Origin of the sequence: Myxococcus sp. MxC21-1, from assembly GCF_032612255.1 — a bacterium.
Lineage (GTDB): Bacteria > Myxococcota > Myxococcia > Myxococcales > Myxococcaceae > Myxococcus > Myxococcus virescens.
Genome location: NZ_CP123278.1, coordinates 57,672 through 288,357, shown reverse-complemented (window position 1 = coordinate 288,357; position 230,686 = coordinate 57,672). Strand labels below are relative to the sequence as shown.

Below are 230,686 nucleotides of genomic sequence, written 5' to 3'. Positions count from 1 at the left end.
GGACCTGATGCGCCAGGGCACCACGGCGGCGCAAGAAGGGCTGGGCTTGTCCACGACGGCGGGAGACGCGCTGTCGCGGTTGCTCGCCGGCGTGAATGAGATTGGCGGCAAGGTGGAGCGGATGGCGGACGAGAACACGCGCCAGTCCGCGTCGGGGGAGAGCATCGCCGGGAGCATCCAGGCGCTCTCGGTGCGCTCGACGGAGTCGGTGGCTGGCGTGCAGCAGATTGCCCGCTCCGTGGAAGACCTCCGGGCACGGGCGTCCAAGCTGAAGGACCTGGCCGGACGCTTCACGTCGCGGGGGTGAATTGGCCGCGGCCCACATGGCCCCCAACCTCCCAGAACTGGGCCACGAACGGTGCCAGTTCTTCGCCAGCATCTGGTTCGCCGCGTGCGTTGGCCCCCAATGAAGTTCAAGGTCCTCTCATTCTGCGTGTTGCTGTCGGGATGTATCCCCCGCTCCGCGACGCTTCCACGCGCCGCACCGGAAGAAGCCGCGTGGTTCAAGTTCCCGAACGCGCTTCCTCCTGACGGCCGACAACGGATGCGCAGCCGCCAGGGACACGGGCCTGGGGAGGACTTGTGGGCAACTCAGGGCGCGCCGTGCGCGGCACCGAGCGCGCGCCGGTCGACCTTGCCGGCGGAGGTCCTCGGCAGGGCGTCCACGAAACGAATCGACTTCGGCGTCTTGTAGCGAGCAAGCCGTCCGTCGCAGAAGCGCAGCAGGGCCTCCGCCGAAGGCGCGGTGCCCGGCCGTGCGACGACGAGCGCGCGCGGCGTCTCCCCCACTTGGGGTCCGCCACGCCGATGACGGCGACCTCGGCCACATCGGGATGCCCCGCGAGGACGCTCTCCACTTCCGACGGGTAGATGTTCTCTCCGCCGGAGATGATGAGGTCCTTGCTGCGGCCCACGATGCGGAAGCATCCCTCCGCGTCCCGCGTGGCCAGGTCACCGGTGTGCAGCCAGCCGTCCGCGAAGGTGCGGGCGGTGTCCTCCGGACGGCGCCAGTAGCCCGCGCACAGGTGAGGGCCTCGCAAGAGCAGCTCGCCCACATCGCCCGGCTGCGTCTCACCGTCGATGCGAGCCTCGACGTGGAACAGGGGAACGCCCACCGCCCCCGGCTTGCGGCGCACGTCTTCCGGCGGAAGCCAGAAGTTGTTGGGGCCCGCTTCCGTGAGGCCATACCCCGTCTTGAAGTCCACGCCCCGAGCGAAGAAGCGCTCGAAGACGGGGGCCGGGCAGGGCGCGCCGCCGCTGATGACCAGCTTGAGGCGTGACAGGTCCACGGCATCGAAGCGCGGGTGGCGCTGCATCTCGATGAACATGGTGGGCACGCCGAAGAAGAGACTCACCACGCCCCGCTGCACGAGGTCGAACACGCCCTCCACATCGAAGCCCCGGCACACCACCGATGCGCCGCCGATATAGGCCAGCGGCGCGGTGAAGACGCTGAGTCCTCCGGCATGGAACAACGGCGCGTTGAGGATCGCCACGTCATCGGCGGTCAGGCCCCAGCCCATCACCGTGTTCACCGCGTTGGCGGTGATGGAGCGATGCGTGAGTACCGCGGCCTTCGGCAGACCGGTGCTTCCGCCCGTGTAGCAGAGCACCCATGGAGCATCCTCCTCCAGCTCCAGCGGAGGAAGGGCCACGTCCGTCTGCGTGTCGCGCTCGGAGAAGGCCCGCTCGCTCGGCCCTGGAGCCGCGAGACTGAGCCAGTGGCGCACGAAGGACGCACCAGACCGCACGGCCTCCACCTGGGCTCGGAACTCCGGCCCGAAGACGAACACAGACGGCTCGGCATCCGCGAGCAGTCCACCCAGCTCCGTGGCACTCAGCCGCCAGTTGAGAGGCTGAAGGACGGCGCCCAGCTTCGCGCACGCGAAGAAGAGGTCGAGGAACTCGACGCAGTTGTAGGCGAGCACCGCCACACGGTCCCCTCGCCCCACGCCCAGCGCATGGTGGAGGAAAGCGGCGGTACGCGAAGCCGAATCGTTCCATTCACGAAAGGAGATGCGTCGCTCGCCATGGTCGGCGTCGATGAGGGCGGTAGGCTCAGGGGCCAGCGCGGCACGCCGGGCCAGCCAGTCATGGACGATGGGCATGGTATCCACGCTAGCTGAACCCGGCGGCATCGTCCGCTCCCTGCCCCGCAAGCCCTGGCGCCGATACATCGTCGTGTTCCTGTCCAACCTGGGCTACCGCTACTACGACGCGAAAGTGGCCGACGCGGCTGACTTCGCGAAGGACGAAGACGGCTTCCCTTACGTCAGCACGTCCATCAGCGACACGCAGCGAATCCCTGCGCTGGGCCGCCGAATCGACGCGATGATGCGGGAGCGTCAGCGCGCACGCCCCCAGGTTCCTCCCGCGGAGGACGCCGCTCCCCAACAGGCGCCTCGGCCCGCTCGATAGAATGGGGCTTTCGGACGTGCCGTCGCGTGCTTGAAAGTACGTGCCGGGACACACACAGCACGGCCTGAATGTCCGTCATCCCAGGCACACAGAAAGTCGTCACGAACATGCTCGCGCACCACACAACCCAGCTCGTTGCATTGAGCCCTGCGCCGTCGACCCTCGCCGAGGGCGCCACGCCACCGTGGCCGCCTCCACCGCTGCGCGTTCAGCCGAAGCCGCCCGCGCATTATCAAGGGACCATGAACACCCTCGTCATCGGCATCGGCCTTCCGTTACTGGGCGCCTACGCCCTCTACGAAAACGAGCGCGCCGTGGCCATGGTGGGCTTCATCGGTGGACTGGTGGCGTGGATCTTCGCCGCGCTCCGGTTCAGCCAGGAGAGCAAAGCCCGCCAGCACAACCAGGCCGAACACGTTGAGCACGTGCGCCGCGCCATCCTGACGTGGGCGCGCATCACGGATTCGGCCATCGTGGAGCAGGTGCGGGACAGCGACGGCCGCGGCACCCACTACCTGCTCGACCTCCACGTCACCCCGTGGCACCCGTCCCACCCAGCGCCGCGAAAGGTGCCCCTCCGGTTGAGAGTCCCGGTGGCGCACGGCCCCCATGTGGTGCCGGGCGCGTACCTCGGCGTGCTCTCCGACCCGGAGGCGGCATGGGTCGTCCCGCAGAGCCTCCTCACCCTGCAGGGCGCGCAGCTCCCCCTCTGAAGCACGCCCTCACGGCACCAACACCAGCTTCCCCACCGTGCCGCCGGACTCCAGTGCCCGGTGCGCATCCGCCACCGCGTCCAACGGAAACGACTTCACCGGTGGCGGCACCAGCTTCCCCTCCTCCAACCAGCCCAAGAGCCGCGCCATGGACTCCTCCAGCACGGCGCGCTGCTCGAACAGGTACGACAGGTTGAACGCCAGCACGCTGGTGTTGTCGTTCGTCAGCGAGAGCGGATCGAACCGGGGCGTGCGCAGCCAGTCCCAGGCCAGCTTCGCGTAGTTCGGCCGCCCACCGGTGCGCGGCAGCATGGAGTGGAAGCCGTAGATGACGAGCTTCCCCGGCGACGCCAGGTGCTTGTAGCTGTCGCGCAGCGTGGACGGCCCGTTCGCATCCAGCACCACGTCATACCCACGGGGCGCCGCCTTCTTGGCCGCGCTCCACAAGTCCTCCCGGCTCTTGTCGATGACGACCTCCGCCCCCTGCGCGCGAGCCGTCTCCACCTTGTGCGTCCCACCCACCACGCCCACCATCCGGCACCCGGCGATGCGGCCCAACTGGAGCAGCGCCCCACCCACGCCGCCCGCCGCGGAATGCACCAGCACGTTGGCCCCCGGACGCGGGTGCGCCAGCTCAAACAGCGCGTAGTACGCGGTGAGGAACACCGTGGGGAACCCCGCGGCCTGCTCCATGCTCAGCCGCGCGGGCAATGTGAACACCTGGTGACGAGGCACCGTCACGTGGGTGGAGTACCCACCAAAGCGCGTCACGCCGAACACTCGCGCGCCGGGGGCCAGGTCCTCCACCCCTTCGCCCACGACCTCCACGCGGCCGGCGAACTCAAAGCCCGGGGTGATGGGCCACCCCACGTACTCCTTCGCGGAGGCGTACAGCCCCATGCGGATGACACAGTCCGCATAGTTCACCCCGATGGCTTCGGTGGCCACCCGGACCTCTCCGATTCCAGGTGAAACCTGATTCACCTCTTCAATGTGGAGCTGTTCGTACCCACCGGCTTTGCGGATGACGACCTTGCGTGCGCGCATACCCCGTTGAGTACCACGCGACGCAGCGCGACAACGTCAGTGCACGTCCAATCGACGGAAGACGCTCGCGTGAGATGTCTCTAGACTCTGTATCGCGCTCGAGGACAGGTCCTGTTCCGGACGCGTCTTCCAAAAACAAACAGAGGAGTATGCCCATGCGATTGAGGCCTTCGCTGTATCTCGCGAGCACGCTGCTGCTTGGCATCACCACCGGCTGCGGCGAGGACATCGCGTCCCACGAAGAGGCGCTTGGCGAGGTGGAAGCCGCGGCGGTCTCCACCGCCGGCGCCACCACGCACTTCCGGAACTGGCTGTCGTCCAACGGCTACAACAGCTACGACTTCGTTCGCACGGACCTCACGGGCGGCAGCTACGGCGGCAAGGCCAGCGCCTCCGACACCGTGACGAAGCAGCCCGTCATCTTCATCCACGGCAACTCGGACAAGGCGGTGGGCTCGGTCTTCGCCCAGACGGGCTGGACGAACTCCCTCGAGTACTTCCACTCGCGGGGCTACAAGACGAGCGAGCTGTACGCCACGACGTGGGGCCCGGCCAACGCGCTCCAGTCGGCGAACCAGTACCACTCGAAGCAGAACGTGATGAAGGTGCGCAAGTTCATCGAGGCGGTGAAGGCGTACACCGGGGCCTCGAAGGTGGACATCATCGCCCACTCCATGGGCGTGACGCTGGCGCGCAAGGCCATCCTCGGCGGCACGGCCCACGACGCGGCGGACGGCGGCACATACAACGTGGGCGCGCCGCTCACGTCCTCGGTGGACACCTTCGTCGGCATCGCCGGCGCCAACCTGGGCCTGACGTCCTGTTACATGTCCGGCCCGTCGACGCCCACCTGCGGCTCCACCAACGGCCTGTACCCGGGCTACCTCTTCTGGGGCAGCGTCACCGGCCGCTCGACGTACCTCAATGACTTGCGCTCGACGAGCGGTTACGAGGGCGCCTTCCGCTACACCATCTACTCCACGGCGGACGAAATCATCGGCTACGACGGCATCGTCTACGGTGAGTACACGTCGCGCATCCCCGGGCAGACGGGTGAGAAGCGCTACACCGGCTACCCCTACGGCCACTTCAACTCGAAGGACCTGACGGCCGAGGTTCAGTACGACATGGTGGTCAACCACACCATCCCGTAGTCCTCCGCCCCCGGCGCCTCCACCCTCGCGAAAGGGTGGAGGTGGACCGGCTCAACACCCCACTACGGCTGGGGCAGCACGCCCGGCGTCGGATCGCCTTCCTGGCCCGGCGTGGGCGGAGGCAGGCGCTCCGGCGTGAGCGGCTCGGACGCCGGCGCGGGCGGAGACTCCGGCCGCGGCGCCTCCTCCTTCGCGGGAGCGGACGGCACCTCGATGCGCCCCGCCGCCGCGTCGCGGACGAAGGCGAAGGCCGCCTCGTTGAAGCGCTCCGCACAGTCGAGCTGCACGGTGTGCCCACAGCCCTCCAGCGCCACCAGCTTCGCGCCGGGGATGTGGGACGCGCCGTACTCCATGATGCCGCGCGCCTCGCCGCCGTGGAGGAAGGGGCTGGGGATGAGCCGGTCATCCGTGCCGTAGATGATGACGGTGGGCACGGTGACGCGGTGCAGGTTGTCGCGCACGAAGTCGTTGTGGGACAGGCCTCGCACCGTGCGCACGTTGGCGTAGGCGTAGGCGTCGAACTCGGGCGACTTCGCCAGCCGCACGCGCTCCTCAATCAGCCACTCCAGCTCCGGCCGCCAGTGCATGAAGTTGGCCTGGCGCACGCTGCCCCAGATGCTGGCCTCCGGCGCGGACTTGATGAACTCGGAGCTCATCGCCCGCGCGAACCACTCCTTCTCCCGCCAGCTGAACTTCTCGAAGCCGGCGGGCGACGCCAGCACCAGCCCGCTCAGTGACTCCGGGTAGCGGATGGCGAAGGAGAGCGACGTCTGCCCGCCCATGGAGTGACCGGCGAGCACGGGCTTGTCCAGGCCCAGGCCGTCCACCAGCTCCAGCACCGCGTCCGCCATGGCCTCCATGGTGTACGGGAAGGTGCCGGGCTTGTCGGACTTGCCGTAGCCGGGCAGGTCCACCGCGATGACGCGGTAGCCCTGCTGCTGGAAGGCGTCCAGCTGCGCCCGCCAGAACTTCAGGTACGAACCCAGGCCGTGGATGAAGACGACGGCCTTCGCGTCCGGGCCGCTGCCGGGCATGTCGACGTAGGCCATCTGGGGCACCACGGCCATGCCGTACTGATTCGCGGTGCGCGGAAGCGGAATCCGTTTCACCGGCCAGGGCTGCTTCGAGCCCTCGGAGGTGTAGTCCAAATCCTGGAAGGAGAGCGCGGGCTGGTGCGCGTACGAGCGCACGCAACCGGCGGAGGAGAGCCCCGCCGCGAGGAGCAGGGCCGTGAATGCGCGGGAGGTGCTCATGGTCAGAACGCGTACCAGGTGAAGGTGGTGAAGACGGAGAAGGGATTGGTCCGGATGGTGGGCGAGCCGTCGTAGAAGCTGCCCCGGAACAGGTAGCCCGCGTGCAGGCCGGCCGTCATGAGGTAGCGGATGTGGTAGCGCAGCTCCGCGTTGACCTCGGTGCCAATGTACCGGCCGCGCTCGACCTCGGGCGTCCACCGCACGGGCGTCGCGTCGGAGGTGGCGGTGCCCACGCCCAGCTTGAGGTTCAGCTTGTTGGGCACCATGTCCCACGCCGCGGTGGCGATGGCGGCGCGCATGCCGTAGCCCTGGTTGGAGATGTCCGTCACCGCGCCCGTGTAGTTGTTCACCGTGCTGGTGAACGGGAACAGGATGAGCATCTTGTGGTTGAACCACACCGCGCCCGGCAGGCCGTACTGGTTGAGCGTGAAGGCACCGGTGTAACGGCTGTCGGAGAGGTCGTCGTCACCAGTGGTGTACATACCCTCCAGCGTGAGCATGTCCGCGGGCCCGCGGCCCCACTGGTACATCAGCTCCAGGTTGGCGGAGAGGCCGGAGATGTTGAGCTCGGCCAGGGCGGAGCGCTCCGGGTCGTCGCTGACGTACTTGCCGCCGTTGTACATGACGAAGCCGGACGCGCCGAACCGGCCCGTGCGGAAGTCGATGTTGTGGTTGAAGTTGGCGCCCGCCCAGAAGACGTTGCCCGTGGGCCGCGCGATGTCGAAGCGCGCCGTGCCCGTGAAGGTGTTGAGCCCCGTGGAGGACGGACCGCTCTTCACCAGGCCCTCGAAGGCGTAGGCGTCACCCTTCGTCTGGTCGTTGAGGAACCACAGCGACAGGCCCACGTTGGTGTTGGGCCGCACCGGGTAGACGTAGTCACCGGTGATGAGCCAGATGTACTTCAGGCGCGGGTCGTTGCGCGTGCCCTTGTCCGCCTGCGCGGTGCCCAGCGGCATCAGGCTCAGCTTGGCCAGACCCTTGTAGCCACTGAAGAGGGAGATGCCCGTGGCATCGCTGCCCAGGAAGCTCATCTTGTAGCCGGTGCGGGTGATGTCCGACAGCGGCGTGCGCGTGGGGTCGTAGACGTTGTCGTAGACGGGCTGCGTGCCCACCAGCAACGTCAGCTCACGCGGCTTGCGCGTGGGATACAGCGCGACGTTGACGTTCTTCGTCTGGATGTTGACCTGGTCGGCGTTGAAGCCGCCGCCCTCGTTCTGCTGGAGCGCGTTGGCCGACCGGCCCCACATGTAGTCGATTTCGAACTGGGCCCGGAAGGAGGCCAGCCCGTCCACGAAGTGGGGGCTGTACTCCATGACGGGAATCCACCGCTGCTCGATGAAGTACGCGGACAGGCCGGGCTCGGCGCGCACCGCGCTTCCCGCGGGCATGCCAATGGGGCCCAGCGACACGCCGCGAAGGCCGGCCGGGTCGCCCACCTGGTTCTGCACCGACACACGCGTGAAGAAGTAGTTGATGAGGCTGAACTGACTCGGCTTCGCGTCCTCGTCGCGGTTCGCCTCGTCGTTCCACTCACCGTAGTAAAGGCCGGGAACGGGCGTGCTCTGCGCCGCCGCCGGAAGCGACACACCCGCCAGCGCCAACGCCAGGGCTCCCGCGGACCGCCGCGCCGCCCTGCGTGCCTCGGACAACCACCACCGTGCCATAAACACCTCGGCCCCATGCGCGGGGGCGCTCCCAGCCTTCCGGCCGGACTGCGAACGTCTGCGTGCTCGACTTTTTCCGTGGCCCGCGGACTGCCCGCCTCGCGAGGCCGTGCTCCACCCCTGCCGCGCCCGCGCCACACGGCACCCGCCGGGCACGGGCCCCACGCGGAAGGGAGGAGGAGCACGCCTCCCTTCCGGCGGGACTCACGCTAGCCGCCGATGGTGTAGCGCTGCACCGCCTTGCCCTCGAACGGCCGGCTCTCGCCCCCGATGACCTGGTTCACCGTGGCCGAGCCCACACCGCCCGCCGCGCAGTTGGCGCCCGTGGCGCCGCCCTCGAAGAAGAGCTCCAAGTCCAGCGTTCGCCGGTCCGCGGAGAACGCGCCACGGCCCACCTGCCGGAAGCCCGGGAAGGTGAACGCGACGTCGAAGCACTCGCCGTCACCCTGCACGTTCTCGATGCTCACGACGGTCGAGGTGAAGGTCAGCGCGTTCTGCGGGAGCTCGGGGTTGCAGGTGCCGGACATGCCCGCGTTCGGCGCGCCCTCGATGGTGCCCGGGATGCTGTCGACCCGGAAGTTGCCGCCCTGCACCGTCATGGTGACGCTCTGATAACACTGCGAGCTGGCACCGAAGTTGATGTCTTCACTGAAACCGTTCGGATGGCTGGGAATGTTGGCCCCAGTCATCGTCAGCGTCTTGCCTTCCACGAACGCCAGGATGCCCTGCGGCGTGCTCAGGTTGGGCGTGTTGTCCACCGGGTCGCTCTCACCACAGCCCACCAGGGACAGCGCAGACGTCATCACCGCGGACAGCAGCATCTTCTTCATGGGTTGCTCCTCTTCCTCCGGCGGGCATCGCCGGGCTGACGCGACAGTCGACAGGCAGCGAGCCACCGTTGGCGTGGCCCGTCCTTCAAGGTGCGTTCACGCTCAATGACGCGAGCGGTCCCGGTCCGCGGCCACGGCCGCGTCGCGAAGCTCACGCTTGAGAATCTTTCCGGCCGCGGAGATGGGCAGGCGGTCCATCAGCTCCACGCGCTTGGGCACCTTGAAACGCGCCACGCGTCCCCGCAGGTGCTCCAACAGCGCCTCCGCCGAAACCTTCCCATCCGGCTTCAACACCACGAAGGCGCGGCCAACCTCGCCCCACTTCTCGTCGGGCACGCCCACCACGGCGCACTGCGCCACCGCGGGGTGCTCGTACAGCGCGGACTCCAGCTCCAGCGGGTAGATGTTCTCTCCACCGGAGATGAACATGTCCTTCTTGCGCCCGGCGATGGTGAAGAAGCCGTCCGCGTCCACGCGCGCCAGGTCGCCGGTGTGCAGCCACCCTTCCGCGTCAATCGCCTCGCGCGTGGCGGCATCGTCCTCGAAGTAGCCGGAGCACATGGAGGGGCCCTTGAGGAGCAGCTCACCCACCTCGCCCGTGGGGACCTCCCGGCCGTCGTCATCCACCAGCTTCGCGGCGATGAAGTAGTTGGGCCGGCCAATGGAGCCCGCCTTCGACACCGCGTACTCCGGCCCCATGCTGAAGAGGCCCGGGCCGAACTCCGTCATGCCGAAGCCCTGCTTGAAGGGCACCGGGTGCACCGCCTGCCACGCCTGGATGAGCGGCACCGGCAGCGCCGCGCCGCCGCTGGTCATGAAGCGCACGGAGGAGAAGTCCGTCGTCTTGAAGCGCGGCGACTCCAGGAGCTGCTGGTACTGCGTGGGCACCGCGAAGAAGAGCGTCACCTTCTCCCGGGGGATGAGGTCCAGCAGCGCCTCCGGTTCCCACCGGCGCATGAGGACGACGGTGCCGCCCACGGTGAGCAGCGGCAGCGTGTACACGAGCAATCCACCCGTGTGGAACATGGGCGTGTGCGTCACCGTGACGTCGCCGGGCCGCACCTCGTGGACCAACGTGTTGAGGGTGTTCCACGCCACCATGCGGTAGCTGACGCGAGCCCCCTTCGAGCGCCCCGTCGTCCCGCCGGTGAAGATGAGACAGAGGATGTCCTCCTCGGACACCGCGTCCTGCGTCACCGGCGAGCCCGGCACGTGGGCCAGCGTCGCCGCGTAGGCGTCCGCGCCCGGCAGGCCTTGCGACTCCAGGGACACCAGCCGGGGGCCGCCGCCCAGGCGCTCGCGGACGTCCGCCACGGTGTCGCGGAAGTCGTCGCCGAAGAGGAGCACGCCGGGACGGATGGAGCGCACCAGGTCCGCCAGCTCGGCGGCGTGCAGGCGCCAGTTGAAGGGGACGAAGACGGCGCCAATCTTCGCGCAGGCGAACAGCGCGTCCAGGTACTCCACGCCGTTGTGGGCCACGATGCCCACCCGGTCGCCCTTCTTCACGCCGGCCACGTCACGCAGCCAGCCGCCCAGCGAGGTGGCGCGCATGTTCATCGCGCGGTAGGTGAAGCGGCCCGCGTCACCCCGGGACGGGTCCACCACCGCGACACTGTCGGGCCAGTAGAGGGCGCCACGGCCCATCCAGTCACCGATGAACATGTGCGCGCCCTCCGTCATGGCGTGACTCAGGCCGTCCAGCGGTAGAGGGCGGAGGCCATGGCGAGCCCGCCGCCGCTGGCACACAGGGCCACCAGGTCGCCGCGCTTCACCTTGCCCTGCACCACCGCGTCATCCAGCGTCATCGGGATGCAGGCCGAACCGGTGTAGCCCCACTTATCCATGGTGTAGTGGGCCTTCTCCATCGGCTGGCCCAGGATCTTCATGGTGGCTTCGATGGTGCGCAGGTTGAGCTGCGTGAAGACGAACTGCTTCACGTCGTCCAGCTTCAGGTTCTGCCGCTTGAGGAGCTGGTCCAGCAGCATGGGCCAGCGCTCGGTGTTGAACGTCGCCGGGAACTTGCGGACGAACTGCACCGCGGGCTTGCCGCCCGTGAGCGCCAGCGACTCCGCGGTGGCCGGGCGGTTGGTGCCGCCGGTGTAGACACCCAGCGCGTCGTGGTACTCGCCGTTGGCCAGCAGCTTCGCGCCCATGAAGCCGGGCGTGTCACCCGCGCCCAGCACCACCGCGCCCGCGCCGTCCGCGAACAGGGTGGCGGTCTTCTTGTCCTTCCAGTTGATGTAGCGCGACATGCCGTAGGCGCCCACGACGAGGATGCGCTGGTAGCTGTCATCCGCGGCAATCGTCTTCGAGCCCACGTCCAGCGCCGTCACCCAGCCCGCGCACGCGCAGTTGAGGTCGTAGGTGCCGGCGTTCACCGCGCCCAGCTTCGCCTGCACCACGGAGGCCGTGGCGGGGCTGAGGTAGTCCGGGGTGTCGGTGGCGATGATGATGAGGTCCAGCTCCTCCGGCTTAGTGCCCGCGCGCTCCAGCGCCTGGCGAGCTGCGCCCACGCAGAGGTCGGAGGTGGCCTGGTCATCCGCCATCATGTGGCGTTCGCGAATGCCCACGTTCTGCTGGAGCCACTCATCCACCTTCTCACCGAGAATCTTCTCGACGTCAGCGTTGGTGAGGACCTTCTCGGGGACGTAGCGGCCAGTGGAGAGAATCTGGGCGTATCGCATGGATGTTCGTCAGCTCCGGGCGCCGCGCGCCGGTCGGCGGGCGGGACGCAGGGTGTTCTTCTTCAGGGGCTTTGGTTTGGGCTTCGGCTTCGGCTTCGAAGCGGCGGAGAACTTCACGGTGTTGCGGCCCGTGGACGCGCGCGGGTCCAGGCCGTGGGAGATGAGCGCCATCGCGGTATCGAGGACGCGCTCGAGCCCCGGGTCCTCCTCCCAGAGGACCCAGCGCATGCCGAGGAAATCACTGATGCCCATGAGGCAGTAGGCCAGCGCCTCCGGGTCCATGCGCCGCACCTGGCCCGCCTCCATGGCGCGGGTGAGCCCGCTCACGTAGCCGCGAGCGAAGCGGTCGTAGTAGCGGCGGTAGCAGGCTTCATCCACGAACTCCGCCTGGCGCACCACGCGATAGAGATTGGGGTGCTGCCGCACGAACTGGAAGAAGGTGCGCAGGCCCTGGCGCTCCACGTCGACGCGGTCCTCGCAGCCGGCCACGGACTCGGCGATGAGCCGGCGCAGGCGCGTGCCCAGCTCGTCCACCACTTCGACGAAGATGGACTGCTTGTCGGGGAAGTAGACGTAGAACGTCCCGAGCGCCACGCCACCCTTGCGCGTGATGTCCGCGATGGAGGCGCGCTCGTAGCCCTTCTCACCGAAGACCGACTCCGCGGCCTTCAACAGCTTCGCACGCGTCTTCTGGCCTCGCGGCGTGACGGGTCCGGAGCGGTCTTGAGAAGATGAAGCCCGATTCATGTTTCACCTAGCGGTAGCACCCGGCAGGGAGGGTGTCAAAGCACGGTCGATGGCTCCGCGCGTCAAACCGCACGTTCGACGCACGGCGTCAGCACTCGTGCGGCGCTGACGTGTGCAAAGCCTACTCTGAATGTTCAGTACACGTGCTCACGCGACGGGAGCCGTTGCGCGTCGGGACGTGCCGCGCAGGAGGCGGCGCGGGCACGACATGCCCCATCATCCTCGGCCTGAGTGACGGCCGGTGACACCGAGTAGACGGGTAGACACACGGCGCTCATGCGTGGCTCCTCCGAAGCGACATGCAGCCCACCGCACCGCGCTCGGAGCTGGAAATCACAAACACATAGGACTGTCGGCAATGGCCTCGCGAGAGGTCGTGCGCCGCCAGGCAGCCCCCCAGCACGCCACTGGCAGGCACTACGTCTCCCACCATAGCCGCCGGGCAGGTGCAGCCGAGGCGCCCCGAGCCGCGCACCGAGGTGGACGCGCACGCAACCCCACCCATGGGACTGCCACTGCTCGCCATTGAGGTCGGCGTAGATATCCCCTTCAAAGGGAGACGGCAGACCCGACAGGACCTCCTGGATGCACGCGGCGAGCCCGCGGCCCATGTTTTGCCGCCCTGCCCCAAAGCGCTCGGACTCCCGGCCCCGGCCCGTGACGCGGACCTGTTGTCGCGAGCACGGCGCACGGCGACGGGGGCTGGTTCGTGCGCCTCACGCATGCGCCGCTCGATCGCAACAACCCAGCCCATGCGGGCGTGCGGCCTCGAACCGATGAGCGCTTTCCGGAAATCGGTGGGCACGCTGCGCCGTGAACAGTCAGGCGCCAGCCCTCCGTTCATCCGGACACAATGCGCGGCGTCAACGAGCCCCGGGCAGGTGCCACCGCACCTGGCTCGCCCCAGCTTCGCGCCACCGTCCAGCCGAGGCGTCCCGCGGCGGACGGACACACCTTTCCACTGTCAGCATCGACACAGTTCACGGTGCGAATGGACGTCACATTCGAGGTTGCACCCTTGGAGCATCAAATATAAATTATCTGCCATCCCGCTAAAGTGCCTATAAATTCAAGGCAAACGCCCCCATGTTCCTGGACGAACTAGACCACCGCATCATCGACATGTTGCAGCGCGATGGCCGCGCCACGCAGCTGGAGCTGGCGCGTGCGGTGAAGCTGTCCCAGCCGGCGGTGGCGGAGCGGATCCGCAAATTGGAGGAGCGCGGCGTCATCACGGGCTACTCGGCTCGTGTGGACGCGGCGAAGCTCGGCAAGGACATCACGGCCTTCATCGGCGTGAGCATCGAGCACCCGAAATACTTCGACGAGTTCCTGACGAAGGTGTTGTCGCTGCCGGACGTCCTGGAGTGCCACCGCGTGGCGGGCCAGGACTCATACCTTCTCAAGGTGAAGACGGCGAACACCCGTTCGCTCGACTCCCTTCTGGTGGGAACGCTGCGCACCATCGCGGGAGTCACCCGCACGCAGACGACCATCGTCCTGACGTCCATGAAGGAGGACACGCATGTCCACGTGCCTCCGCAGACCCCGAAAGGAGCGTGACGTATGAGCGCCGACGCGATGAGCGCCCCCCTTCCCCCGCCGCCCGTATGGCGGTTGGCCCAGCGGATGTCCCGCATCAAGACGTCCGCGGTGCGCGAAATCCTGAAGGTCGCCGAGCGGCCCGACATCCTCTCCTTCGCGGGAGGCCTGCCAGCCCCGGAGCTCTTCCCGCTGGAAGCCATCGCCGAGGCGCACGCCGAGGCCCTGGCCACCGAGGGACGCGCCGCGCTCCAGTACAGCACCACCGAGGGCTTCGGCCCGCTGCGTGAGTGGATTTGCGGCCACCTCCAGAATCGCGGCCGCCAGTCCAACGCGGACCAGGTGCTCATCACCAACGGCTCGCAGCAGGGCATCGACCTGGTGGCCAAGGTCCTGCTGGACCCCGGTGACCTCATCATCGTGGAGAACCCCAGCTACCTGGCGGCGCTGCAGACGTTCGGCGCCTATGAGGCGCGCTTCGCCACGGTGGGCAGCGACGACCAGGGCATGCGCACCGACGACCTGGAGCGCCTGCTGGCCACGCACAAGCCCAAGCTGGTGTACGTGGTCGCCAACTTCCAGAACCCCAAGGGCACCACCCTGTCGCTGGAGCGGCGGCGCGAACTGGTCCGCCTGGCCCAGCAGTACCGCTTCCTCATCCTGGAGGACGACCCGTACGGCGAGCTGCGCTTCCGCGGCGAGCACCTGCCGTCCCTGTCCGCCTTCGACGACGAGGGCGTCGTCGTGTCGCTGGGCACCTTCTCCAAGACGCTGGCCCCGGGCATGCGCCTGGGCTGGGTGGTGGGCCCGCGCGACTTCGTGCGCAGCCTGGCCATCGCCAAGCAGTCCACCGACCTGCACACGGCCACGCTGGCTCAGCGCGCGGTGGTGAAGCTGCTGGCGCGCTTCGACTACGCGGCCCACCTGGAGTCGCTGCGCCCCGTCTACGGCGAGCGCGCCCAGGCCATGCTGGACGCCCTCCAGGCGCACATGCCCGCGGGCACCCAGTGGACGCACCCCGAAGGCGGCATGTTCCTGTGGGTGGAGCTGCCCGGCGGGCTGGACGCCCAGGCGCTGCTGCCCAAGGCGGTGGAGCAGAAGGTGGCCTTCGTGCCGGGCGCGCCCTTCTTCGCCAACAACCCGCGCCCGGAGTTCATGCGCCTCAACTACTCCAACCGCCCGCCGGAGCTGATTACCGAGGGCATGCGCCGCCTGGGCGCCGTGATTGCCGCCGAGCTGGGTTGAGCCGCTGGCGGAGCACCTTTGCCGCGCCGCGTCGGAAACGACGCGGCGCTTTTCGTTTCAGCAAAGTTGAAGATTGATTCAGGTTTCACATCGCTCACCGCTGGCCAGCGCGGTCGGGGTTTCGTACCCTGCGCGGCATTTCGTATCACCCCACCTGCCGGAGAGACACATGCAGCTCAAGGACCTGAAGATCATCGTCACGGGCGGCGCCCAGGGCATGGGCGCTCACTTCGCGCAGCGCCTGCACGAGGCGGGCGCCCAGGTGGCCGTGGGTGACGTGGCCGAGGAGCGCCTCGCCGCGCTGCCCGCCGGCATCCACCGCCGCAAGCTGGACGTGTCCTCCGAGGAGGACATCGTCTCCTTCGTGAACTGGGCGCAGGGCGCCATGGGCGGCCTCAACGGCCTCATCAACAACGCGGGCATCCTCCGTGACGCGCTGCTGGTGAAGAAGGACCGGACCACCGGCGAGGTGAAGAAGCTGTCCACCGCCGACTGGAACGCCGTCATCGGCGTCAACCTCACGGGCGCCACGCTGATGGTGCGCGAGGTGGTGGCGAAGGTCGCCGAGTCCGGCCAGAAGGGTGGCGTGGTCGTCAACATGTCGTCCATTGCCCGCCACGGCAACCGCGGCCAGTCCAACTACGTGTCCGCGAAGGCGGCGCTGGCGGCCAACACCGTCACCTGGTCGCGCGAGTTCAGCCCCTTCGGCGTGCGCGTGGGCGCGGTGGCCCCGGGCATGATTGAGACGCCGATGACGCAGGGCATGAACCAGAAGGCCCGCGACGCGCTGGTCTCCAACATCCCCGTGGGCCGCATCGGCGTGCCCGAGGACATCTGGCTCGCCGTGAAGTTCATCCTGGAGTGCGACTACTTCAACGGCCGCACCATCGACGTGGACGGCGGCCTCAACTTCTGAGCCCCCTCCTCCTCCGGGCGGCACGGCAGCGTGCCGCCTGGAGGGTCCGCTGGGATGCCGCGCTTCATCGCCGGCTGGCGTCGCTGAGGCGCATGTCCCTCAGCAGCGCGGGCTCGTCCGCGTAGAGCAGCTTGTAGGCGCTGTAGCTGCCGAGCACCTTCTTCACGTACTCGCGCGTCTCCTCGAAGCCGATGTGCTCCACCCACTCGTCGAGCTCCGCTTCAGGCAGCGCATGCCGCCAGCGCTCCACCGCGCGCGGCCCGGCGTTGTAGGCCGCCACCGCGTAGGCCACGTTGCCGCCGAAGTGTTTGACCAGTTGTCCCAGGTACGCCGCGCCCAGGCGGATGTTGGTGTGAGGCTGGAGCAACGCGGACTCACCCGGCATCGGCATGTCCAGTGAGTCCGCCACCTGTCGCGCCGTGGCCGGCATCAGCTGCGCCAGGCCCAGCGCGCCCGTGGCCGAACGCGCGCGGGCATTGAAGCGGCTCTCCTCGCGGATGAGGCCCTGGAGCAGGTCGGGGTCCACGCGGTGGGCCCGCGCGTAACGGGCAATGGACGAGCGGTACGCCAGCGGCCGGTGGCCTCCCAGATGGGACGGGACGCGGCGCTCAGCGGACCGTGCACCTCCTGCTTCAGCGAGGTGCGCGCCACCTGCCGCGCGGCCCGATTGCGGCCGGTGCGCTTCAGCGTCTGATACAGCAGCCGCGCCGGCGCCTCGGGCAGCGCGCGCGCATCCACGGCGAGGAACTCCTCCACCGCGCCGGGCAGCCCCAGGCGCATCAGCTCCACGCCCGCGTTGAAGCGCGCGTCCTTCGCCAGCGCGCCGGGCGGCAGCGGCCAGATCTCCTCGGACTCACCCACCTCCTCCACCGCTTCGTCCGCCGGGGCGTCATCGCGGCCGGAGCCGCCGGTGCCCTCCATGACCTCGGGAGGCGCGGGCTTGGGGTACAGCCGCGCCACGCGCTCCGGTGAGAGCAGCGCGAGCCGTGAGCGGGCCAGCATCCCGTACCAGGCCGCGGGGCGCTCGGCGGCGATGTGCGCGTACGCATCGAGCGCCGCCTGCGCCGAGGCGCCGGACTCCTGCATGCGCGCACGCCAGTACCGCGAGCGCCACAGCGCCTCGTCCGTGCGCGCCGCCTCGGGCAGGTCCTCCACCGCCTTCAGCGCGGCCAGGGCCGCCGGGGCGTTGGCCTTGCGGGAGTGCAGCCAGAAGGCACGGAAGAGCGACTCCGACGCGAAGTTCCCCGCCGGATAGCGCCGCGCGGCCTCTTCGTAGCGCGCCAGGGCCGTCTCCACGTCGCCCGTGCGCTGGAGCAACCACGCCTCGAAGAAGAGCGCGTCATCCGCGTAGCCATGCTCCGGGTAGTCCCGGGCGAGCGTGGCGTAGGTGGTGACGGCCGCCTTCGGCTCCACCACTGACTGGGAGTACCCCAGGATGTAGAGCGCCTGCGGCCGCTGCTCGGACGCGGTGCAGCCCGCCACCATGGGCTCCAGCACCTCGATGGCACGGCGGTGCTTGCGCTCCTTCCGCAGCGCCCGGCTGTAGGTGAGGTGCGCGCGGCAGGCCAGCTCGTCCGGCATCTCCAGGTGCGGCAGCACCTTGTCCAGCAGCGCCATGCCGGCATGGTTGCGGTGCAGCTCCACCAGCGCCTCCGCGCGGCGCACCCGCCACTTGAGGGGCAGCGGCAACCCCTTCAGCCGCTTCTCGGCGCGGCGCGCCTCGTTCGACAGCGGGCTGGTGGCCCACACCTCCAGCAGCGCGCGGTGCTCGGCGTTGTACTGCCCTTGCGCGCGCGCCGGTCGCAGATGGCCAGCAGTGCCTTCATCCGGAGCGCGTCCGGCCCTCGCGACTGGCGGCTGTCGATGAGCTCCTGGAGCGCCGTCAACGCGCCCGGAATGTCCCCCGCCGCTGGAGCACCCGCGACAGACTGAAGCGGGCCTCCGGGTACAGCGGCGAGCCCGGGCTCACGCCGCGGTACTGCCCGGCGGCCGTGTCCAGCTTGCGCCGCCGCTCGTTGGCCTGGGCGGCCCGCAGCAGGCTGTGGTCGCGCAGCGCGCCGTAGCCGTCCGCCAGCGCGGCGAACTCCTCGGCCGCCACCGCGTGGTTGCGCGCCAGCAGCGCGCTCTGCGCCATGAGGAAGCGGACTTGCGGCGTGGCCTCCTCCTGGGCCAGCAGGCTCCGCGCCCGCGCGTAGCGCCCGCGCCGGAACTCCGCGTGGGCCTTCGCCAGGGTGCCTTCCGCGAAGTACGGCGCCAGTTGCTCCGGCCCGAAGGCCGCGGTGGACAGCTCACCGTCGGACGGCTGCGCCACGGGTGAGTCGAGCAGCGCCTCCAACTGGTCCTCGGAGAGCACCTCGCCGGGCTCTTCCTCCAGGGGCGCCTGCGCCCAGGAAGGGGATGCGCCCAGCATGCCCGCGCACGTGAGGAGCACCACGGCGCCTGCTCGAAGTCCGTCCATGACCGCCCTCTTTGTCGAACCAGGGGCGGCAATCCATCGTCACTCGCCGTGCGTTTGGGATGGGGGGCGCCGCGTTTTCCTGCGCGCCCTGTCATCCAGCGAATACAGCGCCAATGTGCGCGGCCGGGCCCGTGCGGGAAATCCAACGGCCGCGCCCGGCGCCTCCCGACTCTCACCACACCGGAACTACTGTAACACGGTTGCTCAAACAGCGCGGTCGTGACATATGTCGCCGACCGCGTGACGTGCGCCGCTCGTCCGCGGCATCCCCCCCTTGAGCCGGAACTCGCGATGCAACTACGACCCCTCCAACTCGCCCTCTTGACCGCGACGGCCCTCTTCCTTGGAGCCTGCGGGTCCGACGACTCCAATCCGCCCGACCCCACCGAGGAGCCCGTCGACGAATGTGGTGGCCACGGCCACCTGCACGGTGACCACTGCCACTGCGATGAGGGCTACACCGAGCAGGACGGCACCTGCGTCCCCGCCGAGGAGCCCACGCCCGACTGCGGCGAGCACGGCCACGCCCATGGCGACCACTGCCACTGCGACGCCGGCTACGTCGAGCAGGACGGCACCTGCGTCCCCGAGACGCCAACGCTGGACTGCGGCGAGCATGGCCACGCCCACGGCGACCACTGCCACTGCGACGCCGGCTACGTCGAGCAGGGCGGCACCTGCGTCCCTGCCGAGGAGCCCACGCCCGACTGCGGTGAGCATGGCCACGCCCACGGCGACCACTGCCACTGTGACGCGGGCTACGTCGAGCAGGACGGCACCTGCGTCCCGGAGGAGCAGCCCGGGCAGGTGGAGCTGCCTGACTACGCCCTGGTGCCCATTGGCCATCCCGGGGGCACGGGCAGCTACGCCCAGGCCCTGAACGACGCGGGGCAGGTCGTCGGGAACGTGCGCTCCGCCATCGTCGGCGGCACGCCGTCGCCGCTCATCGCCTATCACTGGGGGAGCGACACCCTCACGGAGCTGGGCACCCTGCCGGGCAGCAACGCCTTCAGCCGCGCCTACGGCATCAACGCCAGCGGCGTCGTGGTGGGCGAGAGCGACAACGATGCGCCCCGGGCCTTCCGCTGGGAAGCTGGCGTGCTGACCGACCTGGGTACGCTGGGCGGCGCCACCGCCGTCGCCACGGACATCAACGACAGCGGCGTCATCGTGGGCAGTTCGTCCACGGGGACCGCGAGCCGCGCCTTCCGCTGGGAGGCGGGGACGATGACGGACCTCGGCTCACTGGACGGGCTGGGCACCACCCTGGCGCGCGCCTGGGCCATCAATGCCCAGGGCGACGTGGCGGGGTACTCCAAGAACGCCCAGGGCGTGACGCGCGCCACGCTCTGGACGCACGACGGCACCCGCGTGAACCTGGGCTCGCTGGACGTCTCGCGCGCCAGCCAGGCGTATGACGTGAACGACTCGAGCACCGTCGTGGGCTCCTCGGTCGTGGGCGCCACCGCCGATGGCTCGCCCATCTACAACGCCTTCGTCTGGAGCGATGGCACCATCCGGAGCCTGGGGACGCTGCCCAGCCTGCCGGCCGCCGTCCACAGCGAGGCCAAGGGCATCAACGCGGAGGGATGGGTCGTGGGCTACGTCGGTCAGTACTACGGCAACACCACGCTGGGGACCGCGGCCGCCGTCGCCTGGGTGGGCGGGCAGGTTCACGACCTCAACAGCGTGCTGCCCGCCGACAGCGGGTGGACGCTGCTGAGCGCCGAGGACATCAATGCCCGCGGGGACATCACGGGCATCGGCCGCTTCAACGGCACCATCACCGCCTACAAGCTGGTCCGGCAGTAGCTCCCGCGCCGCGTGGGCCCGAGGGCATCCCCCCGGGCTCACCGCTCCAGATCGGAGACAATCCCGCCGACGGGCGACGGCTCGCCCCGCAGGCGCTGGAAGAAGCTCCGGCTGTCCGAGCCCTCGTCGAACATGCTCAGGTGGGTGGTGTTGCTGTTGTTGCCCGGCCGCATGCCCGAGTAGTCCTGGCGCAGCGGCAGCCCGCGCTCGGCGTGAATCATGTTGTCGCTGGGCGCCCAGCCCGTGCGCGTATGCGGCGTGGGACGCAGACCCACCGTCTCGAACTCCTCCGTGAGGCGCAGGCGGTCATCGACCGTCTGCTTCATGGCCCCCGTGAACTGCGGCTGCTGGTGGAAGACGGGCGCGTCGGCGTGCTTGCTGGCCGCCAGCGGGCTGACCTGGAGCCCGTGGGCCCCGCGCCGGCGTGGACCGACTCGTGGCCCAGGCTGGCGACGTGCGAGCCCGAGCCCTGCTCGTTGGACTTGATGTCGCTGGGCCGGCCCGCGCCGGGCTGGCCGCCAAAGCGGTACGCCGGGCGCGTCGACTCGAACGTACCGTCGTTCCGGGGCGCCTGCGCATTGGGCAGCGAGGCATTGCGGCCCGAGTAGATGTCCGCCACCGGCACCGGGTTGCGCAGGGTGCCCGTCACGCCAGGGTTTACCGCCTGGGTGCAGCCGTCGAGCTCCGTCATCATCCGGCGGCCGTTGGGCTGCTCATCAGTTGGTGCGTGGAATTGCGCGCGTCCAGGGTGAAGTCCGCGAAGTCCGCGCCGGACTGGCCATTGTCACGGCGCGTGCGGATGCCCTGCAGGTCCGGGTGGACCACGCCGGAGTCCGCGCGGTTGAGGTTGTCCTTACGCGTCTGCAGTTCGCGGGGCCATGGGGGCCTCGGGAGCGGGAGGCAGGTGACTTCCTGACACCAGAGCATCTCCCGTGCCTGCCGCACCGCGGCACAGCCCACCGAAAAACATCCCTGATTTCAGTGACTTACGTAAGACCCGGAGATGCCTCCGGGCGAGAACGCCGGTGATACCGCTCATCCCCAAGTGACTGGCGTCACCAGTCACCACCACGAATGCGTCTGGCGGCGAATCCGCTCCACGCGGTGCCGGACGCTGCGGTGGCCCGAGGCCAGGCACCCGCACCGCCTGCCGGCCACGCACCGCGCCGCGGCGCTGGCAGGCGGGCCGCCTTCGGCGCGCTGGAGGTGGCGGGCGGGCGGGACACCCGGGGGGAGCGCCTGCGTCGGCAGCAGCGGCACGAGCTTCCTGGATTCCAGGCCGTCATCGCGCCACCTCCGGGTGAGAAGGGTTGCACGCACCTCGTGAGGGTTTCATCGCCAGTGGCATGGATGGACTCCGGGGGCTCGCGTCCAGTCATCGCGAAAGGCAACCTTCGTGCCTTTCAACGAACAAACGCAGGTCCCTGGTTTTCCTGGCGACGCTGGGACGAGATGGGGGCGAACCGACTGTGCGCGTGTGCAATGGTCGTCACACCGCGTGACGCGGGTGTCAGCGAGACACTGCGGAACAGGGAGACAGGCGCGCCCACTCCCGCCACATCCCGCACAGCCGCCCACGCCCTCGCCAGGCTCCCCCGCATGCACTCCCAGTAAATCAAGCGCGACCAGAACTCCCAGCAAGGCAGGGCCATCCTGGCCACGCCTCTCATCGGGCCGGCGTCAGCCCCTTGGGATAGGGAAAGCCCTCACCGCGCAACGACTGCCGCGGTGCCTCGACTCGAAGTGAAATTCTTTCGCCGCAATTCCAGCGCTCCCCCAGGATGTTCCTTCACATGAACAGACAGCTTTTCCTCCTCGCCGCCCTCGGTGCCACCGCGGCCCTGGCCAATGACACTCCCGTCTTCCAAAAGAATGGAAAGCCATTCTTTGTCATTGGCGTCTATGACTACCCGGACTACGACGCGGACAGCTACCCCAACTACGGCACGACGCCCACGTACCACCCCGGGATTGCGCGCGAGAAAGACGCCTTCGCGCTCAGTGAGCTGGCCAGCGCCGGCATCAATACGGTCCGCACACGCATGCAGCACCTGGGGCTCAACGACCTGACGCGGGCCGAGGGCTATGGCGTCTACTACGTTCCGTTCGCGTACAACTACGAGCCGGAGCCCTACGGCCCGGGCAAGATAGACTGGTCACACTTCACGGAGTTCCACGTCATCGGCTCTCCGCTGGACCAGAAGATCGCCGAGATTCGTCACGCCGATTCACTGCTCTTCTACGAGCACCAGGACGAGGCCGCCTGGAGCCGCGAGGCCTGCATCCTTCCGGGGGTCAACGACCCACGGCCACTGGACCCGGATGGCTGCGTCATCCACACGCAAGGGCTCCTGCTGTGGCCCTCCTACGAAGCAGCGCTGAGCTACAAGGACTTCGTCCGGGCGCGAGACCCCCACCACCTGATGTGGGCGAATGAAGCGGTCATCCCGGAGAACCATCCACGAAACGTCGGGCTCGCACGCAAGTGGCGGCTCATCGCGGACATGTGGTCCCAGGACACCTACCCCGTCTACAACCACAACTGGAACACCAACGCGAACACGAACTACCCCCAGGAGCCGGGGATTCCGTTCCCCCTCATCGACCAGAACGCCATCGGCGGGGCGCTGGACCGGATGAAGGCGACGTACGACGCGGATGGCGTCGCGCCGTTCGTCCCGGCCGCCCCCATGTTCTTCGTGCTGGAAGCCCAGGGCTTCAATGAGTGCTGCTGGGATTGGAACGGCATGCCCGGCCGCGGCCGGCGGCCCGAATACGAAGAGCTCCGCTTCCAGGCGTACAGCGCCATCATCCACGGCAGCCGCGGCATCTGGTGGTGGGGAACCGACGCCATCGGCAGCTCCTCCCTGCTCTGGGACCACATCAAGCGGCTCGCCAGCCAGCTTCGAGACCTCGAACCCGCGCTCGTCGCGAACGCCATCGCCGCGGGGCCGGGAACCTGGAGCGTCTCCGCCGCGTTCAGCGCGCAGGTCGAAGGCACCCTGCGGGAGGTGAACGGCCGGCGCTACCTCATCGTCGCCAACAAGACGAACCAGCCGCTCCAGGGCGTGTCGTTCCAGGTGTCGAACTGGAACAAGGCCCATGCGCCAGGCGGCCCACGGGTCCTCTTCGAAAGCCGGACGGGCGCATACACCGCCAGCGTCCCTTCACCCGGCGCCTCCTGGACGGATGACTTCGGGCCCTGGGGCGTCCATGTCTACACCGACGCGCCGGACCGGAGGCCCCCCAGCGACCTCGACGCGGATGGGAAGTCGGACCCCGCCGTCTACACGCAATCCAGCACCGCCAACGTGCCCAGCCACTTCACCGTCCTGCGCAGCGCCGTGGACCGCAAGGTGGGCTTCGACCTGGGAGACCTCACCGACGACCTCCCCCTGAGCGGGGACTTCGACGGGGACGGACACACGGACTTCGCCGTCTACACGAAGAAGGTCCTGCTCCCCAACGCCACGACCTGGGGAGGTTGGTACGCCTGGCACTCCAGCCGGGACAACAAGGACTACTGGGACACGCTGGGCGAAGTGGGCGACGTGCCCGTGGTCGGCGACTACGACGGCGACGGCCGCACCGACTTCGGCGTGTACCGGGCCCCGACGAGCTGCCAGACCCAGGATGACCTCTTCATCTACCGGGCGTCCCACAACGGCGCCGTCACCACCTTCTCCCTCGGCGCCGAGTGCGATGACCTGCCCGTCAGCGGGGACTTCGACGGGGACGGACACACGGACTTCGCCGTCTTCAAGAAGCGCGTCGACCTGGGCGGCGGCACCTCCTGGGGCGGCTGGTACACGTGGTTCTCCTCCAGCACCCTCCAGAAATACTGGACGGACCCGCAGGGCCCCGTGGGCGCCCTGCCCGTCGTCGCCGACTACGACGGGGACCGCGTCGCCGACATGGGCACCTACAAGACGGGCACCTGTGGTGCGCCCAGCACCTTCAAGTACGTGCGAAGCACCGATGGGCAGTTCATCACCGCCAGCCTCGGTGAGTGCGACGACGAGCCCGTGGTGGGTGACTTCGACGGAGACGGCACCGACGACCTGGCCCTGTACAAGCGCAAGGTCCTGCTGGGCAACAACACGCCCTGGGGCGGCTGGTTCACCATCCGGCCCAGCCAGCAACCCACCCAGACGCTCTATTACAACCTGGGCGAGGTAGGCGACGTGCCCGCCAGCCCCGCACATTTCCGCTGACGCAAGCTCGCGCGGTCAGGCTGCCCGGCTCACGACCGGGCGCCCTCCCGCCTCCCCTGGCGAGCGCCACGGACACGCCGTCCGCCACCCGACGTCACCCTTCGACTCGCGGACGACTGGCAGGACGACGGGCTAATCACGAGATTCCAAGCTATTCAGGAAGAAGCGGCGGAGCCGTCGGTTCTCAGTAGCGGAAACGAAGGCTCGGCCACATCTTCGGGAAAGGCGGGAACATGCGCCTTTCCAGGTGGCGGCAGGGCCACCCGGGCAGCCCTCTTCAGACAGGGAGGGAGTCCCAGACCAGGGGTGCGAGGCGAGGGGCACCCACCGCTAGATGAGGTCGAGGGGCATCATCGTGCCCGCTTCGAACTCCGGGGCACGGCGCAGCTGGTCCAGCACCCGCGGCGCGCAGCGCAGGTGGAGCATGGGCATGGAGCCCGGCTCGCTCACCGAGCGCACCGCGCCCAGGAGATGGTGTGCCTCCAGCCAGCGCATGAGGCTCTGGTGGAACTGCGCGCTTTCGGCCAGGCCGGCCTGGTGCACTTCCGCGCGGGAGCGGACGGGCGGCCGTGGAGACGTGCGTCTACGCGACGCCGCCGCGGGTTCCTCGCGGGGCATCACCGTCACGTCAATCCAGTCGGGCTGCGTGTCCGCACCTGCGGCGCCCGGCAATGGGCGCACGCGCGCGGACAGACCCGGGACGCCGCCGACCCGGACGTCCCCCCACTCGCCATTTTTCCTGCCCATGGCCCTCATCCTCTCCCGGGTCCGGCGCTCCCATGGCGCCGACCCCGGCTTCAACCACCACCGTCACCTGAATACGGCCAGGCCCTTGCCTGTCTTGTGCGTTCCCGACCGAGGGAGCTTCACCGCATTCGACAGGATCAAATCCCTCACCTCGAGCGCCGTCAAGTCAGGGGCACGGCAACGGTACAGCGCCGCGATACCCGCTACATAAGGCGCTGCCATGCTCGTGCCACTCATTCGCTCGTAGAACGCCTGGTTGTTACAACGACGCTCCGTGCTGGAATAGACATTCACCCCATACCCCATGATGTCCGGCACGACGCGCCTACCCACGGTGCCACTCGCGGAGAATGTGGCCACGTTACGCTCGAAGTCGACCGCGCCGACAGCCAGTGATTCTGGAAAGGCGGCTGGATAACCAACCGTGTCGGGCCCACTGTTACCTGCCGCCACAACCGGCAGGACATTGCTGTCGAGCAGGCGACGAATCATCGTCTGCAGCGCGCGCAGGTTGAGGTTGTAGTCCGCCTCCGAGATGCCGGGCGGCGGCATCAGCGGGAAGCCGAGCGACAGGTTGACCACCGCGGGCCGCGTCGAGTTCTCCGGGCGGCTGAACTGGTGCAGCAGCCACTCCATGCCCGCGGCCACGCGGCCCAGGCTGGTGCGGATGGTCTCCGATTCGATGACGGACGCGACGTAGAGGTCCACCTCCGGGGCGACGCCGTGGTGCACGCCCGCGGCGATGCCGCACACGTGCGTACCGTGGCCGTCCGGGTCGAAGCCGCGGATGTCACGCGCCGGATTGTGCGGCGAGTTGGGGAACAGCGACACGTAGCGGAACTGGATGACGCGCGCCGCGTGCTCGGGGTGGTCCGCGTCCACACCGGTGTCGAGGATGCCCAGCATGACGCCGGCGCCGCGGATGCCCTGGGCGTGGGCCAGGGGAACGCCGGACTCGTCGGGCCACTCGCGCTCGGCCAGCGAGGACATGCCCCGGTTGCGCGGTCCGGGTTGTCCCGCCGACACCGGGCCGGGGAAGGACAACGGGACGACGTCGGGGATGAACTCGAAGTCGCGCTCCAGCGCGCCGCGGGCTTCCTTCTCCGTATGGTCTTCGTAGAAGTGCGCCATGGTGGCACCGATGAGCGGCATGTACCGGTAGCTGCCGGGCTCCGCGCCGGTCTGCTCGGCCACCGTCGCGCCCGGCATGGGCGGCGTGGAGGCGTCCGCGCCGCGGGTGCCCGTGCGCGCCGACTTCGCGCCCTTGCCCTTCCGACGGCGCTCTTCCTGTCCACTGACGGGCGGACGCGCGCCGGGCAGCGTGGCCGACCGCAGTCCGAGCGCGAACAACGCGTCGGGCGCCTTGTTCGCCACCGCGAAGCGCAGCGCCGTCGTGCGCGACAGCACGCGCTCGCCCTGCTCCGTGCCGCGAGGCCCCACACGAGCCTGCGTCTCGATGGACTCCTTTGGAACCAACAGGTAGGACTTCATGAGTTGTGTGCTCCTTGAACCACCGTGCTACGCCGGACGCATGAGGCGAGGTCATCCGGCATCAGGTCAGCACCCGTCGCGTGCGGAGCCTCGCGCGTGCGACAGGGGCAATGGGGCCGCGCCCGTGGCCGCGCGCCTCCGACAGGGGTGGCCCACCAGCGCGACCTCCGCGCCGCGTGCCTGTGGCGACGTCCCCCGGGACCTCCGGCCCGGCGGGTGGAAGGAGTTGCCCGGGCGAAGGGTGGCGCAGCCAGGAGCGCGCGCACGTCCGCAGCGCGTTGCTTCGCGCGCCCGGCCCGACGTGACAGTCTGCTCGCGGCGTCATGCCTGTCCCCCTTCCTCCAGAGAGGCCCTGCGTTCCCGTCCGATTGGACAGGAAGGGCCTGACAAAAAACCACGGATTTCCCGTAGTACACGCACGAATGGATTAATTCGGTTCTAACTGGCCTTGCGCGAACGTCCGGAAGTGGGAGTGATTCCCTCCCGGGTACGAGCGAGGTGCCCGGAGGCACACAGGAGCGGTGTCCTCCACCCGACCTCCAAGAAGACGAGGCCGGGAAAGACTCCGTTCCGACAATTGTTCGCCCACATCCCTCCGCCCGGATTAAGGGAGGGACGTTCGCATCCCCTGGAGCCGCCTGACGTGATTCCCTATTGGCACGCCCCCTCGATTGAGCTGGGGCCCCTGAAAATCGAGCCCTTCGGCATCCTCGTCGCGGTGGGCATCCTGCTGGCCGCTCGCCTGCTTGGCCGCAACGCCGAGCGCGAAGGCCTGAACCCGGAGCCGCTCGCCGACTTCGCGCCCTGGGGCGTGGGTGTCGGCGTCGTCGTGGGCCACTGGGTGCACCTGTTTTTCTACCACCCGGAGGAGCTGTCCAAGAGCCCGTTCCAGATTTTGAAGGTCTGGGATGGCCTGTCCTCGTTCGGTGGCCTCCTGGGCGGCATCCTCGCCGCCGTCGTGTTCTTCAAGGTCCGCAAGCTGCGCTTCTCCGACTACGCGGACTCGTTCGCCCTGGGCGTGGCGCCGGGCTGGGCGGTGGCGCGGCTGGGCTGCTTCGCCGTGCATGACCACCCGGGCGTGCCCACGGACTTCTTCCTGGCGGTGGCCTTCCCCGGTGGCCCCCGGCACGACCTGGGCATGTACGACGCCATGGCGCTCTTCGCCATCAGCGGCGTGCTGTACGCCCTGCGCAACGCGGGGAAGCTGAAGGGGCGCCTGCTGCCGCTGCTGGCGGTGCTGTACGCGGCGTGCCGCTTCTTCTTCGACTTCCTGCGCGCCACGGACATGGCCTACGTGGACGCCCGCTACTTCGGACTGACGCCCGCGCAGTACGGCTGCATCGCGCTGGCGCTCTACGGCATCTGGGGCGTCCTGCGGCCCCAGGCGCCGGGCGCGGCCTCCTCGCCGCCGCCGTCGTCGCCGAAGAGCCCGGGAACGGTGGGCGCGCGGTAGGGTCGCAACGTCCGCTGCCCTTCTCGCGGCAGCCTGGCGTCTCATGGGCCCGGAGTTCCGGCGCATCCGCGGCGGGCTTCCGGGCCCGCGTGTTTCTGACGAGGAGGCTGCTCGCATGAAGGCACTCGCGTACGACGCAGTCATGACGCCCCTGGGCTGGCTGGGCCTCACCGCCGCCCGGCGCAAGCTGGTGCGCGGCCTGGCCGGCCACGTGCTGGAGGTGGGCACCGGCACCGGCCTGGCGTTGCCCGGCTACCCGGACACCGTCACCGCCGTCACCGCCATCGACGTGGACGAAGCGGCGCTCGCGCGCGCCCAGCGACGGCGGCCCGACGCGCGGCTGCTGTACGCCAGCGTGGAGTCCCTGCCCTTCCCCGCCGCCTCCTTCGACGCCGTGGTGTCCAGCCTCGTCTTCTGCAGCGTGGAGGCCCCGGCGCGGGCGCTGGCGGAGATTTTCCGGGTCCTGCGCCCGGGCGGCGCGCTGCGCATGCTGGAGCACGTGCGCGCGCCCTCGCCAGCGCTGGCCACCGTGCAGGACTTGCTCACCCCCGCCTGGATGCGGGTGAGCGGCGGGTGCCGGCTGGACCGGGAGACGTTCGACCTGGTGCGGCGCGCGGGCTTCGACATCGAGCGGCGCGTGCAGCGGCTCCAGGGCGTGAGCGAGCTCATCCTCGCCCGGCGCCCGGCGAGCTGACGCGCCGCCGGAGCGCTCAGGCGGGCACGGGCATGCGCAGCCCGGCGAGCTTGCGGTCCGCGAGGATGGAGTGGACCTGGGTGATTCGCCCGTCCGCCGCCAGCTCCACGCGGACCACCATCTGGGTGCCCGCCTGCGGGTCGCGTTGGGGCGGAGGAAACACGGCCACCACCGCCGGCAGGCCGTTGAGCATCCGCAGCTCCACGGCGGAGGGCGCCCCCGCATCTCCATCAGCCGCCGGTAGAGCAGCAGCACGCGCGATTGTCCAAGCACTGGCACGCGCGCGGCGCGGTACTGGCCACCGCCGTCCGACAGCGCGCACACGTCGCCGGCGAGCAGCGCCTCCGCCGCCGCCACGTCCCCCGTCAGCAGCGCGCCCAGGAAGCCCTCCAGCGCGGCGCGGGCGCGCGCCTGGAACTCCCGCGTCGGCAGGCAGCGGGCGCGGTCGTACGCCGCCATCGCCGCCCGCGCGCGGTGGTGCACCACCTTCACGTTGGACTCGCGCAGGTTCAGCGCCTCGGCCACCTCGCGCACCGAGTAGTCGAACACGTCGCGCAGGAGCAGCACCGCCCGCTGCTTGGGAGACAGCGCCTCCAGCGCGAGCAGGAAGGCGAAGGAGACACTCTCCAGCAGCGCGTAGCGACCCTCCGTGGAGCCGCCTCCCGGCAGCCGCGCCTCCACGCCAGGGGGCGGCAGTTCCTCCTCTCCCGTGTCCAGCGGCGAGGGCAGCCAGGGTCCCACGTAGCCCTCGCGCTTGCGCCGCCGCAACGTGTCCCGGGCCGGTTCACCGCCACCCGCGTCAGCCAGGGACGCAGCGCCTCCGTTCGCGCGGGCGGCGAGGCCAGGGCGCGCGCGAAGGTCTCCTGCACCAGGTCCTCCGCGTCCGCCGACACGCCCGTCATGCGGTAGCAGAGCCCCCACAGGAAGCGCTCGTGCTCACGCACGGCCTGCGCCAGTCCTTCGCGCGCGGAGCGGTCCATGCGTCAGCGCCCCACTGCCCGGTGTGACGCCACCTGCTGGCTCGGGACGAGCGCGCGCGCCACCGACTCCGCGCTGGCGAAGGACGCCTCCGCGAGCAAGCCCTCCGGCCCCACCCAATCTCCCACGCGATACAACCCAGGCACATGCGGCACCTCCACCGAGGGGCGTCCGCACAGGCCCCCGTCCGCGCCGTCGGCAGCCAGTGCGACACCAGCAGGGAGGGCCGGTAACGGCGCGCCACCACGGACGCCCGCCAGCCGGGTTGCAGCGCATCCATCACTTTCTCCAAGCGGGCCTCGCTCGCCTCCGGGCCCCTGCCGCCCAGGTATTGCATCACATGCACCATCGCGCCGCCTTCCGGCGCCAGCTTCGCCACCGCGGAGTGCACCGACGCGTACCAGGGGCCATCCGTACCGAGCGCGAACAGCGCGTCCGGACGGGGCAACCGGGACAGCCCCAGCTCCAGCGTGGCCGCCTTCACCGGCACGGCGCGGGCCGCGTCGTGCGCCAGGAGCGCGTCAGCGGGCAGCAGCGCCGCGATGTCACCCGGCCCGCCCGCCACCACCACCGCGTCCGCCGCGTGCTCCGTCCCATCCGCGAGCCGCACGCCCCGAACGCGCGAGCCCGCCTCCGCCAGCAGGACCGCGCTCACCCGCGCGGAGAGCTCCAGCCGCGTGCCCGCATCGCGCGCGCTTGTCTCCAACTCGGAGACCAGCGTGCTCCACCCGCCGTCCACGTAGAGCACGGCCGGCTTCGCCTGGAGCTGGGCGACGGCGGACTGGGCGCTCATCGCGTCCACGTCCGCGCAGTAGGTCATCACCCGCACCAGCGCCAGGATGAAGGCGCGGGCGTCCGCGTTCGTCAGGTGCTGCTCCACCCAGTCGCGCGTGGTGATGTTCGCCAGCGGCGCCAGGTCCACGCGTCCCAGCCCCGCGAGCAGCTTCGCGAGCTCCAGCTTCCCCGGCAGCCCCAGCGCATCCGTGGTCAGCATGGAGACCAGCCCGCGCGGCATCGTGTGCAGGCGTCCGCCACTCAGCAGATACGAGCCCGCGCCGGGCATGCCACCCGGGGGCTTCACGCCCAGTTCGCCAAGCACGCGCATCCCCGCGCCCCCCTGGTACAGCGCGTGAGCCCCGAGGTTGAAGCGGAAGCCCTCCACGTCCGACGTCTGTCCCCGGCCTCCCAGGTGCTTCGAGCGTTCGAAGAGCGTCACCGCGCAACCGCCCCGCGCCAGCAGCGCCGCCGCCGACAGGCCACCCAGTCCTCCGCCGATGACCGCCACTCGAGGTGCCTTCATGTGCCGTCCTCCACCGAAATGGCCCGGTGAAACGCCGGGCATTCAGCGACACCACGAAGGCGGCGGCCGAAAGGTTACGCGGGCCCGTGTTGCACGGCCGTGACAGACGCGACGCCCGCGCGAGAACCTTCCGTCCACGGTGCGTTTTGAGCGGGTTCCCGCTGGCTCTCAGCTCTGAAAAACGGGTGCGCACCCACCCCGCAAGTCACCTACAGCGAGGCGATGTCAGAGGTAGTCGTAGACTTCTCCATGCACCGGCGGACTTTCCCGCCGGAGAGCCTCGAGGCATTCACGCATGAGAAAGCTCCTCGCCGCCCTGCTCGCTCTTCCCGTTCTCGCCGCCTGTGGTCCCGCGCCGGAGTCCGACTCGAATGACCTGCGACTGGCACCCGAGGGCGCCGAGGTGGCCTCCACCGAGCAGGAGCTGTTCGGCACGCCCCGTGAGCGCTCCGTCCGCCTGCGCACCGGCGTGACGCTGCGCTACGTGGAGCAGGGCCTGCCGCTGGGCCCCGCGGTGGTGTTCCTCCACGGCTTTTCGGATTCCAACCACACGTGGGACCTGAACCTGCGCACCTTCCCGCGCGACCACCACGTCTACGTGCTGGACCAGCGCGGCCACGGGGATTCGACGCGCCCGGCGTGCTGCTACACGCAGCAGTCCTTCGCCGCAGACGTGGATGCCTTCCTGGAAGCGGTGGGCGAGCGCAGCGCCATCCTCGTCGGCCACTCCATGGGCAGCTTCATCGCGCAGCAGGTGGCGTTGGATTTCCCGCGGCGCGTGAAGGGACTGGTGCTCGTCGGCTCGGCGCCCACCGTCGCCGGCAACCCGGTGGCGCTGGAGCTGAAGTCCATCGTGGACACGTTCGAGGGCACGGTGGATCCGGAGTTCATCCGCGCGTTCCAGGAGAGCACCTTCGTGCGCCCTGTTCCGGCGTCGTACATCAACACGATGGTGTCGGAGAGCGGCAAGGTGCCCGCACGGGTGTGGCAGGACGCGCTGGACGGCCTGCTCGCGGAGGACCACTCGGCGCGGCTGAACCACATCCGCGTGCCGGTGCTCGTCATTGGCGGAGACCAGGACGGCTTCTTCTCCGTCGAGGACCAGCAGGCGCTGGTGGACGCCCTGCCGGACGCCGAGTTCAAGCTGTACCCGAACACCGGCCACGCGCCCCACGCGGAGCAGCCGCGGCGCTTCAACCAGGACGTGCACCGCTTCCTGCGCGAAGTGACGCGCTGGTAGGACGGAGGAAGTCGCGTGCCCGGGACTAACCGGGCACCGCCCCCGGAGCACCGCCTCCCGCGGGCGGCTCCGGGGAGGCGCGGGGCACATCGGCGCGGGCCAGCATCACCGCGGCCCCGAGGATGAGAACGCCTCCCAGGACCTGGCGCGGGGTGAGCTGCTCGTCCAGGAAGAGCGCCCCCAGCACCACCGCCGTCAGGGGCTCCAGGTTGGACACCAGCGACGTGTTCACCGGGCCAATGCGCTGGATGCCCACGAAGAAGAGGAGCACCGCGGCCACCGTGGCCACCAGCGCCAGCCCCACCACCGCGGCCCAGCCCGTGACGGAGCCGGGGAAGGCAGGGCCACGCACCAGCATGGCCACGCCGAAGGAGAAACCGGCCGAGCAGAGGATGACGGTGCTGGAGGCCAGCGGCCCCGCCCGACCGGATACCCGGCCGCTGGCGACGACGTAGACGGTGTAGAACAGCGCGGACAGCAGGCCCAGCAGCACGCCCGGCAGCGTGGCGCCGCCCTGGGACAGGTCGGCTGTCAGCACCGTGCCGCCCACCGACAGGACCACCGCCAGCCACTTCACCCGGCCCAGGTGCTCCTTGAAGACGACACGCTGCACCAGCGCCACCAGCGCGGGGAAGGAGTAGAGCAGCAGGGCCACCAGCCCCGCGGGTGCGTGCTGCAGGGCGAAGAAGTAGGCCCCGGACTGGCTGAAGTACCCGGCGGCGCCCAGCAGCACCAGGCCCCCAGCACCCCACCCCGGGGCCACCGCTGGCGGCGCAGCACCATGACACCGGCGAGCACCGCCCCCGCGATGGAGAAGCGAAGGAAGAGCAGCGTGGCCACGTCCGTGCCCGCCGCATAGGCCATGCGGCCAAAGAGGCCCAGCGCGCCGAAACACACGCCCGACAACGCCACGATGAGGAAGCCAGCCGTGCGGCTCATGGCCGGAGGGCGAACCCTGCTCCAACCGGACGCCCGTGTCACCTGCCCCCGGTTGGCTACCAGTTCTTCACGGACTTGAGGTCGAAGACGTCCGGGAAGCCGTTGGCGTGAAGCAACTGCACGGCCTGGGCGCTGCGGCCACCGGCGGCGCAGTACACCACCACGCGCGTGCCGGGCGGGCCCACCTCGGCCAGCCGGCGGGGCAGCTCCTGCACGGGGATGTTCCGGGCGGGCTCGGGGTGCCCTTCCTGAAATTCCTGCGGCGTGCGCACATCCAGCAGCACCGCGCCTTCGGCGACGAGCTGCCGGGCCTTCTCCGAGAGTTCCTGGGGTGTCATGCCCCCACTCTAAGCCCGAGCGGGCGGGGGGCGACTGGCCGAAAACTGGAGGTGTCCGCCATGGACGCTACAGTTCTGTACCACCCATGCGACTCGACAAGCATGCACTCCTGGGCCAGCTCGCGGACCGCCTCCAGCAGAGCGACCGGCTGGCCCACCGCGCCGAGGCGGAGGCCCGCGAGGCCGCCCGCAGTCTGGCCACGGAGTCCGAGAAGAAAGAGGACGGCCGCGCCGCCCTGGAGTTCGGCAGCCTCGCCACCGGCCGGCCCAGCGGGCCCGCCGGGTCCAGGAAGAGCTCCAGGCGCTGACGAAGTTCGGTCAGGCGGAGTTCCCACGTTTCCCCCGGCAGGGGCCGGTGGCGCTGGGCGCCATCGTGGACGTCAGCACCGAGGACGAGGAGGGCTTCTCCGAGCGGACCTTCTTCGTCCTGCCCGCGGGCGCCGGCACCGAGCTGACGGGGCCGGGCGGTGACGGCTTCCTGTCCGTCATCACCCCCGCCTCCCCCGTGGGGCGCGCCCTCATGGGCCGAAAGGCGGGAGATACCGTGGAAGTGATGCTCGCGGGCGAGGTCCGCGAGTGGACGGTGCTCGAGGTCGCGTGATGTCGAGCCTTCGACGAAAGCCCGGGGGGCACTAGCACCCATGGCGCCCGTCGCGCGTGAATCCGCAAAGATGTCTTCTTCGCCTTCACCGCAAATCCAGGCGCTGCTCCCACCGGCCCACCTGCCGCTCACCTGGCCCGCCGCCGTCGTGGGCCTGATGTTCGGCGTGCTGATGACGTACGTCCCGTACGAGTTCCGGGTGGCCTCCTTCCGGCCGCTCTACCCGTATGTGCGCATGCTGGGCCTCACGTACCTGACGGGCAGCATCATGCTGATGGGCGCGCTGCTGTACCCGCGCGCGCCGCGCTGGCTGGACGTCACGGGGCGCCTGCTGCTGGGCGCGGCCATGGCGCTGTACTGGTGGGTGCTCAACGTCCTGCCGGGCAGCTTCACGGGCATCGTCCTCTACCCGGTGCTCTTCGGCGGCGTGGTGCTGGAGGCCTGGCCCGCCATGCGCCAGCGGCCCGTGCTGCGCACCTTCGCGGCGCTCACCGGCGCGGCGTTCGGCGTGGCCATGCTGGTGGTGCCCGAGCGCTTCCCGCTCTCCGTCTACGCCCACCTCGCGCCCCTCCGGCCCCTGGTGGGCCTGCTCTTCGCCGTGTGCGGCGTAGGCCTGCTGCTGCCTTCCCACCGAATCCACCGCCGGCTGCCGGCCCTGTTCATGGGCGGGCTGGCGGTGCCCTTCGCCCTGCTCGCGTACGCGCTGGGCCGGGGGCTTCATGGCTGGGCGCCAGCGTGTATGCGGTGCTCACCCTGGCCTGTGTCGCGCAGGCCCTGGACTGGCGGCCGCGCGCGCCTCGCACGGTGGGGTGGAAGCTGCTGCGCGGGCTGGCCTTCGCGGGGCTGGTGCCGCTGCTGGCGCTGGGCGGGCTGGCGGCGTACCTGGCGCAGAACGCGATTGAACAGCAGGTGCGCGACGACACGCAGCGCGCCGCCGCGGGCGAGGCCGACTTCCTGCGGCGCTACCTGGACGACGCGGGCGAGTCCCTGGCGCTGATGCTGGAGTCCCCGGGCTTCCGCGCCGCCTTCGCCGAGGCCGCGCCGGAGCGGCTGGAGCCCTACCTGGTCAACCTGGTGGCCCAGGAGCGCGCCTTCGACGCGGCGCTCGCGGTGGACACCCAGGGCCACATCCTGGCCGCGTCTCCCAGCGTGGAGGGGTGGAACCTGGAGCCGCGCGACTTCCTGCCCCCGGCCTTCACCCGGGGCGCCGAGGTGTCTCCGCCCTTCATCCGTCCGCCCGGCCAGCCCCTGGTCGCGGTGACGCAGCCCTTCCGCGAGGACGGCGAGGTGCGGGGCATGCTGGTGGGCCTGCTGTCCCTGGAGCGCCTGAGCCAGGCCACCACGCCCGCGTCGCGGCGCTTCCGCGTGCAGGTGTTGGACCGGCGCGGCCTCAAGGTGCTGCGCGACACCGCGCCCGGCGCGCCGCTGCTGGGCGAAGCCCACCTGCCGGACGCGCTCAGCCTGGAGCTGCTGCGTCCCGGCATCGGCGTGCTGGAGGCCTTCGACGCGGCGGACCGCCGCATGCTCGCCGCCGAGGCCCCCGTGGAAGGCACGGAGTGGAGCGTGCTGGTGACGCAGGAGCTGGTGGTGGCCTACGCGGCGATTACGCGCATGAGCGCCGCAGTGGTGGGGCTGGTGCTGCTGGGTGTCCTCATGGCCCTGCTGCTGTCGCAGCTGGTTGCCCGCGACGTCATCCGCCGCCTGGACCATCTGCGCTCCGCCACCGCCGCGCTGACCGCGGGCGACTGGTCACAGCGCGTGGACGTGGAGGAGGACGACGAGCTGGGCGAGCTGGCCCGCGGCTTCAACGAGATGGCGGCCCGCACGGGCGCCACGCAGACGGAGCTGAAGGAGGCGGTGCGCGCGCGCGAGGAGTTCCTCAGCGTGGCCAGCCACGAGCTGCGCACGCCGCTCACCCCGCTCAAGGGCTTCGCCGCGCTCACCCTCCAGCGGTTGGAGAAGAGCGGAGACTTCCCGGAGCGCGAGCGGCTGCTCAAGGCGCTGCGCTCCATGGCCCGGCAGACGGAGCGGCTGACGCGGCTGGTGGATGACCTGCTGGACACCGCGCGCATCCAGGGCGGGCGGCTGGAGCTGGAGCGCAAGCGCCTGGACCTGGTCCCCTTGCTGCGCGAGGTGCTGGAGCGCTTCGAGCTGCGCACCGAGTCCGGCGTCACCTTCGAGTTGGACGTCCCCGCCCACCCGGTGGAGGGCGACTGGGACGCGCTGCGGCTGGAGCAGGTGCTCACCAATCTGGTCAGCAACGCCGTGCGCTATTCACCCCACGGCGGCGCGGTGCGCCTGTCATTGGAGGCCGCGGAGACGCACGTGCTGCTGAGCGTGCGCGACGAGGGCATCGGCATCCCTCCGGAGAACGTGGCGGACCTGTTCCGGCCCTTCGCGCGCGCGTCCAACGCCCAGGCGCGCCACTTCGGCGGACTGGGGCTGGGCCTCTTCATCTGCCGCGAAATCGTGGAGCGACACGGCGGCGCCATCTGGGCGGAGAGCCCGGGGCCCCAGCGCGGCAGCAGCTTCCACGTACGGCTGCCCCGCCACACCGAGCCCGCGGCCTCCGCGAGCGCGGCCTAGCGCGTCAGGACGACGACGGCTCCGGCGCGCCGTGCGCCGTCAGCCACTCCTCGGGGATGTCGCCGCGCGGCAGCTCCAGCACGAAGAGGAGCCCCGCCCCGGCTCGCTGGTGGCGCGCACCGTGCCGCCGAAGGCCTCCACAATCTGCCGGGTGATGTAGAGCCCCAGGCCCAGGCCGCCGTAGTGCCTGTCACTCACCGCACGCTCGAAGCGCTCGAAGATGCGCGGCAAATCCTCCGCGGAGATGCCGATGCCGCCGTCGCGCACCGTCAGGCGGGCGGTGAGCCCCTCCGCCTCCACCACCACGCGCACGGGGTGGCCCGCGCCGTACTTCAGCGCGTTGGACAGCAGGTTGGTCACCACCTGCTCCAGCCGCAGCCGGTCCCACCGGCCCATGACGGGCGCCGGCGCGTGCAGCTCCAGCTCACACTTCAGCTGCGAGGCGGAGGGCGCGAAGCGGTAGAGGATTTCCGCCGCCACGCTGGCCAGGTCCATCTCCTCCACTTCCAGCCGCAGGCGGCCCGCGGTGATTCGCGACACGTCGAGCAGGTTGTCCACCAGGCTCGTCAGCTTGCGCACCTGCCGCTGCACCACCTCCAGCGTCTCCGACACGCGCTCGGCGGACACCGGCTGGTTGTGGGCCGCCATCCCATCCACCTGCTTCTGCAGCAATTGCACCTTGAGGTGCAGCGGCGTCAGCGGCGTCTTCAGCTCGTGGCTGGCGATTCCCAGGAACTCGTCGCGCAGGCGCACCGCCTCGCGCGCCTCCTGGAGGAGCTGCGCGTTGTCCACGGAGAGCGCGGTGCGGCGGGCCACCTCCTCCGCCAGCCGCAGCTCCTCCGCGCTGAAGTCACGGGCTTCATCCGCGCGGAAGAGGGCCAGCGTGCCGATGACGCGCTCGCGCGCCACCAGCGGCACGCCCAGGTAGCAGCGCAGGCCCAGCCCCCGCAGCAGCCGCGCGTGCTCCGCGTCCCGCGCGGCGGCCTCCACGTGGGCCTCCGTCACCCGCAACCGCTCCGACTGGCCCGTGCCGAACAACGGCAGCACGCGCTCGGGCGGCAATGGGTAGCAGCGCAGCATCTCCTCCAGCAGGCCATGGCGCTCCGGCTCGGCGTGCAGCGCCGTCACCGGGCGCGGCGGCCCGCCGGGCTGGCCCAGGTACAGCACCGCCGCGTCCGCGAGCGCGGGCACCAGCAAACGGAGCAACCGCGGCGCGGCCTCATCGTCGAACGCGGCGCCCAGCAGCGCACCGGCCTCCGCCAGCAGCCGCGCCGAGCCCACCGCGTCCAGCCCCACGGCCGAGGCCACTTCACATGCGCGCAGCAGCGCTCCAGCCGTCGGGCCCGCGTCGTGCTCCAGCGGCACCGCGGAGGCGCGCAGCAGGACGTGCGTCCCATCCGGCCGGCGCACCCGCCAGCGAGCCTCCGCCACCCACTCACCCGTGAGCGCGCGCGCCAGGGGCGGCACCTCCACCGACATGGACGCATCCTCCGCACGCGTCCATACACAACCGGGCAACCAACCCTGCTCGGCGCGTTCGGGCCGGCTCATGCGGAACTGACGCCCAGCCTCCATGTTGAAGGCGAGCACACGCCCGGTGACATCCACCAACACGAGCGCCTCGCCCGCCTGCTCGAGCAGCAACCGGAGAACGCCCTCCTTCAGCAGGGCGTCCGCCTCTTCGGAGTCCAGATGCGTCATCGAAAGCGGGGCGCTTCCAGAGGCCATGAGGGACTTCCCGCGAGCAGAGGCAACATGGAGGCATGTCTCCTTCCCCGGACGAAGGGCAGCCTCCGTGTTTCCACAGAACAGCAGAAGGGGCGCCGTCCCCATCCCGCGCCTGCCAGGGTCATCGAAGCCCCCTTGCTTGCCTGCCCGGAAATCCAGATTCTCTGTCCCTTTGTAGCGCATTCGGGTGACCTTGCGTCCACCCGCGCGGCCCACTTTCTCGAGTTCCATCATGCAGAAGCCGCACTCCACGCCTGACTGGACCTCCAACGAACACCGTTACCGAGGCGTCATCGACAGCCTGCGGGAAGTGGTGTTCCAGACAGACCTGGCGGGGACGTGGACCTTCCTCAACCCGGCCTGGACGGACATCACCGGCTTCAGCGTGGAGGAGAGCCTGGGCCGCTCCTTCTCGGAGTTCCTCCACCCGGATGACCGGGAGCGCGACCCGGAGCCGCTCCAGAAGCTGTTCGCGGGGGAAGTGGAGTTCGTGCGCCATGAGATGCGCTACCTCACGCGCGACGGGAGCTACCGCTGGGTGGAGGTGTTCGCCCGGCTGATGCACGACGACGACGGCGGCATCCTGGGCACGGCGGGCACGCTCAACGACTTCACCGAGCGCAAGGCGGCGGACGGAGCGCTGGCGCGGCGCGAGCGCTACCTCACCGCGCTGGTGGACATGCAGCAGCGGCTGCTGGCCACGCAGGATGGCGGCGACCTCTACGGGCCCGCGCTGGCGCCGCTGGGCCACGCGTCGGGCGCCAGCCGCGTCTACGTGTTCGAGCTGCACCGGGCACAGGACGGCGCCATCCTGAGCAGCCAGCGCGCGGAGTGGTGCGCGCCCGGCGTGAAGCCCGAAATAGACAACCCGGACCTCCAGAACGTGCCCATGGAGCCCGCGCTGCGGCGCTGGACGGAGACGCTGTCACGGGGCGACGTCATCGAGGGCCTGGTGGAGAGCTTCCCCGCGTCGGAGCGGGAGCTGCTGGACCCGCAGGGCATCCTGTCCCTGCTGGTGCTGCCTCTGCGCGTGCGCGGCGTGCTGACGGGGTTCGTGGGCTTCGACAACACCGCGGAGGCGCGGCGGTGGGACCGGCTGGAGGTGGACCTGCTGTCGGCGGCGGCGGGCGCCATCTCCATGGCGCTGGAGCGGCGCGAATCAGAGCGGGCGCTGCGCGAGCGCGAGCGGCGCTTCCGTCAGCTGGCGGAGAACGCGTCGGACGTCCTCTATGTGTACCGGCGCGAGGCCCCGCGCGGCTTCGCCTACGTCAGCCGCGTGGCCCACACCAAGCTGGGCTACGGGCCGGTGGCGCACTATGCGGACGCGGAGCTGTGGTACCGGCGCGTGCACGAGGAGGACCGCGCGCTGATGGAGCAGTTGCTGGAAGCGCCGGAGCCCTTCCAGGGCGCGCCGGTGGTGGTGCGCTTCCTCCACCCCGACGGGCGGACGCTGTGGCTGGAGCACGTGGTGGCGCCGGTGACGGACGCCTCCGGACGCATGGTGGCGGTGGAGGGCCGGCGCGCGACATCACCGAGCGCCGGCAGGCGGAAGAAGCCCTGCGGTTGTCGGAGGCGAGCTTCCGCGCGCTGCTGGAGGGCGTGCCGGACGCGGCGGCCATCGAACGGGACAACCAGATTGTCTACGCCAACGCGGCGCTGGTGGCCACGCTGGGCTTCGAGCGCGCGGACCAGCTGGTGGGCCGCCCCCTCACGGAGTTCGTGCGGGACATGCGCAGCCCGGACGCGGTGCGGGCCGGCGCGCTCACCGGCGAGCGGCGGCTGGTGCGCAGGGACGGGCGCACCCGCGTGGCGGAGGTGGTGTCGTTGCCGCTGCGCTTCGACGGCCAGCCCGCGGTGGTGTCCATTGCCCGCGACGTGACGGAGCAGCGCCAGCTCCAGGCGCGGCTGACGCTGGCGGACCGGCTGGCGTCGGTAGGCACGCTGGCGGCGGGCATCGCGCACGAAATCAACAACCCGCTGGCCTTCGTGCTGTCCAACCTGGGCTTCCTGTCCGACGAGTTCAGCCGCAGCCTGCCGCCCGGGGACGGCGCGGCGGCGCTCCAGGCGCGGCTCAAGGGCGAGCCGGACCTGGGGGAATGGCAGGAGGTGCTGCAAGAGGCCTGTGAAGGCGCCGAGCGCGTGCGACAGATTGTCCGCCAGCTCAAGACGTTCTCCCGGCCGGACGAGGAGCGCGTGTCGCCGCTGGACGTGCACGCGGTGCTGGAGTCGGTGGCGATGATGGCGGCCAACGAAATCCGCCACCGCGCGCAGCTGCGGCGCGACTACGGCGACATCCCGCCCGTCATGGCCAACGAGGGCAAGCTCAGCCGGTGTTCCTCAACCTCGTGGTGAACGCGGCGCAGGCCATTCCGGAGGGCGCCGCGCACCGGCACGAAATCCGGCTGGCCACGCGGGTGGACGGCGCCGGGCGCGTGGTGGTGGAGGTGGCGGACACGGGCGTGGGCATCGCGCGTGAGGTCATCGACCGCATCTTCGACCCCTTCTTCACCACCAAGCCGGTGGGCGTGGGCACGGGGCTGGGCCTGTCCATCTGCCACAGCATCATCAGCGGGCTGGGCGGCGACATCACCGTGGACAGCGAGCCGGAGCGAGGCACCCTCTTCCGGGTGGTGCTGCCCACGCCGGAGACGGTGGAGCGCGCGAAGCCCTCGGAGCCTGATTCGCGACAAGCACCGCGCGCGCCGCGCGGCCGGGTGCTGGTGGTGGATGACGAGCCCGCGGTGGGCCGGGTGTTGCAGCGCATCCTCCGCGAGCACCAGGTGGACGTGGCGTGCAGCGGGCGCCGGCGCTGGAGCTGCTGGAGCGCGGGCTGAAACCGGACGCGGTGCTGTGCGACGTGATGATGCCGGACCTGACGGGGCGCGACGTGTACGATGCCGTGCGGCGCGAGTACGCGGGGCTGGAGCACCGCTTCGTGTTCGTCTCCGGTGGCGCGTTCACCTCGGGCGCACGGGACTTCCTGGCCAGCATCCCCAACCTGCTGCTGGAGAAGCCCTTCGACGAAGCCCGTGTCCGCGGCGTGGTGGAGGAGCTCGTCCGGCAGCGACAGCCGGCGCACGACGCCTGAGCGGCGCACTGCTCCAGGGGCTCATCCACACCACTGGGGAACACAGCGGCGGTCCCGGCAGGCCTTGGAAGGACCACACTCCACGCTCGTCATGCACCATCCTCCCACGGGAGCGAAGCCCTCGCACACGGGGTTGAGACGGAAGGGGTCGCAGCGGCTCTCCAGACAGAAGACGAACTCGCCCGTATCGCTGAGGTTGCCACATTGAGCGCCAAGGCCCGGCCATGAGCGACAGCGCCGGGTCCCCCTGTCGCAATAGGAGAACAGCTCACAGCCTCCGACGTCCGGCTCGCACGCCTCCTCCGGCGCCTTCACGGGCCGGCACTCCTTGGGAGAGCTGCCGCCCAACTCGGGGTGGGTCTTCACGCATCGGTACCGGAGCGAGCACTGCTCATCTTCCTCGCAAGCGCCCTCCGTCCTGCGTTTGACGCACCTCCCGTCGTGGCAATACGTGTTGGAGTCCAGCTCACACTGTCCCCCCAGACCGCAGCGCTCGCCCTCTCCCACGTAGCGGCGGCAGATGTCTCCCTCGCAGGACGAGCCCCTCTGACACGGGTCCCCGGAGGCAGCACACGCCTCGCCGAAAGGGATGAACGGGCGGCACACACCGGGGCACGCCTCCGTGGCGCTGCACCACCCGTCCTGGCAGTCGGCGGAGTTGCCACACGCACCTCCCTTCGCGACCTGGGGCGCGAAGGCCTCACAGCCCTCCAGCAGCGAGCCCTGTGCGAGCATCTCGAGGCTCAGCTCTCCACAGGGCCTGTCCTGCCGGAGGTAGCGCACGCAGGCACCAAACGCCTCGGGCCGGAACACCTGCCGCCCCGCCGCCACGCTCGCCTCCACCGACCGGCAGACGTCGGTGGGGCCAATCACCTTGATGACGTCCTCCACGGAGCCACTGAGGCACTCGCTCACGCGGGCCGCGATGCTCCGCATCGCCGCGTGGCAGGACTCCCCCAGCATCTGTGCCGTCCGGGCGCCCTTCACGCACACCGACTCCGGCCCGCAGTGTTCCGCTTCCAGGCAGTTCAGGTCGTCCAGACACGGCGCCCCCGTGAGCTGAACGGAGCACCCCAGCCACAACACGCCCAGCATCATCCAGACCGCGCGCATGTCAGAAGCTCCCCTCGACGAAGAAGAAGGTGACGCCCACCGCCGCCGCCATGCCCGCCACGCCATAGAGGACATTCGACGCCCGCGCCTTTCCGCTCGCCGAGTCGCGCAGCCGCTGGACCTCGGCCCGCTCGTGCGGACGCGACGTCAACTCCCGGGCGTCGGCGCGCGCCATGACCCCAAGCACCACCGCCGCGGCCGCCGCGCCCCGGCCGTCCCGGCGGCCACCCACGTCCAGGGACGCCCCCGCGAGGGCGCGTCCTCCACGACGCCAGCAGGCGCCCTCGGCGCCAGCACGGGCACGGGAGCGAGCACCAGATGCATCTGGACGGGCTCGCCCTCACGCACCTCCAGGCCACGCTTCAGCGGCAGGTGGTCCGGCAAGGTCAGCTCGAGCGCGTGGCTGCCCACCTCCACGGGCGCGCTCCAGGGCGTCCGCCCCCGGGCCTGACCATCCAGGAGCACCTGGGCCCCCGAGGGCTCGCTGTTGACGGTCACCAACGGCCGGCGCGCGGCCTCGAGCTGGGTTTCGAGGTGGGCGATGCGGCGCTCGACCCCCTCCCGGTCCACCGCCTTGGGCACGAGCCGCAGGTATTCGCGATAGGCGCTCAGCGCCTTGTCCGGCGCATCGAGCTTCTCGTAGCACTGGCCGAGGTTGTAGAGGACCACCCCGTTGGGCAGCCGCGCATACGCCTCCTCGAAGGAGGCTGCGGCATCGGCATAGCGGGCCTGCTGGTAGAGACGGGCTCCACGCTCGAAGGCGCGGCGTGCGGCGGTCCGAGCGGCGGCATCGGCCGCGAGTGCGTCCATGCCGGTCAGGACCAGCAGCAGCGCGAGGAGGATGGGAGAGAGGGCTGCGTGGTGACGAACCATCATCGTCTCAATGAAAGGGATTGGGCTTGAGGTCCCGAACCTTCTTCGGCTCGGGAGAGGGCAGCTTCGGGACATGCGACGCGGGCAGCTTCCGCAGCGTCACCTCCACCCGCCCGCCATGAGGAAGGCGCTCCACGGAGGCGAGGGCGTGCCCCTCCAGCACGAGGACCCAAGGCCCTCCGCCATCCACCAGACTGTCCAGCTCCAGCGGCGTCGTCCCGAGCACGCGGCCCGCCTCGGTCACCGTGGCGCCTGGAGGGCTGGAGACAATGGAAACACGAGGCAGCGGCGGTGGAGCCAGCGATGGAGTCTGGACAGGCAATGAAGGCGCCGCCACCCGAGCCGGCGTTGAAGGCTCGCGGCTGGCGAGCAGCCCGGCCATGGCCACGAGCAAGCTCAGGCCCCCGCCCGTCAGGCCCCATCCCCACCTCGTCCGTGCCACGGAGACGCGCTCGCGCGCCGGCGCGTCACGAATGGCGGCGGGTGACGGCCGCGCCTCCTGCGAAGGGGCGGCATTCGCGGCCCGCACCGTCGCCCGCTCCTCGCGAGGCCGGGGCCCCGTGGCGAGTGCCTCCATTCCTCGCGGAAGCGGGCCATGGAGGGGCGCGCGTGGGGCGCCTTGTCGAGCGCCCTCGACACCAGCTCATCCAGCGCCGCGGGCAGGCCCAGCTCCGGGAACTTCTGGCCAGGAGGCTCCACCGTCGCTTCCAGATGCTGGAGCATGGTGGCGAAGGCGTTCTCCCCCCGGAATGGCGTCGTGCCGGTGAGCAGCTCGTACGTGAGCACGCCCATGGCGTAGACGTCCGCCTTGGCGTCCACCGCGCCTCCCGAGACCTGCTCGGGCGCCATGTAGCCCGCGGTGCCCAGGATGGCGCCGGCTTCGGTCAGGGTTCCGCCCTCCAGCTTGCGCACCTTGGAGATGCCGAAGTCCACCACCTTGACGAAGTCCGGCTGTGCCGCGCGCGACAGCAGCATCACGTTCTGCGGCTTCACGTCGCGATGGACGATGCCGCGTGCGTGAGCGGCCTCCAGCGCCCGGCACACCTGCGCGAGGATACGTACGGCCCGCTCCAGCGGCAGCATGCGCTCACGCCGGAGCACCGCGCCCAGGCTCTGGCCCTCCAGCAACTCCATCACGTAGAAGTACTCGCCGCCGTGGGTGCGCCCCAGGTCCGTCACGTCGACGATGTGCTCGTGGCCAATCTGGCTGGCGGCAATGGCCTCCTGCTCGAAGCGCCGGCGGAAGGTGACCTCGCGCGACAGCTCGCCCCGCAGCACCTTCACCGCCACCCGCTTGCCCAGCCCCATGTGCTCGGCCAGGTAGACCACCCCCATGCCTCCCTCGCCCAGTGGAGCCAGGAGCCGGTAGCGGCCCTCGAGCACCATCGGAAGCAGCGCCTCACCATCCAGGGCACAGTAGATGATGCCCTCCCCATACTCGCGCTGGCACCTCGAGCACCGCGGCATCGTGATGAGGGAATCTAGCACGCGCGCCTCGCTCCCCAGGTGACTCAGCGCACCGCGTGCTTGCGCAGGAGCTTGATGACGTGGGCCCGGTCCACCTCGGCTTCGCGCGCCATCTGACTCACATTGCCGCCGGCGGTGCGCAGGCGCTGACGCAGGTAGGTCTCCTCGAAGTAGACCAGCCAGGCCTCCTTCGCGTCTTTGTAAGGGAGATCCACGCGCACCGAGGGCAGGGCCGGCTCGGCGGACGGTGAGGGTGAGCCCTGGACGAACGCGGTCGCCAGCGCGCCGGACATGGCCACGCTGCGCTCCACGAAGTTGCGCAGCTCGCGCACGTTGCCGCGCCAGGGCAGCGACATGAGCTGACGCAGCGTCTCCGGGCTCGGGGGCGCATAGGGTCGCAGCGACAGTCCGAGCGTGCGGAAGGTCTCCTCCCACAGGTGCCGGAGCAGCAGCGGCAGGTCATCCAAGCGGGAGCGCAGCGGGGGCACGCGCACCATGCCCACGGCGAGACGAAAGTACAGGTCCTCCCGGAACTCGCCTCGGTTGACGGCGGCGCGCAGGTCCCGGTGGGTGGCCGCCAGGAAGCGCACATCCACGGACCGGAAGGCATCCGCGCCCACGCGCTTGACCTGGCGGCGCTCCAGGGCGCGCAGCAGGCGGGGCTGCACCGCCAGGGGAAGCTCGCCAATCTCGTCGAGGAAGAGCGTCCCGCCCCGAGCGGCCTCGAAGGCCCCGCGCCGCTCGTGGGTGGCGCCGGTGAAGGCGCCCTTCTCATGGCCGAAGAGCTCGCTCTCCACCAGCTCCGCCGGGATGGAGCCGCAGTCCACCACCACGAAGGGGCCGGAGACACGCGGGCTCTGCTGATGGAGCGCCTCGGCCACCAGTTCCTTACCTGTACCGCTCTCGCCCTCGATGAGCACGGTGGCATCCGTGACGGCCAGCCGCGCGAGCCGCGCGAACAAGGCCCGCATCACCGCGCCCTCGCCGACCAGCCGCCCGAAGCGCGGCTCCGGGTGGAGCGGCACCACGTCCTGCTCGGCCACCAGCGAGAAGCGAACCGCGGTGTTGCCAAAGGTCAGCGTGGAGCCATCCACGACATACGCGTCCGTAATCCGGACGTGGTCCACCCGCGTGCCGTTGGTGCTCTCCAGGTCGCGCAGCCTGTAGCCGCCGCGCTCCCTCACGAGCTCGGCATGGAAGCGGGACACGGTGGAATCGCTCAGCACCAGGTCGTTCCCTGGCGCGCTGCCGATGGTGAGCTTTTCGGAGGACGAGGCGACCTCCGCATCCGCGTCGGGGCCCGCGGAGACCTGGAGCCGCGCCCTCCGGACCGTGAGCCCGCCCGTCGTGTCCTGTGTGGAGATGACTTCGGTATGCCCTGACATGCTCGCGCTCATTCCCTTGTCGCGGCGCGGAGCAGGCCCGGCGCCAGGTTCCCCCGCCGCTTCATGGCTCGTCCTCGAGTCCCTCGCGCAGGAGCGCCGAGAACGGACCGCGCTCACGTACAGCGCCGGGCGCGGGGCCCTCCGAGGCGAGCGTCTCCGCCACCACCTCCGCCACATGCCACGGCTGCTCGCTCTCCCCTGCCCCATCCACCGCCGCCAGCGCCCGCGCCATCTCGTCAGCGGAGGTGTAGCGTTCGGCGGGGTGGGGCCGCAGGGCCTGGAGCAGCACGTCCGCCAGGGCGGGGCCGCACGCGCGCCGCAGGTCATCCGTGGGCGCCAGCCGCGCATCACGCACGGCGAGAAGGAGCTGCGCGTCATTGGCGGCGGAGAACGGCCCCTGGCCCACCGCCGCCTCGTAGAGGAGCACCGCGAGCGAGAAGAGGTCCGCCCGGCCATCGAGCGGTCCGCCCCGGACCTGCTCGGGGGACATGTACCGGAGCCGACCGCGAGTGCTGCCGGCGCGGTGTGCGAAGGCGTCCGCAGGCCCTTGGCGATGCCGAAGTCCGCCAGCTTCACATCCCCGGTGCGGCCGAGCAGCACGTTGGCCGGGCTGATGTCCCGATGGACGATGCCGAGCAGCTCGCCCCGAGGGTCGCGCAAGCCATGGACGTGCTCCAGCGCACGCAGCAGGCACAGCCCCACGTAGCGAACCAGCGGCGGCGGCAACACCCGCCGCGCGCCCAGGACCCGCCCCAGGTCCACACCGTCCACATACTCCAGCACCAGGTAGGGGCTTCCCTGCTCCACGCCATAATCCAACGCGGAGACGACGTGCCCGTGCCCGAAGGTGGCCATGAGCCGGGCCTCCTGCGCGAACATCTGCCGGTAGGACTCCTGCGCGGCGAGCTGCGGCAGCATCCGCTTGATGACCACGGGTTTCTCGAAGCCCTCGGGCCCGGGGAGCACGGCGAGGAACAACTCCGCCATCCCGCCGCGCGCCAGACGTGAGCGCAACTGGTACCGCCCGAACATGCCCAGTTCAGCATCGGGCGCCATGACGCGGGCCCTCCCCGTGGACGCGGGCGCGACGGCCCGGGAGGCGCACGGCCCGCGCTGCTCGATGCTGTCCATGCGCTGCCACGCCCGCATCATACCCGCGGATTTCAGGAAATGTTCGATATGCGAGCGAAGGCGCCCGTCCATGCACCAGCGGGTTACCGGGCGCCCGCGTGCGCGCTACTGCGTGAGGTAGGTGGGGACGTTGACGGCGGGGTAGAGCTTGGTCCGCGGATTGCCCGCCAGGTCCGTCTCCACGATGACAGCGTTCAGGCACAGGTAGTTGATGGCGTCATCCATGCTGCCGAGCTTGTCCTTGATGGCCCTCGGATCTCCTCGCTCCTTGGGAATCGAGTTGCCATCCGAGTCCAGGTAGGCGCCGTCGTCCTTGTCGCTGTCCACGAAGCCGTTCTGGTCCATCTCCGTGTGCTCGGCGGCCTTGACCAGGGTCTCGACCTGGATGTCGTTGAGCTGGGACAGCTTCTCCTGCAGCGCCTCGGGCGACAGGTCCCTCCGCGCCGCGAGTTGGCTGAGGAACTGCCCCACCTTCGCGGCCTTCTTCGGGTCCCCGATCTTCTCCGCCAGCTTCGGCGGCATCCCCGCGGCCTCAAGGAAGGCCTTGGTGTCTTCCCCCTTCACTCGGTCGTCGCGAATCGCCGAGTAGATGTTCAAGCCGGTTCCCGCGGCGAACAGCAAGCCCCCGATGACCTGGCCCGCCACGGGGACAGCCCCGGACAGCGCCGAGACGGCCAGGAGCCCACCGCCCAATGAGGACATGGACTTGCTCGCAAACTCCAGCTTGTTCCCGTCCTTGGCCGCGTGCGCCGCGCCGATGGCGTCTCCCACCGCACCGATGAGCCCGCCCACGGGCCCCAGCGTCTTGAACACGCGCTGCGCCCCGCCCCACATCTTGTCTCGCCCGGTGGCCGCTCTCAGGATGTCGATGGCCAACACGCCGCCGTCACCCGAGAGCGAGGTGCCGTCGCCGAGGAGCTTGGTGATCTGACCGGTCAGCTTGCTCTTATCGATGCGCGGCCCGTCTTTCTCGGACAGGCTCTTGGCGATGCCCGTGCCGTCCTTGGCCGCGCCGATGAGGCTGGCGACGACGGCCAGGCCCCTCAGGGGGGCTCCGCTCCCCGCGAGCCCCACCGCGCCAGCAGGCTGAAGCTCCAAGTCCTTGAGCGTCGTCTGGAACTTCTCGATGGCGCCATCCTCTCCCTCCAGGAGGGAGTCGAAGGCCTTCTGCACGGAGGGGAGGTCCTCCTCGGGGTCGATGCCAAAGAGCGCGGCGTTCTTCTCGAGCCCGTCACGGAACGTCTTGAGCGCGACGGAGGTGTCCACGGTCCGACCGCTCATCGCGTCGCTGAGAGCCTGAGCGCCCAGGGACTTGGAGAGCGCGTATGTCAGGCCCTTGTTGATGTCGCCCAGGATGTCCTTGCCAAATTCCTTGAGCGTCTTCTGGTCATCTAGGACCTCGGAGAGGTCATCCAGGAAGGAGGGCTCGCCGATGCGCTGCTTCTTCACCGCGTCGTCGATGAGCTTCTGCCCGGCGTCGGTGTTGACGAAGGCGCCCAGTTCCTTCACGACGTTCCTGGCCTCCTCCTTGAGGTGCGTGCTCTCCGACACCTCGCCCGGCACGTAGTCTCCCGGCTTCGCGATGTCGCCCGCGATTGCCACGGCGTTGCTCAGCCCCTGAGCGGCGCTCTCGAACTCGCCATACTCCTGCTCGTGCCTCTTCTTGAAGGCATTGATGGCCTCGGTGCGCTGCTCAGCCGTCATCGCGCCACCGAAGCCGACGGTCAGTGCGGCGAGCTGCTTGTTCAGGCCCTCCACCGCCTCCTTCGCCGCGCTGAAGCGCTCGCGCATCGTCTTCATCTGCTGCGTGAGCTCCCGCGCCATGCCCTCTCCCTGGGTGGGGCCCAGCGCCTGGAGGAGATGGAGGTCGAACTTCCCCGTCTTCGCCAGGTCGACGTTTGGAACCGAGCCCCCCTTGATGCCCGCGGCGACGCTCTTGGCGAGCGACTTCTGGAGGTCATCCGGCAGGCCACTGGCCAGTTCGGCGAACTGCCGGGCCCTGTGTCGGGCGGGGTCGTAGCGTCCCGACAGGTCCGAGATGTTGTTCTGGATCCACGGCTGCGCGAGCCGGAGCAGTTCCTTCTGGTAGGCGGGGTCCTTGTTCGCCAGGAGTTTCTCCTTCAGCCCGTCGAACTTCTCGCTGTAGCGCTTGTCCGGCGCATCCAACCGCAGGGCCTCCAGGTCCGTGCGCGCCGTGTCCTCGGGCGAGGCCTTCTCCGGGTCCGCCACCATCATCTTCTGGAGCTCGGGGGAGACCCTGGCCTTCTCGAGCGCGTTGGCCCGCTCGGGCGAGCCTGGGGAGGCGTCGAGGATGCGCTTGAGGTGCGTCGCGGAGACGCCGCCCGCTTCCGTGTATTGCGGCTGCGCCTTCTTGTAGGTCTCCATCGACGCATAGGACGTGTTCGTCGTCGGGTCGAAGACCCGCTCTCCCTGGCGGACGACGACGTGGCCGGACTCGCCCTCCGCGCCGGGGCGCGTGTCCTTGAGGAAGACCATCTCCGAGCGCGCGCGCAGCTCAGGCGTGGCTTTGTCCGCCCAGGCGGCGGCGGCGTCCAGGCAGTTCACCTGGCCATCCCGGGTGTTCTCCGTGAGGAGCGACGTGGCCGGAGCCTCGGTGCCCAGCCTCTTGTCGAACTCGGCCTGACGGGAGCCCCTGACTCGAAGGAGGCCTGCGCCAGTTTCTCGGCCTCCGCGGCCTTCCGCGCCGCCTCCGCCGCCTTCTGCGCCGCCTCCGCCGCCTTCCGCGCCGCCTCCGCCGCCCTCCGCGCCGCTGCTTCCTGCTCGCTGATGCCGCCTCGATTGACGCTTCCTGCCGCTCCAACGCTCATGGGCGCGTACCTTTCGCTGGGGATTCGACAGTCTCCAAAGCAAGGCCCGGGCCCGCGCCAAGTGCGCGAAAGGGCGAGCGGCGCCCACTGGCGCTGTAGGCCGCGGACTACAACGCGCGAAGGAGTTGATGTCTGGAGCCCGCGGCCTCGCGCCTCACACGGCGGCGGTCTCCAGGGACAGCGCCCGGGGCTCCGCGGGGCGCGCGGCGAGCCGAGGCGATGTCTCCGCTGTGGCGCACGAGCTATCTGGGCGGTCACCGCATCCGTACCCGGTGCCTGCGCCAGTGGCCGGAGGTCGTATCGGGCAACGGGTGGACCCTCCTCCTGGTGACCGATGCGGCCTCGGGTGACTCCAGGCGAGTGTGCCGCATCCCTCCAACCTCGAGGCCCTGAATGAACCGCTCACTGCTGCTGGTCGCCGCGACGGGAGTGCTCGCCGTGGGTGCGCTCCTGCTGGGCACACCGCCCACGCCGCCCGGACCGCCGCCTCCCGCCGTCACGGACACCAGCCACACGGTGCGGCGCCCGGAGGACCCGCCCGCCACGCGGACGCTGTCGCTGGTGACGTCCAAGCCGGAGGACGGCGCCCTGAACATGGCGGGCAAGCTGTCCGGCGCGTACGTGCAGACGGGGCCCAGCGAGGCCTTCGCGTGGCTGGAGCTGAAGGCGCGCCCGGCGGAGACCGGCCAGCGGGTGCCCGTCAGCCTGGCGCTGGTGCTGGACCGCTCCGGCTCCATGAACGGCCAGAAGCTGGCCGACGCCCGGCGCGCCGCCACGGAGCTGGTGCAGCGCCTGACGCCCGAGGACCGGCTCGCCTTCATCGACTACGGCACCGACGTGCGGGTGCAGCCCAGCCAGCGGATGACGGAAGAAGCGCGCGCGGAGCTGCTGACCCTCATCTCCGGGCTGCAGGATGACGGCAGCACCAACATCAGCGGCGCGCTCGACGCCGCGGCCAACGCCCTGCGGCCCCACATGCGCGAATACCGCGTCAGCCGCGCCATCCTGCTGAGCGACGGACAGCCCACCACGGGCATCGTGTCCGAGCCGGGCCTGCTGGACCAGGTCCGCCAGCTGCGCCGCGACGGCATCACCGTCAGCGCGCTGGGCGTGGGCCGGGACTACCAGGAGACGCTGATGCGCGGCATGGCCGAGCAGGGGGGCGGCTTCTCCGGCTTCATCGACGACTCGGCGCGGCTGGCGGAGGTCTTCTCCCGCGAGCTGGACCAGGCGACCAGCACCGTGGCGCGAATGGTGGAGCTGCGGCTGGACGTCCCACCCGAGGTTCGGCACGTGGAGGTCATGGGCATGACGTCCTTCCGCGAGGGCAACGTGCTGAAGGTGCCGCTGTACGACATGGCCAGCGCCCAGACGGTGCGCATCATGGCGAAGCTGACGCTGAACACCCCGCGGACCGCCGGCGCGCTCGCGCTGCTGAACGCCCGGGTGCACTACGTCGACGTGGCGCGTGACCTGCCGGCGGAGACGGCGCTGCAGCTCACCGCGGAGGTGACGAGCGACCTGGACCTCGTGCGCGACTACCTGGACAAGGAGGTGCGCGTCCATGCGGTCCGGGCGTTGGGAACCCAGCACATGGTGGCCGCCGCGGAGGAGATGAAGCGCGGCAACAAGGCGAAGGCCCGTAGCCTGCTGGACAACGCCCGGACCATTTTCGGCACCTCCGCGGCCGCGCTGTCCGGGGAGCTTGCGGACGTGAACCGCTCCCAGGCAGCCTTGGCCGGAGCGTCCAGCGCGGAGGAGGCGCAGGCCGAGTCGCGCAACCTCCTCAAGAAGTCCATCAAGAACTTCGGCCAGAACAATTCGTACTAGCAGGACGGTGAACCCATGGCCCTCTCCGTGCAGTACTTCCACCGCGAGGAGTTCGAGACCCGCACGCTCCGCGCGCTGGGAGGTGCCGCCTGCATGGGCCTGGTCGCGGGGGCCGTTCCGCACCTGCACCTGACACCGGAGTACCTCGCCATCGTGGCCGCGGCGCAGGCGTGCGTGAAGCCCACCGGGGTCCACCCCTGGCGCTGCGCCTGGCGCTGACGGTGCTGCCCGCCCTGCCCTACTTCTTCCGGGCCCCGGAGCCGTTGCCCGTGAGCCTCGCGGGCGCGCTCGCCGCGGCGCTGGTGGCTTGGCTGGGCCATGGACGGGAGCAGCCAGGACAACCCGCCGCGGTGGCCACCAGCGCCGCCGCCGCGGGCGTGCTCGTCCCGCTGGGCCTCTACGTCCAACAGGTGCTGGAGGCGCGCTTCCTGGGGAGCGACGGCCTGCTGTCGGCGCTGGTGGGCTTCCTCGTCGTGGGCCTCTTCTGGAGCATCGGCACGCTGCCGGCCCACCTCCGCGTGGAGCTGGACGCGGTGGAGGCGAGGGGCCGCCAGTTGCAGGACGCGCTCAAGGGCGACTCGCGCACCCTGGCCACGCGGGCGCTGACGCTCTACCGCCAATGCAAGGACGTGGTGACGAAGATGCCGCCCAGCACCGGGCGCACGGAGCTGCTGGGCGTGCTGGAGAAGATGACGGGCGACAGCTTCTCACTGGCGGAGGTCCACTTCGGGCTGGAGGCGCAGCTCGGCTCCGTGGTGGCCAACGACGTGGACGCCCAGGTGCGCGAGCTGCGGGAGCGCGCCGCGGCCACGCAGGACGCGGTGGCCCGCCGGCAGTTGGAGCTGGCCGCGTCCTCGCTGGGTGAGGAGCTCAACCACCTGGACGTGCTGGCCCGCCGCAAGGAGCGGCTGCTGGCCCAGCTCCACGCGCAGGTGGCGCTGCTGGAGCGGGCCCGGGTCTCCTTCATCGGAGTGCAGGGCAACGAGCTGGGTGCCAAGGGCGCGCAGGCCGCGGACCTTGCGCGCAAGCTGAAGCAGCTGGGGGAGCCCTCCTCCAGCGCGGGGCCCGACGACGTCGCCCCCGTGGCCGCGCCGAACCCCACGCGCGTCGCCCCTGAACGACGCGCTACTTCTTCCGGGACGCCCGGGTGGCGCGCTTGCGCCGCGGCGGGGGCGTGTGGCTCACCGGCGGCGCGTGCAGTTGATCCGCGATGCGCTGTTCAATGGCCTCGCGGGTGCTGCGGGCCTGGACCAGCGCCGCCTCGATTTCCTCACGCACGCGCGCCGCCTGCTCCTCCGCCGTGGCCCGGTACTCTGACGCCGTGCGACGCAGGGCGATGCTGCCCCGGTCCTGCCCGGCGTTCCGTTCACCAGTGCGCACTGCCTTGGGAGTCGGTGTCCTGCGCCTGCGGACCTTCGTCCTGGGTGTCTGCTGCCCTTCGTGCTCCGCCATCCGCGCCTCCCGGAAAGTCATCCTGGCCTCCAGGAAAGTGGGCTGCTATCGGACGCGAAGGAAGCCCGTGCCTGGGCGGGCTTCTGGGCAGGCAGGCAACACACCGCCTGTTCATTCAGCAGGGTTGCTTCTCACCTGCTCCAGGAAAACGCTATGGGGCGCCCTTCAGGATGCGGCAATTTCAAGGGCCCCTGGTACTGACAGCACCGCCGTAAGCCCCGTGGCCGGCGGGTACGGCGCGCACACACTCCTGCTTCGTCTGCCTCCCTGGGGGGCAGCGGCTCCCTGCGAGGATACCGTGGCAGTCAGCGCACCCTTTTCGTTCCTGAAGAACCGCAAGCACAACCTGGACCGGATGACGCTGGGCGACCTCATCTACTCGTTCTTCACCTACTACGCGGTGGTGGCCTACATCACCGTGGGCATCATCAGCCTGGTCCTGGCCGTGAAGTGGTTCGAGAACCCGCTGCGCATGCTGCTGGCGATGCTCGCCGCGAGCGTGGCGTTCCCCTTCGGCTGGTACCTGGTGCACAAGCACATCCTGCACAGCCGCTTCCTCTACAAGTCACCGCTCACCGCGGCGACGTGGAAGCGCATCCACTTCGACCACCACCAGGACCCGCACGACCTGCGCGTGCTCTTCGGCGCGCTGGCCAACGTGCTCCCCACCGTGGGCGGCGTGATTGCCCCCATTGGCTATCTCATCGGCGGCAAGGCGGGCGCCGCCGCCGCGCTGGGCTGGGCCATGGTGATTACGTGCTTTTATGAGTTCTGCCACTGCATCCAGCACCTGAACTACACGCCCAAGTCCCAGTTCCTGAAGGACATCAAGCGGCTGCACCTGTCGCACCACTTCCACAACGAGCAGGGCAACTACGGCATCACCAACTACTTCTGGGACCGCCTCTTCGGGACCTTCTACGAGAAGTCGGGTGACAAGCCCAAGAGCCCCACCGTCTTCAACCTGGGCTACACGGCCGAGGAGGCCCAGCGGTATCCCTGGGTGGACCGGCTCTCCGGCGGCACCCGCGGTGACGGCCACCCGCGCCGCTTCTGGGAGAATCAGGCCGCCGCCCAGACGCCGCCGGAGCCCGCGACGCGGCAGGAAAGCTGACGGCCAGGCACCCGCCTGAATCCCCCCAAGCCCCCTCCCTCACCCAGAGGCAGGGGGCTTTTGACGGACCGCATCTACGAAGGGCTTCGTTGACATCTACGAACCCATTCGTAATATAGGTCCAGGCAATCGAGTCACGGAAGGAAGCATCATGAGTGAGACGAAGCTGCCGCGTCCCACGGATGGGGAGCTGGCCATCCTGCGGGTCCTCTGGGCGCGCGGCGACAGCACGGTGCGCGAGGTGCACGAAGCCCTCACCCGCGACGAGCCGGAGGGCACCGGGTACACGACGGTGCTGAAGCTGATGCAAATCATGACGGAGAAGGGGTTGGTGGAGCGTGACGAGTCCCAGCGCGCGCACGTGTACCGGCCCCGGGCCACGGAGCAGCGCACCCAGCGGCAGCTGGTGACGGACCTGGTGGACCGCGCCTTCGGTGGCTCTCCGGCGCGGCTGGCGATGCAGGCCTTGTCGTCGAAGAAGACGCGTCCCGAGGAACTGGCGGAGCTGCGCCGGCTGCTCGACACCCTGGAAGGAGGCGAGGAATGAGCCGGCTGCTGATGGAGTCCCTGGGGTGGGCGCTGCTGCACTCGCTCTGGCAGGGCACGCTGGTGGCGCTGACGCTGGCGGTGGCGCTCGTCACGGTGGGGCGGCGCGCGGCGCATGCACGTTACGCGCTGGCCTGTGGGGCGCTGGTGCTCGCGCTCGCGTTGCCGGTGGCCTCCGGGTGGAAGCACTTCCACGGCGCGCCCGCGCGAGTGGCGGTGGACACCTCCATGCCGCGCGCGCAGTCCCTGCCCTCTGCGCTGGGAGCGCGGGGCCTGGAGGAGACGGTGACGCAGGTGGCGCGGCCCGCCGGCGAGTGGCGCCCGCCGCGGCGTCGCCCGCATGGATTGACGCGGACATGGCCGAGGACGGCGCCGCGAGCGGCTTCGAGAGCACGCTGCTGACGGGCCTGGGCTCGTTCCTGGTCATGGCCGGCCTGCTGCTGCAACGCGCGCTGTCCCAGGTGGAAGCGCACCTGCACTGGCTGGTGTTGGCGTGGGTGGCGGGCGTGGGCCTGTGCTCGGGGCGGATGGCGGCGGAGTGGATGAAGCTGCGCCGGATGGCGGACCGGGCCCTGCCCGCGCCCGAAGCGTGGCAGGAGCGGCTGGATGCCCTGTCGCGACGCCTGGGCCTGCGCCGCGCGGTGCGGCTGCTCCAGTCCTCCGACGTGGACGTGCCCGCCGCGGTGGGCTGGCTGTCGCCCGTGGTGCTCCTGCCCGTGTCCACCCTGGCGGGCCTTCCTGCCCGGCAGTTGGAGATGGTGCTGGCCCATGAGCTGGCCCACATCCGCCGTCATGACTTCGCGGTGAACCTGGCGCAGGTGCTGGTGGAGACGCTGCTCTTCTTCCACCCGGCGGTCCGCTGGATTTCCCACGTCATCCGCGTCGAGCGGGAGCACTGCTGTGACGACGTCGCGGTGGCCGCCAGCGGCAACTCCGTCTCCTACGCCCGGGCGCTGACGGCGCTCGAGACGCTCCGCGTGCTGCCGGGAGCGCCGAGCCCCGCCATGTCCGCGCTGGGCGGCTCGTTGCCGGAGCGCGTGCGGCGGCTCATCACCCTGCCCACGTCGCGCTGCGCCTCGCGCTGGGCGGCGGGTGCCTCCGTGCTCACCCTGGTCAGCAGCCGGCCGTGGCCGCGCCGCTGACGTCGCTCCTGCTGGGACAGACGGACGCCGCGCCGCAACCGGGCGACGAGCCCGTCCTCAGCCAGCCTCCGCCCATCCCGGCGCTCTCGCTCACCCCGCCGGTGCCGCCCGCGCCCACACCCGTGGCACCGCCCGCGCCCCCGGCGCCTCCCGCTCCTCCGGCCAGTGTCGCGGCCGTGGCGCTCCAGTCAGCCCCGGGCCCCACCCCGCCACCTGCGCCTCCGGCGCGGAGCCTGGGCTCGCGCGCCCAGCGTGAGTTGGACCAGCAGACGCGGGTCGGCGCGGGGCAGCAGCTCTCCGTGGCGCAGCTCATCGCGCTCAAGAACGCGGGCATCACCCCGGAGCGCGTGCAGCAACTGACGGCCATGGGCTACACGCCGACCGTCTCCAACCTCGTGAGGATGAGCCACGCTGGCATCACCCCCGACTACGTCCAGGACATGAACACGCGCTTCGGCCGGAAGCTGGAAGCGAAGGAACTGACGCGCCTGCGGCACCTGGGCGTCACGCCCGAGTACATCCAGTCCCTCAAGTCCGCGGGCTTCAACGTCGATGACCCGAAGGCCCTGTCCCACGCGCGCGCCGTGGGCGTGGACGAGGACTTCGTCCGTGGCCTCAAGGACGCTGGCTACACCGGCATGTCGCTGGAGGAGCTCGCCCACCTGCGCGCCGTGGGCGTGAACCCCGAGTACATCCGGGAGATGAACAAGCACGGCCTGTCGAAGCTGAAGGCCCGGGAGCTGATGCAGCTTCGCGCCGTGGGCGTGGACCCGGGCTGGCTCGCCAGCATTCGCAAGGCGGGCGTGCAGACAATGGATACGAAGGAACTCCAGCGGCTGCGCGCCACGGGCGTGGACGCCCACTTCCTGGGTGAGCTCCACGACGCAGGCCTGAAGGACCTCTCCGTCGACGAACTGGTGCGGCTGCGCACCGGCGGCGTGGACGCGGACTTCATCAGAAAGATGCGCGGCACCGGCTCGAAGTAAGCCGTTCGTCCCGCGCCCCATCACCCAACACGTCTCGATTGCCCCCCGCTCGGCGCGCGTCCCATCCGACGCGCGCCGCACGGGAGGCGTCTACCCGAAGGAGCCCACCATGCGTCTCATGTCGTCACGCCTGTCCCTCGTGGCCCTGTTGTTGATGGCCACCTCCGCCATCGCGGCCTCTTCCACCTTCGAGCCTCGCGGCACCTGGTCGGCCTCGCCCAAGAGCAGCGCCCCATCCACCCTGAACCTCCAGCTCCGCCAGGGCCCACACCGCAACATGGGCTTCACGGAACCCCTGGCGTCCTTCCAGGGACTGTCCACCACGGGCGGCGCCACCACCTTCACCCTGCCGCGCGAGGCCGGCACCTTCCGCTTCGAAGGCCAGTTCCAGGAGAGCCAGGGAGCGGGCCACTTCCGCTTCGATGCCAGCAGCGACTTCCTCAAGAAGATGGCCACGCTGGGCTACTCGGACATCACGCCCGAGGCGCAGTTCCAGCTGGCGGCGACCAACGTCACGACCGCACGCATCCAGGCCCTGGCCGCGCTGGGCTACAAGCAGCTCAGCATGGAGGAGCTCATCCAGGCGGGCATCTTCGACGTGACGCCCGAGTACGTGCGCGGCCTGTCCGACGCGGGCTACCCCGGGCTGTCGTTCAAGGAACTGGTCGAGAGCCGCATCCACCGCGTCACGCCCCAGCGCGTGAAGGAGTTCTCCGGCGTCGGCTTCGCGAAGCTGCCCTGGAATCAGCTGACGGCCATGAGCATCCACGGCGTCACGCCCGACTTCGTGAAGCAGATGCGCGAGCTAGGCTTCCAGGTCACAGACGCGGATGACGTCATCGCCTTCCGCATCCACCGCGTCACGCCCGACTTCGTGAAGCAGATGCGCGAGCTGGGCTTCAAGGACCTCACCCAGGACCAGATTCTGGCCTTCCGCATCCACGGCGTCACGCCCGAGTTCGTGAAGCAGATGCGCGAGGCGGGCTACCCCAACGTCACGCCGGACGAGCTGGTGGCCCTGCGCATCCACGGCATCGACCGCGTCTTCATCCGCGACATGTCGGGGACGGCGCCGAAGAAGAAGTGACGCCGGGCGCGGTCAACGTCCGCCGGTGAACGGCCGGCCCCGCTACCGGGATGCACGGAGCGCCACCCGGCCACATCTTCCCCGCGGGACGGTGGTGGTGGGGAGGGTCGGAATGTCGCTGCTTCGAGCCGCTTGTGCCGGGATGCTCTTCCTGGCTGCGTGTGCATCAACCAACAAGTCCGCGGCGCCAGAGCCCCGCGCCACGGCGCCGCGAGTCGAGGGGGTGGAGTACGGCCTCCACCCCCAGGACCCGGTCCGCGTCGGCTGGGGTGACCGGGGGATGATGGCCTTCCTGGAGCTGCTGCGAGGCCCTCAGGGCCAGCGCATCGCCCGGCGCCGCGTGGGCCCCTGCTGCGGCACCGGCGCGCCCACCGAGCTGGAGGTCTTCGAGGTGACGTATGACGGGCTCGCCGCTCCGGTGAGCCTCTACCTGGACCCGAACACCGCGGGCGCCGTGCACGCGCCCAACGGCTTCAACCTCCAGGGGCTCGCCTCCCGCTCGCAGGCGGGGCAGGAGGAGACGCCCCGGGTCATCGAGCTGTAATCCGCGGCTCACTCCAGCGACGGCGCCGTGTCGCCCGGCAGGAACACCTCTCGCGCGAGCGACACCGGCAGCCCGAGCTGGAGGAGCCGGTCGTGAAAGTCCTTCAGCACCAGCGTCTTCCCGCGCGACTCCAGGTGGCGGCGGTAGTCGTCGCGCAGCTTGAAGATCTGCATGCGCCCCACGGCGTAATACAGGTACGTGGGGTCGAGCGTGCCGCGCTCCACCTCGCGCAGTGCGGGGAAGGGCTCGAAGTACGCAATCTCCGCGTACCGCTTCGCCACCGCCTCCACGGGCTCTCCGTACACGTGCAGCGCCAGCGCCGCGTACCAGCGCGCGTGCCGCTGGAGCGCGCGGCGGAGCTGCCCCAGCCGCACGACCGGGTCACCATTGCCCAGGCCTTCATCCACCATCATCTGCTCGGAGTAGTGCGCCCAGCCCTCCACCAGTGACGCGGGGGTGAAGACCTTGCGCACGTCCGTGGGAATCCGCGCGCCGTAGAGCAGCTGCACGAAGTGGCCAGGCATGGCCTCGTGGACGGTGATGCCCAGCAGGCCCGCGCGGTTGAAGTACGTCAGGTGCTGGGCCTTCTGCTCGGGCGTCCAGCCGGGCTCCACGTTGGTGATGTTGTAGAAGGCCTCGGTGGCCTTCGTCTCGAAGGGGCCGGGGGTGTCCATGGACGCGAAGCCCAGCCGCGCGTAGGGCGGCGTCTCCCGCACCACGGGCAGCCGGTCCGACGGCAGCGTGAGGATGTTCCGCTCGCGCACGAAGCGCTGCAGCTCCACCAGCTGCGCCCGCGCCGACGCCACCAGCTCCTCCGCCTTCGGGTGGTCCTTCACCAGCTCCGCCATCACCTGCTCGGGCGTCTTGGTGGCGTCCAGCCGGGCTGCCTCGCGCGCCACCCAGGCCTTGTAGTCGCGGATGGCGCGCTCGTTGATGTCGCGCAGCGCGTCCGCGTCCAGCGTGACGTGCTCCTCCAGCGCCAGCTTCTTCTCGAAGCGCTCGCGCCCCAGGCGGAAGTCGCCGTCCGCCTTGGGCAGCAGCTCGCGCTCCAGCCACACCGCGAAGGCCTCCATCTGCCGCGCGGCCTCCTCACGCGCGGCGGAGAAGGCGGCGCGCTCGCTCAGCGGCACCTGGGCATACCCCTGCGCCGTCAGGGCCCGGGGCAGGTCCGTGCGCAGGTACGCCACGGTGCCGCGCGCGTCGCGCAGCGCGTACTCCGCCCACAGCTTCGGCACGCCGCTCAGGTTGAACTGCGCCGCGTCGAGCACGCCAGGGATGCGCGCCATCCGGGAGCGCATGGCGCGCATGCGCTCGGCCACGGGGGCGAACTCGCGTGACGACAGGCCGTCCAACCCGCTGGAGATGATGCCCACGTAGAAGCCCGGGTCGCGCTCCCAGGGGCGCACCTCCTCCAGCTCCAGCAGGTCGGCGCGCATCGCGTTCTCCAGCACGCGCACGTCCACGGCCGCGTCTCCCGACAGGCCACCGCGCGCCACCACCTGCTCCAGGCGCGTCAGCCAGCCGCGCAGCGCCTCCGCCTTGCGCTTCAGCGCGCCCGAAGAGACGTCCGGCAGGTGGGCGTCATGCATGTGATAGCCGAGCCGCGTGGCCCGGGTGGGATGCGCCGCCGCATACCAATCCAGGTACTCGCGCGCGAGGACGACATAGTCGGCATCCGCGGCGGAGACGGAAGCGGTGGGCATGGCCGAGGAAGACTCCGGCCCGGCCCCCGAGCGCGAAGCGCAAGCGGAGACACAGGCCAACAGGACGAATGCGGAGCGAATGCGCATGGCGCGTCGAGTCTCGTAATGGGACGGCGGTTCGGAAAGCGGGAAGCGCGCTCTGGATGCTTCTTCTTCGAACAGCGCTCGCCCGGGTTGTCGGCTGAAGGTCCCCGGTCTCGTACGCCGAGGCGCCCGCGGAGGGCGACTGTCACGCAATGACAGCCCTGGACCGACTCGCGGACGGCTTGGGTTTCGTCACATCCCAGCCAGATTGCGCGACCGCGGCACCCCACCGCAGCCAGCCACCGCAACAAGGAGTGAGTATGCGTCTTCGCGCACAGAGCCTTCCTTTGCTGTTGTCCGCCGTTTCAGGCATCGCCACCCTCGGATGCGGCGTCGAAGCACCCTACCCGGTTCGCCAGGAGCACGGGGAGGTGGAAGCCGCCGCCAGCCGTGAAGACACCGCGCGCCTGGGTGCGGCTTCCGGCTGGGACCTGTGCGACACGACGGCCCGGCTCGTGCGGGACATCATCCCGGGCGCGGGGCACTCCCATCCGCGGGACCTCACCCACGGCAACGAGGTCCTCCTCTTCTCCGCCACGGATGGCGTGGGGGGCCGGGAGCCCTGGATGAGCTCGGGCGTGGCTTCGGGGACGCATCCGCTCCGGGACGTGCACTCCGGAGGCCCGGGCTCGGACGCGGGCCCCTTCCTCCAGGGCGGGACGACGACGTACTTCGCGGCGAGTGATGGAGTGCATGGCCGCGAACTCTGGAAGACGGATGGCTCCACCGCGGGCACGGAGCTGGTGAAGGACATCTCGCCGGGTGGGCTGGGCTCGGACCCGGAGCACCTGACCTTCTACGACGGCGTGCTGTACTTCACGGCGAACGATGGAGTGCATGGCCGCGAGCTGTGGCGCAGCGATGGCACGGAGGAGGGAACCTTCCTCTTGCGTGACTTCAGCACGGAGGGAGACCTGGTCTCCAGCCACTTCGAGCTGGTGGCGGGGTCGAACGCCCTCTACGTCAAGGTGAGCATCTTCTCACCGACCGACCGCCAGTCGAGCCGGGTGCAGCTGTACCGGACCGATGGCGCCAGCTTCGTGCGGCTGGTGGACGGGACGGAGGAGAACATGCTGGGCGACCTGACGCCGGTGGGGGACAAGCTGTTCTTCACCTGGAACTTCGATGCGCCGCAGACGCGGCTCTACGTCACCAACGGCACGTCGAGCTGGGCGCGCTACGTGTACACGTTCGTCGGCGCGCCCCTGGGGTTGGTCGCCTACAAGAACAAGCTCTTCCTGAGCGCGGCGACGGGAGCCGGGGGGGCGGACTTCGAGCTGTGGCGCAGCGACGGCACCACGTCCGGCACGACGCGGGTGAAGGACATCTACCCGGGCCCGGTGCCGTCGCAGCCGACGAGCCTCACGGTGGTGAAGGACCGGCTCTTCTTCGTCGCGGATGACGGGGTGCACGGCCGCGAGCTGTGGAGCAGCGACGGGACGAGCGCGGGGACGCAGCTGCACGCCGACATCGCCGTGGGCGCGCTGGGCTCGGAGCCCGCGGAGCTGACGGCCGTGGAGGAGTACCTCTTCTTCAGCGCCCACACGGAGGCCGGAGGCCGGGAGGCGTGGGTGAGCGACACCCGCGAGCCGGGGGTGTTCGAGGTGCAGGGCATCGCGCCGGGGGCCATGCACTCGGACCCGAACAACTTCGTGCGCTCGGGGTGGGACCTCTACTTCGTCGCCAGCGACAACGCCGACTACGGCCGCGAGCTGCGCGCGCTGCGCATCCGGCCGGCGGGCATGTGTGACATGAGCGGCAACGGCGGGCTCTGAGCGGTAGGCGCCTGCCCGCCCTCGGCGCTGCCGGCCCCAGGGGCCAACCGGGACGGCGTTGGCCCCCTTCCCTTCCTGGCGCCGGGTGCCCACATCGGAGAACTGTCGAGTGGCAGGGGGCACCAGGAGCCGGCTGGTGCCCCCTTTTTCGTGCTCCCAGAGCGACCGTCCGTCCTCCGAATTGTACGCCTCCGTGCATTTCTCCCCGCCTCCAGCGTCGTCTTGGGCAGAACTGTCATGCTGCTGTCCCGGCGCGGGCTGGCGCGTCTGACGCGTGCGGACGAGCCGGGGCTGGGCTAAGCGTCTGCCTGCCCGTCGGGTACCGCACAGGCCGGCGCCTGCGGCCCGCTCGCTGGAGGAGGTTTCAAGCGATGTCCGACACCGTGGTGAAGAAGAAGCGCCGTTGGCCCTATGTCCTTGGAGGAGTCTTCGCGCTCCTCGTCATCATCGTGGCCGTGGCGCTCTGGCGACTGGACGCCATCCTGCTGAAGACGGCTCGCGACCAGGCGGCCACCTATTCCCAGCTCCTGGGACGTCCCATCGAAATCGGGGACATCTCCACCAAGCTCTTCCCCACCATTGGCGCCCAGGTGGAGAACGTCACCGTCGGCCCCGCCGAAGGGGAAGACCTGCCGCTGGCCCAACTGGCCCTGATTGACGTCCGCGTCGCCGCGGGCCCGCTCCTGTCCTCCAGCGGCAAGGACATCCAGGTGAAGAACGCCGAGGTCTCCGGCCTCACCGTCAACCTGGTCCGCTTCGCCGACGGCACCACCAACGTGCAGCGCCTGCTCCAGCGGCTGGAAGAACAGCAGCCCAAGGAAGAGGAGACCCCGGCTGAAGAGTCGCAGCCCATGGACCTCTCCGGCGTCCACGTGGAGCGCGCGGCCCTCACCGACGGCGCCATCCGCTTCGTGGACCGCGGCGCCGGAGCACAGGCCCGCGAGCTGGGCGTGAAGGACCTGGACATCGAAGTGAAGGACCTCCGGGTGGGCAAGCCGCTGGTGGTGAACCTGGCCGCCGCCGTGCTCGCGGACACCCAGAACCTCCAGGTGTCCCTCCACGCCGCGCCGCTGCCGGCCACGCTGGTCCCCACGCCCGAGCGCGTGACGCTGAAGGCGCAGAAAATCGACCTCGCCCCGCTGGGCCCTTCCTGCCGCCGGACATCGGCCTGCGGGCGGGCACGCTGGACGCGGACTGGCAGGCGGACCTGGGCAGCGCCGTTCCCGGCGGCCAGGGCCCCACGAAGCTGGTGGGCATCATCAAGGCCCTGGGCCTGAGCTTCACCGGCTCCGAGGGCGGCAAGGCGCTGGACGTCGTCATGGACACCGACGTCGCGGGCGACATCACCACGGGTGACCTGGCGCTCAACAAGCTGAAGGTGGACCTGGGCCCCGCGAGCATCACCGGCAAGGGCAGCGTGAAGGGCCTGCTGACCGACAAGCCCGCGGTGGAGGGCTTCGAGCTGACGGGCCGCAACCTGGACCCGGCCGCGCTCGCCGACTACTACCCGCCGCTGCGCAAGCAGCTCAACGGGATGATTGCCGGTCCCATCGGCCTGGACGTGCGCGGCAGCGGCACGCAGGACGCCCAGGCCATCGACGTCAACGTGGACCTGACGCCCGTGCGGCTGCGCGTGCCGGCCCAGCTCACCAAGGACGCGGGCGGCGCGATGAAGCTCTCCGCGCGGGTCTCCGGCGCGGCGGCCACGGGCGGCGCCCTGCGCTTCGACGCGAAGGCGGACCTGGGCGGCATCGACCTGCGGCCCGGCCTGCTGGTGGACAAGGCCCCGGGACAGCGGATGGACCTGAGCGCCGCGGGCACCTACGCGCCCGGCAAGGGCTCCGGCATGAAGGTGGACATCCCCAAGCTCACCGCGAACGTGCTCGAGGACACGATGACGGGCAGCGCGGCCTTCGCGCTCGCGGGTACAGGGAAGAAGCAGACGACGACGTTCTCCGCGGACCTCAAGAGCCAGAAGCTGGACGCGGACGCGCTGATGATGAGCGAGGAGGAAGTCCAGGCGCGCGGCGGTCCGCCGCCGGAGGAGCCACCGTCGGATGACCCGACGCGCTTCAACGGCTACCGGGGCGACATCCGCTTCGCGGTGGGCACGCTGCGCTACATGGAGATGACCATGACCCAGGTGACGGGCGTGGTGAAGATGACCGACGACCTCATCACGGTGGAGAAGTTCTCCACGGGCGTCTACGGCGGACGCATCGTCGCGGACGGCACCACGATGCGCCTGGGCCCGCTGCCAGAGCAGCGCCCCTTCGAGGCGAAGGTGAAGGTGGAGGGCGTCGCGGTGGAGCAGGCGCTGACGCAATTCACGCCGCAGAAGGCCGTGACGGGCAAGTTCAACGGCAACGTGGACGTGAAGGGCGTGGGCTACACGCCCGACCAGCTCAAGCAGACGCTGCTCGGCGGCATCAACGGCGACCTGCTGGATGGCGAGCTGCTGGGCAAGGACCTGGTGGCCGCGGTGTCCGAGCCGCTCGCCAAGGCGCTGCCCATCGCGGCCAAGGGCCTGAAGAACGAGCAGGTGACGAAGCTGGGCGGTGACCTGCCCTTCAGCGTTCAAATCAAGGACGGCGTGGCCCAGCTCTCCAAGCCGCTGACGTGGGCGCGGCCGGAGGCGGAGCTGAGCTTCGACGGCGGCATCCGACTGGATGGCTCGCTGGACCTGACGGGCTCCGTGGCGCTGACACCCTCCACGGTGAAGACGCTGACGCTGGGCAAGGTGACGCCGCCGGCCGCCATCCCCGTGGGCCTGAAGCTGACGGGCCCCGCGTGGAAGCCGGAGGTCACCAGCCTGGACGTGAAGCCGGCGGTGACGCAAATCGCGAAGCTGGCGGCCTCGTCGCTGGCGGGCAACCTGATTGGCGGCGAGCGCGGCCAGCAGGTCCAGGGCATCATCGAAGGCGGCGAGGACAAGCTTCGCGCCGAAGCCGAGGCCAGGCGCAAGGAGCTGGAGGCCAAGGCCGCCGAGGAGAAGGCGCGCCTGGAGGCCGAGGCCAAGAAGCGCGCCGAGGACGAAGCGAAGAAGCGCCTGCGCGGCCTCTTCGGGAAGTAGGGCCCGCGGCCCGCGCTCCCTGAAACACGCTGAAACGGTCGGGAAACAACGTGTTCACCTCGTCACCCGGGGCCTGCCCTCGGGGACGAGTGTGGCATGCGCCCTGCTAGGGCTTCCTGCCCGTTTCACGCGTCACAAGGGAGCGCGCGACATGCAGACGAGCGAGGACTTTGGCCGCGGGGATTCGGTGACGCCGTCCAGCCCCGTGGTGGTGCCGGTACGCGAACACCATCGCGTGCTCATCATCGGAGGTGGCACCGCCGGAATCACGGTGGCCGCCCGGCTGGCGCGCGCCGGGCAGAAGGGCGTCGCCGTCCTCGAGCCCTCCCAGCACCACTACTACCAACCCCTGTGGACGCTGGTGGGCGCCGGGGAGGCGCGCATCGAGGACACCGTGCGCAACGAGTCCCGCCTCATCCCGCACGGCGTGAAGTGGGTGCGCGACGCCGCCACGGAGATAGACCCGGAGGCGAGGGAGGTCCTCACCCGCGGGGGCCTCCGCCTGGGCTACGACTTCCTCGTCGTCGCCCCTGGCATCCAGCTCGACTGGGACAAGGTCGCGGGACTGCGCGAAGCGCTGAAGACGCCGCACGTCAGCAGCAACTACGACGTCCAGCTCGCGCCCAAGACGTGGCGCCTGCTCCAGAACTTCCAGGGCGGCACCGCGCTCTTCACCCAGCCCTCCACCCCCGTGAAGTGCGCCGGGGCCCCGCAGAAAATCATGTACCTGGCCGCGGACCACTTCCGCCGCACCGGCGTGATGGAGCGCACCAGCGTCGTCTTCGGCTCCGGCGCCAAGACCATCTTCGGCGTGAAGCCCTTCGCCTCCGTGCTGGAGGGCGTGGTGCACCGCTACGGCATCACGCCCCGCTTCCAGCACGACCTCATCGCCGTGGACGGCGAGCGGCGCGAGGCCACCTTCCAGGCCACGCGCGACGGGCAGACGGAGCGCCTCACGCTGGCCTACGACATGCTGCACGTCACCCCGCCGCAGAGCGCGCCGGACTTCATCAAGCGCAGCCCGCTGTCCTGGCGGGAGGGTCCGAATGCCGGCTGGGTGAAGGCGGACAAGTACACGCTCCAGCACCCGGACCATCCGAACGTCTTCGCGCTCGGCGATGCGTCGGACCTGCCCACCAGCCGAACGGGCGCCGCCATCCGCAAGCAGGCGCCGGTGCTGGTGGAGAACCTCCTGGCCTGCATGAAGGACCGGCCCCTGCCCGCGCGGTATGACGGCTACGCGTCCTGCCCCCTCACCACGGGCTACGGGCGCCTGCTGCTCGCCGAGTTCGACTACGACGGCAAGCCCGCGCCCACCATCCCCTTCATCGACACCCTGCAGGAGCGGCGCGACATGTGGCTGATGAAGAAGTACGGCCTGCCACGCCTCTACTGGGCATTCATGATGCGGGGCCTTGCATAAGACGGCGGGAGCCGGGCTATGCACCGACGATGCCCACCTCCCACCTCGCGCTCCCCGCCCTGGATGCCCTCGCGGGCCCCGTGCTGCTCGTGGACGACGCGCGGAAGGTGACCGCGCTCACGCCCGCGCTCGAAGCCCTGCTGGGCGGCACGCTGCGCGCAGGAACGCCGCTGGCGCAAGTCCTGGGGCGCGCGGATGGCACGGAGCCGCTGGACGCCGTCTTGAAGAACGGGCGTGAGGCCTCCGTCCGCCTGCGCGTGGGTGGGCGCTCGAAGTCCGTGCGGGTGCGCGCCGTCCCCTGGCGCGAGGGCCTCGGGCATCCGGGTGGGCCCTGCTCGTCTCGCCTGACGCGGTGGAAGAGACGAACGGTCGCGCGGAGGTGTTCCACGGCCTGTGGACCCAGGCGCCCGAGCTGCGGCGCGTCTTCCGCATCGTCGAGAAGGTGGCCCGCACCGAGTCCAGCGTGCTCGTTCGCGGGGAGTCGGGCACCGGCAAGGAGCACATCGCTCACGCGCTGCATGCGCTGTCGGCACGGGCGCGCGGGCCGTTTCGCGCCATCAACTGCGCGGCGCTGCCGCCCAACCTGCTGGAGAGCGAGCTGTTCGGCCATGTGCGCGGCGCCTTCACGGGCGCGGTGCGCGACAGCCCAGGACATTTCCGCCTCGCGGACAAGGGTTCGCTGTTCCTTGACGAGGTGGCGGAGATGCCCCTGGACCTCCAGGCGAAGATGCTGCGCGTGCTGGAGACACGCACCGTCATCCCCGTGGGAGGCCGCCAGCCCGTGCCCGTGGACGTGCGCATCATCGCCGCCACGCACCGGCCGCTGCGGCGCGAAGTGGAGGCGGGACGCTTCCGCGCGGACTTGATGTACCGCCTGCGCGTGGTGCCGCTCTTCCTGCCCACGCTGCGGGAGCGACGAGGCGACATCCTCCCACTGGCCCTGCGGTTCCTGGAGGAACTGCACCAGCGAGGCGCCCGCCGCGTGGAGCGCTTCTCTCCTGGCGCCCGCCGATTGCTGGAGGAGCACCCCTGGCCCGGCAACGTGCGCGAACTGCGCAACGTGATGGAATACGCCTATGTCATTGGCGAAGGCCCGGTGGTCCGAGAGGCGGACCTGCCACCGGAGTTCTCCGAGCAGCGGCAGGCCGCTCCCGTGACGAAGCCTCCTCCGGATGCCTCGCTGGAACCGGAGCGGCTCCGCGCCGCGCTCGCCCAGGCGGGCGGCAACCGCTCCGAGGCCGCGCGCCTGCTCGGCGTCAGCCGCGTGACGCTGTGGCGGCGCCTGCGCGACCTGGGTGTGGCGGCGGAGCGCTGAGCGACGGGCGGGCGTCGGCCACGAAACACCACGAGCATGGCCCTCAAACGACGTTTCACGCCTGTTTCAGGTGCGTTTCACGAGAGCACGCCGTCTTGCCCGCAGGGCCCGTTTCCGCGGTGCCGGCACCCCGTGCCCCCTCGACCCGAGCCCCGCCACCTCCATCACCACGCCTGTTGGCACATCACTGGCAATGACGGCCTCGCACCCCCACTCCGACGGAGGCGAACGATGCTCTTCCGCCAGCTCTTCGACGCGGACACCTCGACGTATACGTACCTCCTGGCCGACGAGGCCACGGGCGCCGCCGCGCTCATCGACCCGGTGCTGGAACAGACGGAGCGCGACCTGAAGCTCCTCCGGGAGCTGGGCCTCACGTTGTCCGTGGTGCTGGAGACGCACGTCCACGCCGACCACGTCACCGGCGCGGGTGTGCTCCGCGAGCGGACAGGCGCCACCGTGGTGGCCTCCAGCCGCGGCGCGCCCTGCGTGGACCGGACGGTGAACCATGGAGACATCGTGCGCGTGGGCGGCCTCGAAGTCCGTGTCCTCGAGACGCCCGGACACACCGACGACAGCCTGAGCTTCCTCTGTGAGCGCCGCCTCTTCACCGGAGACGCGCTGCTCATCCGAGGCACCGGAAGGACGGACTTCCAGAACGGCGACCCGGGCCAGCTCTACGACGCCATCACCCGCGTCCTCTTCACCCTGCCCGACGACACGGCGGTCTACCCCGGCCACGACTATGCCGGGCACGCCATGTCCACGGTGGGCGAGGAGAAGCAGCACAACCCCCGGCTCGCCGGACGCACGCGCGCGGACTTCATCGTCTTGATGAACGCGCTCCAGCTCCCGCCACCCCGGAAGCTGGATGTGGCCGTCCCCGCCAACCGGGCCTGCGGACACACGCCGCCCCCACCTTCCCTCCAGGCCTGAAGCCACGCGGAGCCCTCATGCATCCTCTCTTCGACAACGCCACGCCCCACCCCGCGGGATACCGCGACGTGCACGTGGGGCAGCTCGCGGCGTGCCTGCCCTCCGAGCTCACGCTGGTCGATGTGCGTGAGGCCGCCGAGCTCGACGGCATCCTGGGCCACGTCGCGGGCATCCGGCACGCCCCGCTGGCCACGGTGCCGGACGTCGTCGACACCGGCCGCGTGACACGGACGTGGTGCTCATCTGCCGCTCCGGGGCGCGCTCGGCGAGGGCGGCCACGAGTCTGGTCACCCTGGGCTTCACTCGAGTGATGAACCTGCGAGGCGGGATGCTCGCGTGGAACACCGCGCGGCTGCCCGTGGTGCGCCCCGTCCCCCACACGGTGCCCACCTTGGGCACCGTCCGCGATGGACTGCTCGACGGCCTCCACCGCGCCCTGACACCTCCGCCCCATGAAGGGCCCACCGTGCCCCCTGACGACCCCGTCTCGGGAAGCACTCACCGCCGTGCTCGACGCGCTCCAGGCCGCGCGGCCGACGGATGTCCGGGACACCGCCGCCTTCGAGCACCTGCTGCGCACATACCGGGACCTGCTCGCCGTCGCGCGCGCGGAAGGCGAGCGGTGATGCTGTACGCGGGCATCGCGGGCTCGGCGCTCGTGGGCATCCTGCTGGGCCTGCTCGGAGGTGGCGGCTCCATCCTCATCGTGCCGCTGCTCATCTACGTGCTCGACGTCGAGCCTCGGACGGCCATCGCCATGTCCCTGGTGGTGGTGGGCGTCACCAGCGCCAGTGGCGCCTTCCTCCACGCGCGCGCGGGCCGCGTCCGCTGGCGCACCGCGCTCGTGTTCGGCGCAGGGGGCATGGGCGGAGCCTTCCTCGGTGGCCGGCTCAATCCCCACCTCGCGCCCGACACGCTGCTGCTCCTGTTCGCGGGCGTCATGGTGGCCGCCGCCGTGGCCATGCTTCGCCGCCGGGAAGCCGGGCCCGCCGCCACCAGCGTCTCCCCGCTCCCCGCTCCCCGCGTGCTCGCACAGGGCAGCACGGTGGGCGTGTTGTCGGGACTGGTGGGCGCCGGGGGCGGCTTCCTCATCGTGCCCGCGCTGTCACTGGCGGGGCTGCCCATGCCCGTCGCCACCGCCACGTCCCTGGTGGTCATCGCGCTCCAGTGCGCCGCCGGCCTGGTGGGCCACCTGGGCCACCTGGACCTGCCCTGGATGCTCACCGGCGAAGTCCTCCTGGCCGCGATGACGGGCAGCCTCGTGGGCGGAAGGCTCGCGGGGCGCGTGTCCCCCACGCTGCTGCGCAAGGGCTTCGCCGTGTTCGTGCTGACCACCGCCGCCTTCCTCCTGAGCGCCCAGGTTCCCGCGCCCCTGCGTGAGCGCGTGTGGACGGAGCGGCTGTGGCTCTGGAGCGTGGCGCCTCTTGCCGTGGGCATTCACGTGACGGTGTGGCGCCTGCGCGTGGCCCGCCAGCGTCAGGCCGCGCAAGCCCTGCCCCGGTGAGGCACCGTCACGTGGACGCCAGCGGCACGGTGAAGCGGAAGGTGGAGCCGTGGCCCAGCACGCTCTCCACCCACAGACGGCCGCCATGCCGCTCGACGATGTCCCCGCAGATGTAGAGCCCCAGCCCCAGCCCACCAAAGCCGGAGATGGGGGCGTTGCGAGCGCGGAAGAAGCGCTCGAAGAGGTGCGCCTGCTGGTCCTGCGGAATGCCCATGCCTTCGTCCTGGACGGAGACATGGGCGTGGCGGTCCTCCCGAGCCACCCGGACGCGAACCGTTCCCCCACTGGGGCTGTACTTGAAGGCGTTCTCCATCAGGTTGACCAGGACCTGCGCGAGCCGGTCCGCATCGCCCAGGACGACCAGGGGTGCCTCCGGCGCTTCGTACTCGACCCGGTGGTGCGCGCTGGACAGGCGCATCTCGGAGACGACGTCATGGGCCAGCTCCTGCAACACGACGGGCCCGTGCTTCAGCGTCAGCCGCCCTTCCTGGATGCGCGAGGTGTCCAGCAGGTCATTCACCAATCCCGTCAGGCGGCTCACCTGCATCAACGACTTGTCCACGTGCCGGGCGGAGGCCCCGTCCCCCTCGGCGCCGTGTTGCCGCAGCATCTGGAGGTGCAGCTTCAGCGGCGTGAGCGGCGTCTTCAGTTCGTGCGCGGCGATGGACAGGAAGTCGTCCCGCACGCGGATGGCCTCCTGGGCTTCGCGCAGCAGCCGCTCGCGCTCGGCTTCGGCCTGCCGCTCCGCCGTCACCTCGCGGTAGCTCCACACGCGGCCGATGATGGCGCCCCCCATCCGCTGCGGCAGCGACTTGCGCTCCAGGATGCGCCCGTCCAGCAACTCCACCGTCTCCACGTCCACCTCTTCGGACGGCTCGAAGCGCTCCCGGATTCGCGAGGTGAACGACTCCGGATGTTTCACGCCGCCCGCCGCGCGCACCAGCACCCGCTCCGCGTCGCGGTCCACCATCAGCTCCTCGGTCAGCCCCCAGATGTCGAGGAAGCGCTTGTTGAAGGCCGTGACGCGCTTGTTCAGGTCCACCACGATGACGCCTTCCGCAATCGAGTCGAACGTGGCGCGCAGCACCGAGTTCATGTGCGCCAGGCTCTCCGGCGCGTGCCGCGTCACACCGCCTTCGGCGACCTGCCCCATCGAGGACTCAGGAAGCTGGAGGCGCGCGCAGGCCCCCAACAATGTCCCCTGCTCATCGAACACGGGCAGGACGAAGGCCTTCAGGCCCGGCTCCTCGTGAACACCGGCCTTGCCCTGGAGCGCGGGCCGCATCGCCTGCGCGAGCCAGGGCAGCCGAGCGAGCACCGCGGCCATGGGACGCGCCTGAAAGGGCTCACCCTGCGGTCCGGTGGCGTGTGTCAGCGCATCGTCCATCCAGACCACGCGTCCGTGCGCGTCGACGATGAGCGCCGCCTGGAGCGCCTGCCCCAATCTCAGCAGCGCTGGAGCGAAGTCGGACCCGCTCGGGTGACGGGCCTCGGCAGGCCCCGGCGCGCCCCATCCGCTCCGTCCTTCCTCATGGATGTGGGCCTTCGACATGGGCGCTCCTCGGCCTCGTTGGCGGGACATTTCCGGCGGAAAGATGCGGCGCCCGCCAAGGGCATGAAAGGGGTCCCCCTGCTCGGCTGCCACCGCCGAAGGGGCTCCGACTCCCAGGCCGCTTGCCGTGCGAAAGCGGTAGGCTTCCGCCACATGACGACCTCCCGCCTCGCGATGCTGTTCCTGGTGCCCATGCTGGCCACGGGCTGTGCCTCCACCGCTGGCGCCACCCGGCCGGACGAGCCCGCGACGGAAGCGGCGGCCCCCGAGGCCACGCCCAGCGCGCCCTCCGGATATGGCTACAGCAAGGACGACCCCATCCACGTGGGCGGCGGCGTCGAAGGGGAACACGAATACCTCCAGCACCTGCGGGGGCCAGAGGGGCAGAAGGTCCGCTACGAGCGGGAAGGAAGCTGCTGCGCCTTCGAGTCGAAGGGCTCGCCGTTCGGCAGCGGCATGCTCGACGTGTACGTCGTCACCTACGACGGGCTGGAGGAGCCGGTGATGATGTACCTCAACATGTATGACAGGAAGGACCCGCGCGCCCCCGAAGGCTTCCGCCTGGACTGACGCGCGCTAGGAGCAGTCCTCGGTGATGGGACCTGCGACCAGCGGGCCCGACATCCATTCCGACAGACACATCGGACCGCGTCTCGATGTCGCGCTGGTCCGCCGCCAGCACGGGGCTGACGCCGCTCATGCAGACCTGCAGGAATCCAGACACACGTGCGAGAGGCTTCACGGCCCTGAATTGTAGCAGGCACGCGTCTCCGCCGTTGACCGCTGCCAGTTCCGCACGGAGATTCCCCGCATGACGCTGAGAGCCATGACCGACGTAGGCGCCGAGCTGGGCCTGTCTCCCGAAGACGTGCTGCCGTGGGGAACCCACCGCGCCAAGGTGTCGCTGGACGCGCTCGGCAAGCGGGGCGGCCGGCAGGGACGCCTGGTGCTCGTGTCCGCCATCAACCCCACGCCACCGGGCGAAGGCAAGACCACCATGTCCGTGGCGCTGGCCATGGGCTTGCGCAAGCGGGGCGCCGCGCGGTGGCGGCCCTGCGCGAGCCGTCACTGGGCCCTGTCTTCGGCGTGAAGGGCGGCGGCACCGGCGGCGGGCAGGCCAGCCTGGAGCCCGCGGCCGACATCAACCTGCACTTCACCGGTGACCTGCACGCCATCACCAGCGCCAACAACCTGCTGTCCGCGCTGGTGGACAACGCCGTCTTCTACGGTCAGCCGGTGGCCCTGGATGCCACGCGCGTGCGCTGGCGGCGCGCGCTGGACATGAATGACCGCTTCCTGCGCAACGTCATCGTCGGTCTGGGCGGCAAGGCGCAGGGCGTGCCACGCGAGGACCACTTCGACATCACCGCCGCCAGCGAGGTCATGGCCATCCTCGCGCTCGCGGAGGGCCTGAAGGACCTGGAGGCGCGGCTGGGACGCGTCATCATCGGCCACACCCGGGACGGCCAGCCGGTGCGCGCGCGGGACGTGGACGCGGCGGCGTCCATGGTGGCGCTGCTCAAGGACGCGCTGATGCCCAACCTCGCCCAGACGCGCGAGGGCGGCCCCGCGCTGGTGCACGCGGGCCCCTTCGCCAACATCGCGCACGGGTGCAGCTCCGTGATGGGCACGCGCATGGGGCTGGCCTACGCGGATGAAGTCATCACGGAGGCGGGCTTCGGCTTCGACCTGGGCGCGGAGAAGTTCCTGGACATCAAGTGCCGCGGCAGCGGGCTGTGGCCCCGGGGCGTGGTGCTGGTGGTGACGCTGCGCGCGCTGAAGCACCACGGGGGCGCCTCCCCGCGCGCGTGGCCGAGCCGGACCGCGAAGCCCTGGTTCGCGGCTTCGCGCACCTGGAGAAGCACCTGGAGTCGGTGGCCGCCTTCGGCCTGCCGGCCGTGCTGTGCGTCAACCGCTTCCCGCAGGACACCGAGTCCGAGCTGGAAGAGCTGCGCGCCTTCGGCAAGGCCCGTGGCGTGGAGACGGCCGTGTGTGACGGCTTCTCGCGGGGCGGTGACGGCTCGCTGGAGCTGGCCGACTGCGTGCTGGAGATGCTGGACGGCACGGACGCCGCGCCGCCCCAGCCGCGCTTCCTCTACGACGTGGCGCAGTCGCCCGAGGAGAAGGTCGCCGCCATCGCCCGCACCGTCTACGGCGCGGACGACGTGGCCTTCACCGCGAGCGCGAAGAAGGACCTGGACGCCGTGCGCGAGCTGGGCGGCGCCGGGCTGCCGGTGTGCATGGCGAAGACACATCTGTCGCTGTCGGATGACCCCACGAAGCTGGGACGGCCGCGCGGCTTCACGCTCACCGTGCGCGAGGTGCGGCTGTCCGCGGGCGCGGGCTTCATGGTGGCGCTCACTGGAGAAATCCTCACCATGCCCGGCCTGCCACGCGAGCCCGCCGCCCGCCGCGTCACCGTCCACGACGACGGGCGCGTCACCGGGCTGATGCAGGGGGAGTGAGCCGAGCCCCAAGCCGGGGTGCCACCCAGGACGGTGGCACCCGCGCGGCCCCGAGGCGGCGTCAGACGCGGAAGCCGGTGGACAGCTCCTGGAGCTGTCCCAGCGACGCGTTGATTTGCGCCACCGCCTGTTCGGCCGTCATCGTGGCCGTCACCACGTCCGCCATCATGGAGGACAGCGTGGTCATCACCTCCGTCATCTGCGCGATGCCCGCGTTCTGCTGGGTGACGGAGGCCACAATCTGGCGCGCGGCCTGACTGCTCTCCTGCACCACGGTGGTGATTTCCTTCAGCGTGTTGGCCGAGGCGAGCACCTGCTCGATGCCCTCCTCCATCTTCTCGCTGTCGCCCTCGGCGATGCCCACCGTCTGGCGGATGGCCTGGTTGATTTCGAGCAGAATCTTGCCGATGCGCTGGGTGCTCTGCAGCGACTGGCCGCTGAGCGAGCGCATCTCCCGCGCCACCACCGCGAAGCCCCGGCCCTGCTCCCCGGCGCGCGCCGCTTCGATGGCCGCGTTGAGCGCGAGCACGTTGGACTGGTCCGCCAGGTCCTTCACGCTGCCGATGATTTCACCGGCGTGCACGGCCTGGTCGCTCAGGTGCCCGATGCTGCCCACCAGCGCGCCCACGCGCTGGCGAATCTGCTGGAGTCCCTCGGCGCTCTTCTCGATGGACTCCTGACCGGACGCGCTGAAGGCGTCCGCCTGTCCCGCCACGCGGAGCACCATCTCCGCGCGGCTGGAGGCCATGCTGGACGTCTGCGCGATTTCGGCGATGGTGGTGCTCGCCTCGGTGAGGCTGCGGGACTGGTTGGTGAGGAAGTTCACCTGCTCCTGGCTGGCCTGCGTCAGCGTCTTCGCCGCGGTCGTCAGGTCCGTCACCACCGTCTGGATGGTGGTGGGCACGTTGCGCAGCCGGGTCACCATGACCTGGAAGCCGCGCGCCAGCTCGCCCACCTCGTCGTGGGCGCTCACGTCGATGGCCTGCGTCAGGTCGCCCTTCTCCGCGATGCGCGTGGCCACGTGGGTCAGCTTCGCCAGCGGCAGCGTCACCTCGCGGTGCAGCCAGTAGGCCAGCCCCACCGTCAGCGCGATGCACAACAGCACCAGCACGCACACCGTCCAGGTGGTGGCGCGGTGCAGCCCGGCCACCTCCGCGTAGGAGGTCGCGATGGCCTGGCCATCCGCTTCCACGGCCCTCTCCAGCTCATCGGACAGCCCCGCGGCCAGGGACTCCACCCTCGCGAGCGCGGACGCCGCCTGCGCGTCCCCCTCCACCGCGAACGTCACCGCCGCCCTGGAGTTCCTCCAGTACGTGGCCAGGGACGACTTGAGTTCATCCACCCGCTGGAGGTTCGCGCCCGGTACGGCCCTCGTCAGGTCGAGCTTCGACTGGAGGTCGTCCACCTCCGCGCTCAACGACTCCAACCCTCCCGCCTTCGCCGCCACCGCCGCCAGCACGTTGCGGTGCAGGCCCGGGAAGCGGTGCATCACCTCACGGTTCAGCTCGATGGTGGGAACCTGCGAGCTGCTGATGCGCGCGTACACGCCACCGGAGCGCGCGCCCAGGGCGATGAACGCCACCAGGATGGCCACCAGGAACACCGCGACAACGGCCGGCAACAACATCATCTTCTGCTTGAGCTTCAGACGCACCCGCTGGCCTCCCCGCTACCGTGAGCACCCTTCAACGCCCGCGACTCCCCGCCGCGCGCCGCGGCCAGAATCCGGCTGTGGAAGAGCCACCCCGTTTTCCAGGGCCCGCTGCGCCAGCACATGTCGCCATCCTTCCGTGAACTCCCGTGGGAGCCACAAACCCGCGCGGCCGGTGCTCACGCCGCGCGTCGTAGGATAGCCAACTGTCTGCGGGCTGGTAACTCTCACCACCCGTGTCATTCAGACGGACGCGGAGCGCCGTGAAAGACGGGTAGGACCCGACCCCACCTGCGGGAGATCATTCCAACCCATCGCCCGGTTTCACCGCGCGCTCCGGATAGGAGGGCGGGCCGTCGCTTCCCCGGTGGAGCCCCGTCTCAGCGCACGGAGCGCTGGAGCGCGGGCGCAATCTCCTGCTGGCAGGTCGCGTCACATTCCGTGAAGCGGGTGAGGAAGTCCGCCATCTGCGCGCAGCGCTTCGGGAAGCGGCTGGTGCCCGCATCCCCCATGCACATCTCGCGGAAGGAGTCGCGCGTCTCCTGGAAGAGCGAGGCCCGCTGCGCGGGAGACAGCGCGTTCAGCGCCCGGTTCTCCCCGCCCTGGAGGTACAGCCAGACGCCGCCGAGCAACAGCAGCACCAGCCCCACCAGCACGGCCTTCCGAGTCCGCTTCTCGGCCAGCGAGGGGCCCCGGGCTCGGGAGAAGACGTTCTCCTCTTCACCGTCTTCGGGCGGTGGGCCGCCTGCCATCATCCCCATCAAGCGCATACGCCCCCTGTTCCAGCCCAAACCGGAGAGCAACGCCAGCACGGAGTGCAGCGGATGTGCGGCAACCGCCAACAGCCGGGCTGCCATTGCGCGTGCTCCCACACGCTGCGCGGGAGTCTGACCGCGCGGCGGCGCGGATTGCTCCTAGGATGAAATCATGGACATCCGAGAGCGCCCCATGCGGGTGCTGGTGGTGGACGACGAGCGGAACATCCGCCACACCCTGCGCGTGTGCCTGGAGGGCTTCGGCTGTGAGGTCCGCGAGGCGGCCACCCCGAGGCCGCGCTGGCCGCGCTGGCGCAAGGTCCCGCCGACCTGGCCTTCGTCGACCTGCGGCTCGGCACGGCCAGCGGAATGGAGCTGTTGCCGCGCCTCCTGGCCGAGTCTCCCCACCTGGACGTCGTGCTCATCACCGCCTACGCCACGTTCGACACGGCGGTGGAGGCGATGCGACGCGGGGCGCGGGACTATCTGCCCAAGCCCTTCACGCCCGCGCAGATTCGCCACGCGGTGGAGAAGGCGCGGCGGCACCAGGAGCTGGCATCGCAGTTGGAGAACCTGGAGGGGCAGCTTTCCCAGGCGGTGCCAGAGGCCACGTTGGAGACAGCCTCGCCCGCGATGCACGCGGCCATCGGGCTGTTGACGCGCGCGGCGGCGTCCGACGCGGCGGTGCTGCTGCGGGGGAGAGTGGCACCGGCAAGGGGTGCTCGCCCGCGCGCTGCATTCGATGAGCGCTCGGCGGCGCCGGCCTTTCGTCACCGTCAACTGTCCCACGCTGTCCGAGCAACTGCTGGCCAGCGAGCTGTTCGGCCACGTGCGCGGTGCGTTCACCGGCGCGGTGAAGGACCAGCCGGGACGCGTGGAGGCGGCGGAAGGGGGCACGCTGTTCCTGGATGAAATCGCGGAGATGAGCCCGGGGCTCCAGGCGCAGCTGCTGCGCTTCCTCCAGGAGAAGCAGTTCGAACGGCTGGGCGAGGGACGCACGCGCAAGGCGGACGTGCGGGTGGTGGCGGCGACGAATCGGGACCTGGAGAAGGACGTGGCCGAGGGGCGCTTCCGGGAGGACCTGCTCTACCGGCTGAACGTCATCGAGGTGAAGCTGCCGTCGCTGCGAGAGCGGCCGGAGGACCTGCTTTCGCTGGCCCGGCGCTTCGTCTCCTTCTTCGCTCGCACGGCGCAGCGCCCACCGCCGGAGCTGTCGCCCGCGACGGAGAAGATGCTGCTGGCCTATGGGTGGCCGGGCAACGTGCGCGAGCTGCGGAATGCAATGGAGCGAGCGCTCATCGTCTGGCCCGCGGAGGTGCTGGAGCCGCAGGCGTTCCCCGACCGCATCGCCTCGGCGGGGAGCCCGGTGATGACCCTGGGCGGGCCGCACACGCTGGAGGACATCGAGCGCGAGCACGTGCTGCGCGTCATGGCCTCGGCGCCCACGCTGGATGAGGCGGCGCGGGTGCTGGGCATCGACGCGTCCACGCTGTGGCGGAAGCGGAAGAAGTACGAGTCGGGCGAGGGCTGAAGGGCCCCGGATGCCCGCATCCACGTCAGCCGAGAACGCGCGTGCCGGCACAGCGGTCGCACGCGTGCCGGGCCGGAGTTTCAGGGAAGCCGACCGGGCGGGGCTCCGCCGCGTGCCTGGAGCGGCGATTGCGGCGTCCTGTGCGCATGCGGAGCCTTGGAGGACACAGAACCGATTCCAAGGAGCGCAGACGTGGACGTGATTGACTTGTTGATTCAGCAGCACCGTGAGTTGGAAGCGCTGTTCGAGGCCTGTCGCGCGGCGAAGGACGACGAGAGCAAGCGAGAGCTCGGCATCCAGCTCGCGGAGGCGCTCACGTTGCACACCACGATTGAAGAACGCTGGGTGTACCCCGCTGCGCGCCGGGTGGTGGAGGAGAAGCTGATTCAGGACTCCGTCGAGGAGCACGGGGAGATGACGGAGCTCATCGCCCAGATGATCCGCGCGCGCAACGACCCGCAGAAGCTGGTCTCCCTGTTCGGCGAACTGGAGAAGGTGGTGAAGGAGCACGTGACGATGGAGGAACGAGACGTGCTGCCCAAGCTCGGTCAGAAGGTCACCGAGGAGGATCTGGGCATGTCGTGCAAGGACATCGTCCGCACCGCCTCCGAGGTCCGCCGCGAGGAGATGCAGAAGCTCCAGGGCCAGGCGAACGCCTGAGGGCCTGCTTGGCACACACTGTGAGCTTGCACCTAGGGCAGCTAGCTGCCGACTTGCTCTTGGCTAGCTGCCACCTAGCAACGGGCTTCACCTGCACTTGCGTCGAGTAATACCCCGTATTACACCGTTAGACGCGTGCAGCGCACGCAGTGCACTCTCTGCGGGGCGCAGCGGTGCGCGCATGACATCTCGAAGCGCCGTTCAGGAGGCGTCCCACGGGGCCCGTATGTCACCTTCCACCATCAATCCCGTGAAGGACGACGCTCCGGTGCGCGTCTCAGAGCCCGTGGCTGCCACGGAGGGCACCCTGGGGCAGGTCCAGCAACTAGCCAAGTTGATCACCGAGACGCTTCACGGGGCGGGGACCCAGCCGCGATTCACGCTCCTTGGTCCCAATCATGAGGCGCTCCCTCTTCCCAAGGACGTTCTGACTTTGCTTCAGCAGCTCCTGGCCGTTTTGGCCTCGGGGGACGCTGTCTCCATCGTCCCAGTCCAGAAGGAGCTCACCACGCAGCAGGCCGCCAACCTGCTCAACGTGTCGCGCCAATACTTGGTGCAGCTCCTCGACGAGGGAAAGATTCCGTTCCACCGAACCGGTACCCATCGGCGCGTCAACACCCAGGACGTGCTTGAGTACCGTGCCCGCAGAAAAGCGGAGCGCCGTGCGCAGCTGGCCGAAATGATTCAGGACACGCAGCTAGCTCGTGGCTATCCCGAGTTCGACGAGTAGCAAGCTGGTAGCTATCTTCAGTTCGATGCGGAGCGAGCTGACGCGCCACCGTTGACAGCCGCCGTCCAGAGAAGGGACGACTAGGGCGTGAACCCTGCTCCGTTCCCGGTCGTTCTCGATGCGAACGTCCTGATTCCGGTCTCTCTCTGCGACATGCTTCTCAACGTCGCCAACGAGGGCCTCATCCAGATCTACTGGACCGAGGAAATCCTAGATGAGGTGCGCCGCAATCTGGTCGAACAGCTCGGGCTCACCTCGGCTCAGGCTGAACGCCGAGTCTCGGCCATGCGCAGGCACTTTCCCGAAGCGCTGGTGTCCGGCTACGAGCGCCTCGTCCCGGCCATGACGAATCACCCCAAGGACCGGCATGTCCTTGCGGCGGCAGTGCACGTCGGAGCGCAGACCATCGTCACCAACAATCTGCGCGACTTCGGTTCTGAGCATCTACCCCGAGCCATGCAGGCGCAGGACGCGGACACCTTCCTGCAAAATCTCCTCAGTCAGTCCCCCGGCGTCATGCTGGAAGTGCTCCGCGCTCAGGCAGAGATGTTGAAGAACCCGCCCATTACCTTTCCTCGCCTGCTGAACGGATTGGCGAAGTCCGTGCCGAAGTTCATCAGCGAGGTGCGTGAACTCCTCCCGCCTCCGCCGCTCGAAGGCGCCTGAGATACGTCCTCACGCGCTCGCCGGCCCGGACGCCTCCCGCCGGGGCAGCGTGAACCAGAACGTGCTGCCCTGGCCGGGCGTGCTCACCACGCCAATCTCCCCGCCGTGTGCCTGGACGATGTCCTTCGCGATGGACAGCCCCAGCCCCGCGCCGCCCGAGGGCGCGCCGGGTGCCCGGTAGAACTTCTCGAAGATGCGCGCCTGTTGCTCCAAGGCAATCCCCGCCCCCGTGTCCCGCACCTCGAAGCGCACCCCGTGCGACTCCTGCCACACGTGCACCTCCACCTCGCCTCCCGGGGGCGTGTGCTTCACCGCGTTGCCCACCAGATTCCCCAGCACCAACCCCAGCCTCTCCGGGTCCGCGTCCACCGGCTCCACATCCAGCGATACCTGCTTCGACAACCGCACCCCGCGCTCCTCCGCCGCCGCGCGCTGTGCGTCCAGCGCCGCGTCCACCAAGGCCTCCGCGGGCACCTGGCGAATCTCCAACTGGAGCTGCCCCGCCTGGATGCGCGACAGGTCCAGCAGGTCATCCACGATGCCCTGCAGCCGCTCGGAGTCCTCGCGAGCCGCGAACAACAGGTCCGCCTGCTTCTCCGTCACCGGCCCCACCACGCCCTCCGTCACCAGGTGCAGCGCCATGCGCAGCGACGTGAGCGGTGTGCGGAACTCGTGCGCCACCGTGGCCACCAGGTCGTTCTTCAGCTCGTCGAAGCGCCGCAGCCGCGTCACGTCCTGGAGAATCACCGTGGCCCCCACCACCTCCCCTGACTCGCCATGCACCGGACTTCCCCGAGCCAGCAGCCACCGGTCCCCGTCCGGGAGCGGCGCCCGCACCGCCTCTTCGTACCCGCGCGGCTGATACGTCCCTCGCCCCGTCAACACGTGCTCACGCACCCGCTCCAGCACCGCGCGCGCCTCCGGCACCACCCTCCCCAGCATGTCCCCGCCCGCTTCCAGCGACAGCCGCAGCACGTCCTCCGCCGCGCGGTTGACGTTGAGCAGCCCTCCGTCCGCGCCGAACACCACCACCGGGTCCGGCAGGCTGTCGATGGCCGCCTGTGATGCCGCCTGCGCCTGGAGCAACTCTCCCAGGCTGCTGCGCCGGTACTGCTGAAGCGCCTCCGCCATGGCGTTGAAGTCCCGCCCCACCTGCGCGATTTCGTCCTGTCCGTCCACCACCGCGCGCGCCGCATAGTCGCCCTCGCCCAGGCGGCGCACCGCCTGCGACAGCACCGACACCGGACGGAGCGCCCGGTGCGTCAACGACTGCGAGGCGAACAACCCCACCACGAAGGCCACCATCACCGCCGCCACCATCACCGTGTTCACCCGCGCGCTCTGCCGCTGCAACGCCTCGCTCTTGCGCACCATGGCGTCCTGGTTCAGGTCCAGGATGGCCCGGGCCGCTCCGGTCACCTCCTGAAAGGCCGGCTCGAGAACACCGAAGTACGCCTCCCGCGCCCCCTCTGGTGACGACTGGGCGAGGAACCCGTCGTAGGCCTCCTGGTAACGCCGCCAGGCCGTGCGCAACTGAAGCGTCGCCGCATCCTCGGCGGGCTCGGTGACGTTGCCTTCCTGCACCCGCAACTGCGCCTCCAAGCGCGCGCGCTGCGCCGCCTGCTGCGTCAGCCCGCGCTGCCGCTCACCCGCGATGATGAACAGCGCCCCACTGTCCATGCGCTCCAGCTGCGCCATCATCTCCTGCGCGGCCAGCACACTGCGGTAGTTGTCCTGAAGCACCCGAGGCCCAGAACGCCCCAGCTGGGACAACGTCACCACGGCCACCATGCCCACCAACAACAGCGCCAGGGCCAGGGGTGCCTGCGCCAACAACAACCGGGCTCGCAGCGTCATGGGCGGCGTCCCTCCTCGCGCGGCTCGAAGGCCACCACGTGGATGTCGAAGCCCCGGCCTTCACGCACCAGCCTCATGTCCACCGCGCGCCCCAGCCGCTGCTTCCACCACGGCTGATGCGAACGGCCGACGATGATGTGGCCCACGCCGTGCGAGCGCGCGAAGTCCAGGATGCCCTCCACCGGGTCCCGAGCCTCAGGCGCACCACCTCCGCGCCCAGCTCCTTCGCCTTCTCGATGTTCGTCAGCAGATGCCGCTGCGCCTCCGCGTCGATGAGGTGCGGCGCCTCGCGCGGCGTCTCCACGTACACGACGAACCAGTCCGTGTTCAGCCGGCCCGCCATCCGCGAGCCCCGGCGCAAGAGCGTCGCGGCGTGCCGGGGGTAGCTCGACAGCGCCACCAGCACCCGGCCCCAGGCCGCGCTCCGCTGCGAACCTTCATCTCCCTTCCCTGGAGGCGGCCTCGCGGTGGCGCGGTCCAGGCTCTCCGCCACCTCACGCAGCGCCAGCTCGCGCAGCGTGGCCAGGTTCTCCTCCGTGAAGAAGCGCTCCAGCGCCCGCGGCACCTTGTCCTTCGCGTAGATTTTCCCCGTCCGGAGCCGCTCGTGCAGGTCCTCCACCGCCAGGTCCAGGTTCACCACCTGGTCGGCGGCCTTGAGGAAGCTGTCGGGCAGTGTCTCCCGCACGGCGACGCCGGTGGCGCGCTCCACCAAATCATTGAGGCTCTCCAGGTGCTGGACGTTGAAGGCCCCGATGACGTTGATGCCCGCGTCCAGCAACGCCTGCACGTCCTGGTAGCGCTTGCGGTGGCGGCACACCGGAAGGTTGGTGTGAGCCAGCTCGTCCACCACCGCCACCTGGGGCTTGCGCGCGAGCACCGCGTCCAGGTCCATCTCCTCCACGGTGACGTCGCGGTAGGTGTACTGCTTGCGCGGCACCACCTCCAGGCCCTCCACCAGCGCCTGCGTGTCCGCGCGGTCATGTGGCTCCACGAAGCCCAGCACCACGTCCACGCCACGCCGCTTCAGCGCGTGTGCCTCCTCCAGCATCCGGTACGTCTTCCCCACCCCGGCCGCGAAGCCGATGTAGAGCTTGAGCCGGCCACGCCTGCCCCGCTCCACCAGCTCCAGGAAGTCCTCCGCGCGCGAGCGCCGCGTCATCGTCATCCTCTGCCCATCCGGTGGGACGCCGGGCGGAGGATGCCCTCGCGCCCGGTGAATCTCACGTGGTGAATGCGCGTGCCCCCACGCCGCTCAAGGTGCGCCCTGGCCCGGCGAGGCCCCGCCCCCACGCCTGGCGCCGCGTCCGGAAGCGGCCCGAAGCGCCTGTCCAACGCGAGGTTCAACAGCAGGACGTTGACGCGCGGCTCGCCCAGCACGTCGAAGGTCCGCCCCTCCACCAGCGCGTCCACCACGTTCAGCACCCGCTCCAGCGCCACGCCGCGGGCCCGTGCCACCCGCGCAGCCTGCCAGCGCGCCGCCTCCGGCGACAGGTGAGGGTCCAACCCGGACGCGGACGTCGTCACCAACTCGGCGGGAACGGGCCCCGATGCATCCGGATTCTCCCGGCGCAGGCGCTCCAGCTCGGCCGTCGCGCGTTCCTTCAGCTTCAGCGACGTGGGCCCCAGGTTGCTGCCCGAGGACGCCGCGCCGTCGTAGCCCGCGCCAGCGGCGGAAGGACGCGGATGGAAGTACCCCGCCCGGGTAAAGCCCTGGCCGATGAGCGCGCTGCCCACCACGCGGCCCCGGCCGTCCTTCACCCACGAGCCGTTGGCCTCCCCCGGAAAGAGGAGCTGCGCCAGCCCGGTGACGGCCAGCGGGTACAGCAAGCCCGTGAGCACCATCGTGACGACGCACGTGCGCAGGGCCGTGAGGAATGTGGAGAACATGGGGATAAGTCCTTTCACGCCAGGCCCACGGCGCCGAGCAGTACGTCGATGACCTTGATGCCCACGAAGGGAACGATGACGCCGCCCACGCCGTACAGCAGCAGGCTGCGCCGCAGCAGGGCCTCGGCGCCCAGCGGGCGGTAGCGAACACCCTTCAGCGCCAGGGGGATGAGCAGGATGATGATGAGCGCGTTGAAGATGACGGCCGACAGCACCGCGCTGAACGGCGAGGACAACCCCATCACGTTGAGCGGCGCAATCTGCGGGAACACGCCCATGAAGAGCGCCGGGAGGATGGCGAAGTACTTCGCCACGTCGTTGGCGATGGAGAAGGTCGTCAACGTGCCGCGTGTCATCAGCAACTGCTTGCCCACCTCCACCACCTCCAGCAGCTTGGTGGGATTGGAGTCCAGGTCCACCATGTTCCCGGCCTCCTTCGCCGCCTGGGTGCCGGTGTTCATCGCCACGCCCACGTCCGCCTGGGCCAGCGCGGGCGCGTCGTTGGTGCCGTCGCCCGTCATGGCCACCAGCTTGCCGCGCCCCTGCTCGGTGCGGATGAGGGCCAGCTTGGCCTCGGGAGTGGCTTCGGCCAGGAAGTCATCCACGCCCGCCTCGCGTGCAATCGCCGCGGCGGTGCGCGGGTTGTCGCCCGTAATCATCACCGTGCGAATGCCCATGGCGCGGAAGCGGTCGAAGCGCTCCTTGATGCCGCCCTTCACCACGTCCTTCAGGTGGATGATGCCCAGCAATCGCGCACCGTCCGCGACCGCCAGCGGTGTTCCACCCGCGTCGCCGATACGGCCCGACACATGGGCCAGCTCTTCCGGCGCCGTGCCCCCCTGGGAATGGACGTACGTGACGATGGCGTCCACCGCGCCCTTGCGGATGCTGCGCGGCTTCGGGTCCACCAGGTCACAGCCGCTCATGCGCGTCTGCGCGGTGAAGGGCACGAAGGTGGCGTGGTGCGCCTGCAGTTCGCGCGGACGCATCTTGTACGTGTCCTTCACCAGCGTGACGATGGAGCGCCCCTCGGGCGTCTCATCCGCGAGACTGGCGAGCTGCGCGGCCTCGGCCAGCTCCTCCATCCGCACGCCCGGCATGGGGAGCAACTCCGTGGCCATGCGGTTGCCCAGGGTGATGGTCCCCGTCTTGTCGAGCAGCAGCGTGTCCACGTCCCCCGCCGCCTCCACCGCGCGGCCACTCATGGCCAGCACATTCTTGCGCAGCAGCCGGTCCATGCCCGCGATGCCAATGGCGCTCAACAGGCCGCCAATCGTCGTGGGGATGAGGCACACCAGCAGCGCCACCACCGCCGTGCCCGACAGCGGCACGCCCGAGTAAAGCGCCAGCGGAACCAGCGTCACGCACGCCAACAGGAAGATGAGGGTGAGCCCCACCAGCAGGATGTGGAGCGCCACCTCGTTGGGCGTCTTCTGCCGGGCCGCGCCTTCCACCAGGCCAATCATCCGGTCCAGGAAGGAGTCGCCGGGGTTGGCGGAGATGCGCACGCGGATGCGGTCGGAGAGCACCTTCGTTCCGCCCGTCACCGCCGAGCGGTCGCCACCCGACTCCCGGATGACGGGCGCGGACTCGCCGGTAATCGCGGACTCGTCCACGCTGGCGATGCCCTCCACCACCTCACCGTCACCGGGGATGAGGTCCCCGGCCTCGCAAATCACCTCGTCACCCTTGCGCAGGTCCGGCGCGGGCACGCGCTCCTCGCGCCCGTCCTTCCAGCGGCGCGCGGTGGTCTCCTTGCGCATCTTCCGCAGGGCGCCAGCCTGCGCCTTGCCGCGGCCCTCCGCCACGGCCTCCGCGAAGTTGGCGAAGAGCACGGTGAACCACAGCCACAGCGTCACCTGCACGGTGAAGCCCAGCGGCGCGGCATCCGGGCGCGGCGACACCACGTCCTTCACCACCAACACCGTGGTGAGCAGACTCCCAGCCCACACCACGAACATGACGGGGTTGCGCGCCACATCGCGCGGGTGGAGCTTGCGCAGGCTGTCCACCAGCGCCGGTTTGAGCAGCGAGGCGTCCAGCAACGACGCCGGTTTCGAAGCAGGCGAGGACATCTCAGTAGCGCTTTCCGGCCCCGGCGAGGAAGTGCTCGACGATGGGGCTCAAGGAGAGGGCGGGGAAGAACGTGAGCGCGCCGACGATGACAATCACGCTCACCAGCAGACCGGTGAAGAGCGCGCCGTGCGTGGGGAAGGTGCCCGGGCCCGCTGGCACCACCTTCTTCCCCACCATGGAGCCGGCGATGGCCAGCGCAGGCACCATCATCAGGAAGCGCCCGCCGAGCATCGCCACGCCCAGGGTGATGTTCCAGAAGGGTGTGTTGGCGTTGAGGCCCGCGAAGGCGCTGCCGTTGTTCGCCGTGCCGCTGGTGTACGCGTAGAGGATTTCCGACAGGCCGTGCGGCCCCGCGTTGTTGAGCGAGGACACGCCCTGCGGCAGCACGGCTGCCAGCCCGCTGAAGCCCAGCGTGAAGAGGGGGAAGACGAGCACGTACAACATCGCGAGCTTCATCTCCCGCGCCTCGATTTTCTTGCCGAGGTATTCGGGCGTGCGCCCCACCATCAGCCCGGCGATGAAGACGCTGAGCACCACCATGACGAGGATGCCGTAGAGGCCCGCGCCCACGCCACCGAAGACGACCTCGCCCAGCTGCATGTTGACCATGGGCACCAGGCCGCCCAGGGGCGTGAAGCTGTCGTGCATCGCGTTCACCGCGCCGCACGAGGCCGCGGTGGTGACAGCGGCGAAGAGCGCGGAGGCCGCGACGCCGTAGCGCACCTCCTTGCCCTCCATGTTTCCCGCCTGCGCCACCTGCCCCGCGGCGCTCAACACCGGGTTGGCCTGGGACTCCGCCGCGTACACCGCTGCCACGCCGACGAGGAAGAGGACGGACATCGCCGAGAGCAGGGCCCAGCCTTGCCGGGTGTCTCCCGCCATCTTCCCGTAGGTGTACGTGAGGGCCGCGGGGATGGCGAAGATGGACAGCATCTGCACCAGGTTGGTGAAGGGCGTGGGGTTCTCGAAGGGGTGCGCGCTGTTGGCGTTGAAGAAGCCGCCGCCATTGGTGCCCAGCGTCTTGATGGCTTCCTGCGAGGCCACCGGTCCCTGCGCCAGCGTCTGACTCGCGCCCTCCAGCGTCACGACCTGGGCATCGGGCGCGAAGTTCTGGAGCACGCCCTGCGACACCAGGAAGAGCGCGTAGAGCAGGCACAGCGGCAGCAACACGTAGAGGGTGGCGTTCATCACATCCACCCAGAAGTTGCCCAACGTCTTCTGTCCGTCCGGACCGGGCCGGCGGGTGAAGCCCCGCGCCAGCGCCAGCGCGACACCGATGCCCGCGGCGGCGGAGACGAAGTTCTGCCACGCCAGCGCCACCATCTGCGTGAGGTAGCTGAGCGTGGACTCACCCGCGTATGACTGCCAGTTGGTGTTCGCGGTGAAGCTGACGGCGGTGTTGAAAGCCAGCTCCGGCCCCACCGCTCCCAGCCCTTGCGGGTTGAGCGGCAGCAGGTGCTGCACGCGCTGGAGGCCGTAGACGATGAGGACGCTGAAGAGGCTGAACGCCAGCAGCGAGCTCGCGTAGGTCACCCACGTCTGCTCGCGCCGGTCCGCCGCGCCACACAGGCGCAGCAGCAGGCGCTCCACGGGCCCCAGCACGCGCGGCAGCGGACGAGGGTCCCCTTCGAGGACACGGAAGAGATAGGCCCCCAGCGGCTTCGTCACCGCCAGCACCAGGGCGAAGAACAACAGGACTTGCGACCAACCGATGAAGGACATGGCGGGGGCCTAGAAGCGCTCCGGGCGAAGCAGCGCGTAGATGAGGTAGGCGCCGAGCAGCACGGCCAGGACGGCGCCAGCGGCGTATTCGAAAGTCATCGGGCAATGCCTCACAGGCGCTCGCATCCGTGGACGTAGACCCACGCGAGCGCGAAGAAAGCGGTGGTGACCAGAACGAGCACGAGGTCCATGAGATGGGGCTCCTGTTCAGAACCAGGCGACGGCGCTGAGCACCCCGAGCGTCTCGGCGTCCTCGAGCGTGGGCGCGCCATCCCCTCCCGTGGCGCGGCCGGTGAACACGTCTGCGGTGGAGGTGTCGCGGCGCGCCTCCACCTTGAGGACCAGGTGTTCTGCGGGCCTCAACTCCAGGGTGAGGGTGCCGCCCGCCAACGTCTGGACGGCCCCCGTGATGAGCCCGTCCTCGTCGCGATAGGCCTCCACCCGGGCGGCAACGGCCACGGCGTCGGAGAGTTGCATCCGCGCGTTGAAGCCCGCCGCGTACCACAAGGCCGCGGACTGTCCGGAACGCGCCTGCCCGCCCGCGTCCGCCGTGGCGGCCAGCGCGAAGGCGTGCGTCACCTTCCAGGTGGCCACGGCGTCCACGAAGAGTCGCAGGCCACCGTCACCTTCTTCCCCCACGAAGGTGTTGAGGGCGGTGGACAACCGTGGGCCCGCATAGGCTACCTGCGTGCCCAGCGCCTTGCCGCGGTTGTTCTCCCCAATCGTCTGCCAGCCATTGAGCAGGTGGAGCTGCGCGCTCCACGCGCCATCGAAGGCCCAGGTGCTCTTGAGGCCGGACTGGTAGTAGGGCGACAGCTCGCCCATCCACGAGCGCGTGTAGTTCCAGTTGAGCTGCGACTGGAACGACTCCAGACCGATGTGACTGGGATAGACGCCCGCCTCCAACGTAAGAGGTCCCGTCACGTACGACACCGTGGCCTGCTGGAGATGGCGCCACACTTCGGGCCCGATGGCCGGGCCTTCCGGCTCGGACTGGTGCAGCACTTCGATGCCGGTGCCGAAGCCCAACAGCACCTTGAAGCCCACGGGCTCGGGCGCGAGCGACACGCCCAGCGACGCGAGGTTGATGGAGACCTCGTTGTCCCGCCGGGCGGTGGTGCCCGTGCCCGGGATGAAACTGGCACCGTCGGCGGGGCGATTGGCGTTGTAGCCAAAGTAGACGTCCACCCCGCCTTCCACCTCCAGGCGAGACAGCAGGCCCGGGGCTTCGGCATCGGGAGACGACTCCGGCGAAGGGGCCTGGGACAACAACAGGGAGGACACCAGGGATGGCAGTGGAGAAGCGAGCATGGTCGTGTCTCCTCAAGAGCACGCGCCGTGCCCGACCACGGCTCACGAGCCCCCTGTCATTCCAGGGGCTTGTGTCCCTGCCGCCACTCTCCAGGTTGCAACTTGCACGAACGGGCCCGAGCGCATCGTGCGCGCTGAAATCCGCCGCCGCTTCCTGCCCCGCGAGGCCAGGGCCCGTCCTCACGTCGACGCAGGGAGAGCGGCACCCGCCCTGAATGACGGCTGTCCACCAACGCGGGACGAGCCGCACCCACGCCGCGTGACGCTGGGTGCTTTCTTCCGCGCGCGTGCAAGCCCCTGAACGACGCAGGCCTCAGCCGTGGCTCATCCGAGTCACCCACTGGCTCAACGTACCGCTGCTGCTCATCATGGCGGCCAGCGGACTCCAGATACTCGTCGCCTATCCCATGCTCGGACCACAGGGCCGGCCCTACGGCTGGTATCCCTTCCAGGGCATCCCTCCGCCCGAATGGATGCGGCTGGGGAACTGGCTGGCCGGCGCCCGTCACTGGCACTTCGCCTTCGCGTGGTTCCTCACCCTCAACGGCGTGGCGTACGTGCTCTACCTCGCCCTCAGCGGTGAGTGGCGCCGCCGCCTCTTCCTGCCCCGCCGCGATACACACAACGCCCTGGACACGCTCGCCTTCTACCTGCGCGTGCGAAAGCACGCACCCGCGCAGGGGCTCTACAACGGCCTTCAGCGGCTGGCGTACACGGGCACGCTGGCGCTGGGGCTGCTCGCGGTGCTCTCCGGGCTGGTCCTCTACAAGCCCGTGCAGCTCGGCGTGCTCACTTCGCTGCTAGGCGGCTATGACGCGGCGCGCGCCATCCACCTCGTCATCCTGGCGCTGCTCGCCCTCTTCACCGTGGGCCACATCGCCCTGGTGCTGCTCCACCCGCGAAGCCTGGCGGAGATGGTGACGGGCGGAAGGAAACCGGATGCCTAGACACCTCCTCACGCGGCGCACGGCGCTGCTGGGCACCACCGCGCTCACGGCCAGCGCGTGTGACAGCAGCCGCCCTCGCGAGGGCTTCCTGGGCGTCATGGAGCGCTTCAACGCGCGCGCGCAGGCCGTGTTGTTCGATGAACGCCGGCTGGCGCCGGAGCTGCCACCCGAAGAGACGACGCCTCCAGGCAAGTTCCCCGAGTACTTCGTCTCCGACACGGTGCCGCTCGCGCCCTCGGGATGGGCGCTCCGAGTGGGCGGGCTCGTGGCGCACCCCACCGTGCTGACGCTGGACACCCTCCAGCGCCTGCCTCGCACGGACCTGCGCATTCGCCACCACTGTGTGGAAGGCTGGAGCGCGGTGGCGTCCTGGCATGGCGTTCGCCTGAGCGAGCTGGCCCGGCACGTGGGCGCGGACACCCGCGCGGACTACGTGGAGCTGCGCTCGTTCGACGCGGGCTATTACTCGTCCTGGGACCGGCCCAGCGCCTTCCATCCGCAGACGATTCTGGCCTACGGAATGAACGGCCAGCCGCTGACGCCCGGCCACGGCGCGCCGCTGCGCCTCTATTCGGGCGTGAAGCTGGGCTACAAGATGGTGAAGTACCTCACCGAGGTGAACTTCCTGCCCGAGCCCACCGGAGGCTACTGGGAGGACCGCGGCTACGAGTGGTTCGCGGGCGTGTGAGGCCCCCTCAACTCGCCACGCGCCCACGACATCAACGACAGCCATCGACGGGCGCGTGTTCAGACGCACCGCCGCGCATGAGGCTGTGGAGCAAGGCTCAGACCTTGCTGCCGGCGAAGCCACCACCGAAGGGCGAGAAGCCCCGCTTGCGCAGCGCCTCGCGCTCGGCCTGGAGCGCGGCCAGCGCCTCGTCGCGGGTGGCGTAGTGATTGACGGCCGCGCCGTTGATGGCGCCGCTGGTGAGCACGAACATGCGCGTCATCTCGTCACCACCGAAGCGGTACGAGCGGTGCGTGTAGCGCTCCAGCACCTCGCGCCGCTCCTTGCCGAAGACGCGGCCGGCGGTGAACTTCACCACCAGCCCGTCCAGGTTGATGAGGAGGTCCACCTTGGGCGGGTACTTGGAAAGGTGCTCCTCCACTTCCTTCCGCCAGCGAAGGACGTCCGCCTCACTCACCAACACACAGTCGGTGAAGTAGGCGGTGACGACGTCGTTCAGCGCGTCGTACTCGAAGGACATGCTCCAGGCCATCGTGCTGCCTCCTCGAAGCGGGCGCTCAGGCCGGCAGGGAGCCGGCGAGGAAGGCGGACACCAGCGCCGCCGTCTCCGCCGGGCGCTCCACCTGTGGGTAATGACCGGGGCCGGGAAGGTACGACAGGCGCGCGCCGCGAATCCTCGCCACCACCGCCTCCCGCAGGAAGGCCGCCGGCAGGAAGGCGTCGTCCGTGGCCAACACCAGCGTGGGCGCCGTAATCGAAGCCAGCTTGTCGGCGAAGCCACCCGCCGTCCACGCGTCGAAGACGTGCTCGATGGCCGCCGGGCTGACGCCCATCGAGTCCTTCACCAGCGCCTCCAGGGCCTCCGGCGACAGCTGCTTGCACGCGAGTCCGAGGATGGTCTGCTTCTTCTCGCGGCTGTCCGCCGACGTGCGGAACAGCCCCGCCGCATCCGGAGGCAGCGGAAGACCCGCGGCGGGCACCGTGTTGAGGAGCACCAGCCCCTCCACGCGCGCCGGCACTTCCGCGGCCACCCACTTCACCAACTGGCCGCCCATGCTGTGCCCCACCAGCGTGAAGCGCCGCGCGTCCACGGCGTCCGCCACGGCCAGCACGTCGTGCGCCAGCGACTCCAGGCTGAAGCCTCCGTCCGGCCGGCCTGACTGACCCGAGCCCCGCATGTCCGGAATCACCAGCCGCAGCCCCGTCAGGTCCAGGCGCTCCACCAGCGCATCCCAGACCGCGCCTGATACCATCCAACCGTGGACCAGGATGACCGTGCGCGGACCCTCACCCACGACACGGTAGTGGAGCGAAGTCCCGTCTTTCGCTGAAATCGTGGGCATTCCGTCTCTCCGTCGCAACGAGATAAAACAGGATTGTAGAAATCTACAGAAGCGCTAGCAAGCCACGGTTTGGGCGTGTTGACCAGCCCGACGCGGAGTGCGCGCGGCTCTGGCAGACTCCGGCACCACATGGTGGACGAACAGGCAGGCGCCACGGGCGCGGCGAAGCGCACGGTGTACTGCGAAGACGCACTCGTGTGGCTGGAGGCGCGGCCGGTGTTGAAGGGCAGCTCGGCCATCGCGTCCCTGCCGGACTGGTCCGAGTTCCCGTCCCTGTCGCTGGCGGAGTGGAAGGCCTGGTTCATCCGCGCCGCGGCGCTCATCCTCGCGCGCGTGCCGCCCGAAGGCGTGGCCATCTTCTACCAGACGGACGTGAAGGAAGAGGGCACCTGGGTGGACAAGGGCTACCTGGTGGCTCGCGCCGCGGAGGAGGTGGGCGTCGACCTGCTCTGGCACAAGGTGGTGTGCCGGCGGCCGCCCGGGACGGTGACGTTCGGCCGGCCCGCGTACTCCCACATGCTGTGCTTCTCGCGCGGCGTCCGCGTGGACATGGCGAAGTCCACGCCGGACGTCCTGCCCGAAGCGGGCGAGGTGACGTGGACGCGCGGCATGGGCGTGGAGGCGTGTCTCATCGCGTGCCGCTTCATCCTGGAGCACACCCGCACGCGCACGGTCGTGGACCCCTTCTGTGGCCACGGCACCGTGCTGGCCGTGGCCAACGCGCTGGGGCTGGACGCGGTGGGCGTGGAGCTCAGCCGCAAGCGGGCGCGCAAGGCCCGCAACCTGCGCGCGGAGCTGATGGACGGCACGCTTGTCCTGTCAGGCGCCCATGGCACGGGCGCGCCTGTGAGCGACGACGACGCGCTGTAGTCACCCTTGCGGCGACCGCGACGCGACGTCCTCGCCGGGCGCCGGAACGAAGGCCGCCTGGGCGCCCGACTCTCGCGCCACGGTGGCCTCCAGCTCACCGATGAAGGCCGCGAAGAGCCGCTCTTCCAGCGCCAGCGCGGCATCCAGCGTGGCGCCCACGGCGGTGAGGCGCTCGACACACGCATCCTCGATGGTGCGCCGATGGCTCTGCTCCTCGGTGACGACGCGCCCCAGCTCCTCGCGCACGGCCGGCTGGCGGGACGCGGCTTTGTAGAGCGGGTACAGCACCATGGCGCGCCGTTCGATGGCCGTCGTCGTGAGCAGGTAGTGCAGATAGACGTCCGGCGCGCCCGTGAAGGACGTCGCCCAGGTGGCCAGCTCGTGGTCCAGCGCCTGGAAGTAGCGGCCCGCGGCCTCCGGGCAGAGGAACGTGGTGATTTCCGCGCCGGCGACCTCGGCGGACAGGCGCTTGAAGGCGAAGGCGTGGCGCGTCTCGTCGGCCAGGTGCCCCAGCACCTCCAGCGTCGGGTGCCGGTCCGCCACGGTGCGCGAAATCTTCCGCGCGCCGATGAACTCCATCAGGGACAGGGTGTGGAGCCAGCGCGCCTCCAGTTCGGGCGTCTGGGAAAGCTGGCGGAGCACGGCCTGGATTCGGTCACGCATGAGGCCGTCCTCTAGCCCGGCGCCGGGCCCCATTGCGAGCCCGAAGACAGGCCCAGCCCCGGAGAACGGCGTCGACGCCCCTGCCGGTCAGCTCGCGGCGACGGCTTCAACGGGCTTGCGAGACGTCGCGGAGCTGCCCACGGACGCCAGGATGATGCAGCCGATGGCCGCCCATTGCACCAGCGACAGCCGCTCCTTCAGCAGCAGCAGCCCGGACACGGCGGCCATCGCCGGCTCCAGGCTCATCAGGATGCCGAACGTGCGCGTGGGGAGCGCCTTGAGGGCATACATCTCCAGCGAGTACGGCAGCGCGCTCGACAGCACCGCCACGCACAGGATGATGGGCAGCAGCGACACGTCCAGCAGCTTCATGCCGGCGTGCGCGACCCCGAAGGGCATGACGAGCAGCGCCGCGACGCACATCCCCAGCGACGCCGCCGTGCCGCCGTGGACGGTGCCTCCGGCCCGCTGACCGAAGAGGATGTACAGCGCCCAGCAGGTGGCGGCCACCAGCGCCCAGAAGACGCCCATCCAGTCCAGCGACCGCGACGTCTCCGACAGCGGCAGAATCAGCAGGATGCCCGCCACGGCCAGCAGCGCCCACACGAAGTCGAGCGCCCGGCGCGTGGAGAAGATGGCCAGGGCGAGCGGCCCGGTGAACTCGATGGCGACGGCGATGCCCAGCGGGATGCGCTCCAGCGCCAGGTAGAAGGTCAGGTTCATCCCGCCCAGCGCCGCGCCGTAGATGGCCACGGCCCGCAAGTCCTTGCGGGTGAGCCGCTGCCGCCAGGGCCGGAACACCGCCGCCAGGATGAGCGCCGCGAAGAACACGCGAAGCGCCGTGGCCCCCGCCGCGCCCAGCACGGGGAAGACTTGCTTGGCCAACGAAGCGCCCGTCTGGATGGAGGCCATCGCGACGAGCAACGTCAGGACCGCCACCGTGACCGACCCCGGCTTCGTCAAGACTCGAGACATTCCGCGCACCTCTTCCACCGCACCCACTGTCCATCCCGTATCACCCGCCTGCCTTGAAGGGTGAAGAGAACACGCTGGACAACACTCGCCTGGCCGGGAGTTTGACGGCGCGGGGGCGCCTTCGCTTTGCTCGGGGGTGAAACGACTGTGCCGGGCCCCGGGGGGGAGCCAGCATGACGCCAAGAGTCCGAGAAATCCGGTTCCATCCACTTCGCACGCGACGAGAATGCCCACCGCGCTGGGATGCCCGCACGGGCGCGCTCGCGACGCCGCGGCCTCGAAACCGTGCGATCAAGCCAGCGCACGGTGGCGAGCGCGGTGACACCGTCCGTGACGACGCGCTGACGGCCTACCTGGCGCGCTGCAATGAGCTGGGCGCGGTGGAGGGTCCGTTGGGTGCGCGCACGCTCAACCCCGCCCTGCGGCCCGTGGTGGAGGCCCTCCACCACGTGCTCGCGGGCGGCGAGGTGTCGGTGCAGCTGCTCCAGCGCGGCAACGCGGACATCGTCAACGAACTGAACCTCCGGGCCGAACGCGCCACCGAGGAGTCGTCCAGCCTGGGTACGGCGGGTGACATCCTGTCCGCCACCGTATGAGTCCGCGCTCCGCCGGGCGACAGGCCCTCCTGTCCTCGTTCCGGCGGTGGACGCGCGCCCAGGATGCCGCGGAGGTGCTGGCCGCCTCGGGCCTGGGCGCGTGGCTCGCGCTCTGTGCCTTCGTGCCGAGCCTGCTGGCCATGACGGCCTGGGCCCCTGGCGCGCGGAGCTTCTTCGGCATCCACTTCGGCACCGCGCTGCTGTGCGCCGCGCCCATGTTGACCAGCGGCATCCTGTTCTCGCTCGTCCACCGGCGGCGCCGCCGCATCGAGCCCTGGGGCTGGGTGTGGCTCATCTTCGGCGTGGCGACGATGCACTTCTTCGTGGCCGCGCTGATGGCCCTGTCGGCGCCGCCAGGGGCCGCCGTCATCGCCTCGCTGTTCCTCTTCACCACCGCCTTCCATGGACGGCTGCACCGGGTGACGCCGCACCAGCCCTTCCTCGCCCTGGGGACCGCCCTGGCCCTGGCGCTGGCCCTGCCCCTGCGCGGCAGCGACGAACACCGCCCTCTTCGGCGTCATCGGCCCCGCGGCGCTCACCGCCCAGCTCTACCTGGGGACCTTCGCCGTGCAGCATGACCGGGCCCGCGCGGACGCGGAGCGCCTGCGGGCCGCCGTGCACGCGCAACTGCTGGAGCAGCAGGAGCGCGACGTGGGCCGCCTGTCGCAGGCGTTGTCGGAAATCCTGGGCTACCACCACGACATCGACAACGCGCTCATGGCGGCGGGCAGCGCGGCGGACATGCTGGCCGTGGTGGGCGCGCACCGCCCGGGCCCCGGCCGCACCGAGTTCGACGACCTGCTCCGGCAGCTCAACGACAACCTGACGCAGATACGGGACATGATGATGGACGCCCGCAACAAGGGGCGGCGCCATGCCGGCGTGGAGCCGGAGCCCGTGGAGCTGGCGCCGGTGCTTGACTCGGTGCAGGCCAGCGTGGGCCTGCGCTTCCCGGACGTGGACATCCAGGTGGAGGTGGAGCCGCCCTCCCCGCCCCTGCGCGCCCTGATGCGCGGCGGCGCGCCCACGCTGCGCCGCGTGGTGGAGAACCTGGTGCTCAACGCCTGCGAGGGCAACGGCGAGGAAGGCGCGGCGCGGGTCCACATCCATGCGCGCGTGGAGCCGCTCAGCGGGCGCCTGGAGGTCACCATCACGGATGATGGCCCCGGCTTCCCGCCCGGCCAGCTCGGCCGCCCCGCCGAGGCGCTGTACACCAGCAAGTCCCACGCGACGGGCCTGGGCCTCTACACCAGCGAGTGCCTGCTGCGCGCCAGCGGCGGCATGCTGCACCGGCAGAACGCAGCAGGGGGCGGCGCCGTGCTCCGCATGGTCCTTCCCAGGGAGTACCGATGAGCGGCGGAGCCCTGTACCAGGAGTCGCTGCGCGCGCTTCGCCGGCTCGGCTTGCCGGAGGTGTCGGAGCGGGACGTGCTCGCGGCGCTGGAGGCGGCGCAGCCGGGCCCCCTGTCCCTCTTCTACGAGGCGGGCGCGGAGGCCGGTCTGCCGCGCGAGGCCCTGATGGCGCGCGGCGCCGGGCTCTTCCTCAGCTTCAGCGCGGGCAACCTCGCCGACGACCTCATCGACGGCGAGTGCACGTACCACGACCCACCCATCCGCGTGGGGCCGTGCGTGCAGTTCATCCTCCAGAACCTGGCCTTCGCCACGCTGTGCGGCGCGCAGGCACAACTGCCGGGCCCGGTGCTGGAAGAGGCGGTCCGCACCCTGGCGGTGGCCGCCGGCCCGCAGGCGCTGGAGGTGCGCGCCAGCGACTGGACGGCGCCGTTGTTCCGCCAGGTGGCGGAGGGCATCGCCGGCCAGCAGTGGGCCGCGTACCTGCGCGTGTTGTGGGCGGGCACGGTGCTGGAGCCCGCGCGGCGGCGGCGGGCCGGGCACTGGGCGTGGCCGCGCACGTGGCGGAGGACATCCGCACGCGGGACGTGCGCTTCACCAGCATGCCCGGGGCGGACCGTCACGCGGTGGTGGCCTGGGCGCGCGCCGCCGCGCAGGCGCTGCGCCGACTGGACCTGCGCTGCCTGGACGCGGCGCTGCGCCGCATCGAACCAATGCTGCCAGAGGGGAGTCATGAGAGCCGAAGCCGTGCAACCCGAGTGGAGACGCGACGAGGTGAGCGCGTACTACGAGGCGAAGACGGAGCGGCTGCTCCAACGCTACGGGCCCGGCCCCCGCGTGCACTATCACTCCGGGCTGGTGGACGTGGTGCCGCCACCCGGCGCGTCCTCGGAGGTGCTGCGCGACACGGTCCATGCCGCGCAGGAAGCGCTGCTGGTGGAGCTGGCGCGCGCCGTGGGCCGCTTCCCGGACGGCGGCGAGGTGCTGGACGTCGGCTGTGGCCTGGGCGGCGGCGCGCTCTACTGGGCCACCGAGCATCAGGCGCACGTGACGGCGGTGACGAACGTGCCCTCGCATGTCGCGCTGGTGCGCGGCTTCGCGGAGGCCGCGGGCGTGAGCGCGCGCGTGCGTCCCATCCTCTGTGACGCCCTCTCCGTGCCGGGCCGCGCGGCCTTCGACGCGGTGGTGGCGGTGGAGAGCGCCTGCTACCTGCCGCGCGCCGAGTGGTTCCGCCGCACGCGGACGCTGCTGAAGCCGGCGGCGTGCTGGCCATCGCCGACTGCTTCCTCTGCCGCCCGGAGCTGGCCCCCGGCTTTGACCGGTATTGGCGCACGCGCATCGGCTCGCTCGATGAGTACCTGTCCGCTGCGCACGCCGCGGGGTTGGAGCTGGAGGTACGCGACGACGTGTCCTCACGCGTGGTGGGCTTCTGGTCGCTGACCCTGGAATTGATGGTGCATGAGCGCGCTTCGGCACACCCCTCCCAGCATCCCCTGCGTGCGCTCGCTCGGGCCGGCCGCGGCGAATCCAGCCGCGAGCACCTGCGCCTGCAGCAGGCGTTGATGGACGGCGGTCTGGAGTACGGACTGCTCGTGCTCCGGCGGGTGGACTGAGGCCGCGACACCTCCGACGAAAGCCAGCCCCTGGCCGCCCGGCCGCAGCCCAGGCGTGCGTGTGCAACGGCCAAGGGGACGGGGTGCAACACGCGAGGGCCGCCTCCAGCCTTGGGCCAGTCGCTACTCAGGGAGGAAACGCGATGCAGGCTTTCAATCGGTGGATGGTGCTCGGTGCGGTGGCGGTGGCGATGTCCGTCACGGGATGCAGGGAACAGAACCGTGACAACCAAGGGACGACCACCCCGGGCACGGAGGGCACCGGCGGTAGCGGCCAGGGCAACCAGCCGCGCCCCAGCGACGACATGGGCGGCACCGGCGGCTCCGGCCAGGAGATGCAGGGCTACGACGCCGGCACGGGCGGCTCTGGGATGATGAACGAGGACGCCGGCACCGGAGGCTCCGGGATGATGAACGACCAGGACACCGGGACGCACAGCCCCGAAGGTCAGCAGTAGCCCGCCTGCTCGCGAACCGCCGCGAGCAAGCAACCCACGGGGTCCGGGATGCTCCCGGACCCCGCTCCGCGTCTGGGCCTTCGCTCAGAGCAACCTGGCGAGTCCGCCACGACGACCCGTGAGGATTCTCTCCGGACCTTCGGCTCTGTCCTACCCGTCACACCCATTGTGGCGGCGAGTCGACGCCACCCGGGCACAAAGGGAGGGGTCGCTGTCGGCCAGCGACCGTGCGTCCGGGCCGGAATGTCAGGTCACCCGCCCGCATCGGGTACGTTGTGCGGCGCGCCATGCCCTTCAAGTTCGTTCACGCCGCCGACCTGCACCTGGACACGCCTTTCCGGGGCGTCGCGACCCAGGGACCGCTCCTGGGACGCTTCCAGGATTCGACGTTCCGAGCGCTCACGCGCATCACGGAGGTGTGCCTGCGAGAACGGGTGGCCTTCCTGCTGCTCGCCGGAGACCTCTTCGACGTGAAGGACCGCTCGGTGCGCGCGCGGCTGGCGCTGCGGCGCGAGCTGGGCCGGCTGGACGCGGCGGGCATCTCCACCTTCATCGTCCACGGCAACCATGACCCGCTGAGCGGAGACACCGGCGCACTGGGGCTTCCGCCGTCGGTGAAGGTGTTCGGCCCGGACTGGGAAGAAGTGGAGGTGAAGCGCGAGGGCCGGAGACTGTGCCGCGTTCAGGGCATCTCCTATCCGGACGTGGAGGTGCGCGACGACCTCTCCGCGCGCTTCCGCCGCACCGGGGACGGCTTCAGCGTGGGGCTGCTGCACGCCAACCTGGGCGGCGCGGAGGGCCACGCCAACTACGCGCCCTGCACCACCGCGGGCCTGGGCTCGCGCGGACTGGACTACTGGGCGCTGGGCCACGTCCACACGCGCGCCGAGCACATGCTCCCCGGCGGCGGCGTGGCGGTGTACCCCGGCAACCCGCAGGGCCGGCACGCGAACGAAACCGGCCCGCGCGGCTGCATGTTGGTGGAGGTGGAGGACGGCGGCATGCGGCGGCGCTTCATCCCCGTGGACGGCGTGCGCTGGCACAAGCTGGAGGTGCCGCTGTCCGGCGTCAGCACGCTGGACGGACTGCTGGCCACGGCGATGGAGGGCGTGGAGGCACGCTGCGCGCCCGAGCTGGACGGCCACGCGGTGCGACTCACCCTCACCGGAAGAGGTCCGCTGCACCGCGAGCTGGCCCGCCCTGGCGCGCTGGCACAGTTGGAGGTGGACCTGCGCGAACAGCTCGCGAGGAGCCACCCACCGGTGCTGCTGGAGTCGCTGCGGGACAGCAGCCGGCCGGAGGTGGACCTGGAGGCGGTGTGCGCGGCGGGCGGCTTCGCGCGCACGCTGCTGGACGAGGTGGGCTTCCTCGCGGAGGACCCGGCGGCGCTGGCGCGGTTGTGGGAAGAGGAGGCCCTGGGCGCGCTGAGCCAGCGGCTGAAGCGGCTGGGCGTGGACGCGCTGGAGGCGCCTCGCGCGGAGTGGGTGGTGCAAGCGGGGCTGCACGGCGTGGAGTCGCTGCACGAGGAGGAGACGTCATGAAGCCGGGGCTGCGCATCGACGCGCTGCGCGTGCTCGGCTTCGGCCGCTTCTCCGGCCTCACGCGCGACCTGGGGCCGGGACTGCACCTGCTGTACGGCCCCAACGAGGCGGGGAAGAGCACGCTGCTGGCCTTCCTGCGCAGCATGCTGTTCGGCTTCGAGAAGCGCGGGCAACCGGAGCGCTACGAGCCAGCCCACGGCGGCGCGTTCGGCGGTGAGCTGACGCTGACCACCCACGCGGGTCCGCTGCTGGTGCGCCGCATCGCGAGCCGGCGCTCGTCGGAGGGCGAGCTGTCGGTGCGAGACGCGGAGGGGAAGGAGCTCTCGAAGGAGTCGCTGGAGAGCGCGCTGGCCCACGTGTCGCGCGAGCTGTTCTTCGACGTGTTCGCCTTCCGCCTGGATGAGCTGGCCGGCTTCGAGCGGCTCACCGAACAGCGAGGCGCCTCCGAGGCCCTGGTGGCCGCCAGCATGCGCGGCGCGCGCCGACTGCCGGAGGTCATGGACCAGCTCCGCAAGAGCACCGAGGGCATCTACAAACCCAACGGCGTGAAGCCTTCGCTGAACGAGACGCTGAAGGCCCTGGAGGACGTCCAGGCACGGCTGCGGCAGGAGGGAGACCGGCCCGCGCGCTACTTCGCGGAGAAGGAGCGGCTGGGCGCGCTGGTGGAGGAGCAACAGACGCTCGAAGCGGAGCTGCTGGAGACGGGGACCGGACTGGAGCGGCTGACGCGACTGGAGGCGGCGCTCGGGGACGTGGCGGCGCTGACGCAGGCCCGCGCCGAGCTGGCGACGCTGCCCGCGCTGGAGACCTTCCCCGAGGCAGGTGAATCGCGGCTCGAGGACGGCCTGCACCGGCGCCGGAGCTATCGCGCGGAAGGCGCCCGGCTGGCGGAGCGACTGGCCACGGTGGAGGCCGGGCTGGAGCGGCTGTCCGCGCCGTCCGGCGTCCGGGGTCGCGAGGAGGCGCTGAGCCAGGCCCTGGCGGCATACACCGAGGGCGCCGCGCTGCTGCGCGCCCTGCCCTCCCGCCGGGCCGCCCTGGCCGAGAAGCAGCGGCAGGTGGAGCTGGCCTTGCGCGAGCTGGGCCTGCCCGTGGATGGGCCCGGCCTGTTGGCGCTGGACTTGAGCGTGAGCGTCCGCGTGACGCTGGAGGAACTGGCGCTCCGGCTGGGAGCGGCCGAGGTCGCGCATCGCGAGGCGGAGGGCGCATGGGCCCGCGCCGTCTCGGAGCGTGAGCGGCTGGATGGCGCGCTGGCGCGAGTGGACGCCGAGCTGTCGACGCTGCCGGAGGAACGGGCGTCGCGGATTCGCCAGCAACAGGCGGGGCTGGGACGGCTGCGCACCGTGCGCGCGGAGATGGAGCGCCTGTCGGAGCAGCGGGCCGAGCTGCACCGGCAATTCGAGAGCGTCCGCACCCAGGGCGAGCCGCAGGCGACGGCGGCGGTGCTGCCCACGTGGTGGGTGCCGGCGGTCGCGGCGGTGGTGGTGGCGCTCGCGGTGACGGCGTGGCTGCTGGCGGGCAACGTGGTGGGCGCGCTGTGCCTCGCGGGCGGCTTGTTGCTGACAGGCGTGCTGGAGCTGGCCCGGCGCCGTGTGGAGACGGCGCGCGACGCGGACGTGGAGGCACAACGCGCGCGCCAGCGCTGGCGGCAGCAGGAAGAGGAGCGGCTGCGCGCGGCCTTGATGGGTCTGTCCGCGCGAGAGGAACTGCTGCACCGTGAGCTGCTGTCCGCGGCGTCCGAGGCCGGACTCAACCTGGTCGCGACGGCGGCGGACATGGCGGCGCGGGAAGCCGTGCTGGCGGATGCGCTGGAGCGAGCGGGACGGCGGGAGCAGCTCCAGCGGGAGCGGGAGACACTGCACGCCGAGCACACCGCCGCGCGACGTGAGGAGCACCGCGCGAGTGAGGTGGTGGGCGAGGCGGAGTCGCGGCAGGAACAGTTGGGCGCGGAGCTGACGGCCCTGCTGTCGGAGCGGCGCTTCCTCCCACGTTGGCCGCGTCCGCGGCGCTGGCGCTGTGGCGCGACGCGGCGGCGCTCCGTCAGCGACTCCTGGACGTCGGCGCGGAGGAAGCCGCGCTCACGGTGGACGCGCAGGTCTGCGCCCTGGTGACGTCGCGGCTGTGGGCGGAGGCCGTGGTGGCGGAGCTCATCCCGGGCGCGACGGAGGCCCGCGAGCTGGACGCCGGTGTCATGGAGCCCCTGGCGTCGCGGGTGGCGGCGGCGCTGGAAGCGGAGCGCGCGCAGAGCCTGGAGCGCAGGACGCTGGAAGAGCGGCGGCACGAACTGCGAGCGGAGAAGGCGCGACTGGACGGGCTGTGCCACGACGAAGAGGCGGCGTTGGCGACACTGCTGGCCGAAGGTGGCAGCGCCGACGAGGAGACCTTCCGCCGCCGCGCCGCGCAGGCACGCCGCTACGTGGAGCTGACGGGCCGGACGCGGGAACTGTCGCACCGCATCGAGGCGCGCACGGGACTGTCGGAGACGCTCGCGCGGCAGGCGCTCATCGACGTGGGCGGCGAGCAGGGCCTGCGCGTGGAGCTGGAATCCCTGCGCGACAGACAGGCGGAGGCCCAGGACCGGCTGAAGGCGGTGCTGACGGAGCGCGGCGCGCTCAGCCACCAGTTGGAGCAGTGGGAGAACGACGACGCGCTGGCGAAGCTCCGCATCGTCGAGGAGTCCCTGCGCGCACGGGCCGCCGAGCTGGCGAAGCAGTACGCGGCGGACCGGCTGACCCTGGCACTGCTGGCGCGGGCGCGCCGCCGCTTCGAGGAGGAGCAGCAGCCTCGGGTGGTGCAGCTCGCCTCGGAGCACTTCGCCACGCTCACCCAGGGCCGCTACCAGCGCGTCTTCATCCCCACGGGAGAGGAGCGCGAGCTGCGCGTGGGTGATGGCCAGCGTGACTGGAGCGCGGCGCAGCTCTCCCGAGGGACACGCGAGCAGCTCTACCTCGCGTTCCGGCTGGCGGTGGTGCGCGACTTCGGCGAGACGCGCGGGGCGCTGCCGCTCATCGTCGACGACGTGCTGGTGAACTTCGACCCGGAGCGGGCGCGAGGCGCCATCCACCTGCTGGCGAAGCTCTCCGAGCACCAGCAGGTCATCGCCTTCACCTGCCATCCCTGGCTGCGAGACGCCTTCGCCACCGAGGGCGCGCGGGTGCAGGCGCTGGGCGCCTCCACGAGCGAACCACCCACGCCCGTGTCCGTGCTGAAGACGGGCTAGCCCAACGAAGCGCCAGGATGACGTGCCCGGAACGTATCAGAGATACCGTCAGGCTCCGTCCCTGACGACGACCCTCCGAGCCATGACGACCACCGAGATGCAGAACCCCGAACGACAGGGGACGACAGAACTGCCCGACGGGCGCGTGTTGGGCTGGAGTGAGTGGGGTCCTCTCACAGGCAGGCCCGTGTTGCTCTGTCCGGGAGCGGCGACCAGCCGATGGTTGGGCTTTGGCTCGGCGGTGTTGGAGAAAACGGGCGTCCGGCTCATCTCCGTCGATAGACCAGGCCTGGGGGCGTCCACGCCCATGCCGCAGCGGAGTCTCCTGGACTGGGCCAGTGACATCCGGAACTTCCGTGTTGCTCGGGCGCTGAACGGACTCCGCGCGGTGGGTTTCTCCCAGGGCGCGCCTTTCGCTCTCGCTTGCGCGGCCACGCAGGGAGTGGAGGCGGTTGCGCTCGTTTCAGGCGGGGACGAACTGGCACACCCGGCCATGCGAGCACTTCTCCATCCGGACATCGCGAAGCTGGTGGACCTCACCGCCACGGAGCCCGCCCAAGCCGAGGCATTCTTCGCGGGGATGAGTTCTCAGATGATGTGGAACATGGTCATCGGCATGAGCCACGAAGCGGACCGCGCCGTGTACACCGAGCCACGTTTCGCCGGAGCGTACCGGCGCGCGCTGGACGAAGCATTCGCACAAGGCCCTGCGGGCTACGCACGAGACACCGTGCTGGCCATGTCCCGGTGGCCCTTCGAGTTGGGGGCGCTCACCATGCCCGTGGACCTCTGGTACGGCGCACTCGATACCAGCACCGTTCACTCACCCGACCATGGGCAGACGCTCGCGGCGAGGATTCCCACGGCCCGGCGCCGTGTGAAGCCAGACGCCGGGGGCGCACTGTTGTGGACACATGCCGAGCGCATCCTGACGTCGCTGCTTGCCCGGTAGGCGCACGCGCGACGGCGCACGGCTTCCCATCTGGGCGCGTCCTGTAAGAGACTCTTCACCCATACGAGTCGAGCGCTGGGTGGAGGACTGCCGTGGCAAACGAGTGCCCCTATAGGGTGTGCCCGGACTCAGACTGCCAGTCAAAACCAAATGCCCCCAAAGTGATGGTAAGACCTACAAGCACAAGGCCCGAAGGACGTGCTGCGGGCGCTGGTGCAAACCCTTGAGGGTATCGGGGCGACCGCGAGCGCTTTACGGTAGAGTCGCTGCTACCGCACAGGGACAGCGGTTCGGACATCCCCGACGACCAGACCTACCTCGTGTTGGCTTGGCTCAGGAGCATCGGACTTGTGACACAGCACGACCGCCAAGGCTATTCGATGCCGGTGGACACGAGCCTCGGTCGCGAGTCCGAGCGGCACTGGGGCGAGCTAGCGACGCGCTGAACTTGCCAATTGTACTCGAACATCTTCGACTGTGAAAGGGATGCAAATGGCGACTTGGTGCTTCATGCCGCAGCAGCCCGGGGAAACCACCCGCGAGCCGATCCAGGGTGAGTTCTTCGCCACCGAGGCGATCAGCAACTCCGCAGCAGCGCTGGTGCGCGAAGGCAACCAGAACACGATGGATGCTGGGCGCACCGGCGAGAAGACCCGCGTGCGGATCTATCTCTCCGGCACCGGCGAGAAGGCCGCCGCGCCGGAGAAGATGGCCCCGTATCTGAGCGGCGTCTGGCCGCACTATCGGGCGCACCAGAATGGCTTGCGCGACGTCCCCACCGACGTCGAACACTGCCCGTTCCTCGTCTTCGAGGACTTCGGAACGACTGGGCTTTGCGGCGACCCGCTTCAGTGGCACAAAAAGGAGGGGGTGAAGAACGGCTTCTTCACGTTCTTCCGGGCGGAAGGGCAGTCAGACAAGGAGCAGGGCAACCGGGGCCGGTGGGGGGTGGGGAAGTCCGTCTTTCCGCGCTCCAGCCGCGTGAGCAGCTTCCTGGCCATCACGGTCCGCCACGATGACAAGCGCCGCCTGCTCATGGGGCGAGCTATCCTGAAGACGCACGCGATCGATGACAAGCGATACGTGGCGGACGGCTACTTCGGGACGTGGAAGCACCTAGAGGGCGGCGGGGATATCGTCGCGCCGGTCGAGGACGCGAAGGCCATCGACCAGTTCTGCGACGACTTCGGGCTGAAGCGTGGCACCGAGCCCGGGCTGTCGATCCTCATCCCCTGGTACGATCCCGAGATCACTCAACTGGCAGTGCTCCGAGCGGTGATCGAGGACTACTTCTATCCGATCCTCAGCGGAGACCTGGAGGTCACAGTGGAGGGGCCGGACGGTGCCACCGTTCTGACCGAGGCCACGCTCATCAATGAACTGGAGAAGCTAAACGGTGACCTCGCTGCCGACATGGTGCCGCTCATCAACCTAGCAGCGTGGGCCCGGTCGCTGAAGCCGGAGGACATTGTCGTCCTGAACAGGATGCCGGAGATAGGCCCTCCGAAGTGGAGCACGGCCCTGTTCCCCGAGACCACCACGGGCCTGCGCGACAAGTACCACAATGGCGAGCCAATCGCGGTTCGCGTGCCATTCTGCGTGCGGCCCAAAGGCGGGGAGAAGAAGTGGTCGCACTTCGATGTGGTGCTGGAGAGGGACGGCACCGGGACACGCGAGCGGCCAGTCTTCGTCCGCGAGGGCATCATCATCTCCGACCTGCGGTCACCCTACAGCCGCGGCGTGCGGTCGCTGGTCACCTGCCATGACGGGCCGCTAGCCACGCTATTAGGTGACTCGGAGAACCCGGCGCACACCCAGTGGCAAAAGGACGGATCTAACTACAAGGGCAAGTACACCTACCCGGCGGAGAACCTCTCATTCGTTATCAACAGCGTCTCGGAGGTGATCCGCTTCATCACCGAGGCCGACAAGGAGGCCGATAAGAGCATCCTCGTCGACGTGTTCTCGCTGTCCGCTGCCGCAGACTACCCCGACGCTGTCAGCACCAAGGTGAACAAGGGCCAGGGTACGAAGCCTGGCAAGAAGTCGCCGCAAGCCGAAAGCCCACGGCCGGTGGCGCCCAGACGGTTCAGGGTGGAGAGAATCAAGGGCGGCTTCCGGGTCCGCCCCGGCGACGCCGAAGCGGCGACGCCGAAGCGGCTCGACATCAAGATAGCCTATTCGATCCGCAGTGGAAACCCGATCAAGAAGTACCACAAAGCCGACTTCGAACTGGACAAGGCCCCCATCACCGTCGGCGGCGACCTCAAGGGCATCACTCTCGTCTCGCGGTCGGCCAACAGGCTCCAAGCCGAGGTGACCGAGGCGGACTTCATGCTGAGCGTGGACGGGTTCGACGAGAACCGCGACCTCTTCGTCAAAGTGACCGTCCCGCAGGAGGAGAGCGATGGCGATCAGGCGGCTTAACTACACGGGGCGGAAGAAGATCCGGCGCGAGGACGTGAGCATCACGCTTCACGCGAAGCCAAACGCGCCGACTACCTTCGACGCGGACCTGACGAAGCTGGCGGAGTACAAGCTGCCCGCCGACGCCACCGTCTCGGTCGAGGCGCGCCTGCAAACCCGCTGGATGCGGTTCGGCTACGGCTCCGTCAGTGCCATCACCCCGGCGGCGGACCGGGGTCTTACCGAGTTCGACTCGACGGACGGCATCCGGTTCTCCGTAAAGGTGACGGCCGCCACCGGCAACCCCGGCAAACTATTGGCCGAGGCCGACGGCATCCCCGTACTGTTCTCCGGCGAAACCGAGGAGCGTCGCGATCCGCTGCTACCGGTCAAGTCGGACGACATCGGCCACGAGGTTTACCGCTTGGACTTCTCCAACGACCCGCCGCTCCTGCTGGTCAACCGCGCCGCTGGCGACAAGGACGCCATCGTGCGGTCGCCGCTGTTCATGTCGATCGTCTACCCGGCGGTGCTGCGGGAGATACTGAACCGCGTCATCCTCGTCGATGACCTCGACGACTCGGACGACGACGGCGAGTCGTGGCAGGCCCGGTGGCTCAAGTTCGCGGCCGCGTTGCCGAGTGTCGGCCCCGTCCCGAAGGAGGACGGCGAGCGCGAGCAATGGATCGATGACGCCGTGGCCGCCTTCGCAAAGGAGCAGACCATGCTGGAGCGCTTCGTTGCCTGCTGGCAGAAAGGAGGTGCGTGATGCCCGACCTGCGCCGCTTGAACAAGGCCGGGATAGCCCGGTTCGAGCAGTACTTGGAGGTCCTGCGAGGCGGCGGCACAGCCACCCCACCGACCGATGCGCTGACCAGCGCGGAGCACTCGGAGCCGCTCGACGTCCTGATCGAGGTCGAGGATCGGGATTTCGGTAGCCGCCTTGAGTGGGCGAAGTACATCGACGAGAAGCTGGAGGGCAAGGGCCTGAAAAACGTCGAGCGCGACCTTGGCCTATGGGCGTGGCTCGCCCTCCTCCACGTCAAGCGGCTGCTGCCGTCGACGAAGAACGGCCGGAAGAAGGTCGGCGAGGTAGCGATGTGGGTGCCCCAGATCCGCGACTACCGCAAGTACTACCGACACTTGCTCGCGGGGCCATACCGCATCTACCGGGCTCACCGGGCCAACCCAGACAGTGCTCTGATCCTCCTCGGTGGTCCGTTCGGCTCCCACGGCGAGGTTGTCGAGCAGTTCGCGTCGCGGCTGGAGATCGTGACCAACCACGGGGTAATCGAGACCCTCACCACGCTGTACTGGGACGCGGCGGGGAAGAAGCTGCGGCGGGGTGCCGGCGGCAAGGATGCTGGAAGCGCCCGGCGCCTCGCCGATGTCCTGCATCAGTTCGACCTCACGTGGGACCTCTACGCCCTGACCGCGCCGTGCCTGCTCGGGCTCCTACCGAAAGAGTTTGACAAGTTCAGGCCCCAGCCGGCCCCGGCGCTCGTCGCGGCGAGCGCCTGACCTCACCGGCAGGTACACCGAGGGCTGCTCACCCATGATCAGAGACCAAGAACTGCTGCATGGCGCTGCCCTTATCCGACTGCTCGACGCCGGCGAGCCGGTGACGGTCAGCAAGGCCGCGACCATCCATCCGTCGGTGTACGCAGCGAAGGCCGGTGACCGCCGCGTTACGCTACTCGTGAAGCTCTCGACTAAGAAGAAGTCGCCGTGGCAGTTCACCTTCACGGAGGGCGAGGGCGCTGCCTTGGCGGCGCTCGCGGAGGAGTACCCCGACCACAAGCGCCTGCTCGTGTTCGTATGCCACCTGGACGGCGTCTGCTGCCTGCCTCATGACCGGCTCGGGGAGCTGATCGACGACCCGTTCGCCCCAGGCGGGCAAGCGGTTTCGGTGACAAGGACGGAGGGGAAGAGCTACCGCCTCACCGGGCCCGGCCGACTGCGACTGCGCGGCACCATCCGCGTGAGCGACTGGCCCCGCCTCGTGTTTGAGAAGGAAACCACATGATGACCGCAATGATGCCCGTCGCGCCCACGATCGTGACGACCGGGGATGCACTCACCAACTGCCTCGACTACATTCGGGACGAAACGGGCAATGCGGCGGCCGTTCAGGCGCGCGAATCCGCGCTCCGCGCGATCCGGCAGTGCGTCCACCACTACAATCTGAAGTTCGGCGAGGGCGACGTCGGGGTGGACGGGTCCGGCAAGGTGGGCACCCTCTTCACGCCCACCAAGTGCGAGTCGATCCCGATCGGGACCAATGGGTTGCTATACGGCAAGGTCCAGAGTGGCAAGACGAACGCGACGGTCGCGACCGCCGCGCTGGCGGGCCTCAACGGTTTCCGCTGCATCGTCGTCCTCACCTCGGACAACGTCTGGCTCGGCAAGCAGACCTACCAGCGCTTCCGGGATGCCCTGCTTGAGGACGGCCCCGTCATCCGGCACTGGGAGGACTGGCGGCACGACCCGGCCAGCAGCGGCACGCAGCTCAAGAACGCGCTCAGCGATACCGGCATCCTGCTGGTTTCCACCAAGAACGTGAAGAACCTGGAGAACCTCTGCACCGTGCTCAGGAAGGCCGGTGCGAAGAACCACCCCGCGCTCATCATTGACGACGAGGCCGACAACGCGAGCCTCGACACTAACACCGCCCGGCGGACACGCGACTCCAACGTGCCGCCGAGCGAGGTTTTCAGCCACATCGCCGACATCCGCAAGCTGATCCCCAACCACATGTACCTGCAGGTGACTGCGACGCCTCAAAGCCTCCTCCTACAGGGGCTCGACCACCCGTCGCGGCCGGTGTTTTGCGAGGTGTCGGAGTCCGGCACCGGGTACATCGGCGGCGAGCTATTCTTCACGCCCTCGTCCCCATACGCCTGCCTCGTTGATGCTAGCGAGCTGAACGACCTGAAGTCCGGCAAGGTGAACCCCGGCGACAGTTGGTCCATACCCAAGGGGCTGCGACTGGCGCTGTGTACGTTCTTCCTCGGCTACGCCCACAAGCGGATCATGATCGCGAAGCCCAGCACGGTATACTCCGCGCTGATCCACATCTGCCACCGGCGAATCAACCAGGAACACGTCAGCCAGGTGATCCGGAGCTTCGTCACCGATTTCGACCGGGCGCTCCGCGGCCAGCTGTCTGCGACCAAGCAGACCCAAGCCGTCGCGTGGCTGAAGGAGGCGTGGGACGAGCTGAAGAAGACCTCCTCCGAACTGATGCCGCTAGACGCGCTGCGCACGCGGCTGGAGAAGACGCTGCGCAATGCCATCCCCGAGGTCATTAACGCCGACAACCCCACCGAGGAGCCGGAGTACCGGCCCGGGATGAACATCCTGGTCGGTGGCAACCGCCTCGGCCGCGGCGTGACAATCAAGGGACTCATGGTCACCTACTATGGCCGCGACCCCAAGCAAAAGGTGATGGACACGGTGCACCAGCACGCCCGCATGTTTGGATACCGCAGCCAGCTCCGTGACGTGACCCGGCTCTTCACCGCGCCTCACATCCTCGACGCCTTCCGGCAGATCTATGAGGCCGACGAGGCAACCCGGACCGCCATCGGGGACGACCCGACCAACCTGCGCATCAAGCCAGTCTGGGTCGGCACGTCGCTGCGGCCGACGCGGTCGAACGTGCTGAACCCGGCCGAGATCGGGGCCATCTCTCCGGGCCGGGCGATCTTCCCTGCCGACCCGAAGTGGAAGAAGTCGGAGGTCAAGAAGCACACCGACCAGCTCGACAAGCTTCTGGACGGCTTCACGGGCGACGAGGAATACCATGAGGTGGACATCGACTTCCTCGTCGAGGTGCTGAGGGAGATGCCGAGCAACCCGTACCCTGGCTACACGTGGGAGGACCGCCGGGTGCAGCAGGTGCTGGAGGCTATGAAACGGGAGGCCATTGGGATTGAGAAGGGCCGCCTCAACGTGCGCCGGGGCAAGGACGGCAAGGGCTTGGAGCTGACCCGGAAGGAGGAGCTGCCCTGGAAGGGTTTCGCGAGCAGCCAGTGGGTGAACACATCCAAGACCGACTACTCCGAGCAGCCCACTCTCATCGTCATGAAGCAACGCGGCGAGGGCAATGGCTGGGACGGGCAGTCGGTGTACCTGCCGACGCTGGTCCTGCCGGGTGGCCAGTACGCCTTCATGTTCAACTATAGCGACTCGGGCGACTGACGCCCGCCGAGATTGATGACACCCGGGCAGAGCTACGACCTCTGCCCGGTGCGTCTGCGTGCGTAGCCAGTCGGGCCCAGCACCGTGAGGCTGCAACGGCCCGCGCCGTCACTGGACTTACCACCCACAAAGGTGGGCCCGCCTGAAACTCACCCCAGCACCGACTCAAACTCAACAGCAAAGACCTCTGGTTCAATTTGAACGCTATCGGCAACAACACCCGCCGGCAGGTTTCCAAGCCCATCAAGAACCTGCGCAGCAAAAGCTCGAACGCCCGTGAGCATTCGAACTCGTACAGGCCGGCCATCCATCTCATACAGGCGCGCAATCCTGTAACCATCGTTCATCGCCGCAAAGCGCAACTCGCTGATACTCATATGCAGTGGCCGCTCGAATGGGCCTCTCGTCGCCTTGACATCGACGAACAGATGCGGTGCATTTCCAAGCCACTTGGCTCTATACACTTCATAATCAAAGGCTGACCGGGCATGGGTCCGCGACACCCATTCAAAATCATCTTCACCATGTCCCAATGAGGCCAACCACACTCCGAAATACTCTTCCCCTCGCAGCCCCGTCTCTTCTGCGACACGAAGCTGCCGCCACAACTCTTCGGGTGACATCGACACCGAGCGACCCGTTTGCCGCCCGGCAACTGCGGTTGGTCGCAGTTCACCGAACAGAACATCTTCCACGGTATCGCGGAAACTGATCACATCAAGCGGATGCTCTCCAGCGTATGCAGCCCTCGTGGCAGCTTGTAAATCACCAATAAGCCTATCCGGAACTTCGATCATCGTGTTCCGCGAACTGAATGCACCTTGAGTTCGCACAGCAATGGCTGAATGCAACTCTGGGTCGCTAGCTGCAGACACCAGCACAAGCGTCACCGAGACAGGCCGCTCACCTCCCTCGAATGCCAGGAGCCCATAATCGTTCACGGCCAGCGTGTCGTACCGACCAGGCTCACCATCCGGGTCGAATACAAACTCCCCGTTCAAACGCCAGTTTTTCGACCCTTGGGAACGTAGTGCCTTACGCGTCAATCGATGTGCAGCCCTTCCCCCTGGGCCGATTATGCTCAACGGAAAGTTGACCTGTTCAAAAGACCCACGGAGCCCCGGGTAGAATCGATCGATAAAAACATCACTATTGAGATTAATTGCCTTCTGCTTGGACCGCTCAACATGGGCCTTGAAAAAGGACAAATCCGACGCAGTCAACGCCTTGATAGCAATCTTCATATCAACCACACCCAGTCAAAATAAAAACCACACTAAACCGCAACAACAGAGGAAGGCTCCGTCCGTTGGCTCGCAGCAACACCGGAGTGGGACCTGCCTTCCACAAGCGTCAACAACGGCACTGCCAACGCATATGCCATCAGCGGCGGCACAGCGTTTCCAATCTGCCGGAACGCCGGATTCATCGTCCCTGAGAACTTGAATCCGTCTGGGAATGACTGTAACCGCGCTGCCTCTCTGACAGACAACACCCGTGCCTGTTCACTGTCGTAGTGAATATGACTGTATGAATCTTTTCCCAAATGAGCCATCAGCGTACGTGCCGGCATATCCGGCTCCATCTTTCGCCACTTGTTCGGGAACTTGCCCGGGTCATAGGGCGGAACATAGGCTTTTCGCAACTCGTCATACTCATCAGTCCCGGGCAATGCGCTGCGGCCACTTCGCGTCTCCTGAACAAGACGCTTCTCAAACAGCCGTTCGGCCAAGGAGTATGCCTTGGGGTAGTCGTCACCACATTCCATGGCCCGGAAGAGCCTGTAATCACGATCACTGAGTGAACGAATGGTGTGGTCCCAGATATATCCATCGCTCTCAAAGCTCGGCCATGTACGCATCAGTCGTGCGTACTCTGATGGCTCCACGCCCGACTGATAGGTGACTGCCTCGTCGAAACGGCGGGCTCCACGACGCAGTTTTCCCTCAAGATGCCCTGTAATGGGGGGGAGATCAGCAAGCGCTTCTCGCACTGTGACGGGAGGGCGCCGTATTCGACTGGCCACCGGAGTTGGAACGAATCTCGTCTTCGCGGCAAACAAGTCATCAGTAACGATGTGCTTCAGCGCAACATCACGCGTCCCCTGATATCCAGGCGGGAACTCGACTCTACGCTCTGGCAACGGGAATGCATACGTTCCCCCCACTCGCTCATGAACACCCACCAGAATAAAGCGCTCCCTCATCTGAGGGACACCGTAATTCGCGGAGTTTATAAGCGTATAGGTGCAATGATATCCCAGGCCCTCAAGAACCTCACAAACCTCCTCAGCCAGGTTGTGGCCACCAAAATTGAGGATGTCCGGAACGTTCTCCATAAGTAACGCAACAGGCTGCAGCCTCCTTACGTACTCCAGGTAAGGCAGGTAGAGCTTTGCTCGTGGGTCATGACGAAAAGCCTCGGGGTGCTCGTGCACTTCTCGAAGCTTCGCACGCCCCACACGAGTGAAGGCAGGGCACGGCGGCCCTCCGACCAGAATGTCGACCTCATGCTCTGGCTTTTTCACACCAAAAGAATGCAGCAATTCGTGTGCACCAATTGCCGTAATGTCTTTGGGCGAGGCATGAACCTCAAAAAGGTCGGGCGCCACGTCTCGGTGAAAATTAAGAGCATGAGAGCGAGCAGCGTGCTCATCAAACTCTACTCCGCCAATAACGTCACAACCGGCACGGTGGAACCCTAGGGTGAGTCCGCCACACCCGGAAAACAGGTCAAGAAGGCGTGGACGCTCCCCACGCGCAAGACGCCGGAGTTTGTACTCGATGGGTCGAAGCATGGAACTCAAGATCTTTGAGGCGCTACAGTTGCTGGTGATCGCTTGCGCCACTTTTTCGTCGAACGGCGGCGCTCAACTATTCTTCTACTCACTGGGTGCTCGGCAAGCCGCACCTCATGGCGACGTTCAAGATCGGTTTCCTGGTCGATTACCTCTACGCGCCAAACGCGCCAGTCACCTGTCTCTCCAGGAAACTTCCCAGCAAGGGCCAATTTTATTCGCTCTACGACCCCATTCAAGTTCTCAGCAAGTTCGTGTTCCCAGAACCGCAGGGGTCGCCACCCAAGGAGCGCAAGTTCGTGGGTCTGACGCCGGTCGCGCTCAACATTCCCCGCGAGTTTCGCGCCCCAGAATTCCGCTCTCGTTCGCGGGCGCACATAATGCTCGGGGCAGCCATGCCACTGGCAACCATCGACGAAGACCACCACCCTCGCTTTGGAGAAAACGACATCCGGTCGTCCGCCGACAGGGAGACGATGGTTGACTCGGTAGCGGAGCCCCTCCGCGTGAAGAGCCCGGCGTAGAGCCAGCTCTGGCGAGGTATTCCGCCCTCGAATGCGCGCCATCTGCTGAGACCGACCAAGCGGACGCCCGGCGGATCGCCGCTCCTTCACGATTCGCTCCTCACACTCCGAGTTACTGACCACGCGAGTGCACATGACTCGCTGTGCGATCTGATTCGAATCCTACTCAGCACATCGCGCAATGAGCAACCCAAGCACCAGGTTGCATCAGAGGTGCGCAAAAGGCCACTACGTCCTCTCAGCCAGCCGACATGAAGCCCACACCCCACGCGCCTGTGGCACACTGCGCGCCATTCGACTCCTCTTCTCCATCGTCTTCTGGGCGTTCCTGATGCTCTCCAGCGCCGTGCTCTTCGTGGGCGCCGTGCTGGTCTGGCTCGTCACGTTGCCGTTCGACCGCGACGGGCGCGTCCTGCACCTGTATTCGTGCTTCTGGGCGCAGCTCTACTTCTACGTCAACCCGCTCTGGCACCTGGAGATCGACGGCCGCGAACACCTGCCCTGGCGGGGCCCGGCCGTGCTCGTGTCCAACCACGAGTCGCTCGGCGACATCCTGGTCCTCTTCGGCCTCTACCGCCCCTTCAAGTGGGTCTCCAAGGCGTCGAACTTCAAGCTGCCCCTCATCGGCTGGAACATGCGGCTCAACCGCTATGTCCCCCTGGTGCGCGGAGACAAGGTGAGCATCATGAAGATGCTGGCCGACTGCGAATACTGGCTGTCTCGCGGCGTGCCCATCCTCATGTTCCCCGAAGGCACGCGCTCCTCCGACGGCGTCGTGAAGCCCTTCAAGGACGGCGCCTTCGCGTTGGCCTTGAAGCAGCGCTGCCCCGTCATCCCCGTGGTCCTCACCGGCACCGCGCGCACCCTGCCCAAGCACGGCCTGGTGCTGGAGACCACCGCCCGCTGCCACGTCCAGGTCATGCCCCCTGTCGACCCCAGCGCCTTCACCGATGTGGCGTCCCTGCGTGACCACGTCCGGAATCTCATCGTCTCGGAAAAAGCGCGCATCGAGGCCCTGACGCCCGGCGCCTGACGCATCCCTCCCTGCCCGCCCCTTTCACCGGCTCGAGAACCCAGGCAAAGATGCCCACCGGGTTCGAGGCGGGGCTCTCCGAGGAACGCGATGCGCAAACAGCCGGTGGTGATGGTCGCGCTCGGTGGACTCGCACTGGCGCTGGCCGTGGCGCTCGTCCATGTCCAGGACGACTCGGGTGCTCGGCCACCGCCACCCACCGCGCAGCGCGGTCCGTCGCTTCGAAAGCTCGACGCCCCCACGCCCCCGCCGAAAGGCAACCACTCGCTCCGTGGCCGCGTGCTCGACCCGTGGCGCCGCCCCGTCGCGGGCATCCAGGTCTCCGCCACGCGTGAGATGCCCGGCGAGTCCCTGTCCGCACTTCCCTGTGACACACGCGCGCCGGACCTGTCGCTGTCCTCCGGCGACTGCATGGGCGCGCCCGAGGAGCAGGTGCGGGGCCTCGTCGAGGTGGGCCACGGCGGCGCGCCCGTGGTGGCCCAGGCCGTCACGTCGGCGGAAGGAACGTTCCGTCTCGAAGGCCTGCCCGAGGGCACGGTGGCGCTCTGGGCCATCGGCGAGCATCACGCCACGCTGGCGCTCGACGTCAGCACCGGCGCGCAGGACGTGACGCTCGTCCTCGACCCGGGCCTCTTCCTTCCCGGCCGCGTCATCGTCGAATCCGGCGCGCCGCTGCCCGGAGCCCGCGTGACGCTCTTCCACCAGGAGCACTCCCGCTTCTTCGATGCCAGGACTGGCGCGGATGGCCGCTTCGCCTTCGGTCCGCTTCCACCGGGCGACTACACCGTCGTCGCCGCCAGCGACGGCCTGCTGACAGACTCCCTTCAAGACGCGGAGATGGAGGACCTGAATCCCATCGTCCTCCACCGACCCCGGCGGCTGTCCGGGCGCGTGCTTGCCCAGGACACGCCCGTCGCCGGCGCGGAAGTCCACGTGGCCTACACGTCGTCCGTCACCGTGACGGACGATCAGGGCCGCTTCTCCTTCGAGCCACTCTCTCCAGGTGATTACGAGGTGCGCGCGGAGCACCAGGGCGCCTACGGCTTCGCCATGGTGACGCTCACCGAGGAAGGCGGGGACGCGGACACCACCGTGCACCTGGGCACGCTCATCTATCTGGAAGGCACCGTTCGCGACGAGTCCGGGCGCCCCATCCCTGAAGCCCATGTGGGCGCTGGCGCGGCCAGGGGACGGGCCCCTCCCGTGGACTACGCCACCACGATGGCGGACGGCCGGTTCCGGCTGGGCCCGCTGCGGCGGGAGCCCTACATCTTCAACGTCCTGGCCTCCGGCTACCTCGGCACGCTGCGTGACGAAGTCGCCGCGCCTGGACTGCGTCTGGACTTCACCCTCGCGCGCGCCCACGTCATCCGAGGCATCGTCATCGACGCCCAGGGAACCCCCGTGCCCGATGTGGACATCGACCTGGACAGGGAGTCGCTACCCGACACCGAGACAGACTTCGAGCGCGTGGACGCCACCAGGTCGGACGAGCACGGCCGCTTCGAGCTCGCGGCCCCCCAGCCAGGGCGCTACGAAATCGTCTTCACCAGCCAGGGCCATCTGGAGGCGCGGGTGATGGCGGACGCGCCGAGCCCCGAGCTCCGCGTGGTGATGGAGGCGACGGCCCGCGTGGAGGGCACCGTCACGAGCGCCCAGGGCCTCCCCGTCCATCACATGGCGATTCACCTCGAGGATGACAGCGACACCGGGAACTCCCACATTGTCGAGAGCGACGAGGAGGGGCGCTTCTCCATCACCGGGGTGCTCCCGGGCACGTACCGCCTGCACGCGGGGACGAACACCCACCCAGCCCCCCGAGCGGCGTCGCGTACCGTCACCGTGCACGGCTCGGAGGTCGTGAATGCCTCGCTGCGGCTGGAGACCGGAGCGCCGGTGTCCGGCATCGTCGTGGACGAGCGCGGGCGCCCGGTGGCGAACGCCACGGTGGAGGGGCAATCCCTGTCGGGCCAGCGCGACGACCTCCCCCAGCGTCACCACCAGCGACGACGAGGGCCACTTCACCCTGCACCACCTGGCGGAAGGCGAGTGCTCGCTGCGCGCGGCGAAGGGCCGGTATGTGTTCGAGGCCACCGAGCCGCGTGCTCCCGGCGTCGCGCATCCCGCGGTCCTCGCGCAGTCGGGAGCTCGCAACGTGCGGCTGGTGCTGCGAAGCCAGGGAAACGTCCATGGCCGTGTGGTGCGCGAGAATGGCACCCCCATCACCCGCTTCACCATCAACCAGGAGCCCTTCCGGGACCCCGAGGGAGCTTCAGGTTCGCCGCCCCCGTCGTGGGGACACAGCGGCTGACCTTCGAGGCCCCCGGGCTGACGCGCGCCGTGCGCGAGGTGCAGGTCCCCGCGGCCGAGGACCTGGACCTGGGGCAGGTGCGGTTGGACGCTGGGCGCAACGTCCGCGGCCGGGTGGTGGACGCGGCGACGTCGAAGCCCATCGAGGACGCCATCGTCGAGGTCCATCTGCCGGGCGAAGGCGGCGCGTTCGAGGAAGTCACCGCGCTGGCCGTGGACGTCTCCCAACCGGATGGCACTTTCACCTTCCCACTGCTGGAAGCGCGCCCGCTGGATGTGCTGGTCCAGACGAACCAGGGTCACCCCATCCTGCGCCATCGGATTGGCACGGGTGACGAAGCCTTGGAGTTGCGGGTGTATCCGGGCGCGCAGGTGGAAGGCACCCTGAAGGACCGCGACGGAAAGCCCGCGGAAGCCGTCGTGCAGCTCGTCGCCGAAGACAGGGACTACTCCGCCTCGGTGAACGAAGCGTTGGGGACGTTCCAGGCCCAGAACGTCCCGGCGGGCACCTACACGCTGTCGGCGTCCATGGGACAGAACGCGGAAGGCCGCAGCGTGGCCTTCCTTCCGCAGCGCGTGAAGGTTCCCCCCATGGGGAAGGTGACGTTCGCCTTCACGGAAGCCACCGGTGGCGGCACGATGCGACTCGGCATCCGGATGCCTCCCGTCAAGCCGGACGTGGGGATCTACAAGGCGTTGCTGTCGGGCACGCTGCCACCGACCGTGTCCGGCCGGGAGCTCCGCACACGGGCCCGCTTCGGAGACATCCGAGCGTCCACGAAGAGCCTGGAGGGCGTGTTGGTGTACGAGCAGCTCCCGGCTGGGGCGTACACGTTCATCGTCCTGCTGGAAGAAGAGGGGAAGCCCGCTCGCTTCACCGTCCACCGGGAGGAGCTCTTCCTCGCGGAGGGGGAGACGCTGGAGCGGGACATCCCGGTGACGCCACGGCCCCTGCCCTGAGCGCGGGTGCGATTATCGGTTGTCCCAGCCCACGCCTAGAGTGAAGCGGATGAGCGACAAGCGCCCCCTGGCGGACACGACCGAGCTGGAACTGGACTGGCGTGGCCGCGCCCCCGTCAGCCGGAGGCACCCTCCAGCGCGGCCTTGGAACCGCTTTCCGAGGTCGAGGTGCCGTCCGGCGCGGGCAAGGGGCTCCCGGGCGACCCGCGCCACATGAGCATCGAGCTGCGCCAGTCGGTGCAGGGGATGATGGAGACGCCCGCGCTGCGCATGCGGCAGATGCGCGAGGGGCTGGAGATCATCTTCGGCGCCCAGACGCGCAACCGCTACGAGGTGTGCGACGATACGGGCCGCGTCGCGCTCTACGTGGAGGAGGAGGCCCGTGGCTTCGGCGCCATGCTCCGGCGGACCTTCTCGCCCTTCTACAAGGCCCGGATGGAGTGCATGACGCTGGGCGGCATCGTGGCGCTCGTGGTGGAGCGCCCCTGGAGCATCCTCCTCACGAAGGCGAACATCCTGGCCTGGGACGGCCGGCTGATGGCGCGCATCCAGCAGCGCTTCACCCTGCTGGGACGCCACCTGGACATCGTCACGCCCGGCGGCGCCGTCATCGCCACCGTGAAGGGCCCGCTCCTCAGACCCTGGACCTTCCGTATCTTCCAGAATGACGTGGAAGTGGCCGTGGTCCGCAAACGCTGGAGTGGCTTCCTCCAGGAGAGCTTCTCCGCCGCGGACACCTTCACCCTCGACTTCCAGCCCCAGTGCACCGACTTCCGGCTGCGGCAGCTGGTGCTGGCCGTCGCCCTGCTCATCGACCTGACGTACTTCGAGAACAACAGCCACCGCGCCGCCCTGGGCCCGGGGCTGGACCTGTTCGACGCGTTGATGTTCTGGAAGAAGTAGCGTGGTAAATCCCCCTCCATGTCCACGTCCACGAGCGATGCGCTGAGCGCGGCAGACCTGGAGCGGCTGGTCCGCGCCGAGTCCCCTGACCTGGCCGATGCCGTCCTCGCCCTGCTCGAGCAGCCCGAGCAGACGCCAGAGAAGCCGCTGCCGAAGGATGCCTTCACCTTCGACGCGCTCCTCCGGACGCTCACCCAGGCCCGGGCACACTACGAGTCGGACGGGCGGCGTCAGGCCTCCTCCGAAGCGTGGCAGCGCTACCGGCGCAGCAGGACGTGCCCCGCCCTCCTCGCCTGGCCCTGGCCGACCTGCTGGTGGCGCTCTACCAGCGCGGCACCCAGGCCTCGCGCGCGGCGCTGATGGACATCGCCCGCCGCGCGGACCTGCGCTTCGGCCTGTGGGGCGGACTCAAGCGCATCTACAAGCTGGCGGAGGCCCACCACGACGCGGAGCTGTTCGGCGTGCTCGCCTGGCGCTTCGACGTGGAGCGCCACCGCCCCAGCGCCAGCCGGGAAGTCTCCGGCGGCACCCTCACCTACCTGCGCCGCCGCGCGTGGCGCTACCTGCGCCACCTGGGCGCCGCCGTGCCGGAGCTCTACCCGCAGTTCGCGGTGGAGGTGCTGCGCCACTACGCGCCGGACACCTCCTGGTACGGCGTCTGGGTGGCCCACCACATCTGGGCGCATGGCAGCGGCAAGTACTCGCAGGACTCCTTCGCCATGCCGCCGCCGGGCGACATGGTGAAGCACCGCGCCTTCCCGGACGCGTGGAAGCGCTCGCCGGACGCGCTGATGCGCCTGCTGGACGTGTGTGAGTCGGACCCCGCCGCCAGCTTCGCCATCCAGGGCCTGCGCAAGGACTTCCCGGAGGCGCTGCGCAAGGTGACGCCCGCGTGGCTGGACCGGCTCGCCCGCCGGCCGCTGGGCAGCGCGCACGACTTCCTGGTGGAGACGCTGCAGGCTCGCCCGAGTTCCACCAGGGCCGGCTGCGCGAGCTCGGCCTGCACGAGGCGGTGCTGGCGCTGCTGCTGTCCCCCAGCGCCAAGGCCCGCGCCTACGCCATCGAGTACGCCCGCGCCCACGCGCAGGACCTGCCGGCGGAGCGCCTGGAGGAGCTCGTGGCCCAGGGCGCCCCGGACGTGAAGTCCTTCGCCGCGGCCACGCTGGAGAAGCGCAACCCGCGCGAGCTGGGCGTGGCGCTGCTGGGGCGGCTCCTGCAGCACAAGGCCACGTCGGGCTTCGCCGCGGGCGCGCTGGCGCAGTCGTTCGACCGGGCCGAGCTGCCCGCGGACTTCCTGCGCGATATGTACCTGGGCACCGGTGAGCAGCTCAACTGGGTGAAGGGCTTCATCAGCTCCAAGTACGGCGCCACCGAGCTGCCCGCGGACTTCTGGAAGGCGCTGCTGGACGACCCGCGGCTGCAGAAGAAGCCCCACCCCGTGGAAGGCCTGGCGATGCGGGCGCTGTCGGCCTACCCGGCCGCGGCCATCGGTCCGGAGTGGCTGCTGGAGAAGGCCGCCCATCCCCGCATCAGCCACATGGCGACCCAGGCGCTCATGCGCGCGGACAGCCTGCCCGGGCTGGACGTGGAGCAGGTGAAGGCGCGCGTCTTCAGCGCGAAGTACCGGGGCGTGGCCCTGGGCCTGCTGGGCAACCGCAAGCTGTTCACCGCGCGCCAGCTCACCGTGCCCTGGCTGCTGGCGCTGGCCCGCCGCGCCGACCCGGAGCTGCACGGCTTCGCGCACCGCTACCTGCTGGAGAACGTGGCCCCCGCGGACTTCAGCGACGCGGGTGACGCGGCCGCGGGCCTGGAGCGCCTCTTCGAGCTGGCCCTGGGCGCGAAGCAGCCGGCGCCCGTGCGCGCCTTCGCGCAGACGTACCTGCGCTGCCACCACCCCGTCATCGGGCCGGAGCAGCCGGAGTCGAAGTCCTACAACCTCAAGCCCCGCGCGCCGCGCAAGGCGTACACGCCGGAGCTGCTGTGGCCCGCGCTCACCGATTCGCGGGACGACGTGCGCCGCTTCGCCCTGGCCATTGCCCGCGCGGAGCTGCGCGCCTGGGGCTGGCACACGCGCGTGTACGAGCTGGCGGACGCCGAGGCGAAGGAGATCCGCAACCTGGCCTATGACGCCCTGCTGCGCGCGGGCGAGGAAGGCGCGGACGCCCGACACACGCTCCAGCCAGAGGAGCTGGACCCCGTGAAGGTGTTCTCCCTCACGGAGAGCACCAAGCGCAGCACGCGCGAGGTCGCGGTGGAGCTCATCCGCCGGCACTACGCGCGGCTGGGCGGCGCCGAGCGGCTCGCGTGGCTGATGCAGAGCGCGGACCGCGAGGTGGGGCTGTTCGCGGTGCGGCTCCTCTGGGAGAAGCACCGGCCCACGCACCTCCCGGAGGGGTGGAAGCCCGCGGGCGCCAAGGAGGCCCCGGCCGCCAGTGGCACGGAGCGCTTCGCCAACGTGGACGCGCTGCGCACCTTCCTGCGGAAGATGCTCTTCGGCCTGCCGCCGGGCCGCGCCAAGGAGGCCCGTGAGGGCGAGGTGCAGAAGCGCCTGTCCGCCAGCGTGGCCAAGCGCCGCGTCATCGAGCTGGTGCGCGACCTGGGCCTGGACGACGCGGCCTTCGCCCGCGTGGTGGCGCCGGTGCTGGAGGAGTTCACCGGCTCGCTGGCCAAGGGGGAATGGCAGAGCTGCCTCGCCTCACTGGTGCAGCTCCGGGCCGCGCACCCGGATGCGCAACTCGGAAGCGCCTGAGCAGATTGAACGCCCATGCTGCTCGATGAACTGCTGAATGGCTTTCCGCGGGAGCGCTTCCTTCAGGAGCACTACCTGCGGCGTCCCTTCACCGGCGCTTCCGCCGCGGAGCGCCTCCAGCGCCTGGGGACGTGGGAGACCATCGACTTCCTCGTCGAGGAGACGGCCTGCGACGTGCTGCTCGCGCGCCAGGGCGTGCCCTACCCGGGAGACAGGCCCACGACGGCGAAGGCGGCGCGGGAGCTGTTCGCGCAGGGCTACACGCTCGCGCTGCGACAGCCGGACCTGCACCACCCGGACCTGGCCCAGCTGGCGCGCGCCTTCAGCGCGGAGCTGCACGGCCGCATCAACCTGCACATCTACTGCACGCCCGCGGGGCACCACGGCTTTGGCTGGCACTGCGACCCGGAGGAGGTGTTCATCCTCCAGACGGCGGGCCGCAAGGACTACCTGCTGCGGGAGAACACGCTCCACCCCGTGCCCCTGCCGGAGTCCGTGCCCAGCGGCTCCCTGGCGGCGCAGGAGAAGACGCCCGTGGAGACGCACTCGCTGGGCGCCGGGGACTTCATCTACATCCCGGGCGGGCACTGGCACATGGCGCAGGCAACCGAGGAGGCGCTGTCCATCTCCATCGGCCTGATGCCGCCCACGCTCCTGGACCTCCTCGACGGGGTGAGGGCCGCGCTGGCCAGCAGCCCGGTGTGGCGGCGGCGGATGCCCTCGCTGGGGCGTGCCTCCACGCTGGATGACCCGAGCAAGCTGGCGCTGCTCCGGACGCTGCTGTCGGAGCTGGGCGGTGAACTCCAGCGCCAGCTCGCCGACCCTGGATATCCCCTGCGCTTCCTCGCGCAGACGGCCCGGTTCTATCTGCGCTCCACGGGAATCCGGGGCAACGGGCGCTGACGGCGCGCGGCCCCGCCAACTCCCTCACTGCGTGCTCTTGTATTGAGGGCGCTGGTGCTAAGAAGGGCAGCCACTGAGGAGCGTGATGCCCGTACTCGCCATCGGCAACATCGAGAAGGTCCGCGCACTCGCGGCCAATGCGCGCCTGCTGCTGGTGGGCGGTGCTCGCGCATCCACCGCCAGCCGCCTCACCGCGTTCGAGCCGGGCACCAACAAGGTGCTGTGGAGCACGGAGCTGCCCTCCGCGGTGAACGCGCTCGCCCTGTCCGGTGGACAGTGGGCCGCGGCCGGCGCGGATGGCACGGTGCGCATCGGCACGCTGTCCGACGGGCAGGTGCAGTTCCAGCTCAACGACGTGCACCCCGGCGGCGTCACGGCGCTGGCCTCCAGCGCGGATGGCACGCTCCTCTTCAGCGCGGGCGCGGACGGCGTCGTGCGCGCCTGGGACTGGGAGTCCACGCGCAAGATGCACGAGTGGAAGGCGTCCACCCAGCCCCTGCGCGCGGTGGCCGTGGACCCCTCCGGCACCTACGCGGCGGGCGCGGGTGACGACGGCGTGGTACGCGTCTTCACCGTGGCCACTGGCGCGCAGCGCGACATGGCCGGCCACGAAGGCGCCGTGCGCGCGCTCGCCTTCACGCCGCGCGATGGCCGGTTGGTGTCCGCCGGTGACGACGGCAAGCTGCGCATCTGGTACCTCGTGGGCGCGGTGGAGTTCGAGGTCCGCGGCGAGAAGGACACCGGCCATGCCGGCCCGGTGCTCGCCCTGCTCTTCCCGCCCACGCCCACCGCCAAGCCGGGGAGGAAGAGCCCGGCGACCGCGTGTGGTCCTCGGGCAGCGACGGACAGGTCAAGGTCTGGCGCCTGGACGTCCGCCGCAAGCCGCGCTCGCTCGACGCGGGGGCAAGCCCGTGCAGGCGCTCGCCTTCGTGCCGCCGGCCAATCCGCGGCTGGCGAAGACGTCCCTGGGCTCCGTCTTCACGGGCGGGGATGACCGCCGCACGCACCGCTTCGGCCTCGCGGCGGATGGCTCGCCCGCGGGCGACCACGACACGTCCCAGCACGGCATCGACCTGCTGACGGAGTCACTCAAGGCCGGCCGTCCCCGCCGCGAAGCCGCGGTGCGCGAGGCCGCCGCGCTGGAGGAGACGGAGGCGCTGGACTTCCTCTTCCAGGTGCTGGCCTCGGAGAAGGACGCGGAGGTCCGGCGGCTCGCCGTGCGCGAGCTGGCGGACAAGGGTCGCACCGCCGCGCGCCCCAAGCTGCGCGAGCGGCTGGACGACTCGCATCCGATGGTGCGCAAGGCCGCGCTGGACGCGCTCGTCGCGCTGGAGCCTGAGTCCCCGCTGTCCGCGCCGCGCGCGCGCGCTGGGCTCGCAGCACCCGGAAGTGCGCGTGCTGGGCCTGGAGCTGCTGGCGAAGCTGGGAGGCACGTCCCCGCTGGTGCCGGGCCTCATCGCCGGCCAGCTCGCGGACAACCAGGGCGCGGTCGGCCTGGCCGCGCTGGACGCGCTCACCCAGGTGATGCCGGGCGACGGCGCCGAGCCGCTGCGCACCGCCTTCGAGCGCGGCCCCTCCCAGCTCAAGGTGGAGGTGCTCATCCGCGCCGTGGCGGGCGGGCTGCTCGGCCACGCGCAGCTGCAGGCCCTGGTGGCCCGCGCGCTGGATGACGCGGACCCCGGCGTTCGCCGCACGGCCTTCACCGTGCGCGTCATGGAGCGCCGGGCGCTGTCCCACGCGCTGGAGTCGCGCGACGAGGACTTCGGCCGGGGCACCAAGGAGGTCTCCCGCTGGCTGGTCCAGCGCGCGCGCCGTGCGCAGGGCGTCGCGGGCAATCCGCCCATCACCGACGCGGAGCTCCAGGCCGCACGCGATGCGATGCCCGCGCAGGGCACCACGGGCGCGGCCATCACCGAGAGCGACCTGGAGCCGCTGCTGGCCGCCATGGCCTGCCGCACGCCGGACACGGCCGTGCGCGGCGCTCGCGGCCTGGCACAGCTGGGCGACGCACGGGCGCTGGGCGCGCTGCTCCAGCTCTCCCGCGAGCCGGACGCCGCCATCCGCCGGGTGGCTGCCTCCTCCTCCAGGCACTCCAGGACGCGCGCGCTCGCGAGCGGCTGGTGTGGATGCTGGACGACGAGAACGCGGACGTGCGCGCCGCCGCGCTGGACGCGGTGGTGGCGCTGGACGCGGACGCGCCGCTGGCATCGGCGGAGGCCGCCCTGCGCTCGGGCCACGAGGACGTGCGCGTGCGGGGCCTGGACCGGCTGGTGAAGCTGGGCGCGGCGGCGCCGGGCGCGGAGGCGCTGCTGGGCGACGCGCTGGAGGACGAGTCCAGCAAGGTGCGCGGAGAGGCCTTCCGCACGCTGTGGGCCTGGAACGAGAAGGCACCGGAGAAGGCGCTGGACCGCGCGCTGGCGGGCCGCTTCCCCGACCTGCGCCACCGGGCGGTGGAGGTGCTGGCACAGCGCGCCGCCGAGGGCTGGGCGCTGGAGCGGCTGAAGAAGGCCGTGGAGGACCGCGACACCAGCGTGGCCACCGCCGCGTATGACGCGTGGGTGAAGCACGTGGGCAAGGAGCACGCGGAGGCCCACCGGCGGCGCTCGCCACCACGCACGCGCCGCTGCGGGAGCACGCCGCGAAGGGCGCCATCCACGCCCCCATCGAGCCCCTGCGCTCGCCGCTGCTCAAGCGCGTCCAGGACGAGGAAGTCCCCGTCGCCGTGGCCGCGCTGGAGGCCCTGGACAAGCTGGTGCCCAACGAGAACGGGCCCCTGCTGGCCGGGCTCTCCGCGGCGCCGCTGCCGGTGCGCGTGCGCGCGGTGGAGCTGCTGGCTCCGCGTGGCGCCGAAGACATCATCGAGCCGATGCGCGCGTTCATCACCGACAAGGACCTGGAGCGGCTCTACCCTCCAGCCTTCCTGGTGCCGCTGCGCATCCGCGCCGCGCGGGCCCTGGCGTCACTGGGCTCGCGGCGCCTGCTGACCTTCTTCGCCACCGTGCTGCTGCCGCACGAGCTGGGTGACATGCAGGAGCAGGGCGGCCGCGGACTCGCCACCGCCGCTCGCCGGGGCGACGAAGGCTTCCTGCTGGACGCGCTGGGCCACGCCAACGTGGCGGTGCGCTCCTGGGCCGCGGACGGCCTGTCCCGCCTGGGTGACGTGCGCGCCCTGCCGGTGCTCACCGGCAACCTGCGCCACGACCACCTCCCCATCCGGCTGGGCGCCATCCTCTCCTTCGCGGCCCTGGGCCCGGACGGTGACGGCGGCCTGCTGCACGGCCTGGAGGACCGCGCCCGCGAGGTGCAGGAGATGGTGTTCGCCATCGTCCTCGCCCGTGATTTGCGCGCCAGCCGCCGGGGCGAGCCGCCCGACCTGCTCACCAGCGCCCTCTCCAGTGGCAGGCCGGAGGTCCGCTACGCCGCCGCCCGCGCGCTGGAGCTGCGCACGGAGCCGGACGCGGCGCGCGCCCAGTTGGTGGAAGCCCTGCTGCCGCCTCGGCCGGAGAAGGTGGCCGACATGAAGGACTGGCCGGCCGAAGAGGAGCGCGTGAAGTACGTCGTCGGGCTCGCGGAGGCCCTGTCCAGCCTCCAGCCCGAGCAGCGCTACGCGGCGGCCCAGGTGCTGCTGCTGCGCGACAAGCCGCTGGAGTACTTCCGCCACGCCAAGAAGGTGGCGCGGCCGAGCACGCTGGATGCGCCCTGGAAGCCGGAGACGGCACCCACCGGTTCGCCCGTGCAGGCCACGCCCGCGAAGAACTGGCTGCGGCGCATCTTCTCCGCCGTGAAGACGGATGCCCACGCCGCCTCGCCCGAGGCCTCCGCCCAGGCCGAGCGGCAGCACCTGCGCCGGCTGGCCTTCGGCGCCTACGTCGGCCTGCTGCGGCAGGTGTCCACGGGCGACGATGAGAGCCACCGCGTGCGTCGCGACGCGGTGGACCGCGTGGTGAAGCTCACGCTGGAGGGTTTCGCCGGCACGCCCGCCGCCGTGGCCGCCCTGCTGCGCGCCCTGGAGGACCCGCACCAACTGGTGCGCAAGGCCGCGCTGGCCGGACTGAAGGAGCTCTTCCCCGCCGGCAGCGATGAGCCGCTGGCGCTGGCCCTGGCCTCGCTGGCGCCGGACGTGGCGCGCGCGGCGCTGGATGAGCTGGCCACGCGGGGTGACGCCGCGAAGCCGCGCATCACCGCCGCGCTGAACTCGCCGCTGACGGACGTGCGCCGCTACGCCTTCGAGCTGCTGGAGAAGCTCAGCCCGCCCGGCAGCCTGGAGCCGCTGCTGGCCGCGCTGGGCAGCGAGCACGCCGACCTGCGCGTGGGCGTCATCGAGCGGCTGGCGGGCGCCAACGACTCGCGCGTCACCGAGGCGCTGGGACGCGCCATGGCCAGCGAGCACGAGGACCTGCGTCTGCGCGCCTCGGAGCTGCTGGCGTGGCGTGGCGATGACCGCGCGGTGGAGGTGCTCGCCACGTTCCTGCGCGCGGAGAATGCGAGCGCCGCGAAGCGCGCCACGGAGGCCCTGGCCCGGCTGGCCACGCCCGCCTCGGTGGCCGCGCTGGCCGCCCGGCTTCCCGCGGCCCAGGACTCCCATGAGCGCAAGCGGCTGGTGACGGCCCTGGGCAACACGCGCCGGCCCGAGGCGCTGGAGGTGCTGGCCCGCCAGTGCCAGACGGACGCAGAGGGCGTCATCCGCGGCGAGTGTGTCACCGCGGCCATGACGGTGGCCGGCAGCGACGTGAAGAAGCGCGACGTGAAGCTCGCCGTGTCGTTCCTGCGGCAGGCCGTGAAGAGCTTCGACGTCGCCGTGCGGCTGGAGGCCCTGCGGCACCTGGAGCACGGCGCGGAGGCCGGCCAGTCGGAGCTGCTGGTCAGCCTCTTCACGGACCGCTTCCCCACCGTGAGCGGCGCGGCCGTGGAGGCCTACGCGAAGCGCGTCATCGAGCACGGCGCCCCGGCGGAGCCGCTGGAGGCGGTGCTGCGCGGCGGCTCGCGCGACCTGATGCTGCCGGCCGCGGAAGGCGTGGCCTTCAAGGGCGGCGCCAGCGCGCTGCGGCCCCTGATGCTGTACGCCCGCGCGGGCGAGGACGGCCAGCGCGAGCGGGCCCTGCTGGCCCTGGGCACGCTGGGTGACGCGCGCGCCCTGGCCGAGTTGGAGACGGTGGCCGCGGGCGGCACGGCGGAAGCCCCCGTGGAGCCGAGCATGGTGTCGGCCGCCATCGAGGGCCTGGGCCGGCTCGCCGCGAAGCTGCCGGACGGCGAGGAGCGCCGCCGCGTCGAGGAGAAGGTGGAGGCCGCCGCGGTGGAGGGCGCCACGCTGGTGCTGCAGCAGGCCGGCGTGAAGGGCCTGCGCGCCATCGGCGGGGAGCGCGCCCGGGTGAAAATCGAGGCGCTGCTCGGCGACACGAGCACGGCGCTGCCGGTGCAGCTCACCGCGGCCCAGGAGCTGGGGAAGCTCAAGGACACCGCGGCGGAGACGGCCCTGGCCGCCGCGCTGGACGCGCCCCAGCAGGAGCTGCGCAAGGAGGCGCGCAAGGCGCTCGACGTGCTGTTCCCCACCGAGCGCACGCGGGTGGAGTTCCACGCGGTGGCCAGCCGCTACCCGGACATCTCCGCGCCCGCCGCGGCCTACCTCGCCAACGAAGGCGACCCGGCGCTGCTGGTGCCCCGGCTGGCCACGCTGGACAACGTGACGCTGCGGCTGCGCCTGCGGCGCGGCTCGCACGCCGGGGCGCCCTGCCCCTGCCGGAAGTGGTGGCGCTGCTGGGCCACGACAAGCCGGAGGCCCGCGAGGAGGCCGCGCTGCTGGTGGGCACCTGGACGGGTGAGGCCCGCGAGCCCGGCACGGTGGACCTGGCCGCGCTGTCCCGCGCGCTGGTGACGGCCGAGCGCCGCACGGCCACGGACTGGACCTCCGCCGCGCCGTCCAGGCGCGCCGTGCTGGAAGGCGCCTGGGAGCGTCTGCTGTGGGCGGGCTCCCGCCTGGGCACCGCGGGCATGGCCGACTCCGCGCGTACCCTTCTCCAGGGTGGAGAGACGGCGGCCCCGGGCACCGTGCGCCGGGAGGCCGCGCGCGCCCTGGGCCGGCTGGGCACGCCGGGGGCACGCTGACGCTCACCGGACAGGCCCCGGCGGCCGTGCTGACGAACGAGAAGGAGCGCGCCGCCGCGGCGGACACGCTGCGCAAGTCGCTGGTGGACCCGGACGCGCGGGTGCGGGCGGCGGCGGCGGACACGCTGGCGAAGCTCGCCCCCGAGCGCGCCACCGCCTGGGCACTGGAAGTGAAGCCCTTCGACGCGGTGGCCTTCGGCCCCATGGGGGCCCGGACGTCACGGGAGCTGCTGGCCACCTCCGAGGGTCGCCGGCTGTCGGTGCCGACGCTGCTGGGCGCCCACGCGCTGGAGCCCCTGAAGTCCCTGGCCACCGATGCGAAGCCGGAGACGCGGCAGGACGCGTGGGCCGCGCTGGGCCGCCTGGGCGGAGACGACGCGGCGAAGCTGCTGCACGAGGCCGCCTTCGACAAGTCGCAAACCGTGGAGCTGCGCAAGGCCGCCTGGCGCGCCCACAAACGTGCACGCCGGGCCGCTGAGCGCGCCCGGAACCGGAAGGAAGGGAACCCGTCGTGACGACCGCCACCCGACACCCCGTCGAGCTGCGCTACGCCACCGCGAGCGACGTCGAGTCCGGCACGGACGGCTCCCGCGTCCGCCTGGCCCTGGAGGGCTCGCGCGGCACCGTGGGCGTGAGCGGCCGCGTCACCGACGCCGCCCTCTTCCGCGACGCGCTGGCCGCCACCTTCGGCATCCTCGCCAGCGACTTGCGCTACCGGGGCAAGGACCGCACCGCGTACCTCGCCTACCTGATGAAGCAGGGCAAGCGAGCCAGCGCGCTCATCTGGGAGGCGCAGAAGGCGTTCCTGGACAACGCGCTGGATGGCGAGAAGAAGCAGGACGCGGTGCTGGACCCCCTGCTCACGGTGGATCCGGACAGCGTGTCCCTGGAGGTCTTCTCCCGCGACGAGAGCGCCTACGCCCGGCTGTCCTTCGACAACCGCCTCTTCGAGGGCCGCGAGGCCGCGCACGGCTCCACCTTCCTGGACGTGCCGCCGGAGCTGCCCGCCCGCGTGGACCGGCTGCGCACCTACGTGCCCGTCTCCCTGGAGGCGCACGTCGCGCTGGCCACGCCGGCCTCGCAGCCGGCCCGCGCCCCGCGCAACGTGGAGGTGCCCCACGCCTGGCTGCGCGGCTTCCTCCAGGTGCAGTCCGCCGCCACGCTGCCCGCGAGCACCTGCGAGCTGGCGCCCATCGACCTCTACAACCTCCTCTTCGCCCTGCGCGCTCGCAAGGCGAAGAAGGCCCTCGCGCGCTGCGCTTCGAGCTGGTGCCCGGCGCCCCGCCCCGGCTGGTGCTGGAGCCGTGGGAGCTGGTGCTGGAGTGCCACGGCGGCACGTACAACGGCACCGCGCCCGCGGTGGTGCGCACCTTCGGCCGTCAGCGCCTGGCCGCGCTCGCGCGCCTGCTGCCCCACGCGAAGTCGGTGCGGGTGCAGCTGATGGGCCCCGGCCTGCCGGTGTTCTGGGTCATCGACATGGGCGCAGCCACGCTCACGCTGGGCCTCACGGGCTGGACGGAGAGCGGCTGGTCCTCCGCCGCGGCCTTCGACGTGCTGATGCCCCGCGCGGTGCCGGACGGATTGGCGGAGCAGCTTCGCAACCGGCTGCGGACCGAAGGCCCCTGCCCTTCGACACGCTCGCCGCCAATGCCGGCGCGCCCAAGGAGTCCGTGCGCGCGGCGCTCCAGCTGGAGTGCCTGCGCGGACGAATCCTCTTCGACGTGGCGCGCGGCCAGTACCGTCCGCGCGAGCTGATGCCCACGCCGGTGGACGCCGCCGTCATCCGCTACGGCAACGAGCTGGAAGCACGGGCGCACCGCCTGCTGGGCGGCGACGGCGCTCCGGGCGCGGGCGAGGTGAAGCTGACCAAGGTGCACGACGTGGTGGGCGAAGGCATCCGCATCCACGGCGAGGTGGTGGACCGCGAGGCCCTGCGCAGCTTCTTCCCCAGCTTCACGTTGGATTTGGAAGGCCGCGTGAAGGACGCCAGCTGCGGGTGCCCGCACCACCGGCGCTCCGGCCTGAGGGAAGGCCCCTGCGAGCACCTGCTGGCGCTGCGGCTGGCCTACGCGCGCCGCCGCGCGGAGGAAGAGGCGCTGCGGCAGACGCCCGAGGGCCGCAAGCTCATCCGCGCGGAGACGCGCTCCTACGTGCGGCGCGACGCGGAGAGCGGCCTGGAGACGGTGTACCGGGTTTCCCTGGATGGTCAGGTGGTGGCGGTGGAGTGGGGCCCGCGCACGGGCTCGCCGCGTCACCAGCGGCTCTGGTTCGACTCGGATGCGGAAGCGCGCGGAGCGTACTTCGCGCGCCTGGAGAAGTTGGCGGCTGACGGCTACATCGACGCGGCCTCGGCATTGGTGTAAACCCTTCAACCACGGCTCGGCCGCCACGCGCGGCCGGCAGGACAGGTGCGACGAAGAGACGACGACGTGCGCTTCACGCGCGAGCAGCCGAGAGAGGTCCGGAGTGCATCAGCCTGAGCGCCTCGAGCGCGGGAGCGGCGTTGCGCCGCTCCGGTTGGAATGCAGGACACTCTCCGCAAGGTAGCCTGTTCTTGGCTCTCTCCCTCCTAGGCACTACGGCCAGGGTGGGTAGCGGAGCCAACGACGCGACCGCCGTTTACCCACCCCGGCCGTAGTGCCTAGGAGGGGAGAGCCGGTGAGGCTACCGTGCCCCAGGTAAGATGGTGGTGCTTTCCCGGCCTCCCTCGACTGCTCGCGCCATGTCCCGTCTTCCACCGCCGCGCCCGCCCAAGGTGCAGACATGACCGCCAGGCTGGACCCGTTCGTCCCCGCAGCTTCGCCGCAGGCCGTGCCCACGCCCGAACCCACCGCTCCGTCGCCGGACGCGGCCGCGAAGCGTGAAGCCCGCCGGCTGGCGCACGAAGCGCTGCTCGTCCGCGCGAAGGCCATTGACGAAGCGGGCGGCGCCGACGACTGGGTGCAGGCGCAGCTCGTCTCCAAGGGCCTCGCGGTGGAGGACCTGGACTTCTCCAGCGCCTCCGAGAAGGACAAGAAGGCCTGGAAGGAGAAGAAGAAGGCCGAGGCCACCGAGCGCCGCGCGCTGAAGCGCCAGGCGCACGAGGCGTGGAAGGCCACGCACGTGGGCCACCTGGGCGCGGGCGTGCACTGGGCGGAGGACCGCCCGGCCGACGCATTCGACGTGCCCCACCGCGAGGAGCGCGCCCGGGCCAACGGCCTGACGGAGCTGGACTCGGCAGAGGCGCTGGCGAAGGCGTTGGGGCTGAGCGTGTCCAAGCTGCGCTGGTTCGCGTTCCACCGAGAGGTGGACACGGCCACGCACTACGTGAGCTGGACGATTCCGAAGCGGGACGGCGGCAAGCGCACGATTACGTCCCCCAAGCCGGAGCTGAAGGAGGCGCAGCGCTGGGTGCTGTCCAATGTCGTGGAGCGGCTGCCGGTGCACGGCGCGGCGCACGGCTTCGTGGCGGGGCGCTCCATCCTCACCAACGCGCTGGCCCACCAGGGCGCGGACGTGGTGGTGAAGGTGGACCTCAAGGACTTCTTCCCCTCCGTCACCTGGCGCCGGGTGAAGGGCCTGCTGCGCAAGGGCGGCCTGCCGGAGGGCACGTCCACGCTGCTGTCGCTGCTGTCCACGGAAGCGCCGCGGGAGGCGGTGCAGTTCCGCGGCAAGCTGCTGCACGTGGCCAAGGGCCCGCGCGCGCTGCCCCAGGGCGCGCCCACGTCGCCGGGCATCACCAACGCGCTGTGCCTGAAGCTGGACAAGCGGCTGTCCGCGCTCGCGAAGCGGCTGGGCTTCACGTACACGCGCTACGCGGACGACCTGACCTTCTCGTGGACGAAGGCGAAGCAGCCCAAGGCGCGGCGGACGCAGCGTCCCCCGGTGGCGGTGCTGCTGTCTCGCGTGCAGGAAGCGGTGGAGGCGGAGGGCTTCCGCGTGCACCCGGACAAGACGCGCGTGGCGCGCAAGGGCACGCGGCAGCGGGTGACGGGGCTGGTCGTGAACGCGGCGGGCAAGGACGCGCCGGCGGCCCGAGTCCCGCGCGACGTGGTGCGCCAGCTGCGCGCCGCCATCCACAACCGGAAGAAGGGCAAGCCGGGACGCGAGGGCGAGTCGCTGGAGCAGCTCAAGGGCATGGCCGCCTTCATCCACATGACGGACCCGGCCAAGGGCCGCGCCTTCCTGGCGCAGCTCGCGGCGCTGGAGTCCACGGCGAGCGCTGCCCCTCAGGCGGAGTGACGCTCAGGGAGCGAGCAGCGCCGCGTCGAGGAACGCCTTCAACCGCTGGGGGTACGCCTCCGGCTCGGTGGCGCTGAAGTTCCCGTGCCCGGCGCCCTGGATGCGCCATGTCTGGGCATACTCGCGCACCTTGGCGAAGAGCTCGTCAGCGAGCGGCTGTCCTGACTCCTCCGTCCCCATGACGATGAGCAGCGGCCGGGGGCGGATGCGCTCCACCGCATCGATGGTGCGCACCTCTTCCAGGGCGATGCCGCGCCGCCAGAAGGGCACCAGCGCCCCGCTTTGCGACACGAAGCCGAAGCGGCGGAAGTCATACGCGGCGGCCAGCCACAGCGTGTTGAACGGGGACAGCAGCACCACGGCGCGCACCGCCGGGTCCTCCGCCGCCACCTCCGCCACGGCCGCGGAGCCAATCGAGAAGCCGAGCGCCCCTACCCGCTCCGGGTCCACGTCCGGCTGGGCGCGCACGAAGTCCAGCGCGGCCCGCACGTCCCGGCGCTCCAGGTCTCCCCAGGTGGAGAAACCGCCCTCGCTTTCACCGTGGGCGCGCAGGTCGAAGAGCAGCACGCCATAGCCCGCGGCCCGCAGGATTCGCGCTTCGGGCAGCAGGTCCGCGCGCGTCTGGGACAGGCCGTGCGCCAGCACCACGGCGGCGCGGTTCCGCGACGGCACGTACCAGCCCCGCAGCGTCAGCCCATCCGACGTCTGAAGCGAAACGTCCTTTGCCTCGGCGAAGTCAGCGGGGCGCTCGGCCTTGGGGCGTGGGTAGTGGAAGTAGGCCTCGGAATGACGCAGCGCCCTACCGAACACCGCCAGCGCGGCCAGCAGCCCCAGCGCGAGCGCTCCAGCCAGCAGCCACCGCCACTTCATCTTCGTTGGACCTCGCGGAAGGAAGCTGGGGTGTTTGAACCCCAGGAGTGCAGACGGGACCCACGTTGCTCCGCCACGTACTGAGCAGCTTACACTCCCAATAGACAACTCACAGTGCCATCAAAGACGGCACTGTCGCGCCAGGAAACCTGTGGGCACATCCAGGATGATGTTCGACGTGGTGGTGGTGGGTGGTGGCGCTTGCGGCGGATGGACAGCCAAGCAGCTGACGGAAGCAGGCTTGCGTGTCCTGGTGCTCGAAGCGGGCCGAGGCATGAGCGCGGACCGGATGCTGTGGATGCTCCACCGCATGCGCCAATCCCTTGGCTACCTGGCGGAGACGGACGACCAGCGCAAGGTGCGCCAGTCGGTGCAGAGCACCACCTTCGCGTGGCCCTTCCACCCGCACGCCTTCGTCGACGACGTGGACAATCCCTACACCACGCCGGAGGACCAGCCCTTCACGTGGATTCGTGCACGGCAGGTGGGCGGGCGCACGTCCGTGAAGGCGCACGGGCGCCAGTTCTACCGGCTGTCTGACTTCAACTTCAAAGCAGGCACGCAGGATGGGCAGGGGCCGGACTGGCCGCTGACGCTGGCGGAGCTGGCGCCGCACTACGAGACGGTGGAGCGGTGGATGGGCATCCACGGCAACGCGGACGGCCTGGACATTCTGCCGGACTCCGTCTTCGCGGGTGCCATCGCCATGACGCCCGCGGAGCAGCGTCTGAAGGAACAGGTGGAGCGCCGCTGGCCGGAACGCCGCGTCATCGTCCGCCGCACGGCGGGAGCGCCCGTGACGATGCCCGCCGCGTTGAAGACGGGCCGGCTCGCGCTGCGCACGAACGCGGTGGTGGACCAGGTGCTGTACGACGCGGCGACAGGGCGCGCCACGGGGGTGCACTACCTCGACGCGAGGTCGGGCAAGTCCTACGAGGCCCACGCGCGGGTGGTGGTGCTGGCGGCGGGCGCGATTGAATCCACGCGGCTGCTGCTGAACTCGCGATGCAGCGCGTTCCCGGACGGATTGGCGAACACGTCGGGGCAGTTGGGCCGCAACCTGATGGACCACACGTACATGCTGGGCATCGAGGCAAAGATGAACCTGCCTCCCGAAGCCCAACGGCAGGAGCATAGCTGGGCGTACATCCCCCAGTTCCGCAACGTGGCCACGAAGGAGCAGGACTTCGCGCGCGGCTACGGCGTGCAGGTCTTCACCTTTGGAGACAACTGCCACTTCGTGCCCTTCGGGGAGATGGTGCCGCGCCCGGAGAATCGCGTGACGCTCAGTCCGACGGTGAAGGACCGCTGGGGCATCCCCGCCGCGCACATCGAATGCCGGCACTCCGCCAACGAGCTGAAGATGGCCGAGGACGCGCTGGCGGCGTGCAAGGAGATGATGGAGGCGGCCGGCTTCACCGTGGAGAAGGCCAACGCCACGCTGTCCACGCCGGGCATGGCCATCCACGAGGTGGGCACGGCGCGCATGGGCACGGACCCGAAGACGTCGGTGCTCAATCCCCACAATCAGAGCTGGGACGTGCCCAACCTCTTCATCAACGATGGTGCCTGCTTCCCGTCCCAGGGACCGCAGAACCCCACGCTGACGATGATGGCCATCGCCGTGCGCGCCAGTGCGCACATCGTGAAGGAGTTCAAGGCCGGGCGGCTGTGACGGGGTGGCGAGCGTTGCGGCTCCGGCGCTGCATGCCGTAGCGTGCTCGCAATGATTCAAGTCGACGAGCTCGGAGAAAAGACGACGTTCGCTGAGGTCGCCAGGCGATTTGCTGGAGCGAGCTGGCTCGCCTCGTTCCTTGAGACCGAGCAACTCAACGACCCGGAGACCAACGGCATCGTCGTGCCTCGCATCGTCAACGCAGGCCTGCGCTTCGACGACACGCTCGAAAGTGGGCCCGGCCCCTGGGCTGTCATCGTCGACGGGGACCTCGAGACGAGCGGCGATCTCGTGTGCACGACCGACGATTACCTGACGAGCACGCTGATTGTGACTGGCAACGTGCGCGCGAGGAACGTGCGCTTCGCCGCGAGCGCGCGCGTCGGAATCGAGGGCGACCTGGTCGTCGGCAGTGGGCTCGGCATCGTGAGCGGAACGTGGGGTGACGGCGGCGCGGTGCTGTGGGCGCGCTCGTGCGAAGCCGCGCTCGTGTTGCTCGACGGCAACACGAGCATCGACGCGGACCGGTGCCGGCGGACGCTGGTGTGTGGGTCGACCGGTTGGGGTGAATTCGCCCCGGACATCCACGACCACGCGACGTTCGAGGAGATGTTCGAACCCGCCGCTTTCGATGAACGCGGCGACCTCGATTTTGGCCGGGCGATGGCGCTCTCGAATGAAGGGCGCTCAGCGCTGCGGCCCGAGGTCGAGAATCGGCTGCGCGGAAGCAAGGGACTCGCAACACGCGAGGCGCTCGCATGGCTGGCGAGCGACCCGCACTGCCGCGAACTCATGGCGCTCGGCGATGACATGTCGATGGCGGTGCTCGCCGAGCAGTTGGCTCAGCGCGGCCATACGGTCTCCATCGAGAGCCTCACTCGCTCGGTGCGCGCCATGCTCGGTGCGCGCCTCGCGTAGAAATCGACCCGGCGCTTTCCCACGCGCCACATCGCGTCGGTGGAGATGAACATGGGCTTCTGGCACCGCCTGAGTCTGCTTGACGGCGACACCGAGGGCCCCCGCTACGTCCTGAAGCCCATCAGGGCCGAGCCCTCCGCCGCGCCAATACCGCGCCCGCGAGGCCCACCACCGCTGACACCAGCGCCAATGGGCTCAGCCAGTCACCCCATGTCAGCGCGAGCGTCGTCAGCGCGGCCGTCTCCGGCACGCGCATGGTGAGGCCCGCGCGCTGGTTGTCGTCCACCTCGGCCACCACCGCGCCCGTGATGTCGATGAGCGCGGTCACACCCGAATTCGTCACCCGGACCTGTGGCCGCCGCGTCTCGATGCTGCGGAAGGCCGCGTGCATCAGGTGCAGCCGGGGCGCGGGCGTTCCGGTGAACCACGAGTCATTGGACAGCGTGAGCAGCAGCTCCGCGCCCTGCCGCACGCCCTGCGCGACATACTCGGGGAAGATGGTCTCGTAGCAGATGAGCGGCGCCACCCGGAGCTTGCGTCCGTCGCGAAGCGTGAAGCTCACCGCTCGAGGCCCGGGCCCTCGCTTCCAGCGTCCCGTCCACGGCAGCCACTCGCGAAGCGTAGGGGTGTCGATGGCGTCCGGCACCCACTCCGTCAGCGGGAAGAGCATCGTCTTGCGGTACGCGGCGCGCTCGAACGAGCCTCCAGGTGACGACGGCCCCAGGAACATGGCCGCGTTGAACTCGCGCTCGCCCTCCAGTTCGTAGGCGCCGAAGACGAGCGGCACGCCGCGCTCGGAGACGTAGCCGGCGATCTCCGCGTCCAGCTTCGCGCCCGTCTCGCTGCGAGGCGTCCCAAAGGGCGTGGGGTACACCGTCTCCGGCCACACCAGCAGGTCCAGCGGTCCTTCTCGTAGCAGCGCGTCCGACATCGCGTAGTGCGTGTCGAGCACCATCCGCACGACCTGGTAGGCCCCCATCTCCGCCTTCAGCTTCTCATAGCGGGTGATGTTCGCCTGCACCGCGCCCACCACCAGCCCGCCCTCACGCCGGGTTGCCTCACGCACCTGCGCATGCCGGAAGGCGCCGTACCCCGACAGCACGAACACCAACGTCGCCAGCCCTGCCACGGGCTTCCAGGCGGCCCGCGCCCCATGGCCCCTCCAGGCACGAAACGCCGCGAGCACGCACTCATTGCCCAGCAGCAGCATCAGCGTGAGCCCAGGCGCCCCCGCGACGTCCGCGCCCTGGCGCAGCCACTCCGATGCATAGAGCCCATGTCCCAGCGTGTCCGCAAAGAGCTTCGGCGTGATTCCCTCCACGCCCACATAGGCGAGCGTCCCCACCAGGGGCGGCAGCCAGCCCTGCCCCTCCCGCGCCAGACGCCGCGCCGCGTACCGGGCCAGCGCGGCGGCGACGAACTGGAGTTGGAGCAGCGGCGCCACCAACAGGAACAGCGCCCAACCAACCATCGTGGGCGCCCGCGAGTACGCCTGGAGCGCGCCCGGGAACCAGTGAAAGACGGCGGCGGTGAACGTCACGCTGAGCAGCACACCCAGGCCCAGCGCTTCGCGCACCGAGCGGGCCCGGTCCAGCGCCGCGAGCCAGGGCACCATCGCCACCCAGCCAAGCGCCAGCCAGCGCGCCTCCAGCCGCCCGAACAGCGCGAACAGGACCGTGGTCCCCAGGACACCGAGCAGCGCCACCCCCAGGTGCCACCCGCGTCCCACCCCCACCTGGACGCCGGTCACGGCGAGGGCGCCCCACTCTCCGCGCCCTCAGGCAGCTCCAACCGTCGGATAGGCATTCCCGGAGGGGCCAGCTCCTCGGGCACCAGCCCGTCGGCGGGCTTGGGCACTGGCCGCCCGTTCGCATCCACGGGCTGATGGTCGGGATGGAACATCAGCACGGCCGCCACGATTTCACCCGAGTCCTTGTACTGGAAATGACGCACGTATCCGGGCGGCAGCTCGAAGTCGTCGGGGACGACGAGGCCTTTCTTGATGGGCTTCGTCCCGGGCCGGTAGAGCTGCATGCCCGTCAGTTCGGACTCCATGGCCGGCTCCTGGACGTCGGTATCAGTGGCCAGTTCGGGAACAGACTCGGGAGCGGGCTGCGGCGCTGAAGCCGCGATGGGAGGCGGTCGTGTCCGCGGCGCGCGGGCACGCGCCTCGGGCGTGGGAGGCGGGATGGGCAGCGGCACCTCCGCGAGCGGCGGCGGCGCTTCCACCTCGATGTCGGCCGAGCCCCACCAGACACTCAAGCCAATGCACGCGAGCGTGAAGACACACGCGCCGCCCACGAGCCACACACCCAGACCCTTGCCCGTTCGAGCGGGCGCGATGTGCGTGACGCCGTCGCTGTCGACGCGACGCTTTGGTGCAGGGGACTGCGGCCTCATGTTCTCGCGAAGACCTCCGGGCTGCGTATGCTACGGAGCCACTCCCTCCGAGGCAAACACAGCGCCTTCCGCTCACCCTCATGAGCTCTTCGTCCATTCTCGTCACCGATGCCCCCGGCGGCACGCTACCCGCCACCACGCCCGAGCCCGCTCGCTTCGCGGTGCACGCCTGGACACCCGGGCTGCGAGGGCTCGCGGTGGTGACGCAGCTCGCCGCGCTGGGCGCCCTGCTCCACTTCACCGCGCAGCTCTGGATGGAAATTTCCGAAGGGACCCAGCGGATGCAGCCCGTGCCCATCGCCATCGGGCTGGTGCTGCGAGTCGTGCTACCGCTCGTGTTCGTCTCCGCGCTGCGCCGCAGCCGCCGGGCCATCGTCGCCGTGGACACCCACCAGTGGACCCTGACGCTGCGCAGCGGCGCCCGGATGGAGATTCCCTTCGAAGCCGTGACCGCGGTGCGCCCCTGGCGGCTGCCACTCCCGGGCCCCGGCCTGGCGCTGCGGATGCGGTCAGGCCGCGCTTTCAGCCACGCGCTGGAGGTGGAGGACGCACTGCCCCTGCTGAACGCGCTGGGCCAGCACGGAGCACCAGGCGCCGCGCAATCCCACACACTGGTTCGTTACGCCCATGCGCGCCATGCCCTGTGGCGCCGGCGCTGGCACCACCTGCTGGTGAAGTTCGTGCTCTTCCCGCTGGTGCCCACGGCCATCCTCTTCTACTCGTACCAGGTCATCTCGTTTGGAGGCGCGCTGGGTGAGTACAGGATGTACGGATGGGACGCGTACCTGCGTTCGTTCGGCCGGTACTACGTGCCCATCTCGTTGTGCCTGCTGCTCTTCGCCTGCTTCTGGCGCGTCGTCGCGGAGGGCGCGTCGCTCCTCGCTGCGTGGCTTCTGCCAGCCTGGGCGCGCGGCGTGCGGCGCACGGCGGAGTGGTTCTGCAGGCTCGTCTACTACGTCGGCACGCTTGGGTTGATCGGCGCGCGCTTCATGATGTGACGTGCGCGCCGGGCGCTGGAAACGACAAGGCCCCCGGTTCCCGAAGGCAACCGGAGGCCCAGGCACCGCGCCCACACCCGAGGCGTGAGCGCGGTCGCAGCGACTACGGCCTGGCGGGGTTGAACTTCGCGCTCTCCCAGCCCATGCGGTCGTGGCCAGTCTTGTTCCAGGTCGAGGTGTCGGTGGGCAGCGCGCCGGTGCCGCCCGAGCTGGAAATGGTGCCACCGGTGTAGGTCGGGTGGGTGTCGTCAGACTGGAGGTAGTCGTAGCTGGTGCTCGCGTTGACGAAGTGCGTGTTGGAGTCGCGCAGCGTGGAGCGCAGCGTGACGGAGATGCGCTGGACGTACGCCGCCTCGGACTCGCCCTCGATGTAGCGGATGGCCTCGGAGTCCACCTTGCCATCACCGTTGGAGTCGTAATCCGCGGCCATGTACTCCGCGAACGAGTCCGCGCACTTGAAGCCGTGGCGAGCCGCCAGGCTGCACGCACGCCAGTTGCTCCTCGCCAGCAGCGGCAGGAACTTCTCCCGCTTGTTCACCACCTGGCCCGTGGCGGAATCCCGGCACTGCGTGTTCACGTTGTCCGCGTTGAAGCCCGGGTAGTAGATGTTGGAGATGATCTTGGTCGCGGCGGCGGGCGCGTACTGGTTGATGGTCTGCATCGCCCGCTCCATGTACGTGGTGCAGGTCGCCAGCGCGGCCTCCAGGCCGGAGTAGTTACAGGTGCCCGTCTGCCCAGAGAAGGCGCTGCGCGCCTGGAGGTAGTCGTTGCCACACATCTCGAACATGACGACGCGGGTGTTGGCCGCCTGCATATACGAGCGCTCAGAGACAATCTTGTTGTTGTAGATGTCGTCCGCCTTCGCGCCGGACTTGGTGCGGCGGATGACCTCCACGTCCGCGTTCCACTTCCGCGCCAGGTCCTCGCCCTGCACCACCGGCGCCGCGCGGCGGGCCACGTTCCAGAAGAAGACGGAACCGTTGTAGCCGGCGTAGATGGAGTCGCCGTAGGCCACCACGCGGTACTTCGTCGACGTCGACGGCTGGTCGATGGTCCACGACGTGTTCTGGTTGAGGGTGCTCGCCATCGCGCTACCACCGACCGTGAAGGCCGCGCACATGGCGACGACGGACATCCCGCTGTGACGGAAAGACATGCCCCGCTCCTTTGGATTCCCACTGGGGGGTTGTTGGGGGAGCGCGCAGGCTACATGGCGTCGATTGGCAAATCACCCTGAAACAAGAATAACGCACCAAGTCAGAATAGCTGGTGTTGTTATGACCTCACCCGTGTTTGACACGATGTCGTAAGAATGACGCGACGCTAACCTTTGACGCGGTGTTTCATCATGTTTCACCCAGGTCCGGAGTGTTTCACGTGAATCTTTCCCGTGGCACGAGAGCGCTGATGCAGTGGCTGCTCCTGGGTGGGCTGGTGGGCGTCGTCTGCGGCGTGGCGTCCGCGGTCTTCTTGTACCTGCTGGACGAAGCGACGCACTTCCGGGAAGGACACCCGTGGCTGGTGTACGCGCTGCCGGTGGCGGGGCTGGTGCTGGGGGCGGTGTACGGGAAGTGGGGTGGGCCCATTCGCGGGGGCAACAACCTGGTGCTGGACACGGTGCACGCGAGCGACGCGCAGGTGCCGGTGCGCATGGCGCCCATGGTCCTGGTGGGGACGGTGCTGACGCACCTGTTCGGCGGCAGCGCGGGCCGCGAGGGCACGGCGGTGCAGATGGGCGGCAGTCTGGCGGACCTGGTGGCGCGGCGCTTCCGGGTGGGCCCGGACACGCGCCGCGAGCTGCTGGCCGCGGGCATCGCGGGTGGGTTCGGTTCGGTGTTCGGCACGCCGGTGGCGGGGGCGGTGTTCGGGCTGGAGGTCGTGGTGGTGGGGCGCATGGGCTACGAGGCCCTGCTGCCCGCGCTGGTGGCGTCGGTGGTGGGCGACCTGGTGACGCGGGGCTGGGCATCCACCACACGCCGTATCCGGCGCCGGGGGCGCTGCCGCTGACGGTGGTGGTGTTGGCGAAGTGGCTGGTGTTCGCGGTGGCGGTGGCCGTGGTGGCGACGATGTTCGTGGAGTTGATGCACCGGCTGAAGAAGCTGCTGGAGCAGCGCGTGCAGGTGTTGCCGCTGCGAATGGCGCTGGGCGGTCTGGCGGTGCTGCTGCTGTGGCTGCTGGCCGGTACGGATGACTACCTGGGCCTGGGGGTACCGGGCATCCAGCGGGCCTTCGAGGACCCAGCGCTGCCCGTGTCGGCGTTCGCGTGGAAGCTTGCCTTCACGGTGGTGACGCTGGCCGCGGGATTCCTCGGCGGCGAGGTGACGCCGCTGTTCTTCATCGGCGCGTCGCTGGGCAACGTCCTGGCGCGGCTGTTGGGCCTGCCGTTGGATTTGGGCGCGGCGGTGGGCATGGCGGCCCTGTTCGCGGCCGCGGCGAACACGCCGCTGGCGCTGTCCATCATGGCCGTGGAGCTGTTGGGGGCGAATGTGTTGCCCCACGTGGCGATTGTGGCCACGGTGGCGTACCTGCTCACGGGGCAACGGGGCATCTATCCATCACAGCGGATTGCGCGGATGAAACACGGAGGGCCGCTGCTGGAGAAAATCGTGGCCCTGCGAGAGCTGACCCGCGAGGACCGCGCCCCGCCCTCAGGGCCTGAGGGACGGGGCGGGGGGTGAGGGCTACGGCTCCGGGAAGTGGTAGACGTGTCCGTCGTCGCCGACGATCCAGAAGTTCTCGGCGGAGGTCATGGCGATGTCGCGGAGGGGCACGTCCGGGGCGCTCGGGGTGAAGGCCGGCGCATTGGCCCAGCCGTGCGGAGTCAGCCGGTGCAGTCGTCCCCTGTTGCCGTCATTGCCCATGACATAGGCAGTTTCGGTTCCCGGCGGAACGGCAATACTGACGTAATTGACCGCGGGCCCCGAGGGAGGAAGCACCCGCTCCCACTCCCTCGATTGCGAACTTCCTTTCACAACCAGCCCACTATCACCCACCGCGTAGATGAGGGTCGTGCTCGCGGCCCACACCGCACGCAAGCTCCCTTCATAGTCCGCCGTTCCCTGAAGAGTCTGCGCTATCGGCTCACTCCCTCCCTGGCGGGTGTGGAGATTCACCATCGGCGTCATTGGTGCTGATTCCTCCATCGAGCCCACGGCATACAAGGCATCCGCCCCCAGCGCGTGGAGCCCCCAATACTTGCCCGGCGAATCATGATGCAGCGGGTCGGCCTTCCACTCGTAAAGCGCGCCCCCAGTAGAGCTAACGAATATCTGAAGCGGCTCTCCCACGCCCACGATGCCCGCGAAGTCGTCGCTGGCTTCGGGAAGGTTGATTTGTTGGGCCCTGACGCACGAGTCCCCGTTGTGCTCGGCAAGCCATCCGCCCTGGCCCGCGATGACGACAGCGCCGTTGCCAGGGTTGACCCAGGCTGCATGCCAATTCAGGGAGTTTCCCGAGGGGCCACATCCAGTTGCCGTATCGGCGTCGTGGCTCACGAACGGCGCCTCCGCAGACATCTTCACCGCCAGCGTTCCATCCAGTCCCGCGACCCACACCGGGTAGCCGCTCGGGTGCACCGCTACCGCCCTCCACTGGCGTCCTGTCAGCGCCGCGTCCGAGACCCCTCGCAACGAGCCGCAGGACATCAGTTCATCCACCTGCCCATCGCAGTCGTTATCGAGGCCATCGCAGACCTCGGTGGCTCGGGGGTTCGTGGCGCTGTCGTTGTCATCGCAGTCCATCCCGGTCGGCGACGAAAACGGCGGCGGCGTCTCTCCTAGACATACCGTCGCAACCAGCCTTCCATCCTTCTTGGCCATGCCATCGCCGTCCGCATCCTCATAATAGAACGTCGCACGAGGAGCCTCGCACACCACCGACATCTCTGAACGAAAGCAAACCATCACCCCAGGACATACATTCCCGCAGCGAGTACCAAGGGCGTACGGCCCCTCCCTAAACGTCTCGTCGGCGCGGCCATCACAGTTGTCATCCCAATAATTACACCTCTCCTCGGCGCCTGGATGGATTCCAGACTGCCTATCATCGCAGTCGCCTCGCGCCGTGGCGAACCCGGCCGGAACAACATCACAAACCATGCGCGGTTCCGCATCGTCCGCTGCATACCCATCCCCGTCCAAATCCTTATATGCCACCAGCTGAGTTCCCGTACCGCAGGGGCTCCTCTCACACACGGCTGAAAGACAGACCCATCCCTCCTCGCAGGGAATCACCTCACTGCAGGGCTTTGGACGTTCATCCTGGCATGCCGTGAATAACACCATCAGTGCCACGCTCCAGCGCATCATCTTGCCTCTCCCTACTGCATGGCGACGTGTCGACCTCTTCCACGGGAAACCAGGCCCTGAGGACCTGTTGCTCCGCGCGACCTGCGCAGCTACCCAAAACATCGGCCATCATCGCACTTCGTCGAACTCAGCCACGCTGCTCCACTTCCCACACTGCATCGGAAGAAACGTGCTGAGGAAGGTGCGTACGGGCTCACGCAGGAACACTGATTGGCAATTATCATGAGCCAAACTGATACCGTCCCAGGTCCGCGATGATGCCCGTGTGCAGCGCAGTACGTACTCAATTGTCATAGAGGCGCACGGCCTCCGCGACATGTCGTTCAAATTCGCTACTGGCTCTGGCCGCATGCGCTGGAATGACAACCCACAGGCATGCGGCAAGAGACAGGCACCGCCTCCAGTTCATGGCAACAAGCATGCCTGGAGCTTAGTTCAGACAGACACCAACCCATCAATCTATGGCTGTGCGGAGGCAGACGGCTCCGGGAAGTGGTAGACGTTTCCGTCGTCGCCGACGATCCAGAAGTTGCTCGTGGAGGTCACCGCGATGTCGCGGAGCGGCGCGTTTGGTGCGCTTGGGGTGAAGGCTGGAGCCTTGGCCCATCCGTGTGGGGTCAGCCGCTGTAGTCGTCCCGCGGTGCCCTCGTTGCCAATGACGTAGGCATTCATGGTCCCGGGCGGGGCAGCCACACTGACGTAGTTGATCGCAGGCTCTGAAGGAGAGAGGACCCGCTCCCAGTCCCTTGACTGCCCACTGCCTTTCACCACCAAGCCGCCGTCGCCCACCGCGTAGATGAGCGTCGCGTCCGCAGCCCATACCGCTCGCAAGCCGCCGTTGTAGCCCGCGGTCCCCTGGAGGTTGTGCGCTGCCGGCGTGCCCCAGGGGGCTCGGGGGAGGGGGCGGGTGTAGAGATTCACCATCGGCGTCAGCGGTGACGACTCCCCTGTCGCGCCCACCGCGAACAGTGCGTCCTGACCGAGTGCATGGAGGCCCCAATACCGGCCGGGCGAGTCATGGCGCTGGGCCGCGCCTGTCCACTCATACAAATGGCCCAAGGTGGAGACTGCGAATACCTGAGCTGGATTTCCGATTCCGACAACGCTTGAGAAGTAGTCACTGGAGCCAGGGAGAGTCACCTGATTGGCGAAACAGGAGCCCCCATTGTGCTCACCTATCCAACCGTCCTCGCCGACCACGATAAGATGGTTATTATTTGGGTTGATCCATGCGGCGTGCCAGTCCGGCGAGTTTTGCGCTGGGCCACACCGAGTCGTCGTATCCCCACCGTGGTTCACGAACACTGAAGTCTCGTTCATCTTCACCGCCAGCTTCCCATCCAATCCCGCCACCCACACCGGATAACCACTCGGGTGCACGGCCACCGTCCTCCAATTGCCCCCTGCCAACACGGAGTCTTCCACCTTCTTCAGCACGCCGCAGGACATCTCCTCATCCACCTGCCCGTCGCAGTCGTTGTCCAGCCCGTCGCAGACCTCCGTCGCCTGGGTTTTCGTGTTGGGGTCAGCGTCGTCACAGTCCCGCGTGTTGTCCGCCATCATCGGAGGTAGTGGCGCGCCAGGGCACAGCCCTCCCACCGGCGCGCCGTCCTTCTCGCCTTCACCGTCACTGTCCGCGTCCGCGTAGAGCGGCGTCGGAGGCGTGCCGACGCAGACTGTCCCCGTCTGCGCGGCGTTGCAGGCATACGTCCCGTTGCAGGCTTCCGTGCAAGCCGTCCCCAGTGCACTAGGCCCCTCCGTGAACAACTCGTCGACTCGACTGTCGCAGTTGTCATCCACGCTGTTGCACTTTTCCTCGGCGGTCGGATGAACGTCAGCCCGCTCGTCGTCACAATCCCCCGTCACCTCGACATGAAGTTCACTCGGCGGGTCGCAGGCCACCGTCCCGGGCCCATTGCGTCCGAAGCTGTCGCGGTCGTTGTCCAGGTACCAGGTCTTGTTGACGACCCCCGTTTCCATCCGACCGTCGCAGTTGTCATCCAGGCCGTTACAGAGCTCCGGCGCACCAGGATACGCCTCCACACTCGAGTCATCGCAGTCCGTCCCCCGGTTCATCGGACCACCCGGTGGGACGAAGCCGTCACCGTCCTCGTCAGCGGTGTGCAAGTCCTCGAGCAACCACTCCTGCCGGCCCGCGGAGGCGAAGCTGAAGGTCCGCTTCCGCTCATCCACCAACTGCGCCTCCGCGCACCCATTCTCGAAAACCCGGACGGTGATTTCGACGTCCCGCGCCCAGTCCGCCTTCCGGAAGACGGCGACGTTCAACACCGGGTCGTTGGAGTTGAACTTGGGCTCCTTGAACTCCGCGCGCTCCGGCTCACCGGTGCCACCATGGGCCTCCACCGTGATGCAGCCCTTGCTGAATTTCGGGTGGTAGCCAATCTTGACGTGAACCGCAGCCTGCTTCGTGTCCGGCTCTTTCGAGTCCTTCTTGCAGGCCAGCAACAACAGAGGCAGGAGGAGGATGGCGGATTGACGCATAGGGTGCACTCTACCCCAACCCCAGGCGTGACTTGCTCAGAAGCCGACTCACCCCAAAGTCCGCCCAATTGAAAGACCATGGACATCTCACAGCAAGGATGAACTTCGGCACACCCACGTGTGCCTTTGTCATCACGGCTGTGAAGCCAACCGCCCTGGGGGCACAGTCTCCGTCCCACGCCGACGCAACTCGGGGGACGCCACCGCGAACCCTTCCGGCAACATCCGGAGAATGCGCTCACGCCGGTGCTTGGAGCCTTCCAGCCGCCGCTCCAGCAAGGCCTTCTGCGCGCGAGTCTCCTTGTCCAGAGGCGCGGGGCGCGCCGCCAGCAACGCCAGCCGCGCCGTCACCTCCTCCACCTCCCGGTCGATGAGCACTGGCTGGATGTTCCGCGACTCATTTCGCGCCCGCCCCACCGCGTTGTTCTCAATCCACACCGGCAGCACCGCCACTTCCTCCAGCGCCACCGACACACCGGGCATGGGCCGCACCAGCGACAGCCGCAGCAACATCGAGTCCCGCCGGTCGCCCCCCGATTTCTTCGCCCCCGCCTCGTGCCGGTAGAAGCGGTCCTGGTTCGCCACCAGGTTGCCCAGCGAGTACGCGATGAGCCCCTTGCGCCCGTCCACCGTCTGGTACGACTCCAGCGGCTGGAGCACGTGCGGATGGTGCCCGATGACCGCCCTCGCCCCCGCGTCCAGCAGCGCGCGTCCCAGCTCGCGGTCCTCGGGCCGTGGCTCCCCTTTGTACTCCGTCCCCCAGTGCGCCAGCACGATGAGCGCGTCACACCGCGCCGCCGCGGCGCGCACGGCTTCCACGACCTGTTCGGGCTGAATCCCCCGGTGCGCTTCGTGCCCCGCATAGGGCACCAGCGCAACGTGCGGCGCCTGCGCATCCTTCGGATTGCTGAAGCCATTCAGCATGCGCGTGAAGGACAGGAACCCCACCTTCACGCCGCGCACGTCCACGAAGGCGGGCTCCCACGCGGCGTCCTTCGTCGCGCCCGTGCCCGTATGACGGATGCCCGCCGCATCCAGGTGCCGCAGCGTCTCCAACATGCCCGCGGGGTGCTGGTCCCTCGCGTGGTTGTTCGCGGTGGACACCACCTTCACCCCGGCCGAGGCCAGCGCGTGCACCATGGCCGACGGCGCGTTGAACAAGAGCTCCCGCGCGACCGCCTTCTTGTTGTCGGTGACGGGCGTCTCCAGATTCACGACGCCCACGTCCGCCGTGCGCAGCACGTCCGCGATGGGCCCGAAGACGTGGTCCCAGCCCTCATGGTTGAGCGAGGGCGCCTGGCCTCCTTCCGGCGGCGGCGCCCCGGCGCGGGCGTGCAGCCTCGCGACCTCCTTCACCTCGCCATGGGGAATCACATCCCCACCGAACACCAGCTCCACGCGCGTGGGGGCGGAGGCAAAAAGCAGGGGCAACAGCAGCAGGACGGAGGCGGACACGCCTCCACCCTAATCCAGACACCCGGCATCCCTGGAAGGGCCCCCGGGTGCCGGCGGACCGGGGCTCCTACGACTTGCCCTTGTCGCTGCTCGCGTCACCCTCGCGCGGGTAGCCGCGCTCCTCGCGGGAGTTGCCCTCGCGGCCCCAGCGGTGGGCCTCGTTCGTCACCTCGCGGGCCTCCGTGTCCCGTCGCTCCGTCTCCGGGTCGCGCATCGACTCACGGAGGCGCGAGTCCGGCTGCGGGGACTCGGACGAGTCACGTGTCTTCGGCGTGCGCTTCTCCGCCATCGTCGTTCTCCTCTCCTGGCATGCGTCCCTCCGAACGATGTGCACGCCCTCGCGGTGGGGCCAGGGGGCCCCGGGCCCCGCACACCTGGCCGCAGGGACGGACGGCGCGGGTCATTCCGTGAACAGTGCGAGCGATACTTGCCTGCTTCCACGTTCTCCGCGGTCGCATCCCGGGCTACGGAGCCTGATGGGAGTTTCCGCATGAACCGCGTGGTGTCTGGCTTCTTCTGGATCAGTCTCTACCTGCTGGTCGTGCTGGTGCCCGTCTTCCTGATGCTCATCCCCCCGGCCCCGTCCGGGCGGTCCTTCTGGCTCGAGCTGTCCGTGGCGCTGGGCTTCGTGGGACTGACGCAGATCGCCGTTCAGTTCGTGCTCATCGCGCGCTTCAAGCGAATCACCGCGCCCTATGGCATCGACATCATCCTCCAGTATCACCGGCAGATCGCCATGGTCGCCGTGTGCCTGGTGCTGGCCCATCCGCTCATCATCGTCATCGACAACCCGTCTCGCCTGAAGCTGCTCAACCCGCTGGGCGGAAACTGGGCCAGCCGCTGCGCGCTGCTGAGCGTGCTGGCGCTCGTCACCCTGGTGGTGTCATCGCAGTTCCGCGAGCGGCTCAAAATCAACTACGAGCGCTGGCGCCTCCTGCACCTGCTGCTGGGCGTGGCCGCCATCGTCTTCGCCCAGCTTCATGCCTCCATGGCGGGCCTGTACACCAACACGCCGTGGAAGCACGCCATCTGGGTGGTGACGAGCGCCGCCATGGTCGCGCTCGTCGTCTACCTGCGCGTCCTGCGTCCCGCGTGGCAACGCAACTACCACTGGCGCGTCGCCGAGGTCCGACCGGAGCGCGGCGGCACGCATTCGCTGGTGCTGGAGCCCGTGGGCAACCACGGCATGCGCTTCGCCCCCGGTCAGTTCGCCTGGCTCAAGCTGGAGGGCACCCCCTTCACGCTGGAAGAGCACCCCTTCAGCTTCTCCTCCAGCGCCGAGCGCTCGGACCGGCTGGAGTTCGGCATCAAGTCACTGGGGGACTTCAGCGGACGCATTGGAGACGTGCCCCCGGGCACCCGCGCGTTCCTCGACGGTCCCCACGGCGCGTTCAGCATCGACCGCTATCCGGCCGCCGGCTACGTGTTCATCGCGGGCGGCGTGGGTATCACCCCCATCCTCTCCTTCCTGCGCACCATGGCGGACCGGAAGGACCCCAGGCCCGTCACGCTCTTCTACGCCGACACGGATTGGGAGAGCGTGGCCTTCCGCGAGGCCCTGACCGAACTGGAGGAGAAGGTGGACCTTCATTGCGTCTACGTCCTCAAGGAGCCCGCGGATGACTGGAAGGGAGAGCGCGGCGTCCTCACCGGCGAGGTGCTGGACCGGCACCTGCCGAAGGAGAAGCTCGCGCGGTTCTTCTTCATCTGCGGCCCGCCGCCCATGATGGCGGCGGTGCACGAAGCCCTGCGGGAGCGCGACGTCCCCGAGGCGCACATCCACCTCGAGAAGTTCAACCTCGCCTAGGCTGGAGCCTCTGCCACCATGCGACACCTCGTGGCGAACATCGCCACCTACACCATCGCCGCGCTGCTCATCCTCGGCTCCGCGCTGTTCGCCTGGATGCGCTCCTCTCAGCTCGTCCTCTCCGACGAGTACGCGACGCTGGCCCGATACGAACCCACCCCGGAGCACGACTTCGAATGGCGCGAGGTGGGCGAGCACGCCTACGCGAGCAACTGCCGCAACTGCCACGGCCGTGAAGGCCAGGGCTGGGACCAGTACCCCGGCCTCACGGACACCGCGCGCCTCTTCGCCGCGCCGGGGGGACGCGAATACCTGGTGGAGCTGCACCTCCACGGACTGACGAGCCCCCGCTGGGGCGCCCCCATGCCGTCCATGGGCCACCTGCAGGACGTGGAGCTGGCGGCGGTGCTGAACCACGTGCTCACCCACTTCGGCAACACGCCCCCACCGGCGCGCGCCTGTACGTCCCGGCGGATATCGCCGCGCTGCGCGGGCCCAAGCGCTCACCGTGGGAGGTGAATGCGCTCAGGCCCGGCGGGGATGCACGAGCCGCTGAGCAAGGCTCGCCTCGGCGACAGGAATAGGACGGCGAGCGGCCCCGCCTTCAACGCGGCCGTGCCCGACACGCCGCCCGGTCTTCACGACGGACAGCGCCGCTCAGAGCCTGCGCTCAAGCTCCACGGCGCCGGCGAATCATCGCGCCGACCAGCAGCGCCACCCCCGCCGCGCCCAGCGCACCGGCGCCGCTGCACAGCCATCGGAATCGCGGACGTCCCTGCACGTCACCTCCGCGCTGATGGCGAGCCGCTGGTCCACGCCGTCCACCTGCACCGTGTAGGACTGCTCGACGAAGCGCTCTCCCTCGAACGCCTCCCTGCCGAAGATGAAGCCCGCCTCGTCACCTGGCGCGAGCGCCTGGGTGCACACACTGTCCGGACAGCTCGACAACGGCCAGTCGACCAGCGTCACCGTCTGCGCACAGGCGTTGCGCACGCTGCTCAGTCCGCATCTGACGGACGCGCGGAAGATGAGGCACGGCACCTCGGAGACGACGCTCTGGTTCGACGTGGAGCACGGGCACGGCACCGACTCCGCCCGGGCGATTCCCGACAGTCCCAGCACACTGGCGCAGCCCAGCCAGGTCATCATGCGCCGGGCGCGAACAAGCATTCCTTGCATCACTGCACCCCAACCGATTGCGCCGGCCCCGTCCGCGGCGCGCATCCTGTCCCGGACACGGCCGCGCGCCAAGTCACCGTTGCCGGGTGAGGGGTATCGCCTCCACCGCGCTACTTGGTCCCGAAGAGCCGGTCGCCCGCGTCGCCCAGGCCCGGGAGGATGTAGCCGTGCTCGTCCAGCCGCTCGTCGATGGCCGCGGTGTAGACGTGGACGTCCGGGTGGTGCTCGCGCAGGTTCGCCAGGCCCTCCGGGCACGCCAGCAGACAGACGAAGCGCAATGAGCCGGGCTTGCTCTTCTTCAGCCGCTGGAGCGCGGCCACCGCCGAGTTCCCCGTGGCGAGCATCGGGTCGCACACCACCACGTCCCGGTCCGCGAGCTGGCCGGGCACGCGGTAGTAGTACTCCACCGGCGACAGCGTCTCCGGGTCCCGGTACAAGCCGATGTGCCCCACGCGCGCGGAGGGCACCAGCTGCAACATCCCGTCGAGGATGCCCTGCCCCGCGCGCATGATGGCCACCAACACCAGCTTCTTGCCATCCAGCACCGGCGCCACCGTGCGCGCCATGGGCGTCTGGATTTCTTCCTCGCGCACCTTGAGGTCTCTCAGCGCCTCATACGCGAGCAGCAGCGAGATTTCCTGGAGCAGCGCCCGGAAGGAGGCGGTGCTCGTCTCCACCCGGCGCATCTGCGTGAGCTTGTGCTTCACCAGCGGGTGGTCCACCACTGTGCAGTTCGGAAACTCCATTGCGTCCTCCCGTCAGAACACCGTGCCGTCACTGTCCACGCGGATGGGCGGCCCACCCCCGGGACGCCGCTCCGCCGCCACGCGCCGGCCCGCGGTCCACGTGCCACCTTGGAGCACCTTCCCCAGCGGCAGCTCCTCCGCGCTCAGGCCCAGCCGGCCACGCACCAGCGCCGCCACCCGGTCCAGCAGCGCCACCGTCAGCGCGCGCCACTCCACGATGGGCTCGTCACCCGGGTGGAAGGACTGCGTGAAGAGGCGCGGCTCCCGGGGAGACAGCACGCCCAGGTCCACCAGCAGGCCACCGTTGCGGTACTCGGGCAGGCCGGTGAGGCCATCCAGCTCCGTCACCACCACACCGGCCTCGGACAGCGGCTCCACCAGGGAATACGTCAGCCACTGCGACAGCTTGTGGAAGGGCACCAGCGCCTCCAGGCTCTCCACCGACCCCAGCGCGGGATGTGGCCACACGTCGCCCAGGTTCACCGCGTCCACCATCACCCGGCCCGGCCAGATGGGACCCAGCACCTCCAACACCAGGCCCAGCAGCTCCGCGGCGCGCACGCTGCGCTGCTGCGCGGTGATGATGTCCAGCAGCGTCCCTGGCCGAGGCAGCACCTTCGCCAGCCCGTGCAGCAGGTGCAGCCGGCCCTCCAGCCCATCCACCGGGTTGGCATCCGTCACCTGCATGCCCTGCGCGAGCGCCTCGCGCGTGAGCCGCCCCAGCGCCTCCGCGTCCACGCGCAGCGGCCGGTCCGGGTCCGACGAGAAGCGCCCCTCCATGAACATGCGGAAGCTGGCCACGGCCAGCCCCTCGGAGCGCGCCCACGTCTTTCCGCCGGCCTCCTGGTAGCGCCACTGCGGGCCACTGCCCGCGTCCAGCAGCACGCTCACCACCACCAGGTCCAGCTTCGCGCGCGCCCGCTCTTGAAGAGAGGCGTCCTTCAGCCGCGCCTCCAGCTCCGCCAACCGCGCCACGCCGCCCACGTCGAAGTGGCGCCAGCGGCTGTGCAGCGGCACGTCCAACGTGGGGTAGTGCTCGCGCGTCACGTGCAGCACCGTGTCCACGACGATGGGCAGCCGCGACGGCTCGACACGGAAGTGCTCCAGCTTGCCCGCCAGCCCCAGGTCCAACAGCTGGTGGCAGCGCTCGCGGATGGCGGACGGCGTGCGCAGCCACGCCACCGCGGGAGAGAGGTCCGACCTGGCCAATGAGGAATCAGACATCGAGGTCCCGCCCCTTCACCTGCGCCAGCCCCGCCGCGTCCGCCACCGGCCCTTGCGTGAAGTAACCCGCGGCCTTCTTCGCCTCCATCTCCACCTTGGCGTCTGCGGGGATGAGCTCGTCGGGGATGGGGACGCGCTCCAGGATTTCGATGCCCGAGCGCGTAATCGCGTCGTGCTTCATGTCGCTCATCGACACGAAGCGGTGGATGCGGGTGATGCCCAGCCAGTGCAGCACATCCGGCATCAGCTCCTGGAAGCGCATGTCCTGCACGCCGGCCACGCACTCGGTGCGCTGGAAGTAGGTGGCCGCGGAGTCACCGCCCTCCTGCCGCTTGCGCGCGTTGTACACGAGGAACTTCGTCACCTCGCCCAGCGCCCGGCCTTCCTTGCGCAGGTAGACGATGAGCCCCGCGCCGCCCGCCTGCGCCGTGCGCACGCACTCCTCGATGCCGTGCGCCAGGTAGGGCCGGCAGGTGCAGATGTCGCTGCCGAACACGTCGGAGCCGTTGCACTCGTCATGCACGCGCGCCGTCAGCGGCACGTCCCGGTCCGCCAGCGTCTCGATGCCGCCGAAGACGTACAGCGTCAGCCCGCCAATGGGCGGCAGGAAGACGTGCAGGTCCGGACGCGTAATCAGCTCCGGGAACATGCCGCCCGTCTGCTCGAAGAGGCCGCGGCGCAGCGCGCTCTCCGTCATGCCGAAGCGCTTCGCGATGCCCGGCAGGTACCACACCGGGTCCACCGCGGCCTTCGTCACCTTGATATCGCCGTTGCCGCGCAGCAGGTCCCCGTCCGGCGTCAAGCGCCCGGCATCGATGGCGTCGCGCACCTCGGGGAAGTTGATGTGCGCCTTGGTGACGGCGATGGTCGGCCGGAAGTCGATGCCCTGCTCCGCGAAGGGCCGGAAGGCCTGCGGCGCGATGGCGCCCCAGGGGTCCAGCGAGACGATGCGCTGCGGGTCGCTCCACGACGGATGCGGCCCCACCTGCGCGGCGGGCGCGGTGTTCTTCAGGTCGGCCCGGTGGTCCTGCGGCAGCATGCCCGCGGCCACGGCGAGCGCGCGGTACACGGCATACGCGCCGGCATGCGTGCCGATGACGTTGCGGTGCCCGGCTTCCGTCAGCGTGGCGACGACAGGGCCGCGGCGCGTCGGCTCGCCGTCTCCCCAGCGGATGGGGACGCTGGGGACGTCGCCATCCGGGTGGGAGGTGAGGCGGATGTGATTGGGATTCTTTTTCTCGGCCATGGGAGCGCCCTCCTTGCGGGCGCGGGAGCAAAGTCGGGGTGCGGGGGGCGATGCTTCGCGTCGTGGAGCGCGCTTCAGCTCATCCACGAGCCGTCGGTCCGGGCCGACCACTTGCGGGTGACCTTCTTCACCTGCGTCCAGAAGTCGAGGCTGGACGGCCCGGTGATGTCCCCGTGCCCGAAGCGCGAATCCCCCGTGCCACCGAAGGAGAACGGCTCACGCGGGACAGGGACGCCCACGTTGACGCCCACCATGCCGGCGCGCACGCCCTCCACCACCGTCTGCGCCACCCCACCGTTCGTGGTGAAGATGGACGCCGCGTTGCCATAGGGCGACGCGTTCTCCACCGCCAGCGCCGCGGACAGCGTGGGCACCCGGACGATGGAGAGCACCGGGCCGAACAGCTCGCGCCGCGCGGCCTCCATCTCCGGACGCACGCCGTCCAGCAGCGTGGGGCCCAGCCAGTTTCCGCCAGACCACGGCTCGCCCTGCGGCTTGTGGCCACGGCCGTCCAGCAGCACCCGCGCGCCCTCGGCCTCCGCGCGGGCAATGGCCGTCTCCAAGCGGTCCAGCGAGCCCCGGTCGATGAGCGCGCCCATGCCGGGGCCCAACTCCAGCTTCGCCGCGCGGCGGACGACTTCCTGGAGAATGGACTCCACGTTGCCCACCGCGAGCAGCACGCTGGCCGCCATGCAGCGCTGGCCCGCACAGCCGGTGAACGAGTCCACCACCGCCTGCGGCGTCAACTCCGGGTCCGCGTCCGGCACGACGATGAGGTGGTTCTTCGCGCTGCCCAGCGCCAGCACGCGCTTGCCGCGCTTGCAGCCCTCCGCGTACAGGTGGCGCGCCACCGCGGACGAGCCGACGAAGCCCACTGCCTGCACGTCCGGGTGCGCCACCAGCGCGTCCACCGCCTCCTTGCCGCCGTGCACGACGGAGAAGACACCCGCGGGGTAGCCGGCCTCACACATGAGCTCGCCCAGCGCGCACGCGGTCAGCGGCACCTTCTCCGAGGGCTTGAGGATGAAGGCGTTACCCAGCGTGACGGCGATGGGGAACATCCACATCGGCACCATGGCCGGGAAGTTGAACGGAGTGATTCCGGCGACGACGCCCAGCGGCTCGCGGCGGTACTCACAGGAGATGCCGCGGCTGACCTCCAGGTGCGCACCCGTGTCGAGGTTCTGGAGGGACAGCGCGAAGTCGCAGACCTCCATGCCCTTGAGCAGGCCCGCGCGGGCCTCCGCCACTGTCTTCCCCGCCTCGCTGGCGGCCAGCTGGGCCAGGGCGTCCAGGTCGCGCTCGAGGAACTGGCGGAAGCGGTACAGGTACTGCGTGCGCTCCCGCAGCGGAGTGTCCTTCCATGACGCCGCCGCCGCCTTCGCGGCCTCCACCGCCTGGGCGACTCCGGAGGCGGGCGTCAGGGGAACCCTGCCAATGACGGTGCCCGTATATGGGCTCCGGACATCGAGGTGCGCCGCACCGGGCGGCACCTGCCAGCTTCCTCCAACGAGGTTACGGCACGAGACGACGCTCCGCGGAAGCTGGATGAAGGACACGCACACCCCCCAGGTGTCTGGCGTGAAGAAATGGCCTGCCATTGTAACCAGGGGAATGGACTGACATGCAACCCCGGGGTCCCCGAGGGTGCCTTCAGACACGCCCAATGGAAGACATCCCGGCACTCACTCTGTCAGGTAGCAGACCCATCTCTCGGACGGGTGTGAGGGATTGCGTTCAGCGGGCGTCAGGCGCCGCCAGCAGGCCGCGCAGCCGGGCGATGGTGGCCGTGTCATCGGCATCCGGCGGGAGGCCCAGGGCCTGGACTTCGTCGTACAGCGCGAGCGCGTAGTGAATGCGTGAAGTGGCCGTGGCGGTGTCGCCCTGCTCGGCGATCAACTCTCCGTCCTCGGCGACCAGGCGCGCGAGCACCTTCACGCGCGTGGGGGAGCCCAGCAGCCGCGCGGTGGACACCGGGTCCGCCATCAGCAGCGCGGCGTACTCCATGCCCAGCGTGGACAGCGCCGTCTCCTGGATGAGGCGCTGGGCGTCCGCGAGCTTCTTCTCCCGGCGCGCCTTGATGATGCGGGCCAGCGCGGCGGCGAACTCCTCGATGAGCCGCTCGATGTAATCCTTGCGAAGGGACATGGCGGCCCGAAGGTAACCGCGGAGCGGGGGGCGTGCACGCCTGGGTCTTCTGTCGGCTAGGCCCCCGGGCATCACGACTGTCTACCTACGCCCAACCGGAGAGGGTAGCGGCGCTGGGCCCACCTGACAGGCGCCAGGAGTTCGCTGAGCGCGACGTCACTGCGTTTGGGCATCTCGTGGCTCTGGGTCGGACTCCTCTTGTATTCCTGGCCTGGTCTCGCAGGAGTGCGCCCCGGAACCGGAGGACTTGGATGAGAGCGCATGCGGTCCTCTGGCTGGTGCTGGCGCTTGCCGTCACAGGCTGTTCGACCACGCGACTCGTGCGCCTGGACACCGGAGACGGGCCTCCCATCGTCCACACGCCCTTTGCAGAGGACGGCGACGGGCCCGTGGAACTGGTCGACGATGAATTCGAGGAGACCATGGTGGCGCTCGCTCGAGGTGTGCAGCCCTTCGCCAATCCCCTGCGAGAGGCCCGCCGACTCTTCGGCATTCCCGAGCGAAGTGGCGTGTACCTGTACGAGGGGCGCGGCCCCCGGCTCATCCCCCTGGACGAAGAGAAGGACCCTGGCGGTCCGCGTCTCCTGGAAGTCTACGCGGATGACGAACTGACGCGCGACTATGGCCGCTGGTGCGAGCGCAAGTCGCAGCCCGGTGACTGCCTGCGCCTGTTGGCAGAAGGCCCGCTGCTGGCCAGCGACGGCAAGTACTCGCTGGCCATGGCCATCGCCATGGACTCGGTGTGGGAAGAGACAGCAGAGGCGCTGGAGGACATGACCGACCCACAGGCGCTGCTGGCGACGGTGAGTGCTTCGGTCAGCATGTACCTGCTCCTCTGGTCGCTACCCGAGCCAGTGAGCAAGGGGCTGGCCGCGCTGCTGACAGCCTCGGCCATTGCCTACCTGGGCGTGGATACCGTGTGGCGCATTCTGGACGGGTGGATGGCGCTGGTGCGCGAAGTGGACCGGGCCACCACCTTCGCGCAACTCGGCGAGGCGGGCGAGGCGTACGGCGAAGTGCTCGGGGAGAACGCGGCGCGCGTCTTCGTCATGCTGGCCACGGCGGCGATAAGCAATACGGCGGGCCTGGCGGCGCAGTCCTCGAGACTGCCGGGCTCGGCGCAGGCTGCGCTCGCGGTGGAGACGCAGGCGGGCTATCAGTACTTGGCTATCAGAAGCGTGCAGTCGGTGGCGATGACAGCCGAGGGCTTCACTGTCGCACTGGCGCCCAACGCGGTCGCCATGGCGGCCCAAGGCATGAGCGGCGGCCGCCCCGAAAACCACCACCTCGCGACGAACAAGAACGGCGTCTCCACCGTGCGCGGCGGGCCCTGGACGCCCCGGTTCAAAAGAATCTTCAAGAAGGCCGGGATGGAGCTGGAAGACCCTGAGAACATCGTGCCCGTAAAGGGCCACAAGGGCCCCCATCCCCAGAGGTATCATGAGCGAGTCTACGCACGCCTGGAGGAAGCGACGAAAGGCTGCCGGAAGATGACCGAGTGCCGGGAGGCCTTGGTCAACGAACTCAGACAACTCGCCAAGGAAGCCGCCGCCCCGGGCTCCGGCTTGAACAAGCTCCTCACTCGAACCGAGTGATACCGAGGCGCCACGATGGCCAAGAGGTATTTCCAGCTCGCCGACAACGTTTCCATTCCGGGCCGTTGGGAGTTGGGCCACCCCGCAGATGCGCAAGGTCGCGAAGTAGACGACCCTTGGATGTTCCGGGAGGGCCATCCCGTGGAGGTGAGCCAGCGATTCACGGTTCCTATCGAGGAGCCGGGCAAGGCCCTTGATTTTTCTCTCGCGGGCTTCAGCACTCCCGTGGTCAGCGCCAGCGTGGCCAACATCTTCCTGGAGATGGCTCCCAAGGACGTGCAGCTCCTCCCCGTGGACCTCCGAGACCACCTGGACCCGTACTTCATCCTGGTGGCCACGAGGCTCATTCGCTGCATCGACGACGCAGCATCGGAAGAGGTCCTTTACTGGCGCCCGGAGGATGGGCGGCCCGAGAAGGTGGGGCAGTACCGGGATGTCTACGGCATGCGCGTCGACCGCGCCCAGGTTGGCAACGCCCAGGTGTTCCGCACTTGGGGCTGGTCCATCGCCCTCATCGTCTCCGAGGACATCAAGCAGGCTTTGGAGCGTGCGAAGGCTACCGGCGTGAAGTTCACACCGGTGTAGTTCGCGCAAACGCCCCCTGTCCCCTGCATTCCCACGGCTTCCGGGCCGAGGCCCCCAGGGACCCGACAGCGACGCGGAAGGCCGGGAGACGGAAGACATCCTGAGCCGGAGAGCGGACGGCGGAAGAGGAGGAGCCGCTGAGAGGAGAGAAGCGCATGGGGAAGTTCCTTCGGGGAGGGGTTGGAGGGCTGCTGTAGGCGCCCCACGCACCAGTAGCAGCAGGTGTGTCAACCGTCGGGAACCCTCGCGCACCCGCCAAGTCCCTGATTTCGCTTGAGTCCCTGGAGCGTCCGCGTCCCGTGAGGCCCTGGCCCCTGGTGACTGCCGTCAGGGGCGGTGGTCGCAGTCACCAGGCTCCGTCCGGCAGCCGTGCCGACATGCTGGCGCGCTAACGTAGCGGCCTTCTCGTCGTGGAGGGGATGCGGGACATGAGCCAGAACGGAAGCAGTGCCGAAAGCGCGCGCGTGCGCTGGCTGGTGGTGGGTGCCTTCTCCCCGTCCCCCTCGGGTCGGCGCTTCCCGCTCACGGTGAACACCTTCGGAGATGAGCTCGCGCGCGCCGCCAGCGGGCTCCGCGTCACCGTGGCGGACCGGCTGGGCGCGGGTGACACGCGCACCGTCGAGCTGTCCTTCGACCGGCTGCGCGCCTTCAGCTACGCGGACGTCATTACCCGCGTCCCGGAGCTGCGCGCCCTGCAGCACCTGCATGAATCACTGTCCACGTCCGACCCGCTGCGCACGCTGACGCCCGACGAGGCCGCCACACGCGTGGCCACCGTCACCGGCCCGGGCCGCCTGCCGGACGCGGTGGCCGAGGCCCTGCGCGCGGCCTCCACGCCGCCCACCCCCACCGCGCCTGCCGCGCCCACCGAATCCGGCGAGGACCTGGTGGAGACGCTCCTCAGCCGCGCCGACGCGAGCACGCCCGCCGCCGCGTCTCGCGCGGTGGATGCCTTCCTGCGCGCCATCAATCCGCGCGTGCCCGCCACGCCCACGCCCGTCGTCACACCGGAGGCCGCCACCCGGCAGACGGCCCGGGATTTGGTGGAGGAAGCGCTGCTCCTCACGGCGAAGGACCTGCTCGGCGCCGAGCCCGTGGCCCACCTGGAGTCCGCGTGGCGTGGCCTCAAGTGGCTGCTGGACCAGGTGCCCGCGTCCTCGGGCATCTCCGTGGAGGTGCTGGACGTGGCGCGCGCCGGGCTGCTGGACGCCGTGCAGGGCGCGCTGGGCGCCGAGCCCTTCGAGCGCCCTGACGCCGTCTTCATCGTGGATGCCACCGACGACGTCGCCCTCCTGGGCAAGCTCGCGGCGATGGGCGAGCGCGCGCAGCTCCCGGTGGTGGCCGCCGTGTCCGCGCCGCTCCTGGGCGTGGCGCAGGCGGAGCTGGCCGTGGCGCTGGAGGAGGAGCGCGAGCACGTCTCCGAGGCCTGGACGGAGCTGCGCCAGGAAGAGTCCGCGCGCTGGCTGTGCGCCGTCATCAACCGCGCGGTGGTGGCCAGCGAGGGTCGCGGCGCGGCCCGGCGCGTGAGCTTCACCAGCCCCGCGCTGGCGGTGGCGGCGATGCTGGCGGCCAGCTTCCGGGACACCAGCGCCTTCGCGCGCATCATGGGTCAGCAGGGCGGCCTGAAGGCGCCGGCCATGTGGGAGCTGCCCACCGGCCGAGATACCGGGCTGAGCATTCCCACCGAGCACTTCCTCCCCATCCGGGCGCAGGCGCGGCTGGAGGAGCGCGGCATCCTGGGCCTGGGCAGCGGGCGCAACGCGGACGCGGTGCTGCTGGCCGCCGCGCCCATGGTGTTCGGCGGAGGCTACGCGGTGCCGCTGCCCGCGCAGCTGCTCACCGGGCGCATCGTGCGCTTCGCCACCTGGGTGCGGGACCAGCTGCCCGCGGGCACCGGCGGCGACGACGTGGACGCCATCTTCTCGCAGGCCGCGGAGGTGTTCCTCTTCCGGGGCGCCACGGAGAACGGGCAGCTGCGCGGCCAGCTGGTGGCCACGGACAACGGCCGCGGCGTGCACGTCACCGCCACCGTCCGCCCGGAGCACGCGGGCACGCGCTTCCAGCTCGCCTTCACCCTGCCGCTGCGCGGCTGAAGTCAGTCCTTCTTGAAGCGCAGCACGTAGCCTTCGAGGAACACCGTGGGCAGGTCCAGGTCGCCCACGGGTTCGCGCACGAAGCCGCGCCGCTGGTACATGCGCCCCACGCCCTCCGCGCCCCTGCGGACGTGGAGGCACACGGCGTCCACGCCCCACTCGCGAGCCCGGGCCTCGGCGGCGTCCAGGAGGGGTTGGGCCAGCCCGGTGCCATGGTGGCTCACGGCGGTGGCCGGCCGCGCAGGTCGGCCGCGTTGGGCAGCCAGGCCTCGGAGCCGGGGGCACCGGGCTTGAAGAGGGCGACGGTGCCCACCACCTGCCCGTCCACCTCGGCCACCAGCACGGTGGCCACCTTGCGCCGGGACGCGACGTCCCGCAGCTCGCGCTTGCGCTCGTCGCCATAGACGACTTCCGGGAGCTTCTTCGCGTACTGGGTGAGGAAGGCCTCCACCAACAACTCCCCCACCACCGCGTCATCCTCGGGCCGCGCCTCGCGAACGAGGGCCCGCTCTACGACATGCCGGGTGTCCATGGCCCGGAACTCTACGGCCGGCCGTGCGCCCGCGCGATTTCACCCCGACCAGCCCCGCTCATGTCTGCGAGCAGGCCGACACTGCGTCGGCGTCACCACGTGCCCAGGGTGGCAATCAGGTTGCCCGTCTTCGCGTCGAAGACATCCAGCCACACCCAATGAGGGACATAGACGCGCCCGCCGTGCTCCTTGATCTGGGACACCCCCGAGCCGCTCTTGGAGTTGGGGATGGGGACGTCCCACCCCACGCGCCCCGTCAGCAGGTCCCTACGAACGAGTTGCTCCCCGCCCTCCTTCAACGCGTAGACCATGAAGAGCGCGTCCTCGGAGAAGTCGACGACGTCCACCGTGGACTCCTTCACGTTCCTGGGGTCCATGTCCGCGACGTTCTCCGTCCACAGCGCGGCCTTCTCGCCCCGCCGGAACACCGCCACCATGGGCACCCGGCTCCCAGGGCTCCGTTCACCCATCGCGACGTCCAGGTCCTCGAGCTTGTAGACGTGCTCCGCCTGGAATCCCGGAACGGCGGGAAGGTTGCGCGGGCGCACACAAGGGACGGGACTCTTCCTGAACACCGGAACGAAACAGAGCTGGTGGTTCCATTTGACCGGCGCGCAGGGGGGCGGAGGCTCGATGGCGGGCCGGGCGGTCGCCGTCTTCGTGTTGAACGAGAGGTTCTGCCCATCGACCACCTCGACCCAGACGGACTCGGTGTCGTCCTTCGGGATGCAGAGCCTGTTGGGCTTGTCCGAGAGCGCCACCCGCCCGAGCGGCTTGCCCGTCTTCGGCTCGAGGAGGTGCACCGCGCCCGGCTCACTCATCACCACGCGGTCACCCTGGTGAACGACGTGCACCGCGCCGGACAAGTCCGAGGCCGTCCCCTCGAGGTCCGCTTCCCAGAGCAGGTCGAACGACTTCCCATCGAACGCGGCAACCTGGTTGCGCGTCTCCGTCTTTCCGGGAACGAGACTGAAGCGACGGATACGGCCGATGATGTCGTCGGATCCATCACCGTTGAGGTCCACGGCGAGGGGAACACCCTGGGAGTTCCATTGGAACTTCGCCTTCTTCTCCGCCACCGGTGGCGGCGCCACGACGACGGGAGACGGCTCCGGGACGCTCGTGGGGATGGGCCCGCCGGTGGACGACGTAGCGGAGTTGAACCTGTAAAAGGCCACGAGCCCCACCGTGAAACAGACCGACAGGATGCCTCCCACCAACAGGCCGCCCGTGTTCCCGCCCGCCCCCGTCGAGGCCGGCGCCTGGTACTCGGGACGCGGCGCCTTCTCGCCCTGCGTGTCGATGGAGGCGTTGCAGTAGCCACAGGTGTAGAGCACCCGGCCTTCCTCGAGGACGATGGGCGCATGACAACGAGGGCACCGAGGCGATGTTGGACGGGCACGAGCCATGCCCGGTTTCTATCATCCGACCCTGCACGGCTGCGTCAGAGATAATTGCCGATGAACCACGGCAGCCGCTCGCCCAGCTTCTGCAAGAGCCCGCGCCGCTTCCACCCGCTCCAGTGGATTTCTCGCGAGTGGCGTAAATCTTTCTCAAAAGATGCGGCGAGCTGCGCCGCCAGCGTCGGGTCCTCCACCACCACCGAGCACTCCTCCAGCGTCGTCAACGCCAGCGGGTCCATGTTGGTGGAGCCCACGACGGACAGGGAGTCATCCACGAGCATCGTCTTGGAATGCATCATCGACAGCTCGTACTCCCAGATGCGCACGCCGCCCTCCAGCAAGCGCGCATAGGACGCCCGCTGCGCCGCGTGCACGGGCCCGACGTCATGGTGCCGCCCGGGCACCAGCACCCGCACGTCCACGCCTTGCCTCACCTTCTCCAGCAACATGTCACTGATGGCGTCGGAGGGAATGAAGTAGGAGTTCGCAATCCAGAGCCGCTCCTTCGCCGCCGCGATGGTGAGCAGCGTCATCCGCCGCGCGTCCGACAGGAAGCGGTTGTCCGTGCTGGCCACGAAGCCCGCGCGCGCATCCCCCGCGTAGCGAGGCTCCGGGAAGTCCGTTGCCGGCAGGAAGTCTCCACCCGCCTCCTGCCAGTTCTGCGCGAAGGCGACCTGCATCTCCCGCACGGCCGGGCCCTCCACGCGGATGTTCATGTCGCGCCAATAATCCGCGCTCTGCGCATTGCCCATCCAGCTCTTCCAGATGCCCCAGCCGCCGGTGATGCCCACCTCGCCATCCCGCACCACCATCTTCCGGTGGTTCCGCGCCCTCAGGCGGACCGCGTCCAAGGCCACGAAGTCGCCTTGGATGGGCCGGAAGTAGCGCGCGTCACAGCCGCTGGCCGCCAGCGCGGGAATCACTGCCTCGAAGTTGATGCTGCCCAATGGGTCCACGAGCACGCGGCACGCCACCCCGGGCCGCCGCGCCGCCAGCGCTCGCACCAGCCGGTCCGACGGCTCACCGGGCCGCCAGATGTAGCTGGTGATGTGGATGCTGGTGCGCGCGGCGAGAATCTCCTCCTCGATGGCGTCGAAGATGAAGCCGTTCTCCACCAACTCCACGCGGTGCCCTGGCACCAGCGCCACGCCCAATGACTGAAAGAACGCGAGCGAGCGCGCCTCCGGGCTGCTCCCCGGCAACGCGCGCAGGCGCAGGTCATGCCGGTGATTGGGAGCGGGACACCCGGCGGCAATCAACACCACGGGCACGAGCCAGGCGAGCTTCACCGCCGGAAACTAAGCGCCCATGGCCCGCGGCGCACCTGCCGATGTCTCACGCAAGACACCCCGAGACGCGCGGCGGGCACATCTCCACCGTGAGGGTGGAAGCCACTGCCTCGCATGCGCACCTTCGGGACACACCGCGTGTCGCCATGCCCAACGTGCCCTCACACCGATGTCCCATCACCGCGTGCACGCTGCTGCTGGGCTGCCTGCTGTCCGCCGTGAGTCACGCGGCGGCCGCGGACGCACCGCTGCGCGACACGCCACCTTCTGAAGCACGCTCCAGGTACCTGGACACGCTCGCCGCCCCGTCACCGGAAAAAGCAGCCATGCCCACGTACATCGAGCCGGAGGACGTCCCCCTCCCCAAGGGCGCATGGGTGGCGCACGGCGGGCTCGCGCTGCTTCCCGTGGCCGGCGTCTGGGGCGCCAGCCGCGTGGGCGGGGACACACGCGTGGGGGCCACCGCGGCGGAGACGGCGGCGGGAATGCTCCTGGGCGCCATCCCCTCGCGGCTCCTCTTCTTCCGTCCCGCGGCGCCCAGCCCGGGGCGGTGGATGGAATTGGAGACCGTGTCCTTCGGCGGCGGCTTCGTGCTGACACCGCCGCTGACGGCGCTCGGAACGTGGGGCCTGGGCGAGCTCGCCTTTGGCGGGAGTCACCACCCGGGCCGCGCCTACCTGGGCGCGCTCGGCGGCGCGGCCCTGGGCACGCTGCTGGGCGTCATCGTCCACGAAGCCCTGGTGAAGCTGTCCAAGCCCAGCGCCCGCTTGAAGAGCGGCCGTCAGCTCGTCGGCCTGGGATTCATCGGCGTGGGCGCGACGTTGGGCTATCAATGGGCTGGCGGCGGACCTCGCCCAGACGGACACACGCGATAGTTCTGCTGCGTCTGTTTCCACACGCACGCGTTGTGCACCGCCCAAGTCCTTGCAGTCTCAGACGCAGTGCGCGTGACATGCGGGGCATTGTGATTGTCAGACCCGGGCTCCACACTCCGCCGCGCTGTACGGACACCGCTGTTGGAGAGACCGCAATGACTGCTCGCAAGCCCCTCCGTATCGCCGTCGTCCTCGCCGCCGCCGCCGCCGTGCTGGGCCTGGGAATCACCATGACGCCGGCCACGGCCGTCGCCGATGACTGCCAGCCGCCCTGCTACAAGCACCCCATCACCGGTGAGTGGATTTGCGGCACCCCGTGTCCGTAATCCCCGGACACACGTGCTGAAACACCTGGGGCCTCTTCCGCACCGCGCGGAGGAGGCCCCGTTTCATTCCCAGCCACCCTGCGGCACCGGCGCGGCGTCAGTCCGTCCGCATGGCCTCCACGGGGTCCAGCTTCGCGGCGCGCGCGGCCGGGTAGATGCCGAACAGCAGGCCCACGCCGCTGCTCATGCCCAGCGACAGCATCACCGCCCAGGCCGGCACCTGCGCGGGCAGCCCCACCATCCACTTCGCCAGCTGCGCCAGGCCCATGCCCAGGCCCACGCCCAACGCGCCACCCACCAGCGACAGCACCACCGCCTCGATGGCGAACTGCGCGAGGATGCGGCGCTTCTTCGCGCCCAGCGCCTTGCGGATGCCAATCTCCCGGGTGCGCTCCGTCACCGCCACCAGCATGATGTTCAGGATGCCGATGCCGCCCACCAGCAGCGACAGCATGCACACGCCAAAGCTGGCCGCGGAAATCACCTTCGAGATCTTGTTGAACATCTCCGTGGCGCTCTCGTTGGAGAACACGAAGAAGTCATCCTCCTCCAACGGCTTCAGGTTGTGGCGCCGCCGCATCAGCAGCGTCACCTCGTCCTGCGCGCGCTGGAGCATCTCCGCCGACTGGGCCTGGACGCTCACCCGGTAGTTGCGCACCCCGAACAGCGCCTTGTAGACGGACAGCGGCATCATCACCTGGTTGTCCTGGCTACCGCCGCCCATGAAGCTGCCGCGGCGCTTGAGCGTGCCAATCACCTGGAAGCTGCGCCCCAGGATGCGGATGTTCTGCCCCAGGGGCTGCACGCCCGGGAACAACGTGTCCGCCAGGTCCTGGCCAATCACCGCCACGCGGCGGCCATCCAGGTACTCCGCGTCCGTGAAGGGCCGCCCGTACTCCACCACCACCGAGTTCGTCTGGAAGTACTCCGGCGTGCCGGCCCAGATGGTCACATTGGGGCGCGACTCGCGCTGCTGCGTGGACACCTTCTGTCCACCCTTGGAGTCCTCCGCCGCCGCCAGCAGCACCGACGGCTGCAGCCGGATGGCCTCCAAGTCGCCCTCGTTCAGCCGGGGCCGCCGCGCCAGCTCCGCCAGGGACAGGTTTCCGCCGAAGGGCAGCCGCTGCACCTGGAAGCAGTCGGAGCCCAGCTCCGACATGCTCTCGTTCACCTGGATGCGCAGGCCCTCGATGAGCCCCATCATCGACACCACCGTGGTGGCGCCAATGACGATGCCCAGCAGCGTCAGGAAGGAGCGCAGCAGGTTGGAACGGAACGTTCCGAACGCCAGCCGCAGGGTGTCCCAGATTGCCATCATCGCCGCCGTCTCCCGTCCGTCACTCGTGGCGAAGCGCTTCCACTGGGTCCAGGTTCGCCGCCCGCGCCGCCGGCCAGATGCCGAACAGCAGCCCCACCATCGCCGCGAACCCCACGCCGGCCACCACCGTCAGCGGCTCCACCGCCGCCGCCAGCGGTGTAATCAAGGACACGATGCGCGCCAGCCCCAGGCCCACCACCGTCCCCAGGGTGCCGCCCAGGGCGGACACGCAGGAGGCCTCCATCAGGAACTGGAGGATGATGGTGCGTTTGCGAGCCCCCAGCGCCCGGCGGACGCCAATCTCCCGCGTCCGCTCGCGCACCGACACCAGCATGATGTTCATGATGCCGATACCGCCCACCAGCAGCGTGATGAGGCCCACGCCCATGGCCGCGCCATAGAGCGCCCCGGTGAGCTGCGCGTACATGCTGGCCAGCTGGTCCGGCCGGTTGATGGCGAAGTCGTCCGGCAGCCCCGGCGGGGTGTTGCGCTCCCGGCGGAGCACCGCGGTGAGCCTGTCCACCACCGCTGGCGCATGCTCCGGCGACGTGAGGGCCACCGCGATGTTGGGTGAGCGCTTCTTGCCGAAGTGCGCCAGGAAGGTGCGGAAGGGCACCATCACCACCAGGTCCTGGTTCTCTCCCAGGATGGTGCCCTTGGCCTCCAGGGTTCCCACCACGCGGAAGGGCTTGCCCTCGAAGAGGATGCGCTGCCCCACCGGGTTCACTCCGGGGAAGAGCGAGCGCACGAGCTCCGCGCCGATGACGGCCACCTGCGCCCGGTTGTCCACGTCCGCGTGGGTGAGGAAGCGGCCCCGCTCCAGGGTGAACGAGCCCACCGTGGCGTAGTCCGGCGTGGTGCCCACCAGCAGCACCGAGCCGATTTTGCGGTCCAGGAAGCGGCCCTCCACGCGCTCGAAGAAGAGCGGCGCCGCGGCCAGCACGTGCTCGGACGCGTTGAGGATGGGCGGCACCAGATCCGCGCTCAGGTCCTTGCGGTTGCGGTACGACCACCAGTCGCCGTTGAGCGTCCAGGGGAACTTCGAGATTTGGAGCGTGTTGGCGCCAATGCTCGAAAGCTGGTCCTCGAAGGAGCGGTTGATGCCCTGGATGATGCCGACGATGGCCAGCAGCGTGCACACACCCACGCCAATGCCCACCGTCGTCAGCACGGTCCGCAGGCGGTTGGAACGGAGCGAGAACAGCGCGATGCGCGCCCCCTCCCACACATCGACCCGGATGCTCACGTCAGATTCTCTCCGCTGCGTTGCACGTCGCGCTGGTTGGTACGGGCCCCGGAACGGGTGATTGCACGCGACATTCCCTCGGTGCAAATCCAGTGTGCTGGAAATCCGTCTGGGCCCCCGCGCCTCCGCACTTCGTGTGGACCGTCGTCCAACGGCGTACAGCACGCGACGACGCAGCAGGTCGAAGCTGGCTCGGTTGGTCCTCGCCCCCAGGCCTGCGGAGGAGCGAGCCCTCTCCAGTCGGCGCACGCATGTTCGGCACCCAGCCCAGGCGGCCCTCCCGGAAAGGCCTCTGCCTCAGCACTTGAGTTCATCCGTTATAACGGATGGAGAGTGCGCCATTTGGATTCATTAAATCCGGCATAGTGGATTAAATGCTGCGGCCTGAGCCTCTTGAATCCGTTATGAAGGATTATATGAAGGTCCATCTCCAGGTGCTGATCGAGGGGGCGTGGGAGCGGGCGGCGCTCCTTGAGTTCCCTACGGCCAAGGAGGGGCGACGCGGCGAATGCACCTTTGAGTACGAGCATGACTACCTCTTTCGGTGGATTGCCGACTCGCCGCCGCTGGCGGCGGTAAGTCTCAATCTTCCGGTCGAGTTCGCCCCCAAGGTCTGGCGCCGTTGGCCAGCGTTCCTCGATGACCTGCGCCCCATGGGAAGTGCCCGCGGCTGGTGGCTGCGGCGACTGAACCTCCCGGATGAAGCGGCGAGCGACATCGACATCCTACGGCGCGGTACCATCGCACCAGTCGGCAATCTCCGAATCGAGGAGGCCGTTCCCGCGAAGAAGGAACCTCCCCATCGGTTCCCGCGCCAGGCCGTCATCGACCGCGAGCACGCCTTCATCACGTACGCAGCCAACGCCGGAGCACAAGTCGGAGGTGCGACAGGCGCCGGTGGTGATTCTCCGAAGCTCCTGCTCCGCTGCGACGAAACAAACCATGTGTGGATCGACGTCTGGCAGGATGACCCTGCCTGCCCGGATCGACACTATCTCGTCAAGTTCGCGCGCAGTCGCAACGAACGCGACCGAACCATCCTCCGGTCGGAGTACGTTTATTACAAAGCGCTCGCGGAGCTCGGATTCGAAACGATTCCGCAAGAGGGGCTCGCGCTTCACGAAGGCCCTTCAGGCCCGAGCCTCTGGCTTCCCCGCTTCGACGTCGCGCGACGAGACGGCCGCGAGATTCGGTTCGGACTCGAATCCATCTACTCGCTGCTCCAGGCCGAGCCAGGCTCCTTCCAGAAGCATCAAGCGGTCTTGGGCGCACTACAACACGTCATCCCCAAGACAGACTGGCCGACGGTGCGCCTCGAATACCTGAAGCGGGACCTGCTGAATCAGGTGTTCGGCAACTCGGACAACCACTGCAGGAACATCGCCGTGCTCAAAACGGATAGCACCGTCCGCCTCGCGCCCATCTTCGACTTCGCGCCGATGAAGATGGACCTCGAAGGCATCACCCGCACCACGACATGGGATGGGTACGAAGCTGGTGGAGAAGTCGACTGGGATGCGCTCCTCAAGAGCTTCGGTCGAGATGAGACATTGTTGCGCGACGGCCTCAACGACCTCGCCTTACGCCTTCGTCAGCTCCCCGAGCTCCTCACCGACCTCGGGCTGCCGGAAGAAACGCTGGACTTCGCGGGGCTCGACCTTCGCGGCACCGAGAAGCGCCTCCGCACGTGGGGGTTCCTATGAAGCGCGCCGACGTCGCCCGGCTGACCTCGCTCGAACGAAAGGCGCTGCTGGAAGAACTCGCCGCGATGGTCGCCATCGGCGAGTTCAACCTCGGAGACGCCTCGCGAATCCTTCGCAGCACGATGCTGGGAATGGACCGGAAGACCTTCGCGCGCGCGGTGAAGCTCGCCGCCAGCGTCATCGCGAAGCTGGAGGACGGGCCGAACGCGAACCCGACGCTTGAGACGCTCAACAAAGTCTTCGCGCCGTTCGGCGGAAAGGTCGCGTTGACGTTTCCCCGCATCGAGGAGCCACGCCCGCTCGATGATGCCGAGAAACAGCGTCGAGCGATGCTCCGCGCCGCACTCGCGAAGAGCAAGCGACAGCGGCGGCGCTCGACAGAGCCGTAAGCCTCTCAACACAGGTAGCCCCTGGGCCTTTCCCCTGTCCGACAGGCCTGATGCGTTCTCGGGTGTCCGCGATTTCGTGAGGAGGCCGCGTGAGAGAGAGTGAGGCACGGTGCGGCAAAGCCTCGCCGTTCGGCCGGGGCGCCGGAACGGGCGCAATCTTGCCGCCGCACGGAAACAGCTGGCGCCGCAAAGGGACTCTGCCGGTGGCCGTCTGGTAGGAACGTCCCCACCTTTCCCCTGGCGCCCCCGACCCGGGAGCCACCGCGACACATGGCCCCGTCCGCCGCTCCCGCCACCGACGATGCGCCGCCCGCCTTCCCGGCGTTCACGCGCTCCCAGAAGGTCTTCACCCTGCTGGGCGCGGTGCTGGGGCTCTTGCTCGCCGCGCTGGACCAGACGATTGTCGCCACCGCGGGACCGGCCATCCAGGCGGACCTGCGAATCCCCGCCTCGCTCTACCCGTGGCTCACCACGTCGTACTTCGTCGCGTCGACGACGATGGTGCCCGTGTGGGGCAAGCTGTCGGACCTGCTGGGCCGGCGCGCGGTGTTGGCCGCGGGCATCCTCATCTTCCTCGCGGGCAGCTTCCTGTGCGGGGTGGCGCGCTCCACGGTGGCGCTCATCCTCTTCCGCGCCGTGCAGGGGCTGGGCAGCGCGGCGCTGTTCACCGCCGCGCTGGCGGTGGTGGCCGACCTCTTCGAGCCCCGTGAGCGCGGCAAGTACCAGGGCCTCTTCGGCGCCATGTTCGGCCTGTCCAGCGTGGTGGGGCCGCTGGCCGGTGGGTTCATCACCGACCACCTGGGCTGGCACTGGGTGTTCTTCATCAACCTGCCCGTGGGCGCGGTGGCGCTGGCGCTGGTGCTGTCGCGCATGCCACGGCTGAAGCCCCAGCGTGATTCCCGGGGCGGGCTGGACCTGGTGGGGGCGTTCGCGCTCGCGGTGGCGCTGGTGCCGCTGCTGCTGGCGCTCAGCCTGGGGCAGACAGACGGCGGCGACTGGGCCTGGACGTCGTGGCGCATCCTGGGACTGTTCGCGCTGTCGGCGGTGGGCATGGTGGCCTTCCTCTGGGCGGAGCGGCGCGCGCCCGAGCCGCTGCTCGACCTGACGCTGTTCCGCCTGCGGGCCTTCAGCGCGGGCAACGCGGCGGTGTTCATCGTCGGCGGGGCGTTCCTGTCGGGCATCGTCTTCCTGCCGCTGTTCATGGTGAACGTGGTGGGGCTGTCGGCGACGCGCTCGGGGCTGACGGTCATGCCGCTGACGCTGGGCGTGGTGGCGGGGAACGTGCTGAGCGGGCAGCTCGTGTCCAGGGTGGGCCGCTACAAGGCGCTGCTGCTGGGCTCGCTGGTGCTGCTGATGGCGGGCTTCGCCGTCATGGCCTTCACGCTGACGCCGGACTCCACCCAGGCGGAGGTGACGGCGAAGATGGTGCTGGTGGGCCTGGGGCTGGGGCCTTCGATTCCGCTCTACACGATGGCCATCCAGAACGCGGTGCCGCCGGACCAGATTGGCGTGGGCACCGCGGCGGCCACGTTCTTCCGGCAGCTGGGCATGACGTTGGGCGTGGCGCTGCTGGGGACGGTGTTCGCGTCCACGCTGTCCTCGGAGCTGGAGGCGCGCATGGCGCAGGCCACGTCGGCGCTCCCGGACTCCGTGAAGGCCGAGGTGACGCGCGCCGCGCCGGGCGTCAGTGGCGAAGGCGGACCCACCGGGCAGGTGTTCCGCGCGGATGAGGTGAAGGCGCGGGTGCGCGCGGAGTTCGACGCCGAGCGGCGCCGTGCGGAGACGGCGGCCGCTCCCGAGGTCCGGGCGAAAGTGGACGCGGACGAGCGGCAGGCACTGGCGGCGGTGGACGCGGCGGACCGGGCGCTGAAGATGGCGTTCACTCGCGGCGTCTCCGCCGTGTACCACGTGGCCCTGTTCATCGCCGCCGCGGCACTGCTGGTGACACTGTTCCTTCCGGAGCAGCACCTGCGCCGCAAGCGCCGGCGCATCGAGTCGCGTGCCAGCGCCCCGGAGCAGTAGAGTCGCGGCATGGCTCACGACACGGAACAGCCACCCGCGCTCACGGATGCGGAGGCCGCCGAGCGCATCCACGCGCACTTTCCCTCACTCGCGACGGCGCGGGTCGTCCGCCTGGGGGAAGGCACGGACCATCAGGCCTTCGAGGTGGAGGGGCGCTACGTCTTCCGCTTCCCCAAGAGCGACGAAGCCGCCGAGCACCTGAAGTGGGAGGCGCGCCTGCTGGCGTGGCTCGAACCCCGGCTTCCCCTGCCGGTCCCCGACTACCGTTTCCTCGCGCACCCTGCCGCCGACCTCGCTGCGGGCTTCGCGGGCTACGAGAAGCTCCCAGGGACGCCCGCGCTCCTCGTCGTGCCCGAGCGGCTGGACCTGTCGGACCTCGGCCGCAGGCTCGGCGCCTTCCTGAGAGCGCTCCATGCGCTCGACCCCGCCGAAGCCGATGCGCTCGGCGTGCCGGCGGACGACGACCCAGAACTCGAAGCGTGGTCGGCCGCCGCCGTGGACGATTTGCGGCTCGCCGTCGAACACGGCCATGTGGAACGGCACCGGGCGGCGGATTGGGAGCAGCGGCTCAGGGTGCGTCCCACGGAGGGACGCGGCGCGCCCCGGCTGGTCCACGGCGACTTCGCCGCGGAGCATGTCCTGGTCGATGCCCACGGTGCTCCCACGGGGGTCATCGACTGGAGCGATGCGTGCGTTGGAGACCCCGCGAGGGATTTCGCCGGACTGCTCCACTGGGGCGGAGCGCCCATGCTGACCGCCGCGCTGGAGACGTATGGCGCGGTCAGCCCCGCCGTCCTCACGCGGGCGCGGTGGTTCGCCGCCTGCCGCGCGGTGGCCGACATCGCCTTCGGCCAGACGCAGGGACGGCCGGAGTACATCGCCGCCGGGCAACGGGCGCTCACCGGACTTGAGGAGCACCCGCCCTTCGACGCGTGACGCGCGGCTCAGGAGCCGCTGCAACGAACCTGGATCGGATGGCTCTCCAGCACCACGCACTCGCCGCTGCTGCACTTGAACAAGTCACAGATTTCAGGGGACTGGACGCAGCGGATTTCGGGGCCCGAGCCCAGGTTGAACGAGGCGCAGGAGAGGCCCTCGGGGCATTGCTTCTGCTCCCCGGTACACGCCGGGCCGAGCACCTGGCCCTCCTTCAACGACAGCCTGGACTCAGTCTCCGTGGGCACCTCGCCCTCGGCGCCACGACAGCCCGCCAGGATGAACGCGGCGATGACCCACTTCAGCCCCGGAACACGCTTGCCTTGCTTCATCATGAATGTCCTCCCACGAACCAGTGACTGTCCGAGCTGAGCAAGACACACGCCAACGCAGACGAGGCCCGTCAGCTGAGCAGCCACCCGTGTGACGCCGACGACGCCATGCTCCAAGGGGTGCCTCGGAAATCCAAGGGCCCCGAAGCCACCCTCAGTTTCCCGAGGTCTTCGACTGACCAGAAGTGAGCTTAGAGATCCGCGAACAAGTCAACGGCCGCCTGAGCAAGCAAAGCCCGGTCGACCTCTTCGAGCCCTTCTGCATAGGCAATGACATCCAGCACACCTGCGGCATCCGTGCTCCAGAACAAGCGCTGCAGTTTGGCACGGAGCGCCTGCCCTTCCTCGCCGGCCTGCTTCAGTGATGCGCGCACGTCATCCAGCCCCACGAGCTTGACGTAGGCAAAGATGTCGAAGCAGTCCTTGGTCTCCGTTGGCCGCTGCTCCAACTTGGCGCGAACCTTCATCGAGAGGAATCCAACTGCGTCCGGCAGCCGGATTCGCAGCGAGGTCTCTCCCATGGGAAGAGACACGAGCTGACTTCCACGCAGCGCCAGCCGCGCATCCGGCAGCGGCGTCATGTTCGTGGGGAGTTGTTCCAAATCGACTCCAGCAGGTGCGAACAGGTCGAGGTGCATCACCCCTCCCGGAAGGGTTTTCGACCAACGAAAACTGCGCGTTCGCTCGTACCCCCGGAGCTTGAGGACCTCAGGTAGACGCTCCGCCCCGAATTCGGTGCCATCCATGTCGAAGAGCAGATCAGGCTCGTGGGAATAGCCACGCTCAATCACGGCGCCTGTGTCGGTCGTGACGGCGATGACCCCCGACCCACCCTTGCGGAGCGACTCCAACGCGAGCACCTGCCCGCCGATGAGCACGACGTTCCAGGAGAGATCTCCCAGTTGCAGCAGGAGTTCACCCAGTTCTCGCAGAATCTCTTCGAACTGCTCCTGCTCGGTCATGGCGCTTCCTCTGAAATGGGCAGCGCCCGTGCGAATCGCTGCACCAATTCATCCGCCTGCTCCTTGCCGCGCCCCCCACTTTGATGGAAGTCCACGGTCAACTGAGGCAACGCCACACCCAGGCCATGAGGAAGCGTTCGTGGCGAAAAGAAGACCCCCCCGGCATCCGTCTCAGCCGAGGGCTCCGCCCGTAGCACCCAGAAGTTATGGGGCATCAGACGGCGCAGCCCGAAGGCTTCGACAGCCGCGTCGATAGAACCCGTGAGATAGAGCCCGTGAGGCAGTCCCGACACGAAGCGCTCCTCAGGCAGCAAGGCGCTCGCCAGCGTGTAGATGCCCCGAATGCCTTGGGCCCTCAATCGCTCAAGGCCCTTCCCCAACAACTCCGGCGTGGTGGAAGGTGCGTTGAAACCGTCCAGGGTCACGGAGGTCTTCTCGCCACTTGCCATCCACGCCCTCAGCAGGCGCACGGGAGCCCTCAGCCGAAACCCACTCCGCTTGCCGACCGGCTCGACATACCCATCGAGCACGAGGTGACGGACGACGCCGTACGCATAGGAGTAACTGGTCTGCGTCCGCTCCGACAACGCGCGGACCGTCTGCGCTTCTCCCGGCGACTGCAACAGGGTCCGGACGATGCGGCACCCCTTCCCGTGGAACACCGGCTCACGGGGACGCCGCTGCGACGGTTCGCGCCCCTGTACACGAATGAAGGTGCTGCCTGAGCGCAGGAAGAACGTTCCTCGCTGATCGACCAATGCGACGTCTTCTTGCTCACAGGCCGCGATGACTCCAGCTGACGCGGAATCCGTCGCAATCATCGGGATGCGGACAACGGGCAGGCGCTCGGCAGTCCCATCCCGCTGGTCCAGCGCCACACTCGCCGCGCGCAGACGTTCCCGAAGTGAGTGCACGTCCACCGGGAGCAACGGCGCGCGGTAGGCCATCAGGACCGGCACTCGTACCTGGGGGAGAACCACCTCGGCGAGCTCATAGATCGCCTGCCCACCAGGCCCTCTGCGCGGCAACAGGAAGACGTCTTGGCGCAGGAGCTCCACCCCCCGAGGCAACCGGAGGTCCTGCTTCCAGAATGCTTCTCGAAACTCCGCAGTCGAGTCCATTAATTCTGTCGATAATACTTAGATATGCGCAAAATACGTGCGCATATTGGCCGTAAACGACCAATATCGACAAAATTAAAGAAGCATGAGGCCCAAGGGCCTCCCGGCTGGCCTCCCCCCAAGCGGCCCCTTAGTTCCCTGAGGTCTTCGACTGCTGCGCGGGCGCGGTGACTGGCGCGGGCCCACGCGGTGCCGGCGCCTCGGGGCGCGCGAGCGTGCCGGGCATCTCCGCCAGCGCGTACGTCATCCACGCCACGGCGGCGGTGCTGCGCGCCAGGTCCTGCGGGTCCACCTTGTCCAGCGTGTCCGCCTCCGTGTGGTGCACGTCGAAGTAGCGGCTGCTGTCCACCTCCACGCCGAAGAAGGGCACGCGCGCGGGCATCAGCGGGCTGATGTCCGCCCCACCCGCCTCGCGCGGGGAGAACTGCGTCACGCCCAGCGCGGTCAGCGGCGGCAGCCACGGGCGCAGCAAATCCTGTCCACCTTCGCCCGCGCGCACGCTGACGCTCACGGGCCGCCCGCCGCCCGCGTCCATCTCCAGCGCGCCCACGTGCCGGGGCAGCTCCGCCGCGTGCGCCTCCGCGTAGGCCCGCCCACCGCGCAGGCCGTTCTCCTCGTTCATGAAGAGCACCACCCGCACCGTGCGCCGGGCGCCTGCGGCAGCTTCGCGATGAGGCGCGCGGCCTCCATCACCATCACCACGCCCGCGCCGTCGTCATGCGCGCCCGTGCCCACGTCCCACGAATCCAGGTGCGCGCCAATCAGCACGATTTCCTGCGGCTTCTCCCGGCCGCGAATCTCCGCCACGACGTTGGAGGAATCCGCGTCCGGCAGCTCGGAGCTGCCCAGCATCAGCTTCACACGCACCGGGCCGCCCGCCAGCAGCCGGTGGAGCAGGTCCGCGTCCTCCGTGGCCACCGACGCCGCCGGAATCCGCGGCCCCTCACTGGGGAAGTTCGTCGCGCCCGTGTGCGGCGTGCGCAGCGACGCCGTGGCCAGCGAGCGCACCAGCGCGCCCACCGCCCCGTGCTTCGCGGCGGCGGCAGGGCCTCGTGAGCGCAGCCCCGCGAAGCGCCCGTAGTCCGCGGCCACCGTCATGGTGTGGTTGAAGAAGACGAACTTCCCCTTCACCGCCGCGCCCAGCGACTCCAACTGCTCCAGCGACGTCACCTCCACCACCTCGGCGCTGAGTCCCTCGGGCGCGGTGGGTGGGCTGCCGCCCAGGGCCAGCAACGCCAGGGGGTGTCCCCGCGTGCGCTCGGAGGCCAGCACCTCGCCGGACGCCTCGCCTCGCACCCAGTGCGGCACCTTCACCGGCTCCAACCACGCCTTCACCCCGTCGGCCTTGAAAGAGCGCAGCGCCCACTGCACGGCGGCCTCGGCGCCCGGCGACCCCGACAGGCGCGGGCCAATGCCGTCCGTCAGCTCGGCGAGCCGCGCATAGGCATGGCCATCCGTGAGCGCGGGACCAATGAGCTTCTCCGCGGTCGCCTGCGCGTACACAGGCGCGGCGCGCTTCGCGGTGGCGGTGGGCTTCGCGGGGACAGCCTTGGGCGCCGACTTCGCGGCGGGTGCGGCTCCCGACAGCAACTGGAGCGCGAGGGAAGCGGGCAGGATGAAGGTGGCGACGGGCAAGGGGCCTCCAAGGGGAGGCGCTCACTCTCCGTCGAGCCCCTGGACCTCGCAAGCGACGGTGAGCGTCACCACCGCCCGGAAGCGGATAACGCCCGTGCGTCCTGCAGGCATGGAACCGAGGGGCGGAGCGAGAATCCCAGGGGCCACCGCGCGCCGAGAGGGGGAACGCGGCGCGCGGGGCTCAACTGGGACTTCCACGACGGTGTCGCTTTTGGGGGAGGCAATCACCGCCGCCGCGTCTCACTCCGAAGAGGAAACGTGGACGGCATGTTGAAGGGCGAGCGAGCGCCCGTCAAGCACGCGCCCCCTCCGAGCCCATAATCGAACATTCACACCCGGTGAACACAGACGATTCCACTGTCACTGTCCAAATCAGGCGATTCCCGAGGGCAGCCACCGGAAGGCGGGCATCCCGTGCGGAGCGTGTTACAGGCCGGGCAGAGGTAAGCGCATGCAATCCACCCTGACGCGGCGGCCCCAGGCGACGGCATTCAGCATCGAGGACCTGCTGGACCGCGTCCGGCGAGGTGAGGTGCGGCTGCCCCACTTCCAGCGGCCCCTGCGCTGGGAGGCCGGCGATGTGAGGGATTTGCTCGACAGCGTGTACCGCGGCTATCCCATTGGCACGCTGCTCTTCTGGAAGCGCGAGGCTCCCGCCGCCAGCGTGAGCTTCGGCCCGGTGCGCATCGACGCGCCTTCCCACAGCCAGGCGCTGTGGGTGGTGGATGGACAGCAGCGCATCACCGCGCTGGCCGCGGTGCTCCTCCACCCGGAGCAGGAGCCCGCCGCGCGGGACGGCTTCACGCTCTTCTTCGACCTGGACACACACGAAATCGTCCAGCCCGCGCACGGCGAGCCGACGCCTCCACACTGGCTGCCGCTCAACCGGGTGCTCGACAGCGAGCAACTGCTGGGCTGGCTGGACCGCTACCCAGGGCGCGAGAAGAACCCGGAGCACGTGCGCGCGGCCATCCGTCTGGGCAAGGCGGCGCGCGAGTACCAGATGCCCGCGTACGTCGTCGAAGCCGCGGAGGAGAAGACGCTGCGCATCATCTTCAAGCGGCTCAACACCTCCGGAAAGCCGCTCACCGACGACGAGGTCTTCAACGCGCTCTACGGCGGCACCGCGGGCTCGCGGCTGCCCAACCTGAAGGCGCTGGCCACCAGCCTGCTGGAGCTGGGCTTCGGCCGCATCGATGAATCCCTGCTGCTCAAGGCCGTGCTCGCGGTGCGCGGCCTGGACTTCACCCAGGACTTCCAGAAGCAGCTCCGCGAGGAGGACGACCTCACGCAGACGCTGCTCCAGACGGAAGCGGCCCTGCGCAGCGTCATCGTCTTCCTCAAGCGCGACGCGGGAATCCCCCACGGGCGCCTGCTGACGAACCCGCTCTACTTCGTGCTGCTCGCGCGCTTCTTCCACCTGCACCCGGAGCCGTCGCCGCGTACCCGGGATTTGCTCGCGCGCGGGTTCTGGCGCGGCAGCCTGGTGGACAGCTTCCTCGACAGCCGGGCCCTGTCGCCGCAGGAACTGCTGGCCGCCATCGGCCCCGACGAGGAGCAGTCCGTCCAGTCCCTGCTGGCGCAGGTGCGGCCCCTGTCCGACGAATGGCTGGCCCAGCACGCGCAGCCCGCGACGTTCGGCCTCGCGCTGCGCTCGCGGGGCATGGCCCTCAATGCCTTGTACGCGCTCCAGCCGCGGCACCTGCGCACCGGCGCCCTGCTGGAGCCATCCCAGCTCTTCAGCGACACCGACCCCGCCAGCCTCAGCCCCGTGCTCAAGTCCCTCACCGTGCAGGAGCCCGACGCCGAGCTGAAGCTGGACCCCGCGCTGTACCGCTCCTTCCTCTACACCCCCGCCAACTACCTGCTGCACCCGCCCCTGCCCGGTCAGCCCCTGTTGGACGTGCTGCGGGACGAGCCCGCGCCGCCACCCGAGGTCCTCCAGAGCCAGGCCATCACCCCCGCCATGCGCGACACGCTGCGCGAGGGCGGCACGCTCGAATTCCTCATGCAGCGCATGGAGCTCATCGATAGACACATCATCGAGTTCCTGCGGGCCCGCACCCGCTACGAGGAGTCGGACCGTCCGTCCCTCCAATCGCTGGTCGTCGAGGAGGAGGACTGACTTGGAGCCCACCCGCACCACGGCCGGAATCCTCGACGTCCACCTGGGCGACGTCCATGTCGGCACGCTGACGCTGCTGGAGGACGAACGCATCGAGTTCGTCATCGCGGAGGAGTACCGCCAGCGCTACCCACGCCCGGTGCTGGGACAGATTTTCGAGGACGACCTCTCGCGCCGCCACGTCAGCCGCCTGCGCCTGCCTTCGTACTTCTCCAACCTGCTCCCGGAAGGCACGCTGCGCGAGCTCATCGCCGAACGCGAGCAGGTGGCCCGCCAGCGCGAGTTCTTCCTCATCGCGCGGCTGGGTGAGGACCTGCCCGGCGCCATCGTCGTGCGGCCCGCCAGCGTGCTGTCGCTCAGCGGAATGGAGCCGCTGGAGGAACCCCAGCCGTCCCACGCGCCGCAGGAGCAGGAGCCGCTGCGCTTCTCGCTCGCGGGCGTGCAGCTCAAGTTCTCCATGCTGCGCCGGGACAAGGCGATGACGCTCCCGGCGGGCGGACGCGGCGGCAACTGGATTGTGAAGCTACCGGACAACCGCTACGACCGCGTCCCGGAGAACGAGTTCTCCATGATGACGTGGGCCCGCGCCGCCGGCATCACCGTCCCCGAGGTGGCGCTGCTGGACGTGGCCGACATCCAGGGCCTGCCCGAAGGCATCACCCTGCGCGAGGACGTGGCCTACGCCGTGCGCCGCTTCGACCGCCCCGAGCCCGGCCGCCGGGTCCACATGGAGGACCTGACGCAGGTGCTGGGGCTGTACGCGGATGAGAAGTACAAGAAGTACAACTACGAGACGGTCGCCAACGTCATCTACAAGGTCGCCGGACTGGACGCGCTGCACGAGTTCCTGCGGCGGCTGGTGTTCATCGCCGTCATTGGCAACGGGGACGCGCACCACAAGAACTGGTCGCTGCTCTACCCGGACGGCACCCGCGCCACGCTGTCACCCGCGTACGACCTGGTGTCCACGCTCCAGTACATGCCGGCGGACACGCTCGCGCTCAACTTCGCGAAGTCGAAGCGCTTCGAGGACATCTCCCTGGGCAGCTTCGAACGGCTGGCGCGCAAGCTGGCGCTGCCCCCCAGCGACGTGCTGCCGGTGGTGACGTCCGCGGTGGAAGCGTCGCTCGACACCTGGTTCTCGCTCCACGCGCAGCTGCCCCTGCCGGAGGAGAGCCGCCGCCGCATCGAAGCCCACTGGAAGCGCGTGCCCCTGCTCCAGGGGCAATGAACCGGAGCCCGCCATGAGCGAAGACGCCTTCTTCACCGTCTATGGCAACCTGCCCCGTCACGGCCCCGGCAGCGACGACTGCACCCGGGAGGCCCTGCGACGGCTGCCTCCGCTGCCACCGCACCCGCGCGTGGTGGACCTCGGCTGTGGCGCGGGCGCGCAGACGCTGGTGCTCGCCGAGGCGCTGCGCACCCGGGTCATCGCGGTGGACCTGCACAGGCCCTTCCTCGACCAACTCCAGGCGCGGGCGCGCGAGCGGGGCCTGGACGCACTCGTCGAAATTCAGCAGCAGGACATGGGCGCGCTGTCGCTGCCCGAGGCTTCCTTGACCTCCTCTGGTCCGAAGGCGCCATCTACCACCTGGGCTTCGGTCCGGGACTGCGGCGCTGGCGCCCGCTGCTCGCGCCCGGCGGCCTGGCTGCCGTCACCGAATGCACCTGGCTGACCGATGAGCGCCCCGACGAAATCGCGCGCTTCTGGGGTGAGGTCTACCCCACCATGGGTACGGTTTTGGAGAACCGCGCCGCCGCGGAAGCCGCGGGCTACGAGGTGCTCGACACCTTCACCCTCCCCGCCTCCGCATGGTGGGACACCTACTACACGCCCCTGCTCCAGCGCGTCGCACACCTGCGCGCCCACGGCGACGCGTCATTGGAAGACGCGCTCTCGGCCGCCGAGCAGGAGACCCGCCTCTATCGCCAGTACGAACACACCTACGGCTACGTGTTCCATCTGTTGCGCAACCCGTCAGCGCTTTGACTCCGCGTATGAGCGGCCTCATCCACAAAATCAGGACATGCAATTTTTCCACAAGTAGTGTCTATGTCCTGGAAAGCGCAAAGGCGTCTACGAACACCTCGCATGCCATGACCCGGCCTTCCCCCCAAGCCGGCGTAGGCTGCGCCCTGGCAACCCAAGGGAAGCATGTCGACCGAGCAGTGGGCCCACCGCTTCTTCGAGCTGTCCACGGAGCCCTACGTCATCCTGGGCCGTGATGGCGTGTTGCTCGAAGCCAATCCTGCCTTTGGCCGCCTGGTGGGCCTGTCTTTGACGTCACTGCGTGGCATGGCCTTGCAGGATTTCATCCCCATCGAAGACGCCGCCGGCCTGTTCGCGCATCTGGGTTCCACAAGCCCCACCTCGCGCACCTGCCGCTGGCGTCGGCCGGATGGGTCCTGGCTGCCTCTGTCCTGGCGCATCACCACCGCTTTGGAGTCGGAGCCGCTCTACTGCACGGTGCGGCAGGCCGAGGAGCCGTCCGCCGCGCCCTGGCCAGAGAGTGACTACCTGCCCTTCGGCCTCTACCTGGTCGACATCCGCACGCGCCGGGTCCACTACGTCAACCACCGCTTCTGCCAGCTGTGGGGCATCACCGCATTGGAAGGCGCCATCCAGCGGGGTGAGCTCTCCCATGACGAGGTGATCCACCACTGCCTCAAGGCCGGCGACGCGGCGGAGTTCCTGCGCCTGTGCGCGGCCCCGGACCAGGACTGCGTGCCGGGCCTGGTGGAGGATGAAGCCACCCTGTCGGATGGGCGCACCCTGCGCAGACTGTCCACGTCCTCCTCGGTGGCGGGGGACGCCATGCGCTACCGGCTGTTCGCGTTCGAGGACGTCACCGAGCGCAAGCGCACGCAGGAGGCACTGCGCCGCTCAGAGGAGAGCTTCCGCAGGCTCATCGACCGGGCGCCCGAAGGCATCTTCGTGCACACCCAGCGGCGCTTCATCTACGCCAACCCCACGCTGCTGCGGGCCCTGGGCTACGACGACCCGGCCGAGCTGATGGCCAAGCCCATCTGGAGCATCGTCCATCCGGATGACCTGGAGCTCGTGAAGGACCGCGTGCACACCGCGGCCGTGAAGGGCGCGCTGGCCCCGCTGCGGGAGGTCCGCTACCTGCGGCGCGACGGCACCTGGTACGACGCGGAGAGCGTGGGCATCCCCATCGAGTTCGACGGACACGAGGCCGTCGTGGTGATGGCGCGCGACATCACCGAGCGCAAGCAGGCCCAGTCGCAGCTCCTGCAGAACGACCGCATGGTGCTGGCCGGCACGCTGGCGGCGGGCGTGGGGCACGAAATCAACAACCCGCTGACCTACGTCATGGCCAACCTGGCCTCGGCCCTGGAGTCCGTGAGCCGCCTGGGCGCGGAGCTGACGCGGGCCGGAGAGCGCGGTCCCAGCAGCGTGGCGTGGCCCGCGACGCTGCATGACGCGGAGGCCCTGCTGAAGGAGGCGCAAGAAGGCGCCATGCGCGTGCGCAACATCGTGCGGGACTTGAAGTTCATCTCCCGTCAGGATGAGGAGCGGCGCGAAGCGGTGGACGTGCGGCAGCCGTTGGACTTCTCCATCAACATGGCCGCCAGCCAGCTGCGTCACCGGGCGCGGCTCATCAAGAAGTACGAGTCCGTCCCCCGCGTGTACGCGGACGGCTCGCGCCTGGGCCAGGTGTTCCTCAACCTGCTGGTGAACGCGGCGCAGGCCATTCCCGAAGGCAACGCCGAGGAGCACCACATCACCGTGTGGGTCCGCGCCGGCCCACCGGGCATCGTGCTGGTGGACGTGAGCGACTCCGGCTGCGGCATGACGCCCGCGGTGCTCTCCCGCGTCTTCGACCCCTTCTTCACCACCAAGCCCGTGGGCAAGGGCACGGGGCTGGGGCTGTCCATCTGCCACAGCCTCATCCGCAAGCAGGGCGGTGACATCACCGTCCGCAGCGAGCTGGGCCAGGGCACCACCTTCACCGTCACCCTGCCCACGGCGCCGGACGCAGTCCCCACCCAGGCCGCGCCGGTGGCGCCCGCGCCCCACGCCGAGCGGCGGGGACAGGTGCTGGTGATTGACGACGAGCCCGCGGTCGGCCGCTCCCTGGCGCGCATCATCGGCATGCGGCACCGGGTGACGGTGGTGAACAATGGCGAGGACGCGCTGGCGGTGCTGACGTCGGGCGCGCCCTTCGACGCCGTCTTCTGTGACCTGATGATGCCGGGCATCTCCGGCATGGACGTCTACGAGCGCGTCCGCGAGCGCGGGGATGGCATCGCCGAGCGCTTCATCTTCATCACCGGCGGCTCGTACACCACGCGGGCCCGTCAGTTCCTGGAGCGCGTGCCGAACCTGCAGATTGAGAAGCCCTTTGACGTGGAGTCGATTCATCAAGGCCTGGGACAACTCCTGGGTGCCTCTCGTGGTAGCGAATGACGCCGGGCGTCCTCCCGGCCCAACTGTGAAAGGAGTCCTCGGGTGATTGACGGCAACTTCGTCATCGATGCGGTGACACACGCCTACAACCTCCATCCCACGAACTACCGCGCCGGCAAGTACGCCGAGTCGCTCGCGGGGCTCATCTGGGGGCTGCACAGCGGCCTGTCTGGGGACACGCACCGCGTCCCCACGTCGGAAGGCTTCCTGAAGAACTGGTCCGTGAAGGAGCTGGCGCACCTGCTCTTCGTGGAGAGCGGCGTCGACCTGGCGGTGCACCACGTGCTGCCGCTCCAGACGCTGTACCACGACGGCCTGTGCTCCTATGAGAAGACGCTGGAGATTCACCGCAACTATCCCCACCGCTTCCTGGTGTACGCGGGCGTGGACCCGCTGCGCGGCACGGCGGCGCTGGATGACTTGGAGCAGCAGTACGAAACGCTCAAGCCCAGCGGCCTGAAGCTCTACCCGGCGGCGTGGCTGGGCGACAAGTTCCGCCACACGGGCTGGCGCATGGATGACCCGACCATCGCCTTCCCCCTGTTCGAGCGGGCGCAGAAGCTGGGCATCAAGAACATCGCCGTGCACAAGGGCCTGCCCATGGGCGCGGTGCCGCTGGAGCCCTACAAGGTGGATGACATCGGCGGGGCGGCGGATGCCTTCCCTGACCTGAACTTTGAAATCGTCCACGGCGGCATGGCCTTCCTGGACGAGACGGGCATGCAGCTGTCGCTGTTCCCCAACGTGTATGTGAACCTGGAAGTGACGGGCGCGCTCATCGTGAAGCGTGAACGCTGGTTCGCCGAGTCCCTGGCGGCGCTGCTGAAGTGGGCGGGCCCGGAGAAAATCATGTGGGGCTCCGGGACGGTGTTCAGCCACCCGCACCCGGCGCTGCACAAGTTCTGGCATGACTTCCAACTGCCGGACGACCTGGTGCAGGTGGCGGGCATGCAGGTAACGCCGGACGTGAAGCGGATGATTCTGGGCGGCAACTACGCGCGCTACGCGGGCGTGGACGTGGAGGCGGTGAAGAAGAACATCGCCAACGACAAGTTCGCCAAGCTGAGAGCGCGCGGCGACATCCAGCCGTACGGCTACCGGGAGAGCCTGTATGAGTGAGCAGGCCCTGCGCGAGCGCATCCAGGACATCCCCGACCCGTGCAGCTGCGCCACGGGCGTGCCGCTGGGCATCGGGGAGATGGGGCTGATTGAGTCGGTGAAGCGCACGGAGGGAGAGGTGACGGTGCGCCTGCACATCACCTCGCCCATGTGCATGATGGCCGCCTACTTCATGCGGGAAATCGAGCAGCGGTTGCTGACGGTGGAAGGCGTCACCGCGGTGAACGTGGAGTTCGACCACGACCTGAAGTGGACGCCGCAGGACATCGAGCCGGAGGCCCGCCAGCGGCTCGCGGCAAAGCGCATCACCATGCTGGGTGGCCGCCTGCTGCCCCAGGACTCGGCGCAGCGCCGCTCCTGAGGGGTGATGCGGCGCTGGCGGGAAGCCTCCACCCGCCAGCGCCTGGCCGCGCTAGCCGTTCTCCGCGGGCGCGGGCTTCACGAGGGGAGCCGGGCTCGCCGACTCGCGCCGTTTGAGCAGGCTCCGCACGGCGACGTAGAACGCGGGCACCAGGAAGATGGCCAGGACGGTGCCTGACACCATGCCGCCGAACACGCCCGTGCCGATGGCCCGCTGCGTCTCCGCGCTCGCGCCGCTGGCCACCACCAGCGGCACCACGCCCAGGGCGAAGGCGAGTGACGTCATCAGGATGGGACGGAAGCGCAGCCGCGCCGCCTCCACCGCGGCCTGGAGCGGTGAGCGCCCCTGCTCCTCGAGCTGCTTCGCGAACTCGACGATGAGAATCGCGTTCTTCGCGGACAGGCCGATGATGGTGATGAGGCCCACCTTGAAGAAGATGTCGTTCATCAGTCCGCGTGACATCACCGCGGCCAGCGCGCCAATGAGTCCCAGTGGCACGACGAGCATGACCGACAGCGGAATCGACCAGCTCTCGTAGAGCGCCGCCAGCACCAGGAAGACGACGAGCATCGACAGCGCCAGGAGGATGGGCGCCTCCGAACCGGAGAGCCGCTCCTGGTAGGAGAGCCCCGTCCACTCCACCGCGAAGCCGGCTGGGAGTTCGCCCGCGATGCGCTCCATCTCCGCCATGGCGTCACCGCTGCTGAAGCCCGGTGCCGCCGCCCCGGCGATGCGCACGGCGGGGTAGCCGTTGTAGCGGACCAGCTGCATGGGTCCCCGCTCCCAGACGGGCTCGGCCACCGAGGACAGGGGCACCATCTGCCCGCGCGCGTTGCGCACGGGGAGCTTGAGCACGTCCTCCACCTGCATGCGGGACTCCGCGCGCGCCTGCAGGATGATTTGCTGCATGTAGCCCTTGTTGGGGAAGTCGTTGACGTACGTCGACCCCAGCGCGGTGGAGATGACCGAGTTGATTTCCGCGAACGACACACCGAGCGCCGCCGCGCGCTCGCGGTCCACCTGGATTCGCACCGTCGAGCCGTCCGGCAACCCCTCCTGATAGGGGAAGGCGATGACCGGACTGTCCGAGGCGCGCCGGAGGACGTGGTTCATGGCGTCGTTGAGCGCCTTCGGGCCGTGTCCGGAACGGTCCTCCAGCCGCATGGCGAAGCCCGCGCTGTTGCCGAGCCCGTCCACCGCGGGCGGCAGCACGTTGATGACCATGCCCTCCCGCGGAGAGGCGAAGCGCGCGTTGGCGGCGGCGACCTCACCCGCCGCCGTCTCCCCCTGGCGCTCGTCCCAATCGCGCATCATCACGAACATGAGGCCGGCGTTCGCCCCCGAGCCGAAGAAGCCGAAGCCCTGGATGGTCAGCACGTCCTGGATGCCCTCGCGCTCGCTCAGGAAGGCCTCCAGCTCCCCGAGCACGCTGTTCGTCCGCTCGGCCGTGGCGTCCGACGGGAGCTGCACCGAGACGTTGAGGAACCCCTGGTCCTCCTCCGGGAAGAAGGCGCCCGGCAGCCGCCAGAACGCCAGGGCCACCATGGCGACCACCACGGCGTACGCGAAGAACGCCCGGCCCAGGCGTCCGACAATGGCCCGGGTCCAGTTCGCATAGCGCCCCGTCACCCGCTCCAGGAGCCGGTTGAACCCGCCGAAGAAGCCGCGGCGCTTCCCCGCGTGGCCGGGCTCCACCGGGCGCAGCAGCGTCGCGCAGAGCGCCGGGGTGAGCGTGAGCGCGAGGAACGCGGAGAAGAGAATCGACACGGCCATCGCCAGGCTGAACTGGCGGTAGATGGTGCCGACGGAGCCCGTGGCGAACGCCATGGGGATGAACACGGACGTGAGCACCAGGGTGATGCCGATGACGGCGCCCGTGATTTCCTTCATCGCCTTCTTCGTGGCCTCGAGGGGAGAAAGCCCCTCCTCCGCCATCAGACGCTCGACGTTCTCGACCACGACGATGGCGTCATCGACGATGATGCCAATCGCCAGCACCATGCCGAACATCGTCAGGACGTTGATGGAGAACCCCGACGCCAGCATCACCGCGAAGGTTCCCAGCAGCGCGATGGGCGCGACGATGGCGGGAATCAGCGTGTAGCGCACGCTCTGCAGGAAGAGATACATCACCGCGAAGACGAGCAGCATCGCCTCGAAGAAGGTCTGGACGACCTTCTGGATGGAGACGCGCACGAACGGCGCCGCGTCGTACGGAATCGTGTACTCGACGCCCGCGGGGAACGCCCGGGAGAGGTCCGCCATCCGCTCGCGGATGCGCTCGGAGGTATCGAGCGCGTTCGCCCCCGGGGCCAGCTGCACGCCGAACGTGGCGGCGTTCTTCCCATTCTGCCGGGTGGACGAGGCGTAGCTCTGGGGCCCCAGCTCCACCTTGGCGAGCTCCTCGAGCAGCACGTTCGAACCATCCGGGTTGGCCCGGATGATGACGCGCTCGAAGTCCGCGACGTCCAGGAGCTGCCCCTGGAGCATCAGGGGGGTGGTGACGCGCTGGCCTGGAACCGCGGGCATGTCCCCCAGCCGTCCGGGAGAAGCCTCCGCGTTCTGTGCGCGAATCGCCGCCGCGACCTCATCCACGGAGATTCCGTGCGAGATGAGCCGCTCCGGGTCCAACCAGACGCGCAGCGCGCGGGCCGGCGTGAAGAGCTGGACGCGCCCCACGCCGGGCACGCGGCGCAGGTCCTCGACCACGTTGCGGCTCAGGAAGTCCCCCAGCTCGGCCTCGTCGTAGCGGCCGTCGCTCGACACGAGCGTGGAGAAGAGCAGGAAGTTGGTGGTGGTCGTCTCCACCTGGAGCCCGAGCTGCCGGACCATCTGCGGCAGCCGCGATTCGACGGTCTTCAGACGGTTCTGGATGTCGACCTGCGCCAGGTCCGGGTCCGTTCCGGGCGCGAACGTCACCACGATTTGCGCGATGCCCGACGTGTCGCTCGACGACTCGAAGTACAGGATGTTCTTCACGCCGGACAGGCCGCGCTCAATCAACGACACGACGCTGTCGTTCATCGCGGCCGGCGTGGCGCCGGGATAGGTGGCGGTAATCGTCACGCTCGGCGGCGCGATGGACGGGTAGCGCTCGATGGGGAGCCGGGGAATGGAGATGGCTCCGGCGAGCACGATGAAGATGGCAATCACCCAGGCGAAGACCGGGCGTTCAATGAAGAATCTTGGCACGGCTCACTCCAGGTTCAGCGCGAGGCCGGGGCGTGCTGCCACTCGGCGGGGGTGACCTGCTGGCCTGGCGCAAGACGGTCCTGCCCCTCGACCACGACACGCTCTCCGGCGGAGAGTCCCTCCTCCACCAGGTAGCGTCCGCTGACGATGCGTCCGGCGCGGACGTTGCGCGCCTCCGCGGTGTTGTCCTCTCGGACGATGAAGACCTGCGCCTGGCCCTGCGCGTCGTGAAGCACGGCCTGCTGGGGAACGAGGAGCGCACCGGCCACCTCTCCGAGCACGACGCGCGCCTTCACGAACATGCCCGGCAGGAGCTTGCGCTGCGTGTTGGGGACCAGGGCGCGCACCGTGAGCTCGCCGGACCCGGGGTCGACCGAGATGTCCGAGAACTGAACGCGGCCTCGCTCCGGATAGGGCGCCCCCGTCGAGGAGAGCACGATGACCTCCGCCCCCGCCTCTCCGGTGCCTCCCTGGAGTGACTGCAAGCCCGCCGCGCGCTCCACGGGTGACTTGATGTCGACGAAGACGCGGTCAATCTGCTGGATGACGCTCAGCGGCGTGGCATCCGCGGGGCCGACGAGCGCGCCCTCGTTGACCTGGGAGATGCCGATGTGCCCCGCGATGGGGGCGGTAATCGTGGCGTAGTCCAGGTCGACACGGGCCCTGTCCAGCGCCGCGCGGGCGCGCGCCACCTCCGCGTTCGCGATGGCGAGCGCGGCCCGGGCGTCATCGTGCGCCTGCTGGGTGCTCGCGCCTTTCTCGAAGAGGGACTGGATGCGCCTCGCATGCAGCTCCGCCTGGAGTCGCCCGGCCTCACTGGCCGCATGGGCCGCCGCCGCGCCTTCCACATTCGCGCGGAACACCGCCGCTTCCAGTTGGTAGAGTGGCTGCCCCTTCTGGACCGTGTCTCCTTCGGAGAAGCGCCGGCTGCGCACGAGCCCGCCCACCTGCGGGCGGACTTCCGCGACCCGGAACGCGGAGACTCGCGCGGGGAATTCGTCGTGAAGGACAACGGCCTCCCCTTGCACCTTCAGCGTGGACACCTTCTGGACCGGCGGTGCGAAGGCTGCTTCTTCCTGCTTGCCGTCACAGGCGAGCAGCGGGAGCAGCGTCCATGCAAGCAGAAGACGCTTCGAGCGTTGGAGAGGCATTGTCGTCTGGCGAGGAAAACGTCGAGGAACACGCAAAACCATACTTTTCACACAGCACCGCGCCCTGGTCCGCCAGCAGCCAGGGAATGAAGCGTCACCTGCGCCCGAGCAGATGACATGACGAAGGGGGCATCTCGAGACACAAGCCCGTCACTGACGGCCCCCTCACGGGAGCCCCTGACAAATGAATTCTTGGCCGAGGTATTAGCCGGAGACAGACACACTGACGGTGAGGAGCGCCTACTTTCGGGTGAGCTCCTCGAGCCTCCGGATGACGGCGGCTCTCACTTCAGGCCTGACTCCCTGGTCCTCGAGCAGGTCCGCGAACCACAGGCCGTCGGTCGCGAGCCTGCAGATGATGGATTCGAGGGCCTGAAAAGGCCCTCATTTCAGGTGCCTACGCCCGGCGGCCCCCCAGACGCTCAAGCGCGAGGCTGCTGGAACGGCGCCATCTGGGCCGCCAGGGCGCGCTGGAACGCGGGCCGGGCCTCACAACGTTCCTTGTACGCCTTCAGCGTGGGAAAGCCGTCGAGCACGTCCGTGTGCCGGAGGATGCGGAGCACCGTCACCATCATCAGGTCGCCCGCCGTGAAGCAGTCCTCCAGGTACTCGCGCTCACCCAGATGCGCCGCGAGTTCTCCCAGGCGCACCTTCAGCGACTCCACCACGCCCGGCCTGCGCAGCTTCGCCCACTCCTCCTGGGCGAAGAACAGGTCCACCTCGGCGAGCGGCTGAATCGCGATTTCGATGGAGTTGAGCGCCGCGAAGAGCCACGTCACCGCGCGAGCCCTGCCCGCCGCGTCCGCCGGCAGCAGCGCCTCACACTTGTTGGCGATGTGGAGCACGATGGCGCCTGATTCAAAGAGGACGAGGCCGTCCTCCTCCAGCACCGGCACCTGGCCGAAGGGCTGGAGCTTGCGGTAGTCGGGCGAGGCCTGGACTTTGTTGTCGATGAGCTTCACCTGATACGGCAACCCCGCCTCCTCGAGCGCCCACCGCACCCGGAGGTCCCGCACCAGGCCCTGTGCGAACGGCGGAACCCACTTGAACGCACTGACGGTCATCATCGTGATGTCTCCTGGTCGGTGAGCGGTTTGGGCGCGCCGAAGCGCGTCATCCGGCGCAGCGCTCTCAAGCATGCGACCCGGGCTCCGTCAACGCGGTAACGGTCCTCAGGGTGTCTCCTCCCGCAGTGCCGTGGGCGCGCGCTCCCACACCCGCCGCACCAGCTCCGGAAACACCTTGGACACCTTGCCCAGCAGGTAGTCGCCGTACGTTCCCTGGAAGGCGTGGACGCTGGCGCCGTCCCAGCGGCGGGCGCGGTCCTCATCTACGTCAGCGCCCGCGCCGCGTGGCAGGGGGTGGACCTCGGCGGCAAAGTCCGGGTCGAAGAAGAGTGGGAAGGACAGCCTGTCCTTGCCGCTCACGTTCTTCACCCGGTGCGGCGTGGAGCGGTACCAGCCGCCTGTCATCCGGTCGAGCATGTCGCCGATGTTGCACACCAGCGTCCCGGGCAGCGGCGGTGCCTCCACCCAGCCGCGCGGCGTCTTCACCTGCAACCCGCCGTGGTCGTCCTGGGCCAGCAGCGTGAGCAGCCCGTAATCGGTGTGCTCGCCCACGCCCCAGCGCTCCTCCTCGTGCTGGGGCTCCGCGGGGTAATGGAAGATGCGGAAGAGCACCGTCGGGTCCGCCGTGTAGTGCCGCCGGAAGTAGTCCGCGTCCAGGCCCAGGCTCAGCGCCATGCCCTCCATCAGCGCATGCGCGGCGCGCGTGCAGGCCGCCACGTAGTCGAGCACCGCCGCGCGCAGCTCCGGCACCTCCGCGGGCCACAGGTTGGCGCCGTGCAACGGCCAGCCGGCCTTTACGCGCGGGTGCTCGCTTCCGAGCTCCGTGCCCAGATACAACCCCTCCTTCCGGTCCGGACGCCCCGAGGTCAGCTCCCCCCGAGTGGAAACCAGCCTCGCCACGCGACACCGCCCATCGACATGGCGATGGCCTCCTTCGCCGCCCGGGGCAGCGCGAAGAAGCGGTGGCTCTCCCGCTCCAGCCGCGCGAGCACCTCGCCCGACACGCCGTGGCCCGTCACGTAGAAGAAGCCGCTGTCGCGACAGGCCTGCTCGATTTCACGCGCGACGCGCGCACGCTCGGTGACGCGGGATGCATCGAACAGTGACGCCATGTCGATGACGGGCAAGCCGCCCCGTGCGGAATCCGGACCTGTCATTCCCGGGAGCCTACACAGGTCTGGACCCCGGCAGGGCGCGGCGCGAGAGTCCGCCCGCCTCCATGACGACGCATTCCTCCCCGGAAGCTCCCCACACCACGCTGTCCACCGGGCTCGTGTGGCTGATGGCCGCCGCCTCGGGCGCCACCGTCGCGAACCTCTATTACAACCAGCCGCTGCTGGGAGACATCGGCGCGGCCCTGGGGGCCTCGGGGAGCGCGCTGGGGCTGGTGCCCATGCTGACGCAGGTGGGCTACGCGGTGGGGATGCTCTTCATCGTCCCGCTGGGCGACAGCCTGGAGCGGCGGCGGGTCATCGTCACCATGAACACGCTGGTGGCGCTGGCGCTCGTTGGCGTGGCCCTCGCGCCGACGCTGCACTGGATGGTGGCCGCGAGCTTCGTCGTGGGCGTCACCACCATCATTCCCCAGCTCCTCGTCCCCTTCGCGGCGCACCGGCGCCCGCCGCGCAGCGAGGCCGGGTGGTGGGCACCGTCATGAGCGGTGTGCTGATGGGCATCCTCCTGTCCCGGACGGCGGCGGGCTTCGTCGGGACGCACCTGGGATGGCGCACCATGTTCTGGATTGCGGCGGGGCTGATGCTCGCGCTGGCCGGCGTGCTCCGCTTCGCGCTGCCGTCCCAGCCGCCCATGGCCTCCATGCCGTATCCGCAACTGTTGCGCTCGCTCATCCACCTGGCGCGCACCGAGCCCGTGCTGCGGCTGCACGCGGTGCTGGGCGCGCTCAGCTTCGGCGCGTTCAGCGTGTTCTGGTCCACGCTGGCGCTGTACCTCCAGAGCCTGCCGCAGAAGTACGACGCGCAGGTCGCGGGGCTGTTCGGCGTCGTGGGCGTGGCGGGCGCCGCCGTGGCCCCGCTGGTGGGCCGCCATGCCGACAAGCGCGGGGACCGGCGCATCAACGGAGCGGCCATCGTCGTGTTGCTGCTGTCGTTCGTCGTGATGTGGCCCCTGGGACGCTGGCTGTGGGGCATCGCGCTGGGCGTGGTGCTGCTCGATTTGGGCGTCCAGGCGAACCAGATTTCCAATCAGACGCGGGTGTACTCGCTGCGTCCGGAGGCCCGCAGCCGGCTGAACACGCTCTACATGGTGACGTACTTCGCGGGCGGCGCCGCGGGCTCGTGGCTGGGGACCTTCGCCTGGACGCACTGGGGATGGGACGGGGTGTGCGCCTCCGGCGCCGCGCTGTGTGTCGTGGCCCTGTTGGTGCTCAAGCGAGGGCCGAAGGGCGGCGCGCCTGAAGCGGCGGAGGCCTGACGCTCCGCCGCTCGAGCCAGGCCGAATCGCTCAGGAAGCCTTCTCCGCCGCCAGCGACACCAGGAGCTGCTTCGCCTTCACCTGGCTGCCCACGGACACGTTGAGCTCCGCGACGGTGCCCGTGACGTCCGCCACCACCTGGAACTCCATCTTCATGGCCTCCAGCACCAGCAGGACGTCCCCGGGCTTCACCGCCGCGCCCACCTGTGTGTCCACGCGCAGGATGCGCCCGTCCATCGGCGCCGCCAGCCGTCCGCTGCCCACGCCATCCGACTTCGACGGTGGACGGAACGTTACGTCCGTCACGGCGTGCGCGCCCGAGCCCAGGTCCAGCCACAGCGTGTCCCCATCCCGCAGGTAGCGTGCGCGGCCCCGCGTCCCGGCGCAGGAGAAGTCGAGCACGCCCGCGGACAGCCCCAACACGGACACGTCGAACGACGAATCCCCCACGTCCACCTCGTACCCTTCCGCGGACACGGGCTGGACGGTGACGGACGCTTCCGCGCCACGGCTCACGAGCTTCATCCGCACGGGGTGGCGGTGGGACGTGTTCCAGTTCAGCAGGGACACATCCAGTCCCGCCGTGTCCGCCAGCTTCAGGCCTTCGTCGTGGAAGAGCAGCGCCGCCGCCAGCGCCCTCGCCTTCGCGTCCGTCTGGTACAGCGCTTCCACCTCCGTCGCAGGCGCGTGCTTCGCGATGAACGCCGTGTCGTACTCCCCCGAGCGGAACGCCGCGTGCTCCAGCACGTACAACAACAAGTTCTTGTTGGTGGTGACGCCGAACACCGTCAGCTCGCGCAGCGCCTCCACCAGCCGCCGGCGCGCCGTCTCCCGGTCCGGGCCGTGCGCAATCACCTTCGCCTGCATGGAGTCATAGAAGGGCGGAATCTCCTGCCCCTCCCGCATGCCGTGGTCGATGCGCACGCCCTCACGCACCGGCAGCCTCCACGCCAGCAGCCGCCCGGCCTGGGGCGCGTAGCCCTTCGCCGGGTCCTCCGCGCAGAGGCGGACCTCGATGGCATGCCCCGACGCGGCAATCGCCTCCTGCGTCCGAGGCAGCTTCTCCCCCGCCGCCACGCGGAGCTGCCACTCCACCAAATCCAACCCGGTAATCAGCTCCGTCACCGGGTGCTCCACCTGGAGGCGCGTGTTCATCTCCATGAAGTAGAAGTCACCGCTCGGCGCGAGGAGGAACTCGAGGGTCCCCGCTCCCCGGTAGCCAATCGCCCGAGCCGCCGCCACCGCCACCTCGCCCATGCGCGCGCGCAGCGCCGGGCTCACCGCCGGTGACGGACTCTCCTCCACGATTTTCTGGTGCCGGCGCTGCACCGAGCAGTCCCGCTCGCCCAGGTGCACCACGTTGCCGTGCGTGTCCGCGAAGACCTGGACCTCCACGTGCCGCGCGTCGATGACGGCCTTCTCCAGGATGAGCTCGCCGCTCCCGAAGGCATTCGTCGCCTCCGAGCGCGCCGCGCGCAGGGCCGCGCGAAGCTGCGACGCCTCGTGCACCAGCCGCATGCCGCGCCCGCCGCCACCCGCCGCCGCCTTGACCATCAGCGGGAAGCCGATGCGCTCGCCCTCCAGCGCCAGCGCCTCATCATCCAGGTCGGACGCCTCATAGCCAGGAATGCAGGGCACGCCCGCCGCCATCATGCGCAGCTTCGCCTGACGCTTGTTGCCCATCAGGGTGATGGCCTCGGCCTCCGGGCCGATGAACACCAGGCCCGCGTCGCGGCAAGCGCGCGCGAAGTCCGCGTTCTCCGACAAGAAGCCGTAGCCCGGGTGGATGGCCTCCGCGCCGGACGTCTTCGCCGCTTCCAGAATCTTCCCGATGACGAGGTAGGACTCCTTCGCCGGAGACGGCCCAATGGCCACCGCCTCGTCCGCCGCCAGCACGTGCGGCGCGCCGCGGTCCGCCTCGGAGAACACCGCCACGGTGCGGTAGCCCAGCCGCTGGCAGGTGCGAATCACCCGGACGGCAATCTCGCCGCGGTTCGCGATGAGGACCTTCTTGAAGCGCTCCATCGTGTCCGCTCCTCTCACAACCGCGCGACGCCGAACGTGTTGGGATGGACCTGCCGCCGCTTCGCCTCACGGCACACCGACAGCGCGAACCCGAGCACCCGCCGCGTGTCCCGCGGGTCGATGAGCCCGTCATCGAACATCCGCGCGCTGCAGTTGAACGGATGCGACTCCTTGTCGAACTGGTCGATGATGGGCTGGCAGAACGCCTTGAGCTGCTCCTCGTCCACCACCTGCCCCTGCCGGGCCAGCTTCTCCCCGAAGACGATGGACATCACCTTCGCCGCCTGCTCGCCGCCCATGACGGCGGTGCGCGAGTTGGGCCACCCGAAGATGAAGCGCGGATGGAACGGACGGCCGCACATGCCGTAGTTGCCCGCGCCGAACGCGCCGCCAATCAGCACCGTGAGCTGCGGCACCGTCGCGTTGGCCACGGCCTGAATCATCTTCGCGCCGTGCTTCACGATGCCCCCCTGCTCCGGCTGCGTGCCCACGAGGTAGCCCGTGGTGTTCTGCAGGTAGAGGATGGGCGTGTCCTTCTGGCAGCACAGCTGGATGAACTGCGCCGCCTTCGTCGCGCCCTGGGGCGAAATCGGCCCGTTGTTTCCGATGATGCCCAGCGGGTGGCCGTACAGGTTCGCCCAGCCACAAACGGTGTGCGCGTCGTACTCGTCCTTGAAGCCGGTGAACTCCGAGCCGTCCACGATGCGCGCGATGACCTCGCGGCAATCGTAGGGTTTGCGGTAGTCCACGGGCACGGCGCCGCAGAGTTCGTCGGGCGAGTACACGGGCTCGGCATAGGCGGGGCGCTCGGTGGGCGGGAGCTGCGCGTTCCACCCGAGCTTCGCCACGATTTCGCGGGCCATGCGGATGGCGTCCGCGTCGTCCTCCGCCAGGTAGTCCGCGGTGCCCGCCACCGTGGCGTGCATCTGGGCGCCGCCCAGTTCCTCATCCGTGGCGACTTCCCCCGTGGCCGCCTTGAGCAGCGGCGGGCCCGCGAGGAACACCTTCGCCTTCTTCTTCACCATCACCACGTAGTCGGACAGGCCCGGCAGGTACGCGCCACCCGCCGTGCTGGAGCCGTGCACCACCGTCACCTGGGGGATGCCCGCCGCCGACAGCCGCGCCTGGTTGTAGAAGGTCTCCCCACCCGGGATGAAGATTTCCTGCTGGTACATCAGGTTGGCGCCGCCGCTCTCCACCAGCGACACCATGGGCAGCTTGTTCTCCAGCGCCAATGCCTGCGCGCGCAGCGCCTTCTGCACGCCCCACGGCGACGCGGTGCCGCCCTTGATGGCGGAGTTGTTCACGAAGACGATGCACCGCACCCCGGACACGTAGCCGATGCCGATGATGCTGTTGCCGCCCGCCAGCGAGCCGTCACTGTCGTCGTGGTAGCCATAGCCACACAGCGTGGACAGCTCCAGGAAGGGCGAGCCCCGGTCGAGCAGCAGCATCAGCCGCTCCCGAGGCAGGAGCTGCCCGCGCTTGTGGAACTTCTCCTTCGCCTGGTTCTCCGTGTTGCGGACCTTCGCCTCGATGGCGCGCAGCTCCGATACGCGGGCCAGCATGTCCGCGCGGTTCGCCTTGAAGGATTCGGAGCCCGGGTCGATTCGCGAGGTGAGGCGTGGCATCGGTCTACTCCTGTCCTTCGCGCAGCAGCGCCTCGGGAATGTCCATGTGCCGCGAGCGCAGCCACTCGCCCAGCGCCTTGCCCTGCGGGTCGAACCGGGTGGACGAGGAGACGCCCTCCCCCAGTAAGCCATCCACGACGAAGTTCAGCCCCCGCAGGTTGGGGAAGACGTGCCGCTCGATGCGCAGCGGCGCGGCCTCCGGGAGCAGCTCGCGCAGCTTCTCTTCCGTGAGCGCATGCGCCAGCCACCGCCAGGCCGCTTCCGTGCGCGCCCAGACGCCGATGTTCGCCGTGCCGCCCTTGTCACCACTGCGCGCGGCGACGATGCGTCCCAGCGGAACCCGGCGCGTGGGGCCACCCGGCACTGGCGGCGGCAGCGGCGGCGGCTCCACGGGCTCCAGCGAGCGCGTCTCGCCGGGAGGCGTGATGGTTGTGCGCGTTCCATCCTTGAGGACAGCGACGTGCTCCACGTGCCCCGCTTCGACATAGGCGGGCGTGTAGACGCCATACGGCGCGCCGTCGGAGGGAGGCGCCGTCATCGTGAAGCCGGGATAGCTGCCCAGCGCCAGCTCCACCGCCGCGCCGCTGAAGGCCCGGCCCACCACCTTCGCGTCGGCATCCTTCACCACCACGCGAAGAAAGGCGGCGGCCTGCTCCTCGGTGGCCGCGTCCTCGCGGTCCGTCCGCGTCAGCATCCACTGGAGTTCCTTCGGCTTGCGCGTCAGCGCCGCCTCCAGTTGCTCGCGCACCAGTCTCGCCTTCTCCTCGATGTCCAGCCCCACCAGGATGAACGTCGCCTCGTTCCGGTACCCCCCCAGGTTGTTGAGGCACACCTTCATCGTGGGCGGTGGCGGCTCGCCGCGCACGCCGGAGATGCGGACGCGGTCCTTGCCGTGTGACGCCAGGGCAATGGTGTCGAAGCGCGCCGTGGCGTCCGGGCCCGCGTACCGCGCCCCGGTGATTTCATAGACGAGCTGCGCCAGCACCGTGTCCACCGTCACCGCGCCACCCGTGCCCGCGTGCTTGGTGATGACGCTGCTGCCGTCCTCGTACAGCTCCGCCAGCGGGAAGCCGGGACGCCGCGCGTCCAGCTCCGTGAAGAAGGAGAAGTTTCCGCCCGTGGCCTGCGTGCCGCACTCCAGGACGTGGCCGGCGACCATGGCCCCCGCCAACCGGTCCCAGTCATCCACCTTCCAGCCGAAGTGCGCCGCCGCCGGGCCCACCACCAACGAGGCATCCGTCACCCGTCCCGTGACGACGATGTCCGCCCCCGCGCGCAGGCACGCGGCGATGCCCCACCCGCCCAGGTACGCGTTCGCGGTGAGCGGCGAGCCCAGGCCCAGCGCGTCCGCCCGCGCGGAGAGGTCATCTCCCTCCACGTGCGCCACTCGCACCTTCACGCCCAGCTTCGCGGCGGCCTCGCGCAGGGCGGCGGCCAGCCCCGCGGGGTTCAACCCTCCCGCGTTGGTGACGACCTTGACCTTCTTCTCCACCACCAATGCCAGGCACTGCTCCATCTGCTTCAGGAACGTCTTGGCATAGCCGGTGGACGGGTCCTTCATCCGATCCCGGCCCAGTATCAGCATCGTCAGCTCGGCCAGGTAGTCGCCAGTCAGGACGTCGAGCTGGCCGCCTTCGAGCATCTCCCGGACCGCCGAGAAGCGATCTCCATAGAAGCCCGAGGCATTGCCGACACGCAGGGGGGACGCAGGCATGAGCTCTCCACTCGGCAGCAACGAAAGACGCGTGAGTCTGGGCAGGCGGCTCTAAAAAAGCAAGCGTGCTTGCTTTTTTAACCCTTGGCTCGCATCCTGGCCGGGTGAGTGAGGCATCCGGTACGCCCGGCAGGCAGGAGCAGGAGCGCAGCCGCGTCACGCGCCAGCGTCTGATGGAGGCGGCCATTGGCGCGCTCGCCGAGCTGGGGTGGGCAGGCGCGACGATGACTGTGATTGCCGAGCGAGCGGGCGTGTCCCGGGGCGCCTGTCAGCACCACTTCCCCACCCGCGCCGACCTGGTGGCCGCCGCCGTGGAGTATGTGGGGCACCAGCAGGTGGAGGCCGTGCTCCGCAAGGCCGCCCAGTTGCCGGCCGACGCTCGCCGCACGGAGGCCATCCTCCACATGCTGGCCGGCATCTACCTCAGCCCTGTCTTCACCGCCGCGGTGCAGCTCTGGGTGGCCGCCGTGGCGGACGCGGAGCTGCGCGCGCAGTTGGCCCCGCTGGAGGCCCGCGTGGGGCGGGAGTTCCACCGGCTGACGGTGCAGTTGCTCGGCGTGGATGACAGCGTCGCGGAGGTGCGCGAGCTGATTCAGGGAACGCTCGACCTCATCCGGGGACTCGCGCTGGCCAATCTGCTGAGGGACGACAGCGCGCGCAGGAAGAAGGTCCTCCACCGTTGGGCGCTCACGCTGGACGAGGCCCTGAGCGCCCGGCGCACCCGCAGAGGCTGAGGACCACGGGTTTCATGAACGACCTCCACATCAGGAGCTGACCATGGGCTACCGCTCTCTCTTCGCACCGGGCTGTTTCAGCAACCGCACCATCATCGTCACCGGCGGCGGCAGTGGCATTGGCCGCTGCACCGCGCACGAGCTGGCCGCGCTGGGCGCCAACGTCGTCCTGGTGGGCCGCAAGCCCGACAAGCTGGAGGCTGTCGCGCGGGAAATCCAGGAGGACGGCGGCAAGGTGTCCTTCGAGGTGCTCGACATCCGCGACGAGGAGGGCGTGAAGGCCACCGTGGCGCGCATCATCGCCGCGCACGGCCCCATCCACGGCCTGGTCAACAACGCGGGCGGGCAGTTCCCCTCGCCGCTGTCGGCCATCTCCAAGAAGGGCTTTGACGCGGTGGTGTCCACCAACCTCACCGGCGGCTTCCTGATGGCGCGGGAAGTCTATCTCCAATCCATGAGCAGCCACGGAGGCTCCATCGTCAACATGCTCGCGGACTCGTGGGGCGGCATGCCGGGCATGGGGCACTCCGGCGCGGCGCGCATGGGCATGCTCAACCTGACGCAGACGGCCGCCGTGGAGTGGGCCGCGTCGGGCGTGCGCGTGAATGCCGTGGCGCCCGGCTGGGTGGCCTCCAGCGGCATGGACAGCTACAAGGACGAGGGCGTGCGGGCGATGATTCCCCTCCTCAAGAAGGAGGTGCCGCTCCAGCGGCTCGCCACCGAGTCCGAGGTGAGCGCCGCCATCGTCTTCCTGCTCACCGACGCCGCGGCCTTCATCACCGGCGACGTCATCAAGATTGATGGTGGTGCGTCGTGCAACACCAAGATTTTCCCGCTGGAGGAGACCACCGCCTCCAAGCCCTACGAGGGCTTCCACCGCGCGTCGGCGCCGCGCATCCTCGGGGGTGAGTCGAAGGAGTAGGAACGACACCCGGCTTCCGCCAACGTCGCGCGGAAGCGGGGCGCCACCAGCTCAGAGGCCGTCCGGGTAGCAGAAGCCGTAGGTGCGGTCGTAGCCGCCACCCGCGAGCGGGTAGGACACGTAGCCCAGCTCCTCACCCGGGCCACAGTCCGAGCGAGCACGGGTGTAGGGGAAGCAGGTGCCGCGGCCCGTGCCGTTCAGGTCGAGACACACGCCGCGCGCGCCCTCGGCGCCGCAGAACTCCGCGTAGCCCAGGGTGCACTCCTCGCCGATGAGGGCCGGGTCGAAGTCGAAGCCACTGGCCACCTGCACGGCCTGCTCCTGGCACAGTCCCTGGACGCCGCACACGGTGCCCGTGGGGCAGCCCGGGTCGGCGGCCATGAAGTCACACGTGGCCATGCACGTGCTCGACGAACCCCAGGCCGTCGTACAGGCGTAGCCCTCCGCGCAGTCCGTGGCCGCCAGTTCGTACTCGCTGGTGGGCGCCGTGTACGTGCACGCCTCGCCGTGCGTCTTGGTTCCGAGCGACCGCTCCAGCGTGCCGTCATCCGCGGCGCGGTTGGTGGCCACGCAGGTGTGGCCGGGGATGTTCGCCGTCAGCGAGCCCTCGCGAGGGTCACACCCGCCGTTGCGGGCGGTGTTCCACGTCGCGAAACGAATCCACCGGCACTCGCCGCCCGCCACCGGCACGGTGCCGGTGTAGGGCGCGTACAGCGGCGGCGCGGCCACGGACTGGCGCAGCGTCACGTTGGCCAGGGCGCCAATCGTCTGCTGCGGTGTCACCTTGAGCGCGAGCAGCAGCGTGCCCGACTCCGCCACGAAGGTCTTCGCCGTGGAGGTACCGGCGTCCTGGACACCCCAGACACACTGTTCACACGTGAAGAGGTTGGTACCTCCAGTCGCCAGGTCATAGGCGCCCGGCGCCGTATTCACATCCAGCCGGATACGGGCGACATCCGCTACCGCCGGGTCGCCCTGGTCGGAGAACGAGCCGACGTAGGTCGGCTGCGGGCCATACTGCACCGGCGTCCGCTCGATGCCGTTCGTCAGCTCGCCCATCGTGATTTCGGTACACCCGGCGGGCGGCGACAGCAGCGCCGCCTGCTCCTCCGCGGCGCGCAGCGTCTCCTGCTCAGCGGCAGGAGGCGGGGGGTCCACCGGCTTCTCCGGCGCACCACAGCCCACCACCGCGGTCAGCAATGCCACACTCCAGCGCCACCCACCTGCAAATGCAACTCCAGAACGTCGATTCGCCATGAGGTCCCGTCCAGTTGCCATCCCGGCCATTCGGCTTGCCTCGATTGGTTCAAGGCCAAGTTAGAATTAGCCGTAGGGTCTGACATCGAACAACTGCTGCTCCCGTGTTCCTGGTCCCTGCATTCACCTGACGGGACTTATGGCCGGAAGCGCACGACGCTCACGTCGAGAGCGCCAGCTTCCACATCCAGGACCTGGCGCATCAGTTCCAGCGCGCGCGCTTCATCATAGCTGCCGGAGCCCGCGCCAATGACGGGGAAGGCGACGGAGCGCAAACCCTGCTCGCGGGCCTTCGCCAGGGCATTGCGGACCGAGTCCTGGATGGAGCGCTCCGAGGCGCGCCAGCGCATGTCGATGCCCGCCACGTGGATGATGGCTTTGAATGGCAACCGCCCGGCGGAGGTCACCACCGCCGAGCCCAGGGGCATGGGGCCTGCCTTCGCCACCTCGCGGAAGGGCCCGACCCCGCCCCGGCGCTTGATGGCGCCGGACACCCCCTGCGGCAACAGCAGCCACCAGGGGATGATGTTCCGGTTCCAGGCATTGACGATGGCCTCCACCGGCTGGTCCAGCAAATCCCCTTCGACGACAGAGACGGGCATGGCGCGGACTCTAGCGCCAGCCCGCCTCGGCTGGGGGTGTCTGGGGGCTCAGTCGCACGCGTGCGTGTGCGCGTGCTCCGTGGCCTTCGGGCTCCAGCCTTCGTTCCCGTCCTTCTCGAAGAAGAACTTCGCGCGCGGGCGCTGGCGCGTCCCCACCTCGTTGAGCGTGGCCGCGTCGTACAGGCGCCCGTTCACCATGGTGTAGCGCACCGAGCGGCTGTGCTTGAGGTCCTGCAAGGGATTGCCATCCAGCACGATGAGGTCCGCCAGCTTGCCCTCTTCCAGCGAGCCAATCTCCCCGTCCAGGCCCAGATAGCGCGCCCCGCTCAGCGTCGCCGAGCGCAGCGCCTGGAGCGGCTTCATGCCGCCATGGCCGAACATCCAGAGCTCCCAGTGCGCCGCCAGGCCTTCACGCTGGCCGTGCGCGCCCAACTGCACGCTCACGCCCGCGTCACTCAGCTCGCGCGCCACGGTGGCGGCAGAGAAGTGGTTGAACTCGTCGTCCGGCACATGCATGGACGGCCGGCGGCTGCGCGAATCCACCACCCGGCGCGGGACGAAGGACAACAGGCGCTCGTCCTCCCACACGTTCGTCTTCTGGTACCAGTAGTTCTCACCCCAGACGCCGCCGTAGGCCACGCCCAGCGTCGGCGTGTAGCCGGTGCCGCTCTTGCCCCACAGCTGCTTCACGTCCGCGTAGATGCGCGCCACCGGAATCGCGTGCTCCACGCCCGTGTGCCCGTCCACCACCATCGTCAGGTTGTGCTGGAGCAGCGAGCCGCCCTCCGGCACCACCAGCATGTCCAGCTCGCGCGCCGCCTGGAGCACCTTCTGCCGCTGGTCTCTGCGCGGCTGGTTGTAGCTCTTCACGCTGAAGGCCCCCATCGCCTTCATCCGCCGCAGGTGCGAGCGCGCGTCATCCACCGTCTCAATGGGCGCGCGGTAGCCCGCGCCGGACGCGCCGTAGAGGATGGTGCCCGTGGAGAAGATGCGCGGCGCCACCACGCCGCCCGCCCGGGCCAGCTCACTGGCCGCGAAGACCTCTTCCGATGTGTTCGACGGGTCGTGCAGCGTCGTCACGCCGAAGGCCAGGGACGACGCATGCACCCAGCTCTGCTCGGGCATCAGCCCGTCCATGCCCATGGCACCATGCCAGTGCACGTCGATGAGGCCGGGCATCAACGTCTTGCCCTTCACGTCCACCACCTTGGCCCCGGACGGCACCTGCACCTTGCCCACCGGGCCCACGGCGACGATGCGGTTGTTCCGCACCACCACCACGCCCTGCTCGATGACCTCGTCACCCTTCATGGTGATGACGCGGCCCCCCACCAGGGCCAGCGTGCCCTCCGGCGCGTCCGCCTTCACCGGGAAGGAGAGGTCCACGCCCTTCTCCGGCGCCTCCGGCAGCTTCTCCGGCGCGCCGTCGATGAAGGCGAAGCTCTCCTTCAGCGCGCGCGTGAAGAGCTCCGGCCCCAGCGCCCAGTGCAGGCGCTGGCTGTCGCCGGACCAGTGCAGGTACTCGCCCGCGTCCCGGCTCACCTTCGCCAGCGGCAGCGCCTTCGCGCCGGGCCCCACCGTGGCCGACTTCGCTCCCAGCGCGAAGGGGACGACGAAGGCGTTGAAGTTCTCCCGGAACGCCACCCACCGCTCGTCCGGGGAGACGCGCAGCTCGGTGGCCTCCGCGCTGGTCAGGTGCGTGCGCTCCTCGCTCCCGCTCAACCCGATGCTCTTCAGGGAGCGGACGTCCTCCTTCTCCTTGTGCTCCACGTGCAGGAAGTACACGCGGTCCGAGCGCGCGCCGAAGTGCGGCTGCTCACCGTCACGCGCCAGGCGCTTCGGCGTGCCGCCGCCCGCGGGCATGGCGAACAGGCCCGTGTTCCGGCTCCACAGCCCGGGCATCAGGTAGCCGTCCCCGGACGCGCGATACACCAGCGTCTTGCCGTCCGGGCTGAGCGCGGGCTCCACGTAGTAGCCCGGCTGCTGCGTCAGCACCTTGCCCTCGCCGCCTGTGGCGGGCACCACGCGGATGGTGCCCAGCTTCTCGTCGTCCCACGTCGTGTAGACGATGGAGCGCCCGTCCCGGGAGAACGACGGATAGAACTCCAGGTGGTCGTCTTGCTTCGTCAGGCGCCGAGGCGTGCCCGCCGGCAGCTGCTTCACGTACAGCTTGCCCAGCGCCTGGTACACCACGCGGTCCCCCTTGGGGGACACCTGCACCCAGCGCAGCATCTTCGTGGAGAAGCGCTCGGGGGCCACCGCCTGCGGGCTGCGCACGGCCTCGAAAATCGTGCGCGTCCCCCGCACGCGGAAGGCAATGGGCGTCACCTTCTTCGTGGCCACGTCGATGCGGTGCAGCTTGCCGCCCGCCCAGAAGACAATCGCCTTGTTGTCCGGCGTCCACGCCATTCCCGGATACACGCCGTGGATGGCCCACGTCTCCTGCATGTCCCGGTCGAGCCCGTCGTACAGCGGGCGCTCCGCGCCGGACGCCACGTCGGTGACGTAGAGCACGCTCTTGGCGCGCACCCGGCGGACGAAGGCCAGCTGCTTGCCGTCACGTGACGGCGTGGGGCGGATGGCGCCACCGGGGCCCGTGATGAAGGGCTCGATTTCCTTCGTCTCCAAATCCAACCGCTGGATGGCGTAGATCTGGCCGTTGGGGTCCTTGTTGTATTCGAAGCTCTTCCCCGGAGAGACATCCTGGCTGAAGTAGACGTGGCGCCCGTCGGGTGAGAAGGCGGGCTCGCCCAAATCCTTCTGGTCGTTGGTGCGCTCGGTGAGCTGCACGCCCTCGCCGCCGGCGCGGTGGTACATCCACACCTCGCCCGCGCCCAGCGAACGCCGCGCGGTGAAGTGCTTGCGCGCCACGATGAACTGCCCGTCCGGGCTCCACGCGGGGCTGTTGAGCAGGCGGAACTTCTCCTCCGTCACCGCCCGCGCATTCGAGCCGTCCCGGTCCACCACCCAGATGTTGTCTCCGCCGCCCCGGTCACTGGTGAAGACGATGCGCTTGCCGTCCGGGCTGAAGCGCGGCTGCATGTCCCACGCGACGCCGGACGTCAGCGCCTTCGCTTCGCCGCCGCCCATGGGCAACACGTAGATGTCCCCCAGCAGGTCGAAGACGATTTCGTCTCCGCGCGGGCTGACGTCCACGTTCATCCACGTGCCCTCGGTGACGTCGATGTTCACCTGACGGGCGGGGAAGCCCGGCGCGTCCACCTTCCAGGTGTCTCCCCCTTCCTTCTCCGCCTTCTGCGCGGCCTCACCGGACGGCGGACGCGGGGCGTCTACCTCCGCGGCGCGGGCCGCGTCGCGCGCGGCGTCCTTCGTGTCGGGTGCCGGCCGCGGCGGGTCCTGCCGGACCGCGGGAGGCTTCGCCGGAGCTGCTGCGCGGCCATGGGCGCGGCGGGCATCAGCAGGACGGCGAGGAGGGAGGAGGTCAGTCGTTTCACCAGAAGTCCTCTTGAGGAAGAAACCGTGTGTCGGGTGGCGGAGACTATCCGGCCCCCAGGGGCTGTTGGATGCCGGCCGAGAACAGGCGAACAGGCGAGCCTCTTCCGGGCCGTGTAGGCTCACGCCCGCCGAGCAGCACTGATTCCGGGGGGAGTCTCCATGCAGACGCGTCAGAAGCTCGCCGTGCTCGTCATCCACGGCATTGAAGTGGATGACCCGGGTCTCTATGACACCGCCGTGCGCCTGCTGCGCCAGCACTTCGCGCAGCACGCGGGGGCCGGGCCGGACACACTCGCCGTCGAAACGGTGAACTGGGCCTCCGTGCTGGAAGGCGCGGAGAAGGACCTGCTCGCCCGCTACGCCCCGGCCGACGCGGACACGTACTGGAAATCCCTCTATGACAGCGTGCGCACGGTGAACCAGGGTCACGAGTCCGCGCTCGTGCCGATGATGCTCCGCTTGATGCGGCCGTCCCTGCGCGGAATGGACCTGCGCTACCCCGGCCTGCGGTGGATGCTGGTGCACTTCGTGGGCGACATCATCGCCTACCAGACGAACCCCGCCGACCCGGACGTCTACACGGGCATCCACCGCAAGGTCGCCGAGGCCCTGGGCCGTCTGCGCCAGCGGGCCGGTGACACCGCTCCGCTCTGCGTCATCGCGCACAGCCTGGGCAGCGTCATCGCCAGCAACTACTTCTACGACTTGCAGGCTCAGCGACTGGCCGGGCGGGACATCATCGAGGAGACGGTGCGCGCGGCCCAGGGCAGCTCGCCCCTGGAGCGCGGCGAGACGCTCAGCCACTTCTACACGCTGGGCAGTCCCATGGCCCTGTGGAGCCTGCGCTATCCCCACGCGGAGCTCGACCAGCCCGTGCAGGTCCCCGCGCCGGAGCTGGCACGCCACCATCCGGGGCTTCGCGGACGGTGGCTCAACTTCCACGACGAGGACGACGTGTTCGCCTGGCCGCTCCAGCCCCTCAGCGCCGCCTATCACGCCGCGGTGGAGGACCGCGCCGTGCGCGTGGCGGGCCCGCTCTTCTCGTGGACACCCCTGGTCCACCCCTTCTACTGGTCGGATGACGCGGTGATGCGGGACATCGGCACATCGCTTGCCGGCGCGTGGCGGCAGCTCTCCAACGCCACGGCCGTGGCCTCCTAGCGTGGCGTTGCGGGCCCCCGTCAAAACACAGTGCGCCATGCGGCCCTGAATCTGGTATCGCGCCCCTCATGTCGGACGACTTCACGCTTCCTGAAGACAAGGCCGAGCGGATGGAGCGCTGCGCGATCTTCTACACCGACGTCGTGCCCCACAATCACGCGCTGGGGCTGAGGCTGGTGGACATCCGCGCCGCCGAGGCCACCGTCGAGCTGCCCTACGCGGAGAACCTTGTCGGAAATCCGGAAACCGGCGTCATCGCCGGCGGCGCGGTGACGACGCTCATCGACGCCACCTGCGGCACCGCCGTTTTCCTCAAGCTGGGCCGCTTCGCCCCGCTCGTCACGTTGGACCTTCGCATCGACTACCTGCGCCCCGCGCGGCCCGGCATCGTTCTCACCTGCGTGGCCGAGTGCTACCGGCTCACCCGCCAGGTGGCCTTCGTCCGCGCGTTCGTCCACCAGGGCGACCCGGGCCACCCCGTGGCTTCCGCCCAGGGCACCTTCATGCGGACAGAGGAATGACGACCATGTCCGAGTCCACGAAGCCTCCCCTCGCCGAGCTGGTTCGCCAGGTGCGCAAGACGCGCGAGTACAAGCGCCTCACCGACGCCATCCCCTACACGCGTTTCATGGGCATCGGCGTGGAGAACCTCGCCGGCGAGATGCTCTGCCGCATGGCCTTCAACCCGAGGAACATCGGCAACAGCCTGATTCCCGCCCTGCACGGCGGCACGCTCGGCGCGCTGCTGGAATCCGCCGCCGTCTTCGAGCTGCTGCTGCAGACGAACACCGAGCGCGTGCCGAAGGTCATCTCGCTCACGGTGGACTTCCTTCGCTCCGGCAAGCCGCAGGACACCTTCGCCAAGGCGTTCGTCACCCGCCAGGGCCGGCGCGTGGCCAACGTCCGGGTGGATGCGTGGCAGGACGACCGCACGCGGCCCATCGCCAGCGCGCACGCGTTGTTCCTGCTGTCGGAGCCGTAGGCCTTCCGGGCGTGGCGCCGCTGACGGCGGGATGCCCTCGACACCCCGGAGGCACTGAGACAGGAGCCCTCGCCCCGCTGCCCGCCCCCTTGCTCCGCGCCATCCTCCGCCTCCACCTTCGGTTTGATGTCTCGCTCGGGACATGGGAGGCAGGCGATGAAGCGATGGATGGGTGGGGTGGTGGCGGGCGCGCTCGCACTGGGCGGCGGCGCCCTGGCGCAGCAGAACGGCACGGACGACACGGAGAGCATGGTACGCATGGGCCGTCCGGAGGCCATCGACCAGGGGCAGGCCCCGGAGCCGTTCGAGGAAGGCACGGGGGGCGCCGGTTCCCAGGGCACTCCGCCTGATGCGCGCGGCGTGGCGCTGCTGCGGCAAGGCCAGCTGCCCATCCCCACCGACGAGAAGGCGTTCCTCGACGAGCTCCACCAGGCCAACCAGCATGAGGTGGAGCTGGGCCAGCTCGCTCAACGGCAGGGCAGCGCCCAAGGCGTGAAGGACTACGGCGCACGGCTTGTGAAGGACCACGGGCAAGCAGACCAACGCCTCATGGCCTACGCCTGGAAGCAGAACCTGACGCTGGCCGAGCCCCAGGCGGACACCGACTTCGCCAGGACGATGGAGCGCGCGGAAGAAGCGTCGATGGCGAAGCTCCAATCCCTCCAGGGCCCCGCGTTCGACCGCGCCTTCCTGGCCGCCATGGTGGGCGACCATGACGCGGACATCGCCAAGGTGATGGCGGGGCAGCAGCAGTTCTCCGGCAACGCCGGGCTGCAAGCGCTGCTCGGGGACACGCTGCCCACGCTGCGCGAACACCGGCAGCAGGCGTACCGGCTGCTGGGACAGGAAACTCCCCGCCAGGCACGCAGGGCTCCCGGCGGCCGCTGACGTCAGCGCGCGGTGATGTCCAGGACTCGGGACTTCATCTCTCCGGCGTGGCTCCACGTAATCAGGTCCGTGCTGCCCGCCTCCTTCCCCCTCAGACGCACCACGCCCTGACGCGGCACGGTGACTTCGACGAGGCTCGGTTCGCCCACCGCGATGCGCTGGAGTCCAGGAACGACCAGTTCGTGCACGTCGCCGACGCGCAGGACAACCGGCGATGCGGCCATGCGCCCGGGCCTCTCGGCTCGCGGCGTGGCGGCATCGGACTGGAACAGAAAAGACGGCTTCCACAGGAGCACGCCCAGGACCACCAGGGAACCCGCTCCCGCCAGGGCCAGGATGCTCCGGCGGCCCCATGCAGGCGAAGGCTGGGAGAGCACCGCCATCAGCGCCTCCATGCTGGGGAAGCGGTCCTCGGGCGCGTTCGCGAGGCCCCGCGCCAGCGCGGTGCGGAGATGCCTCGGCACGCTCGACGTTCGCGGCGCGGCGGAGGCAGCAAGGTGGCCAGGGCGCTCACCGTGAAGCGCTTCGTGGAGCGCGACGCAAAAGCTGTACTGGTCGCCGCGGGCGTCCACGGCCCTTCCCGCGCGCTGCTCGGGAGACATGTACGCCGGCGTTCCCGCGGCCTGCCCCCACTCCGTGAGCATGGGGGCCTTCGATGAACCCTCGCTCACATCGGCCGGCGCCTCGGGAGACGCCCCTGTGCCGCGCCTCGCGAGCCCGAAGTCCGTGACGCGTACCCGGCCATCGCGCCCCACCAGCACGTTGGACGGCTTGAAGTCGCGGTGCACCATGCCCGCGCGATGGGCGGCGGCCAGCCCCGCTCCCGCTGCCAGGAAGACATCCAACACGTCTCGCCATGGACGCTCGCGTTCCCGAAGCCAGTCCGCGAGCGTCGTGCCGTCCACCCACTCCATCGCCAGGAAGTCGTGCCCCTCCGCCGTCCCCAGCTCGAAGAGCGGCAGCACGTTGGGATGTGAGAGCCGCGCCATGGCCTGGGCCTCACGAAGCAGCCGCTCACGACCCTGGTCCTGCGCGCCCGCGAGCAGCGGCCTCAACAGCTTGAGCGCCACCCGCCGCCCCAGCCGCAGGTCATCCGCCGCGTACACCACGCCCATCCCTCCCATGCCCAACACGCCCTGCAGCAGATAGCCCCCCAGCCGCGTCCCTGGCGGCAGGACCGGCTCCTCCCGCGCGTCCGGTAACGTCGCCGCGCCCGTGTCCCACCGCGTGGGCGCCTCCGCCTCACGCTCAACGGCGACCGCGCCCGGCAGGGAGGAACTGGCCGCCACCGCCGCCACCAACGCCCGGCAGTCCGCGCAACCGTCGAGGTGTGCTTCCACCACCACCACCTTCCCCACGGGAGCCGAGCCACTGACGAAGGCCGCGAGCAGGTTCTCATCCGGACATGCGGACATCGGAGGACGGTGCAACGGGTTCATGGCGCGCCTCGAATCATCGCAGCCCGGGTCCGCGCCGAACAGCCCACCCGAGACTTCCCACCCTCGAAGGCAGCTCCGCTGGCGCGCCGACCTGACCTCCCACCTCGTGTCAGCCCCTCCCTGTAGACAGGTCGTCGTGGAGGGAACGTTCCTTCCACGCGACGGCCGCGAAGGCAGGGGGACGGGCGGATGTACACGTTGGCGGAGATGCGCGCTTTCAGGCTGCGTGACGCGGCGGAGTTGCTGGCACAGCGGGGGTTCGACAACGTCCGGGCCGCGGAACTGGCCCGGGCCACGCGGCTCTCGGTGGGCTCGCTGTATCGTTACTACGGCAGCAAGCAGGGCATCGCGAGGGCGATACGGACCCTCACCGAACGCGAGCTGTCCTACACGGGTTTCGTCGCCTACCAGATGGCGGATGGCGACCCGCTGCGGCAGGGCTTTCGCGACGTCTTCATCGCCTTCTGGCGCGAGTTCGCGACCTGGGCGCTGTTGCAGCCCCACCTCGTGGGCTTCACCTTCCTTCACAACCATCCGGACACGGACCCACCGGGCGAGCATGACGGACGGACGCGCGCACAGGTGCTGGAGGTCCTCGAGCATGGCGAGCGCGAGAAGGTGTTTCCCAATGGCCGCACCTGGCTCCATGAGTGCATGGTGTGGGGCATGCTGTCGGAGCTCGTGCGCCGGGCGGGCCGGGGCGAGGTGGTGAGTGAAGAAGACGTCGAGACTGCCGCGGAGGTCCTCTGGAAGGCGCTCTCTTCAGATGAGCCCTCCAAGCCTCGAGGGGGTGGCCATCCACCTTCGGGAGGTGACCCCGCGCATCCAGCGCTCACGGCGGACACGTCAGCTCGGACAAGCGGGGCGATGGTCCCCACCGCATCCGCTGAACCCCCTCCCGCTGCGACGCGCCTTCGCGCGGCGGCAGGTGACACACCGCTCTCGCATGCACCTGGCCCCCGGCCGGTCCAGACGGCGCGAAGCCCTGGTCCAGCGGCGCCCACGCCCCTCATCCCTGCGCGGAGGAGCGCGGCTTCCATTCATGCCACATGGCGGCACCATGGCCACCGATGCCCTGCATCAATCGGTGACGACGATGCGGTAGCTGCTGCGCTTGTTCTCGGGCCCCGCCCACACGAGCAGCGCTGTCTCACCGGCCTGCTGACCGATGATGCGCAGCACCCCTTTGCCGAGCGCCTTGATGTCCGCAATCTCCGGTTCGTCAATCGCGATGCGGACCATCCCCGGAATTTGAAGGTCGCGATGGCTGCCCTTCTTCACGACCACCGTTTCCTCGGTGGTGGCCGAGGCTCCAGAAGACGGGGCCGGCTTCGACTCCTCCGCCAGCGCAGGCGCTCCCACCAACGCCAGCGCAACCAGGGCAAGGCCTATTCTGTGATGCATGGTGTGTGTCCTCCAAGAGGGGGTTGTTCCACCTTCACCCGGATGACACCGGCCAGGTCGGAGCGTTGCACGCGTCTGCGAAAAAAGTCCGCGGCCCCTCAGGAAGCCCCAGACGTGCTCAGCAGGGACGGCAGGCTCAGGTCCAGCTCTCCCTGTACCACCCGCATCAGGCTGTGCAGTTCGCCGGAGGTGAGCCGAAGCCGCTCCGCCAGCCGCTGACGTGTGCCCTCCAGCGCCGCCTCCCGGCCCCGGGCCACCCAGCGCGATACGGTGGACTTGTGCGTCTGGTACATGGTGCCGATGCGCTCCAGGCTCAGCCCCTCCACCACGTGCAAGCGCAGCACGGTGCGCTCCCGCGTGGGCAGGGCATTCAGAGCCTCGGAGAGCGCCGTCTGGAAATGCTCGCGGTGGTTCTTGCGCAGGTAGTCCAACTCGACGTCCGCCATGCCCGCATGGGTTGGCAGCGGGAGCGCCTCCGCCTCCTCTTCGGCGTGGGCCCTCCGGCGCTCCGAGCGCTGGAGGTTGAGGGCGGTACGCACCGCTGCCGCCCGCAACCAGGCCGCGAGCGGACCACTGCCCTGGTATTCCGCCATGCGTCCGGGTCGGTCACCTTCTGGGACGAGCAGCCGCTCGCGCAGGTGTTGAACCACCTCGGAGGGGTCCACACCCGTGTCCCGCATCCGAGCCAAGGACGCCGCCGCCTTGGGAAGAACGTGGCGCTCCAGCGCGACATGCGCCGCGGCGTTCCCCCGCACACAGGCGCACGCCAGATAGAGGTCCGCGGCATGCACGGTGGCCAGCATCCGTGAGGGGTCCTCGTCGCGTGGCAGGCACGAAGCAAGGTGGCGTAGGAAGTCTTCCTCCGCCAGCGTCACGCTTGGCCAGGCCTGCCGCGCCGCGGCGCAGAGCGCGACCAGCGTGTCCTCCAGTCCGGGCAGGGCCTCGTAGCCCTCACGTGCCCCGGGGCCGAGTTGCTGGAGGAAGACGAGCGAGCGGCTCTGCTGCGTTCGCATGCGCACCTCGGCACCGCGCGTGCCTGGAGCGGCACGGCTCACCCGCCTTGTTACCCCGTTCCCTCCCTCCGTTTCCACCCGGCCATGACGACAACTCGGCGAGCAACTGCGCCAGGAAGTCGCCAAGGGCCTTGACCTTGGGCGGCGTGGGGCGCGCGGGCTGCTACACCCGCCACAAGGCTCCCCGCTCCACCCTGTGCTCGCACACGCAGGACCGGACGCGGCGCTCGCGCGGACGCTGAGCCACGCCCGCCTGGGCATCCTGCCCGGACAGGGCTACGTGGCCCACGTCACCGCGCCTGAATTGCTGGCGCGCGAGGTCTCCGCGTTCCTCCGCGAATCGCCCGCGCGCCTCGGGCCTACATGGACACGGACTTGCTCGGGTCGAGCTGCTTCTTCTCGGGCTCGCGCGTCCGGGCCTGCGTGTCCGCCTTCTTCGAGGCGTCCCGGCTCTTGCGCGGGGCCTTGACCTCCGCCTTCACCGGCGCCTCGCAGTGGTCACCCTTCCGATTCGGGTGGCAGTGCCGGATGCCATAGACATGGTGACACCCACAGGGGTCCACCCGCTTCTTCGCGCACGCGGAGGGATTGAACACCGGGGCTGCCACCTCCACCGGCGTCTGTGCCTGCTCCTTCTCCACGGGTCCCACCTGCAACGCCACCGCCAGGAAAATCCCACCAAGGAAACCCATCGCCCACCCCCTACCTGGATGCTGCGGAATGGATGGGAATGGAATCCGGACGTGACAAGTCCCGGGGCGATCGGAACCTCGCCGTCCGCTCTCGGGCTGACTTTCGCCCGGCCGGGCACGTCCCGGCCGCGGCCTCGTGCGGCTCCGAATTCGCTCGCCTTCCCGCCTGTGCCCCCAGCATCCTCTGCTCCTGTTTTCGGGTTTCGGCTCCTGGCGTCAGCTTCCCTGGACGCTCCCGTCGCTGCCGCGTGTTCATCCCGTCTGGGGGATAAGAGTCATGAGTTGGAAGCAGCGGCTGGAGAAGGTCTCAGAGGGCCATTACGTCCTGGCGAAGACCAAGAGCATGAAGGTCGATGCGGACCTGTTCCTGTCCGACAAGTTGCTGTGGGGGGAGGGCCCCGAGCAACCTGGACTGGAGGACTCTGTCTTTGACCAGGTGGTGAATGCGGCATCCTTCCCCGGGGTCACCCGCGTCGCTGTCACCCCCGACTGTCACCTGGGCTACGGCGTCCCCATTGGCACAGTGGTGGAGACGGACGGCATCCTCCTGCCCACCGCCGCCGGCTACGACATCGGCTGCGGCATGGTGCAGTTGCAGACGACGCTCACCGCCGAGGACGTCGCCGACGCCACGAAGCGCCGCCGCTGGATTGAAGAGGTGACGAAGCGCATCGCCGTGGGCGTGGGCGCCAGCCGCGTGCAGAAGCAGCGCAGGGTGACGGACCGCACCTTCTCGGACGTGGTGCGCCACGGCGCCAAGGCCCTGGGCCGGGGTTCGTCCGTCACCGAGCGCGACTACATCCCCGTCGAGGACGACCGGGTGGACATCCCCGAGCGCGCCTTCGGCAAGCGTGAGCAACTGGGCAGCCTGGGCGGCGGCAACCACTTCACCGAGATGCAGGTGGACCAGGACGGCCGCGTGTGGGTGATGCTGCACACCGGCAGCCGCGGCTTCGGGTGGAACATCGCCAAGCACTTCTTCGTGGAGGGCGCCGCGCGGCTGGGCCTCAAGAGCCGCAGCGAGGACCATGTCTGGCTGGACGCGGAGAGCCCGCTGGGCCGCGACTACTGGAACCTCCACAACATGGCGGCCAACTTCGCGGTGGCCAACCGGCTCATCATCGGTGAGGCGGTGTGCGCGGCGCTGGAGGACGTCTTCGGCGGCACGGCCAGCGTGTATTACGAAATCTCCCACAACCTCATCCAGAAGGAGGCGGGGAAGTTCGTCGCCCGAAAGGGCGCCACGCGCGCGTTCCCCGGAGGACACCCCGCGCTGAAGGGCACGCCCTGGGAGAAGACGGGCCACCCCATCCTCATCCCGGGCTCCATGGAGACGGGCAGCGCCATCCTCTTCGCCGAGCCGGGCGCACAGAAGTCCATCTATTCGGTGAATCACGGCTCCGGCCGCCGCATGTCGCGTGGCGAGGCGCGGCGCGTGCTGAAGCAGGACGTCACCGACCAGCGCATGGCCGAGGCGGGCATCCTCCTCAACACCCGCCAGACGCCGCTGGACGAGTCAGGCCCCTGCTACAAGAACCTGGACGACGTTTTGGAGACGGTGGAGATGGCGGGGCTGGCCCGGGTGGCCTACCGGCTCAAGCCGGTGGCCTGCATCAAGGGCGCGGACTGAGGCGGCCCGGGCGGCGCATGGCCGCCTGCCTGCCACCAATCCCTGGGAGGCGGGCGGCCCCGGGGCATTTCCGGCTCGGCGCATGGGGCTCGTGGGGCCGTCCGGGGAACGCTACAGTGGGCGCCCCTGGAGTCCTTCGCCATGAGCTCGCCGTCCCCTGCTGCCCGCATGCCCCCAGCTGCTTCCCGTGAAGCGGAGCTGGCTCGCGCCGAGAGCGAGCTGTCCACGCTGGAGGGCCGGCTCCATGAACAACTCGCCCAGGCCACTGCGGAGGCGTCCGCGCTGGCCACCCGGCTGGAGCAGACGCGGCAGGCGCTGACGCGGGCCCACCAGGCCCCTGGTGCCGACCCCATGTTGGGGGAACAGTCCTCCCGGTTGCAGTTGGCCGTGGCGCCCGCGCTGGACGTGGAGGCGCCGCGCATCCGGGCCCTGGAGGCCCGTCAAGCGGCGCTCCAGGCTCGGCGGCAAGCAGGTTCGGAGATGCAGTCCCTGCTGCGAGCCCACCAGGAGCAGGCGGCGCAGGTGGCCCGCGCGGTGACCGAGGCGGAAGCGGTGCTCAAGCGTCAGGCCGAGGCGGCCAGGGCCCGCCAGGAAGCCGCGTCGCGGGCACAACACGAAGCCGCCAAGGCCCGCCAGGCCGAGCTGGCGCGGGCGGCCGCCGCGGCGAGGGCCCAGGGGCACGCGCCGCTCCCAGCAGCCGCGGCCCGGCCCGCCACCCCGCCTGAGAACGACGCGCGGCGCAACGGACGGGTGCGGATGCACACGTCCATCGACATGCGCAGCGACTCCAACTTCTTCACGGGTTTCTCACTGGACCTCAGCGAGGGTGGCGTCTTCATCGCCACCGTGGACGCGGTGCCACGCGGCACGCAGGTGGAGCTGGACTTCACCCTGCCAGGCGGCCGGCCCATGAAGGTGACGGGCGTGGTGCGCTGGGTGCGCGAGGCCAATTCCCGCACGCCGGAGCTGATGCCAGGCGTGGGTGTGCAATTCACCGGGCTGCCAGCGGAAGTGGCCAGCGCCATCTCCGCGTTCGTCACCACGCGCGACCCGATGTTCTTCCCGGACTGAGCTCGAGACAGACGCCTTCGTGACACGCGGGCGCGATGTTTCACGTCATCCGTCGGGTAGTCGACCTCGCGGCCACTCCCGCGCGCTGACAGGCGGGATTATCCTCCGCAGAAGACAGACACTCCGACGACGAACTCATGGCGCAAGCCAATGCAGCGGCGCCGCGGAAGGAGATGACACCCGCATGAGCGCGCCTCATCGCAGCCCCACGGTCCTCGCCGGACGTCGTCCGCGCTGGGACTCCCGCCGCCACGCCGACACTGCCCGTGCCTTGGAAGGCACGGGCACCCCGCCCGCGCGCGACGCCCTGGAGACGCCGGCCCCCGAGGTGGACAAGGTCAACCTCGCGCAGAAGCTGGCCCTCTTCTCCGAGCACGGGTCCCCGAAGGTGGTGGGCGAGCTGAACGGCCAACACGTCCGGCTGGCCCGGCTCCACGGCCCCTTCGTCTGGCACCAGCACGACGCCGAGGACGAGCTGTTCCTCGTGCTCCACGGCCAGCTGCGCATGGAGCTGCGCGAGCGCACGGTGGACGTGGGCCCAGGCGAGTTCATCATCATTCCTCGCGGCGTGGAGCACCGGCCCGTGGCGGAGGAGGAGGTCCACGTCCTGCTCTTCGAGCCCGCCACCACGCTCAACACCGGCAACGTCCGCGAGGAGCGGACGGCCGAGCACCTGCTGCAGCTCTGAAGCGGACATCCAGGCACCCCCGCCGGGCGGGCGAGCCTCCTGCCATCCCGCTTGCGCGGATTCCTCCGCGGCGTCGCGCGGCGCACCTTTAGCTCCGGACCCGGGCCGCCCGAGCGGCTCCCTGCCGAGGAGCGGAAGCGATGCGCATCCACCACCTGAACTGCACCACCATGTGCCCACCGGGCGGCCGGCTGGTGGACGGGCGAAAGGGCTTCACGGGGCCCGCGGCGCTGACGTGTCACTGCCTCCTGGTGGAGGGCCGGCAGGGGCTCATCCTGGTGGACACCGGCTTCGGCCTGGAGGACGTGAAGCACCGGCGCCCCCGGCTGTCGCCCCTGTTCCTCGACCTGCTGACGCGGCCCCAGCTCAACGAGGGCTCCACGGCCATCCGACAGATTGAGCGCATGGGCTTCCAGGCCAGGGACGTGCGCGACATCGTCCTCACCCACCTGGACTTCGACCATGCCGGCGGCCTGGACGACTTCCCGCACGCCCGGGTCCACCTGCTGTCGGACGAGTACCAGGGCGCCGTGGCCCAGGCGACGCCGTTGGACCGGCGCCGCTACCGGCCGCTGCAGTGGATGCACGAGACGCAGTGGGTGACGTACCCCTCCGGTGGAGGCGGTGAGCGCTGGTTCGGCTTCGAGTGCGTGCGGGATTTGGCAGGCCTGCCGCCGGAAATCCTGCTGGTGCCGCTGCCGGGCCACACCCTGGGCCACGCGGGCGTGGCCATCCAGAATGGCGGCGGCTGGCTGCTGCACGCCGGAGACGCGTACTTCTACCACGGGGAGATGGCCCCGGACCGGTACCGGTGCACGCCAGGGCTGCGCGCCTACCAGAAGCTGATGCAGAAGGACGGCTACCTGCGCTGGCACAACATGCGCCGGCTGCGCGAGTTGGTGCAGCGGCACGGACGGGACGTCACCGTGTTCTGCGCGCATGACTCGCTGGAGTTCGAGCTGCTGGAGGAGCAGGAGAAGGCGCCGGAGCGGTCGCCCCTGCGGACCTTCGTGGACACCCGGCCGCCGCTGCACGCGTGACGGGCGGGCTCACGAGTGCAGGGGAATATCGGGTGGCTCGCGCAGCTCCGAGCCCAGCAGCATCAGCGGCAACTCCACGATGAAGGTGGCGCCCTCGCTGGGGGCGCTCTCCACGCGGATGGTGCCGCCGTGCGCCTCCACCAGCTGCCGGACGATGTAGAGCCCCAGCCCGAAGCCCGCATGCTGGCCGCCGGAGGGCTCTCTTTCGAAGCGCTCGAAGATGCGCCGCTGCGCCTCCGGGGCAATGCCCACGCCGCGGTCTCTCACGCACAGCCGCGCCCGCGCCACGCCCGCGTGCTCCACCCGGACCTCCACCGGCCGTCCCCTGCCGAACTTCAGCGCGTTGGACAAGAGGTTCGTCACCACCCGGTCCAACCGCAGCCGGTCCCACCGGCCCACCAGCCCCAATTCCGCGCCGAACTCCAGCTTGCAGCCCGCCTCCGCAGCCTGTTCGGCGAAGCGCTCCACCACCTCGTGCGCCAGGTCCGACAGGTCCACCGGCGCCACGTCCAGCATCAGCTTCCCCGATGACAGCCGCGACAGGTCCAGCAGGTTGTGCAGCAGCTGCCCCAACCGCTGCGTCTGCTTCAGCGCCGCCGCCAGCCCGTCGCGCGCCTTCTGCTCCTCCGCGAGCTCCATCCGCTGAAGCCTTCGCAGCAGCAACTGCAGCGTGTTCAACGGATTGCCCAAGTCGTGCGCCGCCACGCCGATGAGCTCCACCGCGTCCTGCGCCTCGCTCCAGAGCCGGGCGTTGTCCAGCGCGAGCGCGGCGCGTCCCGCCACCTCCTCCACGAAGACCTGGTCCGTCACCGTCAGCCGGCGCTCCGGCGCGGACGTCAGCAGCACGAACACGCCGCGCGTCTGCCGCCCCACCCGCAGCGGCACGCCGAGGTAGGAGCGCACGCCCACCTTCTCCATCAACGAGAGGTGCTCGGGGCCCACCAGCCCCCGGGCCAGGGTCTCCGGAGACACGTCGCTCTTGAGCTCGGAGCGCCCGGTGCGCATCACCTGCCAGATGCCCCACGGAGACTCTGGCGGCGGCGGAAAGCGCCGCGCCGCGTCCCACAGCCACGCCTCCTTCTCCGGCATCGCGTGCGCCACCGCGCGAGGCCAGAGGTCGCCACTGGCCGTCAGCAGGTAGAGCAGGCAGGCGTCCGCCACCTCCGGCACCATGATGCGCGTCAGCTCGGCCACCGTCTGGTCGGGGTCCTGGAACTGGTGGAAGAGGCCCCCGCCTCCGCCAGCAGTTGCTGCGTGCGCTCGGCCCGGCGCCGCTCGGTGATGTCGCGCGTCACCTTGGCGAAGCCGCGCGGCTGCCCGCGCGCGTCCTGGAGCACGGTGACGTTGACGTCCGCCAGATAGCGCGATCCGTCCTTCCGCACTCGCCACCCCTCCGTGTGCAGCCGCCCATCCCTCCGGGCCCGCACCAGGTCCTTGTCCGGAATCCCCGCCGCCACCGCATCCGGCGGGTAGAAGACGCTGGAGGGCTGGCCCAGGATTTCCGCCTCGCGGTAGCCCATGATGCGCTCCGCGCCCGGGTTCCAGCTCTCCACCCGGCCCCGCGCATCCAGCAGGAACAAGGCGTAGTCGCGCACCCCCTCCACGAGGAGCTGGAAGCGCTCGGCGCTGGCCTCGGCCTCCTGCTGGATGGGCCGCAGCTTGCGCGTCAGCGTCCACGCCAGCATCGTGGCGCCCGCGAGGCCCAGGCTCCCCGCGAGCAGCGACAGCCCGAGCGCGCTGCGGTCCGTGGCCAGGCTCTCATGGATGCCCTCGGACAGCCGGGCCTCCGTCTGATGGTGGAGCATCCGGAGGCTGTCCATGGCACGGCGGCGCGTGTCCGCCACGTGGCCGTCGAAAATCTGCTCCAGCCGCTGGCGGGGCACGCCGTCCTCGCGCTCCATGATGAGCGCCTGCATGGCCTCCTCGTGCTCCAGCTCCGCGTGGGAGACGGCCTCCAGTTGCGTGGCCAGGGGCTCCTGGGTGAGCCGGCGCTTCAGGGCTTCGTAGGTGGCGATGAAGCGCTCGCGCGCGACGGACATGTCCTGGGCGAAGAAGGTATCTCCCGATAAAGCGAAGCCCCGGCCACTGACGACCTTGTCGTTGAAGGCCCGCTCCAGTTGTTTGATGTCCAGCACGTCCCGGGACAGCTCCAGGATGCGCGCCTTGTGATTGGCCCGCACGGAGAGCAGCGCCACCACGGACGTTCCCGCCAGCACGAGCGCCACCACCAACGAGATGATGAAGCCGGCGCCCGCGCGCTGCGCGAACGTCCACGGACGTGCCACCTCCCCTCCTCCCCAGACGGTCCACCGCCCATGCCCTCGGGCAGGGTGAAGCGCTCCGCATCCTGAATCCAGGGGGCTCGCCGGGTGACGCGAACGTTGGAAACCAGGCGCCCGGGCAGACGGCGCCCGTGCCCGCGCGTCGCGGTGTGTGCACCGTCCAACCCCGCCTTACACCCTGGCTGGGCACGCGCGCAGCCCGGACCCACGTTGGGCGCGGGTGGTGGCCTGGGCGGGACGGGAGCGCATGCGCGGAGCGGGGCGGCGGGGAGCGTGGTTCTGGACGTGTGGGCTGGTGCTGTGGGTGGCGTGCAGCCAGACACAACCGTACGAAGACGCGGACAGCCGCCGGCCGGTGTCCTCCTGCGAGCCCATGACGTGCGCCTCCCAGGGCATGGACTGCGGCATCGCCATTGACGGCTGCGGCGGCACGCTCGACTGCGGCGCCTGTGGCCCCGGTGAGGTGTGCGGAGGCGGTGGCCGGCACAACGTGTGCGGACCGGCGCCCTGCGAGCCCACCACCTGTGAGGCCCTGGGGAAGGACTGCGGACCAGTCTCGGATGGCTGTGAAGACGTGCTCGACTGCGGCACCTGCACGGCGCCCGAGTCCTGCGGCGGCGGAGGCACACCCAACGCATGCGGCGAGCCCACCTGCACGCCGGACACCTGTGAGTCGCTGGCGCGCGACTGCGGCGCCGTACCGGACGGCTGTGGCGGCATGCTCGACTGTGGCGTCTGCGCGGACGGACTGACGTGCGGGGGCGGCGGCGCGCCCAACGTGTGTGGTCGCGGCATCTGCAAGCGGGCCACCTGCGACGCGCTGGGGAAGGACTGCGGGCCGGTGTCCGACGGCTGCGGCGGCATGCTCGACTGTGGGGCCTGCGCGGGCGGACTGACGTGTGGCGGCGGCGGCGTGCCCAATGTCTGCGGCAACTCGCCGTGTACGCCGGGGACGTGTGAGACGCTGGGGAAGAACTGCGGGCCGGTGGCGGACGGGTGCGGCGGCATGCTCGACTGCGGCGTCTGCGCGGACGGCCAGACGTGCGGCGGCGCCGAGCCCAACGTGTGCGGCGGCGGCGTGTGCACCCCGCTCACCTGCGAGTCCCAGGGAAAGAACTGCGGCACCGTGCCCGATGGCTGCGGCGGACTCCTGCACTGTGGCCTCTGCCCGGCGGGCGAGACATGCGGCGGAGGCGGCGTGGACCACGTCTGTGGCCGTCCCCTCTGCACACCGGCCACCTGCGAGTCGCTGGGCAAGGACTGCGGCACCGTGCCGGACGGGTGCGGCGGCGCGCTCCAGTGCGGGGCATGCGCGAATGGAGAGACGTGTGGAGGTGGCGGCACGCCCAACGTGTGCGCGGCGCCTTCCTGCCACCCCTACACCTGCGGCCTGCTGGGCAAGGATTGCGGCACCGTGCCGGACGGGTGTGGCGGGTTCCTGGCGTGTGGCACCTGCACGGCGCCCGAGTCCTGCGGAGCGACGGGTGTTCCCAACGTCTGCGCGGCGAGCGCCTCCGTGTGCGTGGACCGGAACCTGGGCAGCGTGTTGCCGGTGATGGTGAAGGGCTCCACCGCGCACGCGGGGATGACCATCAGTCCTCATGCGGCGGGAGCGGCGCGCCGGACCGGGGCTTCCTGTGGACGGCGCCCAAGAGCGCGCTCTTCACCTTCGACACGGCGAAGTCGGCCACCCGCTCGCTCGTCTCCGTGCGCAGCGGCGGCTGCGGGGGCGCGGAGCTGGCGTGCGCGAAGGACGGCATCAGCTACGGCGGCGGCGCGCGTGTCTCGGTGCCGCTGGTGCAGGGACAGACGGTGCTGGTGGTGGTGGACTCGGCGAGCCTGGACCGGTTCAGCGCGGGGTACTTCGAGCTGCACATCGATGAGCTGCGGGCCAGCGAGGCGGGCTCCTGCTTCGACGGCATGGACAATGATGGGGACCGCTGGGTGGACTGCGCGGACACGGACTGCCACGACGCGCCGGGCTGCGGCGGCCGTGGCTGCGCGCACCATGACTTGGGCAGCGCGCTGCCGGTGACGTTCCATGGCGAGACGGCGGGTTCCGGTGACGGCTTCCAGGGCACCTGCGGCGCGCTGCTCCAGCAGGACCGCGCGCACCTGTGGACTGCGCCACGGGCGGGCACCTACGTCTTCGACACGGCACCGAGCGAGTGGGGCAACGCGCTCTACGTGCTCACGGGTTGCCGGGGCACGGAGCTGGGTTGCGCCTCCAACTCGAACGGGGGTCCCCAAGGCTCGTCCGCCGTGAAGGTGACACTGGCGCAGGGCCAGACGGTGCTGGTGGTGGTGGACGGCATGGCGAATCCCGACCAGGACACGCCCATCCGGTACACGCTCCACATCAGCGAGGACGGGGCCACGGAGACGGGCCGGTGCGCGGATGGCGCGAACAACGATGCGGATTCCAACTGCCGGTAACGAAAGGCAACCCTTGTGGCGGAGTGCCTCGATGGAGCACGCCCGCGCTCATGCGTTGGATTCCCAGCGTGTCAGCGATGCGCCTGCCGGAGCGCCTTCACCACGACGTCACGGACGCCAACGGCGCGCGCGTAGGTGTCTCCCTCTTCCTCATCCGTGGAATACAAGTCGTAGGCGGGTGCCGTGAACGCCACCGTGCCGCGCTTCGTCCCCCTGGCACCACCACAGGCCCACTCGACCGTGGTCACGTAACGGGTCGGCGCATGACCTGAGGCCGACTCGGACTCACGACGAAGCATCGCGCTCATCAAATCCCGAAGGATGCGCTCACCTTCGGCCCGGGACAGCTTCCTCGGACTGAGTTTGACCGGGTCTTCCCAGTCGTCCCCTCGGCCAGAGACCTCCGCGCCGCTTTGCGTCACCTTCAGGTAGAAGGTGCTTTGGGTGAACACCCAACAACCCGTGAGGACATGGTCGACCTTCACCGTCACGGGCAGGTCCTCACTGAGGCAGCGCAAGGCCTCCTCGCTGGGCGCCTCGTACCCGATGACGTCGTCAGACGCCGCTGCGGACGAAAGCCCCGCTACCGCCAGGAGAACCGCGAGCCCCCGAGAGAAACGCCGCATGGTGCGACCTCCGTTGCATGGAACGGAGGGAGCCTGGCACCCGCGGCCCGCGGGCAGCCACGCATGGTTCCATCATCGTTTCGGCATGAAAGGCCCTGCTCAGCCTTCCTGCGCGGGCACGGGCGCCGCGTCCGCGGGCTCCCCGCCCGGCGCCGCGAACGTCCCCGTGGCGGGGTCCACGTTCCAGGCGGAGTACTGGTGCGTCTTCACGTCCCGCAGCTTCCCGTCCTCGTAGCAGACCGAATAGATGAGGAACTGCGGGTTGACGAAGTTGGGCTGCCCGTAGCGGTAGCACTCCGCCCCGCTGGTGTCCCGCTCCAGGGTGATGGGCCGTCCGAGCACGGCGCGCACCTGCTCCGTCGTCATCCCCCCCCGCATGGACTTGAAGCCTTGGGGCGTGACGATGCGGAACGTCTTCTCCTCGCCCTTGGCGAGGGTCCAGAAGCCCACGCCCAGCACCACCGGTATCAGGGCCATCAGCAGGGCGCCCACCCACCGTCCCCGAGGCACCTTCCTGTCCTTCTGGAAGGCCGTGAAGAGGCCGCTGGCCGCGTCCGCCTGGGGGTTCGTCTCCGTCGCGCTCACGTCGCCTGACATGCAGTCCTCATATCGCGGATGCAACAAAGTCCACGCCTCCCGCCCTTTCTCCCTGCCCGCCCACCTGGGAGGGCTTACATCGCCTGACGGCTCCCTCTCCCAGGTCACACGCGAGTTTACAATGAGCAGGGGGTCGGCCTGCTACATCCCCTCCAAGGGAGTCAACGAGGAGTCACGTCACCATGCCGAAACGCGGCGGCGGCGGTCGCAGCGTCACCCAGAAGCCCTCCAACCGGGACGTGCTCCCGGCCGGCGCGGAGTCGAAGGACACGGAGCTCTTCTTCAACCGAGAGCTGTCCTGGATGGCCTTCAATGACCGCGTCCTCCAACTCGCCGAGTCTCCGGAGATTCCGCTGCTGGAGCGGCTGAAGTTCATCGCCATCTACGCGCGCAACCTGGACGAGTTCTTCATGATTCGCGTCGCCCGTCTGCACGAGCAGATTCGCGGCGGCGTGGCGCGCCTGGTTCCCGACGGCGCCTCTCCCAGCGACACCCTGGACAAGCTGCACGACGGCATCCTCAAGCAGACGCGCCGGCACGGCGACGCCTTCGAGAAGGTGCTCCGCCCCGCCCTGGCCGAAAAGGGCCTGCGCATCCTCTCCGCCAGGAATCTGGACGCCGAGCAGCGCGCCCAGGTGGACCAGCGCTTCAAGGAGCAGATTTTCCCCGTCCTCACCCCGCTGGCCATCGGCCTGGGGCGGCACTTTCCCTACATCTCCAACCTGTCGCTCAGCCTGGCGGTGCTGCTGAGAGACCCGGACGCGGACGAGGAGAGCGTGGCCCGGGTGAAGGTGCCCAAGGAGCTGCTGCCGCGCTTCCTGCCCCTCAAGGGCAACGTCTTCGTCCCCTTGGAGGAAATCATCGCCCAGCACCTGGGGGACTTGTTCCCCGGCATGGAGGTGCTGAGCTGGGGCACCTTCCGCGTCACCCGCGACGCGGACTTCACCGTGTCCGAGGACGCGGAGGACCTGCTCAAGGCCGTGGAGACGGAGCTGCGCGAGCGCCGCTTCGGCGACGTCATCCGCATGGAAGTCCAGGCCGGCATGAGCCCCAAGCTGCTCGAGCCGCTGGTGGAGGCCATGGGCCTGGAGGCGCGCCAGGTCTACGAGGAGCACGGCCTGGTGGGCCTCAATGACTTGCAGTCCATCGCCTTCGCCCCGGGCTTCCCGGAGCTGAAGGACCCGCCGTGGGTCCCTGTCACCCAGGCCCGCCTGCGCGCGGACGCGGACGCGCCGGATGGCGGCACGGTGATGTCGTCCATGCGCCGGGGGGACCTGCTGGTCCACCACCCCTACGAGTCCTTCGCCACCTCCGTGGAGCGCTTCGTCACCGAGGCCGTGGCCGACCCGGACGTGCTGGCCATCAAGCAGACGGTGTACCGCACGTCGGACAGTTCGCCCCTGGTGCCCGCGCTGATTACCGCCACCGAGCGCGGCAAGCAGGCGGTGTGCATGGTGGAGCTGAAGGCCCGCTTCGACGAGCGCACCAACATCCGCTGGGCCAACGCGCTGGAAGAGGCGGGCGTGCACGTCGTCTACGGGATTCCGTCCCTGAAGACGCACGCGAAGGCCATCCTCATCGTCCGGCGCGAGGGCGACAAGGTGCGGCACTACGTGCACATCGGCACGGGCAACTACAACCCGAAGACGGCGCGCCTCTACACGGACATGGGCCTGTTCACCACGGACCCGGACATTGGCGCGGACGTGGCGGACGTCTTCAACTACCTCACCGGGTTTGGCCGGCCGAAGAGCTTCCGCAAGCTGCTGGTGGCCCCGCTCACCATGCGCCAGGGCCTGCTGGAGGAAATCAAGCGCACCGTCGCCGCGCACACGGCCGAGCGCCCCGCGCGCATCCAGATGAAGATGAACGCGCTGGTGGACCCCGGCATCATCCACGCCCTCTACGAGGCGTCCCGCGCGGGCGTGAAGGTGGAGCTGAACGTGCGCGGCATCTGCTGCCTGCGCCCGGGCGTTCCCGGCGTGTCGGAGAACATCCGCGTGGTGTCCGTGCTGGGCCGCTTCCTGGAGCACTCGCGCATCTACATCTTCGAGCGCGGTCCGGAGCTGCGTTGCTTCATCGGCTCGGCGGACTTGATGCCGCGCAACCTGGACCACCGCGTGGAAATCCTCGCGCCGGTGGAGGACGCCAGCCTGGCCGCCCAGGTGAAGGACTCGCTGGAGCGCTGCATGGCAGACACCACGTCCTCCTGGGAGCTGACGGCGGATGGCGGCTGGCGCCGCCGGCTGCCGCGCGCCGGTGACGAGAAGCGCTGGGCCCAGGGCGAGATGATGGAGCGCGCCCAGCGCATGGCCCAGTTCCAGGGCGGCCGTCCGCTGTCCTGACAGCACCTGCACCTCGGTGGGCGCCGGGAGCCTCAGCGCGCGGCGTCCTCGCGGCGATGGGCCTCCACCTCGCGCACCTCACGCCACTGAATCCACCCCTCGCGCGCGGCGTGACGGGCGGCCTCGGTGGTGTCATCCACCGCGAGCATCTGGCTGCCCGCGGCGCGGATGTCCCCGGCGATGAGCGCCAGCTCCTCGGCCCGGCGCTGATGCCCCGGCACGTTGCGGATGTAGACGCAGAGGATGCGCCCGGGAAACTCACGGACGATGGTGCGGTAGTGCTCCGCGTCCTCCTGGCCACTGTCGCCAATGAGGATGAAGGGCAGATGCGACAGCGTGCCGAGCACCGCGCGAATCTTCTCCAGCTTGTGCCCATGGCCCCCGCCGGGCGCGAAGCCCTGGCTGGACAGGCCCCAGTCGCGCAACAGCAGCGGACCGGTGGGGATTTTGTGCAGGGAGAGGAACTCGTCCAGGTGCTCGTAGAGGTTCCACGGGCTGCTGGACACGTAGAAGATGGGGTTGTCCGCGCTCGTGCCCCGGCCGTGCTGGAGCGCGGCATAGAAGGCGTCCACGCCCGGGAAGGGCAGCCGCACGCGGTGCTCGGTCAGGAAGAGCGCCCAGGCCCGCTTCAGCAGGTCGGTGACGCCGGTGACGATGACGGTGTCGTCAATGTCGCTGATGACGCCGAACTCCGCGCCGGGCCCGGCCATCCGCACCGGCGCGGCCACGCGGGACACGCCCTCCGCGTCCGGCGACAGCAGCTCCAGCTCCACCATGTGCCAGCCCGAGCGCACCCCGTCCGGCGGAGGCACCCACAGCTCCAGGAAGCCCTCCTCGTCGGTGGTGCCCTCCCAGCGCTTGTCGCCCCAGCGCACCGCGACGCGCGCGCCGGCACCTCGCGCGTCATGTAGCGCTTGTAAGAGGCCACCGCGCTGCCCACCAGCGTGTAGCGCTCCTGCGGCGGACGCACGTGCCGGTCCTCCAGCACGCGGGCCTTGATGACGGCGCGCTCGGGGGTGCCATAGCCCCGGTAGGGGAGGATGCGCAGCGGCGGCGCGATTCCCAGCTTCTGGCGAAGCTTGCGGCTCAGCGCGTCATAGTGCGCGTCCACGCGGACGGCGAGTCGATAGAAGCGAGGAAGAAAGTCGGCCATGGCGCGGAGCGTAAAGGTGAGGAGCCTGACTCTAGAGGAGTCCACGATTGAGCGGCACAAACCCGTGAGGGTCCACTGGCGGACCGTCACAGCCCTTGCCTGCCACGGTGTGCGTATCCGCAACGCAGCTTCCTCTCAACCTGGAGCTTTGCCTTGCCGCGTCAATCCCCCCGCTGGTGTCTCGCCGCCGCCGTCGCCGTGCTGCTCGCCGGAACGGCCGCTTCCTCGCAGTCCTCCTCCAGCATCACCTTCCAGTCGCCGGCGCAGGGCTGGAGCGTGTTCGCGTCCCCCAACCCGCTGCCCTTCGGCTCCACCGCGGCCATCCACTACAGCGCGGACCGGCTGACGCAGTGCCGGGGCAACATCAACGGCACCACGCCCGGGTGGACGATGACGGGCTACTACCAGTTCAACGACGGGCCGGTGCAGCGCTTCTGGGTGGCGGGCTTCTCCTCCACGCCCAACCCGCCCGCGCCGTCCATCCCACTCAACACACGGGGCACGCTGGCCATCTGGTTCGAGAACACCAACCGCTGGGGCTGCCAGGCCTGGGATTCGAACTTCGGCAACAACCACGTCTTCACCGTGCAGTGACGGCGGGCCCGTGGGCGCGGGTTGCACCCCCGCGTCCACGGGGCTTTCAGTGGGCCTGCGCGACGAGCTCCACGCGGCCCAGGGGGCTGTGGCCCTTCGCCAGCAGCCGCCGCGCCGCCAGCACCGACACGCAGTCATCCGTGCTGTGGATGTCTCCGTAGAAGGTGAGCAGCGTGGCCGGGTCCACCACGCGAATCCCCCGACGTCCACGGACGGCACGCGCCGGACGAAGACGTCGAGCAGGACCTTGGCGCCCTCGTCGTGCCGGGCGTAGCGGTAGAAGTGCGTGGAGGTGGCGTCGAAGCGCGTCCAGATGCGGTGGTAGCCGCGCGCGGTGAGCACGGCGATGAGCTCCGGGAAGCGCGCGGGCTCCACGAAGAGGTCCACGTCCTTGTGGTCGTGGAAGCGCTTCAGCTCCTCGTGGGGCGGGGCCATGAAGTGCCAGGCCCAGCCGCCGGACACCGTCACCCAGGGCGCCAGGGCGCGCACCTCCGCCTCGCAGGCGCGCAGGCGCTCCAGATTCCAGCGCTCGTGCGCTCGCTTCGGATTGCGTGGGTCTCCCATGGCCGTGTCCTTGTGTGAGGGCACGGCGTGGACGGAAGGTGGAACGCGGGCTGACAGCCGGGCTCCGGCCGCCCATGTCCCAAATAGGTGAGGGCTGGTAGACATGTTTCATGGGGCACCCCTCCACCGAGAACCTCACGCCCTTCACCTTCGAGCCGCTGTTCCTCACCGACGAAGCGCTGCGGCCCCTGTTCGTGCCCGTGTTGAAGGCCACGTTCGACCTGCGGCCTCGGGGCGCGCCGGCGCTGTCCGCGGAGCAGGCGCCGCTGCTGACCGGGGGTGAGCGCTGGGAAGGCGGGGATGCGGCCAGCCTCCGCCTGGAGCCCGAAGGCGCCTTCTTCAAGGCCGCCACGGACGTGGTGCTGGTGGGCCATGCCCATGCGCCCGCGGCGGGGACTCGCGAGCTCCTCGCCGAGTTGCATGTCGGGCCGGTGCACAAGCAGGTCCGTGTGCTGGGGGACCGCACGTGGTTCAAGAGCATGGGCGGCATCGGGGTGACGCAGCCCCTCCCCTTCGAGCGCATCCCCTTGCGCTATGAGCGCGCCTTCGGCGGGAAGGACGGCAGCGCCTTCGAGCCGCGCAACCCGCTGGGCACGGGCTTTCGCGAGAAGGGCAGCCGCTTCGAGGAGAACCTGCGGCTGCCGAACCTGGAGTCCCCCGCCGAGCCGCTGAGGTCCTGGGGCCAGCGTCCTCCGCCCACGGGCTTCGGGTTCATCGAACCGCACTGGCAGCCTCGGGCCGGCTACGCGGGCACCTACGATGACGCGTGGAGGAAGTCGCGCAGCCCGTTGCTGCCGAAGGACTTCGACCGGCGCTTCCTCAACGGCGCGCCGTGGGATCAACTCGTCCCGGGCTACCTGCGAGGGGGCGAGGCCGTGCTGCTGAAGCACATGGCGCCGGGTGCGCCGCTGACGTTCAGGTTGCCCGCGCTGCCGTCTCCGGAGGTCCTCGCGCCCAGGGCCCGGGGGCTGGATGACCTGGAAGGCGCGCTGCGGCTGGACACCGTGGTCCTGGACACGGACGCGATGAAGCTGTTCCTCGTGTGGCGCGGCACCTTCGCGTTGCAGCGCGAGCCCACGGAGCTGCGCTCCATCCAGGTGACGTGCGAGGGCGCGGAGACGCTGGAGCCGGGGCAACCCGTCGGGACGGACTGACGGGGTTACCGGGTCGGCGCCGTGTCGACGGCCCAGTCGCCCGAGTACGTCGTCGTCATCGGGACGCGGGCCAGGGGCGGGCAGTAGCGGAAGCTGGTGTCCTCGGGTGCGATGCTGGCGCGCTCGGCGAGGCGCAGGAGGGCCAGCCCTTCGAGCCAGACGAACCGGTGCGGCGCGAAGGACGTCACGGGTGTAGCCAGCGAGCGGGCGCGCTTCTCCGTGACGATGCCGTGGTCCAGGCAGGCGGCGGCGAAGGCCTCGGCGAAGGCGGCGGCGTCCCTGGACACCAGGGCTCGGGCCATGGCCACCCGGCTGAGGTAGGGCTCCTGGCCCACCTTCTCCAACGGGACGAGGATGGACTCCAGCGGCGCGGACGGCGTGCGGGTGAGGTGCTGGAGGGCGGCGGCCCAGAGAAACTCATCCTCGTATTCGGCGCCCTGCTGCCACTGGGTGGCGGAGCTCGCGGCCACGGCCTCCGCGAGGGAGAAGTGG

At 69.6% G+C, this 230,686-nt stretch carries 185 protein-coding genes and 24 pseudogenes (2 of these 209 only partly in view); 112 read left to right on the top strand and 97 right to left on the bottom strand.

Translation table 11 applies throughout. The features are described 5' to 3' along the window. A protein-coding gene (locus QEG98_RS01310; RefSeq protein ID WP_316565448.1) for a methyl-accepting chemotaxis protein crosses the window boundary here: on the top strand, positions 1-307 show its 3' portion. The gene continues 245 nt to the left of window position 1, outside the view; 307 of the gene's 552 nt are visible here — the last part of the coding sequence; its start codon lies beyond the left edge, outside the window; it ends in the stop codon at positions 305-307. A 284-nt stretch (positions 308-591) separates the two neighbouring features. Here the strand turns inward: QEG98_RS01310 and QEG98_RS01305 are convergent. Next, positions 592-2,108: pseudogene (locus QEG98_RS01305) on the bottom strand (acyl-CoA synthetase). On the opposite strand from QEG98_RS01305, the gene QEG98_RS01300 reads away from it, so the two are divergent. Next, a complete protein-coding gene (locus QEG98_RS01300; RefSeq protein ID WP_316565447.1) occupies positions 2,107-2,418 on the top strand; it encodes a hypothetical protein in 312 nt (103 codons plus the stop codon). The pseudogene QEG98_RS01305 and the gene QEG98_RS01300 sit on opposite strands and share 2 nt — an antisense overlap. Before the next feature lie 242 nt (positions 2,419-2,660). Beyond that, positions 2,661-3,131, top strand: coding sequence for a hypothetical protein (locus tag QEG98_RS01295; protein WP_316565446.1), 471 nt, complete (start codon positions 2,661-2,663; stop codon positions 3,129-3,131). Positions 3,132-3,140: 9 nt separating this feature from the next. Here QEG98_RS01295 and QEG98_RS01290 read toward each other — a convergent pair whose 3' ends face one another. Next, on the bottom strand, positions 3,141-4,178 hold the full coding sequence (locus QEG98_RS01290; protein WP_316565445.1) for a medium chain dehydrogenase/reductase family protein: 1,038 nt from the start codon (positions 4,176-4,178) through the stop codon (positions 3,141-3,143). A gap of 155 nt (positions 4,179-4,333) precedes the next feature. Here QEG98_RS01290 and QEG98_RS01285 point away from each other — a divergent pair, with 155 nt between their 5' ends. Then, a complete protein-coding gene (locus QEG98_RS01285) occupies positions 4,334-5,332 on the top strand; it encodes a lipase family protein (RefSeq protein ID WP_316565444.1) in 999 nt (332 codons plus the stop codon). 62 nt (positions 5,333-5,394) lie between these two features. On the opposite strand, the gene QEG98_RS01280 is transcribed toward QEG98_RS01285, so the two are convergent. The 6 genes from QEG98_RS01280 to QEG98_RS01255 all read right to left on the bottom strand — a co-directional run bounded on the left by QEG98_RS01280 (position 5,395) and on the right by QEG98_RS01255 (position 12,510). After that, positions 5,395-6,585: an alpha/beta fold hydrolase gene (locus QEG98_RS01280; protein ID WP_316565443.1), complete on the bottom strand. Its 1,191-nt coding sequence runs from the start codon at positions 6,583-6,585 to the stop codon at positions 5,395-5,397. Positions 6,586-6,587: 2 nt separating this feature from the next. Then, the gene (locus tag QEG98_RS01275) at positions 6,588-8,414 is read right to left on the bottom strand and encodes a hypothetical protein (RefSeq protein WP_410477926.1); all 1,827 of its coding nucleotides are present in this window, start codon (positions 8,412-8,414) and stop codon (positions 6,588-6,590) included. Between the two features lie 44 nt (positions 8,415-8,458). Then, positions 8,459-9,079: a hypothetical protein gene (locus QEG98_RS01270; protein ID WP_410477925.1), complete on the bottom strand. Its 621-nt coding sequence runs from the start codon at positions 9,077-9,079 to the stop codon at positions 8,459-8,461. Positions 9,080-9,181: 102 nt separating this feature from the next. Beyond that, a complete protein-coding gene (locus QEG98_RS01265) occupies positions 9,182-10,759 on the bottom strand; it encodes a long-chain fatty acid--CoA ligase (protein WP_316565441.1) in 1,578 nt (525 codons plus the stop codon). An 8-nt stretch (positions 10,760-10,767) separates the two neighbouring features. Continuing rightward, the gene (locus QEG98_RS01260; RefSeq protein WP_316565440.1) at positions 10,768-11,763 is read right to left on the bottom strand and encodes a ketoacyl-ACP synthase III; all 996 of its coding nucleotides are present in this window, start codon (positions 11,761-11,763) and stop codon (positions 10,768-10,770) included. A 9-nt stretch (positions 11,764-11,772) separates the two neighbouring features. Further along, positions 11,773-12,510 (bottom strand): TetR/AcrR family transcriptional regulator, encoded by a 738-nt coding sequence (locus QEG98_RS01255; RefSeq protein ID WP_316565439.1) that lies wholly within the window; start codon positions 12,508-12,510, stop codon positions 11,773-11,775. Positions 12,511-13,219: 709 nt separating this feature from the next. Here QEG98_RS01255 and QEG98_RS41555 point away from each other — a divergent pair. From QEG98_RS41555 to QEG98_RS01240, 4 genes are all read left to right on the top strand, one after another. Then, positions 13,220-13,327 (top strand): DUF5953 family protein, encoded by a 108-nt coding sequence (locus QEG98_RS41555; protein WP_410477924.1) that lies wholly within the window; start codon positions 13,220-13,222, stop codon positions 13,325-13,327. A 269-nt stretch (positions 13,328-13,596) separates the two neighbouring features. Continuing rightward, complete coding sequence (locus QEG98_RS01250; protein WP_316565438.1) at positions 13,597-14,073, top strand: Lrp/AsnC family transcriptional regulator; 477 nt, start codon at positions 13,597-13,599, stop codon at positions 14,071-14,073. A 3-nt stretch (positions 14,074-14,076) separates the two neighbouring features. Further along, positions 14,077-15,297 carry a PLP-dependent aminotransferase family protein gene (locus QEG98_RS01245; protein WP_090490966.1) on the top strand — a complete coding sequence of 407 codons (1,221 nt, stop codon included), beginning with the start codon at positions 14,077-14,079 and terminating at the stop codon, positions 15,295-15,297. A 169-nt stretch (positions 15,298-15,466) separates the two neighbouring features. After that, positions 15,467-16,213 carry an SDR family oxidoreductase gene (locus tag QEG98_RS01240; RefSeq protein WP_011550357.1) on the top strand — a complete coding sequence of 249 codons (747 nt, stop codon included), beginning with the start codon at positions 15,467-15,469 and terminating at the stop codon, positions 16,211-16,213. 64 nt (positions 16,214-16,277) lie between these two features. Here QEG98_RS01240 and QEG98_RS01235 read toward each other — a convergent pair. Then, positions 16,278-18,671, bottom strand: a pseudogene (locus tag QEG98_RS01235) (transglycosylase SLT domain-containing protein). A gap of 321 nt (positions 18,672-18,992) precedes the next feature. Between QEG98_RS01235 and QEG98_RS01230 the strand changes: the two are divergent. Continuing rightward, positions 18,993-20,483 (top strand): DUF3466 family protein, encoded by a 1,491-nt coding sequence (locus QEG98_RS01230; RefSeq protein WP_316565437.1) that lies wholly within the window; start codon positions 18,993-18,995, stop codon positions 20,481-20,483. 38 nt (positions 20,484-20,521) lie between these two features. On the opposite strand, the gene QEG98_RS01225 is transcribed toward QEG98_RS01230, so the two are convergent. Genes QEG98_RS01225 through QEG98_RS01215 form a run of 3 tightly spaced genes read right to left on the bottom strand, consistent with a single transcriptional unit; the run spans position 20,522 to position 21,443 of the window. Further along, a complete protein-coding gene (locus QEG98_RS01225) occupies positions 20,522-20,809 on the bottom strand; it encodes a hypothetical protein (protein WP_316565436.1) in 288 nt (95 codons plus the stop codon). Then, a complete protein-coding gene (locus QEG98_RS01220; RefSeq protein ID WP_316565435.1) occupies positions 20,806-21,177 on the bottom strand; it encodes a hypothetical protein in 372 nt (123 codons plus the stop codon). Before QEG98_RS01220 ends, QEG98_RS01225 begins: the two co-directional genes overlap by 4 nt. Then, positions 21,174-21,443 carry a hypothetical protein gene (locus tag QEG98_RS01215; RefSeq protein ID WP_316565434.1) on the bottom strand — a complete coding sequence of 90 codons (270 nt, stop codon included), beginning with the start codon at positions 21,441-21,443 and terminating at the stop codon, positions 21,174-21,176. Before QEG98_RS01215 ends, QEG98_RS01220 begins: the two co-directional genes overlap by 4 nt. Positions 21,444-22,276: 833 nt before the next feature. On the opposite strand from QEG98_RS01215, the gene QEG98_RS01210 reads away from it, so the two are divergent. Beyond that, a complete protein-coding gene (locus QEG98_RS01210; RefSeq protein ID WP_316565433.1) occupies positions 22,277-24,697 on the top strand; it encodes a VCBS repeat-containing protein in 2,421 nt (806 codons plus the stop codon). 330 nt (positions 24,698-25,027) lie between these two features. Here QEG98_RS01210 and QEG98_RS01205 read toward each other — a convergent pair whose 3' ends face one another. Continuing rightward, the gene (locus QEG98_RS01205) at positions 25,028-25,444 is read right to left on the bottom strand and encodes a hypothetical protein (protein WP_225888433.1); all 417 of its coding nucleotides are present in this window, start codon (positions 25,442-25,444) and stop codon (positions 25,028-25,030) included. A gap of 63 nt (positions 25,445-25,507) precedes the next feature. Continuing rightward, on the bottom strand, positions 25,508-26,935 hold the full coding sequence (locus QEG98_RS01200) for a S8 family peptidase (RefSeq protein WP_316565432.1): 1,428 nt from the start codon (positions 26,933-26,935) through the stop codon (positions 25,508-25,510). A gap of 643 nt (positions 26,936-27,578) precedes the next feature. On the opposite strand from QEG98_RS01200, the gene QEG98_RS01195 reads away from it, so the two are divergent. Together QEG98_RS01195 and QEG98_RS01190 are read left to right on the top strand one after the other, a co-directional pair. Further along, positions 27,579-28,388 (top strand): prolipoprotein diacylglyceryl transferase, encoded by an 810-nt coding sequence (locus QEG98_RS01195; protein WP_090490974.1) that lies wholly within the window; start codon positions 27,579-27,581, stop codon positions 28,386-28,388. Between the two features lie 115 nt (positions 28,389-28,503). Next, positions 28,504-29,082: a class I SAM-dependent methyltransferase gene (locus tag QEG98_RS01190; RefSeq protein ID WP_316565431.1), complete on the top strand. Its 579-nt coding sequence runs from the start codon at positions 28,504-28,506 to the stop codon at positions 29,080-29,082. 16 nt (positions 29,083-29,098) lie between these two features. Here the strand turns inward: QEG98_RS01190 and QEG98_RS01185 are convergent, their stop codons facing one another. From QEG98_RS01185 to QEG98_RS01170, 4 genes and pseudogenes are all read right to left on the bottom strand, one after another. Further along, a complete protein-coding gene (locus QEG98_RS01185; RefSeq protein WP_316565430.1) occupies positions 29,099-29,287 on the bottom strand; it encodes a hypothetical protein in 189 nt (62 codons plus the stop codon). Positions 29,288-29,598: 311 nt separating this feature from the next. Beyond that, a pseudogene (locus QEG98_RS01180) lies at positions 29,599-29,649 on the bottom strand (hypothetical protein); the annotation flags it as partial. A 272-nt stretch (positions 29,650-29,921) separates the two neighbouring features. Beyond that, positions 29,922-29,984, bottom strand: a pseudogene (locus tag QEG98_RS01175) (hypothetical protein); the annotation flags it as partial. Positions 29,985-30,065: 81 nt separating this feature from the next. After that, positions 30,066-31,360 (bottom strand): annotated as a pseudogene (locus QEG98_RS01170) (phytoene desaturase family protein). 295 nt (positions 31,361-31,655) lie between these two features. Here QEG98_RS01170 and QEG98_RS01165 point away from each other — a divergent pair. After that, positions 31,656-32,600, top strand: a complete 945-nt coding sequence (locus QEG98_RS01165) for an alpha/beta hydrolase (RefSeq protein ID WP_316565429.1) — start codon at positions 31,656-31,658, stop codon at positions 32,598-32,600. A 25-nt stretch (positions 32,601-32,625) separates the two neighbouring features. Here QEG98_RS01165 and QEG98_RS01160 read toward each other — a convergent pair whose 3' ends face one another. Both QEG98_RS01160 and QEG98_RS01155 read right to left on the bottom strand, forming a co-directional pair. Continuing rightward, positions 32,626-33,333, bottom strand: coding sequence for a DMT family transporter (locus tag QEG98_RS01160; RefSeq protein WP_316565428.1), 708 nt, complete (start codon positions 33,331-33,333; stop codon positions 32,626-32,628). 262 nt (positions 33,334-33,595) lie between these two features. Next, complete coding sequence (locus QEG98_RS01155; protein WP_090490980.1) at positions 33,596-33,877, bottom strand: rhodanese-like domain-containing protein; 282 nt, start codon at positions 33,875-33,877, stop codon at positions 33,596-33,598. 86 nt (positions 33,878-33,963) lie between these two features. On the opposite strand from QEG98_RS01155, the pseudogene QEG98_RS01150 reads away from it, so the two are divergent. From QEG98_RS01150 to QEG98_RS01140, 3 genes and pseudogenes are all read left to right on the top strand, one after another. Beyond that, positions 33,964-34,478: pseudogene (locus QEG98_RS01150) on the top strand (GreA/GreB family elongation factor). 40 nt (positions 34,479-34,518) lie between these two features. Then, positions 34,519-35,475, top strand: coding sequence for a hypothetical protein (locus QEG98_RS01145; RefSeq protein WP_316565427.1), 957 nt, complete (start codon positions 34,519-34,521; stop codon positions 35,473-35,475). Continuing rightward, positions 35,475-37,064 (top strand): ATP-binding protein, encoded by a 1,590-nt coding sequence (locus QEG98_RS01140; protein WP_410478101.1) that lies wholly within the window; start codon positions 35,475-35,477, stop codon positions 37,062-37,064. The genes QEG98_RS01145 and QEG98_RS01140 overlap by 1 nt, the downstream gene beginning before the upstream one ends. 39 nt (positions 37,065-37,103) lie before the next feature. Here the strand turns inward: QEG98_RS01140 and QEG98_RS01135 are convergent, their stop codons facing one another. Continuing rightward, the gene (locus QEG98_RS01135) at positions 37,104-38,765 is read right to left on the bottom strand and encodes a GAF domain-containing sensor histidine kinase (RefSeq protein ID WP_316565426.1); all 1,662 of its coding nucleotides are present in this window, start codon (positions 38,763-38,765) and stop codon (positions 37,104-37,106) included. 259 nt (positions 38,766-39,024) lie between these two features. On the opposite strand from QEG98_RS01135, the pseudogene QEG98_RS01130 reads away from it, so the two are divergent. Further along, a pseudogene (locus QEG98_RS01130) lies at positions 39,025-41,880 on the top strand (PAS domain S-box protein). Between the two features lie 21 nt (positions 41,881-41,901). Here the strand turns inward: QEG98_RS01130 and QEG98_RS01125 are convergent. From QEG98_RS01125 to QEG98_RS01085, 9 genes and pseudogenes are all read right to left on the bottom strand, one after another. Further along, on the bottom strand, positions 41,902-42,993 hold the full coding sequence (locus tag QEG98_RS01125) for a hypothetical protein (RefSeq protein WP_316565425.1): 1,092 nt from the start codon (positions 42,991-42,993) through the stop codon (positions 41,902-41,904). A gap of 1 nt (position 42,994) precedes the next feature. Next, entirely contained in the window at positions 42,995-43,168 is a 174-nt protein-coding gene (locus tag QEG98_RS01120) for a hypothetical protein (RefSeq protein WP_316565424.1), read from the bottom strand. Continuing rightward, positions 43,141-43,869, bottom strand: a complete 729-nt coding sequence (locus QEG98_RS01115; protein WP_316565423.1) for a PEGA domain-containing protein — start codon at positions 43,867-43,869, stop codon at positions 43,141-43,143. Before QEG98_RS01115 ends, QEG98_RS01120 begins: the two co-directional genes overlap by 28 nt. A 4-nt stretch (positions 43,870-43,873) precedes the next feature. Next, entirely contained in the window at positions 43,874-44,248 is a 375-nt protein-coding gene (locus tag QEG98_RS01110; protein WP_316565422.1) for a PEGA domain-containing protein, read from the bottom strand. A 29-nt stretch (positions 44,249-44,277) separates the two neighbouring features. Then, complete coding sequence (locus tag QEG98_RS01105) at positions 44,278-45,354, bottom strand: serine/threonine-protein kinase (RefSeq protein ID WP_316565421.1); 1,077 nt, start codon at positions 45,352-45,354, stop codon at positions 44,278-44,280. A gap of 23 nt (positions 45,355-45,377) precedes the next feature. Then, entirely contained in the window at positions 45,378-46,718 is a 1,341-nt protein-coding gene (locus QEG98_RS01100) for a sigma 54-interacting transcriptional regulator (RefSeq protein ID WP_316565420.1), read from the bottom strand. Between the two features lie 61 nt (positions 46,719-46,779). After that, positions 46,780-47,412, bottom strand: a complete 633-nt coding sequence (locus tag QEG98_RS01095) for a protein kinase domain-containing protein (RefSeq protein ID WP_316565419.1) — start codon at positions 47,410-47,412, stop codon at positions 46,780-46,782. Next, positions 47,304-47,705, bottom strand: a pseudogene (locus tag QEG98_RS41550) (serine/threonine protein kinase); the annotation flags it as partial. The pseudogene QEG98_RS41550 and the gene QEG98_RS01095, both read right to left, overlap by 109 nt. Before the next feature lie 249 nt (positions 47,706-47,954). Then, positions 47,955-50,414 (bottom strand): hypothetical protein, encoded by a 2,460-nt coding sequence (locus QEG98_RS01085; protein WP_316565418.1) that lies wholly within the window; start codon positions 50,412-50,414, stop codon positions 47,955-47,957. Positions 50,415-51,070: 656 nt separating this feature from the next. On the opposite strand from QEG98_RS01085, the gene QEG98_RS01080 reads away from it, so the two are divergent. From QEG98_RS01080 to QEG98_RS01035, 10 genes are all read left to right on the top strand, one after another. Then, positions 51,071-52,507 (top strand): vWA domain-containing protein, encoded by a 1,437-nt coding sequence (locus QEG98_RS01080; RefSeq protein WP_316565417.1) that lies wholly within the window; start codon positions 51,071-51,073, stop codon positions 52,505-52,507. Between the two features lie 15 nt (positions 52,508-52,522). Continuing rightward, a complete protein-coding gene (locus QEG98_RS01075) occupies positions 52,523-52,726 on the top strand; it encodes a hypothetical protein (protein WP_316565416.1) in 204 nt (67 codons plus the stop codon). Then, positions 52,678-54,174, top strand: a complete 1,497-nt coding sequence (locus QEG98_RS01070; protein WP_316565415.1) for a hypothetical protein — start codon at positions 52,678-52,680, stop codon at positions 54,172-54,174. Before QEG98_RS01075 ends, QEG98_RS01070 begins: the two co-directional genes overlap by 49 nt. Before the next feature lie 83 nt (positions 54,175-54,257). Then, positions 54,258-55,073 carry a sterol desaturase family protein gene (locus QEG98_RS01065; RefSeq protein ID WP_316565414.1) on the top strand — a complete coding sequence of 272 codons (816 nt, stop codon included), beginning with the start codon at positions 54,258-54,260 and terminating at the stop codon, positions 55,071-55,073. 151 nt (positions 55,074-55,224) lie between these two features. Next, positions 55,225-55,620: a BlaI/MecI/CopY family transcriptional regulator gene (locus QEG98_RS01060; RefSeq protein ID WP_026113917.1), complete on the top strand. Its 396-nt coding sequence runs from the start codon at positions 55,225-55,227 to the stop codon at positions 55,618-55,620. Next, positions 55,617-56,021: a hypothetical protein gene (locus QEG98_RS01055; RefSeq protein WP_316565413.1), complete on the top strand. Its 405-nt coding sequence runs from the start codon at positions 55,617-55,619 to the stop codon at positions 56,019-56,021. Before QEG98_RS01060 ends, QEG98_RS01055 begins: the two co-directional genes overlap by 4 nt. Beyond that, positions 55,976-56,761 (top strand): M56 family metallopeptidase, encoded by a 786-nt coding sequence (locus QEG98_RS01050; protein WP_316565412.1) that lies wholly within the window; start codon positions 55,976-55,978, stop codon positions 56,759-56,761. The genes QEG98_RS01055 and QEG98_RS01050 overlap by 46 nt, the downstream gene beginning before the upstream one ends. Then, positions 56,746-57,747 (top strand): hypothetical protein, encoded by a 1,002-nt coding sequence (locus QEG98_RS01045; RefSeq protein ID WP_316565411.1) that lies wholly within the window; start codon positions 56,746-56,748, stop codon positions 57,745-57,747. The genes QEG98_RS01050 and QEG98_RS01045 overlap by 16 nt, the downstream gene beginning before the upstream one ends. Positions 57,748-57,856: 109 nt before the next feature. Further along, complete coding sequence (locus QEG98_RS01040) at positions 57,857-58,834, top strand: 4-hydroxy-3-methylbut-2-enyl diphosphate reductase (RefSeq protein ID WP_316565410.1); 978 nt, start codon at positions 57,857-57,859, stop codon at positions 58,832-58,834. Between the two features lie 112 nt (positions 58,835-58,946). Further along, positions 58,947-59,378: a fibril protein gene (locus QEG98_RS01035; RefSeq protein WP_316565409.1), complete on the top strand. Its 432-nt coding sequence runs from the start codon at positions 58,947-58,949 to the stop codon at positions 59,376-59,378. 8 nt (positions 59,379-59,386) lie between these two features. Here QEG98_RS01035 and QEG98_RS01030 read toward each other — a convergent pair whose 3' ends face one another. Next, on the bottom strand, positions 59,387-61,081 hold the full coding sequence (locus QEG98_RS01030) for a DUF885 domain-containing protein (protein ID WP_316565408.1): 1,695 nt from the start codon (positions 61,079-61,081) through the stop codon (positions 59,387-59,389). Positions 61,082-61,425: 344 nt separating this feature from the next. On the opposite strand from QEG98_RS01030, the gene QEG98_RS01025 reads away from it, so the two are divergent. The 8 genes and pseudogenes from QEG98_RS01025 to QEG98_RS00990 all read left to right on the top strand — a co-directional run bounded on the left by QEG98_RS01025 (position 61,426) and on the right by QEG98_RS00990 (position 71,191). Beyond that, positions 61,426-62,940 carry an ELWxxDGT repeat protein gene (locus QEG98_RS01025; protein ID WP_316565407.1) on the top strand — a complete coding sequence of 505 codons (1,515 nt, stop codon included), beginning with the start codon at positions 61,426-61,428 and terminating at the stop codon, positions 62,938-62,940. A 371-nt stretch (positions 62,941-63,311) separates the two neighbouring features. After that, positions 63,312-66,013 (top strand): annotated as a pseudogene (locus QEG98_RS01020) (AsmA family protein). Between the two features lie 151 nt (positions 66,014-66,164). Continuing rightward, on the top strand, positions 66,165-67,436 hold the full coding sequence (locus QEG98_RS01015) for an FAD/NAD(P)-binding oxidoreductase (protein ID WP_143043149.1): 1,272 nt from the start codon (positions 66,165-66,167) through the stop codon (positions 67,434-67,436). A 29-nt stretch (positions 67,437-67,465) separates the two neighbouring features. After that, positions 67,466-68,751: pseudogene (locus QEG98_RS01010) on the top strand (sigma-54 interaction domain-containing protein). A gap of 231 nt (positions 68,752-68,982) precedes the next feature. Continuing rightward, complete coding sequence (locus QEG98_RS01005; protein WP_316565406.1) at positions 68,983-69,687, top strand: MBL fold metallo-hydrolase; 705 nt, start codon at positions 68,983-68,985, stop codon at positions 69,685-69,687. Positions 69,688-69,919: 232 nt separating this feature from the next. Beyond that, positions 69,920-69,973: pseudogene (locus QEG98_RS01000) on the top strand (hypothetical protein); the annotation flags it as partial. A gap of 166 nt (positions 69,974-70,139) precedes the next feature. Continuing rightward, positions 70,140-70,313: a hypothetical protein gene (locus QEG98_RS00995; protein ID WP_316568075.1), complete on the top strand. Its 174-nt coding sequence runs from the start codon at positions 70,140-70,142 to the stop codon at positions 70,311-70,313. Beyond that, positions 70,313-71,191, top strand: coding sequence for a sulfite exporter TauE/SafE family protein (locus QEG98_RS00990; protein WP_316568055.1), 879 nt, complete (start codon positions 70,313-70,315; stop codon positions 71,189-71,191). The genes QEG98_RS00995 and QEG98_RS00990 overlap by 1 nt, the downstream gene beginning before the upstream one ends. 7 nt (positions 71,192-71,198) lie before the next feature. Here the strand turns inward: QEG98_RS00990 and QEG98_RS00985 are convergent, their stop codons facing one another. Then, positions 71,199-72,743 carry a sensor histidine kinase gene (locus QEG98_RS00985; protein WP_316565405.1) on the bottom strand — a complete coding sequence of 515 codons (1,545 nt, stop codon included), beginning with the start codon at positions 72,741-72,743 and terminating at the stop codon, positions 71,199-71,201. 153 nt (positions 72,744-72,896) lie between these two features. On the opposite strand from QEG98_RS00985, the gene QEG98_RS00980 reads away from it, so the two are divergent. The 3 genes and pseudogenes from QEG98_RS00980 (at position 72,897) to QEG98_RS00965 (ending at position 75,208) form a co-directional block, all read left to right on the top strand. After that, positions 72,897-73,313 (top strand): hypothetical protein, encoded by a 417-nt coding sequence (locus tag QEG98_RS00980; RefSeq protein WP_316565404.1) that lies wholly within the window; start codon positions 72,897-72,899, stop codon positions 73,311-73,313. A 241-nt stretch (positions 73,314-73,554) separates the two neighbouring features. Further along, positions 73,555-74,483 (top strand): annotated as a pseudogene (locus QEG98_RS00970) (formate--tetrahydrofolate ligase); the annotation flags it as partial. Between the two features lie 68 nt (positions 74,484-74,551). Next, positions 74,552-75,208: a formate--tetrahydrofolate ligase gene (locus QEG98_RS00965; protein ID WP_316565402.1), complete on the top strand. Its 657-nt coding sequence runs from the start codon at positions 74,552-74,554 to the stop codon at positions 75,206-75,208. 61 nt (positions 75,209-75,269) lie between these two features. On the opposite strand, the gene QEG98_RS00960 is transcribed toward QEG98_RS00965, so the two are convergent. Both QEG98_RS00960 and QEG98_RS00955 read right to left on the bottom strand, forming a co-directional pair. Beyond that, positions 75,270-76,862 (bottom strand): methyl-accepting chemotaxis protein, encoded by a 1,593-nt coding sequence (locus QEG98_RS00960; RefSeq protein WP_316565401.1) that lies wholly within the window; start codon positions 76,860-76,862, stop codon positions 75,270-75,272. Positions 76,863-77,239: 377 nt separating this feature from the next. Next, positions 77,240-77,614, bottom strand: a complete 375-nt coding sequence (locus tag QEG98_RS00955; protein WP_316565400.1) for a hypothetical protein — start codon at positions 77,612-77,614, stop codon at positions 77,240-77,242. 172 nt (positions 77,615-77,786) lie between these two features. Between QEG98_RS00955 and QEG98_RS00950 the strand changes: the two are divergent. The 4 genes and pseudogenes from QEG98_RS00950 (at position 77,787) to QEG98_RS00935 (ending at position 81,201) form a co-directional block, all read left to right on the top strand. After that, positions 77,787-79,145, top strand: a pseudogene (locus QEG98_RS00950) (sigma-54-dependent transcriptional regulator). Between the two features lie 192 nt (positions 79,146-79,337). Further along, the gene (locus QEG98_RS00945; RefSeq protein WP_316565399.1) at positions 79,338-79,805 is read left to right on the top strand and encodes a hemerythrin domain-containing protein; all 468 of its coding nucleotides are present in this window, start codon (positions 79,338-79,340) and stop codon (positions 79,803-79,805) included. Between the two features lie 250 nt (positions 79,806-80,055). Further along, the gene (locus QEG98_RS00940) at positions 80,056-80,535 is read left to right on the top strand and encodes a helix-turn-helix domain-containing protein (protein WP_316565398.1); all 480 of its coding nucleotides are present in this window, start codon (positions 80,056-80,058) and stop codon (positions 80,533-80,535) included. A 153-nt stretch (positions 80,536-80,688) separates the two neighbouring features. Further along, complete coding sequence (locus QEG98_RS00935; protein ID WP_090491005.1) at positions 80,689-81,201, top strand: PIN domain-containing protein; 513 nt, start codon at positions 80,689-80,691, stop codon at positions 81,199-81,201. A gap of 9 nt (positions 81,202-81,210) precedes the next feature. Here the strand turns inward: QEG98_RS00935 and QEG98_RS00930 are convergent, their stop codons facing one another. The 7 genes and pseudogenes from QEG98_RS00930 to QEG98_RS00900 all read right to left on the bottom strand — a co-directional run bounded on the left by QEG98_RS00930 (position 81,211) and on the right by QEG98_RS00900 (position 90,054). After that, the gene (locus QEG98_RS00930) at positions 81,211-83,058 is read right to left on the bottom strand and encodes an ATP-binding protein (protein WP_316565397.1); all 1,848 of its coding nucleotides are present in this window, start codon (positions 83,056-83,058) and stop codon (positions 81,211-81,213) included. Beyond that, positions 83,055-84,223: pseudogene (locus QEG98_RS00925) on the bottom strand (sensor protein KdpD). Before QEG98_RS00925 ends, QEG98_RS00930 begins: the two are co-directional and overlap by 4 nt. Continuing rightward, positions 84,220-84,945, bottom strand: coding sequence for a potassium-transporting ATPase subunit KdpC (gene kdpC / locus QEG98_RS00920; RefSeq protein ID WP_410477923.1), 726 nt, complete (start codon positions 84,943-84,945; stop codon positions 84,220-84,222). Before kdpC ends, QEG98_RS00925 begins: the two are co-directional and overlap by 4 nt. Before the next feature lie 14 nt (positions 84,946-84,959). Next, entirely contained in the window at positions 84,960-87,020 is a 2,061-nt protein-coding gene (gene kdpB, locus QEG98_RS00915; RefSeq protein WP_316565396.1) for a potassium-transporting ATPase subunit KdpB, read from the bottom strand. Between the two features lies 1 nt (position 87,021). Further along, positions 87,022-88,743 (bottom strand): potassium-transporting ATPase subunit KdpA, encoded by a 1,722-nt coding sequence (gene kdpA, locus QEG98_RS00910; protein ID WP_316565395.1) that lies wholly within the window; start codon positions 88,741-88,743, stop codon positions 87,022-87,024. Positions 88,744-88,752: 9 nt separating this feature from the next. Next, complete coding sequence (gene kdpF, locus QEG98_RS00905) at positions 88,753-88,842, bottom strand: K(+)-transporting ATPase subunit F (RefSeq protein ID WP_044890200.1); 90 nt, start codon at positions 88,840-88,842, stop codon at positions 88,753-88,755. Positions 88,843-88,950: 108 nt separating this feature from the next. Then, entirely contained in the window at positions 88,951-90,054 is a 1,104-nt protein-coding gene (locus QEG98_RS00900) for an outer membrane beta-barrel protein (protein ID WP_316565394.1), read from the bottom strand. A gap of 269 nt (positions 90,055-90,323) precedes the next feature. Between QEG98_RS00900 and QEG98_RS00895 the strand changes: the two genes are divergently transcribed. Together QEG98_RS00895 and QEG98_RS00890 are read left to right on the top strand one after the other, a co-directional pair. Beyond that, positions 90,324-91,001 (top strand): cytochrome b/b6 domain-containing protein, encoded by a 678-nt coding sequence (locus QEG98_RS00895; RefSeq protein ID WP_316565393.1) that lies wholly within the window; start codon positions 90,324-90,326, stop codon positions 90,999-91,001. Then, positions 90,994-91,689: a molybdopterin-dependent oxidoreductase gene (locus QEG98_RS00890; RefSeq protein WP_316565392.1), complete on the top strand. Its 696-nt coding sequence runs from the start codon at positions 90,994-90,996 to the stop codon at positions 91,687-91,689. Before QEG98_RS00895 ends, QEG98_RS00890 begins: the two co-directional genes overlap by 8 nt. Before the next feature lie 97 nt (positions 91,690-91,786). On the opposite strand, the gene QEG98_RS00885 is transcribed toward QEG98_RS00890, so the two are convergent. Both QEG98_RS00885 and QEG98_RS00880 read right to left on the bottom strand, forming a co-directional pair. After that, the gene (locus tag QEG98_RS00885; RefSeq protein ID WP_316565391.1) at positions 91,787-92,221 is read right to left on the bottom strand and encodes a hypothetical protein; all 435 of its coding nucleotides are present in this window, start codon (positions 92,219-92,221) and stop codon (positions 91,787-91,789) included. A 25-nt stretch (positions 92,222-92,246) separates the two neighbouring features. Continuing rightward, on the bottom strand, positions 92,247-93,032 hold the full coding sequence (locus QEG98_RS00880; protein ID WP_316565390.1) for an alpha/beta hydrolase: 786 nt from the start codon (positions 93,030-93,032) through the stop codon (positions 92,247-92,249). 129 nt (positions 93,033-93,161) lie between these two features. Here QEG98_RS00880 and QEG98_RS00875 point away from each other — a divergent pair, with 129 nt between their 5' ends. Further along, positions 93,162-93,902 carry a DNA methyltransferase gene (locus QEG98_RS00875; protein ID WP_316565389.1) on the top strand — a complete coding sequence of 247 codons (741 nt, stop codon included), beginning with the start codon at positions 93,162-93,164 and terminating at the stop codon, positions 93,900-93,902. Here QEG98_RS00875 and QEG98_RS00870 read toward each other — a convergent pair whose 3' ends face one another. Together QEG98_RS00870 and QEG98_RS00865 are read right to left on the bottom strand one after the other, a co-directional pair. Next, positions 93,903-94,565 carry a hypothetical protein gene (locus QEG98_RS00870; protein WP_316565388.1) on the bottom strand — a complete coding sequence of 221 codons (663 nt, stop codon included), beginning with the start codon at positions 94,563-94,565 and terminating at the stop codon, positions 93,903-93,905. Between the two features lie 87 nt (positions 94,566-94,652). Then, positions 94,653-95,540 carry an EamA family transporter gene (locus QEG98_RS00865; RefSeq protein ID WP_316565387.1) on the bottom strand — a complete coding sequence of 296 codons (888 nt, stop codon included), beginning with the start codon at positions 95,538-95,540 and terminating at the stop codon, positions 94,653-94,655. A gap of 173 nt (positions 95,541-95,713) precedes the next feature. On the opposite strand from QEG98_RS00865, the gene QEG98_RS00860 reads away from it, so the two are divergent. The 13 genes and pseudogenes from QEG98_RS00860 to QEG98_RS00800 all read left to right on the top strand — a co-directional run bounded on the left by QEG98_RS00860 (position 95,714) and on the right by QEG98_RS00800 (position 111,878). Then, positions 95,714-96,136, top strand: coding sequence for a hypothetical protein (locus QEG98_RS00860; RefSeq protein ID WP_316565386.1), 423 nt, complete (start codon positions 95,714-95,716; stop codon positions 96,134-96,136). After that, positions 96,133-97,489: pseudogene (locus QEG98_RS00855) on the top strand (sensor histidine kinase). Before QEG98_RS00860 ends, QEG98_RS00855 begins: the two are co-directional and overlap by 4 nt. Then, complete coding sequence (locus QEG98_RS00850; RefSeq protein WP_316565385.1) at positions 97,486-98,925, top strand: class I SAM-dependent methyltransferase; 1,440 nt, start codon at positions 97,486-97,488, stop codon at positions 98,923-98,925. The pseudogene QEG98_RS00855 and the gene QEG98_RS00850 overlap by 4 nt, the downstream one beginning before the upstream one ends. Then, positions 98,892-99,098 carry a hypothetical protein gene (locus QEG98_RS00845; RefSeq protein ID WP_316565384.1) on the top strand — a complete coding sequence of 69 codons (207 nt, stop codon included), beginning with the start codon at positions 98,892-98,894 and terminating at the stop codon, positions 99,096-99,098. The genes QEG98_RS00850 and QEG98_RS00845 overlap by 34 nt, the downstream gene beginning before the upstream one ends. A gap of 143 nt (positions 99,099-99,241) precedes the next feature. Continuing rightward, the gene (locus QEG98_RS00840; RefSeq protein ID WP_316565383.1) at positions 99,242-99,556 is read left to right on the top strand and encodes a hypothetical protein; all 315 of its coding nucleotides are present in this window, start codon (positions 99,242-99,244) and stop codon (positions 99,554-99,556) included. 287 nt (positions 99,557-99,843) lie between these two features. After that, a complete protein-coding gene (locus tag QEG98_RS00835; RefSeq protein ID WP_171410322.1) occupies positions 99,844-101,097 on the top strand; it encodes an exonuclease SbcCD subunit D in 1,254 nt (417 codons plus the stop codon). Beyond that, positions 101,094-103,208, top strand: coding sequence for an AAA family ATPase (locus tag QEG98_RS00830; RefSeq protein ID WP_316565382.1), 2,115 nt, complete (start codon positions 101,094-101,096; stop codon positions 103,206-103,208). Before QEG98_RS00835 ends, QEG98_RS00830 begins: the two co-directional genes overlap by 4 nt. Positions 103,209-104,399: 1,191 nt before the next feature. Further along, positions 104,400-105,269 (top strand): alpha/beta hydrolase, encoded by an 870-nt coding sequence (locus QEG98_RS00825; protein WP_316565381.1) that lies wholly within the window; start codon positions 104,400-104,402, stop codon positions 105,267-105,269. 510 nt (positions 105,270-105,779) lie between these two features. Beyond that, the gene (locus QEG98_RS00820) at positions 105,780-107,696 is read left to right on the top strand and encodes a hypothetical protein (RefSeq protein ID WP_316565380.1); all 1,917 of its coding nucleotides are present in this window, start codon (positions 105,780-105,782) and stop codon (positions 107,694-107,696) included. Further along, positions 107,677-108,444, top strand: coding sequence for a hypothetical protein (locus tag QEG98_RS00815; protein ID WP_316565379.1), 768 nt, complete (start codon positions 107,677-107,679; stop codon positions 108,442-108,444). Before QEG98_RS00820 ends, QEG98_RS00815 begins: the two co-directional genes overlap by 20 nt. Further along, positions 108,444-109,196 (top strand): hypothetical protein, encoded by a 753-nt coding sequence (locus QEG98_RS00810; protein ID WP_316565378.1) that lies wholly within the window; start codon positions 108,444-108,446, stop codon positions 109,194-109,196. The genes QEG98_RS00815 and QEG98_RS00810 overlap by 1 nt, the downstream gene beginning before the upstream one ends. Positions 109,197-109,230: 34 nt before the next feature. After that, positions 109,231-109,701 carry a hypothetical protein gene (locus tag QEG98_RS00805; RefSeq protein WP_316565377.1) on the top strand — a complete coding sequence of 157 codons (471 nt, stop codon included), beginning with the start codon at positions 109,231-109,233 and terminating at the stop codon, positions 109,699-109,701. Further along, positions 109,698-111,878: a Z1 domain-containing protein gene (locus QEG98_RS00800; protein ID WP_316565376.1), complete on the top strand. Its 2,181-nt coding sequence runs from the start codon at positions 109,698-109,700 to the stop codon at positions 111,876-111,878. Before QEG98_RS00805 ends, QEG98_RS00800 begins: the two co-directional genes overlap by 4 nt. Positions 111,879-112,027: 149 nt before the next feature. Here QEG98_RS00800 and QEG98_RS00795 read toward each other — a convergent pair whose 3' ends face one another. The 3 genes from QEG98_RS00795 to QEG98_RS00785 are packed head-to-tail and all read right to left on the bottom strand — an operon-like array spanning position 112,028 to position 115,241. After that, complete coding sequence (locus QEG98_RS00795) at positions 112,028-113,122, bottom strand: hypothetical protein (RefSeq protein ID WP_316565375.1); 1,095 nt, start codon at positions 113,120-113,122, stop codon at positions 112,028-112,030. A gap of 32 nt (positions 113,123-113,154) precedes the next feature. Next, complete coding sequence (locus tag QEG98_RS00790; RefSeq protein ID WP_316565374.1) at positions 113,155-114,675, bottom strand: DNA cytosine methyltransferase; 1,521 nt, start codon at positions 114,673-114,675, stop codon at positions 113,155-113,157. Positions 114,676-114,680: 5 nt separating this feature from the next. After that, entirely contained in the window at positions 114,681-115,241 is a 561-nt protein-coding gene (locus QEG98_RS00785; RefSeq protein ID WP_316568054.1) for a very short patch repair endonuclease, read from the bottom strand. A 289-nt stretch (positions 115,242-115,530) separates the two neighbouring features. Between QEG98_RS00785 and QEG98_RS00780 the strand changes: the two genes are divergently transcribed. The 16 genes and pseudogenes from QEG98_RS00780 to QEG98_RS00700 all read left to right on the top strand — a co-directional run bounded on the left by QEG98_RS00780 (position 115,531) and on the right by QEG98_RS00700 (position 134,380). Next, positions 115,531-116,232 (top strand): lysophospholipid acyltransferase family protein, encoded by a 702-nt coding sequence (locus QEG98_RS00780; protein ID WP_316565373.1) that lies wholly within the window; start codon positions 115,531-115,533, stop codon positions 116,230-116,232. A 90-nt stretch (positions 116,233-116,322) separates the two neighbouring features. Next, positions 116,323-119,502 carry a carboxypeptidase-like regulatory domain-containing protein gene (locus QEG98_RS00775; RefSeq protein ID WP_316565372.1) on the top strand — a complete coding sequence of 1,060 codons (3,180 nt, stop codon included), beginning with the start codon at positions 116,323-116,325 and terminating at the stop codon, positions 119,500-119,502. A gap of 144 nt (positions 119,503-119,646) precedes the next feature. Continuing rightward, the gene (locus tag QEG98_RS00770) at positions 119,647-120,405 is read left to right on the top strand and encodes a phospholipid scramblase-related protein (RefSeq protein WP_316565371.1); all 759 of its coding nucleotides are present in this window, start codon (positions 119,647-119,649) and stop codon (positions 120,403-120,405) included. 18 nt (positions 120,406-120,423) lie between these two features. Next, positions 120,424-120,765: a hypothetical protein gene (locus QEG98_RS00765; protein ID WP_316565370.1), complete on the top strand. Its 342-nt coding sequence runs from the start codon at positions 120,424-120,426 to the stop codon at positions 120,763-120,765. Between the two features lie 652 nt (positions 120,766-121,417). Then, on the top strand, positions 121,418-123,154 hold the full coding sequence (locus QEG98_RS00760) for a hypothetical protein (protein WP_316565369.1): 1,737 nt from the start codon (positions 121,418-121,420) through the stop codon (positions 123,152-123,154). 15 nt (positions 123,155-123,169) lie between these two features. Then, the gene (locus QEG98_RS00755) at positions 123,170-124,057 is read left to right on the top strand and encodes a JmjC domain-containing protein (RefSeq protein ID WP_316565368.1); all 888 of its coding nucleotides are present in this window, start codon (positions 123,170-123,172) and stop codon (positions 124,055-124,057) included. 85 nt (positions 124,058-124,142) lie between these two features. Beyond that, on the top strand, positions 124,143-125,051 hold the full coding sequence (locus tag QEG98_RS00750; protein ID WP_316568053.1) for a hypothetical protein: 909 nt from the start codon (positions 124,143-124,145) through the stop codon (positions 125,049-125,051). After that, positions 124,969-125,352, top strand: a pseudogene (locus QEG98_RS41545) (HEAT repeat domain-containing protein); the annotation flags it as partial. The gene QEG98_RS00750 and the pseudogene QEG98_RS41545, both read left to right, overlap by 83 nt. Before the next feature lie 148 nt (positions 125,353-125,500). Beyond that, positions 125,501-126,331 carry a hypothetical protein gene (locus tag QEG98_RS41540; RefSeq protein ID WP_410478106.1) on the top strand — a complete coding sequence of 277 codons (831 nt, stop codon included), beginning with the start codon at positions 125,501-125,503 and terminating at the stop codon, positions 126,329-126,331. A gap of 448 nt (positions 126,332-126,779) precedes the next feature. Beyond that, positions 126,780-129,929, top strand: a complete 3,150-nt coding sequence (locus tag QEG98_RS00730) for a HEAT repeat domain-containing protein (protein ID WP_410477921.1) — start codon at positions 126,780-126,782, stop codon at positions 129,927-129,929. Then, positions 129,857-130,159, top strand: a complete 303-nt coding sequence (locus tag QEG98_RS00725; RefSeq protein ID WP_316565366.1) for a hypothetical protein — start codon at positions 129,857-129,859, stop codon at positions 130,157-130,159. The genes QEG98_RS00730 and QEG98_RS00725 overlap by 73 nt, the downstream gene beginning before the upstream one ends. A 26-nt stretch (positions 130,160-130,185) precedes the next feature. Further along, the gene (locus QEG98_RS00720; RefSeq protein WP_316565365.1) at positions 130,186-130,674 is read left to right on the top strand and encodes a hypothetical protein; all 489 of its coding nucleotides are present in this window, start codon (positions 130,186-130,188) and stop codon (positions 130,672-130,674) included. Beyond that, positions 130,671-131,600: a hypothetical protein gene (locus tag QEG98_RS00715; protein ID WP_316565364.1), complete on the top strand. Its 930-nt coding sequence runs from the start codon at positions 130,671-130,673 to the stop codon at positions 131,598-131,600. Before QEG98_RS00720 ends, QEG98_RS00715 begins: the two co-directional genes overlap by 4 nt. Further along, positions 131,519-131,914, top strand: a complete 396-nt coding sequence (locus QEG98_RS00710; protein WP_316565363.1) for a hypothetical protein — start codon at positions 131,519-131,521, stop codon at positions 131,912-131,914. The genes QEG98_RS00715 and QEG98_RS00710 overlap by 82 nt, the downstream gene beginning before the upstream one ends. Next, entirely contained in the window at positions 131,830-132,522 is a 693-nt protein-coding gene (locus tag QEG98_RS00705; protein WP_316565362.1) for a hypothetical protein, read from the top strand. The genes QEG98_RS00710 and QEG98_RS00705 overlap by 85 nt, the downstream gene beginning before the upstream one ends. Before the next feature lie 400 nt (positions 132,523-132,922). Then, complete coding sequence (locus QEG98_RS00700; protein WP_316565361.1) at positions 132,923-134,380, top strand: reverse transcriptase family protein; 1,458 nt, start codon at positions 132,923-132,925, stop codon at positions 134,378-134,380. Positions 134,381-134,383: 3 nt separating this feature from the next. On the opposite strand, the gene QEG98_RS00695 is transcribed toward QEG98_RS00700, so the two are convergent. Then, complete coding sequence (locus tag QEG98_RS00695; RefSeq protein ID WP_316565360.1) at positions 134,384-135,250, bottom strand: alpha/beta hydrolase; 867 nt, start codon at positions 135,248-135,250, stop codon at positions 134,384-134,386. A gap of 151 nt (positions 135,251-135,401) precedes the next feature. Here QEG98_RS00695 and QEG98_RS00690 point away from each other — a divergent pair, with 151 nt between their 5' ends. Together QEG98_RS00690 and QEG98_RS00685 are read left to right on the top strand one after the other, a co-directional pair. Next, a complete protein-coding gene (locus QEG98_RS00690; protein WP_316565359.1) occupies positions 135,402-136,925 on the top strand; it encodes a GMC family oxidoreductase in 1,524 nt (507 codons plus the stop codon). A gap of 51 nt (positions 136,926-136,976) precedes the next feature. Continuing rightward, positions 136,977-137,843, top strand: coding sequence for a hypothetical protein (locus QEG98_RS00685; RefSeq protein WP_316565358.1), 867 nt, complete (start codon positions 136,977-136,979; stop codon positions 137,841-137,843). Between the two features lie 121 nt (positions 137,844-137,964). On the opposite strand, the gene lnt is transcribed toward QEG98_RS00685, so the two are convergent. Both lnt and QEG98_RS00675 read right to left on the bottom strand, forming a co-directional pair. Next, positions 137,965-139,593, bottom strand: a complete 1,629-nt coding sequence (gene lnt / locus QEG98_RS00680; protein WP_316565357.1) for an apolipoprotein N-acyltransferase — start codon at positions 139,591-139,593, stop codon at positions 137,965-137,967. Further along, positions 139,590-140,243: a hypothetical protein gene (locus QEG98_RS00675; RefSeq protein ID WP_316565356.1), complete on the bottom strand. Its 654-nt coding sequence runs from the start codon at positions 140,241-140,243 to the stop codon at positions 139,590-139,592. Before QEG98_RS00675 ends, lnt begins: the two co-directional genes overlap by 4 nt. Positions 140,244-140,323: 80 nt before the next feature. Here QEG98_RS00675 and QEG98_RS00670 point away from each other — a divergent pair, with 80 nt between their 5' ends. Beyond that, positions 140,324-141,241 (top strand): hypothetical protein, encoded by a 918-nt coding sequence (locus tag QEG98_RS00670; RefSeq protein WP_316565355.1) that lies wholly within the window; start codon positions 140,324-140,326, stop codon positions 141,239-141,241. Positions 141,242-141,344: 103 nt separating this feature from the next. On the opposite strand, the gene QEG98_RS00665 is transcribed toward QEG98_RS00670, so the two are convergent. Further along, positions 141,345-142,397, bottom strand: a complete 1,053-nt coding sequence (locus tag QEG98_RS00665; protein ID WP_090491037.1) for an SGNH/GDSL hydrolase family protein — start codon at positions 142,395-142,397, stop codon at positions 141,345-141,347. 221 nt (positions 142,398-142,618) lie between these two features. Between QEG98_RS00665 and QEG98_RS00660 the strand changes: the two are divergent. Continuing rightward, positions 142,619-143,919: pseudogene (locus tag QEG98_RS00660) on the top strand (chloride channel protein). 3 nt (positions 143,920-143,922) lie between these two features. Here QEG98_RS00660 and QEG98_RS00655 read toward each other — a convergent pair. The 5 genes and pseudogenes from QEG98_RS00655 to QEG98_RS00635 form a co-directional block, all read right to left on the bottom strand. Then, positions 143,923-145,059, bottom strand: coding sequence for a putative metal-binding motif-containing protein (locus QEG98_RS00655; protein WP_316568050.1), 1,137 nt, complete (start codon positions 145,057-145,059; stop codon positions 143,923-143,925). Positions 145,060-145,215: 156 nt separating this feature from the next. After that, a pseudogene (locus QEG98_RS00650) lies at positions 145,216-145,338 on the bottom strand (putative metal-binding motif-containing protein); the annotation flags it as partial. A gap of 669 nt (positions 145,339-146,007) precedes the next feature. Further along, positions 146,008-148,050 carry a putative metal-binding motif-containing protein gene (locus tag QEG98_RS00645; protein ID WP_316565354.1) on the bottom strand — a complete coding sequence of 681 codons (2,043 nt, stop codon included), beginning with the start codon at positions 148,048-148,050 and terminating at the stop codon, positions 146,008-146,010. A 132-nt stretch (positions 148,051-148,182) separates the two neighbouring features. Further along, positions 148,183-149,505 carry a CapA family protein gene (locus QEG98_RS00640; RefSeq protein ID WP_316565353.1) on the bottom strand — a complete coding sequence of 441 codons (1,323 nt, stop codon included), beginning with the start codon at positions 149,503-149,505 and terminating at the stop codon, positions 148,183-148,185. Positions 149,506-149,572: 67 nt separating this feature from the next. Then, on the bottom strand, positions 149,573-149,794 hold the full coding sequence (locus tag QEG98_RS00635; RefSeq protein WP_316565352.1) for a hypothetical protein: 222 nt from the start codon (positions 149,792-149,794) through the stop codon (positions 149,573-149,575). Positions 149,795-149,995: 201 nt separating this feature from the next. On the opposite strand from QEG98_RS00635, the gene QEG98_RS00630 reads away from it, so the two are divergent. Further along, positions 149,996-151,312, top strand: coding sequence for a ferric reductase-like transmembrane domain-containing protein (locus QEG98_RS00630; protein WP_316565351.1), 1,317 nt, complete (start codon positions 149,996-149,998; stop codon positions 151,310-151,312). 18 nt (positions 151,313-151,330) lie between these two features. Further along, the gene (locus tag QEG98_RS00625; protein ID WP_316565350.1) at positions 151,331-151,831 is read left to right on the top strand and encodes a cytochrome c; all 501 of its coding nucleotides are present in this window, start codon (positions 151,331-151,333) and stop codon (positions 151,829-151,831) included. 151 nt (positions 151,832-151,982) lie between these two features. On the opposite strand, the pseudogene QEG98_RS00620 reads toward QEG98_RS00625, so the two are convergent. The 6 genes and pseudogenes from QEG98_RS00620 to QEG98_RS00595 all read right to left on the bottom strand — a co-directional run bounded on the left by QEG98_RS00620 (position 151,983) and on the right by QEG98_RS00595 (position 157,855). After that, positions 151,983-152,491 (bottom strand): annotated as a pseudogene (locus QEG98_RS00620) (MXAN_0125 family MYXO-CTERM protein). 110 nt (positions 152,492-152,601) lie between these two features. Next, on the bottom strand, positions 152,602-153,237 hold the full coding sequence (upp, locus tag QEG98_RS00615; protein ID WP_316565349.1) for a uracil phosphoribosyltransferase: 636 nt from the start codon (positions 153,235-153,237) through the stop codon (positions 152,602-152,604). A gap of 12 nt (positions 153,238-153,249) precedes the next feature. Then, the gene (locus QEG98_RS00610; protein WP_090491048.1) at positions 153,250-154,461 is read right to left on the bottom strand and encodes a DUF1688 family protein; all 1,212 of its coding nucleotides are present in this window, start codon (positions 154,459-154,461) and stop codon (positions 153,250-153,252) included. Next, positions 154,454-155,707, bottom strand: a complete 1,254-nt coding sequence (locus tag QEG98_RS00605; protein WP_090491049.1) for a GTP cyclohydrolase II — start codon at positions 155,705-155,707, stop codon at positions 154,454-154,456. The genes QEG98_RS00610 and QEG98_RS00605 overlap by 8 nt, the downstream gene beginning before the upstream one ends. Positions 155,708-155,781: 74 nt before the next feature. Next, on the bottom strand, positions 155,782-157,308 hold the full coding sequence (locus QEG98_RS00600; protein ID WP_090491050.1) for a CoA-acylating methylmalonate-semialdehyde dehydrogenase: 1,527 nt from the start codon (positions 157,306-157,308) through the stop codon (positions 155,782-155,784). Positions 157,309-157,444: 136 nt separating this feature from the next. Then, complete coding sequence (locus QEG98_RS00595; protein ID WP_316565348.1) at positions 157,445-157,855, bottom strand: hypothetical protein; 411 nt, start codon at positions 157,853-157,855, stop codon at positions 157,445-157,447. 251 nt (positions 157,856-158,106) lie between these two features. Here QEG98_RS00595 and QEG98_RS00590 point away from each other — a divergent pair, with 251 nt between their 5' ends. The 3 genes from QEG98_RS00590 to QEG98_RS00580 all read left to right on the top strand — a co-directional run bounded on the left by QEG98_RS00590 (position 158,107) and on the right by QEG98_RS00580 (position 162,128). Next, entirely contained in the window at positions 158,107-159,450 is a 1,344-nt protein-coding gene (locus QEG98_RS00590) for an AHH domain-containing protein (RefSeq protein ID WP_316565347.1), read from the top strand. A gap of 15 nt (positions 159,451-159,465) precedes the next feature. Further along, a complete protein-coding gene (locus QEG98_RS00585; RefSeq protein WP_316565346.1) occupies positions 159,466-160,035 on the top strand; it encodes an imm11 family protein in 570 nt (189 codons plus the stop codon). Positions 160,036-160,463: 428 nt separating this feature from the next. Continuing rightward, entirely contained in the window at positions 160,464-162,128 is a 1,665-nt protein-coding gene (locus QEG98_RS00580; protein WP_316565345.1) for a type VI secretion system contractile sheath small subunit, read from the top strand. A gap of 2 nt (positions 162,129-162,130) precedes the next feature. Here QEG98_RS00580 and QEG98_RS00575 read toward each other — a convergent pair. The 3 genes and pseudogenes from QEG98_RS00575 to QEG98_RS00565 form a co-directional block, all read right to left on the bottom strand. Continuing rightward, a pseudogene (locus QEG98_RS00575) lies at positions 162,131-162,660 on the bottom strand (GNAT family N-acetyltransferase). 92 nt (positions 162,661-162,752) lie between these two features. Then, on the bottom strand, positions 162,753-163,997 hold the full coding sequence (locus QEG98_RS00570) for a PQQ-binding-like beta-propeller repeat protein (RefSeq protein ID WP_316565344.1): 1,245 nt from the start codon (positions 163,995-163,997) through the stop codon (positions 162,753-162,755). Positions 163,998-164,104: 107 nt separating this feature from the next. After that, positions 164,105-165,352: a phospholipase D-like domain-containing protein gene (locus QEG98_RS00565; RefSeq protein WP_316565343.1), complete on the bottom strand. Its 1,248-nt coding sequence runs from the start codon at positions 165,350-165,352 to the stop codon at positions 164,105-164,107. A gap of 146 nt (positions 165,353-165,498) precedes the next feature. Here QEG98_RS00565 and QEG98_RS00560 point away from each other — a divergent pair, with 146 nt between their 5' ends. Beyond that, positions 165,499-166,227, top strand: coding sequence for a hypothetical protein (locus QEG98_RS00560; RefSeq protein WP_316565342.1), 729 nt, complete (start codon positions 165,499-165,501; stop codon positions 166,225-166,227). A 155-nt stretch (positions 166,228-166,382) separates the two neighbouring features. Next, entirely contained in the window at positions 166,383-166,553 is a 171-nt protein-coding gene (locus QEG98_RS00555; RefSeq protein WP_316565341.1) for a hypothetical protein, read from the top strand. Positions 166,554-166,650: 97 nt separating this feature from the next. Here the strand turns inward: QEG98_RS00555 and QEG98_RS00550 are convergent, their stop codons facing one another. Together QEG98_RS00550 and QEG98_RS00545 are read right to left on the bottom strand one after the other, a co-directional pair. After that, a complete protein-coding gene (locus QEG98_RS00550; protein ID WP_316565340.1) occupies positions 166,651-167,871 on the bottom strand; it encodes an ABC transporter permease in 1,221 nt (406 codons plus the stop codon). 19 nt (positions 167,872-167,890) lie between these two features. Continuing rightward, complete coding sequence (locus QEG98_RS00545; RefSeq protein ID WP_316565339.1) at positions 167,891-169,117, bottom strand: ABC transporter permease; 1,227 nt, start codon at positions 169,115-169,117, stop codon at positions 167,891-167,893. Between the two features lie 416 nt (positions 169,118-169,533). Here QEG98_RS00545 and QEG98_RS00540 point away from each other — a divergent pair, with 416 nt between their 5' ends. The 4 genes from QEG98_RS00540 to QEG98_RS00525 all read left to right on the top strand — a co-directional run bounded on the left by QEG98_RS00540 (position 169,534) and on the right by QEG98_RS00525 (position 174,167). Then, the gene (locus QEG98_RS00540) at positions 169,534-170,820 is read left to right on the top strand and encodes a type II toxin-antitoxin system HipA family toxin (RefSeq protein WP_316565338.1); all 1,287 of its coding nucleotides are present in this window, start codon (positions 169,534-169,536) and stop codon (positions 170,818-170,820) included. Then, positions 170,817-171,209 carry a hypothetical protein gene (locus tag QEG98_RS00535; protein ID WP_316565337.1) on the top strand — a complete coding sequence of 131 codons (393 nt, stop codon included), beginning with the start codon at positions 170,817-170,819 and terminating at the stop codon, positions 171,207-171,209. The genes QEG98_RS00540 and QEG98_RS00535 overlap by 4 nt, the downstream gene beginning before the upstream one ends. Before the next feature lie 270 nt (positions 171,210-171,479). Next, positions 171,480-173,231, top strand: coding sequence for an MDR family MFS transporter (locus tag QEG98_RS00530; RefSeq protein ID WP_316565336.1), 1,752 nt, complete (start codon positions 171,480-171,482; stop codon positions 173,229-173,231). Positions 173,232-173,240: 9 nt separating this feature from the next. Next, positions 173,241-174,167 carry a phosphotransferase family protein gene (locus tag QEG98_RS00525; protein WP_316565335.1) on the top strand — a complete coding sequence of 309 codons (927 nt, stop codon included), beginning with the start codon at positions 173,241-173,243 and terminating at the stop codon, positions 174,165-174,167. 8 nt (positions 174,168-174,175) lie between these two features. On the opposite strand, the gene QEG98_RS00520 is transcribed toward QEG98_RS00525, so the two are convergent. From QEG98_RS00520 to QEG98_RS00505, 4 genes and pseudogenes are all read right to left on the bottom strand, one after another. After that, positions 174,176-174,502 carry a hypothetical protein gene (locus tag QEG98_RS00520; RefSeq protein ID WP_020477944.1) on the bottom strand — a complete coding sequence of 109 codons (327 nt, stop codon included), beginning with the start codon at positions 174,500-174,502 and terminating at the stop codon, positions 174,176-174,178. 188 nt (positions 174,503-174,690) lie between these two features. Then, on the bottom strand, positions 174,691-175,461 hold the full coding sequence (locus tag QEG98_RS00515; protein WP_316565334.1) for a hypothetical protein: 771 nt from the start codon (positions 175,459-175,461) through the stop codon (positions 174,691-174,693). Then, positions 175,458-176,339, bottom strand: a complete 882-nt coding sequence (locus QEG98_RS00510; RefSeq protein ID WP_316565333.1) for a hypothetical protein — start codon at positions 176,337-176,339, stop codon at positions 175,458-175,460. The genes QEG98_RS00515 and QEG98_RS00510 overlap by 4 nt, the downstream gene beginning before the upstream one ends. 373 nt (positions 176,340-176,712) lie before the next feature. Further along, positions 176,713-178,217: pseudogene (locus QEG98_RS00505) on the bottom strand (M20/M25/M40 family metallo-hydrolase). A 451-nt stretch (positions 178,218-178,668) separates the two neighbouring features. On the opposite strand from QEG98_RS00505, the gene QEG98_RS00500 reads away from it, so the two are divergent. From QEG98_RS00500 to QEG98_RS00470, 7 genes are all read left to right on the top strand, one after another. Beyond that, positions 178,669-180,342, top strand: a complete 1,674-nt coding sequence (locus tag QEG98_RS00500) for a DUF262 domain-containing protein (protein WP_316565332.1) — start codon at positions 178,669-178,671, stop codon at positions 180,340-180,342. 1 nt (position 180,343) lies between these two features. Further along, positions 180,344-181,573, top strand: coding sequence for a type II toxin-antitoxin system HipA family toxin (locus QEG98_RS00495; protein ID WP_316565331.1), 1,230 nt, complete (start codon positions 180,344-180,346; stop codon positions 181,571-181,573). Between the two features lie 13 nt (positions 181,574-181,586). Beyond that, positions 181,587-182,018 (top strand): class I SAM-dependent methyltransferase, encoded by a 432-nt coding sequence (locus QEG98_RS00490; RefSeq protein ID WP_316565330.1) that lies wholly within the window; start codon positions 181,587-181,589, stop codon positions 182,016-182,018. Positions 182,019-182,071: 53 nt separating this feature from the next. Further along, on the top strand, positions 182,072-182,332 hold the full coding sequence (locus tag QEG98_RS00485) for a hypothetical protein (protein WP_316565329.1): 261 nt from the start codon (positions 182,072-182,074) through the stop codon (positions 182,330-182,332). Positions 182,333-182,497: 165 nt separating this feature from the next. Next, a complete protein-coding gene (locus tag QEG98_RS00480) occupies positions 182,498-184,774 on the top strand; it encodes a PAS domain S-box protein (RefSeq protein WP_316565328.1) in 2,277 nt (758 codons plus the stop codon). Between the two features lie 42 nt (positions 184,775-184,816). Further along, on the top strand, positions 184,817-185,893 hold the full coding sequence (locus QEG98_RS00475; protein ID WP_316565327.1) for an amidohydrolase family protein: 1,077 nt from the start codon (positions 184,817-184,819) through the stop codon (positions 185,891-185,893). Continuing rightward, positions 185,886-186,254: a metal-sulfur cluster assembly factor gene (locus QEG98_RS00470; RefSeq protein ID WP_316565326.1), complete on the top strand. Its 369-nt coding sequence runs from the start codon at positions 185,886-185,888 to the stop codon at positions 186,252-186,254. The genes QEG98_RS00475 and QEG98_RS00470 overlap by 8 nt, the downstream gene beginning before the upstream one ends. Before the next feature lie 51 nt (positions 186,255-186,305). On the opposite strand, the gene QEG98_RS00465 is transcribed toward QEG98_RS00470, so the two are convergent. The 6 genes from QEG98_RS00465 to QEG98_RS00440 form a co-directional block, all read right to left on the bottom strand. After that, a complete protein-coding gene (locus QEG98_RS00465) occupies positions 186,306-189,446 on the bottom strand; it encodes a multidrug efflux RND transporter permease subunit (protein ID WP_316565325.1) in 3,141 nt (1,046 codons plus the stop codon). Positions 189,447-189,460: 14 nt separating this feature from the next. After that, a complete protein-coding gene (locus QEG98_RS00460; protein WP_316565324.1) occupies positions 189,461-190,597 on the bottom strand; it encodes an efflux RND transporter periplasmic adaptor subunit in 1,137 nt (378 codons plus the stop codon). Between the two features lie 240 nt (positions 190,598-190,837). Then, on the bottom strand, positions 190,838-190,915 hold the full coding sequence (locus tag QEG98_RS00455) for a hypothetical protein (RefSeq protein WP_316568049.1): 78 nt from the start codon (positions 190,913-190,915) through the stop codon (positions 190,838-190,840). A 104-nt stretch (positions 190,916-191,019) separates the two neighbouring features. Continuing rightward, complete coding sequence (locus tag QEG98_RS00450) at positions 191,020-191,664, bottom strand: glutathione S-transferase family protein (RefSeq protein ID WP_316565323.1); 645 nt, start codon at positions 191,662-191,664, stop codon at positions 191,020-191,022. 105 nt (positions 191,665-191,769) lie between these two features. Beyond that, the gene (locus QEG98_RS00445; RefSeq protein WP_316565322.1) at positions 191,770-192,564 is read right to left on the bottom strand and encodes an isopenicillin N synthase family dioxygenase; all 795 of its coding nucleotides are present in this window, start codon (positions 192,562-192,564) and stop codon (positions 191,770-191,772) included. Then, positions 192,531-192,776 carry a 2-oxoglutarate and iron-dependent oxygenase domain-containing protein gene (locus tag QEG98_RS00440; RefSeq protein ID WP_316565321.1) on the bottom strand — a complete coding sequence of 82 codons (246 nt, stop codon included), beginning with the start codon at positions 192,774-192,776 and terminating at the stop codon, positions 192,531-192,533. Before QEG98_RS00440 ends, QEG98_RS00445 begins: the two co-directional genes overlap by 34 nt. A gap of 107 nt (positions 192,777-192,883) precedes the next feature. On the opposite strand from QEG98_RS00440, the pseudogene QEG98_RS00435 reads away from it, so the two are divergent. Further along, positions 192,884-194,094: pseudogene (locus QEG98_RS00435) on the top strand (MFS transporter). A gap of 30 nt (positions 194,095-194,124) precedes the next feature. Here the strand turns inward: QEG98_RS00435 and QEG98_RS00430 are convergent. The 3 genes from QEG98_RS00430 to QEG98_RS00420 are packed head-to-tail and all read right to left on the bottom strand — an operon-like array spanning position 194,125 to position 199,464. After that, the gene (locus tag QEG98_RS00430; protein ID WP_316565320.1) at positions 194,125-196,119 is read right to left on the bottom strand and encodes an acetyl-CoA carboxylase biotin carboxylase subunit; all 1,995 of its coding nucleotides are present in this window, start codon (positions 196,117-196,119) and stop codon (positions 194,125-194,127) included. Positions 196,120-196,133: 14 nt separating this feature from the next. Next, positions 196,134-197,750, bottom strand: a complete 1,617-nt coding sequence (locus QEG98_RS00425; protein WP_316565319.1) for an acyl-CoA carboxylase subunit beta — start codon at positions 197,748-197,750, stop codon at positions 196,134-196,136. 4 nt (positions 197,751-197,754) lie between these two features. Then, positions 197,755-199,464: an acyclic terpene utilization AtuA family protein gene (locus QEG98_RS00420; RefSeq protein ID WP_316565318.1), complete on the bottom strand. Its 1,710-nt coding sequence runs from the start codon at positions 199,462-199,464 to the stop codon at positions 197,755-197,757. A gap of 65 nt (positions 199,465-199,529) precedes the next feature. Here QEG98_RS00420 and QEG98_RS00415 point away from each other — a divergent pair, with 65 nt between their 5' ends. Then, the gene (locus QEG98_RS00415; protein WP_316565317.1) at positions 199,530-200,198 is read left to right on the top strand and encodes a TetR/AcrR family transcriptional regulator; all 669 of its coding nucleotides are present in this window, start codon (positions 199,530-199,532) and stop codon (positions 200,196-200,198) included. A gap of 43 nt (positions 200,199-200,241) precedes the next feature. Further along, entirely contained in the window at positions 200,242-201,120 is an 879-nt protein-coding gene (locus tag QEG98_RS00410) for an SDR family oxidoreductase (RefSeq protein ID WP_316565316.1), read from the top strand. 51 nt (positions 201,121-201,171) lie between these two features. Here the strand turns inward: QEG98_RS00410 and QEG98_RS00405 are convergent, their stop codons facing one another. The 3 genes from QEG98_RS00405 to QEG98_RS00395 form a co-directional block, all read right to left on the bottom strand. After that, positions 201,172-202,326 (bottom strand): hypothetical protein, encoded by a 1,155-nt coding sequence (locus tag QEG98_RS00405; protein WP_316565315.1) that lies wholly within the window; start codon positions 202,324-202,326, stop codon positions 201,172-201,174. Between the two features lie 188 nt (positions 202,327-202,514). Continuing rightward, positions 202,515-202,979: a macro domain-containing protein gene (locus tag QEG98_RS00400; RefSeq protein ID WP_316565314.1), complete on the bottom strand. Its 465-nt coding sequence runs from the start codon at positions 202,977-202,979 to the stop codon at positions 202,515-202,517. A 48-nt stretch (positions 202,980-203,027) separates the two neighbouring features. Next, complete coding sequence (locus QEG98_RS00395) at positions 203,028-206,201, bottom strand: amidohydrolase family protein (protein WP_410477920.1); 3,174 nt, start codon at positions 206,199-206,201, stop codon at positions 203,028-203,030. Positions 206,202-206,594: 393 nt separating this feature from the next. Between QEG98_RS00395 and QEG98_RS00390 the strand changes: the two genes are divergently transcribed. From QEG98_RS00390 to QEG98_RS00375, 4 genes are all read left to right on the top strand, one after another. Beyond that, positions 206,595-207,596: a hypothetical protein gene (locus QEG98_RS00390; RefSeq protein WP_316565313.1), complete on the top strand. Its 1,002-nt coding sequence runs from the start codon at positions 206,595-206,597 to the stop codon at positions 207,594-207,596. A gap of 68 nt (positions 207,597-207,664) precedes the next feature. Continuing rightward, complete coding sequence (locus QEG98_RS00385; protein WP_141255415.1) at positions 207,665-208,117, top strand: PaaI family thioesterase; 453 nt, start codon at positions 207,665-207,667, stop codon at positions 208,115-208,117. Then, positions 208,114-208,578, top strand: a complete 465-nt coding sequence (locus QEG98_RS00380; RefSeq protein ID WP_090491085.1) for a PaaI family thioesterase — start codon at positions 208,114-208,116, stop codon at positions 208,576-208,578. Before QEG98_RS00385 ends, QEG98_RS00380 begins: the two co-directional genes overlap by 4 nt. Positions 208,579-208,734: 156 nt before the next feature. Next, entirely contained in the window at positions 208,735-209,466 is a 732-nt protein-coding gene (locus tag QEG98_RS00375; protein WP_316565312.1) for a DUF4142 domain-containing protein, read from the top strand. Positions 209,467-209,468: 2 nt separating this feature from the next. Here the strand turns inward: QEG98_RS00375 and QEG98_RS00370 are convergent, their stop codons facing one another. After that, positions 209,469-210,905, bottom strand: a complete 1,437-nt coding sequence (locus QEG98_RS00370) for a protein kinase domain-containing protein (protein ID WP_316565311.1) — start codon at positions 210,903-210,905, stop codon at positions 209,469-209,471. 189 nt (positions 210,906-211,094) lie between these two features. Between QEG98_RS00370 and QEG98_RS00365 the strand changes: the two are divergent. Continuing rightward, a pseudogene (locus tag QEG98_RS00365) lies at positions 211,095-211,205 on the top strand (hypothetical protein); the annotation flags it as partial. A 780-nt stretch (positions 211,206-211,985) separates the two neighbouring features. Here QEG98_RS00365 and QEG98_RS00360 read toward each other — a convergent pair. From QEG98_RS00360 to QEG98_RS00350, 3 genes are all read right to left on the bottom strand, one after another. Continuing rightward, positions 211,986-212,309 (bottom strand): pilus assembly protein N-terminal domain-containing protein, encoded by a 324-nt coding sequence (locus QEG98_RS00360; RefSeq protein WP_090491088.1) that lies wholly within the window; start codon positions 212,307-212,309, stop codon positions 211,986-211,988. A gap of 98 nt (positions 212,310-212,407) precedes the next feature. Beyond that, the gene (locus tag QEG98_RS00355) at positions 212,408-213,322 is read right to left on the bottom strand and encodes a sigma-70 family RNA polymerase sigma factor (protein WP_316565310.1); all 915 of its coding nucleotides are present in this window, start codon (positions 213,320-213,322) and stop codon (positions 212,408-212,410) included. Positions 213,323-213,681: 359 nt separating this feature from the next. Beyond that, a complete protein-coding gene (locus tag QEG98_RS00350; protein ID WP_316565309.1) occupies positions 213,682-214,014 on the bottom strand; it encodes a hypothetical protein in 333 nt (110 codons plus the stop codon). A 277-nt stretch (positions 214,015-214,291) separates the two neighbouring features. On the opposite strand from QEG98_RS00350, the gene QEG98_RS00345 reads away from it, so the two are divergent. The 4 genes from QEG98_RS00345 to QEG98_RS00330 all read left to right on the top strand — a co-directional run bounded on the left by QEG98_RS00345 (position 214,292) and on the right by QEG98_RS00330 (position 218,443). Further along, positions 214,292-215,644: an RtcB family protein gene (locus tag QEG98_RS00345; protein ID WP_316565308.1), complete on the top strand. Its 1,353-nt coding sequence runs from the start codon at positions 214,292-214,294 to the stop codon at positions 215,642-215,644. 141 nt (positions 215,645-215,785) lie between these two features. Continuing rightward, entirely contained in the window at positions 215,786-216,715 is a 930-nt protein-coding gene (locus tag QEG98_RS00340) for a TIGR02266 family protein (RefSeq protein ID WP_143043153.1), read from the top strand. A 184-nt stretch (positions 216,716-216,899) separates the two neighbouring features. Continuing rightward, positions 216,900-217,403, top strand: coding sequence for a cupin domain-containing protein (locus tag QEG98_RS00335; RefSeq protein WP_090491093.1), 504 nt, complete (start codon positions 216,900-216,902; stop codon positions 217,401-217,403). A gap of 140 nt (positions 217,404-217,543) precedes the next feature. After that, positions 217,544-218,443: an MBL fold metallo-hydrolase gene (locus QEG98_RS00330; RefSeq protein WP_316565307.1), complete on the top strand. Its 900-nt coding sequence runs from the start codon at positions 217,544-217,546 to the stop codon at positions 218,441-218,443. 9 nt (positions 218,444-218,452) lie between these two features. On the opposite strand, the gene QEG98_RS41535 is transcribed toward QEG98_RS00330, so the two are convergent. The 4 genes from QEG98_RS41535 to QEG98_RS00315 form a co-directional block, all read right to left on the bottom strand. Beyond that, positions 218,453-219,637: an ATP-binding protein gene (locus QEG98_RS41535; RefSeq protein ID WP_410477919.1), complete on the bottom strand. Its 1,185-nt coding sequence runs from the start codon at positions 219,635-219,637 to the stop codon at positions 218,453-218,455. Next, entirely contained in the window at positions 219,625-220,728 is a 1,104-nt protein-coding gene (locus QEG98_RS41530; RefSeq protein ID WP_410477918.1) for a PAS domain-containing protein, read from the bottom strand. The genes QEG98_RS41535 and QEG98_RS41530 overlap by 13 nt, the downstream gene beginning before the upstream one ends. Before the next feature lie 168 nt (positions 220,729-220,896). Further along, on the bottom strand, positions 220,897-221,850 hold the full coding sequence (locus QEG98_RS00320) for a hypothetical protein (RefSeq protein ID WP_316565306.1): 954 nt from the start codon (positions 221,848-221,850) through the stop codon (positions 220,897-220,899). A 252-nt stretch (positions 221,851-222,102) separates the two neighbouring features. Then, positions 222,103-222,318: a hypothetical protein gene (locus QEG98_RS00315; RefSeq protein ID WP_316565305.1), complete on the bottom strand. Its 216-nt coding sequence runs from the start codon at positions 222,316-222,318 to the stop codon at positions 222,103-222,105. Between the two features lie 114 nt (positions 222,319-222,432). Here QEG98_RS00315 and QEG98_RS00310 point away from each other — a divergent pair, with 114 nt between their 5' ends. After that, on the top strand, positions 222,433-223,161 hold the full coding sequence (locus QEG98_RS00310) for a hypothetical protein (protein ID WP_316565304.1): 729 nt from the start codon (positions 222,433-222,435) through the stop codon (positions 223,159-223,161). A gap of 71 nt (positions 223,162-223,232) precedes the next feature. Here the strand turns inward: QEG98_RS00310 and QEG98_RS00305 are convergent, their stop codons facing one another. Both QEG98_RS00305 and QEG98_RS00300 read right to left on the bottom strand, forming a co-directional pair. Further along, a complete protein-coding gene (locus tag QEG98_RS00305) occupies positions 223,233-223,787 on the bottom strand; it encodes a hypothetical protein (protein ID WP_316565303.1) in 555 nt (184 codons plus the stop codon). A gap of 99 nt (positions 223,788-223,886) precedes the next feature. Continuing rightward, positions 223,887-224,384, bottom strand: a complete 498-nt coding sequence (locus tag QEG98_RS00300) for a hypothetical protein (protein ID WP_171410499.1) — start codon at positions 224,382-224,384, stop codon at positions 223,887-223,889. Positions 224,385-224,566: 182 nt separating this feature from the next. Between QEG98_RS00300 and ppk1 the strand changes: the two genes are divergently transcribed. Next, positions 224,567-226,729, top strand: coding sequence for a polyphosphate kinase 1 (gene ppk1, locus QEG98_RS00295; protein ID WP_316565302.1), 2,163 nt, complete (start codon positions 224,567-224,569; stop codon positions 226,727-226,729). A 32-nt stretch (positions 226,730-226,761) separates the two neighbouring features. On the opposite strand, the pseudogene QEG98_RS00290 reads toward ppk1, so the two are convergent. Continuing rightward, a pseudogene (locus QEG98_RS00290) lies at positions 226,762-227,882 on the bottom strand (App1 family protein). A 153-nt stretch (positions 227,883-228,035) separates the two neighbouring features. Between QEG98_RS00290 and QEG98_RS00285 the strand changes: the two are divergent. Then, positions 228,036-228,476, top strand: coding sequence for a DUF6209 family protein (locus QEG98_RS00285; RefSeq protein WP_316565301.1), 441 nt, complete (start codon positions 228,036-228,038; stop codon positions 228,474-228,476). A gap of 46 nt (positions 228,477-228,522) precedes the next feature. On the opposite strand, the gene QEG98_RS00280 is transcribed toward QEG98_RS00285, so the two are convergent. After that, complete coding sequence (locus tag QEG98_RS00280) at positions 228,523-228,666, bottom strand: hypothetical protein (RefSeq protein ID WP_316565300.1); 144 nt, start codon at positions 228,664-228,666, stop codon at positions 228,523-228,525. A gap of 484 nt (positions 228,667-229,150) precedes the next feature. On the opposite strand from QEG98_RS00280, the gene QEG98_RS00275 reads away from it, so the two are divergent. Further along, positions 229,151-230,194 carry a DUF2169 domain-containing protein gene (locus QEG98_RS00275; protein WP_316565299.1) on the top strand — a complete coding sequence of 348 codons (1,044 nt, stop codon included), beginning with the start codon at positions 229,151-229,153 and terminating at the stop codon, positions 230,192-230,194. Between the two features lie 5 nt (positions 230,195-230,199). Here QEG98_RS00275 and QEG98_RS00270 read toward each other — a convergent pair whose 3' ends face one another. Next, a protein-coding gene (locus QEG98_RS00270) for a hypothetical protein (RefSeq protein ID WP_316565298.1) crosses the window boundary here: on the bottom strand, positions 230,200-230,686 show its 3' portion. It continues 299 nt past the right edge of the window; 487 of the gene's 786 nt are visible here — the last part of the coding sequence; its start codon lies off the right edge, out of view — the gene reads right to left on this strand; its stop codon occupies positions 230,200-230,202.

What these genes read in the sequence shown, in the direction of transcription:
- QEG98_RS01300 (WP_316565447.1), top strand. Translation starts at nt 2,107, where the DNA reads ATGGTATCCACGCTAGCTGAACCCGGCGGCATCGTCCGCTCCCTGCCC.
- QEG98_RS01295 (WP_316565446.1), top strand. Translation starts at nt 2,661, where the DNA reads ATGAACACCCTCGTCATCGGCATCGGCCTTCCGTTACTGGGCGCCTAC.
- QEG98_RS01290 (WP_316565445.1), bottom strand. Translation starts at nt 4,178, where the DNA reads ATGCGCGCACGCAAGGTCGTCATCCGCAAAGCCGGTGGGTACGAACAG.
- QEG98_RS01285 (WP_316565444.1), top strand. Translation starts at nt 4,334, where the DNA reads ATGCGATTGAGGCCTTCGCTGTATCTCGCGAGCACGCTGCTGCTTGGC.
- QEG98_RS01280 (WP_316565443.1), bottom strand. Translation starts at nt 6,585, where the DNA reads ATGAGCACCTCCCGCGCATTCACGGCCCTGCTCCTCGCGGCGGGGCTC.
- QEG98_RS01270 (WP_410477925.1), bottom strand. Translation starts at nt 9,079, where the DNA reads ATGAAGAAGATGCTGCTGTCCGCGGTGATGACGTCTGCGCTGTCCCTG.
- QEG98_RS01265 (WP_316565441.1), bottom strand. Translation starts at nt 10,759, where the DNA reads ATGACGGAGGGCGCGCACATGTTCATCGGTGACTGGATGGGCCGTGGC.
- QEG98_RS01260 (WP_316565440.1), bottom strand. Translation starts at nt 11,763, where the DNA reads ATGCGATACGCCCAGATTCTCTCCACTGGCCGCTACGTCCCCGAGAAG.
- QEG98_RS01255 (WP_316565439.1), bottom strand. Translation starts at nt 12,510, where the DNA reads ATGAATCGGGCTTCATCTTCTCAAGACCGCTCCGGACCCGTCACGCCG.
- QEG98_RS01250 (WP_316565438.1), top strand. Translation starts at nt 13,597, where the DNA reads ATGTTCCTGGACGAACTAGACCACCGCATCATCGACATGTTGCAGCGC.
- QEG98_RS01245 (WP_090490966.1), top strand. Translation starts at nt 14,077, where the DNA reads ATGAGCGCCGACGCGATGAGCGCCCCCCTTCCCCCGCCGCCCGTATGG.
- QEG98_RS01240 (WP_011550357.1), top strand. Translation starts at nt 15,467, where the DNA reads ATGCAGCTCAAGGACCTGAAGATCATCGTCACGGGCGGCGCCCAGGGC.
- QEG98_RS01225 (WP_316565436.1), bottom strand. Translation starts at nt 20,809, where the DNA reads ATGAAGCAGACGGTCGATGACCGCCTGCGCCTCACGGAGGAGTTCGAG.
- QEG98_RS01220 (WP_316565435.1), bottom strand. Translation starts at nt 21,177, where the DNA reads ATGATGACGGAGCTCGACGGCTGCACCCAGGCGGTAAACCCTGGCGTG.
- QEG98_RS01210 (WP_316565433.1), top strand. Translation starts at nt 22,277, where the DNA reads ATGAACAGACAGCTTTTCCTCCTCGCCGCCCTCGGTGCCACCGCGGCC.
- QEG98_RS01205 (WP_225888433.1), bottom strand. Translation starts at nt 25,444, where the DNA reads ATGGGCAGGAAAAATGGCGAGTGGGGGGACGTCCGGGTCGGCGGCGTC.
- QEG98_RS01200 (WP_316565432.1), bottom strand. Translation starts at nt 26,935, where the DNA reads ATGAAGTCCTACCTGTTGGTTCCAAAGGAGTCCATCGAGACGCAGGCT.
- QEG98_RS01190 (WP_316565431.1), top strand. Translation starts at nt 28,504, where the DNA reads ATGAAGGCACTCGCGTACGACGCAGTCATGACGCCCCTGGGCTGGCTG.
- QEG98_RS01165 (WP_316565429.1), top strand. Translation starts at nt 31,656, where the DNA reads ATGAGAAAGCTCCTCGCCGCCCTGCTCGCTCTTCCCGTTCTCGCCGCC.
- QEG98_RS01155 (WP_090490980.1), bottom strand. Translation starts at nt 33,877, where the DNA reads ATGACACCCCAGGAACTCTCGGAGAAGGCCCGGCAGCTCGTCGCCGAA.
- QEG98_RS01145 (WP_316565427.1), top strand. Translation starts at nt 34,519, where the DNA reads ATGGCGCCCGTCGCGCGTGAATCCGCAAAGATGTCTTCTTCGCCTTCA.
- QEG98_RS01140 (WP_410478101.1), top strand. Translation starts at nt 35,475, where the DNA reads ATGCTGGAGTCCCCGGGCTTCCGCGCCGCCTTCGCCGAGGCCGCGCCG.
- QEG98_RS01135 (WP_316565426.1), bottom strand. Translation starts at nt 38,765, where the DNA reads ATGACGCATCTGGACTCCGAAGAGGCGGACGCCCTGCTGAAGGAGGGC.
- QEG98_RS01125 (WP_316565425.1), bottom strand. Translation starts at nt 42,993, where the DNA reads ATGCGCGCGGTCTGGATGATGCTGGGCGTGTTGTGGCTGGGGTGCTCC.
- QEG98_RS01120 (WP_316565424.1), bottom strand. Translation starts at nt 43,168, where the DNA reads ATGGCGCGCGCCGACGCCCGGGAGTTGACGTCGCGTCCGCACGAGCGG.
- QEG98_RS01115 (WP_316565423.1), bottom strand. Translation starts at nt 43,869, where the DNA reads ATGATGGTTCGTCACCACGCAGCCCTCTCTCCCATCCTCCTCGCGCTG.
- QEG98_RS01110 (WP_316565422.1), bottom strand. Translation starts at nt 44,248, where the DNA reads ATGGCCGGGCTGCTCGCCAGCCGCGAGCCTTCAACGCCGGCTCGGGTG.
- QEG98_RS01100 (WP_316565420.1), bottom strand. Translation starts at nt 46,718, where the DNA reads ATGTCAGGGCATACCGAAGTCATCTCCACACAGGACACGACGGGCGGG.
- QEG98_RS01080 (WP_316565417.1), top strand. Translation starts at nt 51,071, where the DNA reads ATGAACCGCTCACTGCTGCTGGTCGCCGCGACGGGAGTGCTCGCCGTG.
- QEG98_RS01075 (WP_316565416.1), top strand. Translation starts at nt 52,523, where the DNA reads ATGGCCCTCTCCGTGCAGTACTTCCACCGCGAGGAGTTCGAGACCCGC.
- QEG98_RS01060 (WP_026113917.1), top strand. Translation starts at nt 55,225, where the DNA reads ATGAGTGAGACGAAGCTGCCGCGTCCCACGGATGGGGAGCTGGCCATC.
- QEG98_RS01055 (WP_316565413.1), top strand. Translation starts at nt 55,617, where the DNA reads ATGAGCCGGCTGCTGATGGAGTCCCTGGGGTGGGCGCTGCTGCACTCG.
- QEG98_RS01050 (WP_316565412.1), top strand. Translation starts at nt 55,976, where the DNA reads ATGGCCGAGGACGGCGCCGCGAGCGGCTTCGAGAGCACGCTGCTGACG.
- QEG98_RS01040 (WP_316565410.1), top strand. Translation starts at nt 57,857, where the DNA reads ATGCGTCTCATGTCGTCACGCCTGTCCCTCGTGGCCCTGTTGTTGATG.
- QEG98_RS01035 (WP_316565409.1), top strand. Translation starts at nt 58,947, where the DNA reads ATGTCGCTGCTTCGAGCCGCTTGTGCCGGGATGCTCTTCCTGGCTGCG.
- QEG98_RS01030 (WP_316565408.1), bottom strand. Translation starts at nt 61,081, where the DNA reads ATGCCCACCGCTTCCGTCTCCGCCGCGGATGCCGACTATGTCGTCCTC.
- QEG98_RS01025 (WP_316565407.1), top strand. Translation starts at nt 61,426, where the DNA reads ATGCGTCTTCGCGCACAGAGCCTTCCTTTGCTGTTGTCCGCCGTTTCA.
- QEG98_RS01015 (WP_143043149.1), top strand. Translation starts at nt 66,165, where the DNA reads ATGCAGACGAGCGAGGACTTTGGCCGCGGGGATTCGGTGACGCCGTCC.
- QEG98_RS01005 (WP_316565406.1), top strand. Translation starts at nt 68,983, where the DNA reads ATGCTCTTCCGCCAGCTCTTCGACGCGGACACCTCGACGTATACGTAC.
- QEG98_RS00995 (WP_316568075.1), top strand. Translation starts at nt 70,140, where the DNA reads ATGAAGGGCCCACCGTGCCCCCTGACGACCCCGTCTCGGGAAGCACTC.
- QEG98_RS00990 (WP_316568055.1), top strand. Translation starts at nt 70,313, where the DNA reads ATGCTGTACGCGGGCATCGCGGGCTCGGCGCTCGTGGGCATCCTGCTG.
- QEG98_RS00985 (WP_316565405.1), bottom strand. Translation starts at nt 72,743, where the DNA reads ATGTCGAAGGCCCACATCCATGAGGAAGGACGGAGCGGATGGGGCGCG.
- QEG98_RS00980 (WP_316565404.1), top strand. Translation starts at nt 72,897, where the DNA reads ATGACGACCTCCCGCCTCGCGATGCTGTTCCTGGTGCCCATGCTGGCC.
- QEG98_RS00955 (WP_316565400.1), bottom strand. Translation starts at nt 77,614, where the DNA reads ATGATGGCAGGCGGCCCACCGCCCGAAGACGGTGAAGAGGAGAACGTC.
- QEG98_RS00935 (WP_090491005.1), top strand. Translation starts at nt 80,689, where the DNA reads ATGCTTCTCAACGTCGCCAACGAGGGCCTCATCCAGATCTACTGGACC.
- QEG98_RS00930 (WP_316565397.1), bottom strand. Translation starts at nt 83,058, where the DNA reads ATGACGCTGCGAGCCCGGTTGTTGTTGGCGCAGGCACCCCTGGCCCTG.
- kdpC (WP_410477923.1), bottom strand. Translation starts at nt 84,945, where the DNA reads ATGTTCTCCACATTCCTCACGGCCCTGCGCACGTGCGTCGTCACGATG.
- kdpB (WP_316565396.1), bottom strand. Translation starts at nt 87,020, where the DNA reads ATGTCCTCGCCTGCTTCGAAACCGGCGTCGTTGCTGGACGCCTCGCTG.
- kdpA (WP_316565395.1), bottom strand. Translation starts at nt 88,743, where the DNA reads ATGTCCTTCATCGGTTGGTCGCAAGTCCTGTTGTTCTTCGCCCTGGTG.
- kdpF (WP_044890200.1), bottom strand. Translation starts at nt 88,842, where the DNA reads ATGACTTTCGAATACGCCGCTGGCGCCGTCCTGGCCGTGCTGCTCGGC.
- QEG98_RS00900 (WP_316565394.1), bottom strand. Translation starts at nt 90,054, where the DNA reads ATGCTCGCTTCTCCACTGCCATCCCTGGTGTCCTCCCTGTTGTTGTCC.
- QEG98_RS00890 (WP_316565392.1), top strand. Translation starts at nt 90,994, where the DNA reads ATGCCTAGACACCTCCTCACGCGGCGCACGGCGCTGCTGGGCACCACC.
- QEG98_RS00885 (WP_316565391.1), bottom strand. Translation starts at nt 92,221, where the DNA reads ATGGCCTGGAGCATGTCCTTCGAGTACGACGCGCTGAACGACGTCGTC.
- QEG98_RS00880 (WP_316565390.1), bottom strand. Translation starts at nt 93,032, where the DNA reads ATGCCCACGATTTCAGCGAAAGACGGGACTTCGCTCCACTACCGTGTC.
- QEG98_RS00875 (WP_316565389.1), top strand. Translation starts at nt 93,162, where the DNA reads ATGGTGGACGAACAGGCAGGCGCCACGGGCGCGGCGAAGCGCACGGTG.
- QEG98_RS00870 (WP_316565388.1), bottom strand. Translation starts at nt 94,565, where the DNA reads ATGCGTGACCGAATCCAGGCCGTGCTCCGCCAGCTTTCCCAGACGCCC.
- QEG98_RS00865 (WP_316565387.1), bottom strand. Translation starts at nt 95,540, where the DNA reads ATGTCTCGAGTCTTGACGAAGCCGGGGTCGGTCACGGTGGCGGTCCTG.
- QEG98_RS00860 (WP_316565386.1), top strand. Translation starts at nt 95,714, where the DNA reads ATGACGCCAAGAGTCCGAGAAATCCGGTTCCATCCACTTCGCACGCGA.
- QEG98_RS00850 (WP_316565385.1), top strand. Translation starts at nt 97,486, where the DNA reads ATGAGCGGCGGAGCCCTGTACCAGGAGTCGCTGCGCGCGCTTCGCCGG.
- QEG98_RS00840 (WP_316565383.1), top strand. Translation starts at nt 99,242, where the DNA reads ATGCAGGCTTTCAATCGGTGGATGGTGCTCGGTGCGGTGGCGGTGGCG.
- QEG98_RS00835 (WP_171410322.1), top strand. Translation starts at nt 99,844, where the DNA reads ATGCCCTTCAAGTTCGTTCACGCCGCCGACCTGCACCTGGACACGCCT.
- QEG98_RS00830 (WP_316565382.1), top strand. Translation starts at nt 101,094, where the DNA reads ATGAAGCCGGGGCTGCGCATCGACGCGCTGCGCGTGCTCGGCTTCGGC.
- QEG98_RS00825 (WP_316565381.1), top strand. Translation starts at nt 104,400, where the DNA reads ATGACGACCACCGAGATGCAGAACCCCGAACGACAGGGGACGACAGAA.
- QEG98_RS00820 (WP_316565380.1), top strand. Translation starts at nt 105,780, where the DNA reads ATGCCGCAGCAGCCCGGGGAAACCACCCGCGAGCCGATCCAGGGTGAG.
- QEG98_RS00815 (WP_316565379.1), top strand. Translation starts at nt 107,677, where the DNA reads ATGGCGATCAGGCGGCTTAACTACACGGGGCGGAAGAAGATCCGGCGC.
- QEG98_RS00810 (WP_316565378.1), top strand. Translation starts at nt 108,444, where the DNA reads ATGCCCGACCTGCGCCGCTTGAACAAGGCCGGGATAGCCCGGTTCGAG.
- QEG98_RS00805 (WP_316565377.1), top strand. Translation starts at nt 109,231, where the DNA reads ATGATCAGAGACCAAGAACTGCTGCATGGCGCTGCCCTTATCCGACTG.
- QEG98_RS00800 (WP_316565376.1), top strand. Translation starts at nt 109,698, where the DNA reads ATGATGACCGCAATGATGCCCGTCGCGCCCACGATCGTGACGACCGGG.
- QEG98_RS00795 (WP_316565375.1), bottom strand. Translation starts at nt 113,122, where the DNA reads ATGAAGATTGCTATCAAGGCGTTGACTGCGTCGGATTTGTCCTTTTTC.
- QEG98_RS00790 (WP_316565374.1), bottom strand. Translation starts at nt 114,675, where the DNA reads ATGCTTCGACCCATCGAGTACAAACTCCGGCGTCTTGCGCGTGGGGAG.
- QEG98_RS00785 (WP_316568054.1), bottom strand. Translation starts at nt 115,241, where the DNA reads ATGGCGCGCATTCGAGGGCGGAATACCTCGCCAGAGCTGGCTCTACGC.
- QEG98_RS00780 (WP_316565373.1), top strand. Translation starts at nt 115,531, where the DNA reads ATGCTCTCCAGCGCCGTGCTCTTCGTGGGCGCCGTGCTGGTCTGGCTC.
- QEG98_RS00775 (WP_316565372.1), top strand. Translation starts at nt 116,323, where the DNA reads ATGCGCAAACAGCCGGTGGTGATGGTCGCGCTCGGTGGACTCGCACTG.
- QEG98_RS00765 (WP_316565370.1), top strand. Translation starts at nt 120,424, where the DNA reads ATGTCCACGTCCACGAGCGATGCGCTGAGCGCGGCAGACCTGGAGCGG.
- QEG98_RS00755 (WP_316565368.1), top strand. Translation starts at nt 123,170, where the DNA reads ATGCTGCTCGATGAACTGCTGAATGGCTTTCCGCGGGAGCGCTTCCTT.
- QEG98_RS00750 (WP_316568053.1), top strand. Translation starts at nt 124,143, where the DNA reads ATGCCCGTACTCGCCATCGGCAACATCGAGAAGGTCCGCGCACTCGCG.
- QEG98_RS00700 (WP_316565361.1), top strand. Translation starts at nt 132,923, where the DNA reads ATGACCGCCAGGCTGGACCCGTTCGTCCCCGCAGCTTCGCCGCAGGCC.
- QEG98_RS00695 (WP_316565360.1), bottom strand. Translation starts at nt 135,250, where the DNA reads ATGAAGTGGCGGTGGCTGCTGGCTGGAGCGCTCGCGCTGGGGCTGCTG.
- QEG98_RS00685 (WP_316565358.1), top strand. Translation starts at nt 136,977, where the DNA reads ATGATTCAAGTCGACGAGCTCGGAGAAAAGACGACGTTCGCTGAGGTC.
- QEG98_RS00675 (WP_316565356.1), bottom strand. Translation starts at nt 140,243, where the DNA reads ATGAGGCCGCAGTCCCCTGCACCAAAGCGTCGCGTCGACAGCGACGGC.
- QEG98_RS00670 (WP_316565355.1), top strand. Translation starts at nt 140,324, where the DNA reads ATGAGCTCTTCGTCCATTCTCGTCACCGATGCCCCCGGCGGCACGCTA.
- QEG98_RS00665 (WP_090491037.1), bottom strand. Translation starts at nt 142,397, where the DNA reads ATGTCTTTCCGTCACAGCGGGATGTCCGTCGTCGCCATGTGCGCGGCC.
- QEG98_RS00655 (WP_316568050.1), bottom strand. Translation starts at nt 145,059, where the DNA reads ATGGCCAAGAAGGATGGAAGGCTGGTTGCGACGGTATGTCTAGGAGAG.
- QEG98_RS00645 (WP_316565354.1), bottom strand. Translation starts at nt 148,050, where the DNA reads ATGCGTCAATCCGCCATCCTCCTCCTGCCTCTGTTGTTGCTGGCCTGC.
- QEG98_RS00635 (WP_316565352.1), bottom strand. Translation starts at nt 149,794, where the DNA reads ATGGCGGAGAAGCGCACGCCGAAGACACGTGACTCGTCCGAGTCCCCG.
- QEG98_RS00630 (WP_316565351.1), top strand. Translation starts at nt 149,996, where the DNA reads ATGAACCGCGTGGTGTCTGGCTTCTTCTGGATCAGTCTCTACCTGCTG.
- QEG98_RS00625 (WP_316565350.1), top strand. Translation starts at nt 151,331, where the DNA reads ATGCGACACCTCGTGGCGAACATCGCCACCTACACCATCGCCGCGCTG.
- upp (WP_316565349.1), bottom strand. Translation starts at nt 153,237, where the DNA reads ATGGAGTTTCCGAACTGCACAGTGGTGGACCACCCGCTGGTGAAGCAC.
- QEG98_RS00610 (WP_090491048.1), bottom strand. Translation starts at nt 154,461, where the DNA reads ATGTCTGATTCCTCATTGGCCAGGTCGGACCTCTCTCCCGCGGTGGCG.
- QEG98_RS00605 (WP_090491049.1), bottom strand. Translation starts at nt 155,707, where the DNA reads ATGGCCGAGAAAAAGAATCCCAATCACATCCGCCTCACCTCCCACCCG.
- QEG98_RS00600 (WP_090491050.1), bottom strand. Translation starts at nt 157,308, where the DNA reads ATGGCAGGCCATTTCTTCACGCCAGACACCTGGGGGGTGTGCGTGTCC.
- QEG98_RS00595 (WP_316565348.1), bottom strand. Translation starts at nt 157,855, where the DNA reads ATGTCCCTTCGCAAGGATTACATCGAGCGGCTCATCGAGGAGTTCGCC.
- QEG98_RS00590 (WP_316565347.1), top strand. Translation starts at nt 158,107, where the DNA reads ATGAGAGCGCATGCGGTCCTCTGGCTGGTGCTGGCGCTTGCCGTCACA.
- QEG98_RS00585 (WP_316565346.1), top strand. Translation starts at nt 159,466, where the DNA reads ATGGCCAAGAGGTATTTCCAGCTCGCCGACAACGTTTCCATTCCGGGC.
- QEG98_RS00580 (WP_316565345.1), top strand. Translation starts at nt 160,464, where the DNA reads ATGAGCCAGAACGGAAGCAGTGCCGAAAGCGCGCGCGTGCGCTGGCTG.
- QEG98_RS00560 (WP_316565342.1), top strand. Translation starts at nt 165,499, where the DNA reads ATGCCCAACGTGCCCTCACACCGATGTCCCATCACCGCGTGCACGCTG.
- QEG98_RS00555 (WP_316565341.1), top strand. Translation starts at nt 166,383, where the DNA reads ATGACTGCTCGCAAGCCCCTCCGTATCGCCGTCGTCCTCGCCGCCGCC.
- QEG98_RS00550 (WP_316565340.1), bottom strand. Translation starts at nt 167,871, where the DNA reads ATGATGGCAATCTGGGACACCCTGCGGCTGGCGTTCGGAACGTTCCGT.
- QEG98_RS00540 (WP_316565338.1), top strand. Translation starts at nt 169,534, where the DNA reads ATGAAGGTCCATCTCCAGGTGCTGATCGAGGGGGCGTGGGAGCGGGCG.
- QEG98_RS00535 (WP_316565337.1), top strand. Translation starts at nt 170,817, where the DNA reads ATGAAGCGCGCCGACGTCGCCCGGCTGACCTCGCTCGAACGAAAGGCG.
- QEG98_RS00530 (WP_316565336.1), top strand. Translation starts at nt 171,480, where the DNA reads ATGGCCCCGTCCGCCGCTCCCGCCACCGACGATGCGCCGCCCGCCTTC.
- QEG98_RS00525 (WP_316565335.1), top strand. Translation starts at nt 173,241, where the DNA reads ATGGCTCACGACACGGAACAGCCACCCGCGCTCACGGATGCGGAGGCC.
- QEG98_RS00520 (WP_020477944.1), bottom strand. Translation starts at nt 174,502, where the DNA reads ATGATGAAGCAAGGCAAGCGTGTTCCGGGGCTGAAGTGGGTCATCGCC.
- QEG98_RS00515 (WP_316565334.1), bottom strand. Translation starts at nt 175,461, where the DNA reads ATGACCGAGCAGGAGCAGTTCGAAGAGATTCTGCGAGAACTGGGTGAA.
- QEG98_RS00500 (WP_316565332.1), top strand. Translation starts at nt 178,669, where the DNA reads ATGCAATCCACCCTGACGCGGCGGCCCCAGGCGACGGCATTCAGCATC.
- QEG98_RS00490 (WP_316565330.1), top strand. Translation starts at nt 181,587, where the DNA reads ATGAGCGAAGACGCCTTCTTCACCGTCTATGGCAACCTGCCCCGTCAC.
- QEG98_RS00485 (WP_316565329.1), top strand. Translation starts at nt 182,072, where the DNA reads ATGGGTACGGTTTTGGAGAACCGCGCCGCCGCGGAAGCCGCGGGCTAC.
- QEG98_RS00480 (WP_316565328.1), top strand. Translation starts at nt 182,498, where the DNA reads ATGTCGACCGAGCAGTGGGCCCACCGCTTCTTCGAGCTGTCCACGGAG.
- QEG98_RS00470 (WP_316565326.1), top strand. Translation starts at nt 185,886, where the DNA reads ATGAGTGAGCAGGCCCTGCGCGAGCGCATCCAGGACATCCCCGACCCG.
- QEG98_RS00460 (WP_316565324.1), bottom strand. Translation starts at nt 190,597, where the DNA reads ATGCCTCTCCAACGCTCGAAGCGTCTTCTGCTTGCATGGACGCTGCTC.
- QEG98_RS00450 (WP_316565323.1), bottom strand. Translation starts at nt 191,664, where the DNA reads ATGATGACCGTCAGTGCGTTCAAGTGGGTTCCGCCGTTCGCACAGGGC.
- QEG98_RS00440 (WP_316565321.1), bottom strand. Translation starts at nt 192,776, where the DNA reads ATGGCGTCACTGTTCGATGCATCCCGCGTCACCGAGCGTGCGCGCGTC.
- QEG98_RS00430 (WP_316565320.1), bottom strand. Translation starts at nt 196,119, where the DNA reads ATGGAGCGCTTCAAGAAGGTCCTCATCGCGAACCGCGGCGAGATTGCC.
- QEG98_RS00425 (WP_316565319.1), bottom strand. Translation starts at nt 197,750, where the DNA reads ATGCCACGCCTCACCTCGCGAATCGACCCGGGCTCCGAATCCTTCAAG.
- QEG98_RS00420 (WP_316565318.1), bottom strand. Translation starts at nt 199,464, where the DNA reads ATGCCTGCGTCCCCCCTGCGTGTCGGCAATGCCTCGGGCTTCTATGGA.
- QEG98_RS00410 (WP_316565316.1), top strand. Translation starts at nt 200,242, where the DNA reads ATGGGCTACCGCTCTCTCTTCGCACCGGGCTGTTTCAGCAACCGCACC.
- QEG98_RS00400 (WP_316565314.1), bottom strand. Translation starts at nt 202,979, where the DNA reads ATGCCCGTCTCTGTCGTCGAAGGGGATTTGCTGGACCAGCCGGTGGAG.
- QEG98_RS00390 (WP_316565313.1), top strand. Translation starts at nt 206,595, where the DNA reads ATGCAGACGCGTCAGAAGCTCGCCGTGCTCGTCATCCACGGCATTGAA.
- QEG98_RS00385 (WP_141255415.1), top strand. Translation starts at nt 207,665, where the DNA reads ATGTCGGACGACTTCACGCTTCCTGAAGACAAGGCCGAGCGGATGGAG.
- QEG98_RS00380 (WP_090491085.1), top strand. Translation starts at nt 208,114, where the DNA reads ATGACGACCATGTCCGAGTCCACGAAGCCTCCCCTCGCCGAGCTGGTT.
- QEG98_RS00375 (WP_316565312.1), top strand. Translation starts at nt 208,735, where the DNA reads ATGAAGCGATGGATGGGTGGGGTGGTGGCGGGCGCGCTCGCACTGGGC.
- QEG98_RS00370 (WP_316565311.1), bottom strand. Translation starts at nt 210,905, where the DNA reads ATGAACCCGTTGCACCGTCCTCCGATGTCCGCATGTCCGGATGAGAAC.
- QEG98_RS00360 (WP_090491088.1), bottom strand. Translation starts at nt 212,309, where the DNA reads ATGCATCACAGAATAGGCCTTGCCCTGGTTGCGCTGGCGTTGGTGGGA.
- QEG98_RS00355 (WP_316565310.1), bottom strand. Translation starts at nt 213,322, where the DNA reads ATGCGAACGCAGCAGAGCCGCTCGCTCGTCTTCCTCCAGCAACTCGGC.
- QEG98_RS00350 (WP_316565309.1), bottom strand. Translation starts at nt 214,014, where the DNA reads ATGGGTTTCCTTGGTGGGATTTTCCTGGCGGTGGCGTTGCAGGTGGGA.
- QEG98_RS00345 (WP_316565308.1), top strand. Translation starts at nt 214,292, where the DNA reads ATGAGTTGGAAGCAGCGGCTGGAGAAGGTCTCAGAGGGCCATTACGTC.
- QEG98_RS00340 (WP_143043153.1), top strand. Translation starts at nt 215,786, where the DNA reads ATGAGCTCGCCGTCCCCTGCTGCCCGCATGCCCCCAGCTGCTTCCCGT.
- QEG98_RS00335 (WP_090491093.1), top strand. Translation starts at nt 216,900, where the DNA reads ATGAGCGCGCCTCATCGCAGCCCCACGGTCCTCGCCGGACGTCGTCCG.
- QEG98_RS00330 (WP_316565307.1), top strand. Translation starts at nt 217,544, where the DNA reads ATGCGCATCCACCACCTGAACTGCACCACCATGTGCCCACCGGGCGGC.
- QEG98_RS00315 (WP_316565305.1), bottom strand. Translation starts at nt 222,318, where the DNA reads ATGGTCATCCCCGCGTGCGCGGTGGAGCCCTTCACCATCACCGGCAAC.
- QEG98_RS00305 (WP_316565303.1), bottom strand. Translation starts at nt 223,787, where the DNA reads ATGCGGCGTTTCTCTCGGGGGCTCGCGGTTCTCCTGGCGGTAGCGGGG.
- QEG98_RS00300 (WP_171410499.1), bottom strand. Translation starts at nt 224,384, where the DNA reads ATGTCAGGCGACGTGAGCGCGACGGAGACGAACCCCCAGGCGGACGCG.
- ppk1 (WP_316565302.1), top strand. Translation starts at nt 224,567, where the DNA reads ATGCCGAAACGCGGCGGCGGCGGTCGCAGCGTCACCCAGAAGCCCTCC.
- QEG98_RS00275 (WP_316565299.1), top strand. Translation starts at nt 229,151, where the DNA reads ATGGGGCACCCCTCCACCGAGAACCTCACGCCCTTCACCTTCGAGCCG.